The sequence below is a fragment of the Streptomyces scabiei 87.22 genome, from assembly GCF_000091305.1.
Lineage (GTDB): Bacteria > Actinomycetota > Actinomycetes > Streptomycetales > Streptomycetaceae > Streptomyces > Streptomyces scabiei.
In genome coordinates this window covers 2,476,153-2,706,838 of sequence record NC_013929.1, presented here as the reverse complement: position 1 = coordinate 2,706,838, position 230,686 = coordinate 2,476,153, and the positions used below count along the sequence as shown (strand labels likewise).

Below are 230,686 nucleotides of genomic sequence, written 5' to 3'. Positions count from 1 at the left end.
CCGCTTGGCTGCGGCCAGGAGGGGACTGGCGAGTGCATCGTGTGAACGTGAGCCGCTCGTGCTTCCGGTGATGCGTGCCTGAGGGTGGGCAGGGGCGTGCAGGCGCACCGCGGACGAGGGTGTCAGTTCGAGACGAGAGCAGGTTGGTTCATGTCGGTCGTGGCGCGAGAGCAGATGGGTGTCGTCGCAGGTGCGCTGGCTCCCTGCGACCTCGTGCCTCGCGAGGCGAAGCTCGCGCTCGTCGAAGCCTTCGGGACGGAAGCTGTTGTGGCCTATCGGTATGACGCGCTCGAGCGGGAGCGGCGGGCAGCTGAAGGGATGCCGCCGCTGACGCGACCTGACGTCCTGGATCTCCTCATGTCGCTGCCCCTGGGCGAGCCGGTTCCTGCCGGCTCCTTGAGCGAGAGGGAGCGCCGGGTGCTGAAGTCCCTTCCGAAGGGCGCGGCGGTCCGCAGGGACGGGTCGATCACCCGTCGAGCGGCGCAGCCTGTCCATATCGACATGGCGTTCGTGCCCGGCCGAAGCTGGGAGTCGGCGATGGAGAAGGCAGAGCGATTTACTCCGTTCTGTTCTCGCGCGGTGGTGGTGGACGGCGTATTGCGGCGCAAGGATGATGCTGTGCTGCGCGCGGACTTTTACGGCATCGGCCTGCTCACACTTCAGGGGGACTCGGTGGAAGTGGTGGTGCCGCCGCGTCCCTTCGTGCGCAGACGTCATACCGTCGCTGGCTGGAAGTTCCTGGAAGACGTCCACCGCCAGCTCCCCTGAGCATCTGGCCCGTGGCTCGCTACGGGGTGACGGGGAGTGTCGCCCATGCTTTGAGCGGCGCGGGCGCCTGGAATCCGGACCTGGGGCTGGCGCCCAGGCCGATGCGCTGGTTCTCCAACGCGTAGCGGTCGATCGCGGCCGCACATTTGTCGCGCCACCACGATTTACGCGGGGTGCCTGGCTGGTAGCCGGCCATTTCGGTGACCCAGTCGCTCCAGGTGAGGACGGTGTGATTGTCGGCCTCGCGCCGGGTTTCGAGGTCCGGCAGGAGGAAGCGATCGAGTCCACGCCCGTCGCACTCCTCGCAGGAGCAGGTTGCGGGATCCACGTTGCCGTACAGCCTGGCGAGGGACTCGGCGCCCTTGAAGCACATGAGCTCCGGCATCAGCACGTTCGGGTAGGTGGGGCCGGCCTTGTTGGTCTGGGCCTTCTCGCCGGGCGGGATCGCGTGGCGGAGTGAACTCTGCACGCCGATGCCGGCGCAGAGGGCGCCGTGCGCGATCGCATCAAGCGCAGCGAGGTCGGTCCGCAGGAGCGCCATGTGCTCGACCTCGGCCAGCAGGCGGCGCAGATTGGCGGGGATGTCCTTCGTCTGCTCCAGCGGATCGAACTGGCGGAAGAGGACGAGGGCCTTCGGGTGCCGGATCTTCGTGCAGACCGCGATGAGTTGACCGATGTTCTCGCGGTTCAGCCACGTGACGTCGATCGGGAGCGTCACGACGGTGTCGGCGCGTTCGATCTTGTTGGCCTCGCGTATCACTGCCTTGAGCGTCTTGGAGTCCGCGGGCGGAATGTAGCCGGTCGGGGTCAGTGCCGCGCTCGCTCCGCGTGCCTTCTGGAAGGCCAGCGAGGTGTCCACTGAAGCGAACAGCTCGTCGGTGGGCACCATGAACGGCTCGTCCGCGGTCGCGACGTAGGTGGTGTAGGGCGCGCTGTCGATCAGCAGGGTGCCTTCGTAGCCGACCGTGCTGCGAAGGTGGAAAGCCCGCTCGTCGGCTTTGGCTCCGGTCATCACGACGCCGCTGAAGTCGTCATCGAGCGCGTGGCGCAGCCGCGGAAGATTGACGGCGTTTTCGTGGAGCAGCACCCGCCCTTGGAGAAGCGGCACGGCGGCAACGGTGTGGTCGAGCGTCTTCAGGGCGGGCGGTCGCCGCCTCGGGGAGGGGGTGTTGCTCATGAATCACCTCGCAGAAGAGTCCGGCACGTCCTTGTGTCCGGACGGAGAAGAAGCGCACAAGTAGATCTCGTGGAACTCCTCGCGACCCAGGCCCGCCAGGTGGGCGGTCTCGGTCGGACTGAGGTGGAGCTGCTCCTCAAGCCGGGTGACGGCTTGAGCGAGGTGGCGCGGGGTTTCGCGCCGGATGGTGGTCGGCTCGTTGGTGCGGTAGCCGAGGGCGGACAACTCGACCATGAGCGTGCGGTAGTGCCATTCGCTGATGACTCCCAAGTCCATGGCGCGCCTGATGAGAGCTGCCATAGACACCCCCCACCGGGCCTTGAGGTCCAGCAGGCGGGACACGTCGATGCCTGGCTTCAGCTCGGGCAGGACTGCGTCGTGGGGCATGAGGAATTCGGCGGCGAACCGGTTGGCCTGGTCCTCCTGTACGCGTCCCTCACCCGGCTCGGCGTGCATCACCAGGTGGCCCAGCTCGTGCGCCAGGCTGAAGCGGGAACGATCCCCGGGTGCATGTGAGTTGAGCAGAATCAACGGGTACCTGCCGGGGGGCCACTGGCTCACGGCGTCGAGCTCGGTGGTGCAGAGATCCCGGACTACGACCAGAGCGCCGGCATCTTCGAGCAGGGCGACCATATCCTCGATGGGTCCTGCGGGGACGTTCCACTCCTCACGCATCGTCTCCGCCGCATCCGCGGGAGTGTCGAAGTCGTTGACCTCCACGCGCCGAAACCGGTCGTTGCGATGGAGGTCTGCTGCCCGGGCCAAGCTGTCGACCTGGAGCCGGGTGAGCGCCAACGTTGCATGGATCCGACGCAGTGCGGGCGCCCCCATGGAGGCGCGCTTGCGGTGGTGTACCAGTCCGACGCCTGTCCCAGCCGTATCCGTGGCGCGGCACAGGGTGTCGGCGGTGTAGCGCAGGGCGTCGGCGAACAGCTGTACGCGCCCGTCTCTGACGGGGATGCGGCCAGCTTCGGCTCGGCTGACGTACCCCTGAGTGATGCGGCTGCCATCAAGTCGTGCCATCTCGTCGGCAAGTTCGGACTGTGTCCAGCCGCGTGAGTCACGGGCCAGCGTGAGCATCCCGGGATCCGCAACCAAGCTCTTCTGGTCGCGCACGTGCCCACCTCCAGCCCTGGCGAGTTCAACTCCCCCGAGAGTACACGGTTTTATGCCTCAGAATATTCCGCAGATGATCTGAGGCTCGTCACAGGTTCATGCATACCAGGCCCCACTGACAGTCCAACGCCACTGCTCCGTCGCGACTTTCGACACCGAGAGTCTGTGCGGCGCCGCTGATAAGTGATCCACTCCCGTCCCGGTCTCCCCGCGCTGGGCGAGCCGGCGGTGTTCGCAGGGGCGGAGCCGCAGGTCATGTCTCCGTGTCCGTACTGGCCTGCGGGCCCGCAGGGGCGAGCGACTAGGTCTCCCCGCCCCCAAACGCACAAGCGGTGACCAGCACGTGCTGGTCACCGCTTGTGGTCAGGCCAACGGCCTCGGGTCAGACGTTGAGCAGGTCGCGCAGTTCGCGCTCGATGGCTGCCTTGGGCTTGGCCCCGACGATGGTCTTGGTGACCCTGCCGCCGACGAAGACGTTCATCGTGGGGATGGACATAACGCCGTACGCGGCGGCCGTCTCAGGGTTCTCGTCGATGTTCAGCTTGACGATCTTGATCCGGTTGCCGTGCTCGGCGGCGATGGCTTCCAGCGAGGGGGCCAGCTGGCGGCAAGGGCCGCACCAGGCCGCCCAGAAGTCGACGAGTACTGGCTTGTCGCTCTGGAGGACGTCCTCGATGAAGGATGCGTCGGTCACGCTCTTGAGGGCCACGGTGCGGCCTCCTCTCGTGTGTGGGGCGGTGGTTAGCGCGCGTCGGCGAGGGCGGCGAGGTACCGCTCTGCGTCGAGGGCGGCGGCGCAGCCGGTGCCGGCGGCCGTGATGGCCTGGCGGTAGGTGTGGTCGACGACGTCGCCCGCGGCGAAGACGCCAGGGAGGCTGGTGCGCGTGGACGGGGAGTGGACCTTGAGATAGCCCTCGGCATCCAGGTCGAGCTGGCTGGTGAACAGCTCGGTGCGCGGATCGTGGCCGATGGCGATGAAGAGGCCGGTCACGTCGAGGTGTTGTGTCTCCTCGGTGATCACGTTGCGGACCGTGAGACCGGAGAGCATGCCGTCCTTGTCTTCCAGCTCGGTGATCTCGCTGTCGAAGAGGAAGGAGATCTTGTCGTCCGAGAAGGCGCGGTTCTGCATGACCTGGGAGGCGCGCAGGGTGGAGCGCCGGTGGACGACGGTGACGGATCGGGCGAAGCGGGTGAGGAAGGTGGCCTCTTCCATGGCGGTGTCGCCGCCGCCGACCACGACGATGTCGCGGTCGCGGAAGAAGAACCCGTCGCAGGTGGCACACCAGGACACGCCCCGGCCGGAGAGTTCCTCCTCCTTGGGCAGGCCCAGCTTGCGGTAGCCGGATCCGGTGGCGATGATCACCGTCTTCGCGCGGTGGACGGTGCCCTCGGAGTCGGTGACTTCCTTGATCGCGCCGGTCAGGTCGACGGAGACGATGTCGTCGTCGATCATTTCGGCGCCGAACTTCTCGGCCTGGGCCCGCATATTCGCCATGAGGTCCGGGCCGTCGACCCCGTCGGGGAAGCCGGGGAAGTTCTCCACCTCGGTCGTGGTGGTCAGCGACCCGCCGACGAAGATCGAGCTGCCGAACAACAGAGGCTTCAGCTGCGCTCGGGCCGCGTAGAGGGCGGCGGTGTAGCCGGCGGGGCCGGAGCCGATGATGACGACGTTGCGTATGCCGTCGTCGGCGGTGGTCGCGTCGGTCACGGGATCAGCCCTGCTTCTTGGCGTCGATCTCGGCGATCAGGCCCTCGATGAGGCCCTTGATCTCGTCGCGGATGGGGCGGACGGCCTCGACGCCCTGACCGGCCGGGTCCTCGAGCTGCCAGTCGAGGTAGGTCTTGCCGGGGAAGTACGGGCAGGCGTCGCCGCAGCCCATCGTGATGATGTAGTCGGACGCCTGGGCGGCCTCGGGGGTGAGGACCTTCGGCTTCTGGTCGGAGATGTCGATGCCCAGCTCGGCCATGGCGGCGACGGCCGAGGGGTTGATCTGCTCGCCGGGCATGGAGCCGGCGGAGCGGACCTCGACGCGGTCGCCGGCGAGGTGGCGCAGGAACCCGGCCGCCATCTGGGAGCGGCCCGCGTTGTGGATGCAGACGAACAGGACGGAGGCGGCAGGAGCGGAGGACATCTGTTCTTCCTTGGGGTGAGGCGACTGCGGTGGGGATAGATGGGGCTTCAGAGGGCGAGCTGAGTGAGCAGCTCGGTGATGTGGGCGTCGATGGCGTCGCGGACATCGCGGACGACGGCAATCGGCGCTTCATCAGGGTCAGCCACGGGCCAGTCGAGGTAGCGGCGACCGGGGATGACGGGGCAGGCATCGCCGCAACCCATCGTGATCACGACGTCGGCGGCCTGGACGACCTCTTGGGTCAGCGGCTTGGGATAGCCATCGGCCAGGTCCATGCCGGCCTCGGTGAGGGCCTGAGCGATGTGCGGCTCCACTGCGTCGGCGGGGTGGGTGCCCGCGGAGGAGACCGTCACCCGCTCGCCTGCCCGGTGCGCCAGGAGAGCCGCGGCCATCTGGGAGCGGCCGGCGTTCTGGCTGCGCACGAACAGCACTCGGGTCGGCCCGCTCGTCAGCCCTCGGGTGTGGGCGAGGGCGTCCAGGCGTTCGGCGGTAAGTCGTTCCGCCACCACGACCAGGTGCGTGCGGATCCGTGCCTGTTCGGCAAGACGTGTGTAGGAGTCGGCGAGCAGGCCCAGCACGGTTTCCGGCGAGAAGTGGCCGGCGTGCCGGGAGGCGAGACGGGCAGCCCCCGCAGCCAGGCGTTCGTCCGGCAGGAGGGGTGAGGAGGACGTGGACATGGCGTTCCCGTTCAAAGGAGCCAATAAGGTCAGCTCGGACTGGTGTCAGCCCCAGATGATGTGACAGTATCAGCACATGATGACGTCAGTCGACACTGATCTGATCCGGGTTCTGGCCGACCCGCTCAGGCTCCAGATCGTGACCCTGCTCGCGGGCGAGACGCTGTGCACCACCCACCTCGTGGAGGAGACGGGTGCCAAGCAGACGAACCTCTCCAACCACCTGAAGGTGTTGCGCGAGGCCGGGGTCGTGGAGACAGAGCCATGCGGACGGTACATCTACTACCGCCTGCGCCCGGAAGTCATCGAAGCCCTCGCCGGTCAGTTCGCCGACCTCGCCCAGGCCGCGCGAGCCACCGCCGAAGCGAACCTCAAGCGGTCCTGCCCATAGCCCGCTCTGCCTCACCTGCCCGAGGAGAACCCGTCTTGACCGCCACCGAGCCCGTCGCCGTCCCCGCAGCGGAGAGCGACATAGCCGCCGACGCGCCCCAGCCCGCACCCGGCGCGACCCCGCCCCGCACCCCGCTGATCGCCCGGGCCGCCGCCGAGCTGGTCGGCACCGCAGCCCTGGTCGCGATCGTCGTCGGCTCCGGCATCCAGGCCACCGACCTCACTCAGGACGTGGCTCTGCAGCTGCTGGCCAACTCCACCGCCACGGTCTTCGGCCTCCTCGTACTGATCGCCCTTCTCGGTCCGGTCTCCGGTGCGCACTTCAACCCGGCCGTCACCCTGGCCGAGTGGTGGACCGCCCGCCGCGGCGGCGCCGGAGTCACCGCCCGCGAGCTGGCTGTTTACGTGCCTTCGCAGATCGTCGGTGCGGTCGCGGGCGCGATCCTGGCGGACGCGATGTTCGGCGAGCCGCTGGTGAAGTGGTCCACGCACGACCGCTCCGCCGGAAACCTCCTGCTCGGCGAGGTCGTCGCGACCGCCGGCCTGATCCTGCTGATCTTCGGCCTGGCCCGCACCGACCGGCTCCGCTTCGCGCCGGTCGCGGTGGCCTCGTACATCGGCGCGGCCTACTGGTTCACCTCCTCCACATCCTTCGCCAATCCGGCCGTCACCATCGGCCGCGCCTTCACCGACACCTTCGCGGGCATCGCCCCCGGATCGGTGGCCGGCTTCATCGGCATGCAGCTGGTCGGCGTGGTCGTGGGCCTGGCGCTCGTGGCGGTCATCTTCATGCGCGGCAAGAGCGACACGGAGCAGCTCGCGGCATGACGCAGCGCACGGATGTGGTGGTGATCGGCGGCGGCCAAGCAGGGCTCGCCGCTGGCTACCACCTGCGCCGTCTGGGCGTCGAGCACGTGATTCTCGACGCCCAGGCGGCCCCCGGAGGGGCCTGGCAGCACACCTGGGACTCCCTTCATCTGTTCTCGCCGGCGCAATACTCCTCGCTGCCCGGGCGGCTGATGCCCGCCCAGCCCGGCGAGACGTACCCGGACGCGCAGCATGTCGTGGAGTACCTCGCCGACTACGAGAAGCGGTACGAGCTGCCGGTCCAGCGCGGCGTGTGGGTCGACGCCGTCCACCGCGACGGCGAGTTCCTTCGCATCGAGAGCGATTCGGGTGACTGGCGGGCTCGCGCGGTCATCAGCGCGACCGGCACCTGGACCCGCCCGTTCATCCCCGCCGTTCCCGGTCGCCGGGAGTTCTCCGGACGCCAGCTCCACACGGTGCAGTACAAGAGCCCCGCCGAGTTCGCAGGCCGGCGGGTGATCGTGGTCGGCGGAGGCAACTCCGGCGCCCAGATCGCCACCGACCTCGCCTCTGTGGCCGAGCTGACCTGGGTCACCCAGCGTCCGCCCCGCTACCTGGCCGACGACATCGACGGCCGTGCCCTCTTCGACGCCGCCACCGCCCGCCGCCAAGCGCTGGATGCCGGCCGCACCGACACCGGTGGCGTGGCCTCCCTCGGCGACATCGTCGCCGTACCCCCGGTCCGCGAAGCCCGCGACGCCGGACTGCTCACCGCGAAGCCCATGTTCAGCCACCTCACCGAGGACGGCGTCGCCTGGGCCGACGGCACGAGCACGCCAGCCGACGCGATCATCTGGTGTACCGGCTTCCGCCCCGCCCTCGCGCACTTTGCCTCGCTGCGCCTGCGTGGGACCCGCGGCCACATCGCCACGACCGGAACCCGCGCCGTCGACGAGCCCCGCCTGCACCTCCTCGGCTACGGCGACTGGACCGGCCCCGCCTCCGCCACCCTCATCGGCGTCGGCCGCACTGCCCGCGACGCAGCCCGGGACATCTCGGAGAGTCTGAAAACCTGACCCTCGGACGGGTGGCTCTGTCCACGCGAGAACGAACAGCACTTGAACGGCCGTTCGGGAGGCGGTCGGGCCGCGGCCCGCGCTGGATGCTCACGCATTTCGACAGCACCGGGTCTGCTGGGCAGGGCCGAGTAACCCGGTTGAATTCGGTGCTCGGAGGTCCTGACAAGCCCCGGCCCCGTATCCAGTGGCTTTCCCTGAAGGTGGGGCCGGGCCATAGCAGGCGGGCCCGTGACCAGCAAGGATGCCCATCATGCGCACTGACCAGAACTTCGCCTCCCTCCGCTCGACGCCCACGGCACCCGTGGTGTTCGGCGCGGGAGCGGCCATCGGCGTTCTGGGCGGAATGATCGGGCTGGGCGGCGCGGAGTTCCGCCTGCCGCTGCTGATCAGCCTCTTCGGATTCGCCGCGCTCTCGGCCGTCATCCTGAACAAGGCCATGAGCCTGGTCGTAGTCCTGGTCGCACTGCCCGCCCGGCTGGCGGCGGTCCCGGCCGCCGAGCTGGCCGCACGCTGGCCCGTCGCGGTCAACCTGCTGGCCGGAAGCCTGCTGGGTGCCTGGGCCGGAGCATCCTGGGCAGTGCGGATGCGCTCCTCGACCCTCTACAAGGTGCTGGCCGCTCTGATGGTGCTCATGGCGGTCGCCCTAGACGAGTCATTCCGATGTGATCAGTGGTCGTAGGCGATCAAGGATCGAATGACGGGCTGACCGGTCTTGTGGTTGTGCCAGATCGCGGCGGCCATCGCAAGGATGCGCTGGGCGACGCGGACGGCGACACCGTCGAAGGTGCGGCCGCCGTGCCGTTCCAGGTCGAGCTGGCCTTTGAGGGTGTCGTTGACAGACTCGATCAGCTGCCGCACCGACTTCAGGAGACTCTCGCCCCTGCGCTTCTTCTCGCGCTTGAACGAAGGACGCAGCAACTCCGCGCCCCGGAGGGCCAGATCGGCCTCGAACTCCTTGGAGGCGAAGCCCTTGTCCGCGATCACCAGCAGCCCCGGCCGGCCCGCAGCCAGGTGCGGTTCGCGATCCAGCATCGCGGACAGCACTTCCCGCTCGTCCGTTTTCGGGTTCGCCAGTGCCCACAGGATCGGCATGCCGGTCGGGGTGCACACCAGGTACAGGCGCAGGCCCCAGAAGAACCGGGAGTGCGAGGCGCAGTACCCGTATCCGGCCCAGCCGGCCATGTCCGACCGCTTCACCGTCGGACGCGAGCGGCCACACTCCACCGGCGTGGAGTCGATGATCCAGTGGTTGTCGAACCAGAAGTCCGTATCGACGGCCAGCAGCCGTATCACCTTCTTGACCAGCGGCAACGCAGCCCTCAGCCGCTTGTTCCAACCCGGCTGCCTGGGCACGTACGGGAACATCGCTCCCAGCCGGGAATCCACGAACCGCAGCCACCGCGACTCCGAAGTGAAACCCAGTAGAGCCTGCGCGACGGCAAGAGTGACCAGCTCGGAATCCGTCAGCCGCGGCGGCCGGCCCAGCCATCGGGTACCGCCGATCCCGTCGTCGATCTTCACGTACAGTGCCGTCAGCAGGGCGTCCAGGTTGTTCGTCACACAGCGATCTTGGACGCCCTGTCTGCGTTCCCGGACACACCGTCAGCATTCGGAATGACTCGTCTAGCGGTCACGCACACCACCCACTTGGGCACACTCGACCTGCCGCTGTGGGCGCAGGTGCCTGCCGGTGTCGTGGCCGGGTTCGGCATCGGCGTTGTCGCGGCGATCATGGGCGTGGCCGGCGGCGAGCTGCTGATCCCGACGATCGTGCTGCTGTTCGGGAAGGACATCAAGACCGCCGGCAGCCTCTCCCTGTTGGTGTCCCTGCCCACGATGCTGGTGGCGTTCGCCCGCTACAGCCGCGACGGCAGCTTCGCCGTCCTGGGCGCGAACCGCCGCTTCAGCATGGTCATGGCCGCAGGCTCGATCGCCGGCGCGGTTCTGGGCGGGCTGCTGCTCGGGGTGTTCCCGGACGTGGTCCTCATCCCCGCGCTGGCCGTGATCCTGCTCATCTCAGCGGTCAAGCTCGCCCGACACAACTGACTGCCGAGCCTCCCCCGGCCCTCACGTCGGGGTGCCTCCCGTTCTCAGATTCTGGCTCAACCTCTGTGGAGCTGCGCCATGCGCGCTCGTGAACCCGTCGGACCAACCCACTGACCTGCTGGTTCCCACCGCTCAGCGTTCGAATGGACCGAGCATCGAGCCGTCACCACAGAAGTTGAGCCGGAACCGGAACTCGCGAACAAAGCCAGACGGGTGTCTCTGGTGCACCGGCTCCTGTATGGCCCCGGATTGGATGCCGGCCCGTCGTAGGGCGTCGGCAGGTGGTGCGCGTACGGGGAAGCGGTCATCATCGCGACATCGGGCACCGTGCCGAGGGGCGATCGAGAGCTGGCAGACAATGGCGAACACGACTCCGATGGACCGGCAGGCCGTGTACGAGGATTACGAACGAGCGCGCCGCACCTTCCACCAGCTGCTGGACTCCGCCTCCACGGCGGACCTTGCCCGGCCCACCCGCGGTACCAAGTGGACCAACGGGCAGCTGCTGTGGCACATGCTCTTCGGCTACATGGTCGTCCGGGCCCTGCTGGTCCTCGTCCGTGTCTTCGGGCGGCTTCCCCACGGCGCCAGCAAGGCGTTCGCCCGGCTACTGAACGCGGGAACCGTGCCGTTCGACTGGGTCAACTACGCCGGCCCGCGCGGGGCAGCGAAGGTCCACGGGCCGCGCCGGATGGGCGCCGCGTTCGACCGAGTCCTCGACTCCCTCCAGCGTCGGCTGGCCGCGGAGTCCGACGCCGACCTGGCCCGCGGTATGCACTACCCCGTCCGGTGGGACCCCTTCTTCAAGGACTTCATGACGCTCGCGGACATCTACCGCTACCCGACGCAGCACTTCGACTTCCACCGCCGCCAGCTCACCCTGAACGGCGGCGACGGGCTCGGGCTCCAGCGGGACGAGTGAGGTCAGCTGATCCGCAGGCTGCGGCGCTCCAGCAGGACAACGTCGCGCCACACGCCGTGGTGGCGGCCGATGCGCTCGCGGGTGCCGATGACCCGGAAGCCGGCCCGCTGGTGGAGGGCGAGGCTCGCGCGGTTCTCGGGGAAGATGCCGGACTGGATCGTCCAGATCCCTGCGGACTCAGTCGAGCCGATCAGTGCGGTGAGGAGCTGCATGGCGACTCCTTGCCCTCGGGCGGCGGGGTGGACGTAGACGGAGTGCTCGACCACGCCCGCGTAGGCGCACCGGTCCGAGACCGCGCTCGCCGCGATCCAGCCCAGGACCTTTCCGTCGTCGGCGACGGCGGCGAAGCGGTGTTCCGGCAGCTTGCCCGCCTCGAACACCTGCCAGGTGGGGGCGGTGGTCTCGAAGGTGGCGTTGCCCTCGTCGATACCGGCCTGGTAGATCGCCAGGACTTCGTCCGCGTGGGCTTCGGTGATCGGTGTGATGGTGATGCTCATGCGGCTGCAGCGCGGGTGAGGAGCCGTCCCATGGCGGCGAGCACCGCGGGCTCGACCCGGTAGTAGACCCAGGTGCCGCGCCGTTCGGAGGAGAGCAGCCCTGCCTCGCGGAGCTTCTTGAGGTGGTGGGAGACGGTGGGCTGGGAGACGCCGACGTCGGAGATGTCGCACACGCACGCCTCGCCGCCTTCGTGGGAGGCGACGGCGGAGAAGAGCCGCAGGCGTACCGGGTCGCCGAGTGCCTTGAACATGAGGGCGGTCCGCTCGGCCTCCTCGGCCGTCAGCGGGCGCTCCGTCAGGGGCGGGCAGCACGGTGCGACAGTCTCGGACTCCAGCAGCGGCAGGACCTTCACATTCGACATACGTCTATGTTGACACATGTCGAAGCACGAGGCGAGGGTGTGACGGTGTCAGCGGGCCCGCAGGTGGGCGGCCAGCTGCCGGGCCGCGCGTTCGGCGTCCCGGCCCACGCCGCGCAGCGAGTTCGAGGACAGGCTGCGCTGCCACTCCAGCCCGAGGAAGTGCAGGCCCGGGTGGTGCGAGGAGCGCCCGTCGTGGTGGAGCGGCCGGCCCCCGGCGTCGAGCGTGCCGTCGAGAGTGGCGAGGTAGGGCAGGTCGGGGCGGTAGCCGGTGGCAAGGATGATCGTGTCCACCGTCTCCTCCGTCCCGTCGGGCCAGGTGATCTTCTCGCCGTCCAGGCCCTGGAATATCGGGCGGCGGTCCGGGGTGCCGGCGTTCACGGCGGCGCGGTAGCGGCCGTCGTCGAGGACGGGCTGGCCGGGCGGGGTGCGCAGGAGGCGTCCCAGCGGTGCGGTGTCCAGGCCGGTTCGGGTGAGCCAGAAGTGCAGGTCCCGGCCGAGCAGGTGCTGGCGGGCGAACTTCACCGGCGCCCGGGTCGCCAGCGTCGTACGGCCTACGCGGGCGAGCTCGGCTGCGATCTGGACTGCGGAGTTGCCTGCTCCGACCACGATGACGCGCTGCCCGGTGAACGGTGCCGGGTCCCGGTAGTCGGCCGCGTGCAGCACCCGGCCGGTGAAGGAGTCGAGGCCCGGCAGTGCCGGACGGTGGGGGCGGCCGAAGCTGCCGCTCGCCGCGATGACCGCCCGCGCCGCGAGGTGGCCCCCGCTCTCCAGCTCGATGGTGAACCCGCCGCCGTTCGCCCTGACCGCGGCCACCCGGTGGCCGGTGCGGATGTCGGCCTGGAGGCGGCGGGCGTAGGCGGTCAGGTAGGCGACGACCTCGTCGCGGTGCGGATAGCGGTCCGGATCGCCGCCGAACGGCATGCCGGGCAGTGCGCTGAACCGGGCCGGTGAGAAGAGGGTCAGGCTGTCGTAGTAGTGCGGCCACGACCCGGCCGCCTGCTCCGACGCCTCTAGGACCACTGGCACAAGGCCCTGCCGGGCCAGTGCGTATGCGGCCGCCAGGCCCGACTGGCCGCCTCCGATGACCGCGACGTCCACGTGTTCCACAAGAACCCCCGATTTGATGAATGTCTATGTTGACGCTCATCGAAGCAGGTGGCATGCTGGCAACGCAAGCCATCGACGGATGTCGAAACAAACGAGGAGCCTGCCGTGAACGCGCCTGCCACCACCGCCGACCTGCCCACCGTGGTCATCGGCGCCGGACCCGTCGGCCTGGCCGCCGCCGCCCACCTCACCGCCCGCGGCCTGACCCCGCTGGTCCTGGAAGCCGGCCCCACCGCGGGCACCGCCACCCGCGACTGGGCCCACGTTCGCCTCTTCTCCACCTGGTCCGAGGTGGTCGACCCGGCGGCCGAGAAGCTCCTCGCCCCCACCGGCTGGACCGCCCCCGACGGCGCGACCTACCCCTCCGGCGGCGACTGGGCCGAGCTCTACCTCCAGCCCCTCGCCGACGTCTTGGGCGACCGCGTCCGGTACGGCGCCACCGTCACCGGCGTCTCCCGCGCCGGCCGCGACCGTGTCGTCGACGCCGACCGCGAGAGCCAGCCCTTCACCGTCCGCGTCGTCAACGCCGACGGCACCGAGGAGCGGATCCTCGCCCGCGCCGTCATCGACGCCTCCGGCACCTGGTCCACCCCCAGCCCCATCGGCGGCGACGGCCTCCCCGCTCTCGGCGAGCAGGCTGCCTCCGACCGGATCTCGTATCGCATCCCGGACCTCAAGGACCCGGCCGTCCGCGCCCGGTACGCAGGAAAGCGCACCGCCGTCATCGGCTCCGGCGCCTCCGCCTTCACCGCGCTCGCCTACCTCGCCGACCTCGCCAAGGCCGAGGACGGAACCGGCACCCACGCCACCTGGATCCTGCGCCGAGGCATCTCCGGCTCCACGTTCGGCGGCGGTAGCGCCGACCAGCTCCCCGCCCGCGGCGCCCTCGGCCTCGCCGCCAAGGCCGCCGTCGACGAGGGATACGCCGACGCCGTCACCGGCTTCCGCACCGACGCCGTCGAACGCGACAGCGACGGCCGCCTGGTCCTGGTCGCCGAGGACGGCCGCCGCCTGGATGCGGTCGACGAGGTCATCGTCCTCACCGGCCTGCGCCCCGACCTCTCGTTCGTCTCCGAGCTGCGCCTGGGCCTGGACGAGCGCCTCCAAGCCCCCGTCGAGCTGGCCCCGCTGATCGACCCCAACCAGCACTCCTGCGGCACCGTCTACCCGCACGGCGTGGGCGAGCTCTCCCACCCGGAGAAGGACGTCTACCTCGTCGGCATGAAGTCCTACGGGCGCGCCCCAACCTTCCTCGCCATGACCGGCTACGAGCAGGTCCGCTCCATCGCCGCCCACCTCGCCGGCGACCAGGAAGCCGCCGAACGCGTCGAACTCACCCTCCCCGAGACCGGAGTCTGCGGCGGCGCCGGCCTCTTCGACCAGCCGCAGGCCGCCGAAGAGACCGGCGGCGGCTGCTGCGCGGCCCCCGCCACCCTGACCATCGGCGGCGCGCCCGCTTCCGGCGGCTGCTGACCGAAGTGACCGAACTTCAAAGCAGCGGGGCCGCGACCGGCACAGGGGACCGGTCGCGGCCCCGCGCCGTCCTGCCCGCCCTGTGCGTCACCCAGATCACCAGCTGGGGCATCCTCTACTACGCCTTCCCCGTCCTGGGCTCCCGGATCACTGCTGACACCGGCTGGTCCCAGGCCGCCACCACCGCGGCCTTCTCCGCAGCCCTGCTCGTCTCCGCCGTGGCGGGCATCCCCATCGGCCGGATCCTCGACCGCCGAGGACCGCGAGCCGTGATGACCGCCGGCTCCGCGCTCGGCACGCTTGCCCTGCTGGTGATCGCGGCCGCCCCCAATCTCGCTGCATTCAGTGCGGGTTGGCTGCTCGCGGGCCTGGCCATGGCCGCCACCTTCTACCCGCCCGCCTTCGCCGCCCTCACCCGCTGGTGGGGTCCCGACCGCGTCCGCGCCCTGACGATCGTCACCCTCGCCGGCGGACTCGCCTCCACCGTCTTCGCCCCCCTGACCGCCGCCCTCGCCGAGCACATGAGCTGGCGCGCCACCTATGTGGTCCTCGCAGCGATCCTGGCCGCGGTCACCATCCCGGCGCACGCCCTGGCGCTTCGTGCCCCCTGGCCGACTGCCCCACCGGCGCCACCCGCCCCCGGTCACACCCCCATTCCCCGCAGCCGCCCCTTCCTCCTCCTGGCCGCAGCCTTCACCCTCTCCAGCTTCGCCATGTACGCCGTCGTCATGGGCCTCATCCCACTCCTCACCGAACGCGGCGCCACGCCCCTCCAGGCCGCCTTGGCCCTCGGGCTCGGCGGAGCAGGCCAGACGCTTGGCCGCACCCTCTACGCGAGCCTGTCCGCCCGCACATCCGTCACCACCCGCACGGCCTCCCTCATCGCCCTCGGCGGCGCGACCACCGCTGCCCTCGCCCTCATTCCCGGCCCCGTACCCTTCCTGGTGATCCTCGCGGTCCTGGCAGGAGTCGTCCGGGGCAACCTCACCCTCCTCCAGGCCACTGCGGTCACCGATCGCTGGGGCACCGCCCAATACGGCCGTCTCTCCGGGCTCCTCGGCGCCCCAGCCCGCATCGCGGGGGCATTGGCCCCCTGGGCCGGTGCCGCCCTCGCGGGTCCACTCGGCGGCTACCCATACCTCTTCGCAGCCCTTGCCTTGCTATCCGTCGTGGCCGCCTGCCTTGCCCTGGGGGCCTCTGGGGAGAGCCGCAACCACTCGGACACTCGCCCGGCTCTCAGCGCAGCTGCGCAGCCGAACCCCACGGCCGCCGAGCGCCACCCAGCACTGAGTGATCCCGTCGGCATGCCGCCGCGGCGGCCCTCGCCCTTGCTGGCGGATTCAGCGGAAAGATCGGGCACGTCCGCCCCGTCGTGCGGCAGCCACACGTAGAGAGACGGGGCGAGCGTCTCGGAGGGAGTCCTGGGGTGGGCATAGGGCCGTCAGCCAGGCTGGCACGGTTCTCTCCGGACATCCGTGTGGGGCCCGCGGTGTTCCCTTAGTGCGTTGTGGCAAAGGGAGTCCCTGTTCGGTGAGCAGGGGCTTCGTCGTGTGCGGGGCATGATCGCGGCGGGGTAGGGGCAGGCAGCGGACGGCTTGTTGTGGATCGAGGAGGGTGCGATGCCGTCGGTGCTGAGGTTGATGGAACAGCGTGAGGCGCGGGCGAGGCAGGATCTGGAGTCCTGGACGGAGGTCCTGGAGCAGGCTCAGGCGGAGGTGGATGCCGCGCGGGAGCGGGTCGAGCGGGCCCGGGTGGGGCGTGAGGAACTTGTGTCGGTGCTGGCTGGGGAGAGCCCGGTGAATACGCCGGTTCTGGTGCCGTCTGGTGGCGAGATGGCTGCTGCCCTGGGGTCGAGCGGCTCCGGCGTGGGGCATGGTGAGCGGCCGCCGGTGTGGCGGTCGGGCATGGGCGAGGAGGTGCTCAGCGGCCTGTATCGGGAGGTGTTCGCCGCGATGGTGGCCGCTTCGGGGCCGGTGAACGGGGTGGAACTGACGCGGGCGGTGGGCCGGGAAGCGGAGATCAAGAACGAGGTGGAGAAGATCCGGCACCGTGCCTACGTGCTGGAGAAGCGGGGCTGGCTGGTGCGGGCGAACGACGGACGGTTCATGCCCGCGCCCGGGGCAGTCGGCCGGGACGCTTCTCCGGCCAGCGCGGAGCGTCTGCGGCCAGGCGCCGGGACAGTCTGATCACGGCGGCCCACCACACCATCTGGGCGTGGTGGTCGGGGCGGCGTTCGTGGTCGCGGTTGAGGCGGCGTGAGCGGGCCAGCCAGCTCAGCGTCCGCTCCACGACCCACCTGCGGGCCAGTACGACAAATCCGCGTTGCCCGTCGCAGCGGCGCACGACCTCGGTCCGGACTCCGTGACGGGCGAACGCCCTCGCCAGCGCCGGACCCTGGTAGGCACTGTCGACCCACACCAGTTGCAGCAGCCGTCCCGGCTGCTGCATGAACGTCTCCAGCAGTGCGGGGGCGGCCTTGGAGTCGTGCACATCGGCCGTGGTCACGGTCACTTCCAGGAGCAGACCCTCGGTGTCGGTCAGGATGTGACGCTTGCGGCCGTCACGTGACTTGCCGCCGTCGTATCCGCGACTGTCCTCGCCGACGGTCTCGGAGGCGTCCACCGACTGACTGTCGATGATCCCGGCACTGGGCTCGGCGTTGCGGCCTGAGCGTTCCCTCGCCGAATGTCGCAGGCGTTCGTACAGCTCACGCGCATAGTCGTAGGCCCGCCAGCGGCGGAAGAAGTCGTAGACCGCCCGCCAGTACGGAAAATCGACCGGCAGAGCCGTCCACTTCACGCCGTTGTCGACCAGGTAGCGCACCGCGTCGAGCATTGTCCGGTGGCAGTACGCCTCGGGGCGCCCGCCCCGCTTCAGGAGCCAGGCCGGCACCGGCATCGCGGCGCGGACCTCGGCCCACTCCGCATCCGTCATGTCACTGGGATAGCAGGCTGCCCGCCGTCCCGGAGCGAGCGAACCGAACCGGTGCACGTAGCAGTCACACCCAGGGGTGACCGCGGTGGACGCAGGCACAGAGATGCTGCTCAACTGATCGGGCAACGGGCTTCCTTGGTCGTGCTGGTGTCGTAACCGCGTCACTACCAAGGGGCCCGTTCTCTCATGCCCGCGACCGCACCCGAACCTCCGTCCAGATGATCACCCGCGCCGCACACCTCGAACGAAATCCGGTTAGCCACAACGCACTTAGTGCCTGACCGGTTCCTGGGCGGCTTGAGACCCCGTTTGCCGTCACCAGAGGTGAGCAAAGCGCGTCAGCGTGCTGCATATAGCGCCCACTCTGCACGTAACGCACACGGACGGCCTGTCCGATTTGCGTCTCATGAGCCTCTGACCTGCGACTTCCTTCGACCTGTTTTTGTTAGACCTTATTCCTGAGACGCATCATGTGGAGTGCGTGGCGGTTCTGGAGCCTGTCGCAAAGGGGATCTGAGCTGCGGTTTTCTCGGTTTTCTCAGGTGTGACCGAATGGCCTCGACCTGTTTCCCCACGTCCACCGCGTGGAACATGCTGACGTTCGCGGCACGCGTCTCACCGGCTGCTTCGCGGTGAGGGCGTGGGTCGAGAACGCTCTGTCCCAACTCCGTCAGGTATCGGTTCGGCACATGGTCGGACGTCGGCGGTGTTTTCGGTGCGCGGCACAGGCGGCCTCCTCGACCTGCCGCCCGGCCCGCCGTCGGGCCTGGGCGGCCTGCCGTTCGAGGCGGCGGAGGTCGACCTGCCCGAGCCCTGCTGCCCGCCGACCGGCCCCACGATGACGCCGCCCTGCTACTGGCCAGGTCGCGTGTCACCCGGCAGCTGAGCGCCTGGGGACTGGAGAACCTCGGCTTCACCGCCGAACTCGAGGTCGGCGAACTGGTCACCCATGCCATCCGCTACGGCAGACTCCCCATCCGCCTGCGCCTCATCCACGACCGCACCCCCTGTGCGAGGTGTCCGACGGTGCCGGCACCACCCCTCATCTGCGCCGCGCCCGTGCCTTCGACGAGGACGGGCGAGGCCTGCTCCTCGTCGCTCGGCTCGCCGAGCGCTGGGGGACGCGCCATGCCCGGCACGGTAGGAGAGCGCGCCGGCGAACGGCCCCCGTACCTCTTTCACGACCGTGGATCAGCCGCCACCCGGCGTTTTCGGGTGCCCTGACCTCATGCCTCCTCGGCGCCGCGGGCCGGCATTGAGCCGTACTGGCGGCGCAGGCGGGCCTTGAGGATCTTGCCGGTGGCGTTGCGGGGCAGGGCGTCGACGAGGACGACCGACTTGGGGAGCTTGTACTTGGCGAGTCGGCCGGACAGGGAGTCCATGATGTCGCCGGGCGACACCTCGGCGCCCGCGCGGGGCACGACCAGCGCTCTGCCGACCTCGCCCCATCGTTCGTCGGGTACGCCGATCACCGCGCATTCGGTGACCGCGGGATGCTGGTGGAGGAGTTGCTCGACCTCGGCGGGATAGACGTTCTCCCCGCCGGAGATGTACATGTCCTTGATCCGGTCGACGATCGTGACGTACCCCTCCTCGTCGACGGTGGCCGCGTCTCCGGAGCGGAACCAACTTCCCTGGAAGAAGGCGTCCTTGGTCGCTTCGGGCCACTGCCAGTAGCCCTTCATCACGTTCAGGCCCTCGATGATCACCTCGCCGACCTCGCCCGGTGCGACATCGGTGAGGTCGGGCCGCACCACGCGTACGTCGGTGAAGAAGCAGGGCGTGCCGGCCGAGCCGGCCTTGCGGATGCTGTCCTGTGCGCGCAGGCCCAGTGCGGCCGGGGCGGTCTCGGTCAGGCCGTATGCCTGGAGGAAGGTCAGGCCACGGTCCTGGTAGGTGTGGATGAGGGCCTTGGGGACGGGTGCCGCCGCGCACTGCAGGATCCGGACCGACGACAGGTCGGCCGTCGCCCACCGCGGCGACCGGGCCATGGCCTGGTACATCGCGGGTACGCCGAACATCCTGGTCACCCGGTGCCCGGCGATGACGTCGAGCACCCGTTCCGGGTCGAAGCCGCGCATCAGCACCGACGTCCCTCCTTTGAGGAAGCCCGGCAGGAAGACGGTGTTGAGGGCGGCGGTGTGGAACATCGGTGCCACCACCAGGGCGACGTCGTCGGAGACGATGTCCACGTCCAGCAGCATGTTGAAGCAGTTCCAGGCGATGTTGGCGTGGGTGAGCATGACGCCCTTGGGACGGCCGCTGGTGCCGGAGGTGTACTGGATCATGCACACCTCGTCGAGGCCGACCGTCTCGTCCAGGGGGTCGTCGGGTGCGTTCGCCAGCAGCTCCTCGTACGCGCTCCCCACCTCGACGTAGTGCTTCACCTCCACGTCGTCCCTCAACGCTTCTACGACATCGGTGAGTTCGGCGTCGTACAGCAGTGCCGCCGCCCCCGCGTCCCTCAGGATGAAGGCCAACTCAGGTGCCGCGAGGCGGGTGTTGAGCGGTACGAAGACGGCGCCCAGCGTGTTCGCGGCGAACAGGGTCTCCGCGAGGGCCGGATGGTTCGCGCCCAGGTAGGCCACCCGGTCGCCGTGGCCGACCTCCAGGGCACGCAGGGCGTGAGCGAGCCGCGTCACGCGCGCGGCCAGCTCGCCGTAGGACAGGGATCCACCGTCGTGCACGACGGCGGTGGCCTCCGGTGCCATGCGGGCACGCCGCGCGGGCCACGAGCCGAGCCCTTGATCGCGCATGGTGCGTCTCTCTTCTCTCAGAGCTCTCAGAGCCAGTCGGGCCATGTGTAGTCGGCCGAGTCGTCGTGGTCCCGGTGGGGCGGCAACGGGGCGAGCCGCCCCCGGGAGAAGACCAGCGGCGGGACGCCGGTCTTCTCCACCCCGAGTTCCCGGACGCGGCCGAGGACGAAGTAGTGGTCGCCGAGGGTCCGCACGTCGGCGATGTCGCAGTCGATCCAGGCGGCGACGCCCGCCAGGACGGGGCTGCCCGAGGGCGCGCCGCGCCACGGGTGGCGGTCGAAGACGTCGGGCGCCTTGGCGCCGACATCCCGGCAGAGGCCCTCCTGGCCGGCGGCCAGTACGTTCACGCAGAAGGCGCCGCCGGCCATGATCCTCGGCCAGGTGGTGGAGGAGCGGCCGGGGAAGAACGCGACGAGCGGGGGGTCGAGGGACACCGAGGTGAACGAGCCGATGACCATGCCGACCGGGGTGCCGTCGGGTTCCTCCGCGGTGACCACCGTGACACCCGTCGGGTGGTGGCCGAGCACGTGCCGGAACCGGCCGGGGTCGTCCGCCGGGCCGCCGCCGGGCGCCGTCGCGGCGGACGTCGACCGGTTCACGCCGGGTTCTCCACGCCGAGCACAGAGCGGGCGTATCCCATGGCCCACCAGCTGTGCTGGGCGTTGATGTGCGTCCTGTACGTGGCGATGTCGCGCAGGTACCGCTGCATGCGCTCGCCGTTCGCCAGCGCGCTGGAGCCACTGGCCGAGGCCAGCATCTCGACGGCCTGGCAGGCGAGTTGGCCGGACTGCCGGGCCGCGAGGGAGAGGGCCTGGTCGTCCAGTTCGGAGAAGGGCTCGCCCCCTGCCAGGCCCCGGGCCGCGTAGGCGGTGTAGTCGTCGGTGACCGACAGGACGATCCGCTGCGCGCTGTCGGCCAGGGCCGTGGCCAGGCCGAGGTTGCGCTGGTGTTCCGGATCGTGGCTGCGCGGCTTGAAGGGCGGCAACGGGCTGTTCTTGGTGGTGATGATCCGCCGGTACTCGTCGACCGCGGCCCAGGCGGTGCCCGCCACGATCGAACACAGCTGGATGTTGAAGAACGACATCAGCCGGCCCGCGTACATCGGGTTGCCGTGCAGTTCCACCCCCGGCCCGTCGGTGGCGTCGTTCGCCAGGAGATGGGTCCTGGACACGTACTCGTGCGGCACGAGGACGTCCTCGGCCACGACGCTGTTGGAGCCGCTGCCGCGGAAGCCCAGGATCTCGCCCCAGTTGTCGAGCATCCGCCAGCCGGTGGGCATGAGCACCATGCCCGGCGTGGGCATGCCGCCCTCTTCGTCGATGATGAGCACGCCACCCAGGAAGTGCGTGGAGACGTTGACTCCGGAGGAGTAGTCCCAGCGGCCGTTGACCAGGTACCCGTCGGGGGTTCTCGTCGCGGTGGCGCTCGGGGCGATCGGCAGCGGGGCCCGGAAGTCACCTTCCGGCCCGAACACCTCGCGCTGGGTGCTCCCGGGGAAGCGACCGGCCACCACCAGGCTGTGGGAGGCGGCCAGACACAGGTTCCAGCCGCTGGACGGGCAGCCGCGGGCCACCTCGGTGACCATCCGGGAGTAGGTCCGCAGGTCGAACTCGTAGCCGCCGAAGCGGCGTGGCTGGAGGGACCGGTAGAAACCCGCCTCCAGGAACGCCTTGTGCGTGTCCTCGGAGATGCCGGTCCGCTGTTCGGTCTCGTCCTGATGATCACGAAGCCAGGTCCTCATATCGGCGGCCCGGCGCACCAGTTCCTCCGGTGTCAGGTCCGGCTCCGGCTGCGGAATCTCGATGATTTTCCCGGCTGCCTCGGTTGTCTCGGACAATTCGCACCTCATCCGCTGCTGTTCTGGGTCGGCCTGAAAGGAGTGTCGGCAGCGCGGCGGAGGACCGTCCAATGCCGGAAACTGCGGGCTTGATGAGTGCCGTGCATCACAGCAGGTCGGAGGGGGTGACGGGAATGCCGCACATTTCTGCCTGGTGACGTGCGGGGAAGCGCGCTGTAACCTGGCGCGGACCACGACGCTGTGGACCTCGCCTTTCTGGAGGGCTGAGTGGAACTCCGGAGTTTGCGCCATTTCTCGGCGCTCGCCGAGACCTTGAATTTCCGGGTCGCCGCCGAGCATCTGCACCTCACCCAGCCCGCGCTGACGCGATCGATCGCCGCTCTCGAGCGTGAGCTGGGCGTCCAGCTGTTCGACCGCGACAAACGGCATGTGGCGCTCACCGCCGACGGCGCGGAACTGCTCGAACGGGCGGGCGAGGTGCTGGCCGACGCCGAGCGGCTCGCCGCCGCCGCGGGCGCCATCCGGGCCAGGCGACGGGACGAGGTACGGGTCGCGTGCTACGGCGTGGCTCTGGCCGAACTCACTCATCCGGTCATCGAGGCGTTCTGCGAGCGGTATCCCAGCGTCACGATCCGGGTACACGAAGCGGACTTCCACCAGGGTCTCGCCCCGCTGCTGGCCGGCCAGTACGACGTGGCGCTGTTGCCCCTGAACGTCGACATGCCGGGCCTGACACGCGTACCGATCTTCACCGAGCCCCTTTCCGTCGGGCTGTGGAAGGGGCATCCGCTGGCCTCGGCCGCCGCAGTCGACGTGACCGAGGTCTTCGATCAGCCCTGGGTCACCCCCGAGCCGGGCCTCGACTTCTGGGTGGGCGGACGAAACGGGGACGACCACGCCCCGACGGTCGGCTCCCACGCCCGCTCGGCCCTGGACGTGTCCTTGAAGATCGCCTACCAGCACATGGTGGGACTGATGCCGCTGTCGGCCACCCGGATGTTCCCGCACCCGGGAGTGGAGAACGTCGCTCCGAAGGAGCCCCTCGGCCTGGTGGCCGCCGTCGTCTTTCCGGAGGCCGGTCACTCGCCCGCCGCCCCGGCCTTCGCCGAGCTCGCACGCCGGGTGGCCCGACGTGCGAGCGGCGTTCCGTACGCCGAACTCGCCCGGTAGAAGCGGTCAGCCGCCGTACGGCGGGTCGCCCGCCCAGGCTGCGTGCAGGACGGCGCGCAGATCGTCGGCGGAGGCCGGGCGGGGATTCGCGTACGGCGCCCCGAGAGCGACACCGACCGCACGGTCCACGTCGGCGGCGGTCAGACCCAGGTCGGCGAGCGATCGCGGGATGCCCAGCCGCTCGCCCAGTTGGTGCAACTCCCGTACCGGATCCGGGACATCGAGCGCCCGGCGCAGCGCCGCCAGTGCCTCGGGAACCGCCGGGGCGTTGAACGCCAGCACATGGGGCAGGACGACGGCGTGTGTCTCGGCGTGCGGCAGGTCGAAGGTGCCGCCGAGCACATGGCAGAGCTTGTGGTGCAGCCCCATGGTGGTCGCGCCGAGACAGGCACCGCACAGCCACGCCCCGTACAGCGCGCGGCTGCGCGCGTCATGCCCCGAGGGGTCGGCGACGATCTCGGGAAGGGCCGCGGCCAGCGCCCGCACACCCTCCTCCGCCATGAGGGAGACGATCGGAGTGGAGTCCGGGGCGTACAGAGCCTCGACGGCGTGCGCGATCGCGTTCATGCCGCTCGTCGCGGACCCCACGGGCGGCATGGTGAGCGTGAGCAGCGGGTCGTACACGACGCTGCGCGGCAACGCCTTCGGGTGGCGCCCGGTGCGTTTGACCGCGCCCTCGGTCAGGCCCCAGACGGGTGTCATCTCCGATCCGGCGTACGTCGTCGGGACGGCGACGATCGGCAGGCCGGCCCTGAGCGCGACGGCCTTGGCCAGGCCGGTCACGGAACCGCCGCCGACCGCCACACAGCCGTCCGCCCGGGCTTCGCGAGCCGCTTCGACGGCCAGGTCGGCGACCTCCACCGGGACGTGCGTCACCGCCCCCGCGTGCAGCCCGGCGCAGGCGTCGCCGAGAGACGCGACGACGGCACGGGCCGTCTCCAGGCCATGGTCGTCGCACAGCACGAGGACGCGGCGCAGTCCGAGAAGCGCGACCTCCTCGGGCACCGCGTCCGGGACGGCACCCGACCGGAAGACGACGCGCATCGGCTGGGCCTGATAGGTGAAGTCCAGGGCGCGCTCCCTCACGCGATCACCGGTTGCAGCACGATGTCGAAGCGCGCCCGGCGGAAGGGGTTGGCCAGGCCCAGCTTCGCGGCCTCCTCGGGGGAGTCCACCTCGACGAACTCCTCGACCAGGCTCTCCTTCACGGCGAAGACGGCGTCCGAGTCCAGATAGTCGCTGCCCGCCACGAAGATGTGCGTCGTCACCGGGCTGTACCCCTCGGCGCCCACGATGAAGTGGACATGGGCGGGACGGTAGGGGTGACGGCCGGTCGCCTTTAGCAGCGAGCCGACCGGCCCGTCCGTCGGAATCGGATACGGGCTCGGAACGCACGAGCGGAACCAGAACCGCCCCTCCGCGTCCGCCGTGAACAGCCCGCGCCCATTGCCCGGCGGCTGCTTCTCCGGCTGCTGGACGTCGTAGAAGCCCTGGTCGTCGGCCTGCCACACGTCCAGCGTCGCACCGGGCAGCGGGGTGCCGTCGACGGAGACGACCCGTCCGCTGATCACACAGGGCTCGCCGCCGCCGACCAGGTCGATGGTCGCCCCGAGTTCACGGACCGGGGACTCGGTCATGTGGAAGGGGCCGAGCACCGTCGAGTCGGTCGCGGCGGCCGCCTTGTGGTCGTTGATCGTCTCGACGAGCATCGACACACCCAGGACGTCCGACAGCAGGATGAACTCCTGCCGGGTGTCGTCGCACATGTGCCCGGTTGCGGTGAGGAAGTCGATCGCCCGCTCCCACTCGGCCTGGGTCGGCTCGATGTCCCGTACGAAATCGTGCAGGTGACGCGTCAGGGAGCCCAGCACGTCGCGCAGTCGGGGATCGGAGGTGTGGGCGAAGCTTTCCAGCACCGCCGTCGTGGTCGCGGTCTTCGCGCTCTTCGCGGTCTTCGATGCCTTCGCTGTCTTCGCGGTGAGGTCCATGGCCGCTCAGCCCCGCCCGAGGATCTGCCGCAGTGCGTCCCTCAGTGCGGCCGTGACGTCACCGGTGGCGTCCTGGCGGCGGAAGGCCACGTGGTTGTCCGGCCGCACCAGCAGCGCGCCCGAGTCGCCGGTCTCCCGCAGCCGGGCCCAGTCCCCGTACGGGTCCTCGTACTCCTGGCCGGGGCCGATGACCGCCGTGGCGATCTCCAGGCCGAACTCCTTGCCGAGGATGCGGGCGGCCTCCGTCCAGGGCTCGCCGCCGATGCCGGTGATCAGGGTGAACCGGCCGTTCCCGCCCAGGTCCAGGGTGGACGGATTGCGGGTGCCCGCGGAGAGCCAGGCGTGCGGGAGCTTGGCGCCGGGGCGGGTGCTCGGCTGGAAGTGCAGCTCGGGGTCGCGCTCGAAGCCGGGGTCCGGTGTGCCGTCCGGAACGACCGCGGCGGAGGTGTAGCGCTGGTTGAGGTCCACGCCGTGGGCGTTGAACTCGTACGCCTTGAAGGCGATCGCCTCCCGCAGCCGCGCCCGCTGCTCCCCGGCCTCCGCGGTGGCGTCCTTGCGGGCGGCGATGTTCCGCCACAGCTGCTCGGGGGTCTGCGGCGCCAGGCCGCCGAGCGCATCGAAGACGGGTGCCGTCTCACCGATGGACTGGTTGGCCCGGGTGACGACCTGCTTGCCGACCGGCGCCCGCTCGTCACTGTAGGTGTCCAGCAGGGACGGGGACGCGGTGCCGTCCAGGACGAGCTTCAGCTTCCACGCCAGGTTGTAGGCGTCCTGGATGGAGGTGTTGGAGCCCAGCCCGTTCGACGGTGGGTGCCGGTGGCAGGCGTCGCCCGCGCAGAACACCCGGCCGCTGGAGTACGTCTCGGCGTACATCTCGTTGACCGTCCACGCGGAGGACGACTTGATGGTCACCGGGATCTCGTCGTCGCCGATCAGCTTGCGGACGACGGACAGGGCGTACTCCTCGGTGAGGTCCGGCGGCCCGGCATCGACGTCGTAGCCCCACACGATCAGCCACTCGTTCCACGTCCGTACGCAGCGCACCAGGCCGGCGCCGATGCCGCCCACGGTAGCGCCGGGCGCCAGCACCCAGTAGAGGGTGGCGGGTCGGTGCGCCACGTACTGGGTGAGGTCCGCGTCGAAGACGATGTTGATGCTGCCGGCCACGCCCATCTGGCCGCCCATCGGCAGCCCGGCGTCCTCGGCCACCTTGCTGCGGCCGCCGTCCGCGCCGATCAGGTACTTGGCGCGGATGGTGTACGTGTCGCCGCGCAGCCGGTCGCGGACCGTGGCGGTCACCCGTCGGAGTCCTGCTCGTGCGACAGGTACTCGGTGCCGAACCGCAGTTGGCTTCCGCGGGCTATGGCCGCGTTCACGAGCACCGGCTCCATGAGGTGCTGCGGCATGTCGCACATCCGGGTGGGACTCGCCAGCTCGTGCGCGGCCTGCACGAGCGGCTCGTTGCCCCAGGACCTGAGCCGGCCGAGCTCCTCGCCCGCGAGGGCGGTGCAGAAGACGGTGTTGCCCATCAGATGCTGCGGGGTGGCCTGGGCGATCACATCCTCTTCGACACCCAGGTCACGCAGTACTTCCATGGTGCGCTGGTTGGTGATGTGCGCCCGGGGCGTGTCCGCGAGGCGTGAGGAGCGGGTGACCATGACGTTCGGCACGCCATAGGTGCTCAGCGCCAGTGCGGCGCTCGCTCCCGCGGGCCCGCTTCCCACGATGAGCACATCGGTCTCGACGGTCGGCAGGGTCGGCGCGGTCGGCACGGTTGTCATCGGGACGCTTCCTTCACAGTCACCAGTCGCTTGTCCAGCCAGGTCATCAGTGCCTCGGCCACCTCGTCGGAGTTCTTCTCGCCCATGGGCAGGCGACCGTTGCCCGTGAGTCCCAGGTCGGCCAGGCGCAGCAACTCGGCGTCCGCACCGGCCTGGGCGAGGTAGTCGGCGACACCGTGCTGGAACGGCGCGAACGGCGAGGTACCGGCCGCGACCACGGCGATCGGGAAGCCCTGGAGCCCTGGCAGGGACCGCACGGGGCCGGCCTGTTCGTCCTGGACGAGGCAGTCCTGCAGCCCGTCGCCCCCGGCCTCGCGCAGCCGGAGGCGCAGTTCCTCCGGGGTCCGTACCGGCGGCTCGTAAGCGATCGGGGCCGCGGTGAGCCCCCACTCCAGCTTTCCGAGGCCGGGCAGTTCGATGAACGGGGGCCCCATCGGCTCGATGGAGACAACGGCCTTCACCAGCCCGGGCCGGGCATCGGCGACCAGCCAGCCGAACGGCGCCCCCATGGAGTGGGTGATCAGCACGGCCGGTCCGATATGGTCCAGCAACTCGGCCCCGCAGCGCCGCATCTGCTCCTCGTTCTCGGCGAAGGTGGGCAGCGTCGGGCCCTGGCTCGCCATCAACTGGTCCAGCGCGGAGTCGTCGCCGACCTCGCCGCTGCCGGGCCACTGGCTGCCGGGTCGTGCCGCCCCGTCGCAGAACAGCCAGCGGATGAACTCGTACGTCGGCGCCGCGCCCTCGATGGCCCCGAGGACATCGGGGTGGTACGGGGAGCGCCCGTGACCTGGACGGTCGACCACGTACACGGCGTAACCGGCCTGGACGAACCGGGTGGCCCAGCCGGGGCGGCCGTCCGGCGTCGACAGGTAGTCCGTGCCCTGGCCGCCGCCCCCGTGGACCATGACCACGGGCAGCGGATGCCGGAGATCGGCCGGGATCTGGTACTGGACGTACATCGCGGCCTCGGCGGCGGTCCCGGCCTCGGTCGGCCTGCGCCCGACGCCGACCCAGAACGCGCCTTGCTCGCTGATCGTCAACGGCGAGGCGGCACGGGCCGGCTCGGCGGTTCCGGGTGGTGGAGAGATGGTCATCGGCGAACCTCCGTCACGGCGTCTGCGCCCATCCCCAGCACTATTGGTGACCGGTTCCAGGGCGGTCCAATGCCGGTTGGGGACGCCGTGATGCATGGCGCTCATCAGCGTCCCCGAGGGCGGCTGCTTCACCGGGAAGGTGCGCGTGGCGGGTGACCAGGGCGTCGGTGCAGAGCGCGGCCTCCAGCCGGTGGACGAGCCGCGCTCGGATCGAGCGGCGCATCGAGACGCTCGTCCGGAACCAGGACGCGGGTCGCCCCTCCCTGTCAGCTCGTGCGGAGAACGGAGTGGAGTGCCTCTTCGATCGTGGGGTGGCGGAAGGTGAAGCCCGCCTTGTGCAGGGCCGCGGGGACGGCGCGGCAACTGCCCGTGATGCCCGTGGCGAACTCGCCGAGCGCCGCTCCGAGGGCGAAGGCGGGGACGGAGGCGATCGTCGGGCGATGAAGGGCGCGGCCCATCGCTCGCGTGATCTCGCGGTTCGTCACTGGTTCGGGGGCTGTGAAATTGACGGGGCCTGTGAGCGTCTCGTCGTCGATCGCGAAGCGCAGTGCCCCGATGTGGTCGGTCAACGAGACGAACGGCCAGTACTGGTCGCCGGAGCCGAGCCGGCCGCCCAGGCCGAAGCGGAAGAGCGGGAAGAGCCTGCCGAAGGCGCCGCCTTCGGCGGAGACCACCAGGCCGGTGCGGGGGTGCACCACCCGGATGCCCGCCGCTCGGGCAGTGTCTGCGGCGTCCTCCCAGTCGACGCAGACGGCAGCCAGGAAGTCGTCCCCGGGTGGCGCGCTCTCCTCGATGGTCCGGTCGCCGGTGTCGCCGTAGTAACCGGTCGCGGAAGCAGAGACTAGGACGCGGGGTGGGGTGGACGATTCGGTGCAGGCCCGCGCGATGGTCCGGGTTCCCAGGGTGCGGCTGCGGCGAATCTCCTCCTTGTACGCGGTGCTCCAGCGCTTGTCTCCGACCCCGGCGCCGGCCAGGTGCACGACGGCGTCCACAGTGTCCAGCGCACCGGGCTGGATGCGGCCTCCGACCGGATCCCAATGCGCCGCCTCGGTTCCGTCTCCCGCGGGGCTCGCCGACCGGTCGCGGACGAGGCGGACGACCTGGTGGCCGTCGGTGAGGAGCGAGTGGGTGAGGGCGGATCCGATGAGTCCGGTGGACCCGGTGATCGCGACGCGCATGGCGTTCTCCCGGACGGGCTGGGGAGGTGGCCCTGCGGCCACCTGGGACGGTTGTCGGACTTCGAGGTTCTCGGGGTCGGCGGCGATGCCACGGCAGGGCCGCCGGGTAGGCGTCCTCCTCGCCGGCCCCTGCTGCCGGGGCGCGCCGGAGTCGGTGGAGAGTCCGCGAACGGTCGTCTACGGTCGCGGTGGCCGCAGGACGGGGACGCTGTCGCGGAATGCGGCGGCGTGCTTGTCGATCTCCTGGGGGTCCGGCGCCAGTGCGGCGGTGCTCAGCAGTTCCCGGTAGTGCTCCTCCAGTTCCGTGAGGGTGTGGACGGAGGAAGCGGTGCCGGCGGGGGAGAAGTCGACCCGGACGTCGCCGTCCTCGACGACGAAACGGCCCGCGGCCCCACAGGTGCCGCATTCGGCGTGGCCGCCGCGCAGCACGATCAGGTCGAGGTGGCACATCGGACAGGTGCCGGGCTCCCCGAGGAACCGGACCTCGTCGTGGGGGAGACCGAGCTGCCGGGCGACCGCGCCGCCCAGCCGCTCGGCTCGCAGCACAGCCGCCTGGTCGGTGGCTATGCCACCCAGGCCGCCGGGGGTGGGGACTTCCATCTGGTCGGCGACGGCCATGTTCAGGGGGAAGGCCAGGGCGTGCAGAGTGGGCAGCGTCAGCGTGCGCCAGTGGGGTGACGGGCAGCCACCCACGGCGATGAAGCCGGCCACGCGCGGCTTGAGGACCCGCGGGTCGGGGACCGTGTCGAGGCCCAGGAGGCCGCGAGTCTCCTTCTGCTCGGCCCGGCCGTGTTCGCGGAGGGCGAGGGCCTCACGGACGAAGACCACGTCCGTGCGCGGACCGAAGGCGCGGTCGATGAGGAGCTTCAGAGCGCCCGGTGCGCTGCGACTGTAGGTGGGGGAGCTGACGATCACGCCGTCCGCGTCGAGCAGCCGGTCGCAGAACCAGGCCGCGTCGTCCCCGGCGTCCGCGGTGGCGGCGGTCACCAGGGACAGGTCGGTCAGCCGTACCATCTCGACGGCTGTTCCCTCGCGCGCGGCCGCGGTGAGCGCGGCCTTCAGCAGTACCTCGGCACTGCCGTCCTCCTGCCCGCAGGCAAGTCCGAGCAGACGCATTGACGACACCTCTCTGTGCGGTCGGGGGACGGGGGCGGTCAGCCGCGCAGGGTGGCGGCCAGCCAGTCGGCGCTGCGGGCGATGATCTCGGGGAAGTGGTTCGAGAGGATCTCGTAGTGCTGGCCCGGGTACTCGATGACCTCCTTCGGGACGGGGATCCGCTCGTACATCTCGCGGGCCTCCTCGACGGGGGCGACGGTGTCCTTGGAGGCGAGGATCATCAGGACCGGGGCGGTGATGCGTTCGGCGTAGGCGCGCGCCTCCATCTCGAAGATGCGGTCGAGGGTCGAGATGGTGATCTCGTTCCGGAAGCTGGGCAGGTGGTGGATCATGTTCTCGACGAATTCCAGTCCCTCCTGGTCGCTGAACATGACCGGGTCCCCGGGTGCCGGGACGCCGTGCAGGCGGATGGTCGCGGCCGGCTCGCCGCGCAGTTGGGCCTGACGGTCGGCGGGGATGAGAGCTTCCAGCTCCGCGAGTGTGTCGGCCGGTTGGAGGGTGCGTGCGCTCCAGCCGCTGACCGGGGGGATGACGCTGACGACGGCTTTGACCCGGCGGTCGGTGGCGGCCGTGAAGAGGGAGTTGGCGCCGCCGATGCTGATGCCCCACAGGGCGATGCGGTCGGGGTCGACGTCCACGCGCAGGGACAGATGGGTGATGACGTCGCGCAGGTCCCGGCACTGCTGCCAGGGGTCGAACTGCTGACGGGGTTCGCCGTCGCTGTAGCCGGTGTTGCGGTGGTCGTAGATCAGGCAGGCCAGACCGGCGTCGGTGAAGCCCTGGGCCATGGCGAACATGGATTCCGCGGGACCGCCCAGGCCCCCCTGGAGGATGGCGACGGGCGGCCGTTCGGGGCCGTCGGCCGGACGGAACAGTTTGCCCCGCAGGGCCAGTTCCTGGACTCGGAACTCGATGTCTTCGGTGACGGGCATGGTTCTCCTCGTGGTGGTGCGGCTCGTGGCGGGGAGTCGGCGATCAGGTGCGGCTGACGGGGAGGTCGTCGGGGAGGAAGTCGGTGTCGGTGGCCCGCGGGTCGGCCGAGGCGCGCAGGATGGGGAAGACCTCGGCGCGCATGCCGGTTTCGTACTCGGCCACGGCCTCCGCCACGGGTGTGTCGCCGTGGGCGGCGCGCTCCAGGGCCCGGGCGAGGGCCGCGGCGTCGCGCAGTGCCGTGTTGGCGCCGGAGCCGAACGAGGGGGGCATGGCGTGGATCGCGTCACCGAGCAAGGTGACACGGCCGGCCGGCCAGGGCTCTGCCGGCTGCAGGTGACGTGTGGCCACCGGGAAGATCGTCGACGCGTCGACGTGCTCGACGAGATCGGCCAGGGCGGGGTCCCAGCCCCGTACCGCGGTGCGCATCAGCGCGTGCAGGGTTTCGGGGGAGCTGTGCCACAGGTCGGGAGCCCCGGCGGCGACAGGGCTGCCGGGCGGAAGACCGAGGTTGACCATGATGTAGGGATCGACGGGATCGACGCGGGCGCCGGGCGCCAGTTCGGCCACCGCCTCGGCGACCGGCCTGCGCGGCCGGTACACGCCGTACGCGAACATCGTGCCGTTCGGCTCCGCGGCGACGGCGAAACCGTCGAACAGTGCCTCGGGCAGGCTCGCCGCCAGATCGTCGGTCAGCGGTGCGATGGAGTACAGGCCGCGCATTCCGGTGTCCACGACCGGAACGTCGGGCAGCAACTGCCTGCGCACGACGGAGTTGATGCCGTCGGCGCCCACCAGTACGTCCCCGGTCTCGCTCGTGCCGTCGTCGAGCAGCACGCGGACCTTCTCGCCGTCCGTCTCGAAGCCGGTGACGGTGCTGTCGTAGCGGACGATGTCCTCCAGGCCCAGGCCCATGATCTGGCGCAGCGTGCGCCTGTTGACCGCCGTGTGGGGCCGCCGCGGGTCGTTGGGCGGGCCGATGTGGGGGCGGGCGCCGAGTTCGCGGGCCTGGTGGTCGAGCATGACCATGACCTCACGGCGCGGCGTCTCGCGCGACGTCTGCATGTACAGCTCGAAGAGGTTGTCCGGCAGGCACTGCTGGAGAGCGCGGCCACCCGCGCCGTTCATGTGCAGGCGGTAGCCGGCCCGTCCGACGCCCGGCGCGCTCTCGTGGACGGTGCAGCCGATGCCCGCACGGCGGAGACCCTGCGCCAGACAGAGCCCTCCGATGCCTCCGCCGGCGATCAGGACGTGGAAGGACGGCATTGTCGCCTCCTGGATGGGCTCGGAACACCCGCATCGATCGGTGCGGGCCCCGAGAATGCGAGCGTCTGGGGTGGTGACGGTCCGTCTGACACGAGGTCCCGGCGGGCCGTGCCACCACTCTCGCGTCCGCGCTGAGATCAGGGAAGCCGAAATCACTTATGCTGGTCATAGGCAGAGCTGATGATCATTCGAGGTGGGTGCCGTGACTCTGGACCTCAACCTGCTGGTGCCGCTGGACGCGCTCCTCCAGGAGCGCAGTGTGACGCGGGCCGCACAACGGCTCGGTCTGAGCCAGCCCTCGCTGAGCGCGGCCCTGGCCCGGCTGCGCCGGCACTACGGCGACGAACTCCTCGTCAGGGTGGGCAACAGCTACGAGCTGACCCCCCTGGCGGAACGACTGGTGGAACACACCGAGCAGGCCCTGGGCTGGGCGGACCGGGCCCTGCGGACGCGCCCCGACTTCGATTCCGCGCAGGCCCGGCACGAATTCACCGTGATCATGGCCGACTGCCAACTGCCCACGTTCGGGCGGGCCCTGGCCGACCTGGTCCGCACCGCCGCGCCGAACGTGCGGCTGCGGTTCCAGCACAGCACCGAACGGGTCGTGCAGCAGGCGCTGGACAACCTGCGCACGGTGGACGCCCTCGTCCTGCCCCAGGGCATCCTGTCGAACATCCCCACCTTCGACCTGTACAAGGACCGTTGGGTGTGCGTGGTGTCCGCCGACCGGGCCCCGGCCGTTCTCGGGCGGGAGGAACTGGCGGAACGTCCTTGGGTGTTGCCCTACCGTCACCCGTCGCCGGTCTTCTCCCCGCTGAACCGCCTGCACGCCGAGGGCATCGAACCGCACGCGGAGATCGTCACGGAGAACTTCCTGGCCATTCCCCACCTGGTCGCGGGGACCGACCGGATCGGCCTGATGCCCGAACGGGTCGCGATCCCCGCCCTCTCCGGACAACCGGTCACCGTCGTCCAGCCCGACTTCGAGATCGGCCACTTGGTGGAGTCCCTGTGGTGGCATCCCCTCCATGAGAGGGAACCGGCCCACATATGGCTGCGCCGCATCGCCGCTCAGGCCGGCCAGGCAGTGGAGAGCGGCCCCTCGATGCGCCCGTGAAGGAACCGGTGGCAGAGGCGGCGGCCCATGGCCCCGGCCATGTGCGGGAGACGCCGTCTGCCGGCTGAGGAGGGAGGTGCTCCCGTGCGTCCCGGTCGCCCGTCGCGGCCGGAGCGAGGGCGGGTGGCCCTCCTGCGTCGTCCCCGCTCGGTTTCCGGACGGGGCCGCCGAGTGCCCCGTGTCGGGTGGCCCGTGTTGGTTAGGGTGGCCGCCAGGGGACACGACGGGGGGCGCTGGTGACGGAAGTCGAGGACCACGTCGGTGTCGAGCCCGACGGACCCCGGGGGCCGTCCGCGCCGGCCGTGCTGTCGCCGTCGCTGCGTGGATGGCTCGGGGTGGTGGCCGTTCTCGCCGCGCTCGGAGTCGCCGTGGGCGCGGTTCTCTTCGCCGGTGACAGTGAGCCCGGTGCGGTGGACGCGCGGATCTCGGCGGTCGTGGACGGGGTGGGGCCGCCGTGGCGGCACATCGCTCTGGCCGTCGACTTCCTGGGGGAGCCCGTGGGGGCCGCGGCGCTGGTCGTGACCGTCGTGGCGGGCTGTCTCCTGCTGCTGCGGAGCCCGCGGGCCGCGGTGTTCGCCGTCGCCTCGGTCGGCGTCACCGTGGGAGCGGGCACGCTGCTCAAGTCGCTGGTCGGACGCACCATCCACGGCGACGGCAACCTCTCGTACCCGAGCGGGCACACGGCCTTCCTCACCGCGCTCGCCCTCGTGGTCGCGCTGCTCGCGGCCGGCCGGTTCCGCCTCGGCAGGGCGGCGGGCCTGTCCCTCGTGCTCGCCGTGGCGCTGGTCGCCGGTGCCGCCATGGGCTGGGCCCAGGTCGCCCTGGGCGCGCACTATCCGACCGACGTGCTCGGCGGCTGGTGCACCGCGCTGGCGCTGACACCGGCGACCGCGTGGCTGGTGGACCGGGCGGCCGACGGCCGACGGCGTCGCTGACCCGTCCCGGACCACCTGGCGGTCGAGCACCGGCTCGCCGACCGGCCCGGAGGCGGGGTCGCCCGCCGTCCGGCGCTTCCGGTCCACCGTGCACACCCCGGTTCGCCACGCCGACGGCCCGGCCGCCAGACCGGACGGCCGGCCGTACGGCCGATGCCGGTCCGTGGCAGCGTCGCCTGTCGTCAGCTCACACCCGGCGCCGGAACACCGGCTTCACCGGCCGGCCGCCCAGCCACGGTGTCGGGTCGCCGGCGTCCAGGGCCTTGCGGTACACCGCGCACGCCTCCGCCACCACGTCGACCGTGTGCTCGATGTCCGAGTCGTCGAGCGCGGCGCTCACCACGAAGGACGGGGCCAGCACCCCGCCCGCGAGGAGCCGGCGCAGGAACAGGGTGCGGTACTCCTGCGACGGGCGGCCGTGCTCGTCGAGGGTGGCGAAGACCAGGTTGCTGGCCCGGCCCCGGACGACGACGTGGTCGCCCACGCCCATGGCGGCGGCGGCGTCGCGGACACCGGCCGCCAGCCGTTCGCCGAGGGCGTGCAGCCGTGCGGTGACGCCCTCCTCGACGTACGTGCTCTGCACGGCCATGGCGGCGGCCAGGGAGTGCGTCTCCGCGCCGTGCGTGGTGGACAGCAGGAACACCCGCTCGCCGGAGTGGCGCAGCCCGCCCAGCTCCATCAGCTCGCGGCGACCGGCCAGCGCGGAGACGGCGAAGCCGTTGCCCAGCGCCTTGCCGAAGGTGGAGAGGTCGGGGACGACGCCGTACAGGCCCTGGGCGCCCGCCTCGGACCAGCGGAAGCCGGTGATCATCTCGTCGAAGACGAGGACGCAGCCGTGCCGGTCGGCCAGCTCCCGCAGGCCGGCCAGGTATCCGGGCGGCGGTTCGGTGTGGGTGGCGGGTTCCAGGATCAGGCAGGCGATGTCGTCCGGGTACCGGGTGAGCAGGTCCTCGGTCGCGGCCAGGTCGCCGTAGGGGAACGTCACGGTGAGGTCGTGGGTGGCCGACGGGATGCCGGCGGACATCGGGGTGGTGCCGATGAACCAGTCGTCCGTGGAGAAGAACGGATGGTCGGCGCAGAGGGCCACCCGCGAGCGCCCGGTGGCGGCGCGGGCCAGGCGTACCGCGGCGGTGGTGGCGTCGGAGCCGTTCTTCGCGAACTTCACCATCTCGGCGGTCGGCACCGTCGCCAGGAAGCGTTCGGCGGCCTCGACCTCCACGACGGACGGCCGGACGAAGTTGCCGCCGCGGTCGAGTTCCCGCCGCACCGCCTCGGTCACGCGCGGGTGGGCGTGCCCGAGGCTGACCGACCGCAGGCCGGAGCCGTACTCGATGTAGCGGTTGCCGTCGACGTCCCACACATGGGCGCCGTTGCCGTGGCTGATGACCGGGGCCAGGTGCTCGGGGTACTGGTCGTCGCCCTTGGCATAGGTGTGCGCGCCGCCGGGGACGAGGGCGTGCAGGTGCTCGTTGGCCGCCCGGGACCGGGGCAGTGCGAACTCTTCGGTTTCCATGGCGGCTTCAGCTCTCCCTGTGCTTCAGGACGTGCTTCAGGACCTCGGCCAGGCCGGGCGCCTTCCGGTCCCGCTCGGACACCGACGTGACCGGCAGCGGCCAGGGGACGGCGAGTTCGGGGTCGTCGAAGGCGATCGTCACGTCCTCGGACGGGTCGTGCGGGCGGTCGATCCGGTACGAGGTGTCGGCGGTCGGGGTCAGGGCCTGGAAGCCGTGTGCGCAGCCCGCCGGGATGTAGAGGGTCGTCTGTGTCTCGCCGGACAGCTCGAAGAAGGCCCGGGCGAGATAGGTCGGCGAGCCCGGCCGCAGGTCCACGACGACGTCGAAGATCCTCCCGTACGAGCACCGCACCAGCTTGGCCTCGCCCGCGCCGGAGCGCAGGTGCAGGCCGCGCACCACGCCGCCCGCCGAGCGGGACAGGCTGTCCTGGAGGAAGGCGTGCGGGTCCAGGCCCACCGAGCGGACCACGTCGGCGTCGAAGGTGCGGCAGAAGAAGCCGCGTTCGTCGGCGTACGGGGTCGGCTCGAAGAGGTACGCGCCGGAGATCTCCGGGACTTCCGTCGCTTTCATGGCGTCTCCTGCCGGGGGTGCGTGGGCTGGGGGGAGGGGGAAGGGGTGCGGGCGCGGCCGGTCGCCGGGAACAGGGCCGCCGCCAGAGCGGTGAACTGCTCGTCGAGCTGCCGGGTGACGGCCCGGTTCCGCTCGGCGAGGGTCCGCCGGGTGTCCGCCGCGTTCTTCTCCAGCTCCCGGAACTGTTCGAGCAGGCGGTCGGCGTCCACCTCGCGGGCCGGGTGGCAGTACGCGTCCAGGCCCATCAGCGCCATCAGCGCCTCGCTCTTCGCCGCGTAGGCGAGGGCGAGCGTCGGGGTGCCGGCCCGCAGCGCGCAGACCAGGTTGTGGTAGCGGGTCGCCACCACGGTGTCGGCGGCCGCCGTCTCCTTCATCAGGTCGGTCAGCGAACCCGCCTCGGCGACGGTGACCAGCGGCGAGTCCACCGCGTCGAGGATCGCGGCGGCCACCGGCGCGTCGCACGCGTCGCCCGTGAGCAGCCGGACGGGCCTGCCCTCCTCGGCCAGCGCGCGGACGAAACGGGTCGTGCCGTCGAGGTAGCGGCGGTGGATCTCCTCGGCCCGGTCGCGGTCGTCGTCGCCGCCGTGGAAGTCCATGACACCGACGCACACCCGGCCCGGAGGGCCGCCGGGCGCGCTCGGTTCCGGTGCCGGCAGGGCGAAGGCCAGGTCCGGGTGGACCGCGTCGCGCGCGGTGTCCACACCCATCGCCCGCATCGCGTCGCGGGACAGCTCGTCCCGGTACGACCGGTGGGCGGCCAGCCGCGCCGACCAGCGCACCAGGGTCCGGGTCGCCCGGTTGCCGATCGGGCCGGCCCCGACGCCGACCAGCGCGACCCGGGTACCGGTCAGCCGGCCGCTCGCGCAGAGCAGGAACAGTGCGTACGGGAAACCCCACGGCCGCAGCGGCAGCGTGGCCTCCAGGACGCCCATGCCCGGCACGATGACCACGTCGTGCCGGCGTACCCAGGCGGCGGTGCGGAGGACGTCGACGAGCTTGCCCAGGCCCTTGCCCGCGATCGCGCCGGCGCGGGAGGCGGTCCGGTACTCCCCGCGGTACCAGTGCAGCCGTGTCGCGGGGATGCCGTACCGGGCCGTGACGGCCTCGGGTCCGCCGCACAGCGCGTCCACGGCCGCCTCCGGGTGCGCGGCGCGGAGCAGACCGAGGACGGCCTCCAGCGACCCGTCGTTGCCGAGGTTGCCGGAGCCGAGCAGCCCGAACATTCCTACGCGCACCGGGAGTTCACCAGCGGACGTCATGGTTGCCTGCCTTCGCGGCCGGCGACGACGGCGTCCACGGAGACGTCGTACCGGCCCGGGTCGACCGGGGCGCGGTCCTCGACCCGTTCGCCCGCGCCCGGCCGGACCCGGCTGGTCATCCACGCGGCCAGATGGCGGTGGCACGCGCGCCGGTCGGCGGGGGACAGCGGCGCCCGCCGGATCGCCGAGACGAAGCCCCAGACGTACTCGGCGAGCAGCCGGGGCGTCGGGTGCAGCGGGCCCGCCCGGCGCGGGTCCAGGTTGACGCACCGGGAGCGCTTGGAGGGGTTCGCCCGCTCGGCGCGGGTGGGGTGGTCGCGGCGGAAGTACAGCAGCTCGGGCACCTGGTGGAAGGGCCCGTGCAGGGTGATCTCGGCGACGAAGGTGCGGTCCGCGTGGTGGTAGCTGTCGTGCGGCTTCACCCGGCGCAGCATGTCGGCCCGCATCACCCCGTAGAAGTCGTCGCCGCCGGGCTCGAACAGCAGGCTGCGGAAGCGCTCCGGCGCGTGCGGCGAGTCGGTGGCGAGCCCGTACGCGTAGGGGACCTTCACCTTGCCGTCCTCGTCGATGACCGCCTGGTCGCTGTGCGCGAGGACCACGTCCGGCCGCTCGTCCAGGGCCTCGACGCAGCGCAGCAGCAGGTCACGGGCGTACAGGTCGTCGTGCGACGCCCACTTGAACAGCTCGCCGCGGCACTCGGTGAACACGTAGTTGTGGTTGGGCGCGGCGCCGATGTTGCGGGGCAGCCGGATGTAGCGGACGCGGGAGTCCTTCGCCGCGTACCGGCGGCAGATGTCCTCGGTCCCGTCCGTCGAGGCGTTGTCGGAGACCACCAGCTCGAAGTCCTCGTAGGTCTGGCCGAGCAGGGCGTCGAACGACTCGGCGAGGTACTCCTCGCCGTTGTAGACGGGCAGGCCGATGCTCAGCCGGGGTCGGTCGGTCATGGCGTCCTCACTTCGCGGATGGAGTCCTGGTGGTGCTCGCGCAGGGCGGGGCGCAGCTGCAGCCACCACACGGCGGAGCCGGCGAGGGTCGCGGCGGCGACGCCCCAGGCCGAGCCGACCGTGCCGGCCGCGGCCGCCCCGCCGAGTCCGCCGCCGACGTAGCAGGCGGAGGCGAACAGCTGGCAGCGCAGACTGCGCCGGGCCGCGCCGAGCGCGCGCAGCCCGGCCGCCGCACCGGTGCCGAGGCCGGCGCCCGCGACGCCGAGCGTGGCGGGCACGATCAGCTGCGAGGCGGCCTGCCAGACGCCGCCGAGCACGAGTTCGCCGTAGTGGTCCGGCACCAGCAGCAGCGCCGCGCCCCAGAGCAGCGCGGCGACGGCCTGCGCGCCGCCGAGCAGCAGGCAGAACCGGCCGAGCCGGTGCGGGGCCCGTCGCAGCACCCGTGCCGCCTCCGCCACGGTGACCAGCGACAGCCCCATCAGCACGGCGAGGAACGGGCCGAGCAGCAGCTCGGCGCCCCGGACCACCCCCACCGCGCCGACCCCGACGATCGCGCCGAGTCCGTACGCCCGCAGCTGGGCCGCGCCGCTGAGGGAGGTGTTCTCGACCAGGTAGCGGGAGCCGAGGTCGCGGTGGTCGCGGAGCCAGGCGCGCGCTCCGGCCGGGTGGGGGCGGATGCCGGACTGGAAGCAGCCGTACACCGCGGCGACCGTGGCGGACGCGCCCCAGGCGAGGACGAACGCGGCGACCGTGCCCACGCGGGCCGCCACGACCATGGCCGGGACGAGCGCGACGCCCCACACCAGGTCGTTGACGAACGCCTTCCGGCCGGTGCCGGCGGCGAAGAACGAGTACCGCCACGCGTCCTGCAGCAGCAGCCCCGGCAGCATCACGCCGAGGCAGGCGAAGGCGGCCCCCACATGACCGCCGACGGTCGGTCCGACCACCAGACAGGCCGCGCCGATGATGCCGCCGACGCCGAGCGCGGTGCCCGACGAGCGGGCCACCGCCCCCCGCCAGGCGGCGTCCGGCACACCGCTGAAGCGCACCACGAGCGGGTCGGTGGCCAGTCCCCGGGAGACGCTGAGCACCACGCCGTAGGTCACCCAGGCCAGGCTGAACGCGCCGAACGCGGTGAGCCCGAGCGAGCGGGCGACGTAGATCCCCACCGCGAAGTTGGTCATGCTGGAGGCCGCCTGGTCGGCCAGCCCCCAGGACAGCCGGCCGAGCAGGGCCCGCCGGGCGGGCCGTGCCCGTGCCCTCGCCTTCTCCTCCTCGGTGGTCATGTGCGTCATGCCTTGATCAGTCCGGCACCGTGCAGGGCGCCGGCCGCGGCGGCGACGGTGTCGAAGGGCAGCCCGGACCGCTCGGCGACGTCCAGCAGGCCGTGCTCGCCGTCGGAGAGGCTGAGCACCCAGAGCATGGCCATCTGGGCCTCCTTGGCGTCGCTGCGGCCGCCGAGCGAGTCGTAGAGGCCACGGCGGCCCAGCTGCGGTTCGCCGTACGGGCTGAGGTTGACGTACCGCCGGTTGCCGTCGAGCACGGCGAACGCCTCGCGGCACAGGTCCAGGGTGTCCGTCATCGCCTCCGGGGTGACGAAGTCCGGATTGTCCGCCGAGGTGTGGTACTCCGGGTAGCCCGCGTACGGGGTCCGGCTGAGCGAGCCGACACCGAGGTCGAACCCCGGTGAGCAGTACTGGCGCTCGTCGTAGCCGTACGGGGTGAACTCGGTGACGCGGTGCGGGCGTCCGGAGGCGTTCAGCACGTGCCGCATCACCCGGTCGATCTCCGCGTCGCCGCGCCTGCTCTGCTTGTACGTCACCTCGCCCCGGTCGCCGGCGCAGGCCAGCACCAGGCCGTGCTTGACCCGCTCGATCCGGTCGGCGTTGCGGGCCAGCCAGGTGATCGCCCCGATGGTGCCGGGCGCGAAGACGAACCGGTAGGTGTAGTACGGAGACCGCTCCGCCAGCGCGCGGGCCAGGAAGGTCGCCACCGCGACGCCGGCCAGGTTGTCGTTGGCCAGCGACGGGTGGCAGACGTGGCAGGAGACGATCACCTCGTCGGCGACCTGACCGGGGACCACGTGCTCGGCGTAGGTGAGGTGGCCGTCGGCGAGCGTGGAGTCGACCCGCACCTCGTAATCACCGTCCGGCAGCGCGTCCAGGGTGTCCTGGGCGAGGCAGAAGCCCCACTGCGGCTGGTAGTAGCTGGTGCGGTACGGCACCCAGGACGGGTGCTCCGGCAGTGTGTACAGGTGTTCGCGCAGCTCGGCCAGCGGCAGGGTCGCGGACACCGGCACGCTGTAGCCGAGCACGTGCAGGCTGGACGCGCGGAAGTCGACGACCCGGTTGCCGTCGGCGTCGGCGATGTAGGCGTCCCGGATGTTCCACTCCTGCGGCACCGTCCAGTCGAGCACCTGGGTCCCGGTCGGTACCTCGTGCACCTGGAGCGGGATGTACTCGCCGACGATGTCCAGGGTGGCGCGCACCCCGTCGCCGGTGATGCTCCGGCACAGCGGGTACAGCCGCTCCACCAGGGCGTGCATCTCCTCGCCGACGGTCATCCGCGCCGCCGCAGGGTGTCGTCGACGGTGCCGGCCCCGGACGCCGCGCGCAGCACGGCCAGCCGGGTGAAGCGCTGCTCGAAGGCCTCCTGGGTGAGCCCGAACTTCCGGTAGGCATCGGCGAGTTCGAGCGCGCCCCGCTTCACCGACCACTCGCAGTCGAAGCCCGGGATCGCCGCCCGGAGACGGGAGAAGTCCACCCGGTAGGACCGCGGATCGGCGCCGTTCTCGCCGGTGATCACCACCTTCGCGCCGGACACCGCCTCGGCGACCTGCTCGGCGATCTCGGCGACCGTCACGTTGTTGGACTCGGTGCCGATGTTGAACGCCCGGTCGTGCACCGCCTCGCGCGGCGCCTCCAGCGCGGCCGTGAAGGCCCGCGCGATGTCGGCCGCGTGCACCAGGGGGCGCCAGGGGGTGCCGTCGGAGAGCACCAGCACCTCGCCGGTCAGCAGCGCGTGACCCACCAGGTTGTTCAGCACGATGTCGGCGCGCAGCCGGGGCGAGAAGCCGAACGCGGTGGCGTTGCGCATGTACACCGGGCTGAAGTCGCCGTCGGCCAGCGCGTGCAGGTCGTCCTCCACCCGCACCTTCGACTCCGCGTACGGCGTCACCGGGCGCAGCGGGGCGTCCTCGGCCACGAGTTCGTCACCGCCGGCGGCGCCGTACACCGAGCAGGTCGACGCGTACAGGAAGCGCCCCACGCCGGCGTCGCGGGCCAGCCGGGCCAGCCGCACGGACGCGTGGTGGTTGATGTCGTAGGTGAGCTGCGGCGCCAGCGAGCCCAGCGGGTCGTTGGACAGGGCCGCCAGGTGGATCACGGCGTCCACCCCGGCCACGTGCTCGGCCGTGAGGTCCCGCAGGTCCACCCGGTGCCCCTGCGGGTCGGCGGGCGTCGGGCCCAGCACGCAGTCGGCGAACAGCCCCGCGTCCAGGCCGACGACCTCGTGCCCGGCCTCGGCGAGGACCGGGGCCATCACGGTGCCCAGGTAGCCCTGGTGTCCGGTCAGGAGTACGCGCATGGTTCAACCCCCCAGGTTGAGCGTGAGTTTGGTGACCGCGAACGCCTCGGCGTAGCGCTCGTGGCATTCGATGCCGCGGATCCGGGCGAGACCGAGGAAGGCCTCCCGGTCGTACCAGGGCCGGTGGCGCTGCGAGGGGTAGTGCTCCTGCAGCAGCCGCACCTTCTGTTCGGCCCTCTCCGCGGCCAGCGGCTGGTAGGCCGCCATGCGGCCGAGGTCGCCGTCCCACTTGACGATCTCGTAGCCGAGCACCAGGTGGTCGCGGAACGCGGTGGGGATCAGCCGTGCCAGGCCGCGGTGGTCCTGGTGGGCGTCGTCGGCGCGCGGGGCCAGCACGAGGTCCGGCTCCGTCGCCGCCCGCAGCTCCTCGACCGCGGACTTGGCCTCCTCCCAGTGCGCGGGCAGCCAGCCGTCCGGCAGCTTGCCCACGGTCAGCCGCAGGTCGGCGCCCGGGCAGAAGGCGGCGAGCGCGGCCCGCTCCTCCTGCTCCCGGTCGGTTCCGCCGCCGGTCAGCACCAGCGCGTCGACGCGCAGACCCGGCCGTGCCCGGCACAGCGTCAGCAGCGTGCCGCCGGCGCCGATGGCGATGTCGTCGCAGTGCGCGCCCACCGCGACGATCCGGTCGGGGCGGCCGGCGCCGAGCCGGATCACGCGCCCACTCCGGTGACGTCGCGTTCCCACACGGCCCACGGGCGGTCGCCCCGGGCGTACGCCTCGTCGAGCGCGGCCCGCTCCTTGACGGTGTCGGTCGGTTTCCAGAAGCCGCGGTGCTGGTGCGCCACCAGCCGGCCCTCCTTGGCCAGCCGCGCGCAGCCGTCGGCGACCAGGTCACCGCCCTCCGGGATGTGGTCGAAGACCTCCTGGCGGAGCACGAAATAGCCGCCGTTCTCCCACAGCGGCATGTCGCTCACCGCGGTGATGCCCCCCACCAGGCCGTCCTCGCCGAGGTCCACGCAGTGGAACGAGGACTGCGGCGGCACCACCATCATCGACGCGCCGGCGTCACGCCGGGCGAAGGAGTCGATCATCTCCGGCAGCGGGGCGTCGGTGAGCACGTCCGCGTAGTTGGCGAGGAACATCTCGTCGCCGTCCAGGTGGTGCCGCACCCGGCGCAGCCGTTCCCCGATCGGCGACTCGACGCCGGTCTGCGCGAAGGTGATCGTCCAGTCGGCGATGTCGGTGGACAGCAGCTCGGTGCGGCCGCCGCGCAGCACGAAGTCGTTGGACGTCGTCTCCTCGTAGGTGAGGAAGAAGTTCTTGATGTGGTGGGCGCCGTACCCGAGGCAGAGGATGAACTCCTTGTGCCCGAAGTGCGCGTAGTAGCGCATGACGTGCCAGATCAGCGGGCGCGGGCCGACCATCGCCATCGGCTTGGGCACGTCGTCGGAGGTTCCGTTGCGCATCCGCATGCCGTAACCGCCGCAGAACAGGACGACCTTCATGCCGTGACCTCGACAATGCTCAGTTCCGGTATCGGGAAGACCAGCCGGCCGCCCCACGCGTGCACGTACGCCAGCTGCTCCACCAGCTCGGCCCGCAGGTTCCACGGCAGGACGAGCACGTAGTCGGGCCTGTCGGCGGCGATCCGCTCGGGCGGCAGGATCGGGACGCGGGTGCCCGGGGTGAACCTGCCGTGCTTGTAGGGGTTGCGGTCCACGGTGTACGCCAGCAGATCCGGCCGGATGCCGCAGTGGTTGAGCAGGGTGTTGCCCTTGCCCGGGGCGCCGTAGCCGACGACCGTCTCGCCGCGCTCGGCCGCGTCGATCAGGAACCGCAGCAGGTCCCTGCGGACCTTGGCCACCCGGGCGGAGAACTCGGTGTACCCGGACAGCTCCTGGAGCCCGGCGGCCTTCTCCCGCGTCAGCACGTCGGCCACCCGCGCGGTGGGCTCGCCGGCCACCTCGGCCGGGCGGGCCCACAGCCGGATCGACCCGCCATGGGTGGGCAGCAGTTCGACGTCCACGAGCGTCAGTCCGCCGCTCGCGAGGGCCCGGATCGCGGAGGCGACGGTGTAGTACTGGAAGTGCTCGTGGTAGATCGTGTCGTACTGGTTCTCCTCGATCAGGGTCAGCAGGTGCTGCACCTCGATCGAGACCCAGCCGTCGTCGGCGACCAGCGCGCGCAGCCCGCGCGTGAACCCGACCACGTCGGGGATGTGCGCGTACACGTTGTTGGCCACGACCAGGTCCGCCGGCCCGTGCTCGGCGCGGACGGCCGAGCCGGTCTCCGGGGACAGGAACGCCGTGAGCGTGGGCACCCCCGCCTCCCGCGCCGCCGCCCCGACGTTCACCGACGGCTCGACACCCAGGCAGCGGATCCCCCGGTCCACCACATGGCGCAGCAGGTAACCGTCGTTGCTCGCCACCTCGACCACGAAGGCGTCGGGGCCGAGGCCCGCCCGCTCCACGGCCTCGCCGACGAACGTGCGCGCGTGCTCCACCCAGGAGGTCGAGAAGGAGGAGAAGTAGGCGTACTCCTCGAAGGTGTCCTCCGGTGTGATCAGCGGAGGGATCTGCGCCAGCCAGCAGTCCGTGCAGACCCGAAGGTGCAGCGGGTACGCCGGCTCCGGCAGGTCCAGTCGGTCCGCGGCGAGAAAGCTCTCGCACGGTGGCGTCGCTCCCAGGTCGACGACGCTCTCCAGCGCCGTCGAACCGCAGAGTCGGCATCCGTTCATCTACTGCCCCCCAATGATTCCGTCCGCCCCGCGATCGCGGCGCGGTACCCCTCCACCAGGTGCTCCAGCCCGACCTCCGGGCTGAAGTCCCGCTCGTAACGGCCCCGGGCCGCCCGGCCCATCTCCCGGCCCAGGGCCGGTTCGGCCGTGATCCCGCGCAGGCACGACGCGAGCGAGGCGGAGTCGCCCGGCCGGTGCAGCAGCCCGGTCACCCCGTCCTCGACGAGTTCGACGAAGGCGCCGTGACCGGCGGCGACGGCCGGGACCCCGGCCGCCATCGCCTCCACGACCACCAGGCCGAACGCCTCCAGCCACGTCGAGGGAGCCACCACGGCGACCGACCGCGCGACGGCCTCGCGGACCTGCGCCGTGTCGTACAGGCCGGCGTACCGCACGTCGTCGCGGCCCGCCGCCCAGGCGGTCACCTCCCGCTCGAGCGGCCCCGCCCCGGCGATCACGAGCGGTACGCCCACCCCGCCGTCGGCGGCCAGCTCGTCCCAGGCGGCCATCAGCAGCCGTATCCCCTTGGCCTCCGCCAGCCGGCCCAGGTACAGCAGGTGCTCGCCGTCACCCTCCCGGCGCGGGCCCGGGTCGGGCACGAAGTTGTGCTTCACCGCCAGCCGTTCGGCCGGCATGCCGGAGCGCACCAGGACGTCGCGCTGCGCCGCCGAGATGCAGAAGAACCGCTCCACACCGGACCACCACCGCCGCCGGTTCACCGAGAGACTGACCGCGAGCGGCACCGTCGCCAGCCGGGAGTTCCGGTAGCAGCCGTGCCGGACGGCGGGCAGCGGCGTGGACCCGACGCACTCGGCGCAGGGCCGGCCGTCGCGCTGCAGCGTGCCGGGCGGACACACCTGGGTGTAGTTGTGCAGCGTCGCGACGGCGGGCACTCCGGCGTCCGCGCAGGCGGCCAGGACCGCCGGCGACAGCAGCGGGAAGACGTTGTGGACGTGCACCACGTCCGGCCGCCCGGCGCGCAGCTTCGCGGCGAGTTCCCTGCGGACCGCCGGGTTCCACGGCACCAGCAGCGGGATCGCGGCCTTGCCCGGCAGGGACCGGGCGGCGATCTCGTCGCTGCGCCGCTCGAACAGCTCGACCCGGTGGCCGGCCGCGCGCAGCAGCTCCACCTCCTGGTCGACGACCTTGTTCTCGCCGCTCGGCTGCGCCGAGGCGTAGCGGTTGTGCACCACGAGCACGTGCATGCTCAGGCCACCTCCGATCTTCTGACCCAGCGCGTGACGCGCCGTCGGGGGACGGTGGGGGGCGGCGGGGCGCCGGCCTCGGCGGGCACCGCCAACAGCGAGGCGGCCACCGCCAGATGCAGGAGATACGGAGAGGCGTCGCCCAGTCCGGCCTCGGTGTACGACGCGATGCCGCAGTAGCTGATCAGGAAGATCGCGCAGGCCCTCGACAGCGACGGCGGCCGCAGCAGCGCGACCCCGCCCAGCACGACGACGATCGCCGCCACCAGCGTCACGCCGGCCATGCCCTGCTCGTTGAAGACGGCCAGCCAGCTGTTGTCGATCGGCAGCCCGCCGAAGGACTTGTCGCCGAGGCCCATGCCGAACAGGTACTCCGAGGTCGTGCGGGGCGCCGCCAGCAGCGCCTCCCAGACCTTGGCCCGGCCGGTGAGGCTGGTGAAGTTCTCCTGGCTCTGCCCGCGCAGGAACCACGACCGCAGCGCGGGCCCGAACCCCACCGCGGCCACGGCGGCGCACAGCACCACCCAGGCGAAGAACCGGCGGGCGGCGGTGCTGGTCAGGAAGAGCGAACCGATCGCCAGCACCAGCCCGATGAGCATCCCGAGCGTCGCCGTGCGGGTGTGGGTCAGCGCGAGCAGGACCAGGGACGGCACGATGACCAGCGCAGCGCTGCCCCGGGTCGTCCGGCGGCCCAGCAGGAGCAGCACGGACAGCCCGATGATCACCGCCGCGTACTGTCCGATCTGCGGCGGGGTGAGCGGCCAGAGCGCGCCCACCAGCCGCCCGCCGTACAGCTCGGGCAGGGCGGCGCCCGGGGAGACGACGGCGCCGAGGGCCACCGATGCGAGGACCACGAAGTACATCCGGATGTGCAGCCGGACGAACCTCAGCTCACCGTCCCACCAGCGGGTGAGCAGCCACAGCGTGCTGACGAAGAGCGCCAGCCGGGCGCAGCGGAACACCGCGCCGAGCCCGGACTCCAGGTCCGCGCTGGAGATCACGCTCGGCACCAGCAGCAGGGTGAGCAGGAACAGATAGGCGTTGGGGCGCACGCGCAGCCGGGGATTGACCACGAGCGCCAGCGCGAACGCGGCGACCAGTGAGCCCATGGTGACCATCTGGATGAGGGAGCGGGGCAGCGGGACGATGGTCCTCGCCCCGGCGGAGCCGAGCGTGTTGAGGACCAGCAGCCCCCAGACCGTCCCGACGATCTTCGACGTGTGGTCGGTGGTCATCTCAGCCGCCCTTCCCGGCGCGGTACCTGCTGCCCGCGTCCTGCCGGTACGGCGTGTCCCGCCACTGGGCGAAGTCCAGGACCCGGCTCGGGTCGTGGACGACGAACCTCCACGGCCCCCGGTAGACGTTGTCGTGCCAGCGGTTGTGCTGCTTGCGCGTGATCGCCTCGGCCACCCGTTCGCCCCGGTAGGGCGACCAGTCCGGATAGGTGCCGTAGTTGGCCAGCACCGCCATGCGGTCGCACTTCACCGCGCAGTCGAGGACGGACTTGTCCAGCACGAAGCGGTTGTCGTGGACGTCCACCCGCTGGGTCCGCCACCGGCAGTCGTCGTAGAGCGGCGCGGTGGTGATCGCCGGCCGCTTGCAGCGCTTGATGTCCTTCACCAGGAGCGTGCACTCGCCCGAGGAGGTGTTCGCCGGGCTGTTGCAGAACCGGTCCGCGTTCTCCCACAGGGTGATCCCGGACCAGTTGTTCTCCAGCACGTTCCGGTAGATCTCGATCTTGTCCGTGCGGGCCCGGACCCGCGGTTCGCCGCCGGACTCGGAGATGTAGACGGTCGCGAACGGGAAGGAGTCGCCGCGGTCGGCGTAGTCCCGGCCCTCGACCCAGTTGTTCCGCCGGATCCTGTTCTGCCGGACGACCGCGTTGTAGCTGGTCTCGTAGATCAGCGCGGCGCCGTCGTTGTCCTCCAGCAGGTTGCCCTCGATACGGAAGTCGTTGTTGTTGGTGTCCGCCCACAGCCCGGCCCCGCGGTTGTCGTGCACCCAGTTGCCGCGTACGTCGGCGCCGTCGACGGCCCAGAACTTCACGCCCCCGGTGCAGCCGCAGCCCGGCCGCCGCTTCTCCCAGTCGTCCGTGTTGTTGCCGGTGATCTCGTTGCCCTCGACCACCAGGCCGGTGATACGGCCGTCGCCCTTGTAGGCGTTCATGCCGTACTGGCCGTTGTCGCGCAGGCAGTTGCCGCGCACCCGCTGGCGGGCCCCGGCCATCAGCCCGGCGCCGGAGTTGTTCTGGACCGTCGTGTGCTCGATGACCCAGCCGTCGGCCGAGTCGTGGTTGACGACGCCCTCGTCGTGCGGCGCGACGAACCGCTGCACGGTCAGATGACGGATCGTGACGTCCGGGGCGCTGCCGCCGAACGCGTACTGGTTGGTCTTCCGCCCGTCGAGCACCGCGCCCGGCGCCCCGAGATAGGTGTCCCCTTCCTTGGGCAGCACCTGGGCGTAGCGGTCCGGCCCGAGCCGGTGCTTGCCCGGGAGCAGCCAGAACGTGGTGCCCGGCGGGTTCTCCTCGGTCTTCACCGCCAGGTCGCCGGGCACGGCGGGATCGACCGTCACCGCGCCCGCCGGCGCCTTCGACGGCCCCGCCGCGCGCTCGGCGCACACCCCGGCCACGGCCGTGGGCGGTGCGGTGGGCGGCTTCGGCCGCGCGTCCGGCGTGCTGTCACAGCCGGTCGCCGCCAGCAGGGCCAGCACCACGGGTGCCACGGCCCATGCCCGGTGCCGCCACGTGATCCCCAAGCGTCCTCCCTAGCCGCGGAACCCGAGTACGGTGGTGAACCCCTCCGCGCCGTCGGCGAAGCCCGTGCCGATCAGCGTGGTGGCGGGTTCCTTGCGACCGAAGCCGGCCGAGTACCAGCCCAGCGGCGGGTCGCTCTCACCGCGGTGCGCGCTCCAGGCCAGCTGCCCGGGCAGGTCGAGCACCGCCGAGCGGTCCTCACCGTCCCGCGTCCAGGTCAGTTCCGCGCGGTGGCCCACCAGGTCCGCGGCGATCGCCGGGCCGAGGTGGAAGGCCAGCCGCACGGCCCGGCGCGGGCTGTGCCGGCCGTGGATCTCGTCGACCACCCGCAGCTCCCGGCTCGCGGCCGTCAGCTCCACCCGGCGGCGGTGCACCGAGGGCGCGTAACCGTCGTGCTCGGCGCACCAGCGGGCCGTCCCCTCCCCGGACGTGTCGGAGACCAGGACCCGGCTGCGGGCCTGCCGCGTCCACAGGAACGGGCCGCCGGAGACGGACTGGTCGGTCCCGTCCAGCTCCAGGGTGTTGTGGCCGAGGGTCGACCGGAAGTAGCGCCGCCACTCCGGCTGTCCGTGGTAGCAGTACGTGCCCGGGTCGGCGAACACGTCGACCCCGTCGTGCCGGACCTCCAGGGACAGCGCGTCCGCGTGCGCGTGCGCGGCGATGGACAGGAACCCGTGCGGCCCGCCGTCGCAGCGCACCCAGATCTCCCGCGGGCCACGCAGGATCGTCATGCCGGCGTCGGCGAAGCGGGTGGGGCGGCTCGCCGGGCGGGTCACGGACAGTTCGGTTCCGTTTTCCGGGTACGGCTTGACGAGCGCGGCCAGCAGCGGGGTGCGCACGTCGGTGCCGGTGACCGCCGGCCACCAGTCGAGGCGGCCGAACACGGCGTCCCCGGTGGCCAGCAGCGAGGCCCAGCGGTCGGTGCCCGCGCCGTCCACGATCAGACCGTGCCCGTCGTCCGCGTCTCCCTGACGCGGCGGCCTCAGACGGTTGTCCACGACCGCCGCGAGCGCGTCGGTCATGCGCAGCAGCACCGGGCGGACGGTCGCGGGGACCTCCACTCCGGCGGCGTCGGCCTCGGCCAGCGCGGCCAGGCCGAGTTCCAGGACCAGACCGTGGTACTCGGTGGCCAGCTCGCGGTTGAGGCCGGAGAGATACGTGTTGGCGCGCAGCTGCCGCTCCAGCGAGCGCAACGCGCCGGCCCGCCAGCGTGCCGACTCGGGGAACCAGTCGAACGCGCAGGCCGCGGCCAACTGCCCGGCATCCTCGGCGATGACGTGGTTGTTCGCCGAGGAGCCCCGGCTGGCGAAGGCGGCGAGCCAGCGCTGGTGGTGCCAGATCTGGTCGCGCGCCACCGGGTTGCCCTCGAACAGCCCGGCCGCGCCCGGCCAGCCGTCGAGCAGCCGGCGGACCCACACCCAGGACAGCAGCCGGATGCCCAGCTCGATGCCGCTGAGCCAGTGGACGCCGCGCAGCGGGGGGTTGGCCTCCCACCACGACCGCAGGTGCGCGGCCACGCGCTCGGCGTACCGCTCGTCGCCGGTGATCGCGTAGGCGGCCGCGAGCTGGGTGAGGTACTGGTGCCGGGACGGCTCCCAGATCTGCTTGATGTCCCCGACCGCGTCCTCGCTGCGGTACGGCACGTCGAAGGCGTAGCCCTCGGGGGCCCGGCGCCCGGTCTTCGGGTCGAACCACCAGTCCGGGTCGGCCAGGTCGTCGCGGACCACGCCGAAGAACTCGGCGTGTCCGTCCATGAGCAGGTCCGCCTCGGCGACGAGCCGCTTCGCTGCGTCCGGGGGTACGGCGGCGATCGTGCCGGCGGGCAGCACCGCGGTGAACCGGGCGCCGATCACGCTCGGGCAGTCGGGCGGCGTCGCACGCCAGCGCCGTCTGCGCAGGGTGTCGCCCACCCGGCCCGCGACCTCCTGCGGCCCCATCCGGGACAGCCGCCGGAGGTACCAGCCCACGCTCATCGTCATCAGGGCCCCGCCAACGTCACCGGCACGCCACCGGCCAGGCCGGCCTGCACGGCGAGGGTGGCCGCCGTGGTGGCGACCAGGGACTCCAGCGGCACCGGCATCGGCCCGCCGGTGCGCACCGCCTTGACGAACGCCGCCAGTTCGGCGTTCTGGCCCTTGTCCCGGGCCTTGGGCAGCCGCGAACTGACCCACTTCTTACGGCCGTACACCGAGGCCCGCACGAAGTCGTCGAGGCGCAGCGCCCGGCCGTCCGCGACCAGGTCCAGCGTCTCCTTGGGGAAGCCGGACGGGCCCGTGGTGACGTAGCTGATGGTGGCGGTGGAACCGTCCGGGTAGCGCAGCACGACCTGGAGGTCCTCGTTGCCGGACGTGGCGGTCGCGTACACCGAGACCGGGTCCGCGTCGAGCAGCCAGCTCGCCGTGTCGATGAAGTGTCCGCCCTCGCCCACGAACCGCGAGCCCTCGGAGCCCTGCCGGAGGTACCAGCTGCCGTGCGCGAGGCGGCCCGCGTTGACGAGGTAGCGCAGGTGCGCCGGACCGCTCCGGGCGCCGAACTGGGCCCTGGCTTCCTGGAGCAGCGGCGCGAAGCGGCGGTTGAAGCCCACCTGGAGCCGGTCGTTGCCGGACTCCTCGACCGCCGCGAGCACTCCGGACAGCTCGTCCTCGGTGAGGGCCAGGGGCTTCTCCACGAACACGGTCTTGCCGGCCAGCAGGGCCTGCCGGGTCAGGGCGGCGTGCGAGCTGTGCCGCGTCACCACGAACACCGCGTCGACGGACTCGTCGCCGAGCACGGCGTCCAGGTCGGTGGTCGCCCTGGCGAAGCCGAACTTCCGCTGCGCGTTGGCCCCGGACAGCGAGGTCGTGGTGACGACGGTCGACAGCTCGACGCCCTCGCGCCGGGCGAGGTGCGGCAGCAGCATCGACGTCGCGTAGTTGCCCGCGCCTACGAACGCCAGCTTCACCGGCGTCCTGGCGGCCCGGGCCGGGCTTGCCTTCACCTGCACCGCGGGCACGGCGACCGCAGGAGCCTTCGCCTCCTGCGTCTCCGCCGCCTGCTCGGGGTACCGGAACAGCGCGGTGACGGCCTTCAACTCGCCGTCCTTCAGGCGCCGGTAGGTCTCCACGGCGTCGTCGAAGTCGGCGACGTGGGAGATGAGGGGCTCCACGTCGACCTTGCCGCGGGCGGCGAGGTCGAGGAAGCAGGCCAGGTTGCGGCGCTCGGTCCAGCGGACGTAGCCGATCGGGTAGTCGCGCCCCTCCAGCTCGTACGACGGGTCGTATCGCCCGGGGCCGTAGGAGCGGGAGAACCGGACGTCGAGTTCCTTCTCGTAGTACGCGTTCCACGGCAGGTCGAGGCGGCACTTGCCGATGTCGACGACCCGGCCGCGGTCCCGGGCCAGCTCGGCCGCCAGCTCGACGGGCTGGTTGCTGCCGCCGCCGGCGGCCAGGTACACCTGGTCCACGCCGTGTCCGTCGGTGAGTTCGGCGACGGCGTTCTCCACGGCGGTGGAGGCGGGGTCGCCGCAGGCCGCGGCGCCCAGGCGCTCGGCCAGCTCGCAGCGCGCGGGGTCGGGGTCGGCACCGACGACGCGGACGCCGGAGGCGGCCAGGAGCTGCACCACCAGCTGGCCGATCAGCCCGAGGCCGATGACCAGGGCCACCTCACCGAGCTGCGGCTCGCCCTGGCGGACCCCCTGCATGGCGATCGACCCGACGGTGCCGAAGGCCGCGTGCTGCGGCGCGAGACCGTCCGGCACCGGGACGTAGAGGTTCTTCGGCACCCAGTTGAGCTCGGCGTGCAGCGCGTGCTCGTTGCCGGCGCAGGCCACCAGGTCGCCGACCTTCACGTCGTCGATGCCGACACCGGCCTGCTCGACCACGCCGCACAGGGAGTAGCCCAGCGGTGTGTAGGAGTCCAGTTTGCCCATCACCTTGCGGTACGTGGCGGGTACCCCGTTGGTGGCCACGCTCTGCATGACCTTGGCGACCTGGTCGGGGCGGGAGCGGGCCTTGCCCAGCATCGACATGCCGGCCTCGGACACCTTCATCATCTCGGTGCCGGTGGAGATCAGCGAGTAGACGGTGCGGACCAGCACACCGCCCGGCTTGCACCCGGGCACCGGCACGTCGAGCACCGCCAGCTCGCCGCTCTTGTAGTTCTGTACAACCTGTTTCACCGAAGTCCCCTGATTCCTAAGCCGTTTGCCGAGTGCTCTGGTCGGAGCGGGAGGTCGCGTCGCGGTACCAGTACTCGAGGGTCAGCACATGCCACAGATGCTTGGAGAAGTCCTGCTGTCCGGCGGCGTCCTCGGCGACCATCCGGTTCAGCGCGTCCCGGCGCAGGAAGCCGGACCGCACGAGCTCACCGTCGTTGACCACCTCGCGCACCAGCGGTGCCAGGTCGCGGCTCATCCAGGCCCGCAGCGGGGCGCTGAACAGGCCCTTGGGCCGGTACACGATCTCCCGGGGCAGGATCGAGGTCGCCGCCTCCTTGAGCACGGCCTTGCCCTGCCGTTTGACGATCTTGCGGTCGCCGGGCACGGCGAACGCCGCCCTGACCACCTCGACGTCCACGTACGGCACCCGCACCTCGGTCGAGGCGGCCATGCTGGAGCGGTCCGTGTAGGTGAGGTTCAGGCCCGGCAGGAACATCCGGGCGTCCGCCAGGCACATGCGGTTGACGAAGTCGTCGAGGGCGTTGTCCTCGTAGGTGTCGGCATGCTCGGTCAGCACGTCGTCGACCGTCCCGGCCAGGTCCGGGTCGACCAGGGCGAGCAGTTCGTCCTGGTCGTACATGGTGTAGCTGCGCCGGAACGCGGTCTCCTCGGGCAGGTCGGCGAAGGAGAGGAAGCGCTTCGCGAAGCGCACCGAGCGCAGGCCCCGGCGGGAGGTGGCGACCGGCAGCCGGTCCACGATCCCGGACACTCCGCGCCGCACGGGCCCCGGAACGCGCTGGTAGCGCAGCGCGAGCACGTTGGCCAGGTGCTTGCGGTACCCGGCGAACAGCTCGTCGGCACCCATGCCCGAGAGCATCACCTTGACCCCGGCCTCCCGCGCCGCCTGGCAGATCAGGAAGGTGTTGATCGCCGCGGGGTCGCCGATGGGCTCGTCCAGGGAGTACGTCATCTGCGGCAGCAGGTCGAGCACGTTCGGGGCGATCTCGATCTCGTGCAGCTCGACGCCGAACCGCTCGGCCACCTGCCGGGCGTAGCGCAGGTCGTCGGGCATGGCCTCGAACCGGGCGTCCTCGGCGCGGAACCCGATCGTGTAGGCGGAGATCCCCGGCTGGTGGCGGGCCGCGAGAGCGGTCAGCCAGCTCGAGTCCAGGCCGCCGGACAGGAAGGTGGCCACGGGGACGTCGGCGAGCAGGTGCTTGCGGGTCGACTCCTCCACGATGGCGGCCAGGTCCGGCCGTTCACCGGCCCGGGCCCGTGCCCGGCCCTCGGCGGCGACGTCCCGCAGGTTCCAGAACCGGCCGCGCTGCACCCGGCCGTCGGGCCGGATCCGCAGCCAGCTCCCCGGCGGCAGTTTCTCCGCCTCGCGGAAGGCGCACCGTGAGTCCGGCACCCAGTAGTAGAGGAGCGAGGCCACCAGCGCCGCGTGGTCCACCTCCAGCGACCCGCCCGTCACGGCCGCCAGCGCCTTCAGCTCGGAGGCGAACACCAGCCCCTCGCCGCGCCGCAGCAGGAACAGCGGCTTGATGCCGAGCTGGTCGCGGACGAGCACCAGATCACCGGTGCGCTCGTCGAAGATCCCGAACGCGAACATCCCGCGCAGCCGGGGCAGACAGTCCGTGCCCCACCGCCGCCAGGACTCCAGCAGCACCTCGGAGTCGGAGGTGCCGCGGAAGCGCACCCCGGCGGCCTCCAACTCGGCGCGCAGCTCCGGCGCGTTGTACAGCTCCCCGTTGTACGTCAGGACGAGGCCGTCCTTGACCATCGGCTGGGCGCCGGTCTCGGACAGGTCGATGATGGACAGCCGGCGGTGCCCGAGGTGCACCTCGCCGTCACCGACGGGGTGGCTGTACCGGCCGGCCCCGTCCGGACCGCGATGGGCGAGGACGTCGGTGAGCCGGTCGGTCACGTCCTTCCCGTCGGGCCATCGGTACGTACCTGCGATGCCGCACATGTGCTACCGCGCCTCCTGGTCGCTGTCCGGGACCCGCTCCGCCCACATCGGCAGGCGTTCCGTCCGCCGCCTGCCCTCGCCCACCGCCTGAACGGCGTGGGAGGTACCCCCGCCGCCGCGCACGGGCTGCCGCTCGCCGCGGCCGCGCACCGCCCCGTGCGGCCCGTTCCACAGCGTGCCGTCGGTCCGGTCCCGCGGATCGGGGTCGATCAGCACCACGCCGACCACCGCGATGCGCTGGTCCGCGAGCTGCCGTGCCACGGTGTGCAGCCAGGCGACGCTGCCGTGCCCGGCCCGCACGACGAGCACCGTCCGTGTGCCGAGGTACTGCAGGTCGGTCCACGCCGTGCCGGGCGCCACCGAGCCGACGCCGATCCTGAGGTCCTCGGGCGCCATGGCCTCCGCCTGCGCGCCGTCGACCACGGCCGGGCCGCCCGGCTTCGGACGGCGGCCCGAGAGCTCCCGGCCGGGCAGCCCGTCGACGACGGCCACCGGCCCCTGGGCCGCCAGCACCCCCGCGAGGTCCACGGCGATCTCGCTCGCGTTGCGCGCACACCCCAGCTCCAGCAGCGACAACGGGTCCGTCGAGCCGCGCACGGCGCGGGTCAGGGTGAGGGTGAGCCGTTCACGCGCGGCCCGGGCCGACCGGCGCCGCCACAGCCGGGGCGGCCTGCGGGGCAGTTCCGACAGGACCGAGGTGCCGAGGTGCGCGGCGATGTCCCGGCGCAGCACGGGGCGGTCCGCCACCACCGTGCCGACCGCGGCCACCGCGAGCCCGAGGGCCAGCCCGAGGACGAGCCCGATCGCCGCGTCGGTCGCGGCGGTCCTGGGCAGCGAGTGCCGCACCGCCCGCGGCGCGTCCACGATCCGGGTGCCGGCGACCAGCTGGGGCGTGCCGATGCGCGCCTCGGCCGCCCGCTGGTCGAAGTCGGAGATACGGGAGGTGAGTTCGGCGCGGCGGGCGAAGAGGGACTCCATGTCCGCCGAGGCGCTCGGGTTGCCCTCCGGGGTGCCGTCGCCGATGGCCTTGTTGACCTTGGCGAGGTCGGCCTTGATGCGGTCGCGCTGCTTGAGCAGGGCCTTGGCCTCCGCGTCCGCCGCCTCCTGGATCCGCCGTACGTGGTCGGCGACGAACGCGTCGGCCAGTGCCTTCGCGCGGGCCACCGCCACCGCGTCGCTGTCCCCGCTCACCTCGATCTGCAGCAGGTTGTTGGTCAGGCCGACGCCCCCGTAGTCCTCCATGAAGTCCTCCGGCTTCTCCGAGGACCCGAGGGACTTCAGGGCCTTCCCGGCGATCCGGGTGGTCTGCAGCAGGGCGACGTCGGTGCGGATCAGCGTGCCGGGGTCGTTGGGCTGGTCCTCCTGGTGCGCGACCAGCACCTTGGTCACCGCGGTCGGCGGCGGCGGCAGCAGGACCGCCACCCCCACGCCGCCGAGCAGCCCCAGCAGTGCCATGGAGCCCCAGAGCCGACGCCGCCTGCGTACCGACACCACCAGCCCCTGCAGGTCCAGCAGCGGGGCGGCGGCCGACGACTCCGGAGTCGTACTCGTCGTCACCGTGCACCTCTTCTCGCGTCCTCGCCGACCGCGAAGGCGGGCGTCACGGCTTCCGGCGCCGGGCCGGCGGTCCGGGACGCACGCGACGCCCGGACCGGGCCGGCGAGGACGATGCCGACGATCTCGTGCTTGGCGTCCGCGCACGCCTCGGTGATGCCCGCCAGCTCAGCGGCGGTCCAGCTGCCCGCGCTGAGCACGACCAGGACCCCCGACTCGTGGACGCGGTCCGGCACCATCGGCCGGCCCACCGGAACGCCCACCACCCGCAGCAGCGGATCGCTCCCGGCCTCGACGACGAGCCGTTCGGCGGCGCTGCGGGCGGTCTCGTCGCCGTCCGGGACGACCGCCAGCAGCCGCCGGGGGGCCGGCAGCTGTTCCCGCAGGCGGCCGCAGACCCGCCGGTAGCGGATCTGTCTGCTGGCCTCGTCGCCGGAGGTCCGCGGGGCCGGCAGGTCCCAACGGACGTCGACGCCCAGCAGCCGGCGCAGGAGTGCTCCCGGGCCGCGGCCGCCCGGCCGGTGCGCGGACCGTCCCACGGGGACGTCGACGGCGCCCAGCAGCGCCGAACCCAGCGCCGCGGCGATCTCCGTCTCGGTCCGCAGCCGGCGGCTCATCCGGGCGGCGACGAGATGGCCGGCGACCGTGCACAGGAAGAACAGCAGGGCCCCGGCGGCGATGAGCTGGGTCCTGGTCGGCGGGGACTCGCCGACCGGCCGGGCGGCGGAGCCCATGACCACCAGGTTGGCGGCCTGTTCGTCGGCCGGGTCGGCCTGGTCCAGCTTGTCGATGGCCTCCTGCAGCGTGGTGCGCAGCTTCGCCAGCTCGGTACGGGTCTGCACGCTCTCCACGGTCTCGCCCGACCCTGCCTGCTCGGCCAGCTCGGTGATGCGGCGACTGGTCTTCTTCACCGTCTGCCGCAGCGCCTCGGGAGCCCCGGTCTCGGGGTCGGCGCTCTCGCCCGCGACCTGCTTGGCGAAGGCGACGAACTGCCGGGCCACCTGGTCGGAGAGCTGCTGGGCGTGCTCCGGGGTGTCGGCGGTGCCCGAGATCTTGATGATGTTCCCGTCGGTGGACTTGGCGCTGACGTGCTCCCGCACCTCGTCGCCGCCGACCCCGGTCCAGCCGAGCGCCCCGGCAGCGCGGTCCACCACCACCGAACTGGTCGCGATCTCCGCCTGTGTCAGCAGCTCGCGCTCCTCCCACGCCCCCGGCAGCAGCACCGACGCCGAGGTCGTGTACCGGGGCGGGAGCAGCAGGGAGGTGCCGTAGCCGACGAGCGCGCCCACCACGGTGAGGATGATGAGGAGCCGTCGGCGCCGGCGGATAATCCGCCCGATCGTGACCAGGCGTATCGTGTCTTCGCTCAACGGCGCGGCCTCGTTCCCGGCCCGTCCGCGCCGCCCGGCCCGCCCGCGCCGCCCGGCCCGCCCATCCCGTCCGGACCGCCCGTCGGCGCCGTGTCCTTCGCCGGGCTCGGGGGACGGTCGCCGCAGGCCGCGGCGTACGCGGCGAGCAGCGACCGCTGGGAGTTGCTCCAGGACAGCGCCCCGCCGATCCGCTCCTGGCCGATCTTGCCCATACGCGCCCGCTGGTCCGGATCGTCCAGCAGCCCCGCGACGAGCCCCGCGAAGGCCGACTCGTCGTTGGCCGGCGCGTACACGGCGGCCTCACCGGCGGAGACCCGCGCCTCGCGGAGGTCGAACGAGACGATCGGCCGGCCCATGACCATGTACTCCAGCACCTTGTTCATGGTCGACACGTCGTTGAGCGGGTTGCGCGGGTCGGGGGAGAGGCACACGTCCGCGGTCGACAGGTAGCGCGCCAGGTCGGCGTCCGGGATGCGCCCGGTGAACTCCACCCGGTCCGCGAGCCCGAGCCGCCGGGACAGCTCCACCATCGCGTCGAAGGTGTCGCCGGCGCCGACGAACACCGCGTGCCAGTCGGTCCGCCCCCGTTCGTCGCGCAGCCTGGCCAGCGCCCGCAGCGCGTAGTCGACGCCGTCCTGCGGCCCCATGACACCGAGATAGCACAGCAGATGGGGCTTGCCGCGCTTCAACGCCGGCTCGGGCGGCACCGGGTGGAACCGGCCGGTGTCGGGGGCGCTGCGCACCACGAAGACGTCCTCGGGCCGCTTGCCGCCGCGGCGCACCGCGACGTCCCGGTAGCTCTCGTTCGTGGCGAGCACGACGTCCGCGGCCCGGTAGGTCCGCCGTTCCAGCGCGCACACGGCGCGGTAGAGCAGGTCCTCGCCGCGGTCGAACCGCGACAGGTACAGCTCGGGCACCAGGTCGTGCTGGTCGAAGACGAAGCGCGCGCCCCGCCGCTTCATCCACAGGGCGGGCAGGAACAGCAGGTCGGGCGGGTTGCAGGCGTGCACCACGTCCACCGGGCCGACCTTCCGCGCCAGCCGGACCGTGTGCCACAGCGCCGAGCCGTACTCCCGCAGATAGCCGGACGGCCCCCCGGTGGCGGCGCGCAACGGGTACCGGTGGATCCGCACCCCGTCGATCTCCGCCTCGGGTTCGGTGTCCCGCTTGGTCCCCTGCGGGCAGATGACGTGCACCGTCCAGCCCGCGTCCCGCAGCGTCGTGCACTCCTGCCACACCCGCCGGTCGAACGGCACCGAGAGGTTCTCCACCAGAATCAGCGCGCGCCGGCCCGGCCGGCTCCCGCGCCTCACGTCACCAGGCAAGGCCCACGTACCCCGGTTCGGTCCGGCGCGTGTCGGCGTCGGGAAGGTGGACGAGATCGACGATCACCCGGCCGTCGCCGTGCGGCAGCGCCGACAGCACGGCCGGGTCCCGGGTACCGACCAGGACCACCTCGGCGTGTTCGAGCACCTCCTCGACGGAGTCCGCGAGCAGCTGGGCGAGGTGCGGCAGCCGGGTCTCGATGTACTCGCGGTTGGCGCCGAGCAGCCGGGACAGGCTCACGTTGGCGTCGTAGATCTTCAGGTCGTACCCCTTGCCGAACAGCCTCTCCGCCAGCTCGACGAGCGGGCTCTCGCGCAGGTCGTCCGTGCCGGGCTTGAAGGACAGCCCGAACAGTCCCGCCCGGCGCCTGCCGGTGCGCTCGACCAGCTCCACCGCGCGCTGCAGATGGTCGGCGTTGGAGGGCAGCACATGGGACAGGATGGGCACGGACACGTCGGCCCGCTGGGCCGCGTGGACCAGGCTGCGCAGGTCCTTGGGCAGGCAGGAGCCGCCGAAGGCGAAGCCGGGCCGCAGGTAGGCGGGGCTGATGTTCAGCTTGCGGTCGGCCAGGAACACGTCCATCACCTGGTGCGAGTCCACGCCGAGGGCCTGGCACACCGCGCCCAGCTCGTTCGCGAAGCCGATCTTGAGGCCGTGGAAGGCGTTGTCCGCGTACTTGATCGCCTCGGCCGTCGGGACCGGCACCCGGAACACCTCGCCGGGCAGGCCGTCGTAGAGCGCGAGCACCGCGTCGCCGCTCGCCGTGTCGAGTTCGCCGATGACGGTCTTCGGCGGGTCGAAGAAGTCCTTGACGCTCGTGCCCTCGCGCAGGAACTCGGGGTTGACCGCGACCCCGACGTCCACCCCGGCCGTGCCGCCGACGTACTTCTCCAGGATCGGCACCAGCAGGTTCAGACAGGTGCCCGGCAGCATGGTGCTGCGGAACACGACCGTGTGCCGCCCGCCGCGTTCGGCGAGCGCGGCGCCGATCTCCTCGGTGACCCGCTCCAAGTAGGTGGTGCACAGGCTGCCGTTGGGCTCCGAGGGCGTGCCCACGCAGACCAGCGACACCTCGCTGTCCATGATCGCCTCACGGACGTCGGCGGTGGCGCGCAGCGCACCGGTCCGTACGACCTCGGCGATCAGTTCGCCGATCCGCTCCTCCACCACCGGGGCCTTGCCGTCGTTGACCAGGTCGACCTTCACCTGGTTCACGTCCACCCCGACGACCTCGTGCCCCATGCTGGCCAGGCACGCGGCCGACACACAGCCCACGTAGCCGAGCCCGAAAACGCTGACTCTCATGACCCGTTCCTCCCCCCAGGCAGGCCCCCACGGCCTGCGGTCCGCGCTTCGGCGGCGTCGTCGAGTTGCGGTTCCCGGCGCATCAGTAGGCCCCCTGCCCGTGGATCACCGCGCGCAGCGTCTTCCAGAGGATCACGCTGTCGAGGGCGAGCGACCAGTCCTCCACGTACCGCAGGTCCAGGCGCACCGCCTCCTCCCACGACAGGTCGCTGCGTCCGCTGATCTGCCACAGACCGGTGAGGCCGGGCTTGACCAGCAGCCGCCGCCGGATGTCCGGGCCGTACGCGGCGGACTCCTCCGGCAGCGGCGGGCGCGGACCGACGAGCGACATCGATCCGGTGAGTACGTTGAGGAGCTGGGGGAGTTCGTCGAGCGAGTAGCGGCGCAGCACCGCCCCCACCCGGGTCACCCGCGGATCCCGGCGCAGCTTGAACAGCGGCCCGGCGCCCTCGTTGCGGTCGGCCAGCGCGTCGCGTGCCTTGTGCGCGCCGGTGACCATGGTGCGGAACTTGAGGATGGTGAACTCGCGGCCGTCCTTGCCGACCCGGCGCTGGCGGTAGAACGCCCCGCCCCGGCTGTCCATGAGCACCAACAGCGCGACGAGGGCCATCAGCGGCGCGAACAGCATCAGCAGAATCGTTGCGCCTATGCGGTCGACGACTTCCTTGACCGCCCGGCGGCCCCCGGTGAAGGCCGGCATGCTGACCCGCAGCAGCGGGATCCCGAGCACCGCGTCGACGTGCAGCCGGGGGCCGGCCACCTCCATCAGCACCGGGGCCACGACCATCTCGGCGTCGCTGCCTTCGAGGTTCCAGGCCAGCCGCTGCAGCCGGTGCGGTGACCAGTGCGGGTCCGGGGTGACCGCGACGACGCGGTAGCCGTCGCGGCGGACATGGCCCGCGACGTCCGCCAGACCGCCGACCACCGGCACGCCGTCCAGGAACTCACCGCCGAAGCCGAGGCCGTCCGTGGTGCACACCGCGTCCACCCGCCAGCCCAGGTGCGGGAACTTGCGTGTCCGGGCGATCAGATCACTCACGGTGGCCGGGCTCCCGGCGGCGAGCACCGGTCTCAGACACCGCCCCTCCTTGCGCTGTCTGTGCAGGGAAAGACGCAGCAGATAACGCACGGTCATGGTGACCAGCGCGATCGCGGGAATGGCGACGAAGATCCAGAGTTTGATGTTGCGCGAGGTGAGAGCGATTCCGCCGAGCGCGAGCACGACGGTCGCCGTGAACAGCGAACGTCCGAGCCGGCGGAATTCCTCGGCACCCTGGCCGAGTACGGCGGGAGCCCATGCCCGGCTCACCGCGAGCGCACCCAGCACCAGCAGTTCGGTGCCGAATGCAAGAATTCCCCACTTCTCGTGCCAGTTGGCCGCGTCCCGGGCCCCGAAGAAATTACCGATCGCCGCCACCACGGTGGCCGTGGCCACGGTGTCGCTCATGATCACGGTACGGCGGTAGCGCTGCTCCCACTCGATCGTGGTCCCGCTGATGGCCCCGCTCGCCAGACGCCCCCGCGCCGACGGAAACGGGCTGACCAATTCCCCTTGCCGCACAGAACCCCCCAAGGTTCCCAGTGGTTCGACGTGTTCGCCGCACACTGTTTCCTCGCCCCGGGAGGCCCCCGCCCCCCGTACCGTCCCTCCCCTCGGGAGGCCCCCGCCCCCGCGTTCGCGCTTGCTTCTTCCGGGAGGCCCCCGCCTCCCGCGCCGGACATCCGGCCGTGCCGGTACTGCTCCGTCCACTCGTCCCGGCGGCGGTGGACACCTACGGCCCGTGGGCTTTCGAGGCGCGCGAGAACTCTCGAAATCCCGGGTGCTCCCCGCACCCAAGGCCCCCTCCCGGGCTCCGGGAATGATCACCCCTACGCCCGGCGACGGGGTCGCGAAAGCGAATTTTCCCCAGGGCTGGACCTATTGATCATTAACGGTCGCCTCGTGCTCGAACAGCTGAAGCACGGTCAATCTAGACCATCGGGGCCAGTCTTGAAGAGGGGATGTGTGTAATTTGTGTTCAAGCTTTGGGGCTGAAACGACCAAGGGTGGCCGCCTATGGACGCCTTTACGCCATCGGGTGTTTCAGGAGCCTCACCGGGCCACCGGACCCGGATTCCGCGGCGCCCGGTTCCGGCTCTCCTTTCCGCTGGTCAGGGCAGGCGGCCGAGCCGCCCGTCCGCCCGGCCGGAACAACGTGATCGATCAGCCCCGCGAGGCGCCGCGACTTGATCGTGACGGTGCCCCGAGGCACCCGCCCCGGGTCCGGTCCGGCCTCGCACCGAGTGCGGCCGGACCGGACGACCGCCGTGATCGTCCCGGGCGCCACTCTGTTCGACGGGCGCACCGCATCGCCGAGGTGGGCCGGCAGAGCCGGCGCTCAGCCCGAGCGGGGCGTCGAGCGCCGGGCCGGGGCTTCGGAGGGACGGGCCGGGGTCGGTGACGACGCGGCGGGCCGCTCCGTTCGTTCGGTGGCCGTGGACGGGCTCGCCGACGGCACGGTGGTCTCGGCGCCGGTCTTCTCCGGCCGGGTCGAGGGGGCCGGGGTCGGGCGCTGTTCGCCGGGAGAAGGGGTGCCGGAGTCCGACGGGGCGGGGGAGGGGCTGCCGGTCGCGGGGGGCGGGGCCAGGGGGACCGAGGGGGAGCGGGGGGTGTCGCTCCCGGCGAGGCGCACCGGCAGGACGACGAGCGCGACGGCCGCGCAGGCGGCGGCGGCACCGGCCGCGGCGCGCACCAGCCGGCGCCGGGCGGCGGCGCGGCGCACGGTCTCGAACTGGCCGGGGGGCGGCCCGAGATGGACGGCGGGGGGACGCAGGACGACCGTGAGCGGGTCGTCGTCGGGCGCGAACCCCGGGCCCTCGTCAGGGCGTGTGGTCAAGGCTTCTCCTCAGATGGGCGCGGAGCAGTTCGCGGGCCGCGTGGAGGTCGGCCTTGACCGTTCCCTCCTTGCGTCCGGTCAGCACGGACACCTCCCGGATCGGCATGTCAGCGTAGTAGTGCAACAGGATCGGCACGCGCAGCCGTTCCGGCAGTGACTGCACGAGCAGCCGCACCGAGGGGTCGGACGACTCGGCGTGGTCCGGCAGCGGACGCACCGAGGCCTCGGCGGTGACCCGCCGCATCGCCCTGCGTTCGCGTTCCGTCCTGCGCCAGTGGTCCCGCACCAGGTTGGCCGCGGTGACATAGAGGAATCCGTGCGGCTCCGCCACGGACGTCCAGCGGGCCCACAGCCGGGTGAACGCCTCCGACGCGATCTCGTGGGCCGTCCCGTCGTCGTCGACGAGCCGACGGCACCAGCCGGCGAGGCGCGGATAGAGGGCGGCGAACAGTTCGGACGCGGCCTTCTCACGGGACCGTTTCAACGCTCTCCATGGTCGTGGTGGTGCGGCGAGCGGCAGCGGTGACGGGCCGGCCGCGGGATCCGGGTGCGGGCCGGGGGTCACCGGGCCGGGGGGCTCAGCGTGGCGAAGACGATCACGTTGTCGCGGTACTCGCTCCCGTTGCGCGGGCCCCCGCAGGTGACCAGACGCAGGGCGGGACGGGCCACGTTCCCGTAGACCTCGTCCGTCGGGAAGGCGGACTTGGCGACCGTCGTCACGGCGTCGACGGTGAACCGAGCTGCCGTGCCGTTCTCCAGGCGCGCCTCGATCCGCTCGCCCCGCCGCAGCGTCGCGAGCCGGCGGAACACCCCGTCGCCGTGACGGCCGACCGTGACATGGCCCAGGATCACCGACGGGCCGGTCTGTCCCGGGGTCGGCGAGTGCTCGTACCAGCCCGCCCGGTCGTGCGCCGTGATCGGGGGCACCTCCACCGTGCCGTCCGGGGCCAGCCCCAGCCGGATGAGAGGGGTGTCCACCCCGATGCCCGGGATCAGCAGCCGGACCGGGACCGAACGGCCGAGGGGCCGTACGGCGCCGGACGGCGCGGCCGGGGGTGACGGGGCCGGGTCGCCCGCGGGGGGTGCGGTCGTGGTGCGGTCGGTCCGCCGGTCGTCGCAGCCCACGAGCAGCGAGGCCGCCGCCGCGGCGGCGAAGGCGCGCCTGGAGAACAAGGTCACGCCCCGTTCGCCCGCCGGCGGCGCAGCAGCACGACGGCCGCGCCGCCGCCGACGAGCAGGGCGGTGGCGCCCGTACCGGCCAGCACGCCCGTGCTGCCGGATCCCTCCGAGCCGGTCGCCGCCCCCGTGTCGGGCGCGCCGCTGGGAACGACGGAGACCTGGCTCGGCGCCGGGCTCGCGTCCCGGCGGTCCGGGACCTTGGTGGGTCGGGTCGCGGGCTCCTCGGCCGGGGCGGAGGGGACCGCGCTCGGTGCCGCGCTCGGTGCGGTGGATGCCTCGCGCGGGGCGGTGGTCGGGCTCGTGTCGTCGGCGAACGCGGACGGCGCGGTCGCCAGTACGGCGGTGAACACGAGTGCCGTGGCACTGAGGACGGTTCGGCGCATGGGTCGCTCTCTCTCGTCGGGCTCAACGGGCCTCACCCGCTGCCGTGTTCGGCGGGGGCGACGGCTTCGTGTGCCGCCCGGCCGGTCACCGGCACGCGGCGGCATCAGATGTCGAGCGGAGAGACGAGACAGCGGGGGAGCACGTTGTAAAGAGATGGCAAAGCCGTGAAAGGGAGCGGGGCGGGAGGGGAGGAGGGAGCGTGGGCTCAGTACACGTCGCGGACGTACCGCTTCTCCGTCGCGAGCTGCTTCACGTACGCGGCGGCCTCGTCCTCGGTCATCCCGCCGTGGGCGACCGCGACGTCCCGCAGGGCCCGGTCCACGTCCTTCGCCATGCGGGACGCGTCGCCGCAGACGTAGAAGCGGGCGCCGTCCTGGAGCCAGTGCCACAGCTCGGGCCCGTGCTCGCGCATACGGTCCTGGACGTAGACCTTGGCCCGCTGGTCACGGGAGAAGGCGGTGTCCAGCCGGCCGAGCACACCGGACTCCTGGAGATCCGCCAGCTCCTGCCGGTAGTAGAAGTCCGTCGCCCGGTGCTGCTCCCCGAAGAACAGCCAGTTGGGCGCCCGGTGTCCGAGGGCCCGTCGTTCCTGGAGGAAGCCGATGAAGGGGGCGACACCGGTGCCCGGACCGACCATGACCATGGGGGTCGCCGGGTCGGCGGGCGGCCGGAAGTGCGGCGAGCGCTGCACGAAGACCGGCACCTCCAGGTCCGCCTCGCCGTCCGCGAGGAAGGGCGAGCAGACCCCGCCGCGCGCGAGTCCGCGCAGGTTCTCGTACCGCACGACCGACACCGTCAGCGAGATGTGGTGCGGGTCGACGAGCGGGCTCGACGAGATCGAGTACAGCCGGGGCTGCAGCCGTTTGAAGACACCCGCCCACTCCTCGCCGGAGGCCCGCACGGCGAACTCGGCCACCACGTCCACGGCCTGCCGGCCCCAGGACCACTGGGCCAGCCCGTCCTTGTTGTCCGGACGCATCAGCTTCTTCAGCTCCCGGTTGTCCCGCGTCCGTTCGGAGACGAAGCGGAGCAGGTCCGGGGTGATCCGGGTGATGTCGAGATGCCGGTGCAGGGCCTCGGCGAAGGGCACCGCGCCCACCCCGGCGACCTCCACCGGAGCCGAGCCGTCCAGCCCCGTTACCGCCAGCCATTCCGCCACCGGACCGGCCGAGTTGACCGGCCGCACCCCGAGCGCGTCGCCCGCCTCGTACGTCAGGCCGGTCCCGCTGGTGTCGAAGGTGAAGCGGCGCACCTCCTTGCCGGCGCCGGGCAGGCTGAGCAGCCGGTTGCCGACCAGCCGGGCGGTGGCGGGCGCGGGCTTCGCGGGCCGGACGGGCGCGGGCGCGAGTGCGGGGGCGGCGAGCCGCGGGGCGGCGGGAACGGCGGCGGTGGTGGCCCCCGGTGCCGCTGTCCGGGTGCCGGCCGTGCCCGCGTCCCGGGTCCCGGGCGTATCCGCGTCCGTCTCCGTGGCCAGTGCGGTGATGACCTGGCCCAGCCAGGCGTCCGCCGACGGTTCGTAGTCCGGCTCGCAGTCCGTGCGCGGGGCCAGCCGCACCGCGCCCAGCTCGTCGAGCCGGGCGTCGAGGCGGCGCCCGTGCCCGCAGAAGTCGTCGTAGGAGGAGTCGCCGAAGGCCAGTACGGCGTAGCGCACGCCGTCCAGGCGGGGGGCCTCCCGGTGGGAGAGCGCGTCCCAGAACCCGGAGCCGTTGTCGGGCGCGTCACCGTCGCCGAAGGTGCTGGTGATCAGCAACAGGTCGGCCCCGAGCGGCAGTCGCTCCGGTTCCGCCTCGTCCATCCCGACCAGCGTGGCCCGGTGGCCCGCGGCTCCCAGATGCTCGGCGGCCGCCACCGCGAACTCCTCGGCCGTGCCGGTCTGCGAGGCCCACAGCACCACGACCTCGCGCCCGGCGGTGCCGGTACCGGCGACGGGTGCGGGGGCCGGGGCCGCCGTCCGCGAGTACATTCCGGCGAGCACCCCGTTCACCCACAACGCGTGCTCGGGGCTGAACGGCGCGTCCGCCGGCAGTACGGGCACCCCCTGCACCCCGGAGCCGAGCCCGGCGAGGAAGCCGGTGAGGTACCGGCGTTCCTGGGCGGAGAGCACGGGCGGCGGTGAGGGGTCGAGACCGAAGACGTCGGCACCGGGGGCGACCGCGGCCGGCACGGCCACCGACGGCGGCACGGTCGACGGCGGCGGCACCGTCGCCGGTACACCGGCGCCCGTCGGCGCGGCGGCGGGCGTCGCCGGAGTGCGGACCGGCGCCGCCACCTTCGCCAGCGACACCGCGCACACCTTCAACTCCGGCTGGAACGACAGCGGATCCACCGCGTCGCTCGTCACCGCGTTGATGCTCAGGTACTCCCCGAACAGGTCGTTCCAGTGGAACGGCGCGAACACGCAGCCGGGCATCACACGGTCCGACACCACGGCCGGGAGTACGGCACGCCCCCGCCGTGAGGCGACCTCCACACCGTCCCCGTCGCGCAGGCCCAGTTCGTCCGCGTCCTGTGGGTGCACCTCCACGAACGGCCCGGGATTCAGCTTGTTGAGCTTGGCGACCCGGCCCGTCTTCGTCAGGGTGTGCCACTGGTGCTGCAGCCGCCCGGTGTTCAGCACGAACGGATAGTCGTCGTCCGGCATCTCGGCGGCCGGCAGATGCGGCCGGGCGTGGAACACGGCCCGTCCACTGGCGGTGGGGAAGAGGAGGGCGCCGTCCGCCCCGGCCCCGGCGTACCGGATCGGATTGCGCGCCGGTCCGTCCTCCGCCGCCGCGGGCCACTGCACGGGACCCGACCGCAGCCGCTCGTGGCTCACACCCCGCAGATCCCACCCGGTCCTCGGGTTCCACGCCTGCTTGATCTCCTCGAAGACCTGCTCGGCGGTGTCGTACGAGAACCCCTTCTCGAACCCCATCTCCCGTGCGACGGCCGCGATGATCCGCCAGTCGGCCATCGCCTCGCCCGGCGGGTCGGCGGCCGGGGCGGCGAGCGTGAGGGTGCGTTCGCTGTTGACGAGGACGCCCTCGGACTCCGTCCACAGCGCGCCGGGCAGGACGACATCGGCGTACGCGTTGGTCTCGGTGTCGGCGAAGACGTCCTGCGTGACGACGAACTCGGCGGCCTCCAGGCCCTCGATCACGGTCCTGCGGTTGGCGACCGAGGCGACCGGGTTGGTGCAGATGATCCAGCAGGCCCTGATCTCCCCGTCGGCCATCTTCCGGAACATCTCGACCGTGCCCTTGCCGACCCCGTCGGCGCGCAGGCTGTCGGGGGCCAGCCCCCACAGCTCCTCGACGAACGCCCGCTCCTCGTCCACCAGCACGGACCGCTGCCCCGGCAGCCCCGGGCCCATGTAGCCCATCTCGCGCCCGCCCATGGCGTTCGGCTGCCCGGTGAGCGAGAAGGGACCGCTGCCCGGCCGGCAGATCGCGCCGGTCGCCAGATGCAGATTGACGAGCGCGTTGGTGTTCCAGGTGCCGTGCGTGGACTGGTTGAGCCCCATGGTCCAGCAGCTCGTCCACTCGGCGGCCTCGCCGATGAGCCGGGCCGCCTCGCGAATGTCCTCCTCGGGGATGCCGGTGATCCCGGCGACGGCGTCCGGGGCGTAGTCGGCGAGGAAGGCGGGCATCGCCTCCCAGCCCTCGGTGTGGGCGGCGATGAAGCCGGGGTCGGTGTGCCCGTTCGCGTGCAGCAGGTGGAGAAGTCCGTTGAGCAGGGCCAGATCGGTTCCCGGACGGATCCGCAGGAAGAGATCGGCCTTCTCGGCCGTCGCCGTGCGGCGCGGATCGACGACGATCAGCTTCGCGCCCGCCTTGACCCGGTCCATCATCCGCAGGAACAGGATCGGATGGCAGTCCGCCATGTTCGAGCCGATGACGAGGAAGACGTCCGCCCTGTCGAGGTCCTCGTACGAGCCGGGCGGTCCGTCGGCGCCCAGGGACAGCTTGTAACCCGTACCCGCGCTCGCCATGCACAGCCGGGAGTTGGACTCGATCTGGTTGGTGCGGATGAAGCCCTTGGCCAGCTTGTTGGCCAGGTACTGGGCTTCGAGGCTCATCTGGCCGGAGACGTAGAAGGCGAACGCGTCGGGCCCGTGCTCGTCGATGATCGCGCGCAGCCGCCGGGCGGTCTCGGTGATCGCTTCGGAGACGGGCGCGGGGACCGGTCCGTCGCCCCGGTCCGCCCGTACGAGGGCGGTGGTGAGGCGGCCGGGCGCGGACAGCATGTCGGCCGTGGTGGCGCCCTTGGTGCACAGGCGGCCGAAGTTCGCCGGGTGCGCCTTGTCGCCCGTCGCCCTCAGGACCGTCCGCCGGCCGTCGGGACCCGCCCCGACGTCCAGGAGCATGCCGCAGCCGACGCCGCAGTACGAGCACACGGTCCGCACCTGGGTCGTGGTGCCCTGCGGGCCCTCGGCGGCCACGGGCGGCCCCTCTCTGTCGGCGTCCGGGGTGTCCGGTCGGTCGTGCGGACCGGCCCGCCGTCGCTGTCCGGTACGGCGGGCCGGTTGCTTCTCCGGTACGGCGGAGGGTCGGCTTCCGCTCAGCTCCGGGGCGTGGCCCGGCAGGACCGATCGTACGAATTGCCCGTTACGCCTGTGTCACATGACCTGATCATGAGGCGTTACGCCCGCCACACAGGGCCGCGCAAGGGGCTGTGAGGGCGGGTTCCGGCCGTTGTCCCGGAAGCACGGGTCGCGGTCCGTGTCGTTGTTGGGCCGAACGGGTGACCATGCGTAAGAATTGGCTGATGCAGTCATTCAGTGCGAGCCAGGGGGAAGGCCGGTGAACAGGGTGAACAGCCACGATGTCACCGACGAACAGTGGGAGGGGCTCGCCCAGGTCGTGCCGTTGCGGGGCCGGGACGCCTGGCCGTCCGCGGTCGGCCACCGGACCATACCGGAAGCCGAGACGGAGGCCCGCCGCCGCTTCGTGGTGCTGCGCGTCAACGTGTTCGCGGACGCCCGTGACGTGGCGGAAACGCTGATGGCGGGCATTCCGGTGCTGCTGGATCTCTCCGGCGCGGAGGCCGACACCGCCAAGCGTGTACTGGATTTCAGCACGGGGGTCGTTTTCGGCCTCGCCAGCGGAATGCACCGAGTGGACAGAAACGTGTTCCTTCTCACCCCGCGCGGTACGGAGGTGCGGGGGCTGATGGAGGGGGCCGGGGTTCCGGGCGTCTGAGGCGGCGCGCGCCCCCGGCGGACCCCACAGCGACGCCCGAGCCCCGGTACGGGCCGCCTGCCCTCACCGGCAACACCCGGGGCGCCGACGCCCAGCGGGGCGGGCCGAGGGACGGTCACCGATCATCGAGCCCGGGATGCAGCCGGCCTCGATCCTCGTTCCTCGGCTCTCCCGCCCCCCGGTCAGGGGTGCGTGATGCCGGTCTTCGAGCGTCCGGCGCTCTCCGGCGGCCCCTCTCCGGCGGGCGCTCCCCGCCGACTCGATCGTCAGGTCGCCCCGCCCTTCTGCCGGGCAGTCCCCGCCCGGCCGGCGTACTCGCGTCCTTCGCCCCCCTTGCCCCGCCCGGCCCGCCGAAGGCCCTCGGTGCCGCCTGCCCCTCCGGGGTGCGGCAGGGCGCCCGGGGGCGGGTCGCGCCGCTCCCGGATGCCGCGGGGCGCTCCCGCCGGGGCGGGGCGCCCTCGGCCCGTCGAGGGCGCTCCCTCGATCGTAGGAAGATCCACTCGGTGGAACGGTTCGCCTGGCGCACCGGCCTCTACGGTCCGCATATGACCGTGTCATCCCTGTCGTCGATGCCGCCCGGCGCGGACGCCGGAGCACGTCCGGAGCGGCCGAGCGTCATCGAACTGCGGCTCTCCGCCTTCGCCGGACACCGGGGCGCCTTCCTGCCGCTGGGCCCCCTGACCCTGCTCGCGGGCCGCAGCGGCAGCGGCAAGACCACCGCGCTCCGGGCCTACGAGGCGCTGGCGAGACTCGGCGGCGGCGCCCACCTGGACGAGGCGTTCCCCGACCCGAGCGGCTGCGTCCCCGAACGGGCCCGCCCCGACGCCCAGCGGCGCCGCGGCTTCCGCATCGGCTGCACCACCGACGGCCCCGAAGGCCCCGTGCACCTCGACATCGCCGTGCAGGCCGAGCCCGAACTCCGCATCGTGGGCGAACGGTTGACGTCCGGCAACCTCACCCTGCTGCAGACGGCTCTCGTCGACCCGGGCCGCCCCGTCGTCCAGGCCTCCTGGCACACCGCCGGCACCTCCCCGGTCACCCGCGGCCCGCTCCCCGACGACCGCCTCGGCACCGCACTGCTCCCGCTGCGGGTCGCCGGGAAGACGGACGGCCAGCGCCGGGTCCTCGCCGCCGCCGAGCAGACGGTCGTCGCGCTGCGCTCCGTCTACGCCTGCGATCCGCGCCCCGGCCGGATGCGTGCCGCCGTACCGCTCGGCTCCGGCCGGCTGCTGCGCGGCTGCGACAACCTCGCCGAGGTGCTGTGGCGCACGCGCACCGAGTGCGGCCGACGGCACGCGCTGCTCGTCGGGGCCGTACGCGACGGCTGCGCGGGCCCCGTCCTCGACCTGCTGGCCGAGCCGTTGCGCGACGGCGCGGTACGGGGGGTGCTGGACCGGGGCGACGGGGTGCGGACGGCCCTGGGCCTGCTCGGCGACGGGGAGCTGAGATATCTGGCGCTCGCCCTCGTGCTGTTCACCGGACCCGGTGTCCTGGAGGTCGATCCGGTCGCGGAGGTGCCCGCGGCGCTGCAGACGCTCACGGTCCTGGCCGACGGCCTCGACCGGTCCCTCGACCCGCGACAGGCGCTGGAACTGGTGCGGCTGGCGGCGCGGATGTGCGAACGCGGCCACATCCGGCTGGCCGGAGCGGTGAGCGACGCCTCCTGGGCCGCCGGGCTGACGGGCGTGACGGTGGTAGACCTGAACCGTGAACGATCCTGAACCCGCCCGGGAGTCCGCGCGAGAACTCGACGTGGCGACCCTCCAACGACGGCTCGCCGAGTTCGCCGCCGCCCGCGACTGGCGGCGGTACCACACGCCCAAGAACCTGGTCTCCGCGCTGAGCGTGGAGGCGTCCGAACTCGTCGAGATCTTCCAGTGGCTGACACCGGAGGAGTCCGCGCGCGTCATGGCGGACCCCGGGTCCGCCCACCGTGTCACGGACGAAGTGGCGGACGTGCTCGCCTACTTGCTCCAGCTCTGCGAGGTGCTGGGCATCGATCCGCTGGTGGCCCTGGACGCGAAGATCGACCGCAACGAACGGCGGTTCCCGGCGCCGGGGCGGCCCTGACACAGCCCGACCGGTTCGGGCGCACCGGGTCGCGCCCGGTCGCGCCACCGGACGCCCGCGTCCTCCAATTGTCACTCTCCGGAGTCGGAAAGTTCTCCACAGCCGACTTGTTATCCACAGATTTCAGACTTCCTCTGGCTTTCCGTCTCAGTGACCCTCACTGTGGGTAATGAACAGGCAGGAGTTCAGGCGGACGTGCGAAAGCGCGTCGGGACAGTCGGGGGCAGCGCATGGATGCGGTGCGGCTCATCATGGCGAGCAGGCGTGCACTGGCGGGCAGCGCCGAAGGGCCGCAGCTCATGGCGGAGGCATGGCAGTCCTATGCCCTCGCCCAGGCGATCGGCAGCCGGCTCGCGGTCTCGGGACCTCCCGAACTGCGCGGCGAGGCCCTCGGGTTGACCGAACTGGCCGGCAGCGGCTGCGGCATACTCGGCGCACCCCCGCTCGGGGTGGGTGCCTTACGCGCCGCCCAGCTCACAGAGTTGGGCGACGCCCACGACTCGCTCGTGCGGCTCGGTGTCCTCCTCGGCGAGGTCGGCATCGCCCTCGTCGGCCTGGCCAGCGGCGCCGGCGACGAGGCGACGTACTGGCAGTGCATGGAGGCGATCGACGCGGCGGACGAGGCCCGGGACCGCGTCCTGGAGATGCTGCGACGCCTGGCGGTGCGGGACCAGGTCCTGTCGGAACGGGACGCGACCACCGGCGGCTGAACCGGGTCGCCGCCCGCTTCTCACGGAGCACGCGCCCCCGCTCTTTCAGGGGCGCGGGGAACAGCGCGACCAGCCCCCACTCACCCGCACCAGCCCCTCGACGCCGACCCACGCCCCTCATGACGAACGCCCGGCCACAGATGACGAGGCCGGGCGCGGGACAACACGACTCAGGGAGGGATCAGACGGCGCCGCTCTCCTCCGCGGCAGCGCCCCGCGGCGCCGAGAGATCCGCGTCGAGCTGGGACAGGTCCGCGTTCAGGGCAGCCATCAGCTCCTCCATCTGCTGGAGCAGGCCTTTCGGCTGCGCAGGCACGGCAGCCTGCTCCGGCACGGCTTCCTGGGACATGTGACGGCCTCCTCGGCCCTCGCCCCCGAGGGGGCACGTGTGCGTGCGTCCCGGCAGTGGCCGCCGGCGACGGGTGCCGGGCGGTCCGGCTCCTCCCGGGCAACGACCACCGTTCCCGCCGGTCACTGGAGCGCGCCCGCCCCAGGTTCCGGAGCGGCGCATTTTCACCCGACCGTGGCCCCACGGCACCGGCGGGACCGGTGCCGACGACCGGGGCCCGGGCATGCAGGATGGAGGTATGGATCTTCGCATCTTCACCGAGCCCCAGCAGGGCGCCACCTACGACACCCTCCTCACCGTCGCCAGGGCCACCGAGGACCTGGGCTTCGACGCCTTCTTCCGCTCCGACCACTACCTCAGCATGGGCTCGTCGGACGGCCTGCCCGGCCCCACCGACGCCTGGGTCACGCTGGCCGGACTCGCCCGCGAGACCAAGCGCATCCGTCTCGGCACCCTGATGACCGCCGGCACCTTCCGGCTGCCCGGCGTGCTCGCCATCCAGGTCGCCCAGATCGACCAGATGTCCGGCGGCCGGGTCGAACTCGGCCTGGGCGCCGGCTGGTTCGAGGAGGAGCACAAGGCGTACGGCATCCCCTTCCCCAAGGAGAAGTTCGGCCGCCTGGAGGAGCAGCTGGCCATCGTCACCGGCCTGTGGGCCACGGAGACCGGCAAGACGTTCTCCTACGAGGGCACCCACTACCAGCTGACCGACTCGCCCGCGCTGCCCAAGCCCGTGCAGGCCAAGGTGCCGGTGCTGATCGGCGGTCACGGCGCGAGCCGCACCCCGCGCCTCGCCGCGCGCTACGCCGACGAGTTCAACATGCCGTTCGGCTCGATCGAGGACAGCGAGCGCCAGTTCGGCCGGGTCCGCGCGGCCGCCGAGGAGGCCGGCCGCAAGGGCGACGACCTCGTGTACTCCAACGCCCTGGTCGTCTGCGTGGGCAAGGACGACGCGGAGGTCGCCCGCCGCGCCGCCGCGATCGGCCGCGAGGTCGACGAGCTGAAGGCCAACGGCCTCGCCGGCTCCCCGGCCGAGGTCGTCGACAAGATCGCCCGGTACCGGGCCATCGGCTCCCAGCGTCTCTACCTCCAGATCCTCGACCTCGACGACCTCGACCACCTGGAGCTGATCTCCGGCCAGGTGCTCTCCCAGGTGACGTAGCGCGCGCACCGGCCCGCCTCCCCGGAGCGGGCGCGCCCCTCCCCGGGGAGGCGGGGGAGCGAGCGGAAAATGCCTGAGTGCGGCCCGGACCGGCCTGTACGTTGGAAGGCGCGCGCCGAAACGAGACGATGCGCAGGTATCCGCAGTTCAGACGCCTTCCTCGACCGGGGCAACCGCCCCGGACAACTCATCACGAGGCCAACCCACCGTGTTCCTGACGATCAGTACCACCGGTACCCCAGAGCGCCCCGCGACCGATCTCGGCTTCCTGCTGCACAAGCATCCCGACCGGACGCAGGCGTTCTCCACCTCCTACGGCAAGGCCCACGTCCTCTACCCCGAGGCGGACGCCGAGCGGTGCACGGCCGCGCTGCTGCTGGAGGTGGACGCGGTGGCGCTGGTCCGGCGCGGCAAGGGCAAGGGCCGCGGCGGGGCGCCGGACGCGGCCCTCGCGCAGTACGTCAACGACCGCCCGTACGCGGCCTCCTCCCTCCTCGCCGTCGCGCTGAACGACGTCTTCTCCAGCGCCGTGCGCGGCCAGTGCAAGGCCCGGCCCGAACTCCCGGAGCAGACACGCCCGTTGCGGGTCGAGATACCCGCGCTGCCCGCGCGCGGCGGCCCGGACCTCGTGGTCGCCCTGTTCGAACCGCTCGGCTGGACCGTCACCGCCGAACCGGTGGCGCTGGACTCCGCGTTCCCGGAGTGGGGCGCCTCCCGTTACGTACGGCTGGTCCTGGAGTCGGAGTCGCTGACCCTGGCCGAGGCGCTGCGCCACCTGTACGTCCTGCTGCCGGTCCTCGACGACACCAAGCACTACTGGGTCTCCTCGGACGAGGTCGACAAGCTGCTGCGCGCGGGCGAGGGCTGGCTCCCGGCCCACCCGGAGCACAAGCTGATCACCAGCCGCTACCTCTCGCGCCGCTGGTCGCTGACCCGGCAGGCCATGGAGCGCCTGGAACTCGTACGCCTCGCGGAGGCCGACGACAGCGACGTCGAGGCGATCGACAACGCCGTCGCCGAGAGCACGGACGGCGAACCCGAGGGCGAGGAGAAGCCGACACCGCTCGCGGTGCAGCGGCGGGACGCGATCCTCTCCGCGCTCCAGGAGTCCGGCGCCGCGCGAGTCCTCGACCTGGGCTGCGGCCAGGGCCAGTTGGTGCAGGCACTGCTCAAGGACGTCCGCTACACCGAGATCGTCGGTACGGACGTGTCCATGCGCGCGCTCACCATCGCCGCACGCCGGCTGAAGCTCGACCGCATGGGCGAGCGCCAGGCGGCCCGCGTCCAGCTGTTCCAGAGTTCCCTCGCCTACACCGACAAGCGGCTCAAGGGGTACGACGCCGCCGTGCTCAGCGAGGTCGTCGAGCACCTCGACCTGCCGAGGCTGCCCGCCCTGGAGTACTCCGTCTTCGGCTCGGCCCGGCCGAGGACCGTCCTCGTGACCACCCCGAACGTCGAGTACAACGTCCGCTGGGAGAGCCTGCCCGCCGGCCATGTCCGGCACGGCGACCACCGCTTCGAGTGGACGCGGCAGGAGTTCCGGACCTGGGCGGCCACGGTGGCCGAACGCCACGGCTACGAGGCCGCGTTCGTGCCCGTGGGACCCGACGACCCGGAGGTGGGGCCGCCCACCCAGATGGCCGTGTTCACCCGGCGCGACGCGAAGGACAGCAACGAGAAGGAGGCGAAGGCGGCATGAGCGAGGACACACAGCGGACCACCCGGGGGCGCGTCCTGCCCGTCACCGACCTCTCCCTCGTGGTGCTGGTCGGCGCGTCCGGCTCGGGCAAGTCGACGTTCGCCCGGCGGCACTTCAAGCCGACCGAGATCATCTCGTCCGACTTCTGCCGCGGTCTCGTCTCCGACGACGAGAACGACCAGAGCGCGACCAAGGACGCCTTCGACGTCCTGCACTACATCGCCGGCAAGCGCCTCGCGGCCGGCCGCCGCACGGTCGTCGACGCCACCAGCGTGCAGCAGGAGTCCCGCAAGCAGCTGATCGAGCTGGCGCGCACACACGACGTCCTGCCGATCGCCATCGTGCTCGACGTGCCGGAGGAGGTGTGCGCCGAGCGCAACGCGGCCCGCACCGACCGCGCCGACATGCCGCGCCGCGTCATCCAGCGCCACACCCGCGAACTCCGCCGCTCCCTGCGGCACCTGGAGCGCGAGGGCTTCCGCAAGGTGCACGTCCTGCGCGGGGTCGAGGACGTCGACAACGCCACCGTCGTCACCGAGAAGCGCTTCAACGACCTCACCCACCTCACCGGCCCGTTCGACATCGTCGGCGACATCCACGGCTGCGCGAGCGAACTGGAGGCGCTGCTCGGCAAGCTGGGCTACGTCGACGGCGTGCACCCGGAGGGCCGTACGGCCGTCTTCGTCGGCGACCTCGTCGACCGGGGCCCGGACAGCCCGGGTGTGCTGCGCCGGGTGATGTCCATGGTCGGCTCGGGCGACGCCCTGTGCGTCCCCGGCAACCACGAGAACAAGTACGGCCGTTTCCTGAAGGGCCGCAACGTCCAGCACACCCACGGCCTCGCCGAGACCATCGAGCAGATGGAGGGCGAGAGCGAGGAGTTCAAGCAGCAGGTCCGGGAGTTCATCGACGGGCTCGTCAGCCACTACGTCCTCGACGGCGGCCGGCTGGTCGTCTGCCACGCCGGCCTGCCGGAGAAGTACCACGGCCGGACCTCCGGCCGGGTGCGCAGCCACGCGCTGTACGGCGACACCACCGGCGAGACCGACGAGTTCGGACTGCCGGTGCGCTACCCGTGGGCGGAGGACTACCGGGGCCGTGCGGCCGTGGTCTACGGCCACACCCCGGTGCCCACCGCCACCTGGCTGAACAACACCATCTGCCTCGACACGGGCGCCGTCTTCGGCGGCAGGCTCACCGCGCTGCGCTGGCCGGAACGCGAACTCGTCGACGTACCCGCCGAGAAGGTCTGGTACGAGCCGGCCAGGCCGCTGGCCACCGAGGCCCCCGGCGGGCACGAGGGCCGGCCGCTGGACCTGGCGGACGTGCACGGCCGCCGGGTCGTCGAGACCCGGCACGCCGGCCGGGTGTCGGTCCGCGAGGAGAACGCGGCCGCGGCCCTGGAGGTCATGAGCCGCTTCGCGGTCGACCCGCGCCTGCTGCCCTACCTGCCGCCCACCATGGCGCCCACGGCCACCTCGCACATCGACGGCTACCTGGAGCACCCGGCGGAGGCGTTCGCGCAGTACAAGGAGGACGGGGTCGCGCGGGTCGTGTGCGAGGAGAAGCACATGGGCTCGCGGGCCGTCGTCCTGGTCTGCCGCGACGCGGACGCGGCCCGGGAACGCTTCGGCGTGGACGGCCCCACGGGCTCCCTCTTCACCCGTACCGGCCGGCCGTTCTTCGACGACGAGGCCCGCACCGAGCTGGTCCTCGGCCGGATGCGCGAAGCGATGAGGGCGGCCGGGCTCTGGGAGGAACTGGCCACCGACTGGGTGCTGCTGGACGCCGAGCTGATGCCCTGGTCGCTGAAGGCGTCCGGGCTGCTGCGCACCCAGTACGCGGCCGTCGGGGCGGCCTCCGGCGCGGTCTTCCCGGGTGCGCTGGCCGCCCTGGAGGGCGCGGCCGCCCGGGGGCTGGACGTGGGGGAGCTGCTGGACAAGCAGCGCGAGCGGGCCGCCGACGCGGCCGCGTTCACCGACGCGTACCGCCGTTACTGCTGGCCCACCGAGGGCCTCGACGGTGTCCGGCTCGCCCCCTTCCAGATCCTCGCCGTCCAGGGCCGCAGCCTCGCCGCCCTGCCGCACGACGAACAGCTGGCCCTGATCGACCGGCTCGTGGAGTTCGACGTCAGCGGTCTGCTGCAGACCACCCGGCGCCTCTTCGTCGACACCGGCGACGAGGGCTCGGTGCGGGCCGGGATCGACTGGTGGCTGGAGATGACCGGCCGCGGCGGCGAGGGCATGGTCGTCAAGCCGGTCGAGGCCGTGGTGCGCGACGGCCGGGGAAGACTGGTCCAGCCGGGCATCAAGTGCCGGGGCCGGGAGTATCTGCGGATCATCTACGGACCGGAGTACACCCGCCCCGAGAACCTCGCCCGGCTGCGCGGCCGGTTCCTCAACCACAAGCGGTCTCTCGCCCTGCGCGAGTACGCCCTCGGCCTGGAGGCCCTGGACCGGCTCGCCGAGGGGGAGCCGCTGTGGCGGGTGCACGAGGCGGTGTTCGGGGTACTCGCCCTGGAGTCGGAGCCGGTCGACCCCCGTCTGTGACCACCCGCGTCCGGGGCCCACGGGCCCCGGACGTGAGTGCGGCAGGACCCCGGTCCGTGCCGGACGGAACCCCCGTCCGGCACGGACCGACCCACGCCCGGGGGGCGACAATGCGGCTGATAATGTCGCAGTCAGGCGTGGCCGTGCACTGCGTTCGAATGGTTCCGGCGGTTCCGGCAGTGCTCGGGGGAAGGTGATCGCGGCCAGTCGCAGGCGATCGCTGCCACCCGAGTAGGTCCCATCGGTCCCATTCGAAGGTATGTGGGGTTTCCCATGCGTCGCAGCATCACGCGGTCCGGATCACGATCCGGGCGAGAGCGATCGGCACTCGACGCCGCGTACGAGGAGTGCCGCAGGCTGGTCCGTTCGACCCGGCCCACCGAGTACGCCCTGATGCAGCTGATGCCCCCGGCCGTACGCCCCGCCTGCTGGGCCCTGTACGCGGCCCTCGCCGCCGCCGACGACCTGGTCGACTCCACCGAGGGCACCCCGAGCGAGCGCGCCCGGCGGCTCCAGGACTGGCGGGCCGCGCTGGAGGCCGACCTGGCCCGCGGCACCAGCGACGACCCGGTCCGGCACGCCCTGACCGACGCGGTCTGGCACTGGGGACTCGACCTCGGCGACCTGTTGGGGTCGCTGGACGCGGTCGGCCGGGACGAGGGCCGTGAGGGCGTCGCGACCTGGCAGGAGTGGCGGGAGCGGGCGCACGCCCAGAACGTCAGCTGGCCCGAGCAGCTGATGCGGATGCTGGTCAGGTCCGGGCTGCCCGTGCCCGTGCGCCTGCGGGACCTGCCGGGCTTCACCCGCTTCGTGGACGGCCTGTTCCTCACCGACATGCTCCGCGACCTCCCCGAGGACCTCGACGCCGGGCAGGTGTGGTTCCCCGCCGAGGTGCTCGACCGTTTCCAGGTCGCACCGGCCGACCTGCTCTCCCGCGAGTGGACCCCGGGCGTCCGGCGGCTGGTCGCGCACCTCGCGGGTCAGGCCCGCCAGTGGCTGGAGAACTCCCGCCGGGCGCTGCGGAACACGCTGCCGCTGGGCCCCGCCATCGTCCTCGACAGCGCGGTCGAACTGTTCGGGGCGGAGCTGGACGCGATCGTCCGCGCCGGATCGGCGGTCCTGCACCGGCCGGTTCGTGTGCCCCGGCACATCGAATGGCGCATCCTCGGCCCGGCGCGGGCGCGGGCCTCCGTGGTGTGGCGGCTGACGCTGCCGCCCGGCGACTCCCCGGCGAGGCCGGCGGCCGGGGCCCGCGCGGGTGGGACGACAGCCGCCGACGGTTCCCCGGACGGGCCGGTGCCCGCCCCGGCCGACGGCCCCGAACGGCTCACCACCCGGATCGCCGAACCTCCCCTGCCGCCGCGCCCGCACCGCGACGGGGCCCGTCCGCCGGCCATAGCCGACGCCCATCTTCCGCGGCACGTGGCGATCGTCATGGACGGCAACGGGCGCTGGGCGACCGGGCTCGGACTGCCCCGCGACGAGGGCCACCGCGCCGGAGCGGTCGCCCTGCGGGACGTCGTCCAGGGCGCCCTGGAGATCGGCCTCGCCCATCTGACGGTCTACGCCTTCTCCACGGAGAACTGGAAACGGTCGCCCGACGAGGTCTCCAAACTCTTCGCGATCATGCGCGCCGAACTCCTCGACGGCGAACTCCTCGACCACGACGTACGCCTGCGCTGGGTGGGTTCGCCCGACGGCCTGCCGGAGGACGTGGTGGAGGTCCTGCGGGCCCAGGAGCATGCCACCCGCAACCGCACCGGCCTCACCTTCAACGTCTGCGTCAACTACGGCGGCCGGGCCGAACTGGCCCGCGCGGGCGCGGCGTTGGCCCGCGCCGCGGTGGCGGGCGAGGTCGACCCCGCCCGGATCTCCGAGCAGCTCTTCGCCGCGCACCTGCCCCATCACGCACTGCCCGACGTGGACCTCCTGTGGCGCACCAGCGGCGAGATCCGCACCTCCAACTTCCTTCCCTGGCACGCCCACTACGCCGAACTGCACTTCACCGACGAGCCCTGGCCCGAGGTGGACCGCCGCGATCTGTGGGAGGCCGTGGTCGCCTACACCCACCGCAAGCGCCGCAAGGGCGCGGCGTCGGTGCCGGCGCCGGCACCGGTGGAGGGGGCCGAGTAGTCGGGTGCGGGTGAGTGGGGGCTGGTCGCGCAGTTCCCCGCGCCCCTGAAAAGCAGGGGCTGCGCCCCGAGCTTTTCAGGCCCGCAGGGCCGTCGCTTTGCAGGCCCGCAGGGGCCTGGGCTTTCAGGGGCGCGGGGAGCTGCGCGAGAAGTCCCACCGGACCCGCACCCGCATCTCAGCCCACCAACCGCAACCGAACCCCCGCCACCCCCACCCGCACCGTCTGCCCCCACGTCAGTTCCAGCGCGTCCCCCTCCATCCCGTCCCCGAAGACGATGAGCCGGTCCGACTCGACGGTGAGGCAGAGCCGGGCGGCCGCCGCCAACTGCCCCGCCACCAGCGACGTCCCGGTGGCCGGCGAGGGCCACGCCTCGCGCACGAACCACAGCAGCCGGTCCTCGCCGGGCCCGGGCAGCGCCAACTCGCTCGCCCGCTCCTGCCACACGGACCGGATCCACCCGCTCGCCCCGGTCCCCGTCCCCACCAGCACCCCGGACGAGGCCTGGGGTTCGACGGCACCCCTGTCGCCGTCGAACCCCAGGCGGTACCGGGCGGTCTGGTGCCCCGCCGCGCCGAGGTAGATCTCGTTGAGCGCCACCAGCCGCTGCGTGTCGTCGGCGACCGCCTCCACCATGGTCAGCTCGTCCGACCCCATGCCGTGCTGGGAGGAGAGGAGCAACTTCCCCGCCTGACCGGGCCGGTGGCGCACCAGCACCCCCGGATTGCGCCGGGGATCGGGGTTGATCCCCACCACCGGCTGCCCCGCGAGGTACTTGGCGACATTGGCCACCAGCCCGTCCTGCCCGACGACGACCACGACGTCCTCGGGGGCGAACAGGAACCGGTCCAGATCCCCCCGCTCGACCCGCGCCTGACGCCAGGTCAGCGGTACCGAGGACGTGACCTCCGCCAGCGCCCCGCGCTCGCGCCGGTGCCGCTCGGCCACGTCCTCGATGTCCCGCCCCCGGGACCGCAGGAAGAAGGCGGCCTGCCCGTGCGTCCCGTGGCGGGCCACCAACTCCTCGTACTCCGTGGTGCGATGGACCAGCACCACCCGCGGGGCGAGGCTCACGCCGTGCTCCCGCCGCCGCCCGCCCCGCCGAGCCGGGAGAGCAGGCCGGTCAGCACGTCCGGCGACACCGTCACGCTCTCGATGTGCGGCAGGTTCTCCGCGAGGCGTGTCGCGGTGAGCGCGTTCAGGGTCGCCGCGTCCACCTCGGCGTGCACCCGCAGCCAGGCCGCCTGCGCCTCGGCCCGCGCCGCGCCCACGGTCCGCGCGGCCCGTGCCTCCGCCTCGGAGAGCCTGACCTGCCGCTCCGCCTCGGCCTCGGCCAGCTTCACGCTCCGCGCCGCCTCCGCCTCCGCGAGCTTCACCGTCCGCTCGGCCTCGGCTTCGGTCAGCCGTACCGTCCGGGCCGCCTCCGCGCCCGCCTTCACCGCGTCGGCCGAGGCCCTCTCCTCCGCCTCCCGCCGGGCGTTCGTGCCCCGCTGCTCGACCAACTGCTCCTCGCGCCGCGCGAGTTCGATCTGGCTGGCCAGCTCGTTCTCCGCGATGGCCCGCTCCCGCTCGACGGCCACCGCCCGCCGCTCGTACGTCGCCCGGTCCGCCTCCTGCTGGATCTGCTCCCGCGCGGGCGTGCGCAGGGCGCGCTCCACCTCGGGCTCGGGCCGCAGCGCCACCACGCGTACGGCCACGATCTCGATGCCGGTGGCCGGCAGCCGGGGCTCGGCCGCCAGGCCGCTCGCCACCCGCTCACGGACCGCCGCGACACCGTCGACGAGGGCCGACGCCAGAGTCGTACGGGCCAGGACGTCCAGCGCGTGCTGCTGGGCCGTCTCCGTCAGCAGGGTCGACAGCTGCTCCAGGGGAGCGCCGCGCCAGACGCCCGTGTCGGGGTCGATGGAGAAGTCCAGGCGGACGGCGGCGGTCGCCGGGTCGCTCACCCGGTACGTCACCGTCGCCTGCACCGCCACGTCCTGGAAGTCGGAGGTACGGGCGTGGAAGGTCATCGCCAGCTCCCGGTCGTCCACCGGTATCTCGGAGAGCGCCGCGCTCAGCGACCGGTACCAGAAGCTCAGCCCCGGCCCGTCGTGCACGAGCCGTCCGGAGCGGTGGTGACGGATGTGTGCGGTGGGCGCGCCGCGCAGATGCCGCCAGCCGAGCCGTCTGGTGATGTCGGCCATGGATGATCCCCCTCGCCACGATGACTGATCGACACCGCTTAGTGTCACTCAGACGATAATAGAGCGGCCTCTTATCGTCAAGGGGACGAGATGGAAGGGTTCCGATTCGGCCGACCGGCGGGTGAACACGCGCCCGAATGGTCAGGATGAGGACATGGGATTCCATGTCGACTCCGAGGCCGGGCGGCTGCGCCGCGTCATCCTGCACCGGCCGGATCTTGAGCTCAAAAGGCTCACCCCCAGCAACAAGGACGCGCTGCTCTTCGACGACGTCCTCTGGGTGCGCCGGGCGCGCGCCGAGCACGACGGGTTCGCCGACGTGCTGCGCGACCGGGGTGTCGCCGTCCACCTCTTCGGCGACCTCCTCACCGACGTCATGCGCGTCCCCGAGGCCCGGAAGCTGGTCCTCGACCGGGTCTTCGACGAGAAGGAGTACGGCCCGCTCGCCACGGACCACCTCAGGGCCGCCTTCGAGTCGCTTCCCCTGACGGAACTGGTCGAGGCGCTGATCGGCGGCATGACCAAGCGCGAGTTCCTCGACGCGCACATGGAGCCGGCCTCCGTGCGCTTCCACGTCATGGAACTGGACGACTTCCTCCTCGACCCCCTGCCCAACCACCTCTTCACCCGCGACACCTCCGCCTGGATCTACGACGGGGTCTCCATCAACGCCATGCGCTGGCCGGCCCGCCAGCGCGAGACCGTCCACTTCGAGGCGATCTACCGGCACCATCCCCTCTTCCGTGACGAGACGTTCCATGTCTGGTCGGAGGGGCAGGCCGACTATCCGTCCACCATCGAGGGCGGTGACGTCCTCGTCATCGGCAACGGCGCCGTCCTCATCGGCATGAGCGAGCGCACCACCCCCCAGGCCGTCGAGATGCTCGCGCACAAGCTGTTCGCCGCCGGTTCCGCGCAGACCATCGTGGCCCTCGACATGCCCAAACGCCGTGCCTTCATGCACCTCGACACCGTCATGACCATGGTCGACGGCGACACCTTCACCCAGTACGCCGGGCTCGGCATGCTCCGCTCGTACACCATCGAACCCGGGGTCGGCGAGAAGGAGCTGAAGGTCACCGACCATCCGCCGGAGCACATGCACCGCGCGATCGCCGCCGCGCTCGGCCTCGACTCCATCCGGGTCCTGACCGCCACGCAGGACGTCCACGCGGCCGAACGCGAGCAGTGGGACGACGGCTGCAACGTCCTGGCCGTCGAGCCCGGCGTCGTCGTCGCCTACGAACGCAACGCCACCACCAACACGCATCTGCGCAGGCAGGGCATCGAGGTGATCGAGATTCCCGGGAGCGAGCTGGGGCGGGGGAGGGGTGGGCCGCGCTGCATGAGCTGCCCCGTGGAGAGATCCGCCGTGTAGGGGCGCGGGCGTACGGCTCTCGGACGCGGGGTGCGAGGCGCGGGCGCGGGGCCGAGGTCACACGGCATATGGCCGTATAGAAATGTGGAACATCGTATAGACTTCCAGTCTTCCTTACGCCGACCCCGTCACCCCGACCCAGGAGCGCCCCATGGCGACCGTTCCCCACGCCCTCGCCGGGCGCCACTTCCTCAAGGAGCTGGACTTCACCGCCGAGGAGTTCCGCGGACTGATCGAGCTGGCCGTGGAGCTGAAGGCGGCCAAGAAGGCCGGGACGGAGACCCAGCGCCTGCGGGGCCGGAACATCGCGCTCCTGTTCGAGAAGACCTCGACGCGCACCCGCTGCGCGTTCGAGGTCGCCGCGGCCGACCAGGGGGCCCGGACGGTCTACCTCGACCCCGCCGGCTCGCAGATGGGCCACAAGGAGTCGGTGAAGGACACCGCACGGGTCCTCGGCCGGATGTTCGACGCGATCGAGTACCGGGGCGAAAGCCAGGCGAACGTCGAGGAGCTGGCCGCCCATGCCGGCGTCCCCGTCTACAACGGTCTCACCGACGACTGGCACCCCACCCAGATGCTGGCCGACGTGATGACCATGACCGAGCACTGCGACAAGCCGCTCGACGAGACGGTCTTCGCCTACCTCGGCGACGCCCGCTTCAACATGGGCAACTCGTACCTGGTCACCGGGGCCCTGCTCGGCATGGACGTCCGGATCGTCGCCCCGCAGGACTACTGGCCGGCCGAGGAGGTCGTCACCCACGCGCGCAAGCTCGCGGAGACCAGCGGGGCGCGCATCACCCTCACCGAGCACATCCACGAGGGGGTCGAGGGCGCCGACTTCGTCGCCACGGACGTCTGGGTCTCCATGGGAGAGCCCAAGGAGGTCTGGGACGAGCGCATCGGAGCCCTGTCCCCGTACGCCGTGACCATGGACGTCCTGCGGTCCACCGGCAACGAGGACGTCAAGTTCCTGCACTGCCTGCCGGCCTTCCACGACCTCGGCACGAAGGTGGGGCGCGAGATCCACGAGCTGCACGGGCTCGACTCGCTGGAGGTGACGGACGAGGTGTTCGAGTCCTCGCACTCGGTCGTCTTCGACGAGTCGGAGAACCGGCTGCACACGATCAAGGCGGTGCTGGTGGCGACGCTGGGCTGAGCGCCGGTGCGGCCCCCGCGCCCGCTACGGGTGGCGGCGCTGGGGCGGCACCGTCGGCAGCCTGAACCACACGGCCTTGCCGGAGTCCGTCGGCCGGTGACCGCAGGCGGAGCTGAGGGCGCGGATGAGCAGGAGACCGCGACCGTGCTCCTGCCAGGGGTCGGGGTCGAGGGTCCCGGGCGTGGTGAGATCGCCCGGGGGCGCCGGGTCGGGGTCGTGGACCTCCACCTTGCAGCCCGTCGGCACCAGCTCGACGACCAGCTCTATGGGGCCGTCCCCGGCCGCGTGCTCGATCGCGTTAGCGACCAGCTCCGCCGTGAGCAGCTCCGCCGTGTCGCAGTCCGCCCCGTGCTCCAGCTCGGTCAGCGCCGTACGCACCAGCGCGCGGGCCACGGGCACGGCCGCGGCGGTGGGCGGCAGCGCGATGCGCCAGGAGGCGGGGGCGGAGGGTTCTTGCAAGGCGGCTGGTCCGTTCATGGAGCAGGTCATGGCTCGTCCTGCTTTCAACGTGATGAATGGTACGGCGCGAACCGGCGAAGTCGCTCGGCGGGCGCCGCGGGGGACCTTCGGCCCCGTTGCCGCCGGTCTACCCGGGGCAACGCCTCGCCGCGCCCGGCGGAGCCCGCCGTTACGGCCTTGTCGAACGCCCGTGACCGAGTCACGGGAGCGTCCACGGGCACCGACGACGGGCGGCTCGCCCTCGCCACGATCGGATCCCGGGGGACCGCGGTCGTCATCGGTCCTCGGCGGTCCCGGACATCCCCGCGGCACCCTCGCGACCTCGCCGCGGTGCCACGTCCGCGAAGACCGCCCCCGGGTCCCGCAACCGCGCGTGCAGGGCCCGGAACACGGCCGACGCACGCACTCCCGGCCAGTGCGCCGGAAGCAGCGCGGCGGGCAGCCCGGGGTCGGCGTACGGAAGGTGCCGCCAGGAGTCCAGGGCCGGCAGGTAGTCGCGGTACGCCTCCCGCGGCGGGGTGTCCTCGCGGCGCTCCCAGTCGCGCAGCACGGGCGCGTGCCGGTCGAGGAACGCCTCGTACCGCTTGGCGAGCCCGGTCAGGTCCCACCACCGCGCCACTGCCTCGGCGGTCGCCGCGAACCCGAGGTGCTCGCCCCGGAACAGGTCCACGTACGGGTTGAGCCGCAGCCGGGTGAGGGTGTGCCTGGTCTCCTCGTACAGCCGGGCCGGGGCTATCCACACACCCGGGGCGGCCGTGCCGAAGCCGAGTCCGGCCAGCCGGGAGCGCAGCACATGCCGTTTCTGCCGCTCCGGCTCCGGTACCGAGAACACCGCGAGGACCCAGCCCTCGTCCCGCCGGGCCGTCGGCGCGTGGATCCGCCGGTCGCTGTCGTCCAGGAGCCGCCGCGCGTCGTCCGACAGCCCGTATCCCGCCGCCCCCGTCGCCGTACGGGCCGGCACCAGCAGGCCGCGTCGTTTCAGCCGGGACACCGAGGAGCGGACGGAGGGGGCGTCGACCCCGATCGCCGCGAGCAGCCGGATCAGTTCGGAGACGGGCACGGGACCCGGCACCGAACGGCCGTAGGCGGCGTAGAAAGTGACGATGAGCGAGCGTGGTGCGTGCTGTTCCGACACGTTGATCATTTTATGTCGCCGGTATCGCCGCTGGTCACGCAGGGTGCGTCGCTTCCGTGAGGGTACGGCGGAGGATCAGGCGGCGGTCGCCAGCGCGCCGAGGGCCGGGCGGCGCGGGGCGACCACGCTGCCGTCGGGAAGGAGTTCACCGGTGTCGTCGAAGACGATCGCCCCGTTGCACAGCAGGTTCCAGCCCTGCTCGGGGTGGGCGGCGACGACGTGGGCGGCGTCGCGGTCCGTGCGGTCGGTCGAGGGGCACTGGGTCTGGTGAGCACACATGGCGCACCTCCACGTCGTGGTGAGTGCCGGCGGCGAGTCACCGCCTCGCACCCCAGACCATGCCCGCGCCGGGACCCCGTGGCCACATGGTTCCGCGAGACGTGACAGCACCCGGACGTGCCGTGACAGGACGCGGACACTACGTCCGGCGCGCGGGGCGCCGCCGGTAGTGAGGACGGCCGAACCGACGCGCCGACGCGGGGGTGACGATCACCGTCGCGCACCGGCCGGGCCGGTACCCCTGGAAACCCCGTCCAAGGAGGTATCCCATGCCCTTGCCCTCTGTCTTCTCGCAGGTCCCGCGCGTGCTCGGCGCCGCCGTCGGTGCCGCGACGCTGCTGCTCGCCGCCCCCGCGTCCGCCGGCGCCGTCCACGATCCGGCCGAGACGGTGACCGTCGACCCCACCGGACACGTCGCCCCGGACGGCACGCTCACCCTGTCCGGCACCTACCGCTGCCTCGGCAGCGGCCCCGTGTTCGTCTCGTCCTCGCTCCAGCAGGGCGACAGCAGGGTCCGCAAGGGGGTCGGCGGGTCGTCGGCCGTCTGCGACGGCGCCGAGCACACCTGGACCAACACCGACCGGGCCGAGCCGGGCCGGTATGTGCCGGGCCCGGCCCGGGTGGAGGCCACCGTCACCGAGCTGTCGGGCGGCGGTCTGCCGCTGCCCCGGTTCCACGCGGTACGGCAGCAGGACATCACCCTCGTCGAGGGCTGAGCCGACGACCGTGCACGGCGGCACGAAGGCGGCCCCGGCGGTGGGTGGTCCACCGGAGCCGCCTTCCGTCTGCCGGGGTGCGCTACTTGAGCAGGTGCACGCGCTGCGTCGTCAGGTCGTAGCGGGCGCCCACCACGGCCACCTTGCCGGCCTTCAGCCGGGCGGCGACGTCGGGGTCGGCCACGACCTTGGAACGGACGAGCCGGACGTTGGCGTCGATGGTCGCCGCGACCCGGGCGTCGCCGGTCACGCTGTGGTCGATGGCCGGAGCGATCTCGTCGGCGATGTACTGGATGCCGCTCGGCAGCTCCTCGCCGCTCTCGTCCACCGCGACGGCGGCCTTCACGGCCCCGCAGGACTGGTGACCGAGCACGACGACCAGCGGGATGTTCAGTTCGAGCACGCCGTACTTGACGCTGCCGAGGACCGACTGGTCGAGCACCTCGCCCGCGCTGCGCACGGTCATCAGGTCGCCGAGGCCCTGGTCGAAGACCAGCTCCGGGGGGACGCGCGAGTCGATGCAGCCGAGAACGAGGGCGAAGGGCTGCTGACCGGTCGTCAGGGCCTTGCGCAGGGCGTAACCCTCGTCCGGGTGCTGCTCGTGCAGGGTCCGCCAGCGGCGGTTGCCCTGCGAGAGTTCCTTCAGGGCCTCTTCCGCCGTGGTGGGACGCTTGTGGGCGGGGGGCGTCTGGTGCGCGGGGGTGGAGCGGGAGACGGACTCGGCGTTCGCCGGGAAGGCGCCGACGGCGAGACCGCCGCCGACGACGGCGGTGCCGGCCAGCGCGGCGCGCAGGAGTGAGCGTCGCCCGCGAGGCTGCGCGGGGGATATCGGAGCGTCGGCGCCGCCGGCGGTCGCCTCGGCGGTGTCGCCGCTGTGGGGTGCTGCGTCAAGATTCACGGGCAGGAACGTACGTCCGGCCTAAACGCTCAAACGTTCAAGATGCCGAATCATGAACGATTGTTGATCAAACATGGCTGACCCTTGAATGATTCTTGGTCAGTTCAGGGCCGGTGTTTGGGCAGCCGGTCGTTTGCCGTTCAGGCCGCGGGACGGGAGCGCTCTCACCGGCGGCCCGTCCGGTGCGGCCCTCACGACCGGCGCGGCCCTCACGTCCGGTGCGCGAAGACCACCAGGTTCTCGGTGTAGTCCATGACGCTGCGGTCGTAGGCGCCCGCGCACGTGATCAGCCGGACCTCCGGCCGGGAGGCGTCGGCGTACACCCGCGCGTCGGGGAAGTCGTCCTTCGCGAACGTCTCGACGTCGTCGACCACGAAGGACACCCGCTCTCGATCGGCGCGTACGACGTGGAAGACGTCCCCCTTCTCCAGTTCGCCGAGCCCCGCGAAGACGGCCGGCGAGGTCTTCGTGTCGACGTGCCCGGCGATGATCGCCGTGCCCCTCTCCCCGGGGACGGCGCCCTCGGCGTGCCAGCCCACGAGGTTCACGTCATCGGCGGGCGGAGCCTGCAACTGCCCGGAGCGGCCGACGTACAGGGGGACGAAGGGGGCGCTCACCCGGATCTTCGGGATGAGCAGCCGGACGGGCCGGGATGCCCGCTGTGCCGGGGGCTCCGCGGGACGGGCCTCCCCCTCGGCGGGGGCGGCCTGCGGGGCGTGCCGGGCGTTCGGCGGACCGGAGGCGTCGGTCGGGGAGTCCTCACCGCCGAACAGGCTCACCGCCAGGATCATCAGGCCCACGGCGCACACCGCGGTCAGGTTGACGCGGGCACTGGGGCGGGTCGGCACCGGATCGGCGCCGGGAGGAGAAGGGCGGGCTGCCATCGGACACCACCTCACCAGGTACGGCAGCGGAAGGGACGGACGGGCGCAGGGGGCCGCCGGGTCATGCCGGAACGCCGGCCGGGCCGCCACACGACACACGGTGTGGCGGCCGCGGCCGCTATCGGGCCAGGTATCGCGCCCGGCATGGGCTCAGGCCACGCTTCCGGCGGTCTTCCTGCGCCGCAGGGCGTACAGGCCCGTACCCGCCACCGCGAGGACGGCCATCCCGCCCGCGGTCATCGTGGGCGAGGCGAGCGCGCCGCCACCGGTGTGCATACCGCCGCGCGGCTTGTCGTGGTCGTCCTTCCAGGACCCCTGCTCCTCGTCCTTCCAGGAGCCCTTGTCCTGCTCGCCCTTCCACGACTCGTTGCCGTTGTCGCCCTTCCAGGACTCCTTGTCCTGGCCCTCCTTCGTGGCCTCCTCCTTGTCCCAGCCCCCCGCGTCGGGCTTGGCGCCCCGCTCGGAGCCCCAGCCCTCCTCGGTGTTCAGCGAGGTCAGCGCACCGCCACCCGTGTGAATCCCGCCGCGCGGTCCGTCGTGGCTGCTGTCCTTGTCGTGCTCCTTGCTGTAGCCATGGTCCTCGTGGTCCCACGTGTCGGCGTAGGCGCCGGGTGCGGCGAGGGCGAGGACGGCTCCGGCCGCCGCGGTGGCGAGAAGCGTGCGAGCAGAACGCATCTGATGGTCCTTCCGTCACAGCCGGGCAGCTGGTGCTTCGTCAGCTGACTTGACCCGGCTCCGACGTGATCCACCGTCAGCCGGATCCCGTCCCGCCACCACTCGGGGCGCTCAGCCGGGTGAACAGGACGGTTCCTGAACGGCATTCCGGGTCCTGAGCGAAGGCGAGGGCCGCAGAGAGCCCCTCGGGCTGCCAGGGATGTCTATGATTCCGGGGGCGGGCAGCAGGGGGTGGGGGCAGTGCGGGACAGGCCGCGGCGGCGGAGAAATCTCAGACCCGTCTGGTGGGTCCTGCTTCTCCTGGGCATCGTGATCGGCGTCTGCGGATATCTCGGCGGTACCCATTGGTACCCCGACCCGGAGACCAGAGACCTCGCGGACCTGGCCTTCTGGGCCATGCTCGGCGGCGGTTTCCTGGCTCTCTTCGGGGCCATGCAGCTGGTCGAGCGCGCGCTGGGACGTGGTCTGGACCGGGCCTTCGCCAGGCTCCTGGGACGGCGCGGCGGCCGCTAGGGCCGCGCGCCGCCCTTCCCCTGTCAGTCGCCCCCGAACGCCTCCAGGATCCGCTCGGCCGCCAGCGTGGCCGTCAGCTCGCCGTCCCTGACCCGCTGTTCGAGGTCCGGCGCGAGGGCGCGGACGCCGGGGTGGGTGCGCAGCCGGTCGAGGAGTTCGTCGCGGACCATCGACCAGGTCCAGTCGACCTGCTGGTCCCGCCGCCTGGCGGCGAGCCGGCCCGTGGAGTCGAGGAGCGCGCGGTGCTGCTCCAGGCGCTCCCACACGACGTCCAGGCCGGTCGACTCACGGGCGCTGCAGCTCAGCACCGGCGGCGTCCAGACCGCGTCCCTGCCGTGCATCAGCCGCAGCGCGCCCGCCAGCTCACGGGCCGCCGTACGCGCGTCGCGCTCGTGCGGGCCGTCCGCCTTGTTGACGGCGAGCACGTCGGCCAGCTCCAGGACGCCCTTCTTGATGCCCTGGAGCTGGTCGCCGGTGCGGGCGAGGGTGAGCAGGAGGAAGGAGTCGACCATGTTCGCGACGGCCGTCTCGGACTGGCCGACGCCGACGGTCTCCACCAGCACCACGTCGTGGCCAGCCGCCTCCATCACCACGATCGACTCCCGGGTGGCTTTGGCGACCCCGCCGAGCGTCCCGGCGGTGGGGGAGGGCCGGACGAAGGCCGCCGGGTCGACGGCCAGGCGCTCCATCCGGGTCTTGTCGCCGAGGATCGAGCCACCGGTACGGCTCGACGACGGGTCCACCGCCAGTACCGCCACCCGGTGCCCGAGCGAGGTCAGCATCGTGCCGAACGCGTCGATGAACGTCGACTTGCCGACGCCCGGCACCCCGCTGACCCCGATCCGCCGCGCCCGGCCGCTGTGCGGCAGCAGCTCGGTCAGCAACTTCTGGGCCAGAGCGCGGTGCTGGGGCCGGGTGGACTCGACGAGGGTGATGGCGCGGGCGACGACCGCGCGCTTCCCGCCGAGCACCCCCTCGACATAGGCGCCGACATCGATCACAGGTCGTGCCCGAGGTCGTGCGACAACCTCTCCACCAGGTCGTACGCCGCGTCCGGGATCACCGTCCCGGGCGGGAACACGGCCGCCGCGCCCATCTCCAGCAGCGTGGGCACGTCCTGCGGCGGGATCACCCCGCCGACCACGATGATGATGTCCGCGCGCCCCTCCTCGGCCAGCTGCTCCTTCAGCGCCGGGACGAGGGTGAGGTGGCCGGCCGCCAGCGAGGACACGCCGACGATGTGCACGTCCGCCTCGACGGCCTGCCGGGCCACCTCGGCCGGGGTCTGGAACAGCGGGCCGACGTCCACGTCGAAGCCGAGGTCGGCGAAGGCGGTCGCGATCACCTTCTGGCCCCGGTCGTGGCCGTCCTGGCCCATCTTGGCGACCAGGATGCGCGGGCGGCGGCCCTCGGCCTCGGCGAAGGACTCCACCAGGCTCCGCGTGCGCTCCACGTTCGGGGACTCGCCTGCTTCGTTGCGGTACACGCCGGAGATCGTACGGATCTGGCTCGCGTGCCGGCCGTACACCTTCTCCAGGGCGTCGGAGATCTCGCCGACCGTGGCCTTGGCGCGGGCCGCGCGCACCGCCAGCTCCAGCAGGTTGCCCTCGCCGCCGGCGGCCCGGGTGAGCGCGTCCAGCGAGTCCTGGCACTCCCGCTCGTCGCGGTCCGCACGCAGCCGGCGCAGCTTCTCGATCTGCTGGGCGCGGACCGAGGAGTTGTCGACCTTGAGGACGTCGATCTGCTCGTCGGTCTCGACCCGGTACTTGTTGACGCCGACGACCGGCTGGCGCCCCGAGTCGATCCGGGCCTGGGTGCGGGCCGCCGCCTCCTCCACGCGCATCTTGGGGATGCCCGCGTCGATGGCCTGGGCCATGCCGCCCGCCTGCTCGACCTCCTGGATGTGCTGCCAGGCCCGGCGGGCGAGGTCGTACGTCAGCTTCTCGACGTAGGCGCTGCCGCCCCAGGGGTCGATGACCCGGGTGGTGCCCGACTCCTGCTGGATGAGGAGCTGGGTGTTGCGGGCGATGCGCGCGGAGAAGTCGGTGGGCAGCGCCAGGGCCTCGTCGAGGGCGTTGGTGTGCAGCGACTGGGTGTGGCCCTGGGTGGCGGCCATCGCCTCCACACAGGTCCGCGTCACGTTGTTGAAGACGTCCTGCGCGGTCAGCGACCACCCGGAGGTCTGCGAATGGGTGCGCAGCGAGAGGGACTTGGCGTTCTGCGGGTCGAACTGCCGCACCAGTTTCGCCCACAGCAGGCGGGCCGCGCGCAGCTTGGCGACCTCCATGAAGAAGTTCATGCCGATCGCCCAGAAGAAGGACAGCCGGGGCGCGAACGCGTCCACGTCCAGGCCGGCCTCGCGGCCCGCCCGGATGTACTCCACGCCGTCCGCGAGGGTGTACGCCAGCTCCAGGTCGGCCGTCGCACCCGCCTCCTGGATGTGGTAGCCGGAGATGGAGATGGAGTTGTAGCGCGGCATCCTCTGCGAGGTGAAGGCGAAGATGTCGGAGATGATCCGCATCGACGGCTTCGGCGGGTAGATGTAGGTGTTGCGGACCATGAACTCCTTGAGGATGTCGTTCTGGATGGTCCCCGCCAGCTTCTCGGCCGGCACCCCCTGCTCCTCGGCCGCCACGATGTAGAGCGCGAGCACGGGCAGCACCGCGCCGTTCATCGTCATCGACACGGTCATCCGGTCCAGCGGGATGCCGTCGAAGAGCTGCCGCATGTCGAGGATCGAGTCGATCGCCACGCCCGCCATGCCGACGTCACCCGTCACCCGCGGGTGGTCGCTGTCGTAGCCGCGGTGGGTCGGCAGGTCGAAGGCGACCGACAGGCCCTTCTGGCCGGCCGCCAGGTTGCGCCGGTAGAAGGCGTTGGACTCCTCGGCGGTGGAGAAGCCCGCGTACTGCCGGATGGTCCACGGCTGGTTCACGTACATCGTCGGGTACGGGCCGCGCAGATACGGCGCCATGCCGGGGTAGGTGCCCAGGAAGTCCAGGCCCTCCAGGTCCTGCCCGGTGTACAGCGGCTTGACCGGGATGCCCTCCGGGGTCTCCCACAGCAGGTCGTCACCGCCCGCCGCGTGCTTCACCGCCGTGCGCCACTCGTCGGCACCGCCGCCGACGGCCGGGGAACCCAGCTCGATCCCGGAGAAGTCGGGGACGGAGGGGACGGTCATCAGGACACTCCCATGCGGTCGAGGGCCGCGGACAGCACGGCCGCGGCGTCGCAGCCCGCGAAGACGAAGGCGTCGACATCGGTGTACGGCCCGGGGCGGCCGGCGAGGAACACGTGCGCGGCGCCGGCGGCCTTCAGCTCGGCCGCCTCGGCAGCGGCGCGCTCCTCGTAGAGCGCGTCGCTGGAGCACAGGCAGACCTCGGTGGCGCCGCTCTCCTCGAACGTGCCCTCGGTGACGGGTTCGATGCCGCCCGCCTGGAAGAGGTTGGCGGCGAAGGTCGTCCGGGCGGTGTGTGCGGCGGCGGGGCCGAGCGAGGCCAGGTAGAGGCGCGGGCGGGAGCCCGTCGCGGCGAGATGGGCGTCCGAGCGGGCGCGCAGCGCCTCGAACGCCTCGTCGCGGCTGACGCGCGGGAGACCGCCGGACGGCGGCTCGGGCGCCGGCTCGCGGACGACCGGCTTCTCGGCCAGATGGGGGAACTCGCTGACACCGGTGACCGGTTCGCGCCGCTTCGCGAGCTTCACGCTGCGGGCCGCCCAGGTCTCGGCGAGGCGCTCCCGTACGGCGCCGGAGCGCAGGGCCGCCGCCTGGCCGCCCCCGCGCTCGATCTCCTGGAAGAACTCCCAGCCCGCGTGGGCCAGTTCGTCCGTGAGCCGTTCCACGTACCAGGAGCCGCCCGCCGGGTCGATCACCCGGGCGAGGTGGGACTCCTCCACGAGGATGGTCGAGGTGTTGCGCGCGATGCGCCGGGCGAACGCGTCCGGCAGCCCGAGCGCGTGGTCGAAGGGCAGCACGGTGACGGAGTCGGCGCCGCCCGCCCCGGCGGCCAGCGTGGCGATGGTCGTGCGCAGCATGTTCACCCACGGGTCGCGGCGCGTCATCATCACCGGCGAGGTCACCGCGTGCTGGAGCTGCGCCCCGGCCGCCGGCGCCCCGCACACCTCGGCCACCCGGGCCCAGAGCCGCCGCGCCGCCCGCAGCTTGGCGATGGTCAGGAACTGGTCGGCGGTGGCCGCGTACCGGAACTCCAGCTGCGAACACGCCTGTTCGACGCCCAGCCCGGCCCCGGTCAGCTCCCGCAGATACGCGACACCGGTGGCCAGCGAGGCACCCAGCTCCTGGGCGGCCGAGCCACCGGCCTCGTGGTAGGGCAGCGCGTCCACGGTCAGCGCCCGCAGCCCCGGGTACTCCTCGGCGCACCGGCGGGCGAGACCGGCCACGGGGGCGAAGTCGTACGCCTGTCCGGTGCGGGCCTCGTGGCCCAGGGGGTCCGCGCCCAGGTTGCCGCGCGCCGCCTGCCCGGCGACGCCCCGCTCGGCGTACAGGCGCAGCAGTTCACCGGCCGCGGACTCCGTCTCGGCGCCCGCGTCCAGGACGACCGGCGCGAGGTCGAGATACACGCCGTCCAGGACCCGGCCGAGCGAGGACACCGGCAGACCGGCCGCGCCGAGGACCAGCCACAGGGAGCTGACGCCGTTCTCCAGGTCGGCGAGGACCGCGCCGCCGTCCGCGGCCGTGTGCCGCTGGCGTACGTCCCAGCCGCCGACGGTGTTGCCCGCGGCCCGGCCTCCTCGTACGAAGGGCGGGAAACCGGGGAGACCGGACGGGGGCGCGGTGTCGTGCGCGGTGTAGAGAGGGCGGGTGCGCAGCCCGTCCTCCAGCGCGGTGGACAGGGCTTCCTCGGCCTGAGCGCCCTCGACGTCCTTGCCCGACTTGCGCAGCACGCCCGCAACGAGGCGTTGCCACTGCTCGTGGGTTGCGTCAGGGAACTCGCCGGCCAGCTCAAGCCCGTCGTCAGGCAGGACCGTCATGCTCGGATGCTAGGCCAGAGGCGCAAAGGAGCAGCAGGGGGCACGGCTGTGACCTTGCCCTCCCCGGGGTGACCTTGAAATCGGGCCGGTTACCTGCCGGTCACTTACGGGCCGGGGATGAACGTCGCGGGGCGGTCCGCCGTACCTCGTGCCACGCGGCCCGTGCGCCCCCGACGGCACGGTCACCGGGCCGCCCGAGGACAGGAGCGACCCATGGCCGAGAAGTACTTCACCGTGTCCGGAATGAGCTGCGGCCACTGCGCCACGAGTGTCACCGAGGAGGTCGCCGCGGTGCCCGGCGTCACCGGCGTCGACGTCGACATCCGCGCCGGCCTGGTGACCGTGCGCGGGGAGGCGGCCGAGGACGCGGCCGTACGCGCGGCGATCGTCGAGGCGGGCTACGAGGTCGCCGAGGTCGTACGGCGGGCCGCGGCCTGAGCCGGAAAGCCGGAAGGAAAGCCGGAAGGAAAGGCATCCGAACATTGCCGGAATCCGGCAATGCACCGGCCCCCGGGCCCGTGTGACGATCCTTCCGAGCCGGAGACCGGCGGCGGGACGGGAGGGGGACGGCGCGTATGGCCTGGTTCTACGGACTCGGCATCACGGGGGTGGCGCTGCTCGTCCTGTCGCTGGTCTTCGACGGGGTGCTCGACGGCGCGTTCGACGGAGCGCCGGGCGGTGTCCTGGACGGATGGCTGTCGTTGCCGGTCGTCGCCGGATTCCTGTCGGCGACCGGGTTCGGCGGGGTCCTCGCGGCCGAACTGCTGGGTGCGGGACCGGTGGTCGCCACCGGATGCGGTGCGGTCGTGGGGGCCGCCGCGGCCTGGTCGACGTACCGCTTCGGCCGGGCCCTGGCGGGCGACCGGACGGCCGTCGCGCCACGGGGTGCCGATCTGGTGGGCACCTCGGGGCGGGTGGTGACCGCCATTCCCGCCGACGGGTTCGGTGAGGTGCTGGTCCGTCTCGCGGGGCAGCCGGTGAAACTCGCCGCGCGCAGCGGGGGGCCGGTCGCGCGGGGGGCCGAGGTGTGGGTGGAGGCGGCGCCGACGGCGACGTCGGTTCTGGTGCGTCCCGTGGAGCGCTGAGCGGCCTCCGCCCCCGCCTCCTCTTCTGCGCCCTTCGTGTCACCCACCGGCGTTCCGCGTCACTCCTCTCTGCACCCTTTCCGGCTCTTTCTCGGCTTTTCCTGTTCTTTTCTTTCCTCTTTGTGATTCGGGGGCGTTCTTCATGAGTCCAGTTCTTTTCGCGGTGGTGGGAGTCGTCGTACTCCTGGTCCTGCTGGCCCTGGTCGTGGTCACCCGCTACAAGGTCGCGGGGCCCAGCGAGGCGTTCATCGTCACCGGCCGGCGCGGCAAGCAGGCCACCGATCCGGAGACCGGGCGGGTGTTCACCGACAACAGCGGCCAGAAGGTCGTGGTCGGCGGCGGGGTGTTCGTCGTGCCGTTCGTGCAGCAGCGGTTCACCCTGGACCTGTCGTCGCGGCACATCCCGGTGGCCGTGCGCGGCGCGGTCACCCTGCGCGGGATCAAGGCGAACCTCGAAGGGGTCGCCATCGTCAAGGTCGGCGGCACCGAGGACTCGATCCGGGCCGCCGCCCAGCGGTTCCTGATGCAGCAGGACGGCATCGTGGGCTTCACCCAGGAGGTGCTGTCGGGCGCGCTGCGGGCCATCGTCGGCCGGATGTCCGTGGAGGACGTCATCCGCGACCGGGCCGCGTTCGCCGGCCAGGTCGCCGAGGAGGCGGAGGCCAGTCTCTCCGGGCAGGGCCTGGTGCTGGACGCCTTCCAGATCCAGGACATCACCACCGAGGGCTCCTACCTGGAGGACCTCGGCCGGCCGGAGGCCGCGCGCGCCAAGCAGGAGGCCGACATCGCCGAGGCCGTGGCCCGGCGCGCCGCCGAGCAGGCCCGGCTGAAGGCGGAGGAGGAGATCGCGGTGGCCCAGCGGACCTTCTACCTCAAGCAGGCCGAGATCAAGGCCGAGACCGACTCCGCGGAGGCGCAGGCGAACGCGGCGGGACCGCTCGCCGAGGCGGCCCGGCAGCAGGACATCCTCACCCAGCAGGAGAAGGTCGCCGAGCGGCAGGCCGCCCTGAAGGACCGTCAGCTCGACACCGAGGTCCGCAAGCCCGCCGACGCCCAGCGGTACGCCGCCGAACAGGAGGCCGAGGCCCGGCGGGTCGCCCGGGTGAAGCAGGCCGAGGCCGAGCGGCTGGCCGAGATCGCGGCCGCCCAGGCGGAGGCGGAGCGGGCGCGGCTGACCGGTGAGGGCGAGAAGCAGCGGCGGACCGCGCTGGCCGAGGCCGAGGCCGTCGAGGGCCTCCGGCAGGGTGAGTCCGAGCGGGCGCGGCGGGCGGCGATCGCGGAGGCGGTACGGCTGGAGGGCGAGGCGGAGGCCGCGGCGATCGGCGCGAAGGGCGCGGCCGAGGCCGAGGCGATGCGGCAGAAGGCGGACGCCTTCGGACGGTACGGCGACGCGGCGGTGCTGCAGATGCTCGTCGAGGTGCTGCCCCAGGTCGTCGCCAAGGCGTCCGAACCGCTCGCCGCCGTGGAGAAGATGACCGTCATCTCCACCGACGGTGCCGCCCGCATCCCGCGCGCGGTCGCCGACAACGTCGCCCAGGGGCTCGAACTGCTCGGCTCCACCACGGGTGTCGACCTCGCGGAACTCCTGAAGGGGATCACCCGGGACAAGGCGTCGGCGCGGGCCGGTGACAACGGCAAGGTCGAGATCGGCGAGTGACGGGATGAGCACGAGGCAAAGGGAAATGGGCAGCGCTTTACCTATTGTGTGATTTTACCTTTTCGTAGTGCGCTAGAATCCTTTACCAAGCGCTTACGCTCCGCTGAGCGCTGATTTGCTCATTCGTTCGAGTGTGGGTCGGCGGCACGCCGACCCCGTGTGGGGGAGGCGTGACATGGGGCGAATCATCCGCGTGCGCGTCCTGAACGCCGCTCGCGACGCCGTACCCGATACCGGCCGCGCCGCGGGTCCGAGCGACCGCCGCGCGCGCTGACACCCCCACCGCCGTAGAGAAGTCCGTCGACCGCCCGACGCCGTCGGGCGGTCGACGCCTCGTCATGTGCGCGATCGATCGCTCCCGGGGCGGCACCCGCATGCCCGTACGCCACAGCCGACCCAGTCCGGCCGGCGCGCCGGCCCTGCGGCCACGGCCCTGACCGCCCGCGCCCTTCGCGTCCCCGCGTCCGCACACGCACTCGACAACGAACCCGTCGACGCACCGGACATCGAACCCGACACCGCACCCGACACCGCACCCGACACCGCACTCGAACCAGGCACAGACGCCGTCACCGCACCCGTCAACGGAGGACAGACGCCCGTGCACGACACCACCGCCATGCTCGTCGAACTCGGGGCGATCATTCTCGCCCTGGGGCTGCTGGGCCGCCTCGCCGGCCGGGTGGGCTTCTCACCCATACCGCTCTATCTGCTCGCCGGGCTCGCCTTCGGCCAGGGCGGCATCCTTCCCCTGCAGGCCAGCGAGGAGTTCGTCGCCACCGGCGCCGAGATCGGCGTCATCCTCCTGCTGCTCCTGCTCGGCCTGGAGTACAGCGCCTCGGAACTCGTCACCAACCTCAAGACCCAGTACCCCTCCGGCGCGGTCGACTTCGTCCTCAACGCCGCCCCCGGCGCCGCCATGGCGCTGCTGCTCGGCTGGGGCCCGGTCGCCGCCGTCGCACTGGCCGGCGTCACCTGGATCTCCTCCTCCGGCGTCATCGCGAAGGTCCTCGGCGACCTGCGCCGCCTCGGCAACCGCGAGACCCCGGTCGTGCTCGGCGTCCTCGTCCTCGAAGACCTCTCCATGGCCGTGTACCTGCCGATCCTGACCGCCCTGCTCGCCGGGGTGAGCCTGGCGGGCGGCGCCCTCACCCTCCTGATCGCCCTGGGCACGGTCGGGGCCGTCCTCTACGTCGCCCTGCGCCACGGCCGGCTGATCAGCCGTGCCGTCTCCTCCGAGAGCGCCGAGATGCTCCTCCTGGTCGTCCTCGGCCTCACGCTCGTCGTCGCCGGGGTCGCCCAGCACCTCCAGGTCTCGGCGGCCGTGGGCGCGTTCCTGGTCGGCATCGCGCTGTCCGGTGAGGTCGCCGAGGGCGCCAGCAGCATCCTCAGCCCGCTGCGGGACCTGTTCGCCGCGGTCTTCTTCGTCTTCTTCGGCCTGCACACCGACCCCGCCGCCATCCCTCCCGTCCTCCTCCCGGCCCTCGCGCTGGCCGCCGTCACCACGCTCACGAAGATCGCCACCGGCTACTGGGCGGCCCGCCGCGCCGGGATCTCCGCCAAGGGCCGCTGGCGGGCGGGCGGAACGCTGGTCGCCCGGGGCGAGTTCTCCATCGTCATCGCCGGCCTCGCCGTCGGCGTCGAGCCCCGCGTCGGTCCCCTCGCGACCGCGTACGTTCTCATCCTGGTGGTGCTCGGCCCCCTCACCGCCCGCTGGACCGAACCCCTGGCCACCCGGCTCAGCACGCTCGTCCGCCGCGGGCCGGCCGAGGACCGGCGGGCGCCGGCGACTCGGCCCGAACCCGACCCCGAGCCCACGGCCGAGGCGGTCCACGCGAACGTCTGACCCACCGCGTGCCACGGTTCACGGGGGCTCGCCGTGCCACGGGCGAGGGCGGGACATCGCCCTCGGGCCTCGAACCGAACGGGGAGGACAGGAATCATGAACGGTCACCACGGGAACCTCGCAGGAGTCGACCGCCCGGACGTGACCGGCCGGGGCGGCGGCGTCCGGACCTCGGCCGGTGACGGCGGAGCCGTCGCCGGTGAGGACTTCCTCGACGGCTTCGAGCGGGTCCTCGCGGACGCCGCGCCAACAGGCCGCCGTCTGACCCGCGACGAGATCGAGTCGCGGCGGGCGCTCGGCGCGCGGGCGGCCGAGGCCGGGCACGGCTGGCGTTCCCTGGTACGGGCGCACCTCGTGGCCGGCCGCGAGAACTGGCCGCGCGCGGCCGACCCGGACAGCGTCCTCGCCGTCATCGAGCAGGCCGTGGACGCCTTCGCCGACGGCTACGAGCGAGCCCAGCGGCTCGTGGTCCGCAAGGAGGAGGCCGCCCGCCGCGAGTTCATCGACGACCTGCTCCACGGCCGCGGCGACCAGGGCCAACTCGCGGCCCGGTCCGAGCGGTTCGGGCTGCGCCTGTCGCGCGCGCACGCGGTCGCCGTCGCCGAGGGGCCCGAGAAGTACGACGAGACCGACCCCGTCCCCCGGCAGGTGGCGAGCGACCTGTTCGCCCGCTTCGAGAACCGTCGCATCCTGTTCACCACCAAGGACGGCCGGATGGTGTGCATCGCGCCGGGCGACCAGGACGACGTCCTCACCCACTTCGCCAAACGCTCCTACGCCGCCACCGGCCGGGCCCAGGTCGCCATCGGCCGCTCCCGGTCCGGCACGGTCGGGATCGGCCACAGCTACGAGGAAGCGCTCAACGCCCTGGACGTGGCGCAGCGCATGGGCCTGGAGGAGCCCTTGCTCCGCGCCGCCGACCTGCTGGTCTTTCCCGTCCTCGCCCGCGACCGGCAGGCCCTCCTCGACCTGGTCAGCAGCACGCTCGGCCCTCTGGAGCAGGCCCGCGGCGGCGCGCGGCCCCTGCTCGACACCCTCACGGCCTACTTCGACACCGGGTGCGTGGCCGCCTCGGCCGCCCGCCGCCTCTCCCTCAGCGTGCGCGCCCTCACCTACCGGCTGGCCCGCGTCCACACGCTCACCGGCGCGGACCCGGCCGACCCCGCCGACCGCTACACCCTCCAGACGGCGGTCATCGGCGCCCGCCTCCTGGACTGGCCGACCAGACCCCTGAGCTCCAGGGAGACGACGCCCTAGCGGGGGTTCGGCCCTTCCGGCCCCCGCCGGCCGGGCGCCGCCCACGACCGGTGCGGCACGGTGAGTCGGGAGCCTCCGGGGGACAGGCGGAGTTCCGGGTGCCGGGGCCGGTCCCCGGCGCGGCAGCCGCCGGTCTACCTGCCGACCCCTCCGCGCTGGAGCTGGAGCCGGCCAGGTAACCGAGGGAGGTGTTCTTCACCGACGCCGACCATGTGGCCACCGATCAGGCGCCGACAGCTCGGCGATGCGCGGGCTGGTCAGCGAGTACCACGATCACCTGCCCGGCCGCGTCCGGCGCCGCGTCATCGGTCGACCTCCTTACATGTACGCGTACTTGAGCGCGAGCCCGCCGCAGTGCGGTCGGCGCGCGGCTCCCGCGAGCAACCGGCGTGTCGATCGGCGGGGACACCGTCGGATCGGAGGCCGCCGGCCCGAACACCGCGGACTCGGCCCGCAGCATGTACACGTCTGCCAGGCAGTCTCCGCCCGGCGCGACCGGGAGCGCCACGTCCAGGAGGCCTCTGCCCGGATCATGTACCGGGCGGGCCGCGGCTTGCGCCGGCAGGCGTGAGAGATCCCATGTCACGGGGCCGCGGAACGACTTGGCCGTGCCCTGCGATACCGGAGAGGTCGAGAGCAGCACGGCCCTGGCGACGATGACATCGGAAAGAACGGCGCAAAACCACGCCTGCAGCGCCCTTCTCGCAAATTCCCCTCATTCCTGGGATGTCTGAGAGGCGGATCAGCGTGATATCTCTACGGATGCGCCGACGAGGCCGCGTTGGGCCACAGTGCGAGAACCCCCTCACGCCGTTCTGCCAGTACGTCAGGCGGCCGTCGGGCCGTCGGCCGGCACGACGGCAGCGGTGTTGTCACGAACGGCGGTCATCCCCGCTGATTTCGGCACTCACGCACAGTAGGAGGACGTCTGCATGAGAAGACCTTGGATTCTTCCCCTGGTCGCGCTTGTCACCGCCGCGCTCGGGATGACGGCGGCAGGTGTGGCCCCGGCCTCAGCCGCCTCCGACACGCCCCTGCGGGTCATGCCGTTGGGTGACTCGATCACCTGGGGGGTGGGAAGCAGCACGGGCAACGGCTATCGGGGGCCGCTGTGGAACGAGCTCGCGGCGGACGGCCATCCGCTGGACTTCGTGGGTTCGGTGCGGAGCGGTTCGATGTCCGACCCCGACAACGAGGGCCACCCCGGATACAAGATCCACCAGGTCGCCGCATTCACCGACGCTTCCCTGACCCGCTACCGGCCCAACGTCGTGACGCTGCATCTGGGCACCAACGACCTCAACGAGAGCTATCAGGTCTCCACCGCCGCCGACCGGCTGCGGTCGCTGGTCGACCAGATCACCGCGGCCGCCCCCGACGCGACCGTCCTCGTGGCCTCCCTGGTCGTGTCCACCAGTGGCTCGGAGGAGCAGTACAGGGCCGCGTACAACCAGGCCGTCCCCCGGATCGTGAGCGACGCGCAGGCCGCGGGCAAGAAGGTCGCCTACGTCGACATGAGCAGCCTCACCACGGCCGACCTGGATGACACCCTGCATCCCAACGACTCGGGCTACCGGAAGATGGCAGACGCCTTCCACCGTGGTGTCCGGTCCGCGGACAGCGCCGGTTGGCTGAGGAGCCCCGCCCCCGCCCCGGCCCGGGTGCAGTCCGGTATCGCCGGCAAGTGCATGGACGTCAAGGGCGCCGGCACCGCCGACGGGACCGCCGTCCAGACGTGGAGCTGCGGCGGCAGTGCCAACCAGCTGTGGTCCGCCTACACCGACGGCACCCTGCGCTCCATGGGCAAGTGCCTCGACGCCGCCGGCCGGGGCACCGCGAACGGAACCAAGGTGCAGCTCTGGTCCTGTCACGGCGGCGCCAACCAGGTCTGGCAGCCCTACAACGGCGGCTACCGCAATCCCGCCTCCGGCCGCTGCCTCGACGTTCCGGGCGCCTCCACGGCCGACGGCTCGCAGCTCGTGCTGTGGGACTGCAACGGCGGCTCCCACCAGAAGTGGACCCCTCTGACCCCCGGATGACGCCTGCTCCCGGGGCGGGGGTGCAGGTCATCGACCCGGCCGGGGACACAGACCCCTGCAGGATCGTCAAGCCTGTCCCGCCTCCTGTCCACGCTTCCCGCCAACGAGACGCACAGACACGGAACTTGAAGCCGCCCGGTTTCAGAATGCGATATTTCCGGCTCGCGAGTCATGCGAGAGGTATTGACGCCGATCTCCGGTTTCTCCCATCATCCACCTGATCGACACTTCGACCCATGTTCGACATGACGAACGATCTGGGTCGCAGCACACCGAGAACCGCACAGGCCCCGACGGGGCCGGCCAGAGCCGCACAAGCAAGAATCACGAGGTCCTCATGTACAGACTGAGCTTGAGCCGCAGACGCCCGTCTGCGGTGCTCACCGCCGCGATTGCGGCTCTGACCGCGTTGGCGGCGATACTCGTCGCCAGCCCGGCTCAGGCGGCCACCACCAGCGCCGTGCGCGGTGTCGCTTCCGGCCGGTGTCTCGATGTGTCGGGCGCCGGCCAGACCGAGGGTACGAACGTGCAGATCTGGGACTGCCACGGCGGGACCAACCAGCAGTGGACGCTGACGGACGGCAACCAGCTGACGGTGTACGGCAACAAGTGCCTCGACGTTCCCGGCCACGCCACCGCAGCCGGTATCCGGCCGGTGATCTGGTCCTGCAACGGCGGTACGAACCAGCAGTGGCGGGTGAACGCCGACGGCACGGTCGTCGCCGTGGAGTCCGGGCTGTGCCTGGACGTGTCGGGCTTCGGTACGGCCAACGGCACAGCGGTGCAGCTGTGGAACTGCACCGGCGCCGACAACCAGAAGTGGACCGGCCTGTCCGGCGCGACCAACTCGTGTCCTCTGCCGTCGACGTACCGGTGGACCTCGACAGGTCCGTTGGCGCAGCCGGCGAACGGGTGGTATTCGCTGAAGGACTTCACCACCGTGACGTACAACGGCAAGCACCTGGTCTACGCGACCAACGCCACGGCGGACGGATGGCGTTCGATGATGGTCAGTCCCTTCACGAACTGGTCCGACATGGCCTCGGCCGGCCAGACCCAGACGAGCCAGCTCGCGGTGGCGCCCAGACTGTTCTACTTCGCGCCCAAGAACATCTGGGTGCTGATCTCCAACGGGTGGGGCACCAACTGGCCCTTCGCCTACCGCACGTCCAGCGACCCCACCAACCCCAACGGCTGGTCCGCGCCTCAGGCGCTGTTCACCGGCAGCCTCCCCGCCGGCTCCAAGGGCTCCCTGATCGACCCGACCATCATCGGCGACGGCCAGAACATGGTCCTGTTCTTCGCCGATGACGCGGGCAGCATCTACAAGTCGACCATGCCGATCGGGAACTTCCCGAGCAGCTTCGGCTCGTCGTACACGACGGTCATGAAGGACACGGAGGACAAGCTGTTCGAGGCGGTGGAGGTCTACAAGGTCCAGGGCCAGAACCAGTACCTCATGATCGTCGAGGCAAAGGGTAACAACGGGCGCTACTTCCGCTCGTTCACCGCCTCCAGCCTGAACGGTCCGTGGACCGAGCAGGCCGGCAGCGAGAGCAGCCCCTTCGCGGGCAAGGCCAACAGCGGCGCCACCTGGACCAACGACATCAGCCACGGTGACCTGGTCCGCAACAACCCCGACCAGACCATGACCATCGACCCCTGCAACCTGCAGTTCCTCTACCAGGGCAGGGACCCCAACGCGAACGACCCCGACTACCTGAAACTGCCGTACCGGCCGGGCCTGCTCACCCTGCAGCGCTGACCCGCCCGATCCACGCTGATCGCGATGCGATGCGGTCCGCCGACGCGTAGCCGAGCGGTCTACGACGACGGCGACTCGACCCGCTGACCGATACCCGGCGTTGAGAGGAACCCCAGCCGTGCGTCGGCCGGGGTTCCTCCCTCTCGTGGACGGGCCGCACGCGCACCACAACCACACCATGGGCCTTCGGCGGTCGACGGGGGTGCGGGAGCCTCGATGTCGGATGACTGACGCTCGGCGGATGCCTTGCGATCGTAGGTTCTGGCGACCGACGCCGACTCTGCGGGCGCCGGCGGCAATGAGCCGGGGGTGCCCGCCAAGACCTGGCCGCCGTACAGCGAGCGGCCGTCGCGCGTGCCCGGCAAGCCCTTGGCCGCATGGGACCGAACTCCCGTACACAGGAAGCAAGTTGCGGCGGACGCCTACACTCGCCCCATGAGGCAGCAACCACCCCCGCCACCTCTCACCGAGGCCGAGACAGCCGAGGCCGAGCGGGAACTGGGTGTGTCCCTTCCCGCGGAATACCGGGACCACCTGCGTGAGGTGAGCGCCGGTGGAGCACTGGCCCGGCTCGAGCGGACCGAACGCGGCTGGTGGTGGGCCGGGAACGACGAGGCGAGGCGGGCTCTGTCGGCCGTGCCCTTTCCGCACCCCGACTCCTACGACGAGGCAGACGACCAGTTGGCCGCGCGGGAGCCGCAGGCCGAGGCGTTCGAGGACGAGGCGGCGTACGCCGACGCATGGCGTGCCTGGGACGACGAGGCCGGCGAGTTCGAGGACATGAAGACCGCCGGTGCCGTGGTCGTCCAGGAACACGGGTGCGGCTTCTCCACCCTGCCGGCGGTGACCGGCCCGCTGGCGGGCACGGTGTGGTGGGACGGGCGCGCGACCTGCGACCGGATCGTGCCGTTGTCCCTGGACCATCTCGGCGCGGCCCGACCGGTCCGGTTCGCGGAGTGGCTGCGGCACGGTTCGTGGGCCCTGCTGCCACCGGACTGGCCGCGCCACCCATCGACCCCCGTCGCCCCCGGTCGGCGGCTCAATTGCGGGTGAGCGACGAAAGGCACCTCTGCGCTTCCTCCGGACGCACTGCCCTGGCGGCCGCCCTCAAGCTCACTCACTTCTCACGAGGGGGACACCGATGACCGCTTCACCGAGAGACAGAGACCGGTCGGCTTCCGTACGGTGTTGGGGGGCCGGTCTGTTGGCGACCGTCTCCGCAGCCGCCCTGCTGTCGGTGCTGTCGCCTCATTCCGCTCGGGCGGCAGAGGACACCACCCGGTCGGCTTCGGCTTCCTCGGTCTCGTCGGCGGATGACGCGCTGGCACGCCGCTACGCACCCCGGATCTGGCTCCAGCAGGACGAGTCCTACTTCCCGGCAGCTGTCGAGCCGTTCCTGGCCAACACCCACCTCGAGACCCGTACGGACAACGGCAACCCCCACCAGCAGTTCCTCGTGACCAACCAGGCGCTGGGCTGCGACTCCTGCACGAATCCCCCGTTCCTGGCCGGACAGCGCCCCGGTCAGACCGCGGTGCCGGCCTACGCGGAGGTCGTACACCGCACCGACAACGGCAACCCGACCAACATCACCGACATCAACTACTGGACGTTCTTCCCGTACAACAACGGCAAGCGGGTCTGCGTCGGATGGTTCTCCCGCTGGGGCTGTGTCGGGGGCTACTCCACGTTCGGCAACCACGTCGGCGACTGGGAGCACGTCACCGTCCGCTTCGTGGACGACATGCCGCACCGGGTCTCCATGGGCCAGCACGATGGTGGACAGACCTTCCCGTACGGCGGCTCCGAGGTCGCTCTGGCCGGCGATCAGCCGGTGGTCTACGCGGCGCAGGGATCCCACGGCATGTACCCCGACGCGCGACGCCACACCTACCGCAATCTGCCCAACGGCGACACCCTCAACGACGACACCGGCGCAGGCACGCTCTGGGACACCCGGCAGGCACTCAAGGTGTTCGCCTGGCAGCCCGTGGGCAGCTACACCGGCGAATGGGCCTGGCTGAACTACACCGGCCGCTGGGGCAACCCGAAGTCCGGCTGCTTCTTCTCCGAGGCCCTCAGCGGGGAATGCGTACTGAACAACGGCCCTGAGGGTCCGCCCAGGAAGTCCCTGTTCGACCCGCACATGCAGCCCCTGGACGGCGAGGCGCCGACCCGGACGTGGGGGTGAGCCGGTTGATCGAAGGCACCGTCGGTGCGGACGGTGTCGTGCCCTTCATCTCCCAAGGGCACGACACTCCTGCCGCTCAGATGTCCCGGAAGAGACCAGTGAGCGCGGTGACCTGCGACGTTGTGCGGTCGTAGGTCGCTGACCTGCACGAATGGGCTTTCGGATGTTTCACGCTCGTACTCGTTGATGTAGCCGGAAGTCCCAGAAAAGTCCCAGGGAACTCCCGCTGCCCTCAGTCAATCTTTCGGCTCTATGCAGGGGGAGTCGGCGCGGTGTGGGCTGCTGTTGGTGCATTGGCGATCCGCCCTGCACGAACGGCATCGCGCGCTTGTTGAACGGCCCGCGCCTGGTGAAGATGCTGACCGGCGATCGACGAGGCACTCGGCGACGTCCCCGTCTCGGAACCGACCATCGCCCTCGCCGCACAGGCCGGCGTCGAGCACCGCGGTGGGCTGGGTCGGCGCTGAGCAGCCACCGCAGGTCAGGAACAGGATGCCCGTACCCCGTCCGCGAGCAAACCGCCTGCTCGGCAGGGTCATCGCACCTCCGCCGGCCTACTCGCGGAATGTCAGAGACCCAGCCGGGCCACCATCTCCGCGTCGGCGAAAGCGCATGCGGCCTTCTGTGCCTCCTGCGTGGCGAGCATCATTTCAGCGATCGACGTGCACTGCTCCGCTCCCTCGACATTGAGCGGCGGAGCAGTTGAGAGCCGGATCTGGCTCTGCGGGTCGCGTGGGTGATGACGCCGGTCCAGCGCCATCGGGCGGTGAAGCGGAGCCAGTGGCCGCGGAGAACAGGCCCAGGCGGAGCTTCTTCGGTTCCCACCGTGAGGTTCCCTCGGGATGCGGAGGATGGTGACAGAGGGTCAGATGGTTCTCATGAGAGGAAAATCGACCATGGCCGCCCCGAGGAAGCACTCCAAGACCACGGAGTTGGAGCGGCTCCGCGGTTGTCAACTGGGTGGGGCCGACGGGGTGTTGAAGGTCGGGTGCGATCCAGTCGGGTTCGAGGCTAGCGATTTCACATGCGCGCCAGGTGCTGAGAGGGGCGGTGCGCAAAAGTTGCAGCGTGCGGTCGCTTCGCCCGTCGGCGCCCGGGTTGGCGGACGAGTGCACGGTGACTTTGATGCTGGTGATCCTGGAGGTACCCAGAACTTGTGCCTGGTCAGGCGGCGCGGCATAGCGGGAGATCGGACCTTGACGCGACGTGGGTTGACGCGGGCCCGGCGGGGCGGGAGCAGATCGTGCAGCAGGGCCGATGCGATGTGCCCCGGCCCGGCCTCGGGCAGCGCATCGGCCGCGGCGATGAGTTGGTCCTTGGCGGTCTCCAGGGCGATGGTGAAAGACGTGCGGTCTGGATCGGTGCCAGGGAGCGTCTCGACGGCCTCGACCATCGCCCGGCGCAGCGCCTGGTAGACGGTCAGGTGAGCCCAGAGCTCCTGCTGGATCCCGGTTGCGTCCTGGGAGCGCAGCACCAGACCACATTGCAAGGTTTGCCGGAGCGAGTAGAACGCCGACTCGATCTCCCATCGCTCGTGACAGAGCTCGGACTGGAGCTTGCTTGCAACGGCCGAAGACTTGGCGCCGCTCCTCGGGAGATGACAAGGCGACTCAGCGGACCGCCACCGTGCTGAGGGTCTCGAAGACCTCCAGGAACAGCTCATCGTGGCCCGGACTTCGTCGCCGAACCGCGCCTGGCTTTCTTCAGATCGTCACGTACGGGTGTGTGAGTAGCAGAGGGGTTGGACTTCCCTCGGCTGCTCGCGGCGCATCAGGCGTACGACGTCGGCCCCGGACCAGGAGGGTTGTGTCCGGCCTCGGAGCCGCAACCTCCCGCCGTCAGTCGCCGAGGTGGTCCCGCAGCCAGGGCAGCGCCAGGGCACGGGTGGTCTGCATGCCGATGTTGGCGACGCTGCCGTCGTAGCCGTGTTCCATGAAGGGCAACTGGACGTACCGGTGGGTGATGCCGGCGGCGGTGAGCTTGTCCGCGAACGCCTTCGTGTGCTCCGCGAAGACGAGGTGGTCGGCGCCGCCCTGGACGATCAGCGTGGGCGGGGCGTTCTCGGTGATGTGGGTCGCGGAGTCAACGGCCTGGTAGCGGTCCGGATGCTGGGCGGGGGTGCCGCCTATGTGCCACTGGCCGACCTGGTGCCCCAGCGCGCTGTCGGACTCTCCGGCCGTGAGGTCGACGGCGGGGAACGAGGCGATGGTGGCTTTCACGCGGGGCAGTTCGGCGGCGGTGCCGCAGGAGGGTTTCATGGTGCCCGCGTTGATCTTGTAGGCGACGTTGATGGCCAGGTTGCCGCCCGCTGAGCCACCGAGGGTGGCGACCCGGTTCAGGTCCCAGTGGTATTCGTCGGCGTGAGCCGTGGCCCAGGTCATGGCGCAGGCGGCGTCGGCGTCCTCGGTGTTCCAGCGGTGTTCGCTCGCGGTGGACAGACGGTAGTCGACGTCCAGTACCGCGTACCCGTGGTCGGCCAGCCAGCTCGTATAGGGGGTGCGGCCTCGGCTGCCCTGTACGAAGCCGCCGCCGTGGATGCTGACGACGAGAGGGGTGGCCGAAGCGGCGGAAGCGTTGTCGGGCAGGTACAGGTCCGCCTCCATCCTCTCGCCGTCGAGCGTGGCGTAGGTGACGGTCCTGTCGGGTCCCCGCCCGAGCTCCGCGGTGAAGGTGGTCGGCGCGAAGGGGATCCACTTGCCGGTGGCTCCGTGTACGGCAAAGACCTGGACCGTGGTGGTGAACAGGGCCAGCGCCAGGCCCACACCGGCCACGGCCACGAAGGTGCGGGCCGTACGCCTGCGGGCACCGCTCTTGCGCAGGGCGTACACGGCCGCGGCCAGAGCGAGAGCCGCGAGGACGATGTTCCAGATGCCGACTGTGTCGCGCACGCCGCCTGTGACAAGCACGACCGCCTGCAGCAGCCTGACATGCAGCACCGGGGAGAGCCACCCGACGGGCAGTACGGCCAGCAGTTGGTTCACCAGGACCAGCAGGCCGAGGAGAACGGCCACCGCCAGCAGGATGATGCGCACGGGACGTGAGCCGGTGCCCGCGCCACCGTCCGACGGGTCGGGCGGCGGAGCGGGTATGCCGGGTGATGCCGGGGGCATTTCGGAGCCTGGTTCTTCGAGGTCGTTGCGCATGACCGGCGGTCCTGTCAGATGTGAGGAAAGGGGGGAAATGGCGCGCACCATCGGATTGTCAGTATGGGTGAGGTGCGGTGCGACCTCGTCCTGGCGAGGCGTAAGCCCCCCGTTCGGGGGGTGCGGGTGTTCTGCGCTGCCGTCTCCTCAGCGCAGGCAGCCTTGCGCATGTGCCGCTGCCACGAGAGCGACACGGTTGCGCACGCCGAACTTGCGCATGCTGGAGGTGAGGCTCGACTTCACGGTCTCGGCGCTGATACTGAGTGCGGCGGCGACCTCGCGGTTCGTCGCACCGGTGGCGACCTTGGTCAGGATCTCCCGTTCACGCTCCGTGAGCGCTGCACGGGCCGTCTTCTCTGCCGTGAACGGTTCCGCCGTCCGACCGGCCAGGCGGCGTACGAGAGCCTTGATCTGCCGGCGCTCAGGGCTGTCGGGCATCCCTGACGCTATGTGCACGAGTTCGGAACAGACGTCGACGAGCCTACGGCGCTCGGCCACGCTCATCTCCGTGCTCGCGGCCGAAACGCTGCCCCCGGCCGCCACCCGTAGGCGTTCCAATCGGCGGTCGAGCTCCAGATCTTCGGCAAGCTCCCGCTCCAGGGCGCGTACCAGTACCGCGACGTCACCGAAGATGCGGTCGCCGAAGACGTACTCGTGGCGTCGTCCTCCGTAGACCACGCCTCGGAGACCGCCGGGGACCGGAACCCGGATCGGGACGGCGAACGCGGCACGGATCTGCTCCCGGCGAACGGCCGGGTCGTACTCGTGGCTGATGCCGCCCGCGCGGCAGTAGTCCGGCACCTGCATCGGTCTGTGCAGGGCCATCGCTTTACCGCCCAGTCCCGTACCGATGGCGACGCGCAGGTTGTGCAGACCTCCGGTGGTGACGCCGACCAGCTGGTCTATGACGAAGTGGTCCGCATCGGACGCCACCAGCGAGCCCATGACCGCGTCCACGCCGGTGATGCGCCGCATGTCGTGCAGGAGGTTGGTGAACAGTGCCGATCGCGCCGCTGTCAGGACAGTCATGTGATGCGCCCAGTGTCCAGGAGTGAGAAGGCAATCAACGGACATTGACTGCGAGTTGGGGTCAGTTCGGTCTGTTGGGAGCGAGGCCGTCCCGGCGAGGAATCCGCTGAGAATGCTGTGCGGGCACTGCAGTGCCTTGAGCCGCCCGCGGAGCAGGGTCTCCAGTCGCTGAGTGCGCAGGCTGCCAGGTTGGCCAGGCTTCGCTTGAAGTGCATTGCTCGGCATGCGGCCGATGGTGTGCTTGGGAATACCCGCGCCTCGGCGCGCAGATGTGCTGTTTCGCGTTCACGACTCCATCGAATCGGCGAGGCCGGTCCGGACATGCCCAGTGAGGGGGGTTGGCAGGAGCACGCGGGAGACCGCGCCGGTCTGGTGGTGGATGGTGTGTGTGCACGGTCGCAACCCGTGCCCGGTGCCAGGCACCGCGCAAGTGCCCTCGTTACGGGCGTACTGGGCCAGCGCGTCCGCCACGGACTTCCAGGCGCGCAGGTTCTCCAGCGTCACATCCGCCTCGGGCGCGACCGAGCCTGGCCTGGTGCGTGAGGAGTTGCCGTACTGTCGTCGTCTCCTTGCCTTTCTCGGCGAACTCCGGCCAGTACTTCGCCACCGGGGCGTCGAGTTCGATCAGTCCGCGCTCGGCGGCCATCAGCAGACAGTGGGTGGTGACTCCCTTGCTCACCGAGAACATGACGGTGCGGGTGTCGGGCGTCCAGGCGCCCCGGGCGGTCTGACCAGGCCAGATGTCCACGACCGGGGCTCCCTGGGCGTACACCACGCAGGAGGCCGCTGTGTCGCCGCGCCGACGGAAATTGTCGGCGAAGGCATCCGCGACCGGTTCGAATCCGCTGTCCACGCGGCCTTCCACCTGTACTGCTGTCATTTCACGCACTTCCTCGTGTGGTGTTGTCCCGCTTCGAATCCGCGATCAGTTCGTGCACGGCCTCGGCCCACCGGTCAGCAGTACTCGCTCCAGGTGGGTCCGCCTTCTCGCACCGTCTACTTGCGGTTGAGGGCGCTCATCGCCTGGGGCAGAAAGCGGCGCAGATCGTCGTAGACGTAGGACCGCGGCCCATGAGTGCCGTTGCCGTAGAACCAGGTGGTGACGGGGACTTGGGCCCGGTCGAGTGCGGCGACGAAGTTCTCGGCGCTCTGGTGCACGAGGATCTCCAGGGGAGCTCCCGTGATGGCGCTTACGGGGTCGTCGTAGCGGCCGGGCAGCCCGTTGCCGCTGGCGACGAACAGGGACACTCCGCGCAGTTCGGCAGCCCGGTCGACCGGGTTGTGAGCTTTCCAGTTGTCGGCCTGCAGGGTTCGGTCGCCGAAGATGCACGGGTCCCAGGCCACGGAGATCAAGACGGGAGCGATGGGGTACAGCGTGTCGAGGTCCACGGCGCCGGAGAAGGAGGCGGCGGCGACGAAGGCCCCCGGGTTGCGGGCGGGGTACGCCATCGCACCGAAGCCGCCCATCGAGGTACCGGTGATGGCGCGTCGGCCTGTGGTGCGGAAGGTCTTGTCCAGCCATGGGAGCAACTCGCGGATGTGGAAGGTCTCCCATGCCGGGGGCGGGAACGGCACGGGTCCGTTGAAGAGATCGCGGCCGGTGACGGGGGTGCCGTACCAGTCGGCGTAGAAGCCGGCAGGGCCTCCGTCGGGCTCGACGAAGATCACGTCGTTGTCGCCCAGTACCTGCTCCACCTCGTTGGCGGGGAAGGTGCTGGGTGAGTTGTTGGTGCCGTGCAGGTGCAGCATGACCGGGTAGCGCTTGCCTGGCGACCGGGCGTAGTCGGGGGGCAGGATGACGCGCACCCGGACGAGCCCGTCGGGCATGGCGTCGCCGACCGCCTTCGAGCGGAACGCGTACATCCGAGTGCGGGCGTCGATGCGCTCGACCGAAACCAGGGTCAGTCCCACCTCGGGCGGTGTGGTCCGGGGCACGCAGAACGGACTGTCAGCCGCCGAGGCCGGGCTTGGCGCTGCTACGCCGACGAGCAGGGCGAGTACTGCAGCGAGCATCAGCACTACCCGCTCTGCTGCGGGCCGTGTCCGTGACATGCCTGTTCCCTGGGCCATGTCACGCCCTCCCTCGTGCGGTGTTGTCCCGGATCTGGGTGACGATCTGCGGCCACAGTGGGCGGGGAAGTTCGTGGCCCATCCCGTGGTGGATGGTCAGCGTCGAATCCGGGATCAGCTCGTGCATGGCCTGGGACGCGCCGGAATCGATCAACTGGTCGCCGTCGCCGTGCACGATCGTGGTGGGGACCGTGATGCGGTGCAGGTGGGGCGCACGGTCGGGGGAGTTGTCGAGTGCCTCCATCTGCCGCACGATGCCGTCCGGGTCGTAGTCCCGGCGGTACGTCTGGCCGCCGAGTTCGCGCAGCCAGTCGATGTCCTGGGGATATCCCGGTGAGGCGCACGCAGCTTCGTTGTCGAGGTACAGAGCGATCGCCTCGTCTTGGTCGCGGGCCCGGGGGCGCTGGGTGCGCTCGTCGACCAGGTCGCGTCCGACGAGGAAGCCCGCGTTGGGCGCCGTGTAGATCAGAGCGAGGCTCAGCACCTGCGTGGGGTGGTCGAGGGTGAGCTGCTGGGCGATCATGCCGCCCATCGACTGGCCCACGATGTGCGCCGCGGGGATTTCGAGCGCGGTGAGGAGACTCGCGGCGTCGTTCGCCATGTCGGCCAGGGTGTAGCCGCCCTGCGGGAACTTCTGCGAGAGGCCGACGTCCCGGTTGTCGAAGCGCACGACGTGGAAACCCGCATCGGCGATCAACCGGCAGAAGTCGGCGTGCCAGCCGAGCATGTGGGCCCCGAGGCCCTGGATCAGCAGCAGTGGAGGGGCGTCGGGATCGCCGAAGGTGTCGTAGTTGAGCGACACCCCGGTGGGTGTGGTGACCAGGGTCATGGAGGGCTCCGTACGGGCTATCGGATCGAGCGGATGCACATGGCCAGCGCACCGGCGACCAAGGCGCACGCGCCGCTGACGAGGAACAGGGAGCCGTAGCCGCCGAGTCCGATGAGCGAGCCGGCGATGGCGGGGGCCGCGAGTTGGGGCAGGCCGGTGGCGACGTTGAGGATGGCGAAGTCGCGCCCTTCGTTCTCCTTGTCCGGCAGGACCAGCGACATGACGGCGAGGTCGACCGCGAAGTACGTGCCCAGCGAAGCGCCCGAGACCGCGGAGTAGGCGAGCATCGCGGCCCAGCTGTGGCTGACGATCGGGATGACCTGGGACAGGCCCAGGCCGAGGGCGCTGATCGCGATGAACAGCTTGCGCCGGTCGAGCTTGTCGGCGAGCCAGCCGCAGAGCGTGGCGACGGCGATCCAGGTGCCGAACGACACCGTCGAGAGGGTGCTCACCGCGACGGCGACGTTGCCGCCAGGGACGTTGTTCGCCCCGACATAGTCCTGCACGGTGAAGAAGAGGTACCCGGAGACCGTGAAGTAGGACAGGAACAGGCCGAACCGACTGGCGAAGGCCAGGGCGAAGTCACGGTGGGTGAATGCGCGGAAGAACGCCCGGACAGCCGCGGTCGCGTTGCCTCGGTCCTTGGGTCTTTCCGTGACCAGGTCGAGCGAGGACGGTTCGCGCGCACCGGCCACGAGTGCGAGCGTCGTGACGAGCAGCACCAGCGCGAGAGCCGTGTACGCCCAGACCTGGCTAACTCGGCTGGCCAGGTTGACGCCGAAGAGGATGCCCACCGGCGTGCCCAGACCGATGACCGCGGAGGCGACGCCACGGCGGGCCACGGGCACGCGGTCGGGCAGGATCGCTGAGATCGCCCCTCCGTAGAAGTTCATGGTGAACCACAGGACCGTGAGCAGGATCGCGATGACGACCAGCGAGTTACTCAGGCCCATGGCGATCGTCAGTGGCGCGGAGGCGCAGGCCATCACCATCAGCCAGGGGGCGCGTCGCCCGAACCGGGACCGCGTGCGGTCCGACAGCGCTCCTCCAGTGGGAAGGGCGATCATCGAGGCCACGGCGGCCAGCGTTGTCAGCAGCGCCAGGACGCCGACCTTGGAGTCGGGCGCGAGTCGCGCTACCTGTGCGGGGAGGAGGATCACCCCGATGGCGTTGAACAGGGCGTACATCGCGGTGGTGCCCGGGAACACGAATGCGAGCAGGCGGGGCAGGCGGACCGGATCGGCTGCGGAGGTGACGCGGGCGGGCGTCGTGTCGGTGCTGACGGGGATCGTGTCGTCCATGACAGATCTCTCTTCATGTGATTCCACCCCGTCGGCGCGCATGGGGACGGTGTTCGACCGGGGTGGGCGGCTCGGGCAAAGCGGGTGCGGGGCGTCCCCTACAGGCCATTGCGGCTACCGAAGCGATCTAATACGTATTAGATCGCTGATCGCCGTACCGTAGCCTGTGCCGGAAGGCGTGGCAAGAGTTCGGGAGGGGCATTGCCGAGGGTCACCAGCAAGGACGTGGCGCGAGAGGCCGGGGTCTCACAAACCACCGTGAGCTTCGTGCTCAACGGGAGGGACGAGCACGGTCTCTCCGCGGAGACCCGCCGTCGCGTGCTGGAGACGGCTGAGCGTCTCGGCTACGTACCGTCGGGAGCGGGCCGTGCGCTGCGCAAGGGCCGGAGCAACGTCGTGCTCTGCGTGGTTCCGGATCTCCCGGTCGCCGAGGCCATGGAGCAGTTCAAACTGGCCCTCGGCCGATCACTGGGCGAGGCCGGGTACACCTGCGTGTATCTGCACCACGCCGGCACGGCCACGCCGCTCGCCGAGCTGTGGCAGCACGTCCAGCCGGCGGTGGTCGTCGCGTTCGGTGGCCTGCCGCCCGCTGATGCGCGGTCACTGCTTCGAGCTGAAATCCCTCTGCTCGACGGTGTGTTCACACCGGACGGTGCCGGCCTGACCGGGCTGAGCCAGGAAGATGTCGGACGCCTGCAGATCGAGCACCTCGCGGCACGCGGGCACCGGCACATCGGCTACGCCGCGCTGGACGACCCCCGTGAGCGCCCTTTCTGCCTGCCCCGCCTGCAGGGAGCCACCCGGGCCTGCAGCGACCTGGGCCTGCCATCGCCGCGAGTTGTCAGCATGCGCTATTCGCGTGCCAGTGCCCGGGACGCCGTCGCGGAGTGGACGCAAGGCGCCACCCCCGTCACCGCGGTCGCCGCATTCAACGATCTGATCGCCCTCGCCGTCCTGGCCAGTTGCCGTACACAGCACATCGCCGTACCGGACGACCTGGCGCTCATCGGCGTCGACGACCTCCCGGTGAGTTCGCTCGCCGTACCGGCTCTGACCACCATCGGGATGGACCTCACCGTGGCAGCCGGCAATCTCACCGCACGTATTCTCTCGATGGCCGGCGTTGCGGCCCCGGCAGCGCCGAGTGGGCCTGGCGCGGGCGACATCCTCACCGTCGTAGAGCGCGAAACGACGTAGCCGGCTGACGGCCCGGGGAGTGCTTGTGGTTCAGGTCGCCCCGCCCGTACGGGGTGGTGCGGAAATCCGACGGCGCGCTCGGCTGCCCGCTCACCTTGGCAGGAGCCGCAGCGCGTGCAGAGCGGCGCCCAGGTCGGCGAGGGTCCTGGGTTCGGAGAGCGAGCGGCCCGTCAGCTTCTCGACGCGGCGCAGCCGGTAGCGCACGGTGTTGGGGTGGACGAAGAGCAGGTCGGCCGCCTCGGCGGCGACGCCCCCCGCGGCGAACCAGTGCCCAAGGGTCTCCAGCAGCCTCGCCCGCTCAGCTGCCGGCAGGTCCAGGACCGGCCTGAGGACGACCTCCACCAGGCGGGTCGCCTCCGCGGGCGCCGCGGCGACCAGCATGGAGAGCGGGCTGTCGTCGAATCGCGCCACCCCGGGCCCCCCGCCCGGCAGCCCGGCCAGCGCCAGCCGGGCGAACCGCAGAGCCTGCGGAGTGTCCCGCAGCGAGTCGAAGCGTGGACTGACCCCTACCCGGGCGCGGCTTCGGCGCAGCGCCGACAGGCTCACTGTCTCCGCGTCCCTGTGCAGGAGGGAGACCAGCCCGATCTGCTGGTCGGGCAGCAGCCGCCAGGCGGAGGGCACATGGGCCTGGCGCAGCGCCGCCTCGATGCCGGGCAGCGGCTCCTGGCCCGGGTCCGGCACGGACGCGGCGACGACCGCGTACGGGCCCCGCTCGGGCAGGCTGAGTTGCCGGGCCGCCTCCCGCAGCGTCGTACGGTCCGCGAGCGCGCCCGTGAACAGGGCCTCGACCAGCGCCGAACGGCGCGCCTCGCGACGCAGCGCCAACTCCGCGCTGGCCTCCCGGTAGGCGGCCGCGACCGCCTCGGCGTAGCGGCCGAACAGCGCCCAGATCCGCGACGACCCGGCCACCAGATCCGCGTCCGTGACCTCCGGATGCCTGCGGGCCTCCTCGACCATCTGCGCCCAGAGGTACTCGAAGCCGACCCGGTAGGCGTGCAGCGTGTCGGCCAGGGGCACGCCCTGCTCGGCGCGCAGACGCCCGGTCTCCTGCGCCGGCCGCACGTCCGGCTCCGCACCGGAGGCGAAATGCCGGAGCACCAGGTCGGCGTTGCTCTCGCAGGAATCCCGCAGCGAGGCAAAGGGGGTGAGCGAGTCGTCCGCGTAGGACTCGACCTCCGCGCGAATGCGCTGAGCCATCCGCTCACCCAGTTCGGGAGAACGCCCGCGCAGGGCGGCACCCACACCTGACAGATCCATCCTCGCAGCGTACGACGCCCTGTTTGTGCTCCGGAACAATCCCGGCGGGGGCCGGATGTCCGCGCCGCCATGGACGGCCGTCATCGCGAACGTCACCATTCCGTGAGCGTCGGAGGCGAACTTCGCCGGCGCCACGGAGCATGCGTGCAAGGAGGCATCATGGCCAATCTGGCGGAATTCCTGGCGGAGACGGCACGTCGGCAGCCCGAGAACCCGGCGCTGCGGCTGGGCACGGCGACCACCACCTATGCCGAACTGGACCGCCTCAGCGCACAGGCCGCCGCGCTGCTGCGTGCTGAGGGCCTGCGCTTCGGCGACCGCGTCGCACTGATGCTGCCGAACGTTCCCGAGTTCGTCGTCCTGTACTACGGCATCCTGCGCGCCGGCGGGATCGTGGTGCCGATGAACCCGCTGCTCAAGTCCCGCGAGATCGACTACCACCTGCGAGACTCCGGTGCCGTGCTGCTCTTCGAGTGGCACGCGGCACCCGGCCAGGGCGCCGAGGGAGCGGCCACCGCCGGTGTGCGGCACAGTTCCGTCGAGCCCACGGCCTTCGCCGGACTGCTCGCACGGCAGGAGCCGCGGTACGAGGTCGCCGCCGCGGCCGGCGACGACATCGCTGTGCTGCTCTACACCTCCGGCACCACCGGACGACCCAAGGGCGCCGCGCTCACCCACGGCGGGCTGCGCCACAACACCGAGGTCAGCGCCGTAGACGTGGAGCAGCTCACCGCCGAGGACGTCATTGTCGGCTGCCTGCCGCTGTTCCACATCTTCGGGCAGACCTGCGCGATGAACACCGCCGTGTTCAGCGGCGCCTCGCTCATCCTCGTTCCCCGCTTCGATCCGCAGACAGTGTTCGACGCCGTCGCCCGCGACCGGGCCACCATCTTCGAGGGCGTGCCCACCATGTACGCGGCGCTGCTTCAGCACCCGGGCGCCGATGAGGCCGACGTGTCCACGCTGCGCATGTGCATCTCGGGCGGCGCGTCCCTGCCGGTGGAGATCCTGCACAGCTTCGAACGGCGCTTCGGCTGCATGGTGCTGGAGGGCTTCGGCATGTCCGAGACCAGCCCGGTCGTCTCCTTCAACCACCCCGACCGCCCGCGCAAGGCCGGATCCATCGGCACCCCCGTCCGAGACGTCGAGGTGCGCCTGCTCGACGACACCGGTTTGGACGTGGCGCCGGGCGAGGTCGGGGAACTGGCGGTGCGCGGACCGAACCTGATGAAGGGCTACTGGAACCGCCCGGAGGAGACCGCCGCTGCCGTCCCTGACGGCTGGCTGCGCACGGGGGACCTGGCCAGGCAGGACGAGGACGGCTACCTGTACATCGTCGACCGCAAGAAGGACCTCATCATCCGCGGCGGCTACAACGTCTACCCGCGAGAGATCGAGGAAGTCCTGCATGAGCACCCCGCCGTCGCCCTCGCCGCCGTCGTCGGCCTGCCCGACGAGCACCTCGGCGAGGAGGTGGCGGCAGCGGTCGTCCTGCGCCCGGGAGCTGACGCGACGGTCGAGGAACTCCAGGAGTTCGTCCGCGAGCGGGTGGCCGCCTACAAGTACCCGCGCCGCGTTTGGCTGGCGGATGCCCTGCCGATGGGACCGAGCGGCAAGATCCTCAAACGTGAGATCACGACACCGGTGTCCTGACCTGCACCTTCTCAGGGTCCTGTGCCCACAGCGCCAGTAGGAGTTGTGGCAACAGGAACAGATCACGACCTTGGGGTCGGGCGCTGGGAGAACCTGGGACGCCGCCGAAGTGCGCGAACCCGCATAGTCGCAGAACGTCTCAGGCGTGAAACGTCGAGTGCGAGCTCTCGGAGTTGAGGGCGGACAGCAAACGGCTAACGCCATTCGGTTTTCATGGAAAGCCCCAGGCGCGGTACGGTCCGACCGTGACCACCGCACGCAGGCCGAGAGGGCCGTACCGCAAGGGACTTGAGCGCCGGGCGCAGATCATGCGCGCCGCGCTGGAGGTGTTCGCCGAGCACGGGGACCGGGGGTCGTCGCTGCGGGAGATCGCCGACCGGGTCGGCATGTCGCAGGCCGGGGTGCTGCACTACTTCGGATCCCGGGAGGAGCTGCTGACGGCAGTCCTCGCCGAGCGCGACACCGCGGACGCGGCGGAGCACACCAGCACGGCAGTCAGCTCGGGTGATGCGATGGCCCGAACTGCGGAGCACAACACCCGCACGCCGGGCCTGGTCAGCCTGTTCGTGAACCTGTCGGCCGATGCGACCGATCCGGAGCATCCTGCGCACGGTTTCTTCGCCGACCGTTACACCCGCCTGCGCGAGACCGTCGAGGACGGGCTGCGCCAGGGTCAGGCCGACGGGAGCGTGCGCACCGATATCCCTGCAGACCGGCTGGCGCAGCTTCTGGTCGCCGTGTCCGACGGTCTGCAGCAGCAGTGGCTGCTGGACCAGGGCATCGACATGGTGGCCGCGATCGACGCCTTCAACCGCCTCTGCCGGCCGCCGGGGGCGTGATGTCGGGCGTGGGACATCACGCCCCCGTTGGCGGTCAGGCCGTGTCCGCTTCGGGCTTGAGGCTCGGGATCAGCAGGCCCGCGAGCGTGCCGAGGAACACCACGCCTGCGGCGAAGTAGAAGGCGTTCTTGTAGCCCTGGTCCAGGTAGAACTGGGTGCCCTGGAGCACCTTGCCGTCCTGGGCCAGGATCACGTACGTGAGCGTGGTGACCAGGGTGGTGACGACGCCGATCGACATCCATTGAATGCCGCTGGCGATGGCCTGCTCCTCCGGTGAGACCGCCCGCATGATCAGGATCGGGATCACCGCGACGATCATGCCGAAGCCGATCGCGAAGAGGTTGCCCCACCAGATGAGCTCGGCGTTGGTGTAGTGGTAGGCCGCCTGAGCCAGGTAGCCCACGGTGGAGATCAGGCCGCCGAGGATCAGCGGGAGGCGCGCGTCGACCTTCCGCAGCAGCGTCCCCGTGCCGAAGCCGAGCGCGAGGATCAGGAAGCTCGCCGGCAGGCCGATCACCGCCGCGTGGGTGGCGGTCATGCCGAGGCCGTCCGAGATGGTCGGGATCTTCGGGTAGAGCACCAGCAGCGAGGCGATGATGCCGGTGCCGAAGAGTGCGCCGCCGGTGAGAGCGGAGGCCAGTATGACGGTCCACACTTTGCGACGGCCCAGCATGGCCAGGTGGACAAGGGGCTGGGCAATGCGCTTCTGGGAGACCACGAACAGGGCGACGGCAACCAGGCCGCCGATGACGCAGCCGAGCGTGCCGGCGGAGGTCCAGCCCCAGTCCGTCCCCTGGCCGATGCCGTAGGTGAGCGCGGTCAGTCCGCCGCCGAGCAGCAGGCCGCCGATCCAGTCCATCCGGGCGGAGGGGTCGCGGTAGTGGGTCTTCGGCACGGCGAAAAGGATCAGCAGCAGGCCGATGGCGGTGGCCGCGACGATGGACCACAGGACCCCGCGGAAGCCGTAGTCGTCCAGGACCCAGCCGGTCAGGAACGGGCCGCCGATGGCGACGAAGGCGACACCACTGCCGACGATGCTGCTGGCCGTGGCGGCCTGCTTCGGCGGGAGGACCTCGCGGATGGTGGCGTAGGTGAGGGCGCCGATCGGCCCGTAGAAGCCGGCGATGCTGCGGCCGATCAGCATCATGGAGTAGTTGCCCGCGGAGGCGGCGATGATGTCGCCGACCAAGCCGATCAGGGTGATGGCGATCATCACCTGGCGCTTGCCATAGAGGTCGGCGGCCTTGATCACGAACGGTGTCAGCAGGGTGGAGACAAGCGCCGTGGACAGGATGAACCAGGCGATGTGGGTGGTCTGGAAGTGGATGGCCACGGACGCCTGCGCGTTGCCCGTCAGCATGCCGACGAGGGTGAGCAGCTGGGTGGGCCACAGCAGTGCGAGCGCGATGAGCGCGAAGCGCGCGCCGCGGACGGGGTTGCTGGCTTCGGCTTCGGCCGCAGGCGCGGCGGGGGTGAGTGAGGATGTCACGGCGGTGTGCCCTCTCGATGGATGGGCTCCGGTCGACGGAGCAACAGTAGGGCGTTGAACCCATTCAGTCGGCCGACGCCCCACCCCTGAATCCCGGAGGGGGCGGGAATCTGGGACGGTCATGGCGCGTTGCGCTGGGTTAACGGAGCAGAAACCTAGCTCTGTTTGGGATTCGGCGCTAGGGTTGCCGCCAAGGAATCTCACCGGTGTGCCGAGAGCCACCACCGGGGATTGAAACGTTCCATTCCCCAGTCGTCATCGTGATCGCCGCAACAGGCGTACGACGCCCGCGCACAGCCCCGACAGCAAGGAACAGACGCCGTGCCTGAAGCCCTATTCCCCACCCCTGCGGTCGCGCGCATCCGGTTCGAGCACCACCGCGAGCCGCTCGGCATCGGCGAAGCTCGCCCCCGCCTGTCGTGGACCACCCGGACCGAACTGCCCGGATGGCGGCAGGCGGCCTACGAGATCCAGCGCCTGGCCGCAGAGGGCGACGTCGTCGCCACGGCCGAGGCCGATAGCGACGCGTCGGTCCTGGTCGTCTGGCCTTTCGACGCCCTCGGTTCGCGAGAGCGCGTGGGCGTGCGGGTGCGTGTCCGGGGCACGGACGGGGCCTGGTCGGGCTGGAGCGAACCTGCGTTCGCCGAGACCGGGCTGCTGCACCCCGACGACTGGCAGGCCCGCTTCGTGAGCGCCGACTGGGACGAGGACGCGCAGCAGGACCAGCCGGCCACCCACCTGCGCCGCGGCTTCACGATCCGCCCCGGCGTCGCAGCCGCCCGCCTCTATACGACCGCACACGGCGTCTACGAGGCGGAACTGAACGGCTCCCCGGTCGGCGACCACGTCCTCGCCCCCGGCTGGACCACGTACGGCAAGCGCCTGCGCTACCAGACCTATGACGTGACAGCCCTCCTGCAGGTCGGCGAGAACAACCTGACCGCTCTTCTCGCGGACGGCTGGTACCGCGGCCGCCTCGGCTTCACCGGCGACAAGCGCGCCGTCTACGGCGACCGGCTGGCCTGGCTGGCCCAGCTGGAGATCCGCTACACCGACGGCAGCACCGACACCGTGACCACCGACGCGGACGGCCGCTGGCAGGCCGCCCAGGGCCCGATCCGCCGCAGCAGCCTCTACGACGGCGAGACCCACGACGCCCGCGTCGAGCCCACCGGCTGGCGGGGCGTGCGCGTCGAGGAACGCGACCCGGCGACGCTCGTCGCCCCCGTCGGCCCGCCGGTCCGCCGGATCGAGGAGCTGGCACCGACCGCCGTCACGACCTCACCTTCGGGCATGACGATCGTCGACTTCGGCCAGAACCTCGTCGGCCGCCTGCGGCTCACGGTGACCGGTGAGGCCGGGCAGGAGATCGTCCTGCGCCACGCCGAGGTACTGGAGGACGGCGAGCTCGCCACCGCACCGCTGCGCACCGCGCAGGCCACCGACCGCTACATCCTGCGCGGCGGCGGTCCGGAGACCTTCGAACCGCGGTTCACCTTCCACGGCTTCCGCTACGCCGAGATCACCGGCTGGCCGGGCGAACTGAACCCCGAAGACCTGCGTGCCGTGGTGATCCACTCCGATCTGGAACGCACCGGCACCTTCGAAAGCTCCGACGAGCTGCTCAACCAGCTGCACCAGAACGTGGTCTGGGGCATGCGCGGCAACTTCCTCGACGTCCCGACCGACTGCCCGCAGCGCGACGAGCGCCTCGGCTGGACCGGCGACATCCAGGTCTTCGCCCCCACCGCCACCTACCTGTACGACAGCGCCGGCTTCCTCACCTCCTGGCTCGCCGACCTCGCCGCCGACCAGGGTGAGAACGGCGGGGTCCCGTTCGTGGTGCCGAAGTGTGTCGACGGCGCCGACACCCCGACCGCCGCATGGGGCGACGCCGCCACCATCGTGCCCTGGGTCCTCCACCATGCCTACGGCGACCTCGGCGTGCTCGCGGCCCAGTTCGAGAGCATGCGCGGCTGGGTCGACCACGTCGCCTCGCTGGCCGGGGAGTCGCGCCTGTGGGACAGCGGCTTCCAGTTCGGCGACTGGCTGGACCCGAACGCCCCGCCGGGGCGCCCGGATCAGGCGCGTACTCCCGGCGAGATCGTCGCCACCGCCTACTTCGCCCGCTCCGCCGAGATCGTCGCCCAGGCGGCGCGATTGCTCGGCCGCGAGGCGGACGCCGTCCGCTACGGCGCTCTCGCCGCCGAGGTCCGGCAGGCGTTCGCCTCCGAGTACGTCACCGGCGCGGGTCGGATGATGTCGGACGCTCCGACCGCCTATGCGCTGGCGCTCGAGTTCGCGCTGCTGCCCGACCAGGCGCAGCGCGCGCACGCCGGCAAGCGGCTGGCCGGCCTGGTCCGCGCCGGCGGCTACAAGATCGGCACCGGTTTCGTCGGCACGCCGCTGATCTGCGACGCCCTCGCCGAGACCGGTCACCTGGACGCGGCCTACCGGCTGCTGCTGCAGACCGAGCAGCCGTCCTGGCTCCATCCCGTCACTCAGGGTGCGACCACCATCTGGGAGCGGTGGGACAGTCTGCTGCCCGACGGCAAGGTCAACCCCAGCGGCATGACCTCGTTCAACCACTACGCGCTCGGCGCCGTCGCCGACTGGCTGCACCGCACCGTCGCCGGCCTGGCCCCCGCCGAGCCCGGCTACCGGAAACTGCGCCTGGCCCCGCGCCCCGGCGGCGGGCTGGACCGCGCGCAGGCGGCGCTGCTCACCCCGTACGGCCGCGCGGAGATCGCCTGGCGTCTGGACGGCGAGGAGCTCCACGTCACCGCGCTCGTCCCGCCCAACGCCACCGCACAGGTGGACCTGCCGGGCCCGGCAGGCGCGCCGTTCGACGTCACCGCTGGTCATCACACCTGGACCGTCCACCTGCCGGCACCAGATCGGCCCAGCGGCCCCATCACCCTGGACACCACGCTCGGCGAGCTGATGGACCGTCCGGGGGCCATGAAGATCTTCACGGACACCCTGATCCGCTTTTTCCCCGAGGCTGCGGCGTACATCGATCAGTCCGACACCGAGTCCGGCGAGACGACGATCCGCGACGCGGCCGCCATGGTGCCGGGCGGCCCCGAGTTCCTCCTCGATCTTGAGGAGCAGTACGCCGCTTTCAACGCCGCTGGAGCGAGCGAGAACTGATGAATCAGCGGGCAGATCGCTTGCAGGCAGGGGTCGCTTTCCGCTCCCCTGCACTCCCCTCTCTCCGATGACTTGGGGGCCCCATGCCCAGCAAGACCCACGAGTGGCTTTCCGGACTGGTCACAGCCGGTCGGGCCGCCACGCGACCCACGCTCGCCCAGGAGCGCGAGAACGCCGTCCGCTTCGCGGCGACGATCCCGGTACCGGACGGTGTGGTCGAGGACGCGTTCCCCGGCCTGACGGGCGCGCTGCTTTTCAGCCCGCCAGAGCCGCGCGAGGACCTGGTCATCCTCCACATCCACGGCGGCGGCTTCCGCACGGGCACCGCTGCGCAGGCGCGGGCCGCTGCCGGGCTCCTGGCGTTGCGGCTGAACACCCGAACCGTCGTGCCCGAGTACCGACTCGCACCTGAACACCCGTTCCCGGCCGGGCTCGACGACTGCGAACACGCCTACGAAGCCGTCCGGGCCACCTATCCGGCGGCCCGGATCGTCGTGGTCGGCGAGTCGGCGGGAGCTGGTCTTGCCGCCTCGCTTTCGCTGCGCCGCCGCGACGCAGGCGACGGTGCACCCATGGCCGGAGTGCTCTGGTCCGGCGTGTTCGACCTGCGCGTGGAAAACCTGGCATCAGGGAGTTGGGCCGCGAACGCCGCCACCGATGCCATGATCACCCCCTGGCTCGGCCCGCAGATGGCCGCCGACTACCTCGCCGGACACAGCCCCGAGGATCCGCAAGCCTGCCCCGCACTCGCCGACCTCACCGGTCTGCCCCCGCTGATGATCCTGGCCTCAGGCTCCGAGCTGCTGCGTGACGACTCGATCGCCCTGGCCGCACGTGCCGCCGTCTGCGGCGTGGAGACAGTGCTGGAACTCTGGCCGCACATGCACCACGCCTGGCCCGTCTTCGGCTCCCTGCTGCCCGAAGCGATCGAAGCCCTCGACCGCACCGCAGAGTTCATCCGCCGCGTGGACGCGGGCCGCTGCGTGGACGGTTCAGCCCTGACGGACGACCCGGCGATCCTCGCCCTTATGGAGACCTCCCAGGAACAGGCGGAGGTGTGACACATGAGTGAGTCCGCTCTGTTCCCGATGGTCCGCACGAGCCACGGGTCAGTGCGAGGAACTCGATGGGGCGATACAGGCGGAATCTTCGCCGGTATCCCCTTCGCCGCTGCGCCCATCGGCCCACGGCGACTGCGTCCGCCCGCGCCCGTCGCCGCCTGGACTGGCGTCCGCGACAGCATCGCCTTCCCCGCGGCCCCGGCACAGCGAAGTCCCCTGATGGATCCCTCCACTCAAGGAAGCCTCGCCGCGCTCGATCCGCGTGCGCTCGCCATCGCCATGGCGCTCGGCGCGCACACCGGCCCGTCAGCCGAGGACTGCCTCTACCTGAACCTGTGGACTCCCGAGCTGGTCAGCCGACGCCCCGTACTCGTCTGGATCTACGGCGGCGGCTTCGAGACCGGCTCCGCGTCACCCCCGGCCTTCGACGGCGCTGCGCTGTCCCGGCTGACCGGCGCCGTGGTCGTAGCCGTCAACTACCGGGTAGGGGCGCTGGGATGGCTGTTTCCCACAGGGCCGGGCAGTGAGCGGTTCGCCGACAGCGCCAACCTCGGGCTCCAGGACCAGGCGGCCGGACTCCGCTGGGTCCGGGACAATATCGCCGCCTTCGGCGGTGATCCCGACAACGTCACGGTCGCCGGGAACTCGGCCGGGGCATTCAGCATCGGCGCCCTGCTCAGCCTTCCCGCCGCTGCGGGCAGCTTCCACAAGGCGATTTTGCACAGTGGCAGCACTGGTCGCGTCTACCGCCGCGAGGCCGCATCTGCGGTGACCCGGGATCTGCTCGCCGCCGTCGGCGTCAGGGACTTCGAAGGTCTGACCGACGTCCCACTCGATCGGATCCTCGACGCGCAGAGCGCCGTCATCCCCTCGGACATCGGCCTGCGCCACCTTCCGGACGGACACGGTTGGGGCATCGTCCACGACGGCCGGGTACTTCCGGACCACCCACACCAGGCGGTCCTGGCAGGGGCGGCGAAGAACATTCCGCTGCTCATCGGCGCCAACGACGACGAGGCACGCATGTACGCCTCCTTCGGCGCCGACTCGTTCCGCCCCACCGACGAGGCAGCCCTCATCGCCGAGATGCGCCGGGCAGAACTCGACGACCCCCACGGACTGTTGGACGCCTACCGTGCGCGCGGTCTACCGGCCACCGACCACCTCGGCGGGCCCACGGACGAACTCCTGGAGCTGCGCACCCGCTTCCTCAGCGACGCGATCTACCGCGTGCCGTCGGCCCGTCTGGCACGGGCCCAGACCGCGGCGGGCGGTCGCGTCCACACATACCTGATCTCCGCCGAGCCGTTCGGTCCGGGCAGCAGCGCCTTCCACGGGGCGGAGCTGATCTACCTGGGCGACAAACTGACAGCGCTGGACATCGACACCCCGGGCAATCAAGCGATCAGCGAGGAACTCACCACCGCCTGGAGCCAGTTCCTGGCAACGGGCGAGCCCGGCTGGCCCGCCTTCGACTCCGCCCAGCCCGAGAGCACCCGGCTCATCGGCGGTGCCGTCACCTTCGTGACCGAACCTGCCCACGACATCGCCGGCTACTGGATCCATGACACCTGACGTCCCACCACGCCGCTTGCCCGGCGCCCGCGCAGAGCTGCGAAGGGGGCGCGAGCTCAACGCCGCAGCGCACCGGATCACCGACCAGGACGACGCCCGATACGTCGACCTGTGGCCGGTCCTCGCCGCCCACCGCGGTGGCCTGCGCAGCCAGTACACCCACGACGACCTTCACCTGAACGGGCCCGGCTACCGCACATGGGCCCCAGACCCTGCGGTCGCTCCTTGCGGACGCCGCGCTTAGAACAACGAAGGAGACCCCCCATGACAACCACCCCCGACACGATCCCGAACGACGCCGGCACCCGGAGAACGCAGGGCGAGGCGCGCTACCGCGACGCCGGTCTGCCCGTCGAGGATCGAGTGGCAGATCTGCTGGCCCAAATGACCCTGGAGGAGAAGGCCGGACAACTCACCCAGTTCTTCTACATGGGCACCGGCGAGCCGATCCCCGACGACTTCGACATCGAGTCCCTGCCGCCCGAACACCGTGCCTTCGTCCAGCAGCCCCACGACGTCGAGGACACCGTCTCCCGCGGCGGCGCCGGGTCGCTGTTGTTCGTCAAGGACCCCGCCCTGGGCAACCGGCTACAGCGCCGCGCCGTCGAGGACACCCGGCTGGGCATCCCGCTGCTGTTCGGCAACGACGTGATCCACGGGCTGCGTACGGTCTTTCCCGTGCCGATCGCGATGGCCGCGAGCTGGGACCCGGACGCCGCCGAGGCGGCGCAGGTCGTCGCGGCCCGCGAGGCGCGCGCGGCGGGGATCCGCTGGACGTTCGCACCCATGATCGACATAGCCCGCGACCCTCGCTGGGGCCGCATGATCGAGGGGGCCGGGGAGGACCCGGTGCTCGCCGCGGCCATGGCCGCGGCGCAGGTCCGCGGGTTCCAGGGCGACCTCGGAGCCGAGAGCGTCCTCGCCGGCGCGAAGCACTTCCTGGGGTACGGCGCCGCTCGCGGCGGGCGCGACTACGACGACGCCGACATCTCCGACGCCGAGCTGCGCAACGTCTACCTGCCGCCCTTCCGAGCCGCGATCGAAGCGGGCGCCGCCAACGTCATGAGCGCCTACATGGACCTCAACGGCGTGCCGGCCTCCGCGAACCGGTGGCTGCTGAGCGACCTGCTGCGCGACGAACTGCACTTCGACGGCTGGATCGTCTCGGACGCCAACGCCGTGCAGTCGCTTCAGACACAGCACTTCGCGAAGGACCAACAGGACGCCGCCGTGCGGGCGCTGAACGCGGGCCTCGACATGGAGATGTGCACCTTCACCCCGGCGTTCGACCACCTCCCGCAAGCGGTACGCGACGGGCTGGTCGCCGAGGAAACGCTGGACACCGCCGTGTCGCGGGTGCTCGCGGTGAAGTTCCGCCTCGGCCTGTTCGAGAACCCCTACACCGACGAGGACGCGGCACCCGCGGTCCTGAACGCCTCGGCGCATCGTGATGCCGCCCGGGATGCGGCCGAGCGCACCCTCGTCCTCCTCAAGAACGACGCGGCCACGCTGCCTCTGCGGCCCGAGCAGCTCACCGGCGTCGCCGTCATCGGCCGGCTCGCCGACTCCCGGCGCGACACGCTCGGACCTTGGGTGCTCGACCACGACACCTCCGAGGCGGTCACGATCCTCGACGGGCTGCGTGCCCGGCTCGGGGACGGCATCCGAGTCGAGTATGCGGCCGGGGTCGGTGCCCCCGAGCGGCTGCACCCGTCACCGTTCGACGTCCTGGACCCGACGGTCGTCCCGACCCCGCCCGACCTGAACGAGGACGCCGAGATCGAGCGCGCCGTCGCCGCCGCCCGGGACGCCGACGTCGCGATCGTGGTCGTCGGCCAGCCGCAGAACCAGATCGGCGAGAAGGCGTCGACCTCCACGCTCGACCTCCCCGGCCGTCAGCTCGAGCAACTGCAGCGCGTCGCCGCGACCGGCACGCCCGTGGTCCTGGTCGTGCTGTCGGGCCGTCCACTGGACCTGCGGTGGGCGGACGAGCACGTCCCCGCCATCGTGCAGGCGTGGTACCCGGGGACACGTGGCGGAGAAGCGGTCGCCTCCGTGCTGGTGGGTGACGTATCGCCCGCCGGCCGCCTGCCCTTCACATGGCCCCGTCACGTCGGTCAGGTGCCGCTCGTGTATTCCCACTACCGGACCTTCGCCCCGCAGGACCAGGACGCCCGGTACTTCCAGGAGGACGGGGCGCCCCTGTACCCGTTCGGCCACGGCCTGTCCTACGCCACGTTCGCGTACACGAACCTCCGGACCGACCGGACGTCCATGACCGGCGGCCGCGGCACCGCAACCGTGTCGGTCGACGTCACCAACACTTCCGAGCGCGACGCCGACGAGGTCGTGCAGCTGTACGTCCACCAGCGCTACGGGTCGTCGTCGCGGCCCGTGCGGGAGCTCAAGGGCTTCGAGCGAGTCCCGGTCCCCGCAGGCACCACCACCACCGTGAGCTTCGAGCTCGGCCCCGACCAGCTCCGCTACTGGAGCGCCGCGACCCGCACGTACCAGCTCGACGCCACCGTCCTCGACCTCTGGGTCGGCGGCAGCTCCACCGCCCAGCTCACCACCACCCTGGAGGTGACCCGATGACCGGGACCGACGTGCAGCTCGACGCAGACCGCGTCGATCTTCGTGACTGGACCATGAGTCGCCCGGGCAGTGCCGAAGAGGCCGCCGTACGCCTCCCGCACGACGCGATGATCACCGAGCCCCGCTCGTCCGACGCCTCCGGCAGGTCCGACACCGGATGGTTCCCGGGTGGCCGGTACACCTATCGCACGCACTGGTACGCCGACCCCGCGTACCGCGGTCGAGAGGTCCAGCTCCGCTTCGACGGCATCCAGGGCGAGTCGGTCGTGACCGTGAACGGCCACCGGGTCGGAACGGTGCGCAGCGGGTACACCGAGTTCGGCTTCCGTATCGACGACGTCCTGAACTGGGACGACGAGAACGAGATCGCCGTCGACGTCGACAACAGCGCACAGCCCGCAGGCCGCTGGTACCCCGGCTCGGGCCTGTACCGGTCGGTGTCCCTGCGGATTCGCAGTCGGGTGCGTCTGGAGGACGACGGTGTCGGCGTGCGTACGACGCTCCTCGGCGCTGACGCGGTCGTCGAGGTCCGGACCGCAGTCGTGAACGACAGCGACAGGCCCGTGCACGTCCGCACCGTACTGCACTCCGACGCGGGGGCCGTGGCGCAGGCCGTGGCGGGCGACGACGGGATCGCGCACCTGCACGTGCCCGCGGTTCGCCTGTGGTCCGCCGAGGACCCGTTCCGCTACCGGCTCGTCACGACGGTCGAGCACGACGGTGCCGTCGTCGACACCCGTCGCGAGCTCGTGGGGCTGCGCACGGTGCACGTCGACGCCCGCCACGGCCTGCGGATCAACAAGCAGCAGGTCAACCTGCGCGGCGCGTGCATCCACCACGACAACGGCGTCCTGGGAGCCGCCACCCACCGGGCCGCCGAGTTCCGGCGCATCCGGATCCTCAAGGAGAACGGCTTCAACGCCGTCCGGTCGGCTCACCATCCGATGTCACGTCACCTGCTCGACGCGTGTGACGAGCTGGGCATGTACGTGATGGACGAACTCGCCGACTACTGGATCCAGTCCAAATCCACGCACGACTTCTCGCACCGGTTCCTGGACACCTGGCGCGAGGATGCCGACCGCATGATCGAGAAGGATCGAAACCGGCCCTCCGTCGTCATCTACTCGATCGGCAACGAGATCCCCGAGACCGCGCACCCCGACGGCGTCGCGCTCACCCGTGAGATCACCGCGTACGTCAAGGCGGCAGACCCGGACCGGCCGGTCACGGTGGCCCTCAACATCTTCCTCAACGTCCTGTCGTCGATGAACAGGTCCCCGTACTCGGGTGCTTCCGACACGCCGGAGGGGGCTCAGCACAACAAACAGGGGCCCGGCAGCACGGAAGCCAATCGCATGGTCAACCAGATCGGGCGCATGATGGACGTCGTCTCGCGGCTCCCCATCGCCGACCGTGCGACACGCGACGCGTTCGCCGAGGTGGACATCGCCGGCTACAACTACGGGCTGGCGCGGTACAAGCACGACGTGAAGGCGTACCCCGACCGCGTGATCGTCGGCAGCGAGACCCTGCCGGGAGACATCGCCCGTGCGTGGGACCTCGTCACGCAATACCCGTCCGTCATCGGCGACTTCATCTGGGTCGGCTGGGAGTACCTCGGGGAGTCGGGGGTCGGAGTGTGGGCGCCCGGACGCAGGACCGGACTGGTCAAGCCGTATCCCTACCTCATCGCCGGGCCCGGCGTCATCGACCTGACCGGGCAACCGGACTTCTCGCTGCGCCTCGGGCAGGTGGCATGGGGAACGCACCCCGGGCCGGCGATCGGTGTGCGGCCCCTCGACCAGGCGGGACAGCCGGTCGCACGGGTCGCGTGGCGCAGCACCGACGCTGTCGAGAGCTGGGCCTGGCGCGGGTGCGCGGGCCGCAAGGCCGAGATCGAGGTCTACTCCGCGGACGACGAGGTGGAGCTGTTCGTCAACGGGCGTTCCGCCGGCCGCCGCAGGGCCGGGAGGCGACGTCGCTACACCGCTCGGTTCACCACCACGTACGCCGCCGGCGAGCTCGTCGCGGTCGGCCACCGAGGAGGGCGCGAGGTGTCCCGGACGGTTCTCCGCTCGGCGGGGGAGGACCTCCAGGTCCGTCTGACCACGGACCGGGCTCGCCTGCGGGCCGACGGCGACGACCTCGCGTTCATCGAGGTCGAGATCGTCGACAGCGCCGGCACGGTGGAGATGCTCGCGGACGACGACATCGAGCTCAAGGTCGAGGGCCCGGCCGAACTCGTCGGGTACGGCAGCGCCAGACCTGACCCCACCCGTCCGTTCGCCGATCCCACTCAGCGCGCGTACCGCGGTCGTGCTCTCGCCGTCCTGCGATCCACGGGTCAAACCGGGAGCGTCCACTTCACCGCGACGTCGCGCCTGCACGGCGTCTCGCACCTCACCCTCGAAGCACGCTGAACGATCTCGGCTTCGCCCGCGTGGGCTCCGTCTCCGTCGCAAGAGAAACAGACGTGACTCGCGAGCAGGCGACCTGCGAGGAACTCGCCACCGCCGGGGGTCAGTTCCCGAAGTCGGGCGAGCCTGGCCGGCCCGCCTTCGACTCCGCCCAGCCTGAGAGCACCCGGCTCATCGGCGGTGCCGTCACCTTCGTGACCGAACCTGCCCACGACATCGTCGGCTCCTGACGTTCCACCACGCGCGGCCCACCCGGCAGCACGCCAAACGCGTTCGCGCAGGCAGCCGACGCAAGGCCACGCCATACCTCCACCAGCCGACCGACCACCAGACTCACTCGCCACAAACTGGAGCACTCCTATGAACCGCTACGACGACCGCCGTGTCCTGATCACCGGAGCAGGCTCCGGCATCGGCCAGGCCACCGTCCTGCGCATGCTCGCCGAGGGCGGCCACGTCGTCGCCGCCGACGTCGACACGGCCGGCCTGACCGCCACCCGTAAGCTCGCTGCCGACACCGGTACCCAGGCACGTCTGCACACCGTCCAGGTGAACATCGCCGACGAGACTTCCGTCCGCGAGGCCGTCGCGGCGGCCCTCGCCGCCCTCGGCGGCAGCCTGGACGTGCTGGTCAACGCGGCCGGCATTCTGCGCTCCTCGCACACCCACGAGACCAGCCTGGAACAGTTCAACCAGGTCATCGCGGTCAACCTGACCGGCACCTTCCTGATGATCCGCGAGACGATCCCGGCGCTGCTCCAGGGCGAGAGCCCGGCCGTGGTCAACTTCAGCTCCACCTCGGCGAGCTTCGCGCACCCCTACATGGCTGCCTACGCCGCCAGCAAGGGCGGCATCCAGGCCATGACCCACGCGCTCGCCGCCGAGTACAGCAAGCAGGGCATCCGCTTCACCGCCGTCGCGCCGGGCTCGATCTCCTCCGGGATGACCGACGCGAGCGGCACCAGCAAGGAGAACGTCGGCCCGGGCCTGCCCGACGACGCGAACTACGAAGTCATGATGAAGCTGCTTCCGGCCATCGGCGAGGGCTTCGCCGGTCCGGAGACGGTCGCGGGCGTCGTCGCCATGCTCGGCTCGGTGGACGGCGCGTTCATCACCGGCACGGAGATCCGCATAGACGGCGGCACCCATATGTAAGCGGTGGGGTGTCAGCGGCGGACCAAACTGGAGGCCCCGGACCATCAGTTCGAGCTGGAGCCGGACCTGGTGGTTGTCGCCTATAGCGCTGTCCCTCGCGCGGTCGACGCCCCCGTCGGTGTCCTCCCCTTCCGCCGCGACCCCGGTTTCCTGTGCGTGGTCAACCTCTAGGACGAGCCGTACCGGCTGCCCGAACATACCCCGACCCTGCTGGCCGGCGTCCCGATGACGGATCGACTGCTGCAACCGGATCACGCGATCTGGCTCCAAATCTGACAGCTCCCTCCGGGGGGTAATGCCCCCTCCCGATTCGCCAGGGCCTCTCCGGTGTCACTCCCCGCTGACCGGAGAGGCCCTGGCCCTTTGGGCAACGGACAGCTGTAAACCCTGGCCATAACTTCCGTTCGAACACGAGCGTCCCCGGCAGAGTCCCGTGCCCGCGTAGTAGCGGCTGTCCTGGAAGCCGGGGAGAGCCTGGACGTTCCCTTGCCCACCGTCGCTACTCCACCCCAGGGCGTCGAACGCCAGACGACGGCTGAGGCGGCGGGAACCCGGTCGAAAGATGGTGCAGATGAGGGTGAGGTCGTGACGTTCCGACCCTGGGTAAGCCCTCCCGGCAGCCGGGAAAGGGCCTCTGACCCGAACATTTCTTTATCGGTGGCATCCGGACATGTTCCCAATGGCGCATCATGTGGAGTGCGTCGCGATCCTTGAACCGGCCGCGAAGGGTTCCTGACCTGCGGTTTTCCGGGTGCGCGTTATGTGCGGTGTGGGCGTTACGGGCGATATCTTGACGCTGAAATGACGCTCGTGACGCTCGTCCTGATGGGGCGTCAGGCGGCTTTTGGGCACGTCAGGCCCTGTCGATGGGGTGACTGCTGATGGGGTGTTGAGGGCTGGTGACGCTCTCGGCGATGCAGCCGGAAGTCCCAGAGCAGTCCGAGGGGGACTCCCACGGCAGGGAGCCGCTCTTTCGGGTCTATACAGGGCGTGCTTGCGCGGTGTGGGCTGGCGGCCGTGGAACGACGGCCTACTCCGAATGAACGGCAGCGTGCGCTTCTTGAGCGGCTCGCGGCCGGTGAGGAACCCGGAGCATGGGCGCCGGGCGATTGGCGCTCGGCGTATGCCCTGCGTGACCGTGGGCTTCTGACAGTGGACAAGGGCGGCGGTGCTGCCCGTGCGGAGATCACGGAGGCAGGCCGGTTCTACCTTCGTCATGGCCGCTATCCCGACGACGCGGTGCCTGCCGAACATGGTGGGTCGTCGGTGCCCGTCGAGTCTTCGGCGTCGTACGGTGAGCGTCCCGTCGCCCGCGCACGGCGGGCGAAAGCTCGCGAGTTGGTCGAACGACTCCTCGCTGAAGGACACGTCCGCTTCGCCCATGCCGATGATGAGGAGATCGCGGAATGGCGACGGGCGGTCAACTATGCGAAGCGGCATGGCATGGAGCCGGAGGGGAAGCGCATCGAGAAGGTGCCGTACGGCCTGGCTGGGCTGGAGTTCTTCCTCGCGGAGGGCCCGCATCCCAATGCCCGGAGCCAGAGGCCAGAGGCGGACGCGCCGGCCGTTCGGGTCCCCACGCGGCTGGGGTCCCTTCATCCGGTTGTAGCTGGCCTTAAGGACGATGAGGGGCGGCTGGTGATGCCGTCTGTGCTACGCCGCAGGTCGCTTCTGATGCTGCAAGGGTTGGCCGCCGAGGCGGCGCGGCGAGGGTACGAGGTACGGAAGATCGAGTTGTCTTACCGCTCGCGCGAGGGCGGGATGGGCGTCGTGGTCGGCGGCTTCGCGTATCCGGTCACCATCAGGCAGGAGTTTCCCGAGAGCGCGGATCCGGAGCGGTCCGCGCGTCTCGTCGTGGAGGTCGCCCACGGGTTGGCCGACAGACCCGGCCGCTGGCGGGACCGCAAAAGCCGGACCCTTGAACAATCTCTGGGGCTGGTTCTCGGCGAGATCGAGGCGCGAGCGGTGGAGGACGCCCAGCGCAGAGAGCGGGAGGAACGTGCGAGAGAGGAGCGTGAGGTTCGCTGGCGTGCTGCCATGGAGGAAGCGAAGGAGCAGGCCGTCCGAGAGCAGTTCGCCGAGGTGCTGCGTGAGGAAGCCGGGCGCTGGCGGGAGGCTGTCGTACTCGGTGAGTACTGCGATGCGTTGGAACGTCGTCTTGCCGAGCCGGACGAGGACGTGGATGAGCAGGCCCTGGAATTGGCCCGAGGTTGGCTGGTGTGGGCACGCGAGTATGTGCGGTGCATCAACCCCCTGCTGCATCCTCCGGGTATGCCGACTCCGCGTGATCCGACGTTGGATGAGCTCCAGCCGTATCTGAAGGGCTGGAGTCCTCATGCACCCGAACGCCGTGGTGGCCGGTGACATCCGAGAGCCGCCGTCCTGCCGGTTCCCGCCCTCGATCAGATCGGTGCCCTCACCCGTCCCGTCGCTGTGGCGTTTCGGTGTCCGTCGCTGTGTCCAAGGAGGTGGCCATCAGTGAGGGGTCGGGGCCGAAGTCGTCCACTTCCATGGTGGCCTGACCGCCCGGCGGGCTGGTGAGGGAGCCCTGGACGCGGACGGGGACGCCGGTGTCGTGGCAGTGGACCGCTGCGTGGTAGTCGGTGTCGCGCAGGTCCATCCACACGGTTCTGACGCGGCGGTTGATCAGGGTCTGGACGCCTACCCGCCCGGTTTCGTCGTCGGGGTGGCGGCTGAGGTCGGTGACGATGCCGTAGATCAGGTGCCGACTCGTGTAGATCCGTGTCTTGAGTTGCGCGGATACGCGGTCTACGACGTCGATCGCTGCCTGGTTGAACTCGACGAGTGGTGGTGTTCCCGGGGGTGGGGCGGCCACGCGGGACCAGTTGAAGGTGACGGCGAGGGTTCCGATCGCGTCCGCGCTCACCACCTTGCTGAGAGCCTGGCAGAGTTCGTACGAGACGCCTTCACCTACCGAGTCGGTGATCTCGCTGGGGGTGGGTTCCCGCTCGGCGCCGGCCATTTCCTCAAGAACGCCCAAGGCGCGGGACATGGTGGCGGTGACGCGTCGGTCGAAGAGGGTCTCCTCCACACCTACGTCGATCCGGTCCTGGCCGGGGGAGTACACGTCCTCAGGAGCGCGGGCCTGGCTGATGATGGGCACGATGTACGAGCCACGCCGGGTCTGCCCGAGGCGGACCTCCCGGGCCTGTTCCCTCGCCCGCGTCGGGAAGTTGCGGAAGTGGCCTTGTCGGCGAATCGTCGCGGCGGCGGAGGCCACACGCAGGCGCTTCGCGGAGATGAAGAGTTCGTAGCCGGACTCTAGGGGGATGGATCCGTCGCTGAGGGTGGGGTGGGAGGCTTGGAGGTCGGTGACGTCGTTGAACACGGTGGCGACCGCGTCTTGGACCGTGCGGACGTCGCGTGACTCGACGCGGGCCAGGTCTCCGAGCAGGATATGGGCGCGCTTGGTGAAGTCCGGGGCACCCGGCTTCATGGGGACCAGGACGACCTCGTCCGCGGGACCCGGCAGGCGCCACAGTTCGGCAACGGCACCACCGGAGACCGGGGCCCACCCGGTGACTTTGAGGTAGCTGCGGATCTCCTCGGGACCGAAGTCCGGCTCTGGGTGCACCATGTCAGTTCACCTCCGGGCCAAGGGGGTTGAGCAGCTGACGCGCCGTGTCGAACATGGCCCCTATCGATTTTGCGGTCAGGGGCTGGTGCTCGGGGAGGCTGATCGCGGTGGTGCCCTTGCTGCGTGCCCTGCCTGCGCCGTGCAGGGACGTCCAGTAACCGTGGCAGGCCAGGACTATCGATTCGGGGTGGTGCGTGACCCATCGGCCTACGTCCGGTGGCACGATCAGTAAGGCGAGGTGGCCGGGTGCAGAGCGGTCTGGGTCACGGAGCTTGTCGTATGTCTCGATGTCGAGGTCGAAACTGTAGCCGCCTCGGACGACGCGAGGGCTCTGCGTGCACTTGAGCTGGACGTCGACCATCAACCCGCGCATACGGAGGGTCATGTCTACGCCGTCCTTGTCGACGTTCCAGTCGCAGATGGTGTAGCCCCCCTGTGTAGCAAGTACGTGGACGTAGGCCCGACTCACTTGCTCCTTCTGCCAACTCGTCGCCTCCGTAGCCACTGGCCCCCCTCCCTGGCGTGGACGTGAGGATAAGGGGAGCTGGAGGGCAGGGGGAATAGGGCGTCTACGGTTCCGAGGGCGGTGGCGCTGAGGTTGGCGTCAGCTCCGGTGGTCGGTGATGTTGGCGCCCGTAGCCGTTGAGCGTGCGTCGCGCTGAATGCCGACTACCAAATGTCGTCGGCGAATTCGAGCCTGTCGAGGAGAAGAACGCGTGCAGGATCAGGGAATTTGCCGAGGTCGGTCAAGGGAGGAGGTAAAGCTCTTGATGGTCTCGAGCCGTCCGGATTCCAGTAGGAGCGCGCTGGAAGTTGTCGGGTGTCTCGTAATGGGTGCTGTCTCCGCGAGCTAGTCTTTCGAACCGGCACAGGTCGATCGTTGCGCTCGTTTTCCTTGCGGCACACAACGCAATAGTTCGGGCTGCTGTCGTGCATGGGTTGGGCGGACGCGAATAGGTCAGGTGCTTAGAAGGCGCTTGGCGCATCTCGTCGGCAGGTGCTTTGACCTGCCACTTTCTTCCTCGCTGACACTCTGTCAGGGGTTTTGTGGGACGTATGTGGGACGAGGGCACCTCTGGGACGGGTGGGATGCAGGGGTTCCCGACTGTGCCAGGTGGTCACCGTCTCACATCTCCTCACCTGTTCGGTGCGCCCGCGCGGAAATAGATCTACCCCTCTCCTGCGTTCTCGATCTTCGAGCCGAGGAGGGGAAGGTGTCGGGTCTGAAGCTGTTCCACACGACGAATGGCGGCGTTACGGAGGTCGCGCCGCGTCTTGCCGAGGTCGAGGCGGATGTGCAGGGCCTCGTCGAGGCGCACATGGAGACGATGCTGGGGGTGCGGTTCCTGGCGAGCGAGTACGTCATCGACTGTGCTGACGGCGGCCGGATCGATTCGCTGGGGCTCGATGAGAACGGGGCGCCGGTGGTCGTGGAGTTCAAGCGCGGCACCGCGGCCGGCGTGATCAATCAGGGCCTGTATTACATGGCGTGGCTGATGGCGCACAAGGACGTCTTCCGGAACCTGGTCCGCGACCGGTTCGGGGTATCGGCCGCGTCCCAGGTGCTGTGGAGCGCACCCCGGCTGATCTGTGTCGCCGGCGATTTCACCCGCTACGACGGGCACGCCGTACGCGAGCACAGGCGCAGCATCGACCTGGTCCGCTACCGGTTCTTCGGCAAGGACCTGATTGGACTTGAGACCGTGGCTTCCGTCACCGGGCGGACGCCGGCCGCGCGGCGGGTTCGCCGGAGCGCGGCCGGGCTGCCGCCCGCGCGAGAGCAGGGCGGGGCGCTGGCGGAGCTGGCGGAGGCGGTTGATGAGGTGCTGCTTGGCCTCGGGGACGGCGTCAACCGCGTCGAGCGCAAGCAGTACCGGGCGTATCAGCGTCTGCGGAACTTCGCCTGCGTCTGTCCGCCTCAGAGGAGCAAGCTTCTGGTCTACCTGAAGGTCGACCCGAAGCACGTCGACCTCGTTCCCGGCTACACCCGGGACGTGTCCGGGCTCGGCCACCACGGGACGGGTGATCTGGAGGTGCAGCTCCGTACGCCGAGGGACGTGGAGCGTGCGCAGGATCTGTTCCGGGCCAGCTACGCGGCGGCGTGATCGCTTGACGGCACCGTGGCCATGAGCGTGTCGCGCTTGGTCGTTGGGTGGCGCCTTTCGACGTAGGGGCAGGTGGTGGCGGTGGACTATCAATGATGCGCGGGATCGCCGGTTTGGCTAACCGGCGATCATCCGCTATATTTCCGCTTCCCTCGGAGGCGCTCAGGTGTAATCCCCGGCCCCTACACCAGGGTTCCGTGACTGGGCAGCTGGTCACCAGCACGTAGTCGCTGTTGCGCGCCGGTGCCCCTTCGTGGCGCGCAGTGCTTTGGCGCGCGTGGGCAGGTGCGCCGGGGACCCGCCGCCATACTCACCGCTGCTGAATGGATCTCCGGGCCTGGGCCCGCGTGCCAGTCGGTACTTAGGGGTTTCGGGTGTGCGTTCTTCTGGCTTCAGCTGATGTACTCCTCCATGAGCTTGGCGAGGTGCAGGAGCAGGGGCATGCGCGTCGCGGTGTCCGTGTGGAGGTGGCATCTGCGCAGGTTGTTCACGTACGCGGCCAGGTCGGAGGCGTGGTCATGGGGTTGCTTGAAGGAGACGTGGATCTCGAGGGACGTGGGGTTGGCTCCGTGGCGGGTGGCGTTCTGCTCCTCTGCCGAATACTTGGAGACGGTCTTGGGCAGCTGATGCGTATCCGGCCTTGGGTTGATCGCCAGGAAGGCGTGGTCGTTCCACGGGACGACGCCGGAGTACCTGCCCCACTCCTCGTACGGCAGCTCGGCTGCACTGGATGCCGGCGTCTCTTCGCCGATGGCCACGTCGGGTGAGTCGTCGGCGGGGTCCTCGGTCTCGTCGTTGAAGTTGGCGCCGAATGCCAGCGGGATCTCGTAGGACTCCTCGTTGACGCGAACGATGCGCAGCCCGGGCAGGTCTTCCGGGCGGCGGCCTTCGGCGCGGTTGGGGTGGGCGCAGTCTTCGCCAGGGAGCCGGAGCGAGTCCGGCGTGATGTGGGGATTCTGCAGCCAGGGCCACACATCCTTGTTGCGCAGGGTCTGCGCTCGGGCGAGGAAGAGTCGCTCTGTGCGGGAGTCGATTGCGAGTGCCTGGGTGATGAAGTCGTTCAGCTGGGCCCTGTCGCGGCGCCGCATTCGCCCTCGTCCGGAGGTTAGAGCTCGGGGCAGGTGTTCGATGGGGATGGGCGCTTCGTGCGGATGGCCAGGACGCGCCACGAGTTGGGCTGTGGTGTTGCCGTCGGTATCCATGCGCAGGACGAATGGGACGATCCATGAGCCGGCCTGAGCGACGTGCAGGGTGGCCAGTTCGAAGCGGCCCTTGACGCTGCGGGGTGCGGGCAGGCGGGGCAGATGCCCGAGCGAGCGCAGGAGGTCCTTCACCGAGGAAGCGGCACGCTGCACGTCCTCGCAGCGGATGTCGCTGTCCTCGAAGGGCTTCAGCCCCGCCTTCTTGGCGTCGGGCTTGGGAGCCGCTGTGACCGGGTGCAGGCATTGCACGTGCCGGTTCAGCTCCGGCAGGGTGTCCTTCAGGAACCGCTTGGGGTCGTCCTCTCCGGCCATGGCGAAGTTGACTGGTTTGTCGATCTCCACGAGGCAGCCGATCATGTGGTCGGCTTCGGGGAATTCCTTGCGCAGTGCTTCAGCTCGCTGCTCCCGTTCCTGCTTTCGGTGAGCCTTGCGGGATTCTGGGTCCGCGTGTGGCGGTGGCTTGGGTAGGCCGGAAACGAGGGTCCCGGGATTGCGTAGGACCAGTGTGATCTTGGTGCGCCCGGCATAGTCGTGAACGCCAGGTTCTGTGCTGCGTTCACCAAGGTGTTGGTAATTAAGCAGCTTGGTGAGGGCCAGATGGATTGCTTGATAGGTCTTCGGTGCGCAGTGCCAGAGTTCGAAGTGGTAGTGGGCGTCCTCGCGTGTCGGGGTCAGTCGAGGGGCTCGACGTTGGGGTGTCCTGTCCAAGGCGGGGAGCGGGTCGAAGTTGAGCTTTGCGAGCGGTTCCTTCAGGTGCTCGAAGAGGGTGAGGTGGTCGATGGGCTGCAGGCCGCTTTCCGCAGGGTGGCCGTGTGTGCTGAATTCCGGTTGGACGTCAGCGAGATCGGTCCGAGTGAGGTAGGTGTAGCCGGTGGCGTGCAGCAGCAGCGCGGTGGGTTCCTTGTCTTCTTCGGCGCTGCGGTTGACGCCGGCGGCGCGGCGGGGGTCGGTTCGGACGTCCTCGGGGTTGGGGTAGCGGTTGCTGGCTGGGAGGGAGGGCAGGATGCGCGCGATGCCAGGCTGCCACTGCCACCGCATGTCCTCCTTCTTGCCGCTGACTGTGACCGGTGCGCGGAGGAGCATGGGGCGCTCGACGTCACGCAGTGCGCCCTTGGCCAGGTAGAGCAGGATGGTGGCCGTGGCTGGGGTGTCGCCGCGGCGTGGGATGTACGCAGGCTGGGTACCGCCGAAGCGGGCGATGTGGGGAACGGCTCGGAGGATGAGTCGACCGTCGTGGGGCATGGAGACCACACGCAGTGCTGTCCTGTGGGTCCAGAGGCCGTAGGCCCCGTCATCGTCAAGTTCTCGGGGTGGCCAGCTGTAGATGCTGCGCTCACCGCGGTCGGTCAGTTGGCCAAGAACCGAGAAGCCTTTCGCGGTGTGCCCTGGCAGGGATAGCTTTTCGTCCACCCAGCATCCGGCAATGTAGGTGGCAAGCAGGGAGAAGGTGCTGCTGTGCGGGGTTGCTGTTCCGTTTGCTGCGTTTCCGTGGGCCAGAAGGTCGACCTCTGCCTGCGCCCATTCCAGTGGCAGGGCGCGTTTCACCATGGTGGGCCAGTCGACGTCGTTCTGATGGGGCGCGACGTGTGTAGTGATCCAGAATTCGAGGGCTAGTTGCAGCGGAAGCTCGTTATGGGGCATTCGCATGGCGTGGAGCCAAGGACCGTCTCCCAGCCGGCCTTCGACCGCGAGGACGGCGGGTTCCACCTGCTCGATCAGCTCGCGCAAGGCGTAGGTCGGCAGGTACGGGGAGCGCGCTTTCGGGTTGCTGTTCCAGGCGCGTTCAAGCCGTGCCAGGAGCGACGGTGGGAATTTCGCCGTGTGTACGGTGATGGGCAGTGTGGCTCCGCGGCGTGCCACGAAGCCGGGCGTGATGATGTGGTCGTAGCGCGGCGGCGGCTTCTTCTTGCCGGAATCCGTTGCCGTGCTGTCGGCTTCGGTCATGTCTGTTATCCCCAGTCGATGGTGTCGAGGAGGTGTCCCAGCAGACCCCACGTGGCGGTGTAGATCTGATGGTTGAGGCGCACGTGGGAGTCGGCTGTCGGCCCTGGATCGGCGAGCATTCGGCGTGTGAGTTCTCGGCAGGCGATGAGCACGCTGGTTCGCTCGGTGTCCGGGGCGGTGTCGCGAGGGTCTGCCGCGCGCGGGGCGAATGCCGCGTCGAGGAGGTAGACCTGGACGGGCACATTGCCGCGCAGCCCCCTACCGGTTGTCTGGTAGAGGGAAGCTGACTGGTCTGCAATGAAGGCGTGGCGTAGGTAGTCGTCCTTCATCGCCCGGAAGTTGAGGGGGCGGCCCATCATCGTGCCCCAGGTGGCACGGGCGCCGTACGCCAGTTTCCTCATCTCGCCCGCCGCGTCGGTGCCGGGGGTGTCGCACAGCACCGGCTTCAGAAGACGCTGCATGGCCTGGGCGTTGAGAATTGCGAGAGGGAAGGAGAGGTCGGTGGGCGGGGGGTGGAGGCGTGCCAGATAGAAGATGGCCTGGATGGCGGCGACCCCGCTGTCGTTGAGCATGTTGTGACCGCGGCCGGCAGAGCCTTCGGCAGCCGCCATGACCTGGGCATCGGTCCTGGGGAAGGCAGAGATGCGGCGATGGTTGAGACCGTAGAGCCCGGGAGCCCGGCGGTCGGGGACGACGTGTACAGCACGCACGGCTGTCCGGGTGTTCATGTAATGGGCGCTGGTGGCTGCGTCCTCGGTGCTGAGTACCACGAACAGAGCCCTTCGACGCTCAGGGTCGCATCCTTGGAGTACCTGCTCCAGGAGAGACAAGGCCGCTCCGGGGTCGGGGGTGCAGACGGCGTCCGTCATAGCCCGCACGGCGGCTTGGCGGGCGCCGCGGCCTCCGGCTCCTGACACGTAGATGCCGCGTTCGTGCCCTGGGCGCCGCCGTGGGCGGGTATAGAACCTGCTTTCCCGGATGGCAGCGGCACAGTCGGGAGGCTCGTGCAGAATCAGTGTCGGGAGAACGTCGATGTGGTACCGGGCGGAGAGCGGGTTGTAGCTGGTCGCCGAGGACAGCAGCACGTGCGGGCCCTCGACCCCCTCACAGGCAAGCAAGTCGTGCAGGTGATAGAGCAGCCACCGTCCGACCCCGCGAAGCCACAGCAAGTCCAGTGACCCTCTGCCCTCCTTTGGGCTGGGGGTCCACTGGAGGGCCATCATGTTGCCCATCGGCTGTTCGGGCACAACCGCGAGCAGTTCTGGCCTTGGCTGGTGAGCGAGCAGGTTGTTCGTGTCCTCCACTGCCATAAGCGCGCGGAGCGATTCCTGCATGTGGGAAAGCTCGAACACGGTGGTCGTGACGCGGGCACTCCAGCAGCCCGCGACGAGGACTCGCGCGAGCTCGCCCAAGCGATCGCCGGGGTCGGGCATGTCCTCTGGGATGTGGTGCGTGAGCCAGTCCTGGGCTACTTCCTCGGCGCTCATCTCGGTGTCGTAGCCAGAGGTCATCGTGTCGAGCAGCGGCTTCAGGCCGGCGGGAGGGGAACCGAAGGGGTCTTCGACAAGCCGGGCGAAGTGAGTGTGGAAGTACTCCTCGGCTCGCTCCCACAGATGCGACTGCTGCTGCTCTTCGACGCGGCTGGTGATGCCGTGCAAGGCCCGTGCCAGCTGCATGAGCAGGGTGTGCCCGCTGAATGGCCCGTCAGCCGTCACCTCTTCCAAGAGCTCACTGCCCGAGCCCCTGGCCTCCTCCTGCCCCTCGGCCGACGGCCTCATGAGCAGCGGCAGCAACCCGGCCAGAGCTTCCGCGTGATAGGTCGCGTACTGCTGGTAACGCCGTCCCTGCCGGTCCGCCATCGGCCGGTACCACGTGCGCGCCAGCCCCTCATGCCAGGCCAGCGCAATGCGGCTGCTCCAGCCGTCGGGACTTGTCAGCGGTTCGTGGTGCATAAACGCCTTGTCGAACTGCGTCATCACCTGGTCGGCCTCGTCGGCCACGAGGAGGTCGAGTTCGTGCTGGGCAGGAATCACCCACTGTGTCTTGTACGAGGCGGGCTCTGCCCTGCTGGCGAGGAGAGCGGCCGGCGTCGCCACCCAGACTTGTGCCGTCGGGATTCGGCGTACAGCTGCCTGTACCGGGCACACCGCGAGAAGCGGACAGTCGACAATCGGTGCTCGCTTGCCCGAGGTGTCGACGCGGAGCTTGTCCCGGCAGGGGCGCTCATCCACCGAGAGCGGCGCGGCAATGGGACCGGAAGGTTCCAGGAGACTGTCCAGCAGGCAGATGTCGGTAGCGAAGGCAGCTACCTCGTCGTTGCCGTCCGGGAGCGGCGGTGCTTGACCGTTGTCCGGTACGTAGAGAAGGTCGTCCCAGTAACGTGCCACGTGCGCGGGACGGTTCCTGTGGCCGATCAACGGAACTGCGTCGATGCCCAGACTCCGGAAGAACCGGACCTTCTCCAGTGCGTTCCCGACGGAGGAGACCAGGTACCCGACCCTGAGCCCGCGGTCGGTACAGATCTTGACCAGAACGTCGTTGAAGGTCGTCTTCCCCGAGTTCATCAGGCCCACGACCTGAGCCAGTCCGTCGATCGTGAAGATACCGAGGCCGTTTGTCAGGCATCCGGCTTCGCTGTCCGTGCGAGAAAAGACCATCCTCTCTACACGGCCGGTGAAGTTCTCCGTACGATATCGCTCGCTTGTACGGAGAAGCTGATCCATCTCCTTGGCCGCCTGGTGGAAGTCGTCCTCCGTAAGTTGCGGGAAGGGACGCCTGATTCTGTGCGTCTTCGGTTCCAGGCGACGCTCGGGTGCGGCCTCCTCCAGCCAGTCAGGAATCCGGAACCGGACGATGCTGCCGTCCGCTCGCTTGAGTCGCACCCGCATCCCCGGCGACGCGGGATCATGACCCGCTTCCACCTTGTAGGCCACGGGCACCGACATCGCGTCCCGGTATACCTGCTCCCGCTCCGGCAGCGTGGAACTTCCGCGGCGACGAAGAACGCTGCCGTGGACCACGCGCGTCCCGGCACCGTCGTCAAGTTCGAACAAGCGCAGGTGAGCAGGCACTTTGCAGTAGTCGTTGAGACGCAGCCTCCACTGTCCGCCCCGCGCCGTAGGCCCCATGCGGCGACGCACGTTTCGCACGACGGTCTCAGTGCCGGCACCCGGCAGGGCGTACCCGTCAAGCAACTTACGCATCAGGGTGGCGGGCTGGCCGGGCGCGTACTCGGACAGGAAGAACAGCCCGAGCTCGACCCGGAAGAACTCGCGGGCCGACAAGAAGGGCTTGATGGCCTCGGCCACGCCTGACGACGCCGCCTTGCTTTCCAGCGCTTCGAACCAGCCTTCAATATCCCGGCTCATCGCCGCCGCCCGTCATGCGCCAGTGCGGCTGCGACGAACGCATTCTCACTCATGATCTCGATGCCCTGTACGCGCCCTTGCAGCGAAGTGGTGAGGTCATCCACGTAATCGGGCTGTTCAAAGCGGTGCTGCGCGATGACGAGGATCCGCCGCTGTGACGCAGCACGTGGGTTCCAACGAAACGAGCGCCCGAGAAGTGTGGCGCTGGCGTGATCCTTCACATCGGCGGCCCACCACTCACCGACTCCCATCTTCCCGGTGCCTTCGAAGTCGATGGCCACGTCCACCGCGTCCATGCCCCACCAAGGACGCAGGCGCTGTCGAAATTCCGGTTCCAGGGCAGCAAACATCCGCTGCTCTGCCAGCCCGGGATCGTGAAAGAAGCGCCGAACAGCCCTGTTCTGCACAAAGTATTCGGCCATGATGTCCACAGTTCGGGCAACCGGACCGCCCGTGCAGCCCGGCGTGCCACATCCACGCTGACCGGAGACCGGGTTCTCGCAGCCGTCGCAGAAGCTGAGTACGACGGCGCCGCTGGCCGGCTGAGCCCGGTAGCACTGACTGAACCAGTGCTTCACCCACGGCTGCCCGTTGGTGTCCTTGGCGGGGAAGGCCCGTAGCAGACCGAGAAGGTCGATGTCGGAAGCGACCGCGTGCTTCGTCAGAAAGCCCCGGAGCTGAACGTAGTTGTTCTGGACCTCCTGTTCGGTTTCCCCGTTCCGGTCGGCCACGGCGATCATCAGCTCGTAGCACCGATTCTCGACCAGTTCCGCTTCGGGATCCTTGGACAGCAGGAGCCGCGCGGCTTGTTCGGCAAAGGCCGACGGCCGACCGTTCTCAATCAGAAGGAGCTCAGAATCGCTCTGAGCGACACACAGAGCCAAGGGCCATTGCCCGAGAGGAACGCGACACCAGCGGAAAACATCCGCATGTGAAGTCACCTCGCGGCAGCCGTCCTCCAATGCCCTCCAGAGCAGGCGGGTTACACCGGCCTTCCATGCCGGGGGAAAGCCTGTGGGGTCGACAGAAGGCTGAGCGGAACTCCACAGCGCCTTCTGCTGGTTGGCCTGGATCCCTGCCAGACCCGCTGCCAGCAGTTCGAGCGTCATGTAGTCGTCAGCCAGGTCAGGAGACACTTGCTTCAGATGGGACAGCCGTGCCGGATCTCCCGGCAATGTTGCGTGGGCGGCCAACAGAACCTCTCAGTGATCACCAAATGCCACTGAAACTTAGCAGAGAGTAGTCAATGGTTGATGCCGAGGACGCCTGTACGACGCGGGGCTCGGGGCACTTGCGGCATGGCGAGCTAGCCTGGCGGGCCCGTTGGACGCCGCAAACGGGCCCTGCGACATGCCAGAGAGCGGCCCGCGCCGGTGGCGGGTGACCGCAGGTCCGCGCGCAGTCGGTCAGACAGTTGTGGCCGGGGAGTCGTGCGTGAATCTGCACGTGGCTGGTTGGTTCGAATGCCTGCGGACGCGCACGTGTGATCCCTACGGTGAAGTGACCACAGTTCCAGTTCGTTCGTGGGGAGTGCAGTGGACCCGGAGATCGTCGCTCTCGGGAGCATCGTGATCAGCAGCCTGGTGGGCAACGCCGTGCAGGACGCCTGGACCTGGGGCAAGGGCCGATTGGTGGCGCTGTTCGTCCGTGACGGGGCCGAGGAGGCGGCGGTTGGAGACGAACTGGAGCAAGCTCGTCGCCAGGCGTTGGAGGCGGGGGAGGCCGGCGACGAGGAGACGGTGTCCGAGATCACGGACGAGTGGTCGAGTCGTGTGCTGGAACTGTTCGCTGAACGTCCCGACGCCGTGCGGGAGGTGCGCGAGCTCGTCGGAGAGGCTCTGACGAGGGCGACGCCCGCCGAGGCTTCCTTGGCTCTTCTCCACTACGTCAACCACACAGCTCTGTTCCGGGAGATGGACGGTCACTGGCGTGCCTGCCGGGCGGCCGGGACCTTGACGTCCGTGTTCCTCAGCGGTGTACGAGGGGTGGGGAAGCGAAGCACGGCGCGACAGTGGATCCACTCGCACCGGGACGTCCTCTTCGGGGTGTTCCTCCAGGCCGACCTTGGGATGCAGGGTGGGAGGATGGTGGACCCAGCGGTGGTGCTGGAGCGCTGGCTGGAAGAGCTCGACGTGCCGAGGGACGAGCGTCCGGGTGACGTCCCGGCCAAGGCGCGGCGGGTGCGTCACGAACTGCGTGACCGTTCGGTGGTCTTCCTGCTGGAGAATGTCACGACGACCCGTCAGGTGCGTGACCTGCTGACCGACCAGCCGTACGGCGTCGTCCTCATGACGGGGCAGGAGGCACCGCACGACCTGACGACCTTCCTGGAGTTCCTTCCGCTCCCGGTTCCGGCACTGCGGGACGAGCACGCTCTGGAACTGCTGGTCAAGGTGAGCCGTACCACCGAGGATCCGGCCAAGCTTGAACCGATTGTCCGGCACCTGGGCGGCCTGCCGCTGGCTCTGCGGCTGATCGCCGGACATCTGAAGGCGCCCGTCCCCGGCGTTGTAGAGGACCTCGGTGCCCGGCTCGCCGACCGCGCCGCACGACAGGAGCTGCTCGACGTGGACGATCCGAATCCCCTGCCGGAAGCCCTCGAACTGGCCTACGGGCGCATGGCCGTGCGGACGGCGCAGCTCTATCGCCGCCTGGGTTTGCTGATGTGTGAGGATTTCCAGCTGGACACCGTGTTCGCGCTCGTACCGGACTGGGAGCCGTCGGAGGCGCGCACCGCGCTGAGCGCCTTGATTTCGGGCGGTCTGGTCGAGCGCAGGGGTCTCGACACGTACCGGATGCACATCCTCGTCCACGATCATGCGTCGATCGTCGCGGAGCGCGACGAGACGGAAAGTGAACGCGAGGCGGTGCGGCGGCGGATCGTCCATCACTTCCTGCGGATCACCGAGCGGGGTGAGCAGACGCTGTCGACGCGCTGGCTCTACAGCCCGATGAACGCCTTCCCGGCGGACACAGCAGCCGACGAGCGCCGGCAGACCGAGGTTCTGCGTGAGCTGGCTCGACGCGAAGCGGGTATCTTCGCCGCGGTGCGTTTGGCCGCCGAGGCGGGGCTTCATCTGGAGGCGTGGCGGCTGAGTCAGGCCATCCGGACTTTCTGCCTCCGTACCGGGCGCGACACCCAGTGGATCGAGGCGGCCGAGATCGGTCTCGCCTCGGCGCTGGAGACCGGTGACACGATGGCGGTGGCCCGTGCGTCCTACGAGGTGGGCTTCGCGCATCTTGAGCGCTGGAACGTGGAGGAGGGCGATTCGCGGCTGGCCCGGGAGCACTTCGAACAGGCGCTGAGCCTGGTGAACCCCGGTGTACCCGGACGGACCGAGTGTGAACGTCGCACGGAGTCCAGCGTCCTGGAAGGGCTGGGCCTGCTCGAACGCAAGCTCAAGCGCCCCGGGCACGCGATCGATCTGTTCAGCCGTGCCCAAGCGGCACTGGAGGGGATCGACCATCCCCGTGGCGAGGCCCTCCTCGCTCTGCACCTGGGCAGCACGTACACGGCGCTCGAGCGCCACGACGCCGCGGAAGGTGAACTTCTCCGGGCGGTCGAGGAGTTCGAGGGTCTTCCGGACGGACCGGACCGTTTCAACATGGCCAAGGCCCGGCTGCGTCTCGCCGAGAACCGCCGCGCTTGCGGACGACTGCGCGAAGCCGTCGAGGCGCTGGACCTGGCGGTGGACGGCATGACCGGCGTGGGCTCGGCCTACTACGCCGCGCAGGCCCTCCTGCTGCGCGGAGACGTTCGCGTGCAGTTGGGGGAGCGGGAGGCCGCCGTCGAGGACTGGACGTCCGCCCGCGCGCTCTTCGCGGAAGAAGGCAGCATTCACGAGGGTGAGGCACAACACCGCCTGGAGCGGGAGGGCGGAGAGCGGGAGTAGGAGCCAGCATGCACAGGCCGCCGCCGAGGTGGGCTCAGACGTAGGCCAGGTCGAGCAGTCCCGGGTCGGGCAGGTCGCCGGCGCGCACGGCGATCCGCTCCGACCGTGTCGGGCGGGCAGGGGCCGTGCCCACCGTGCGCTCTCGCACCGTCCAGGCGTAGACCGCTGACGCCGCCAGGGGGAACGCCGCCCAGGCGGGACGCTCCAGCCAGCTCACCCGCACACGACCGCCGTCCGGGAGCAGCGCCAGGCACCCGTCCTCCTCCGTTTCCGCAGCGAGCAGCCCGCAGCCGGAGGATTCCGCGGCATAGGCGCACCACGGGTCTTCCTCCGGACGCGCCGCCGTGCGCCCGCTCGGAACCAGCAGAACGTCGGCGGTACGCGGCCATCGGCGGTCCGGGTCGTCACGGTCGGCGGCCAGATGAGCCGAGGCGATGTGCGGGCCATGACCGTGCTGCCGCGCCGCGGGGTAGCGGCGGACGATCACTTCACCGTCAGCTGCCACAGTGCCGTCGTCCGTCACGGAAACGGTGACGAACATGGGCGCCTCATGAGGAACCCGGCGGGCGCCCGGCCCGGAGGGCTGCGACGGAACGGGTATCGCGGACACGGACGCGGGATGGCCGGGTTCGTCCAGCCGCAGCCAGGTGTAGAACAGCCGGCGCAGCAACTCGGCGCTGCGGCCCGGTGCCGACGTGACGGTCTCCCCGACCGCCTGGAGCTCTGGATCGTCCCGCTGCCCGTGCAGGGCGGCAAGCTGGCACAGCAGGGGGCGATCGGCGGACAGGCGAGGCAGTATCCGGCCGAGCCTGGCCATGGGGGATCCCGGTGCCACCTTCGATTCGTCGAAGGCGCCGAGAATGCAGGGGATTCCCAATGCAGTTCCATACATGGTCAAGGAGCCGTGGTCTCCCAGAAGAAAATCAGCCGAACAGAGGGCCGCCTTCCATGTGTCGCTTTCCGGAACCGGTAGGAGAAGCCCGGAATCTAGAAACGGAGCCAGCCAGCTGTGGAGCTGCCACGAGCCATGGCCATGCCAGGAATTCGGGTGGACAGCCGCGAGTACGCGGAATTCTTCAGCGGAAAGCTCGGCCAACACTCGACGGAGAACGTCGGCGCGGGGTGAGCCGAGCACCGAACCGCTTCCCCAGGTCGAGGACACGACCACGAGCCGCTGACCCGGCAAGAGCCCGAACGCCTGCCGGTAGCTCTCACGGAAGGGGAGGCTGGCACGCAGTTGGTCGATACACGGGTCGCCGGCCACAACAGCCATGGGCAACGCCTGCGGACAGCCGACCGCAAGCCGATCGAGCTGCTCCTTGTGGGACAGGATGATCGCTGACGGGACAACGTCCCCATCGTGCAGGAGCCACTCCTCCGTGAGCCCGAAGGCTCCCGGCTCCCGGCTCCCGGCTCCCGGCTCCCGGCTCCCGGCTCCCGGCTCCCGGCTCCCGGCTCCCGGCTCCCGGCTCCCGGCTCCCGGCTCCCGGCTCCCGGCTCCCGGCTCCCGGCTCCCGGCTCCCGGCTCCCGGCTCCCGGCTCCCGGCTCCCGGCTCCCGGCTCCCGGCTCCCGGCTCCCGGCTCCCGGCTCCCGGCTCCCGGCTCCCGGCTCCCGGCTCCCGGCTCAAGTATTTATTATATCCTGCCCCATGGGGTGCGCCAATCAGCGGAAAACGAAGCTTGTGCAAGTCCCCGCCTCGATTTGTAGCGAGAGCGAGGTCGAAATTCTCCGCGACGGCGACCTGCCAAGGGATCGTCAGCATTCCCCGGCGGAGCAAGAAATCGGATACACCTCCGTCCAAGGCGGAGGAATCTGTGCAGGAGAAGACAACCTGAATCCGCTCGTCGCCGTCGAAGATCGCAAGAAGGTCCAGGAGCCGGGTGGCTGACGTGATGTTGTGCACAACACCGAGAACCCTCCGCTGCGGCGAGACGGTCATCCAAAGCCGCCCGTCCGGTCTGAGCGGCAACGGCAGCCGGTCAGCGTTTGCCACCTGTCAACTCCTGCCTCCCATCATTCTGCGGTGACGCCGTCGCGCCGCCACCGGTCTCACCATAGTCTCGCTCCCGAAGCCCGATCCCCTGCCCGTCGGTTTTCGATGACCGATGCCCGGCCAACTGTGCGCAGTGACCGAGGGCTGGGCACGAGGCAAACCCCCTCAGCGGGTTCGGCTCGACTGCGCTGTTGTTGCTCTGTGGGGCGGTCCTGTGGGGGCGGTGGCGAGGTGCGCGGGGTGCTTCACCTCCAGGGGGGTGTACGTCCGCGGCCCCGTGCCGTGGGCGAGGTTCTCGGCGAGGTCGGCCAGCAGCACGCTGGGGGCGTAGGGGGATGCCGTGACAGTCCAGGTGGGGTGGTCGATGCTGGGGCCGGCCCAGATGGTCCAGGTGGCGAGCGTGCTGTTCGGCGTCTGGGCGGCGAAGGCGTCGAACTGGATACCGACGTCCCCGGACGGGTTCGTCCAGCGGAGCCAGCGTCCGTCGACGGTGTGTTTCCATCCGGCGTCGGTGAGGGGTTTGGTGGCGGCGGTGACGGTCTTCTCGTCGACGGGGCTGCCGATGGCGGTGTCCCATGCGTCGCCTTCGGCGAGGTGGTGCACCAGGGCCTGGAGCACGGGGGCGGGGGTGGTGCCGGTCGCGGTGAGGTGCCACATGCGGTCGGAGACGGGCGTCTCGTATGCGGCCACGGTCCAGGCGGCCTCACGCGGATCGGCTTCGTGGATGCGCTCGATGCGCAGAGTCTGTGATTCGTGGACCGCGTAGCTGGTGTCGTCGGTCCAGGTCCGCCACTTCTCCCATTCGTCGTGTGCGTCGAGGAAGGTGTCGAAGAGGGCGTCGTGGTCGCCGGCATCGGCCAGGTAGGCCGGAACGGTCTGCGGCTCCGGGCGGGCCGGCTCGGGCTTGGCTGCGGTGAGGGCGAGTGGGGTGCGGGTTTCGGCGGCGGCGCGTTCGGTGTCGGTGAGGGGCGCCGGGCCGGGGCGCATCTCGGCGCCGTGGACCTTCTCGAAGGCGAGCATGGCCCCAGCGGGTGAGTCGAAGGTATCGGCGACTTGCCGCAGGTGGTCCTCGCCGTGGAGGTAAACGGATTTGCCGTTGCGGCCGAGGTAGGTGCCGACCGCGACGGTGGTGTGGCCGTCGTGGGCGTGGGCGTGGATGAGGAGCTGGCCGTGGCGGATGTCGTCGTGGATCTTCTGGGCCTCGTTGGAGACCTCGCGGATTTCGCTGCGGGTGCACCAGGGCATCGGGTAGTTGGCCCAGGTCCATTCCTCGTCCATGGCCTCCTGGAGCCGAGGGGTGATTTCGACGGTGATGCCTCCGGCGGTCAGGTGTTTGGCTGCGTCCTGGGCCCAGTAGGGCTCCTCGTGGTCGATGCGGACCAGGACCAGGACGTTGTCGGCGACGACGGTCCAGTCGGCTGCCTCCAGGCCCAGGTGGGCGATGTGGGCCTGGGTGCCGGTCAGGACGGCGGTCACGGCGCTGGGATGGGTGGGGTGGGTGTCGAGGTGGACGTGGGCGTCTATGGGGAGTGTGGTGGTCACGTTGGGGTGTCGTCTCTTCTGCCGGTGGCCGGGTCTTCGGGTCCGGCCACCGGCGTATGCGGGGTGCTATCGGGTTGCTCGCGCGGCGCGGGCGGTGTGGGCGGCTGTGGTGGTCGGCGGGCCGGCGCGAGTGGTGGGCGTCGGCCGCGGTCGCTGCGGCGGAACCGTTGCGGTGGCGTGCTGCCAGCGGGTGCGGATGGCGCCGAGGCAGGCGAGGGATCGCCGGGCGCCGGCGACGAGTTGGAACGGGGTGTTCGCGGGGTCGCCGGCGTACGCCTCGATGCGTCGGCCGGTGTGATCGGCGGATGCCAGGAGGGAGCGCTGCAGGGCGCGCTCGCCCCAGTGCTCCACGGAACCGGCTGGTTCGGCCAGCAGGCGGAGCACCTCGCCCGGGTCGCTGCCGTCGTCCAGCAGGCCGCGCTGTTGGGCCTCCCACAGGATGGTGACGGGGTCGACGGGCTCGCGGCGCCGGGCAAGAGCGGTCAGGCACTGCCACAGGCCAGCGTGCAGCGGCAGGGTGAGGTCGTCGGGGAGCAGCCACCGGACGGACTCGATATCGGATGGGTGGGCGGTGGCGGTCGCGAGCAGCAGCCTCTCCTCCTCGACTGCCTCGATGTAGTCGGGCGTGATGGCTGGCGGTGGTGCCGGCGTGCGGGGCAGGACGCCGCCGCGCGGTGGGAAGCGGCTCGCGATGTCGTCCACTACCGCGGCGAGCGCGTCGGCCTCGGCGAGCACCGTCTGGACGGGGTGTGGGAGGGAGACGTCGTGGACGGTCTGGACGAGGCGTTCGGCGGCGGTCTGCAGGCGGCGGCGGGCGTGTTCGGCCTCGACCATCCGTGCGTAGGCCGGTGCGTGGCGGGGCCAGGGGCAGACCTGGACGAGGGTGTGCAAGTAGGAGGCGGTCAGTCCGCGCGCCTGCTCGCGCGCCGTGGCGAGCACCTGGTCGAGCCAGTCGGTGTTCTTGGCGTGCTCGGCCGGGTCGGGCGGGGGCAGGGTGCTGATCGCTGCGTACAGGGCGGAGTGCGCGGCAGTGGAGAACGAGGTGCCGGCGATGCCGGTCACGTCGGCGAGACGGTGCGGATCGAGGAGGAGGGCGCCCAGGAGGGCCTGCTCGACGTAGTGCACGGGCGGCGGCGTATGCGTGTCGGGCAGGTCGTCGAGGCCGCCGTCCTCGTCAGGTTCGGGGGTGCGGGTCATCAGGCGGCGAGGGTGAAGTCGTTGGGGTCGAGGGTGACGCCGAGGTGCGGGGCGAGGAGGTGGCCGGCGAGCAACGGCGGTACGGCGTTGCCGATCTGGGAGAACTGCTGGCCCTTGTTGCCGGCCCAGGGGTAATCGGCGGGGAAGGTCTGCAGGAGGCCGGCCTCGCGGGCGGTGATCCGGATCGGCTCCGGCACCGCTGGCGTGTCCGTGTCCTGCGTCGGTGCGAGGGCCGGTGCGGCGACCCAGGTGCACTCGTTCGCCCGGTGACCGAAGAACAGCGTGCCTGCTGGCTCGGACAGCGGACGGATGGTGGCGTTGGCCTGGTTGTTGCTGCGCAAGGACCAGGACCAGCGGTGTGCCTCGGCGGTGAACGTCGGCGCCGGGGCGGCGGCGGTCCGGTTCTCGCGGGTGCCGTGCCGGGCGGCCCATCCGGCTCCTTCGCGGCGGGACTGCAGGACCACAGCCTCCGGTCGCGGCATCCAGGTGCCGCGGTCCCGGGCGTCGGAGAGCGTCTTGCGGGAGCCCGAGGGGAACGGTTCGGGCCCGCCGCCGGGTCCGCCGCCGGCGCAGACGGTGGGGACGGGTCGGTCGGTGGCACCCCAGCCGAGGGCCTCGGCCATCGACACCCATCGGTCACGGCCTGGCCCGAACAGGCTCTCCGGCTCGGCGGTCTGGGCGTGCGTGGGTGGTGGGGGCTGGGCGGTGCGGACGCGGGAGGCGAGCAGGATTGCCCGCCGCCTGGTTTGCGGTACGCCGAAGTTGGCGGCGTTGAGGATTCCGTACCAGACCGAGAACCCCCATCCGCGCAGCACGGAGGCGTACTGCTTCCACAGCGGCAGGACGTCCGGCACTTCTTCCATGGCGACCCATTCGGGCTCGCCGACGGTGTTGAGGGCGTGGAGGTAGCGCATGGGCTCGGCGGCCAGCAGCGAGCGTTCGTCCCGGCAGGCGGTCAGCAGCTTCTCGCGGGTGTCGCGTCCGGCGGCGAGGTCCGCCACTGCCTGGTGCACGAGCGGCTGGTCCACCAGGCCGAGGCGCTTGCCGGCCATGGACCATGCCTGGCAGGGCGGGCTCGCGATGAGCCCGTCGGTCCTGCCGAGGAACGGCCGGACGGGGTACAGCGCCACGTCGGTGCGAATGGTCAGCTGCCCTGCCGCCGCACGGGTCTTGCAGGCCCACTCATCCCATTCGAGGCCCACGTCCCGTGCGCCGAGGACGTTAAGTGAGTGGCTCCATCCCCCCGGTCCCGCAAATAGGTCCAGGATGGTCAAGAGGCCAGTCCGAAGTCGTCCTGTGCCGGCTCGACTTCACCACGGCAGGCCCACGGGGAGCAGCCGTCGGCGACTCCTTGCTCCAGCTCCTGAAGGTCAGGTCCGCTGTCGGTGAGTTCTTGCTGCATCGCTGCCCATTCGGCGGCTGTGACGTGATCGATGGGAGCTTCGCTGAGGGGCACGCGGGAGCGGTGGAGAAACGCCTCGCCGAGCAGCCGGTTGCCGGTGGCGTTGGCGCGGGCGTTTCCCTTGCGGATGGCCGCGTCGAACTCCACCGCGTCCTCCCATTCCTCCGGGGAGTTGTCGCGGATGTTGCGCCATTGGGCGTTTCCGTGGAACGGGCACCCGAGGCAGCTCGATTTCGGGGTATCGGCCAGGTCGAGCGACGTCAGATAGCGGACGCAGTCGCTTCTTGACCAGCCCATGTCGATGAGCGGGTGCCGGTTGCGCATGTACTTGACGTCGGCGTCCTTGGCCCGGTGGAATTCGTCGGTGGAGATGCCGACCCACTGCTCGACGAAGACGCCCTTGGGGATGCGTGCCGGATAGGGGTAGCCGAGTATTTCGCGGACCTTTTTCTTGATCGGCTTAATTTTATATTCCCCGGTGCATTGCCGCCTGGTCATACCCGGATTTCCGTCCTTGTTCAGGACGTAGAGCGGCATCGATGCGAACCTGTGGTCGGGGTCCAGGGCATCCTTGCGTATGTTTCCGGACGATACGCGGAGAACGGGTATGCCTGCGGGTCCGGCTATTTCTCGCTCCAGCCGGTCGAGATGGGAATAAACGGCTCTCGGTTCCCATCCTGTGTCGGCGAAAATTGCGTAGTCGACCTTCGGGAGGATGCCTTGTGCGGAGAGGGCGAGCATGGCGCTGGACTGGATACCGGCGCCTAGTGAAATTGCCCGGAAGGCAGGGAGTTCGGAAATGATCGGTCCTGGGGGTGAGGAGGGTGGGGGCTCGGTTCGGCGGCGAGGCGGGTGATGCGGTCGCTGATGAGCTCGGGGTGGCGGATCGGCAGCGCATGCGTGGTGCAGGGGAGGATCTCCAGGCGGGCGGCAGGGAGTTGGGCGGCCAGCTGCCTGGTGTGAGCGGCGGGGATGTGCCGGTCGTCCGCGCCGGCCATCAGCAGCAGCCGGTCGCCGAACTGGTTGAGCACGGTGGCGTCAAGCGGCTGGTAGCGGCGCAGGCACTGCCACAGGTCGGCGAGATCGCGGGTGTGGGTGTGGCGGATGCCGTGGCGGCACGGCGGCGGCCCGTCGGCCGGCTGGTCGGGTTGGGGCGCGAGGCTGTAGGGGTGTGTGGTGGGCAGCCGGTGCCGCAGGAGGTCCACGGCCTGGGGCGCGTGGGTGCAGGTCAGGGCGAACAGGCTGCGTCCGGCGGCCAGGAGCCAGGCGCGCGGGTCGCGTCCGGGCAGCACGCTCGCCCCGCGTGCGGTGGGCGACAGCAGCACCATGCCCCGGATGTGGGCCTGGTGTTGGGGGTGCAGGGCGGCGAGTTCCTGCAGAACGAGGGCGCCCAGGGAATGGCCGGCGAGCACGAGCGGCCCGGCGGGGACGAGGTGGGTCAGGATGTGGTGCAGGTCGTCGGCGAGCTGCCGGATCGTCAGCGGTGCCTGGCCGCGCGGGGTGTGACCGTGTGCGCGCTGGTCGTAGCGCACGACGGTCAGGCCCAGGCCGGTCAGGTGCCGGGCGTGGACGCGCCACAGGTCCGCGGTGACGGACGCGCCGTGCGCCAGCACGACCGTCGCGCCGCCGGGACGCGGGCGCACCGGGGTGTCGCGGTAGACGGACAGGCGAGTGCCGTCCGCGGCGGAGACCGACGACACCTCGGTGGTAGAAGCCGGGTTGCGCACAGGTAGGACTCCCAAGGGGGATTAGTAGGGCAGCCGTTCGCCGTCCGTGCCGGCGGGCCTGGGGCGGGCGCGCGGTGGCCTTCGGCGGGTGGGTCGCGCTGGATCCCGGCGGCGGGCATGTATCAGCGGCGCGGGCCCGGCGTGACGGCGGGGGCGGCAACGGCGGGCGGCCGTGTCGTGGTCGACCAGCGCGGAACGCTGGCGGTCGGCAGTGCAGGACTGCGAGCCGCCCGGGCGCGGGCGAGGTCCCGCGGTGTGGGCGCCGCCACGGCCCGGGGCGCCGCGGGGGCGTCCGGCTTCAGCGGGCGCAGGTGGGCGTGGCACTCGCGCGGCACGCAGGCGCGTTCACGTGAGACCGGCGCCGGATCGGCCAGAGCCGTGGCGAAGGCCGCGACCAGGTGGGCGGGGGTGGCGCTGTGGAAATCGGCCTCCCACAGCGCTCGCCGCGCATCCGGGGCGGCAAGGATCCTCGCGCGCCACGCCTCGTCCCGGGCCACCTTGTGCCCGCCGAACGAGGAGGGAGGGCGGTATTCCAGGCGGGCCAGCCGGTCGGGCGAGGTCGCGGTGATGTGCCAGCCGTCCACGGTGATCTGCCAGCGGGCGGCGCGCAGGACCTCCCACACCATCTCCGGATGGTCATCGCGCTCGCGGTAGGGCTCGTCGTTCCATCGGCCCGCGGTGACGTCGGCGTCCAGGGCGGCGGTGACGGCGGCGACGATCTCGGGCGGGGTCTCGTCGGTGAAGGCCGCGGTCCACGTCGGTGGGGCGTGCAGATCCGTGCGGCAGCGGATCTGCCACAACGCGGTGGCGTCCGGCATCAGTTCGGATGCTTCCGGGACGTAGGCGATGCGGAGTTGGCTGCCCATGGTCGTGACGTAGAAGTTGCCCATCTCGTCACTCATGTCGTGCCAGTAGTGATGGGTCAGCGGGACGAAGGCGTCGGTACCGCAGTAGGCACTGCCGGCGAGGTAGCCAGGGGCGACGAGCACATCGTCATCGGTACGGTCACGGCCGGCCCGCTGCGTGCGGCGCAGGCCGGGGTCGGGGCGAGGTTCGGGCACAGGGGAGTCCAGGGGTGGGGAAGAGACGGAGCGCTGCGGACGGCCGTCAGGTGCCAGCGTGCAACGACCCAGGCGGCGCAGGAGCTTGAGCTGTGCCGAAGAGGCCGGGCGGGAAGGTCAGCGGAGCGATCGTGTGGGGTTGGCAAGGCGCATGTGTGCGGTTGTTCGGGCCACGGGGACAGCGCTGGCCGAGGACCGGGCGGTGGCGCGGGCAGCGTGAGCTTGGGTGCGGGCCGCCGCAGAGCGGATGGTCAGGAAGGGCAGGTGGCGCTCGGGGAGGTTGTGCGGCCTGCGGCGGACCGGCGCCGGGCTGGAGAGGGCGTCGGCGGCGGTGATCAAGTGCAGCGGGGTGGCGGAGGTGAAGTCCGCGTGCCAGCGGGGCCCGTTGGCGGCCTCGACGCCCGCGTACATGGTTCGTTCGGCGGCGGCGCCGCCTTCCAACTCGGAGTGGAAGTCGGCGTCGTACTGGCGGAGGCTGAGGTAGGCGTGTCGGTCGGGTGAGTGCTGGTACTGGAAGAGGGCGTTGGCCTCGTCCTTCCAGCCGCGGGCGATGAGGACATCGCCGGGGGCGATGGGGGTGAAGTGGGGGCCGCCGGGGAGGAAGTCCTTGTGGTCGTTGTCCAGTCCGCGCATGAGGGTGGTGGTGAAGGCGGAGACGATCTCGGCAGGCGTGTCGCGGGTGAAGTGAGCGGTCCAGCGGGGGACGGCCAGTGGCGCGCGGGCGTAGGAGATCGACCAGCCGTTGGGAAGGCGGGCGATCTGCGCGCGAAGGCAGGGGCTGGAGAACATCCGCCCGGCGGGCGTGCGTGCCTCAGCCCAGCCCGCTGCGTGCAGCGGGCGGGTGACCACGGCGGAGTTGCCGGGGCCGGCCAGATAGACGGGGCCGACCAGTACGCGGTCCGTCGGGGCGAAGCCGGTCATCGCGTGCGTCCTGCTGCGGCCTGCTTGGTCGCAGGAGGCGTCACGGCCGCCGTTCGGGCGGGGGTCGTGACGGGCCTGTGCTGGGCGAGGGCACGCTGGCCTTCGGCGGTGACGTGGAGCCGCTGGCCCTGGTACAGGGACGTCGTGGTGTCCACCTCGACGAGTCCTCGCTTGATCAGAGCGTTGAGGGTGGCGACGTTCACGGTGGCCCGGTCCTTGTCGACGGCCTTGGTGACGCCGTACCGGCTCGTCTCGTAAAGGGAGCCGCCATCTGCGGACAGCCGGACGAGGACGGCGTACTGGCTGTCCGTGATCTTCGGTGCCGGTGTCGCCTGGTGCTGTTCGGCGTGCTGCTTCAGGTCCCGGGTGATGCCGCTGGCGAGGTAGTAGCAACCGGTGTGGGCGAGATCGAGCTGGTGGGCGGCGTTCGCGAGGTGTTCCGCCATGGCGGGGACCGCCTCCGCGTGCCGCGCCGTACGCACCGCTGCCTCATCGGCCGGAGTGTCGGGGAACGGGGCGCCCGGCGGGCCGGGGAAGGGGGCGCCCTCCAGCGGGTTGGCCTCCAGAGCCAAGGCCAGGTCGCAGGCGGCGAGACTGGCGGCCAGGACGACGGAGGCGAGTGCTTCCAGAGCTGGGCGGCTGCCGGGTACGGCAGTGTACTGGCTGCCGTCGAGGGCGGCGAGGCGGAACATGGCCTGCTGGACCAGCTCGTTGGTGTCCACGATCTTCGCCGTGAGCTGCTGCCGGGCGTCGGTGCCGGGGGGCAGGGCGAGCGAGCGGATCTCGCTGTGCAAGTCCTCGAAGTCGCTGCCGAGTTGCCGCAGTCGGGCGATCTCGGCGTGCAGGTCGATCTGGTGCATGGTGCAGTGCTCCGGTGGAGGCGGACGGGGTCAGCGGCTGCGCCGCTGGACCGGTGTGGTGGGCGGCGGTGAGGGGGCGGCACCGGGGCGGGATGGTGCCGGTGGGATGTCCTGCGTGGTCGCGATGCCGAGGTCGACGTGCACGCGGACGCCGTGGGTGTAGAGATGGGCCTCGGCACGGACTACCGCGTTCACGGCGTCGGCTTCGCCGGGCCCGGCAGCCAGCGTGTATTCCCCCGTCGTTTCTGTGGGAGTGAAGCCGTGTTGGGTGAGGACGTCGCCAGCCCGGTCCGTGAGAGCGGTGGCGGTGACCGTGCCGTCGTGGAATCGGATGGTCGCCTCGCGCTCGGCACTGTCGGTACTGGGGTGATGTGTGGTCCAGGCGAGGTCGACGAGGTCCTGGGTGTGGGCCATGAGTCCGTAGGCCGCGACGCCGGCGCGCTCGTGCGCGTCCTCGGCCGTCTCGGGCGGCAGGAGGTAGAGGGTACGGCCCTGGTGTTCGCGGGCGGTGAATCCCGCCCCGGTCAGGATGCGGGCGGCATTGCGGAGAGGGCGGTTGAGGACGACGAAGGTCCATCCGTCGCCGGTCGAGCCGATGAAGACGTCGTGGTGGTCGGTGAGAGCCATGGTGCTCCGGAGGGTCGTGGTGCAGTGAGCGCGGTCCGGGGGCGTAGCGCAGCCCGGTCAGGCGGCCGTGCCGTAGCCGCCCTGCTGGGGTGCGTGCTTGGCGATGGCGCGTGCGGTGATGGCCTTCGACGCTCGGGCGGAGGCGGCGGACAGGACGTCGGCGCCGGGCTCCAGGTACCAGGGACGCAGGTCGAGCATGGCGGCGCGCATGCCGGTGGCGAAGCAGAGCGCGGTGCCCTTGGGCAGGGCGCGGATCGCGTCGGCGGGCAGGATCCTCTCCTGCCGCATCGACACGGAAGTTGACCTGCCGGACTCGGAGTGTGAGGTGGAGGTGGTCTCGACGTCGTGGTCGCCGATCAGCCGGGAGAGCTTGTCGGCGAAGTCGGGGTCGTCGATGCCGCTGCCGATGACCTTGACGGTCGAGGCGGACCACATGGCGTCCATGCCGGCGTCCGACCACACCTTCTGGCCCTGGCGGTAGGACTGGAGGATGGTGATCGGGATGATCCCGCGGCTGCCGAGGTGGGAGTACAGGTCCGGTAGGTCGCTGATCTTGCAGACGTTGGCGGCCTCGTCGAGGATCGCGAGCATGGGCGGGTCGAGGCGTCCGCCGGCGCGTTCGGCCTGGGCGGTCGCGGCTCGCATGACCGAGTCCGCGCACGCCGCGATCAGCGCACTGGCGCCGCCACCGCCGTCCTTCGACAGCAGGTACAGCGTGTCGGTGGAAGTGACGAACGCGGACGGCCGGAACTCGGGGACGTCCTTCTGCGGGGTGACCCAGGCGGCGATCTCGCTGTTGAGGAGGGCGGCGGCGTACTGGCGGGCGGTCTCGTAGATGCCGTCCCGGGTTTCCGGCGGTCCTTCCACCGTTCCCTTGAGCTGGGCGGCGACGGCGGCGAGCTGGTGGTCGCGGAGGATGTCGAGCGGGGTGCGGTCGGCGGGGAAGGCCAGCCACTGCATGACGTCGGTGATCGGCCGCTCGTCGAGGGCCGCAGCGAGGAAGAGCTGAGCGAGGATGTTGGATCCGGCCTTGGACCAGAAGTCGCCCTGCTGGCTCGCATCTACTGAGGCGGCGAGGAAGTGGCCGGCCAACCGACCGGCGCCGTCCAGGGTTTTGGCGTCCGCCAAGGGGTTCCACCACATCTCGCGCGCGGCGTGCGCGATCTGCTGCGGGTCCATCGACCACACCTGCCCGACGCGGGCGCGGGCGTCGTAGGTGGCGGTGAAGGCGTCGCCGGCGGCCTTGTTCGAGGTCAGAAGGACCGGGCCGGGCGCGGCGAGTATGGAGGGGATCGCGAGCGAGGTGGTCTTGCCCGAGCGGGGCGCCATGATGGCGACGGCCACGTCCTCGTAGCCCATGCGCACCTCGTGCTTGGTGCCCTGCAGGTTGCCGAGCAGGATGCCAGTGTCGCGGGCCTCGATGTGCTTGGCGTCCTTCAGGCTCGGGCGCAGAGAGCGGGCCTTGTCGGTGATCGCCTTGGCCATCAGCGGCTCGATGTCCCGGGCCTTGGCCATGCCGGTGATCTTCTTCTTCCGGCCGCCGCTGCGGTTCTTGTGCCGGGCCCACAGGATGCCCGCGGCCGTCCCGAGGGCAAGGAGGAGGAGAACGGGAACGATGCGGGCACCGATCAGCAGGGACGTTTCTCCCGCGTCGGGCCAGACCTGCTCGGGGTGGAGCAAGGCGGTGGTCGGCTGGTAGGGGGCCCAGCTGGCTCCGGTGAGGTAGGCGGTGATGTTGCCGGACAGCCAGGCGAGGTGGGCGAGGGGGACGACGACAGCGAGCACGCCGATCAGGAGGCGCAGGACGAGGTCGTACCCGTCCGTGTTGCTGTTGGAGGAGGAAGGGGGCAAGGGCTACGTGCTTCCGGGCGGGGGCGGAGGGATCAGCGGCTGCGGCTGTTCTTGGCCGGCGGCTGCCGTGAGGGGTTCGGACTCGCCGGCGGGGTGGCGTGCCGGGCAGCGAGGGAGTGGACGCGCTCTTCCAGCGCCCCGGCCACGTACACCGCGAGCACGTCCGTGGTCCTACGGGCGACGACGTTCGGGTCGCGGGTCGGGAGACCGCGCCCGCTGTCCATGCGCAGCACGGGCTTCGGATGGGCGAGCGCAGCGGTGAACGCGGCGACCAGGTACGCAGGAGTGTGCGCGCCGAAGCGGGCCTGCCACACCGGCCGGTCCCGGCCGAGTGCGGCGGTGACGAACCAGGCGCCCGGTTCTTCCACGCTGCCCAGCCGCTGGACGTACGCGGTGCCGTCGGGTGACACGAGGCCGTTGTCCGCGGAGGCGGGCGACCAACCGACCTGTTGGAGCGGCCCGTAAGGATCGGAGGATGCGCCCGTCGGCGGGGCCGGGTCGGTGAGGGCATCGGTGGCGGCGGCGATGAGTTCGACGGGCGTGCGGGCGCCGAAGCTCGCGTACCACGCGGGCCGGTCCGGCTCCGCAGCGTGGTGAAGGGTCCACCACTGTCCGTCGGGTTCGGGTTCCAGGCGCAGGAGGGCTTTCCGGCCGGGGCTGGAGAGCAGGACGCGCGGCATCAGGGGGTCGTCGCCGTGGCTCCAGCCGCAGGCGCGGTGGAGGGGGATGGTGATCCAGGCGGGGTCACCGCCACCGGCCAGGTGGCGCGGTGCGATGAACTCGACCTCGACAGTCTCGGGAGCCGGGGCCATGGTCACTTCCGTGCCGGGGTTCGCCGGTCGGCCGCGGGAGCCGGTGCCGGTGCAGGTGCCAGAGGTGAGGGGGCTTTGCGGGCGGCGGCGTTGATCTCGCGGAGTGTCTTGCCATGGGTGGCCCAGTCGTCGAGGTAGCTCCACGATTCGGCGTGGTACTCGGCGAGGGCGTCGTCGAAGGACGTGGTGCCGGGCTTAGCGGTGGCGGGAAGGGAGTCTCGGGTTTCCAGCCACTGCTCGTGCAGTTGCTCGAGCCGGTCGAGGGCGGTGTGCAGGACACCCAACTGGTAGACCCAGCGGCTCTGAACGGTGCCTTCCGGCAGGCGGCCCAGTTGCGTCTCCGCTGTGGCCAGCAGGTGACGGGCGCCGTACCGGAGCGATTCGAACGCCTCGGCGGTGTCGGCGTCGCGCTGGCTCGCGCGCAGGCCGTAGGCGTGGTCGTCGTAGGGCCATCCGTCGAGGTCGGTGTGCTCGTCGGAGTAGGCGTCCCAGGCGTCGAGGATCTTCTTGCTGTCGCTCACGTAGTGGTCGAGGTGACGGAGGAAGTCGCGGTGTGCGCGGTGATCGGCGGAAATGGTGAGGAGTCCTGTCGGTTCAGCGGCGGGCGGCTGGCTGGGCGGTGTGAGCCTTCGCCGGGGCCGTTGCGGGTTTTGTCTGCTGTCGGCGGCGTGCCCGGGCGCGGAGCGACTCGATACGCGCGGTGTGCGCGTCGACCACCTGCTGCGGACGCAGCGGGCTGGGCTTCTGCACGGCGCTGTAGTGGCCGGTGCGGCCGTACATGCCGCGTTGGAGCGGGCTTCGGTCGACCAGCGCGGTGAGGAACGATCCGACGAGGCGGGCGGGGGTGCGCTCGTCGAAGTAGGCGTGCCAGATGCGCGGGCCGCGGAACTGTCCGTGGCCGGGCTCGCGGGTCTCGACGTGCCAGGACGGCCCATGGCTGAATTCGCTCAACGGGCGCAGTTCGATGTGGCACATGGAGTCCGGCGAGTGCGCTGTGCCGTCTGAGTCGCGGTGCCAGCCCGCCGAGTTCACCGGCTGCCACGGGTCCTGCTGTTGTGGCGGCGGGGCGATGAGGGCGTCGGTGAAGCCGGTGAGGACCTCGGCGGGCACGAGTTCGCCGAACTCGGCGTACCAGCCCGGCTCGGTGTCGGTGGGCTCGGTCCACAGCCGCCACCACGCGGAGGTGGTGGACTGCGGGTCGAACTGGAGGCGGTGCCGACGGTCGGGGCTGCGCAGGACGATCTCGGCACTCAACGGGTCGGAGACGGCGCTCCATCCGGCGGCGGCCAGGCCATGGGTGACGTGGCGGGCATCCCCGGGGCCGGCGAGGTGGCGGGGGCTGGTGTCGAAGGGGATCTGCCCGGCGTGCTTGTCGGCGAACGCGGCGAGCTGCCGTTCGCTCAGCGGCACCGGCCGTACCCCTGCCCGTTCACGGCGGTGCTGCCATATAGGTCGCGGAGGTCGTCCAGCACGTAGTGGAGGGTGTGCTGGTCGGTCTGCTCCCACGCGGCCGTGCGCAACTCGGTGATCAGGAGATCGAGCTGCGCGGTGCGCGGCGTGCCCGGGTGCTCCTGCACGGCGCGGGCAAGGGCGCGCAGGGTGTCGGCGAGTTGGACGGGCAGGCCCGTGTATTCGTCGAGGAGGGGCTCGACGAGGGCGAGTGCTTCCACGGGGTTGGGGCCCTCGCGCAGGTAGTCGGTGAGGTGCGACAGGGTTTCGGTCGCGGTGCGGATGGTGTCCGGGGTGAGTGCGGGCATCGGGCTCCTTGGGACGGGGCGTCGGGTCAGCGGCGGGTCCGGGCGCCGCCGGCGGGGGCGTAGGGACGGGCGGTGGCGCGTGGCCGTGTGCTTCGGGCGCTGTTACGGGCCCAGGTGGCGGCGCGGGCGGCCGTGATCCGGGCCTGCTGCCACGCACTGAGCTGGGAGGGCTTGACGGAGACCGACCAGGTGCGGATCTGTGCGCTGTGCGGGACGCGCCCGCGCGGGCGCATCACGGGATCGGGGCTGGCGAGTTCGGCCGAGAGGGCTTGCACCAGGTGCATCGGAGTGTTGGGCGTGAAGTTGGCCGTCCAGCCGTTTCCCTGCTTGTCCTGTGCCCCGGTCCACCACATCGCTGTGCCGTCGGGGCTGTGGTGGTACTGCATCCACGCGGTGCCGTCGGGGCTGGTCGCCGTGTAGTGCTCGCCCTCAAAACGCGCGTGCCAGTTCTGCTCCTGCAGGGGTGCCCAGACGTTGGGGGCGTGGGCTGAGCGGGGTCGGGTGAGGGCGTCGGTCATACCGGCGACGATCTCCACCGGCGTCTGCCGGCCCAGGTGCGCCGTCCATTCGCCGTTGGGGCCGTCCGCTTGGCCGTGGATGGTCCACCCGCCGGGCAGGATGTAGGGGTCGTAGGAGACGCGGGCGGTGCGGTCCGGGCTCTCCATGAGCAGAGGACCGCCCTTCTTGGACTTGTCCCGCCAGCCCGAGGCGCGCAGGAACTCCGAGACGTGGCGGACGTCGCCGCCGCTGGCGAGGGCACGGGGCTGGACGAGGTAGTGCTGCTCGGCCTGCTCGCCTGGTCCCCAGCCTTGCCATTGCTTGTTCTTCACCGGTGCCGCCGGACGACGAGCGGTGCGGGTGCCGGGGGCTTGGCCGCGGTGGTGGTGGGCTGGGTGCCGACGTGCTGCAGGGTGTCCCTGTGTTCGTCCAGGTCGAGGCTGATGTCGTGCAGTTCGTTCGCGGCGCGGCCAAGGGCGAGCCACACTTCCGCGGGGAGGGCGCCTCGTTCGGCCTGGTCCTTGGCGAACACGCTGCCGGTGGCCACGAGGTGGGTGATGCCGCCGAGGACTCCGGCATCCGGGTCGAGGACGCGGGCGATGACCTGCGCGGCCTGGGGTGGGGGGAGCTGAGAGAGATGGTCGGCGAGCTGGCCGAGGTGACGGGTGATCTCGTCGGCCAGCCGCACCGGGTAGGGGGCGTGGTGGGACATGCTCCTCCGGGGCAGGGGGACGGTCAGTGATGGTGGCGGTGCCCGACGCGCTGGAGCTCGGCGAGCCCGGCCTCCGGGCGCGCACCGGCCAGGGGCACGGTGTGATCGGGGCCGATGGGGATACAAACGCGCAGGTAGCGGCGGAAGAGGAGGCCGGCCAGACGAGGCCGACGCTCGGCGGCGATCGGTGGTGGCTCGGTACGAAGGGGAATGCGGGGTACGGAAGGCTCCTGAACGAAGGAATTAGGGGAAAGGGAAGAGGGCGGTGGCGCGCGGGGGCCGTGCGGGTCAGCGGTTACGGGTGGCCGCAGTGGCCCGGGCGGGCTTCAGTTCAGGCGCAGCGCTCCCCGATCCGGTGGTCCGCCTGGTGCGGGCGTCGGTGATCCGGGCTTCGAGCAGTGCCTGCTCGTCGTCCCACCCGTGCGCTGTCCGGGCCAGGCGGGTGTGGGGCCCGCAGCCGTACAGCGGCGTTCCGATGGCCATCCGCGGTAGCGGATCGTCGCGGGCGAGACTGCGGGTGAACGCCGTGACGACAGCGAGCGAGGTGTGGGGGCTTAAGGCGGCCGTCCACCAGCAAAAACCGTTGACCGTGCACTGGGCATGCCACGGTCCTGGCGTGCGGGCGTGTTCGGGTTGTCCGGTGATGCGGACCAGGCCGTCCGGTGACACCGCTGTCAAGGCGGGGCCAGTACCGTCCGGGCGCCAACCCGCCTCCAGCAGCGGGGCAATGGCCCACCCGCTGGCGGCGGTTGGCGGTTGGCGCATGGCGTCGACCAGGGCGCTGACGTACTCGACGGGGAGGTACGCGCCGAGGAGTGCTTCCCACTGATGCCCGGCAGGGCCGGTGGCGCGCAGGTTCCAGGTCCAGCCCGCACGCCGGCCGTGTACGACATGCAGGCGTCCGTCGGGGCTGGCCAGCGCCGTGTGCTGGTCGATCGTGGACACGTTGTGCCAGCCGTGCCCGCGCAGCAGCAGCTCGGTCAACTGCTCCCAGTCACCCCCGCCGGCAAGGTAGCCGGGGGGCGGCCAGGACATAGGGGACGGCAGACGGCTGACGCGGAGGCAAGCGGGTGTGGACTCCTGTCGGACGGAGAGCGGGCAGGGACGATTCAGCTACGCGAGCGGCGGAGCCGGTGGGGCGAAGCAGCTGCCGCACGTTCATCGATGGCGGGACATGGGGGCGGATGGCTGCGCCGGGCTGGGCAGCGTCGTTGCGGGTGCCGGCCGGTGGGCCGTCCGCGCGGCGTCATTGCGGGACAGGAGGATGCTGTCTTCGGCGCGGGCGAGAGCGTGCGCCGTTTGCCCGAGCTGCACGGCCGCCTGCGGGTCAGCGCCGGTGGTCTCCAGCAGCCGGGACCAACCGATGAAGGCGCCGACGAGGGCCTCGCGAAGGAGAGGCAGCAGGCCGGCATCGGGTTCGGCGATCTCGGTCAGGACCGCGGCGACCTCGCCACCGCTGCGAGCGTCGAGGGCCCGTCGGGAGAACTGGGCGAGATAGCGCAGGGCGGCCTCACGTTCGTCGTCGGGCGGTCCGAAGGTGTTCAGCGCCGGCGCGAGGTGGACGCTGTATCCGGCGGCGAGCAGGGCGTGCGAGGCGGCCGTGGCCCTGTGGCGCTCGTCTTCTGACGGGAGGCCGAGCGGGAGTCGGTGGTACTCGCCCCGGGGACCTGGGGCATTGAGGAAACCGTTTCGCTGGAGTATGCCGGCCGCTTCCTGGGTGCCGCCGAGGGCGATGACCAGCCCGGTGCGGGAGTCCTTGGTGATGGTGATGTACTCCCACACCGCGAAGTCGGGCTCGCCCTGCCTCATCGGGTCCTGGTCGCCGAGGCTCGGGGTGCGGCCGGGGCCGGCGGCATGGAAGCGGAAGTGGAGGTGGGCGCGGTGCGGCCTGCGGGGTGCTGGAGGGCGGTGCCGATGCCGAGCCCGTCGAGCTGCGGGCCGATCGCACGCAGGGCGCGCGCCTGTGCCTTGGTGTCGTCGCCGCTGAGGCGGTAGATGCCGCTCTGCGGCTCCTGGATGAAGCCGTTGTCCACGAGGATGGCACCGGCACGGTCGTCGACGGGGGCGGTGGCGACGCTGCCGTCCGGCTGCCAGGTCAGGACGACCCGGTCCGGCTGGGAGGGCTGGATGCCGCCCAGGGCGTTGTGCCGGACCTGGGCGAGCGCGCTGTCGTAGCGGGCGAGCAAGTCGCCGGCGACCTGCTCGGCGCCCAGGAACGGGTCGTCCGCCAGGGCGATGCCGTTGGGCTCGGGGACGGCGCGGTACGCCTCGTCGGGCAGGGCGCGGGGTGCGACGGCGGCGAGAAGGAACCCGTCGCGTTCATCGTGCCGGTCCAGAAGGACCAGCTGGGCGCCGTCGGAGCGCCTCAGGACGGCTGCCTGCTGGAGCGGGTGCTCGGCCAGAGAAGCGGCGACCAGGTCCAGGTCCCAGATGCGGTCGGCGAGTTCGGCGAGGTCGTCCTTGGCGTCCGGCGGGAGGTGAGTGCTGGTCCAGGTGTCGGGGAGTTCACCGGCGAGGACGTCGGCGTACGAGGCGAGGCGCTCGGAGGTGTCGTGGTCGTGCATGGTGTCCTTGGGCGAGGGGGTCAGCGGCGCAGTCCGGCCGCGACCGGTGGTGGCGGGGTCGGGAGCGAGCGCGGCGGGGGCGGGCAGGCGCATACGGCGGAGCGCTCGCGCTCGGTGGCGGGGACCTCCCCGGTGCAGATGCTGCGACCGGGGTGAGGGGCGCGCCGGTCGGCGAGAGCGTTGCGGGTGGCCGAGAGATCGTTCAGAAGCGAGCGAACGCGCCATTCGTCCAGGTAGCGAAGGCGCCGGGCGACGTGTTGATCGGCTGCTCCTCCGAGCCCTTCGTGGAATTCGGCGGTGGCAGTGAGGACTTCGCGCAGGGCGACGAGGATGCCGTCGTGGGCGGCGGTCAGCTCGGTCAGCGCGTCAGCCGCCTCTTCGGTGGTGGTGGCCTCGCGAATGCGCTCGGCGAGGTGGGCGACCGCGGAGCCCAGCGGCAGGTGACTGGCCGGACGGGCGTCTGTGTCGAAGTCCTTGTCGCAGTCGACGTGGTATCCGATGGCCCGGAGACGGGCGACAGCGTCGGCGGCGAGACGGGACTCGTCGTCTTCGGTGAGGCCGGTGGGGGCACGGTGGTAGGTCTCGTGGACGCGGACGACGGCGATGAAACCCGCGCGCTGGAGAATGCTGTGCGCCTCGGAGTCGCCACCACGGGCGAGGAGTTCGTCGGAGTGCGGGTCACGGCGGATGTCCAGGAAGCGGTCGGTGCGGGGCAAGGAGACGTTTCTCCTACGGCGATCGGTGGGCGGTGTGCCGGGCGGCGGGCGGTACGGCGGCGACCCGGGGCTGGATCATGTGGGCTGCGATGCTGTCCAGGTCCTGCTGGATGGCGTGGAGGCGGCGGGCGACCAGCTCCAGGCGGTGCGCGGTGTCGGTCCCGGCGACGCCGGGCTGGCGGGCGATCCGGTGCGCGGCGTGCTCGACGAGTCCGCGGACCGTGGCCAGCGGGCCGGCCTGCTCGTCGGCGAGCTGCGTGAGGACGCTCGCGAGCTGGGCCGATGCCGTGGGCGCCAGCCGGATGGCGGGCCGCGGGGCGGGCCCAGTGCGGACGGGGATCAGGTGCAGGTCCTGCTCGATGCGGCGCGCCTCGTCCGAGAGGCGCCGCAGGATGTCTGCGGGCGGGGTGTGCCATGCGCCGTCGAGGTGGATCAGGTTGGCGATCAGGTCGAGGCGTCCAGGCTGGGCCTGAACGGCGATCCACCGGCAGCCGTCCTCCTTGCCCGGAATCTCGATGCCGGCGGCCCGCGCGAGCCGGTGGGCGGCTTCGGCCCACTCGGGGCCGGTCAGCTCCCGGTCGTCCGGGTGAAGTCGGACGTCGAGGTGGAGAATCGGCCGCCGGTCATCATTCGGGCGTGCGGCGAACGGGTGCTCCAGGTACGGGTCTTCGAGGTGCTCGGCCCACTGGACGGACGTCCAGGTCCTCTGCTCGTCGTCCAGGGTGAAGTAATCCAGGCCCGGCCAGTGGGCGACGACCGTGTATTCCGTCAGGCCCTCGTTCGCCGAGATGGGCCGCCCCAGCGCCTCGGCGAGCGGGTCGCGCGGAGTGTGGGTCCGCTCATGGAGGCGGGGGATCACCGGCCGCCCCGGATGTCGGCGATGTGCACGAGCTGACCCAGGGCGGTGGTGGTGTACCAGCCGCAGTCGATCAGCTCGTCGCGGCCGGCGAACCGCGCAAGGAGCGTGTCCTCCATGGCTCGCAGGTGGATCAGGCAGTCCGGGCAGCGGCGTGAGAGGTGCACGAGGTAGCGGGGGTGCGCGGTGACGTAGGACTGGGCTCCGCCGGTCGCATCCCGCAGCCGCCAGCCGTCCTCGTCGGTCAGGGTGTGCCAGGACGGAGCGACGACGCGCATCGCGTCTCCCCACAGTTCACCGCCGGCCACCCCTTTGAGGACGACGACGGTGTCACCGGCCTGGAAGTGCTGGTGCGTGATGTCCCGGTCGGGTGTGAGCGGGTCGGGTGTCGGCGCGAAGGCTGACGTGGGCGGGGGCTGGGACATGCTGTTCCTTCCACGCGAGGTGGGCGGGGTGGGAGGAACAATGGTCCGGAGGAACGCCGGTTTGGCTAACCGGCGTTTCCCGGCTATGTTCCCCGCTGTCAGCGGAACGGGTTGTCCGTCCCGCGGTCCGCCTCGGTGGCTGCGTCGAGGAGTTCGAGCATGTCGGTGCCCTCTGCGTCCCTCTGATCTATCCACCACCCGGCGCGCGTGATGGAGCGGGCCTTCTCCTCCAGCTCCGCCCAGTCGGCCTCGTCCCAACTCCCCTCTACGACCAGCGCGGTGTGCGCGGCCGTCATCAGCTGGTGGCGGGAGCGCTCACCCCAGTCCAGGGCCTTTTCGGGGCCTTCCAACTGCGGCATGTCGAACTGCTTCGCCCACGCGAGGGCCGCCTCCTGCTCGGAGGCGCGCTTTGCCGCGAGCCACTCCTCCTTGGACTCGGTGTCGGCGTCGCGCGCCGCCTTCCAGCAGTCGCTGCAGTCCTTGGCCGCGAGCCAGCGGGCAAATCCCGCCCGCTTGTCGGCAGGACGTCCGGACAAGTCATGAACCACCTGGTGAGAGCATGCGTGCTCCACGGTCCACTGCGTACGGACGGCCATAAATGGATCTCCTCAAAAGGGTTAGAAAGTAGGGGGTTGCGCCCTGATCAGGGCGTCTGTGCCGGCCGCGCTGCATGTGTCCGGTGGGACCGAGACGTCGGCGCGCGCCGGCCGGAAGGTGCACCGTGCTGTGGCCGCCGCGGTCCATGAGGCGTCCCTTGACCGGCTGGGTCAGCGGGCAGGGCAGCCCGTGCAGGGCGCTGAGCAGCCCGCCGAAGGTGATGCTGCCTCCGCTCGCGGTGGCCCACAGGAGGATGGCGACGGGCGCCATGCCGTTGGGGAGGCGGCAGGTGAGGGTGCCGCCGACCAGGCGGGTGACGTACGGGCTGCCCGGCACCGCGCCGTAGGTGGTGCGCGGTGCAGGGGCCGGGAGTGCGGTCGGGGACAACGGGTGCTTTCTCGGTGCTCAACGGTGGCGGGCGGGCGTGCTGACGCGGGGCGGCGGCGTGGGTGGTGCGGTGTCCACGGCGGGGCGCGGGCGGACGCGCAGCACGGGGGTGCGGTGCGGCGGCAGGACGGCGACGGTCGCGCCGAGGTCCTCGGCCGCCTCCTCGACTTCGCGGGTGAGGAACTCGATCTGCCGGCCCAGCGCCGAGAGGCGGGCGGCGATCTGGCGGCCCTGCGCGGTCTCCAGCGCGCTGGCGAACTGGCCACTCGTTTCGAGGAGTTCTTGGAGACGGACCATCGGGCCCGCGTCGTAGCCGCGCTGGACGGCCCCGAAAAGAGCGTCGGACGCGTCACCCGCAGTCCGGCCTTCGACGACATTGCGGATGAGTTCCTGCAGCGACACCTCCGGGGCCGGCACCGGGCGGTTGAACCGGGAGACGTCCGCGCGCAGCACGCCAGGCGGGACCGGGACGGGCAATACCTTTCCTGCCTCGTATTCGTGGGCGTAGTGACCGATCACCTGCCAGCCCGGTGCATCCGGGTCCCCTCGCAGCGCGACCAGCGTCGAGTCGTCGTCTTCGACCAGGTAGGCGAGGGCGATCGGTTGCCCGTCGGCGGCGTACCAGGACTCGGTCAGCTCCAGTTCGCCTCGCCCCTGCGCGGCCTGGGCCACCTCGGTCCACATCCGCTGTTCTTCGTCGGTCAGCGGTGCCTTGTGGTGGTGCCCATCGCTCTGGTCGGCGAGGTTGCTGGCGATAAGGCTGTGATCCGCCCATGCGGTGAGGTGCGGCCACAGTGCCGAGTGCTGCCCGCGTTCCTCCGGGGAGCCGGGAGCGGCCGGCCGGTCGAGCGTCCGGCGAATCTCGGCGGCGGAGGCGGCCAAGCCGTCCAGCACGGCCCGCCACCCGGCCAGATGCCGGGCAGGTGGCAGCTCGTCGAGCGCGCGGCGGGCGACATCGAGCAGAGCATCGGTGTGCGGGGCGAGGTGGGTGGTGTACGCCTCCACCGCCGCCTTGTCGCGGTGGGCTCGTGCGGCTGCTGCGGCGCTTGGGTGGACGGTGCGGCCGTAGCGGTCGCGTGTCATGTCGAGCGCCGTTTCGGTCTCGCGGTCGATGACCGTCATCCGCAGCCGGAAGTCGCGTGCAGCGTTGGCGAGTTCCGGTGCCATCGGCCGGGGGCCGTCGGGCATCTGGTTGTTTGCGGGCGTCATCGGGACCGCCCGCCGCCCGAGGCCGTCAGGTGGACGGTCGGTGCGTAGGTGGGCTTCGGCGGGATCGGCCGGGCGGCCGGCGCGGAGGTGGTGGGCGGTGTGGCGCGACGCTGAGTCGTTCGGCCGGCGGCGGCCTGGGCGAGACGGCGGCGTTCCTGGAGCCCGTTGGGCCGGACCGGGCGTGGTGGGCTGGCGGAGACGGCCGGGTCGACGCGCATGTCGGCCTGCACCGTGTAGCCCAGGAGGCGAAGATCGTCGACGGCCTGGCGGGTGCGGCGCCGACCGTCGCGCTCGGGCTCGCTGAGCCGGTACAGCCCGGGCTCACCGGGGACGGGCTCGAACTGCTCGCGTTCCAGGTACCAGTGGGCGATGTGCGCGGGAAGGGAGGAGGTGTAGGAAGCGACGAAGCCGTGCGTGTCGTGGGTGCCGAAGGCGAAGTGGGTGCCGGGTTGCAAGGGGGCGGGGTTCTCCTGACGTTGTCGGGGTGGAGCTGTCAGTGGCTGCGGTGCGCGGGACGGGCCGCGTGGAGGGGGCGGACCGGCGCGGCGACGGGGAGGACGGGGCGGCGGTGGGGTGCGCTCACGAGGGCTTGGCGCCGGAAGATCTCGCCGTCGCTGCGCCCAGGTCTCGATGGCCGGCCAAGCGCGGCCTTGCGACGGCGCAGGACCGCCGTGGACGACCTCGGCGAGCAGGGTCTCGGCATCGGTCACGGGTGCCGGACAGGCGGGACAGCGTTGCGGCGAGGGTGGTGCGCGCCCACGGGTACTGCTCGCCTGAGGCGATGGCGACGAGGCCCGACTCCGGGCTGTGCGACAGGATGATCTGCGCCTCACCCATCGACCTCGTCCTCACCGCGGTGCAGGACGGCGCGCAGGCTGCGGCCGTAGGCCCAGGCGTGCTCCCGGGCCGCCGCCTCCAGCTGGTCATACCCGACCTGGGCCGTCATCTGCCCGTCCCATTTGCGGTATCTGTATACGGGGACCGGCAGCAGGATTCCGGGCGCGAGAGCGGTCACGCCGAGAGCCGCGCAGTAGTCCTCGCCCTGGACGAGTCCGCCCATCGGAGCGGCGCGCACGAGGTCGGTGCGGGCGAGGATCGTGGTCGGCCCGATGGGGATGGTGTCCGCCGGGGACTTCCAGTACGTCCACACGTCGCCGGCCTCGTGGCGGCCGGGCGGTGTGGGACATCGCCACAGGGTGGTGGAGCCGTCGGAGTGCTGGTCCTCGCTCCATCCCGCACACCAGCCCACCCCGGTCGATTCCAGGGTGTTCAGCCGTACGGACATGGCGTCGTCGGTGAACTCGTCATCGTCGTCCGCCCAGTTCGTGTACCGGGTACGGACGTGGGCTAGGGCCAGATTCCGGGCGCAGGCGGCCCCGACCGGACGGGGCAGCACCAGCGTGCGGACGCAAGGGTCCTGCGCGAGCGGGGTCGGCAGGCGGTCTGGAGAGGCGCCGTCGATCGCGATCACGGCCTCCCACGGCACGGACTGCCGGGTGAGGCTGGCGTGCATGGCGGTCAGGTGGTCGAGCCGGTCTTCGCGCAGGCGGCTGGCGATGACGACGGTGATCAAGGGCGTGGTGTGCGGGGGCAGGGAAGGCTCCGGGGAGACGAGGGGGACTAGCGGCGCGTGGCGGGGCGCGGGTTGCCGGCCTTCGCCGGGGCGGCGGCGGGAGCGCTCGGGGGCGGCGCGCTGCGAGATGCCCGGAGAACCGGTACGGGGTCGAGGGAAGACCAGGCCGCCGGGTAGTCGTTGAAGGCGGTGCGCGGGTCGATGGCCCAGTCCACGACCGGTCCGATGTCCTCGTGGAGGAGGCTGATCACCTCGATGCCCTCCTTGTGCAGGATGTACCCCCACTGCATGTCCTGCTCGTCGGCGGTATAGGCGGTGACCGACATGCGCCGCGGCGGGGAGCCGTCCGGGGTGATCAGGTGGTCGAGGGTGCGGCTGGGCCAGTGCTCGCCGCCGGTCAGCGCGGCCACGAGCGCGGGCGGGGCGTCGTCGAGGAGATCGGTGCCCAGCTCGTCCCAGCCGACGGCGACGTCGTCGATGAGGTGCCGGGACATGGCCTCCACGTTCCGCCCGAACTTGTGCTGATAGGCGGCCAGGAGCAGAGGCAGGTGGTGGCTGGGCACGCCGTCAAGCTGGACGTGGATGCCGCTGTACCCCGTTCCGTCGGTGGGGCGGGCGATGAAGGAGCGTGTGGACAGGGAACTCTCCGGTTCGAGCAGTGGGGTGGGGGACGTTCGTCGGCCATCAAGGTGGCGGGCGGCCCGCGTGGGAGAGGACGTCTACGCGCGGTCCGACCACGCGGCGACCGGGGGGCCGGAGGCGTCGGTGCGAGCGCAGATGTAGCCGATCAGCCGGGACGGTCCGGGCTTCACGGGGACGGCGGCGGCGTCGTTGCACACGAACGTGTACGTGATGGAGGTGCGGGGCACGTCGTGGAGCCAGGCCCGGTCGTCCTTGCCGGGGTTGATCTGCAGGCCGGAGTGCGCGACGGCATCGGTCTGGGTGTGCGTGTGGGAGAAGAAGATCAGCGCACCGCCGTCAGTGGTCTTGAGGGCGTAGGCGTCCTTGTAGCGGTTGGCGGCGCCGGCGAAGACGGTGGTGCCCTGGTTCCCGAAGCGGGCGCCGGTCTTGTCGTGGATCTCGATCTGCTGCTTGCTCGCCTTGGTCGGCGCGAAGACCTTCGTCCCGGTGCTCGAGCCTCCGGTGGCGAAGTTGTCGAGCACGGCGGCGCGCAGCGGGCCGGCGCCGGCCGCCAGTTGCTTGTTGCCGTCTGCGGCGACGGCCCTCGCGTACCCGTCCTGATCGAGGGCGATGCCGGGCAGCTTCTGGCCGTCGAGGTCGACGACGGACACCAGCTCCCAGCGCTTGTGCTGGGGCCGTTCGGCGAACACCCCCAGACGGGAGGGGGCCTTGCCCTTCTGGTCCGAGAGCGCGGCGACGAACCAGCGGTCCTGTCCGGCGGCCAGGCGCGGGATGTACAGCTTGGCGTTCGCGGAGTCGTAGGACCACGGCTTGTACGGCTGGCGGTCCGCCGTGGGGAGTCCTTCGGACTCGGTGTAGTCCGAGACGGACATCGCGTACAGCGGTCCGTCCTCGACCGTGTCGAGCAGGGCGCGGTTCCGGTCGGCGTTGGCCTCGTTGTTGATCTTCGAGTAGTGGGCGATGACGTCGCGGGCCAGGCCGGCGGTGAGGGCCGGTGCGGGCTTCGGGGTGGTGCTGGCACTGGGGGTCTGCCGGGCGTGGGCGGTGCCGTCTTCGTCAGTGCAGCCGGTGAGCGCCAGGGCGAGGCAGGCGGCGCCGACGAACAGCGGCAGGGTACGGCGAGCGGTGCGGATGGGGGCTCCAAGGATCTGCGGGAGGGAGTGGATCAGCGCGTACGCCTGGTCGTTGGTGCGGTCTTCGGTGGCGTCGACGGGAGGGCTCGCGGTGGAAGGGACGGGGTGGAGGGGAGCCGCGGCGCCGGCACGAGCGGGGTCAGGGCCCGCATCCGGTCCTCGGCCATGTGCAGCACCTCTGCGAGGTTGCGGATCTCGGCGGCGGCGTCGGCGAGGTCGTAGGACAGGTCGAAGCCGTCGTCCTCCTCGGCTTCCTTGGCCTTCTCCCCGGCTGCTTCGAAGAACTCACCGAGCCGTTCGAGCAGGCCGTTGACCGGATCCAGAATCTGGTGCAGCAGGGCAGCGGCGTCCGCGTGTGACTCGGCTCCGTTGAGCCGGTCGGTCAGAGCGAGCATCGCGTCGCCGTAGATGTAGACAGGTGCGCGGTCTGAAGTGCCGGGGACGTCCGGGGCCTCCGGCCCGTGGAGCACCGGCGTAGCCGGGAGCACGTGGGGGTCTGTGGTGGGCGAGGGGGGATGTGGCAGCAGCCCGAGCTGGGCGAGGCGATGGTCGATCGCCTCGATGAGGGGCTGGGCGTTGCCGCCGTGGCGCCCTTCGGGCCGCTGGGGGCCACCGGGGTCGTCGGAGGGAGCCGAGTCGTAGACGACCTCGAACAGCTCCTGGTCGTCGGGGTGCTCGCGGGTTGCGATCCAGCCCTCAGGGTCGCCCGGCGGGCGCTCGGAGGGGGGTTCCTGCGGCGGGCTGATGATCAGGTAGCTGTCGTCGGGGAGCGACACGCGCACGATGTAGGCGCTGAGGCCGAACTCGATGTCGCACTCCAGCCCGCGCTCTCGCAGCGGTGTGGTGATGTGCACGTGGCGGCGCCACAGCTCCTGCCACCACGGGGTGTCCACGTTGCGATGGTCGGGGAGCGGCGCGAGCGGAGCCGCGCGGCGGGCGTCTGGGGTACTCGTGCCGTCAGCGGCCACGGCTCCTCCTGCGGGAGGTCGGCGTGCGGTGCGGCGGAGGCGTCCGTCGAGCGGGGGTGGCTTCCGGCTTCGGCACCGGACTGAAATCGAGTTCGTACTCGTCGTACGTGGCGATCAGGCCGTGTTCCATCTGGGCTTCGCGGTCGGCGAGCTGCGCCATGAGGTCGTCGTGCTCGGCCTGGCACTGCTGGTACTCGGCCCAGTCGGCGTCGCTGAAGTGGGCGGGGCGGTTCAGGGGACTCCTTGTGAAGAGGCGGGAGCGGCCCGGGTTAGCGGTGGCGACCGCTCTGTTGGGGCGGCGGTGGCACGGGGCTCTCGCGGTGGGAGGGCGCGCGGAAGAAGCGGTGGAAGTCGAGGTGGTCGTCGAGTTCCTTGGCCGCGTCGCGGAGGGCCTGCGAGGTGCGCCGCAGGTAGGCGCGGGCCGTGGCGTGGTCGATGACCATGCGGTTCTTGAGGTAGTAAGGGTCGGTTGGGCTGGAGGGGAGCGGCAGACCGAGGGCAGTCTCTGCAGTCTCCGCGAAGTGCGATGTCGCGTGGGCCGACAGGGTGCCCGCCGTCGCGAGGTGGGCCAGGGTGGCGCGGCCTGCGCGGTTCGTGCTGTGAGGGCTCGCGGCGAACTCGGCAGTGAGCCGGAGGACCTCGCGGGAGAGGTCCTGCGCACCGGTGGCGTGCTGGAGCAGCTCGGTGCAGGAGGGCTCGGCCGGCACGTGGCCGCTCTCGTCCAGCAGTTCCCACTTCTGGGCGCTGTCGGAGAACTTGGCCTTCATCGCGTTGAGTGCGCCGATAAGGTGGAGGGTGTCGTCGCGCGGTATCAGTTCGCGCTGGATATCGGGTTTCATGAGCCTTTTGCGGTTTCAGTGCATGCGAGCGTCGGTGTCGAAGAGCGCCAGCTCGTGGCTGTGCAGGAGGTGCTGCACGATGAAAGATCGTCCGGCGACTTTCCACAGGCCACGCCCACGGTTGAGGTGGGCGATGGCGTCCATTTCGACGGAGGTCAGGCCGAGCAGCGAGGCCGCGGCGTTAAGTTGGTCGGTCTCCTGGCGGTAGATGATGCGGGTGGAGCAGTCTGCGAGGAGTCCCTCGGCCAGGGCGCGCCCCTGTGATCCGGCGTCGCCGGCGGTGAGCAAGTCGGACAGCCGGTGGATCACCATGAGGTTCGCGATGCCGAGGCCGCGGGAGAGCTTCCACTGGGCCTGCATGCGCTGGAGCAGCCCGACGTGTCTCATCAACCGCCACGCCTCGTCGTACACGATCCAGCGCCGGCCGCCGGACGGATCGGAGAGGGCGGATTCCATCCAGGCGCTCGCGCAGGTCATCGCCAGGACGAGGGCGGTGTCGTCGCCGGAGCCGCCGAGCCGGGACAGGTCGATGGTGAGCATCGACGCGGTCGGGTCGAAGCTCACGGTGGAGGGGGCGTCGAACATGCCGGCCAGGTCACCGTGGACGAGGCGGCGCATCGCGTGGGCCAGGTCGCGGGCAGCGTCGCCGAGTTGGCCCGACATCATCCCGGCGGCTTCGTCGAGCGCACTGGGGTTGTTGAGGGTGGCGGCGACGTCGCCGAGGAGCGGGGTGCGGCCGGTGGCGGCGGCGCGGGTGACGACGGAGTCCAGGGCGACGTCCAGGGCGGTGTGCTCCATGGGCATTAGGTCCCGGCCCAGGACCGTCCGGGCCAGGGAGCCGAGCAGGAGCAGGCGCCGTTTGCGGATCTCGCCGACCCAGTCGGCCTCCGCAACGCTCTGAGGGCGCGGTGCCGCGTCCAGAGGGTTCAGCCGCCCGGGCAGCCCGGGGCCGAGAGCGACGGACCGGCCGCCGAGGGCTTGCGCCACCGGCGTCCATTCGCCTTTCGGGTCGCACGGCACGTAGACGCGGTATCCGAAGGCGACCGAACGCAGCGCGAAGCTCTTGGCGAGCGCGCTCTTGCCCTGGCCGATCACCCCGGCGAGCAAGAGGTTCGGGTTGGTGAATCCCTCGACGCGGCCGTACAGCGCGAACGGATCGAAGACGAAGCTTGCTTCCGCGTGGACGTCGCGCCCGATGTAGATGCCCTCGGCGCCGAGTCCGCCCTCGGCCAGGAACGGATACGCGCCGGCGGCCACCGCCGTCGTCATGCGGTGCGCAGGCAGCTTCAGCCGGTTTCCACGTGCGGAGGCGAGCCCGGGGCGTCCGCTCGGTGGGTAGAGCGCGGGGGGTATCTCGTGCTCGGCGGATGTGCTCTCCCTCTGGTGGGCGCTGGCTTCCGCGCGGGCCTTGGCGGTGGCCTCGGCGAGCTGGCGACGGGCGGCCTTGCGGCCGGCGCGGTCGGTGGCGTGAGGGGTGAAGAGCGGGCTGGCGGAGGCGCGGCGGGCGGGCCGGTGGCTCATCGGTGGCCCTCGATTCTGCGGGTGGTGCTCATCGCACGCAGGCCGTGGTGCGCGGGCGGAGATCGGTGGGGGTGGTCTTGCGGCGGATGCTGTGTCCGGCGGCGAGGTGGCGCTGGCAGACCGTCAGCACGGGCGGTCCCTCGGGCAGCCGTTCGGGATGGCACGCGCTCGCCTCGGCTTGTGCTGCTGCGTTGCTGGGCAGCAGGTGGAAGGCGGAGTGGACCTCGCTGGCGGCCTGCCAGAGGCGGGTGTGCGCGGTGGCCAGGTGGCGGCCGGCGGTGGGGTGCGGCGGCTGGGTGCTTTCGGCGAGGTGGTCCAGGAGTTGGTGCAGGGCGGTGAGGTGGGCGTGGAGCACATCGAGATGCAGGCGGTCCGCCGGCCGGAGCGGGTTCGCGTCCGACGGCGCCCATGCGCGGGTGTGGTGGCGGACTCCGGCGCTCGCGGCGCGGAGGTAGGGGTGCGCATCGTCCGGTGGTGTACGAGAGGTCAAAGGTGGTGGTCCTTCCCGCCGGGAGGCAGGGGCGGTGACGGATGGTCCGTCACGGGTGATCGAAGAGCAGCGGGCCAGGGTGCCGGCCGGCGGGGATGGGGCCGGCTCACAGGGCGGTGCGGGCGAGCGGGAGCGCGGTGAGGGCGAAGGCGTCCGGCTGCTGATAGTTCAGCCGACGGAGGTCGACGCCCGAGGTGACGGCGTGGGTCTCGATCTGTGCGCAGGCCGTGTCCAGGAGGGCGTCGGTCTCGGCGGTGACGGTGACCAGGCCGGTCAGGGCGACGTCCGCGTGCCCGGCGATGAGCTGCCGTTCCCGCATTTTGACGTCGGCGTACTCGACGGAGTCTTCCTCACTGTCAACCTGCCCGCGGCGGGCGCGCTCGTTGGCATCGGCGATGATCGCCGCCTTCTTCCGCTGGACGTCCCGCAGCGCGGACTCGAGCCCCTGCGGCACGTATATCAGGGAGAGGCTGCGGCGCACGCCGGCCGTGAACATGATCCCGTGCAGGAACCCGGCCCCCATCTCGGTGCGCGGCCAGTTCTCCACCCAGTACGTCGCGTGCCGTGCGGAGTCGGTGGCGAGGCGGTCGTATTCCTCGAACTGGACGACGGGCCCGGCGGCTGAGGGGTCGGCCTCGGCGCGGCCGGTTTCGGACCACTGCTGCAGTGCGGCGAGCGCCTTCGGGTCGTAGGCGGTGCGGATGACGGCGGCGATCTCTCGGGAGGTGAGCCATCCGGTGACCTGGAGTCCGGCGTTGCGGGCGGCCTGGGCGATGGACGCGGTGGTCTGCTGCATGACGGTGAAGGCACCCGGCAGCCCTCCGCCGGCCTGGTTGATCAGGCGCCGGGCGGCTTTGAGGTCGAGGGAGATGGCGAGGTAGGTCTCGTGCGGGGCGGCGGCGGGGCCGGCTGAGGCGACCAGTTCGGAGTAGATCTGTCCGGCGACGGGGGTGTGGGGCTGCCCGTTCTGGGTCCAGTGGCGGGTGAGGGTGTCGCCGCTGTCGGGGACGGTGCGTTCCAGCACCTGGACGGTGGCGATGTGTCCGGTGCGGGCGATGCCGGCGAGCGCGCGTCCCCAGCTGCCGACGTTGTGGTTCTGGGTCGTGGGGTCGAGGAGCGCGAAGGCACGGCTGCTGACGCGGGCGATGGCGGTCAGGGTCTGTTGGTGCGGGTCGTGCACGGCCGCAGCCTGGTTGGCGGAGTCGCCGGGGGTGACCACCTTGAGGGAGGCGGCGGTGCCGGGCAGGTGGAGGATGCCGTCCTGTCGGGGACGGGTGACGGGCCGGGCGAGCCAGAGGGTCTGGCCCCTGCGGCGGCGGTGTGCGTAGCGGGCGACGATCGGCGCCCAGTCGATCAGGGAGCGGCCGTGCCGGCGGATTGCGACGAGCGCACCGGATGCCGCCCACAGCGGGGCCAGGGCGACGGCGCCGAGCAGTCCGGTGGAGATCACCGTCATCAGCAGCAGCGCCAACGTGCACGAAACGAGGACGAGTTGGGGCAGAGAGAGGCCGAGGAGGATGCCGCGGCGGGACCGGTGCGGGAACTTCACCGTGACCGGGGTGACGGAGAGATCAGTCAAGGGGGCGGGTCCTGGAGGCGCGGGTGGAACCCGGGGGCGGGGGGTGGCGTGCATGTCCCGCCCCCGGGAGTCGGACAGGGATCAGCGGCCGGCCGGAGGCGGCGGCGGTCCGCTCGCCCCGCTGGACGTGGCGCTCTGTGAGCCGGAGGACGGGGGTGCGCCCTGCGGCGGCGGGGTCGTCGTCGGCGGCGTGGACTGCCATCCGCCGCCCTGGCCGGATGCGGCGTTCGCGCCGGATCCGCCCGGCCCCAGGCTGCCGCCCACCTGGCCGCTGGTGTCGTCGGACACGCTCGTCGGTGCGGGCTGGACGGCCTTCTCCAGACCGGACTTGACGGCATCGCCACCGGGCGAGCCGCCGCCCTGTGAACCTTCCTTGCCCTCTCCGCCTCCACCGGTCGGGTTGGCGGCGACGTCGCCGGGGAAACCGTCTCCGCCAGCGGCGTAGGGCCCCTGCGGTGCGGCGCCTGCTCCGGCGGCAGCGCCACCGGTTCCGGCGGTGGCCGCAGCGGCGGCGGCCTTGCGGGCGGCCTTCTCGGCGTGGGCCCTGGCGATCTGGGCGCCGGCGCCACCGGCCCGGTGGATGGACTCGCCGTCGGTGCCGTCGGCCGCCCAGTGCACGAACTTGAAGACGGCGTACGGGCACAGCAGCACCAGGATCATGATCACGATGCCGGACATGACGTCGGCCAGAGCGGCGATGCCGTCCTTGGCCTCGGTCTTGCCCATGGCGGCGATGCCGAGTACGAAGATCACGGTCATCAAGAGCTTGGAGACGACGAGGGTGGCGGTGGCTTCGATCCAGCCCTTGCGCCAGCGCCTGGCGACCTCCCAGCCGCCGCCGGCGGAGGCGAAGATCGCCAGGGTGACCATGACGAGGATGCCGACCTTGCGGACCATCATCACGCACCAGTAGAGGAAGGCGCCGATGGCGGCGCCGAGGCCGGCGACGACCGCGACGAGCCAGCCCAGTCCGGACAGGCCGGCGATCTGGTTCACCTTGACGATGCGGCGCACCGCCGACGCGATGTCCAGCTTCGCGGCTTTGAACAGGCCGTCGGAGACGGCGTCGACCACCTCGACGGCAACCGTGGTCAGGGCGATGGCGCAGAATGCGAACAGGACGCCCGACATGGTGCCGGTGAATGCCTGTGTGAGGGCTTGTCCGTCGCGTTTGACGGCGGCCCTGACCAGCTGCGCGCAGAACGTCGCGACCAGCAGGACCAGGCCCAGCGGAAGCAGCATCTCGTAGTTGTCGCGGAACCATGCGGCGTTCAGGTCGACCTTGGTGGTGGTGTTGACCGCCTCGGCGGCCAGGTCGGCTGCGGCGGCTGCCAGTTCACCGGCGGACTTGGCCATCCAGTCGCCGATGGCCTTGCCGGGGTCCGAGGCGAAGGACACCGCGTCGCCGACGGCGCACAGCTTGTCTGCCAAGGGGAAGTCACAGAAACCCACGGGGAGTTGCCCCTTCTTTCGTGTGTCAGGTGCGAGTCACTGCGTGACGCTCGGGGCGATGGCGGCAAGGCGGCAGTCGTGGCTGGGGCGGCACTGCACGGCGAGGGTCACGGCCCGTTCCTCGGCACCGCCGCCGCCCTTCTGCCAGGCGATCTGCTGCTTGCCGTTGACGGTGACGACGTAGATGTACGCCTCGGTGATCGCGGACGGGTCGTCGGCCAGCGCCTGCTTGAAGGCGGAGGGGTAGTGGCCCTCGGTGACGCTGGCGGTGGCGTGCTGGTCCTGGTCGGCCATCCGCGACCAGAGCACCGGATCGGGAACCTGGCCGGAGACCGAGACCCAGTCGGCGTACTTGGGCTCCGTGGTCATCCAGGCCCGCATGCCCGCGAGTTGCTGGTCGCGGCTGGTGTCGCGGGTGTCGTAGGACCACAGCATCTGAGCCGCCGCCTTGGCGTAGGCGACCGGCTCGGCGATCTGCGCAGGCTTGGGCACCGATCCGGATCCGGAGGAAGGCTTCGGGGCGGCCTCGGAGGAGGACGGGCTGCCAGTCGGGGCGGGCGCGGCGGTGTCCGGGGCCTGGTGGCCGTTGCCGCCGCCAGTCAGCAGGGCGACGATCCCGGCGATGGCAACCAGGACCGCGACGGCGGAGGCGGCGATCGCGATGCGCCGGTTGGCCGACCAGCCCCTGCCATACGAAGACAGGGAAGGGGAGGGGAATCGTTTTTGCATCAGTGGACCTGCGACCCGAGAGCCGAGAAGAAGGCGACAATTCCGTTCGCGGCGCCGAGGCCCAGGGCGGCGCCTGCGGCCACGACCGCGCCCTTCTTCCCGTTGGCCTCGGCCTGGTGCCCGCCGGTGTGATGGCCCCAGGCCCACACGCCGAGCGATACAGCGAGGGCGCCGACGACGGCGACGATGCCGAACAAGTTGATCGAGTTGACGACGTTCTTCAGCACGCTCAGGCCGGGCAGTCCACCGCCCGACGGCGTGATGCCGGGATCGTAGGCCAGGTACTGCACGGTTTCGAACAGGTGCAAGGAAGCTCCTTGGGCACGCCGAAATCCGGCGCGCGGGAATCACGGAAGGAAGGGGAGGAACGAGGCAGCGCCTCGCAGAGAGGGAAGGCACCCGCCGTGCAGGAAACAGCTGGCCGGGTCGGCGCCCGTTCAGGGCGGCGTGGCGTGCATGCGGATAAGGCCGCTCTGGCGCCGTGGAGAGGGGGGCGAGGCCGCGGAGCGGGCCGGTGCTGCTGTCGACGGCGCGCCGGCTCAGGCTTCGAGTCGGCTGCCGGGGTGCACTACTTCGGGATTGACGGCGTCGGCGCGGGGTTGGTCTCGTACGGGTTCGCGCAGTTGTAGATCATGTAGCCGCGGATCTTCTTGCCGTCGGACTTCCGGGTGACGGTGCCGCGGGTGTACCAGGTCTTCTCGGCCTTCTTGTACGCCCACTGGTCGTAGAGGACCTTGTCGTGCCGGTAGCCGATGCCCACGACCGTGGACGTCTTCGACGGGACCTTGCGGATCTTGACCGCACTGCAGCTGATGGTGGTCTTACCGGTGTCGTACGCCTGTGCCGTGGTGGCGGTGGCAAGGCCGCCGACGGCGACGGCCAGGCTCAGGGAGGCAGCCGCGAGGGCGCGGTGGCGGGTTATCAAGGATGCTCCGTACTGTTGGGGGGATCTCGGTCAGAGATGGTGTGCCGGGGCGGTCGCGCCCTGGCCGGTATCAGAGGACGCGGCGGGCGGCGAGAATCGTCCAGTCCTTGATCGGGGTGATCCGGACCGGCTTGGTGGTGCGCGGTGCCTCGATGACGAGGCCCTCGCCCATGTACATGCCGACGTGCTCGGGCCGTGCGGCGCTGCCGCGGCTGAAGATCAGGTCACCGGGCTCAAGTTGGGCGGGCGAGACCGCCTTGCCCTCGTTGACCTGCGTGTATGTGGTGCGGGTTAGTGTGACGCCGGCATGCGCGTACGCCTGCTGCATCAGGCTGGAGCAGTCGCAGCGGCCCATGGGGTCGGGACCGTGCGAGTTCGTACAGGACCCTCCCCACTGGTAGAGCGTGCCGAGCTGCTGCATTGCCCAGGCGATGGCCTTGCGGGCCTTCGGATCGGCGTCCTTGGGGATCGAGTAACCCTTCGGGATGCTCCCCTCGGGGATGCGGCCGAAGCTGGAACCGTCCTTGCTCGGAGCGCAGCCGCTCGTGCCGGTCGACGGTTGCTTGGCCTGGTCCGCGTCGTTGCCGCCGCCGGGGAAAGTCCTGGCGATGGCTTCCTGCAGCGCGGTGGCCAGGTTCTCCCACTGCGCGTAGGCGTCCGGCAGGCCGGACTTCTGCACGGCTTGGGCGGCCTGGGTGACGGTCATCTGCTGCCACCCGCTCACCTTGAGCAAGTGCTTGTAGAACTGCTCGCTTGCGTAGGTGGGGTCGCGGATCTGCTCGGCGTTGCCCCAGCCCTGGGAGGGGCGCTGCTGGAAGAGGCCGAGGGAGTCGCGGTCGCCGTAGTTCAGGTTGCGCAGTCGGCTCTCCTGCATCGCCGTGGCGAGCGCGATGATCTGTCCCTTCTTGGGGACGTCGAGGGAGAGGCCGGCGGCCACGATCGTCTGTGCGTTGGGGACCTGCTCGGCGGGCAGGTCCAGGCCCTCGACGTGCACGTCTTTGCCGGAGGCACCGTCGAGGATCTTGGTGACCTGTTCGGCGACCTTGTCGCTGTCGATGCCGCTCAGGCAGCTGCTGAAGGAGCCGCTGCTCTGCACGGCGTCGGCCGAGGAGGCCAGCATCATGCCGGTACCGGCGATCAGGATCGGAGAGAGGAAGACGACGCCGATGCCGGCGGCGAGCCCCTTCAATCCGAGCGGACCGCTCGCCGGTCAGCGGTTTCGGGCATGGGTGGGTAGCGAGACGTCATGAACGTGTCCTTGGGGGGTGCGGTGTCCGGCGTGCCGCGTGCGTGGTGGAAGGGCGCGGCGGCAGGGGTGGGCGATCGGAGGCGGGCCGGTGCGGATCGAGTTGCCGCTCGCTCCGTGTGGCCGGGCCGTGAGCTACGTGTGCCGGGGCAGGGGGTATCTCCGTCAGGTGTGGCAGGGGAGTGAGCCAGCGGCGGTGTGCGCCGGGCGGTTCAAAAACAGTAGGCGCGGATCGGCGGTTGACCAAAAAATCGGCGTGAGGTGCCGGAAACCGGTACCTCGGCCACGCACTTCTTGGTCGTCGGCGCTTTCGCCTCTACAGTTTTTGGACTCCCCCCTCGCCTTCCTCGGTCTGCGGCCCTGGGCTTCTGCATGCCCACTTCCGGCCCGCGAGGACTCCTGTGCGAGGCGGTGAGTTCCCTCCGCGCTTCCGCACCCGAATAGGGGTTCCTCTTTGCCTTTTTCCCTGCACCAGGGCGACGCCCTCAGCGTTCTCGCTGACCTTCCGGACGACTGCGTCGACTCCGTCATCACCGATCCTCCGTACAACAGCGGGGGTCGGACCGCGAAGGAGCGCACCACCCGCTCCGCGAAGCAGAAATACACTTCCGCCGACGCCCAGCACACCCTGCCGGACTTCACCGGCGAGAACATGGACCAGAGGTCGTACGGGTTCTGGCTGACGCAGATCATGACCGAAGCCCACCGCCTGACCCGCACCGGCGGCACCGCGTTGCTGTTCACCGACTGGCGCCAGCTTCCCGTCACGACGGACGCGATCCAGGCGGCCGGCTGGCTGTGGCGTGGAGTGCTGGCCTGGCACAAGCCGCAGGCCAGGCCCCAGAAGGGCCGGTTCACCCAGAACTGTGAATTCATCGTCTGGGCCTCGAAGGGAGCGATCGACGGCTCCCGCAACCCGGTCTATCTACCGGGCATGTACTCCGCCTCGCAGCCCTCGGGGGCGAAGCGCCAGCACATCACGCAGAAGCCCGTCGAGGTGATGCGCGAGCTGGTCAAGATCAGCCCCGAGGGCGGCACGGTGCTCGACTTCTGCGCCGGCTCGGGCTCCACGGGCGTCGCCGCCCTGCTGGAAGGCCGGGACTTCATCGGCGTGGAGAAGACCGAGCACTACGCGTCGATTGCGGCCGACCGGCTCACCGAGACGATCCGCGAGACCCTCACGCAAGACGACGTGATTCTCACCGCTTGACGCGAGAGCGCTCCACGCTAAGGCCATCGACGCCATAGGCGGCAATCCGGTGGAGCGGACTTTTATCTGGCTGCCCGGCCCGCGTGTCGCCGCTTCCGTCTTTCTCTCATTCCGCGTCTTGTAGGAGGCCGAACTTTTCATGCCCGAATCCACAAAACCGTCTGACGATGGGGAGTTGGAGCCGGTTCGCGTACCCGATCCGCAGCTGGAGGGAATCGAGGCGAGCGTCCGACGGCTCATGGAGCAGTCGGCGCAACAGGCGCAGCAACTGGACCACCTCGCGTCCGCCCCGGCCCCGAGCGGATCGCCGTTCGCGGCGTTCGGCATGCCGGGGCTCGGCGGTCCGCCTGCCGCCGCTCCGCCGGAACCCCGCCCGATCCTGGAACTTGACGGGGAGGAGAGGGAGGACGAACTCGACGCTCTGTCGGACTGGGTCGACGACTTCTTCCTACCGGTGTACGGGGCGGAGGTCACCACCGCGGCGCCTTGGTGCCTGCAGTGGCAGGAGCACGACGATGTCGTGGCCTGGCTCCACGCCCTGTGGCTCGCGTACCAGCAGCACAAGGACCCCGAAGCCGGACTCTCCGGCCTGTTCGTGTGGCACCGGGACTTCCTCACCCACGCCGTCGCGGCGATCCGCGCACCGGGCGGGCCGCTGTCGGCCTGCATGACCTCTCCCGACCGGCCCGCGCACCGTCTTCTGCCCGGCCCGCCGCCGTCCGTGCGCACGCAGACGACGTTCACGGCGCAGGCCGCCGGGGCCGCCGAGCCGGACGAGCCGACGTCATGACCACGGGAGCGGGACAGCCCGCCTTCGGACTGAGCTTCGACCCCCGGGCGCTGACCGACCTCCTCCAGGCCCCCGGCGATATCCGCGACCTCACCCTCGCCTACCTGCAGGAAGTCGTGAACGCGCAGCGCTTCGGGCTGCGCCTCGACGGTGACCTGGAGGGCTATCGCAAGCTGTTCGTGGACTCCCGCAAGGACTGGCGCGTCGTCTACGGCGTCCGTCCGGCGCCTGCGGAGTCCGCGCACCCGAAGGAGATTCACGTCGTCGCGGTCCGGCCGCGTGCGGGCAATGACGTCTACGACGAGGTCGGCCGCCGCCTGGGGATGACCCGCCGGCCGCTGAGCGCCCGCACCCACGCGGCCCGCTCCCGTTCCCCGCAGCTGACCGCCCGCACTCCCGCGCCCCGGCCCGGTCCACCGCCCACCGCACTGCCGGGCCTGCCCCGTCCCGCGCAGAACCCCGCGCACCATCACACTCGCTGAACGCACGGAGCGTCGCCTATGCCCCCTGACCCCGCGCCGGCACCAGGTCGGCGTGCGGTCTCCCCGCTCGACCATCGCCTCGAAGCCGTCACCGGCCACACCATCGACACCCTGTGGGCCTACCGCGACCGCGGCGTCCTCGACGAGCCGCATGCCCATCTGGTCGACCAGCACCGCGAGTTGGCCAAGACCCAGACTGGCGTCACCTTCTACCTCCGCCTCCTGCACCGTCTGTCCAGCGGAGAGTTCGACGTCGATGACGCCCTGTTCACGCGCATCGACCGCACGGTGGACCAGCTGGAGGAGGCCACCGGCGCGCGGGACGCCGCCGCCCGGAAAGTGCTCGCCGCCCTGGAGCCCGTCGAGGCCGCAGCGGTGGCCTCGATGCCCGGCGCGAAGCCGCTCTCGACGGATGACCAGGCGGCGCTGCTCGCCATCGCCGGCGGCGCCAAGCTCTACGAACACCTGCTGACCGGACGGCTGTCCGTCACTGCTCCCTCCGGCACCCGCATCCCGCACGCCAAGCTGCAGCGGCTGGAGAACGCCGGCCTGGTCGTCCGGGACACCGGGCACCCCGTGCACGCCGGCCAGCCCGTCGCACTCACCGACGCCGGACGCGCCGCGCTGTTCGCCGCCCGACGCACGCCCACGACCCAGGCACCGAAGCTCCCAGCCCGGTCCGTCACGCGGCCGTCCACCCGGCACAGCGGCGCTGAACTCCACCGAAAGGCCCTTGTTGTCTCCCACCGAACCGGCGCCGGCTCGGACGCCCATACCCCAAGTCGACTTCGAGCTAGACGACTTCGACGCCGACGAGGAGAAGTACCGCGACTTCTACCGTCAGGTCGCCGTGCACGAGGACATGCTCGTCCCCCTCGCCGAACACCACACTCCCAACGGCGCGCACAGCTACTACGTCCTGTTCGACCGCACCGCCACCTACGGGCATCCAGGCATGCCGCAGTACATCGCCGTTCACCTGGAGCGGGACCAGGGGAAAGAGACGTTCGACTTCGAGCAGGCCGCGCTGCCGCTGCCCGCGATGGCGCAGTCCTGGCTCATCCACCGCGGCTGCCCGCCAGACGCCATCGGCCTCAACCCTGAGCTGGGCCCACCGTCGGCCGACGAGACGACGCGTGCGCTGGAGCGTCGCCTCGCGGGCGACGGCGACCACTACGCCATGGGCTACTCCTACACCAGCGACGACCCGGACGACATGGTCACCGTCGTGGCCCTGCGGGCCCTGGACGAGCGCTCTCCCTCCCCGTTCCGCGTCGTGGTCGAGGAGGTCGACACCGACGCCTGGACCCACACCCTGCGCGAGGGCGGCTTCGCCACAGTCGACGAGGCCCTGCAGTGGTGCGAGGACCGGCTCACCGGCGAGGCCGGCCCCCTGCCGCCGGTCCGCCCGGCAGCGGCAGCCACACGCCCGGCCGCCCTGCCGAAGGCCCCTGCTCCGCGCCCGCCCGGCCGCTCGCGCTAAACGCCCGAGCCGACCGGGCGCGGCGCAACATAGCCGACGATCGCCGGTTAGCCAAACCGGCGATTCTCCGGACTCTTATACAGCCGCCGGGACAACCCCGCGGCGCCCATCCACGCAATCCCTATGCCTTCACGGAGGTTTCTTCCGCATGCGCTCCACCCGAATTGCCATATCCGCGGCCATGCTCGGTGCACTCGCACTCCCGGTCCTGTCCACTGCGCCCGCGAGCGCGGCTCCCGCCGCTGCCGCCTCGGTGGTTACCCCCTGCCCGGACCTGCCGCCGCTGCCGTACAAGGTCCACGCATCCGCCGTGACCATCCGCTCCAAGGCCAGCTCGAAGTCCACCGCGGTCGGCGTGCTCTACAAGAGCCACAAGTTCACCGTGCACAAGAAGAGCGGCAACTGGCTCTACATCACCGACAAGACCACCGGCGTCAAGGGCTGGGTCTCCGGCACCTACGTCTACCGCGACACCCGTATGTGCCTGGACTGACAGGAATTCAGCAGGTGCCCATAGGCGGCTGAGCCGCTGGGGTCCGGCCGCCCCTCACATCCCTCCAGGAATCGGCCTTTCCAGAACAGGAGTTTTCCTTTTGTCCGACGGCATATCCGATGACGCCGAGGATGTCGTGGGCGTTCTCACCGAACGGATCGAAGCGCGCTTCGCCATGGACATGGACCAGTTGAAGGCCGCGGTCGCCGCCGCGCCGACCGCGAATCCTGACGCCACCGACGTCGTCAAGTGGCACGGCCTTCTCGTCGAGGCCCAGTCCGTGCTCGACCACGCCGAGGACGACCTCCTCGCCGCGCTGGACACCCAGCCCAGCGAGGTCGACGACCCAACGATGGGCCTCGCCCACCGCGTCAACGCGGCCGTCACCGCACGCGACGGCAGGGCCCTGGTCGTGCGATGGCTCCTCGACCCGGACGCTCCGGGCAAGAAGGACCTCGCCGCCGAACGGCTCGCCCGGCTTCGCCCCCGATCCGGTCCGGCGGTGCAGACCAGCGCCCCCCACCGACCCGCGGGCACACCCGCACCGGCGTCCGCATGGCGAGCGGGAAGGCCCGTCCGATGAGCCGGTTCAAGACCAGCACCATGGACGCCGATCTGCAGAAGGTCTTCGGGAACCCGGTCCCCGAACTGCACGAGGCGGCTGCCGGACCCGACGCCTCTCCCGCGCTCGCCCGTGCCTTGGAACTGCGCTCCTTCCTGGCCTTGACCGAGGAGCAGGTCGCCCGCGTCCGCGACCGCGTACACGCGGACATGGATCCGGACCGCGACATGGGCGAGCTCTCGGCGGACCAACTCCGCTTCGACGCGCAGTGGCTGGAGGCGGCGCTCGACGCCCGCGACGGCTACCGCGCAGCCCTCGGAGAGTTGCTGCGCACCATGCCTTCGCCCGACCAGCGGGCCCGGCCCGTCCGCACGACGCAGCTCAGGGCCACCGCAACCCTGCCCCCGTCCGCCGCCCCGGCACCCCTGCGTGCCGGGGCGGCCCGGGCCCGCTGACCCTGAAAGCCCCCGCGTGCCCCACCTCACGTCCACCGAGATAGCCGGACGGATCGAGGACCTGTACGGCGCGCCCCTCGCCGACCTCGAAGCCCACGCCCAGGAGCAGCCGCCCGGCATGCTCTCCGCCCTGCTCGGCATGCACGATGACCTCGCCCTCGCCGAGCGCAGCATCGACGTCCACCGCGACCAACTCGCCCGGCTCATCCACCCCGAGCGGCAGATCGGCCAGCACGAGGTCTCCCACCTGCTCGACGGCTCCCGCCGACTCGCCGAAGCCGTCGCAGTCCGCGACGTCCAGGCCAAGTCGGTCGCCGCTGTTTTGCAGAGCCTCGCCCGTGTCCCGGCCTCAGCCTCGTCCCCACCGGCGCCCTCGCCGCCGCTACCGGCTCCGCCCCATCCCGCTCAGAGCACGGCGCACAGCCGCTGACCGCAGGCGATTTCCCTCACCTCACCCAGGAGTTCCTCACTTGGCCATCACCGCTCTGCCCCCTGACACCGACGCCGACATCGCCCGGGTCACCGAGGCCCTCGCCATGATCACCCCGCGCTGGAACGTGAGGATCCTGCTGGCACTCTCCGGCCCGCCGCTGCGTTACAGTGAGTTGGCGGCCAAGGTGTCCTGGCTGCAGAACGGCCAGCTTCACCCCAAGCTCAAGTCACTGTGTGACGCCGGACTCGTCGAGCGCACCGAACACACCGCACGGCATGTGACTTACCGCCACACCGAGCGTGGCGTCGCCCTGCTGCCGGTCCTGCTGGTGATCGTCACCTGGGCCGATGAACATCTGGAGAAGGCGGACCGCCCGCTGCCCGCGATCGAGCAGATCGAGGACAGCCTCACCCTGCTCACCCGACGTCACGCCGCTGCCATCCTGTGGGTGCTGAAGTCCCGCGAGGAGGTCAGCGGGCGGGCCCTGGCCCGGATCGTGATGCCCAGCAGCGACGGGACCAACGTGTACCCGCCGCTGCGACAACTCGTCGCCGACGGCCTGGTCGACACCGACGGCATCGGCATGCCCTACCGGCTGTCCGCAGCGGGCGACGGCCTGGGCCCCGTTCTGGGCGCCCTGTCCGCGTGGTCCGCCGGGCAGCCCCTCAACCAGGCGGCCCAGCACCCGGTCTGGGGGCACCCGCAGGCGAAGCCCGCGCCGAGGCCATGGGTCAGCACCCAGTCCCGGCCTGCCCCCGCGGCGCTTCCGCAGGCACGGACGGGTGAGTCCTCTCCGGCATGGCACAACCGCGATCTCTTCTCCCATGCCACGACCGCCCGCCCGAAGGCGGCCATCCAGGCGGGAGGTCCGCGCCGATGACCACCTTCTTCACCCCTGCCGAAGTACGTAACGCTGTCGAGCTGCTGGCGTCGCGTTCCTTGATCCGCTTGGTCACCGAGATCGACGACAACGGGGCGATACAGCCGCGACGGCTGGCCGGTACCCTTCCCGACCTCTCCTCCCACCAACTGCGCCGCGCTACCGAAACGGCCCGCGCCCACGGTCTCGCCCGGGTCGTGCCCGGCGCCGGTCTGGAACTCACCGAGTCGGGCTCAGAGTTGGCCGACCTGTACGACGCGGTTGCGCGCTGGGCCCGACGTCACGCCTACCCGGAACCGGTCTGCGAGTTCAGCACTCGCATCCGACACGTCCTCGACCTCCTGGCGCCCTCGCTCGCGACCGAGCGCGCCGACGGCTTCTCACGGCCGTCCGCCGGGCGCCTGCCCAGCGACGAGGCCGAGGTGGACCTTGCCCGTCCCTCGGCCCTCCTGATCCAGTGGCTGGCCGACAACCCCCAGGCCACCCGGGTGTCCGAGCCCGAGCCGGTCGCGTGAGCGCAGCGGTCACACCCCGGCACGCACGCCTTAGCGCCGGGCTGATGCGCAGCATTTACCTGCCACGCACGGCGGACGCCCTCGCGTTCGCGATGTCCACCTACGGCATCCCACTGCTGGTCCTGGCCACCACGCGCTCCGCAGCGCTGACGGGAGCCGCGTTCGCCCTGGAGTGGATCCCACGGCTGGCGGCGTTCGGGTGGGCCGGATCCATCGTCGACCGGCGCGGGGCGGCCGTCGTCTTCCACCTCGCCTCCCTGGGACGCGCACTGGTCCTCGCCGCCGGCGCGGTCCTGCTCCACCTCCACCCGTCCGGCACCGTCGCGAGCGCCACCGTGATGGTGCTCGCGGCGACCACCGGTGTGCTCACGGAGTTCAGTTACATCGCGGCTGAGACGGCGGGCGCTGCCGCTGGCCGCCGAGTGGGCGCACGGGCCCACCGCGTCCAGGCCGTCCTGCTCGGCATCGACCAGACCGCGACCCTGGCCGGCCCGGCCCTTGCAGGGGTACTCCTGCTCGCCGGGCCGCCGCCGATGCTCGCGGTGATCACCGTGCTCTCGCTTCTCGCCGCGGTGCTCGCCCTGCGCACACCCCGCTCGCCCGCCCCGGCCCGCGCCCTTAAGGGGCAGACCGGTGCCGGACTCCTCACCGGGTGGCGCACCATCCGCACGCTTCCCGCGCTCGGCTGGCTCGTGACCGGGCTGACCCTGTCCAACCTGGCCACCGGGCTCCTCCAAGCGGCCGGCCCGGTGATCGTCGTCAAGCACTTCGGGCAGTCCACCACCGCCGTCGGCCTGATCTGGTCCGCAGCTGCTGCCGCCACCCTCCTGGCCGTCACCATCTGCCGGTTCGCGCTCGACCGCCTGGGCCTGTGGCCGGTCGGCGCCACCTGCGCCGCCCTCGCCTCGCTCGCCTGTCTCGCCGCCGCCCAGGCCCCCGACTACCTGTCCTACCTGGTCCTGGTCGCGGTCCTCATGGCGGCCGACGGCGGCATGACGGTCGTCCTGCGCACCCTGCGCTCCCGCCTGATCCCACCGGAGCAGTTCGGCAGCACCCTGTCGGCGACCATCCTCATCCTCCTGCTGCCCTTCCCCATCGCCGGCGTACTCACCGCGCTCACCCCGCCCGCCGCGCTGGGCCACGCCATCACAGCCTGCGCCGCCCTACAGGCCCTCGGCCTGTTCTGCGCCTTCGCCCGCCTGCGCACCGATCCCGCCCTGCGCACCTGACCCTGCCGCGCTTTTCCCCAGCCTGTGGAGAACCTCATGCCCACCGCCGTCCTCGGGACGAACCGCGCGAGCGGTCGCACCATCACCGAACGGTTCCACGCCTTCGACGCGCACAACCCGCACGTCTACCGCGCGCTGGAACGCATGGCCGCCCGCCGCCTGGCCGCCGGCGCCACACGGGTCAGCTTGAAGGACCTCTTCGAAGACCTGCGCCGCCAACTCCCCTACGGCGTCGCCGGGCTGAACAACAACTTCACCGCCCTCTACGCCCGTCGCCTGATCGACGATCACCCCCACTGGGCGAGCGTGTTCGAGCTGCGCCGCCGCCGTGCCGCCTGAGACACCCCTCTCTCCTCGCGTCCTGTCGTCCACCGATACGGAGAACCCCTTCTTGTCCGCTCGTCCCCTCGTGCTCGTCGTTTCCCCCGGCGACGAGACCTATCGCGGCTACTGCCTTGAGCAGGTGGCCGCCGCGTACGACGTCGTCCTGCTCACCGGCGCCGAGCCGTCGTGGGAGAAGCCGTTCATCGTCGACCACGCCGTCGTCGATCTGAACGACCCCGCGGCACTGCTTGCCAGCGGCCGGGCCCTGGCCGAGCGACACGACCTCGCCGGCGTGGTCACCTGGGACGAGTGGAACCTTGTCCCCACCGCCCGCCTCGCCCGCGCGCTCGGTCTGCCCTCGCCCTCCGTCGAGGTGATGCGCGGCTGCCGCAACAAGGCCACCGCCCGTATGCTGTTCGCCCGCCACGGGGTGCCGTCGGCCGCGTCGATGAAGGCGCGGACCTTGCTGGAGGCCGGCCTTGCGACGATGACCCTGGGCTACCCGGCCGTCATCAAGCCCGCAGCGTTCGCCGGCAGCATCGGCGTGATCCGCGTCGACCGTCCCGAAGAGCTTCCCGCCGCGTTCGCGTTCGCCTCGGCTGGCGCGAGCCGCAGCCGCGAGGACACCGGCGTCCTGGTCGAGGAGTACCTCGACGGGCCGGAGGTCTCCGTCGAGTGCGTCACCCACCGCGGCGAGACCACCGCGGTCGCCGTGACCCGCAAGCACCTGGGCCCCGCCCCGTACTTCGACGAGACCGGCCACACCGTCGATGCCACCGACCCGCTCCTGGCCCAGGTCGCCCCAATCGCTGCTGCCGCGGTCAAGGCCCTGGGGATCACCGACGGCGTGCAGCACGTCGAGATGCGCCTCGTGGAGGGCCGACCCCGGCTGATCGAGGTCAACGCCAGGATCGGCGGCGACATGATCGGCCACCTCGTCCGCCTCGCCGCCGGCATCGACCTCGCCCATGCCGCCGCCGACATCGCCTGCGGCCGGGCACCGGACCTGACGCCCACCCGCGGCCAAGCCTCGGCGATCCGCATCATCTACCCCGCCTACTCCGGCACCCTCACCGCCCGCCGCCTGAAGGAACCCGTCGGGGGAGTGGAGCGCGTGCGTTTCCAGCGGCAGCCCGGAGACCAGCTCGTGCTGCCCCAGGACGGCGGCGACCTGTACACCGCCCGCATCGGCTTCCTGATCACCACAGGGCCGAACGTCGCCGTCGCCGAAGCCCGCGCCCAGCAGGCGTACCGCAACCTCGAAGTCCAGGTTGCGCCCATCCCGCCGACGGCCCTGACCACCAACGAGCACGCCGCGTGAACCTGATCGCGGCGCCCGAGTTGGTGCGCAGCCGCCGACTGCTGACCGGGTACTTCGCCGGACTGGGTGTGGTGATGGCCGTCTGGGGTGCCCGCATGCCCGCCGTCCAGAACACGGCCGAGGTGAGCACCGGCGGGCTCGCCCTCGTCCTGCTGGCCGCCGCCCTCGGCATGGTCGCCGGGCTCCAGGCGGGCGGACGCCTCGCCCACCCGGCCCGCCTGCCCGCATTGCTGACCGGCGGCGCCATCGCGCTCGCCGCCTGCCTCGCCGTTCTCGGGGCATGCCGCAGTCTGGAGAGCCTCCTGGCGGCGGCGTTCGTCTTCGGTGTCGCGCACGGCGTCCTCGATGTCGCAGCCAATGCCGCAGCGGTCCGCTGTCAAGGCGCACACGGACGCCCCATCATGGGTCGGCTGCACGCGAGTTACAGCCTCGGCGCCCTCACCGGCGCCGCGCTGGCCGCGGCCACGGCCCACACCGCGCACACCGTTGTGTTCACTGGCGTCGCAGTCAGCGCCGCCGCGGCGGCAGGTGTCACGACGGCTCTTACCCGGACTCTCGCCAGCTCTGGACTCGATCCCGTCCCCAACCCTGCTGCACAGGGTTCTGGCGAACGCGTGGGGTTGTCCCGGCCCCGGTTGTGGCTGCTGGGCGTGCTGGCGGCGGCAACCCTGCTGGGTGAGGGAGCTGCTGCCGACTGGGCCGCCGTCCACCTGCACGACCTCGGCGCGACCGCCGCGACCAGCGCCGCGGCGTACGGCCTCTACAGCGCCGCCATGGCCGCAGGCCGCCTTGCCGGAGACCGGCTCACCGTCCGCTTCGGCGCTCCTGCCGTCGTGCGCACCGGCGCGGTCCTGGCCGCGCTCGGCCTCGCCACCGGACTGGCCGGCTCCACCATCGCTTTCGCCCTGCTCGGCTGGACGGCCTTCGGCCTGGGCCTGTCCGTCACCATCCCCAGCCTGATCACCGCCGCCGGCCCTGGCGGACCCCGCGCGGTCGCCACCGTCGCGGTCACCGGCTACGTCGGCCTGCTCGCCGGCCCCGCCCTCATCGGCGCCCTCGCCACCGTCACCGCACTGCCACACGCGCTGGCGCTGCCAGCCCTCCTCGCCGCCGCCGTCGCCACCCTCGCCCCCAAAGCCCTGGAGAAAACCACCCCTTGACCCGCACCTCCGCCTCCCCGACCGGCGTGGACGCCCTGATTCTCGACTACAACGGCGTTTTGGGCCTGCAACCCACCAACGCCATGTGGATCCGCCTCGCCGACCTCGCCGAGTGGCCCCATCGACACCTCCCCTCCTTCCAAGACGCCTTCTGGGCACCCCGGAACGCCTACGACGCGGGCGAACTGAGCGATCTCGCCTACTGGGCCAAGGTGCTCGGCCATCACCCCGGCCCGCGGTGGCTGCGCACCCTGCGCGCCGCCGATACCGCCATGTGGACCCGCACCGACCCGCGCGTCCTCGACATCCTGTACCGCGCCCGGGCCGCGGACCTGCCTATGGTGCTGCTCTCCAACGCCCCGGCCCACCTCAGCAACGTCCTGGACGCCACCGACTGGCGGCACGAGCTGATGGACGACGCCTTGTACTCCGCCCGCCTGGGCCTGTGCAAGCCCCATCCGGCCGCGTACGAACACGCCCTCGCCGCCACCGGCGTCACCGAACCCCGCCGCGTGCTGTTCGTCGACGACCGCGAAGACAACGGCCGGGCCGCCGCCGAGCTCGGCCTGCGCACCCTGCACTACACCGGCCAACCCGCCGATCTGGAACAGCAGTTGCTGTCAGCCCCGGCCAACAACCGCTGTTCCTGACCCGTATGCCGCGCCACCCACCACCCCGACCTCCAGGACTTTCGTGCCCGACACCGAAGAGATCGACGGCGACGTCTACGTCTCCCCCCGCCATCTCGCCTCCACCACCGGGACCGGCGATCCCGCCCTCGCGCCTCTCCTCGACCTCGGCTGGGACCTCCGGTACGACGAGGACTCCAATGTGTACGTGAGCGCTCCTGATCGGCGTATTCGCCTGGGATACCTGCCCGAGGGTGAGGACGACGGGCTCTGGCGCATCAACGCCTACAAGGACTCGTTCGGGCCGCCGGCCTGGGGGGTCTGTTTCAACGACCGCGTCCCCACGGAGTTCGTGACCGCGTTTACCACCGTCCTCGCCACGGCGTACGAGCAGGGACCGGATACCTACCTCGCCCGGCCGGTCTCCGGGACCGACGAGCACGACCCTTTCCTCGCCGTCGTCCCCCTCCTGAAACAGGGCTGGGAGATCGACCGCCCGCGCTGGGGCGTCTTCGCGGTCCAGGCCCCGGACGGTCTCGCCGGCATGGAGTTCACCACCGGCGACCTCGATCCGGAAACCGAACTGACGACGCGGGACACCCGCTGGCAGCTGTGGGCGGGCAAGTCCATTGACCGGCCCGTCTGGTACGCCACGGCCAGCACTGACACCCCCGTCGCCCTGCTCACCGCTGTCACCCAGTGCGTCGCCGATCCGGCACCGCTGCCCCGGTGGCGCGAGGCCACCTTCAGCTACATCAAGGGCATGGCCCAGCTCACCCCGATCCTTCCGCCCGGACCGCCGACCCCCACCCCACTCGACGTGCAACGGGCCGTCGCGTCCCGCCGCCCGGCCGCCCTGCCCGCGGCCAGCGTCCCGCGCTGGAGCACTACCAGCCGACCCGCCCTGCCCGGTCCACGCCGGTAGGACCATCCCGCCCCCCTCCCGGAGACCCCTCTTGTCCCTGCAGGCTCCCGAGTTCTTCGCCGAGCTGTGCCTCCCCTTCCACGACCACGCCGTCGTGGGCAACACCTACTACGCCGCCCCAACCCCGGGTGCGCCCCTGCGGATGCGGATCGACTTCAGCCGCACCATCCACGCGGACACCTACGGCGGCCTGCGCCTGGCGGTCGTCCATCCGGACCGCGGCGAGATCGACGCAGTCGCCCTCAGCTTCCTGGATCACGGCACCTTCCACCGCCGCGATGAAGCGACCAACACCCGGCCGAACACCAAGCAGTACGGCACCTTCGACACATACCACCGCCCCGGGCAGCCGCCGTGGGAGGGCGCCGTCACCACCGGGTTGCGCAACGCCATCGAGCAGTACACCGCCGTCTGGTTCCCCGGCGCCTGGACCGCGTCCGCGCCGAGCCGCACCGCGGGCCGGACCGCGCACACGGTTCCCGCCGTGCCCGTCGCCCCCAGCAGCGCCCGCGCCCGCTGATCCGGGTTTGTTACCGCCAGCCCCGGCGTTCCGCACTCTTCCAGCAGGAGCCCTGCCCGTGACGACCCACCCCTTTGAGAACCTTGACCCGGCCCAGACCGTGCAGGTCCTTCCCCGACACCTCGCCGGGCCCGGCGCCGCCGACCCTCGCGCTGTGTGGGCCTTCCCTTTCGATGAGGGCTGGCCGTTCGCCCAGACCGACACAGGCACGGCCGCGGCTTTCAGCCCGTGCCTGAGACTGCAGACCACCTACGACCCTCAGCCCGACATGGCAGGCAAGGGCACGTGGACGATCAATGCGCACCGGGCCCCGTTCTCCACGCTGGCCTGGCAGATCACGTTCGACGCCACCACCCCCGTGGAGCTGCTGCACGACGTTCATGCCGAGTTGCTCGACCTCTACCTCGAAGACCGCTACAGCGACCAAGACCGGCTGTTCGAGGACGAGACGGCGCCGCACGGGGCGTACGCGCCGCTCCTTGCCCGCGGCTGGAGCCACGAGGTCAAGACCGACGGCACACAGACCTTCCTCACCCCGGAAGAACTCGGCGGCGTACGCCACCGATACGCCATCAGCGGCTCCAGCGGACCGGCCTGGCGGTCCTGGGGCGGATACCCCAGCGAGCCGCACTGGACGGCACGCTTCTCTGTCGGCACGCCCACCACGCTCGTCGCAGCCTTCACCGCCTCGCTGATCTCCACCGAGCCACTGCACCGCACCGTCCAGGACGTCCCCGTCGCCACCCGTCGCGCCCTCTACGTGGCGACCACGACAGTCAAGCAGTTGCACGGCAACACACATGTTGCCCCGCCGCCTCCCGCTTTGGTCTCTGGCCGAACCCGATGACCTTCCCCCCCTGATCAAGGAGTCCTCCTTCTCGTGCACGCACGTTTCGTCAGATCCGCCGCCGTCGCCGTCATGGTGACCGGCACCCTCGCCTGGGCACCGGCCGCGAGCGCTCAGCCCTCCGAACCGGTCCCCTTGGCCTCCGCCGCCCCCGGCGAGACACCGGCCCCGGACGCAGGCAGCGTCGAGATCACCGCCAAGGACACGGCCGGGGACGCGCTCCCTGGCGCCGTGTTCCTGCTGCTCGACTCCGCTGGCCAGGAAGCCGGACGCGGGAAGACCGACGCACAGGGGAAGCTGACCTTCCCCGACCTCGCTCCGGGCGTCTACCGGCTCAAGGAGACGGCTTCCGGCAGCACACTGCACGACACGGTTGACGACCAGGACGTGATCGTCACCCCCGGCACGGACACGCCGCTGACGATCGTCGTTCCGTTCAAGGCTGCCTCGGTCCTGCTGAAGGCCAAGGACGACAAGACCGGCAAGATGCTGGCCGGATCCACGGTCAACATCGGCAGCGGCGACAAGGCCATCCTGACGCTGACCACCGGCTCCGACGGCACCGCCAGCGGCAAGCTGCCCATCAACTCTCGTACGGGCAGCGACTTCTGGGTCAAGCAGGTGAAGGCACCCGCCGGCTACGACATCTACAAGCCTTCGAAGGCGTTCAAGGCCAAGCCCGGCGATCCCGTGACCGTGACAGTCACCAACGCCAGGACTGCCACCACCCCGCCGCCCACGGAGAAACCGCCCGGCAAGTCCACCGAGAAGCCGAGCGACAAGCCCTCCCCGGTCAAGTCAGGCAAGGACGAGGACGTGCCGGTGCCGTCCGCCTCGGGTACTCCGACCTCCGACGAGACCGCGTTGGGCACCGCGGCGCACGCTCCCGCTGGTTCGCTCGCGCACACCGGCGCCGACGCCACCCCGTGGTTGATCGGCGGCGCTGGAGTCCTGATCGCTACAGGCGGAGGCACCCTCGTCGCGGCCCGTTGCCGACGCCCGGACAACTCCACCGACGACGGCTCCACCGCGAGCTGACCTCGCCCGCGGTACTCCGCAAAGCCCCCGAATCATTCCTCCTTGATTCCGGGGGCTTTGTCGTGGGCGTGTCCGATGCGAGCGGAGGCGGGGCTGCACCTGCTGCCCACGCGTGGCTCTCGCGTAGTGCGACGCCCGAACCGTGAAGGTTCGTACGGATATTCGCCTTCAAGAGTGGACTCGGCATCGTGTTGGGGTCGGCTGGTGCCGAACACCAGCGCGATGTCGCGGGGTGCGGCACACTGCCTCCGGTATCAGCTTTCCCACACCAGAGGAGCCGTCCCTGTGGCCGAGCGAATCGTCGTCCCCGACCTGTGGAGTGGGCGCTGCCAGTGTGGTGATCACGTGTACGAGGCGTCCGGCGTCCCGGATGATCCCCACCTGTGCTCGTGCGAGCACTGCACGCGGTTGTCCGGTTCGCCGGCGATGGCATGGGTCGGGTTCCACAGGGACGCCCTGAAGTGGACGGGCCCGGCAGGAGAGCCGACTTACTTCTCCACTTGGCCGACGCTTCACCGAGGATCCTGCCAGCGCTGCCGCACTCAGCTCACCTCCGTCGCCGACGGCTCGGACATGATCATGGTGACGATCTTCAGCCTCACCCGCAGCGCCGACCTAGCTCCGGTCGGGCACAGTTACCGCGAAGCGGCGGCACCCTGGATGACCATCACGCTCGCGCCCGACCCGCAACGCCTCACGTGACGGTCTGCGGCTAGCCTCCACGGATGACTCACGCGTGGATGGGGCTGGCGGATCTGACAACCGACCCCCACGACTGTGACCACCACTCATGCCGACATGCCGCCGTGATGTGGTTCGAGCCCTGTGCCGGCCCCGATGACGGCCGCCGCTTCTACGCGTGCGATGGGCACGCGGGGCTGTTCGCCCGGAGCGTGGCTCTGGCGTCGGCCGCAGGCGGAAAGGTCGTCTGAGAGAGGCTTTCCGTGCTCCCCGCCCTACTGTGGAAGGGCAACGATCTCTCCTGGGAGCACAACGAGTGACAGCGTCAATGGAGCGGCTCTGCGACTGGGTCGTCAATAAGGACAAGGTCTGGGTCCACGGCGACCGGATCACCGACGGCCACGTCGCTCTCGATATGCGCCTCACCCCGGGGCTCGACCCTGGCGAGATCGGCCGGGACGGGCAGTGGGTCCTCCGTAAAGCGCAGCCCTCACGCTGGGTGGCTGAGCAGCACCCCGACCTCTCAGACGTCATTCCGGACCCGGCCGACGGCTCGGACTGGAGCGAGGTCGTCTGGTCGGCCTGGGTGACCCGGGGCCTGCGTATCGGCGCGCTACAGGGTGTAGCGGTGGCCGTGGACCACGGGTGGCTCTCGCGCCTTCAACCCGGCTTCCGGATCGAGGGGGCTCCCGGGCAGGGGATCCTGCGGATCGTGACCAAGAAGCCCGAGCCGTCGCTGCTGTCGGGCGGTGCCGTTCACCGAACGGTGGTCGGTGTCGTGATGCCCACGTCGATCGAGGGTTCGGGTGCGGTCCTTGAGGCCATCGTGCAGGACCTGAACGTCTAGGTTCACCGGGTGAGCAAGCGGCCTCAGCTTCCAGGTGATCCCTCCGACCTGTACCTGCGCATCTTCTACGACGACGAACTCTGGGACACCCCGCAGGCCGACACGATGGAGCGATGGAGCGTGTCCGTCCTCCACCGCTGGCGCGGGGTCGATGACGTTCTACCGGGCGCACCTCGACCGCGGCCGAAATGCGTACTGGGCTATGGAGCAAGAGTCGGAGGAGCTGTACGAGACCGCCCAGGTCCTCCTCGATCCCGAGACGGGCTCCTTCACCAGCGAGGTCAGCGAGCTGCTTGAGTACGTCGGCTCCGGGCTGCTCGTCGTGGACCGGGTGACCTTGGATCCACCATGGCGTGGGCACGGCCTGGCGGCCGTATTCGGCTGTGAGGCAAACTCGGCGGATTTGCCAAATACCTCCAGCGCCCACACACCGCGAACAGTGTCGCCTTCGGCGCACTGGAGGACGCGCGGCATGGTTAGCCTCGTCTTCTCCCCCCCCGAGGCTGCTATGTCGTGTCAAGCCGCTTGAGAGAGCTCATCTTCGTTCTGACTCCTTCGTTCGAGGATCTTGAAGATCTGGCGGCAGACGTTGCGTTTGAGGCATCGCTGGGCGTCACGGGAGCTCTTGCCCTCGCTGATCCGGCGAGCAACGTAGGCCTTCGTGGTGGGGTCCAGCCTCATCCTGATCAGAGTGATCGTGTGCATCGCCCGGTTCAGCTGGCGGTCGCCGCCCCGATTGAGTCGGTGCTTGTTCGTGAGGCCCGAGGAAGCCGGGATCGGGGCGACCCCGGCGAAGGATGCGAAGGCGGCCTCGGAGCGGAAGCGGCCCGGATGCGACCAGCTGACCAGGATCTGCGCTGCGGTGATCGGACCGACGCCGAGCAACGCCAGTAGCTCAGGCGCTTGTTGGCGGACGATCTGAAGAATCTCGTTCTCCAGATCGCGGGCCTCGACCTGCAGGTGGCGGACGCGCTGTGCGGTCGAGCGCAGGGCGCGAATAGTCATTCGGTGCTCGATGGACAGCGCGGGACGATCGTGAAGGCTGGCACAGCGGGTGATCTGCGCCGGCCGATTGAGTCGACGTAGTTCGGCACGGAGGTCGTCCGGCGCGGAGATGATCATCGCCTTGAGCTGGTTGATTGCCGCTGTGGAGGCGTGAACGGCGCCCTGCCGGGTGGCCAGCAGCACGCGCATCGCCTCGCGTGCTCCGCGCATGCGGGGCTGGATGACGTGCTCGGCGGCCAGGGCCTCGCGGGCTGCGCGGATGGCGTCGAGCATGTCCGTCTTGCGCCCGCCGCGGACCGGCGGGCGCTTGGGCCGGCAGACCTCGACGACGCGTTCGCCGGCGTCCTCGAGGAACGCGGCGAGGCCGGCGCCGAAGCTGCCGGTGCCTTCGAGTGCCCAGCAGCGGCGGTCAGGCACGTGCGAGAGGGCGAAGTCGAGAAGTCGCTGGTAGCCGCGGCCGTGGGCGGGTGCGTCGGTGGTCTCTAGGACGGCGCCGATGGGGCTGACGGCTGCTGCGGCAAGGGTGTCGCGGTGGGTGTCGACGCCGATGACGCCGTCGACCTGTTCTGCGAGCATGGTCACGCGGTTGTTCTCCTTCGGGCGGACGGGCCGTGGTCGGCGTCGGCCTGGGTGGAGTCACCACGTGGCGGAACTGTGATGAGTCACGCCGTGAGGCGGCGGACAAGCTGCTGATCAAGCCAACGGGTGGGCCAGGCCGACGCCCGCGTCCGACAGACATCTCGGGGGAACGGCAGCCCCTGACGGGGCGCCAGTTATTTTGCGAGTCATGCCGGATCACGAGCGCCGAGCCTGGCAGCAACCCATCCCGGGCCGCAGAAGAACTCTCACAGTTATGTTTTTCGCGGTCCTGCAAGAGGATCGCTGGCCTCCGGGCCCGGCATGACTGTTCCCCCCTGTCGAACGGATGACCTGGGGGGTGGTGTCACCGGGCCTGGGAGGCGCCGTTGGAGACGCTGATGAGAGGTCCGACTACCGCCTGGCCTGGCGCAATGCCCGGCCGCTTGCGGGCGGCAGGTCTGCATAACGTGGATGCGCGCATACGACGCCAACGCCCTGGCCAGCACCACACGAACCCTGCTCGGGAGGATGGGTTGGACGACATCGACGACGTGGGCGTCTTCCTCGGCCTGGACGTCGGCAAGAGCGCCCACCACGGGCACGGCCTCACCACGGCCGGCAAGAAGGTCTTCGACAAGCAGCTACCCAACAGTGAGCCCAAGCTGCGGGCCGTCTTCGACAAGCTGACCGCAAAGTTCGGCACCGTGCTGGTGATCGTGGACCAGCCCGCCTCGATCGGGGCCCTGCCCCTGACAGTCGCCCGGGCCGCCGGCTGCAAGGTCGCCTACCTGCCCGGGCTCTCGATGCGGCGAATCGCCGACCTCTACCCGGGCGAGGCGAAAACCGACGCCAAGGACGCCGCGGTGATCGCGGACGCCGCGAGGACGATGCCGCACACCCTGCGCTCGCTCCAGCTGACCGACGAGATCACCGCCGAGCTGACCGTGCTGGTGGGCTTCGACCAGGACCTCGCGGCCGAGGCCACCCGCACATCCAACCGGATACGCGGCCTGCTCACCCAGTTCCACCCCAGCCTCGAGCGCGTCCTCGGACCGCGCCTGGACCACCCCGCGGTGACCTGGCTGCTGGAACGCTACGGCTCCCCGGCCGCCCTGCGAAAAGCCGGACGCCGCAGGCTCGTTGAGGTCATCCGGCCCAAGGCCCCGCGCATGGCCCAGCGGTTGATCGACGAGGTGTTCGACGCGCTCGACGAGCAGACCGTCGTGGTCCCGGGCACCGGCACTCTCGACCTCGTGATCCCGTCGCTGGTCCGTTCGCTCGCTGCCGTCCACGAACAGCGACGGGCCCTGGAGGCGCAGATCGGGAAGCTGCTGGAGGCTCACCCTCTTTCCGCGGTCCTGACCTCGATTCCGGGGGTCGCGGTCAGGACCGCCGCCACCTTGCTGGTCACCGTCGGCGACGGCACCAGCTTCCCCACCGCTGCCCACCTGGCCTCCTACGCCGGTCTTGCGCCGACGACGAAGTCGTCGGGGACCTCGATCCACGGCGAACACGCGCCACGAGGCGGCAACCGGCAGCTGAAACGCGCGATGTTCCTGTCCGCGTTCGCCGCGCTGCACGATCCCGCCTCCCGCACCTACTACGACCGCTGCCGGGCCCGCGGGAAGACCCACACCCAGGCACTTCTCCGCCTGGCCCGCCAGCGGATCAACGTGCTGTTCGCGATGCTCCGCGACGGCACGTTCTACGAACCCCGAACCCCACGCCTCGCTTGACGAAAGACATAGAGGCACCCCCCCGTGTGGGAACGCTGCCGCCATCCTGCTGGAAGCCTCCGTCGTCCTCCTGGACGGGCACGTGGAGCGGTCCGGCGCGGTCAACGTCATCGTCCACCAGGCCGAGGCCATGGCGGTAGCGACGGCATCCCGCCCCCGTCCCCGACGGCGATAGACCCGGGCGGGACTTCTCACGTCAGGGCGAGGCGGCGACCGACCGGGGAGCCATCAGGTCGGCGAACGGGGTGCGCACGTCGGGCGTCGTCAGCGGACTGATGTCGGCGCCGGCGTCCCGCGCGGCTCGGAGGACCGTGACGAGGTCTCCGCTGGCGAGGGTTTCCACGGGGCACTGCTCGCACTCTCCGGTTCGGTCATGCCCGTTTGCGGCAGTCGACGCGGCGCGCGCGTGTGCGAAAACCTCGGCCGGGCCGTCGGCGCGGACCGCGTACCAGGATCCCTGCTCCTCCGGCAGGAGCGCCGCGGCGACGCCTGGGTACATCGGAAGGTGGATGCGGTCGTCGTGGACGCGGATCACGAAGACCTGGTCCAGGCTGTCGCAGCTGTCCGGCTCGGGCGCTTCCTGCTCAAGCCAGGCGATGGCCTGCGTGCGGCTGCCGGGGCCCCACAGGTACTCCGCCGGAAAGTGCGTGGTGGCGTTCCGGGCGTCGTACTCCATCAGATTGGGATCCTCTCGCTCCCCGGGCCAGAAGACCGCGCGCACGAGTACGAAGGTGAATCCGTCCTCCTCCTCTTGCTCCTGCTGGTGGGCGAGCTGGGCTGCGTGCCCGGCCCTCACGGAGCCGGTGGTGGTGTTCCACCGGATGGCGACCACGTCGCGCGGGATCGGTGCCGGGTAGAGCCGGCCTCCCGGTGTCGCGTGGCCCCACAAATGGTTGATGATCTCTGCGAGGTCGGACAGATCCCTGTATACGTCGACGGGAGTGAGGAGGTGGAACATGCCGTGGGCGGTGACGTTCCGCAGGTTCTTCTTCGCCCTCTCGATCCCGCGGTTTCGCTGGCCACGCAGCAGGCCCTCGCGCCGCGCCCACTTCAGCAGTCCGTCGAGCATTCCGTTGAACGGGGTCCAGGTGTTCGAACTGCCCATCCGGATCTCGGGCTTGCGGAGCCTCTTGTACTGATCGTGGAAGTCTGCATAGCTGGTGTAGGCGATCTGGCGCTCGCTGCCTGCCTGGTTCCGGGCGGTGATGGTGCCGTTGTGGTGGGCGGTGAACCGGTCCCGCAGCGCCTGCTCCAGCGTCAGCTTGGCGGCGTCCGAGACCAGCGTGAACAGGTCGTAGCACAACAGCCCGTGGGCGTAGCCGGCGCACAGCTGCTCGAACTTCTGGCGGGTCGTCTGTGCCACATCGTCGGCGAGGACCAGGTTGCTGATCAGGCGCTGCTGATAGTCCGCGGCGTCCTGGGGCCGCATGGGTCCGCCGAGGCCGAACGGCGTGAAATGTAGGACGCGCGGGTCCACGGCCTGGAGCGCGGCGAGGGGGTCGTTGGTCGTCGAGGTCACCGGTGCGGCCCTTCAGGTGTGAATGTGGCGAACCTAGAAGGATCGGGCAGGGAAAGGGGACCGCGCAACCCGATTGGTTCGGCTCGCCGACCACGGACGGGAGGGACCGCCCTGCCGTGGCCGGACGTAGGATCGATCCTTCGACGTGACCGCTATTTCGTTCGATGACCTGATCGACCTGGAGCGCGCTGCCGTCGAGGCGAACGACGCGGTCAGGGACCTGCCCTACAGCGCGGAGTCGTGGAAGCCCTGGTTCGACGCCTCCGCGGAGTTCCAGATGAAGGTGACGGCGTACGCAAAGGCGGAGGGCAAGGACCGGGTCTCGGTCGAGATGGACGTGAAGAAGGCTGTCCGGCACCCGGTGTCGATCGGGGATGCCGCGTAGGCCAGCGCGTTGCAGGGTCCTACGGAGCCAGAGGTCCGCACCGGCGGATGGCGGCCATAGGCTTCCCCCATGAGTACGGTGCGTGCCCGGGTGTGGCGTTTCACGGTTGAGAAGGGCATGGCTGGCGCTGACGCTGTCCAGGCCGTCGAGATCGGGCAGGGCTCTCTGCCGGTGTCGTTGGCTGCTGTGGTCAACATCAACGCCCTTGCCTGCGACCTGCGCAAGACGGTCGATCAGCGTGTGCGCGATCACGAGATCAGCCTCCTGCTCAGCTATATCGCCGGCAGCCCGGGTACTGGCCCGCTCGGGGTCGACTGCCCCGCCCTCGACTCCAGCTCCCTCCACATCCGGCGTTTCGTCAGCGAGTGCACCGGCCTTGGGGTGATGACCGCTGTCAGCGAGGCCCTTTTCGACTGGGAGTCAGGGGTCAACGGTCTCAGCAGCTTCGACGTCCTGCCCGGGAAACTAGTCGGCACCTACGCGAAGAAGGGTGTGCGGCCGGACCTGCTGTACGACCTTGCCGCCGGCCCGCTCGCCGGAGAGGCGCGGGGCCGCCGCCGCGACAACCAGCAGATGTTCCCTGCCGGCAAAGGCACCCAGCCGCAGAAGACACGCCTGGAGAAGCTCGCGCAGTGGTCCGTCGACCACGACGATCACGCCTACTTCATGAGCTGGGTCTGGCTCGGCACGGGCGGCGTCTACGTCGACATCTTCCTTCCCGACGACTCCCCGGCCACGGCCGGGCTCAGCACTGGGTGGATCGACACGCCGGGCGGCGCAACTCCCTGGCGATTCCGTGTTCCCCGGCCAGATCCCCGCCGACGCACGAACCTGGAACCGGAGGAACCCCTCCTGAACTGGCCTGATGACATACCCGAGTCCAGCGGTGAGGGTCCGGCCGATGGAGCCGGGGCCTACCCCGAGACGGCGATCAGGCGGGCCGAACCGCTGGTCGAGGCAGCCATGAACCGGTCCTTCGGCCGTGAGGACACACTCGGCACGTTCTCCGGTGTTGAGGTCCGCGGCCGGTGGATCCGCGGCGATGCCGTCGGCCCGGCACGCCAAGAGGTGCTGCTCGGCGTCCTGGGAGAGCGCCTGCCCCTGGACCACAGGGCCCAGCGCCGCCGGCTGGACTCTCCAACGGCTGACCGGCTCGACGTGTTCCTCGAAGGCCGCCTCCTCACCATCGTGCATCCGGTCGACAGCCCGCGGCCGAGCTGGGACCGGATCCAATCAGAGTTGCTGGAGTAGACAGGCCGCAGGTCCGGCCCGACGTCGCGAGGCTCGCGGAGGCGGCCAAACGCCCACAACGCGGTCAGGGCCGCCCGCGGCCAGGAGACCTGGATTCATTGGGCCCGCCGCACGAGTGTCGCCCTCCGTCACTCCAGCGAGGGCAGCGTCGACGCTGCTGCGGCCGGGCAGGAGCTTCTCCACGCACGCGACGAAGCGCTGGTCGGGGCAGGGACAGCCTGACAAGCCCGGATCCAGGTCATGAACCTCCATCAGACAAGGGCCGGGAAGCCGACACCACGATCTTGCTCCTCGGAAGCAACGAGTTTCAGGGCTCCGAAGGAGAGCCGTATCCGACCGGCTCCGAGCTGCTGTACGTCGTCTTGACCCGCGCCAGGAACGGACACTTCGCGTTGTTCCCCACCTGGTCCACGGTCTCTGGGAACCACTTGTCGCGGCTCTGCGATTGAGGCGGCCGACGCGCACCGGTGACTCGGGTGAAAGGGACTAGAGAACGGCGCTCACTCAAAGCAGGAGGGGTGAGCGCCATCGCACGTCACGACCGGTCGGTGATCGGTAGGGGGACCGAGTCACCAGCATCGCCGCTGGCCTCCGCCACGACCATCGAAACCCGAGCCGACCCCTTCAGCTCCCCGGGCTCACATGATCACGAAACAGACGGTAGCAGACTTCGCCGAAGCCCTGCGCGCTGACCTGCGGTGACTAACTTGCTTGGCAAGGGTGTTGGTGAGGTCGTCCCGGGGCGAGGAACTCGTGCGCGCCGCGCAGCGAGGTGCGCAACTTGCGCTGCGTCGAGCGGCTGTCGAGGCGGATGTCGAGGGGCCCGGGAAGGGTGCTGTCGGCCCGTAGGCCGGTGGGTAGTCGCGATGCGTCGAGTCCGTCGCGTCGGGCGATGAGCACGCCCAGCTCGTGCCGGCTGAGAGCCTGGTTCCCGCCGAGGTGGTGGACGCCGGTCGTGTCGCCCGACGCGAGTTCGAGGAGCGCTGCGGCCAGATCGCTCGCGTGGACCGGGCATCGGAAGTCGTCTGTGAAGAGGACGCCTTCGCGGGTGCCGGTGGCCAGTTCGTGGACGGTGCGTTCGTGCTCGGACTGGCCGTCGCCGATGATCAGCGAGGTGCGGGCCACGACGGCGTCCGGATGAAGCAGAAGCACCGTTTCCGCGGCGGCCTTCGCCGCCCCGTACGGGGTGATGGGGTCGGGCCTGCACTGTTCGTCGTAGGGAGCGTGGCTCTTGCCGGAGAAGACGGCGTCGCTGGAGACCTGGATCATTCTGCTTCCGGCCTTCGCCGCGGCGATCGCGAGGCGGACGGGTCCCTCGGCTGTGACTGCCCAGTCGGCCCCGCCGCTCGATGCATTGACGATGACGCGAGGGTTCACCTCGGCCACGACCGCTTCCACGCTCCCTGGATCCCGCAGGTCGAGGCTGCGCCAAGTAACCCCCGGAGCACTGCCGGGCCTGGTCGTATAGGTCGCGGCCGTCGGGCGCCCCGCCGATATAGCTTGCCGGACCAGCTCGGTGCCCAGGAACCCGGACCCACCCACGATCAGCAGCGTCATGAGGCGACACCCTAGACCGGTCAGGGCCCGGTGATGGCGAGAATGTGGGCGGAGGCGTCGGTGAGGGCCGCGTGCGGTTCTGCGATGCGCGCCGCGGCGAGGGCCGCTTCGTATATGTCCGTGCCCATGAGGTTGGCGCTGGTGTACTTCTCGATGGCCTTGACCGCCACCCAGCCGGGTCCCTCGATTCCGTAGAGGCGGGGATCGGTAAGACCGGCCTCCGTGACCTCCGCGCGCAGCTCGGTGGAGGTCTGGAAGTAGGCGACGGTGAAGCCGCGCTGTCCGGCGTAGCGGCCCTTGGCCAGGGTGTCACGGACCCCGTCCTGGATCGCGGACTCGGTGATACCGGTGGTCGCGATGTAGTCGAGGAGGGGCGAATAGCGGGAGATCGCCGCCGCGGCGATGAGTCCGCCGGGCCGGGTCACGCGGGCCGCCTCCGTCAGCGCGGAGATCCGGTCGGACTTGTCGTGAAGGTGGTAGAGCGGGCCGAGAAGCAGAACGACGTCGTACGTCCTGTCTGCGGCGGTGAGGCGGCGGGCGTCGCCCAGCTCGGCCGTCACGCCGTCGACGGCTGCTGCCTGGGCGACGTGCTTGGGGACGGGGTCCACGACGTGCACCATGTAGCCGTCGTCGGCCAACCACCGGGCGTGCGTTCCGGGACCACCGCCGACATCGAGCACGCGGGCCGGTGCCGGTGGGAGGTGGCGGCACAGTAATTCGCGGGTGCGCGCGAACTCCAGGGTGCCTGTGGCGGTGGTCTGCAGCCGTGCGGCTTCGTCGGACCGGGTGTAGAAGTCGATGATCTCCGGGCGCACGGCGGGGCTGCTCGTCATCGGGATGTCCTCGTCAGGAGGGGCTGTCGGTGTCCGGCAGGGTAGGGGAGACAAGGAAGTGATCACATTGATTTTCGGAGCCCTGCGATGGTCCGGCCCCCACCGCCGCTGCCACAGTGCCCGGCTCATTGTCCAGCGTCAGGTTCATGCCGTAGATCAATTTTGCTGTGCAGTCCGCTCTGAGAATATGGCGCGGTTTTTCCGCCCCGCGCTGACCGGCGGCGACTAACTTGATTGGCAGGGGCGTTGGTGAGGCCGTCCCCGCTCACCAACGCCGTGACCTAGTTGATGGCACAGCCGGTCCGTCTCACGGCCGGGGCATTTCCTTAGGGTGTAGTAGGCCCGCCGGGGCCGGTGGGCGGGAGGTCCAAGTTGGCGAGCTGAAGTCACGCCTGCGGGATGGCGCGATCTGCTCTACCCCGAAACCTGGCCCTCTGCGCGAAGTGATCAGCCCTTGGTCTTGCGCCACGGCGCGGCGGGGTCCGAGAGCGTGTCGAGGATCAGCTCGCACCAGGTCACGGCGGCATTGACCGTCAGGCGGGCATGACGCACTCCAAGCCCAGACGGTGCGCTCGCCTGACCGTGACCGCTGCCGAAGCCCTGGTTGCGCAGTTCGGCGACGCCGACTGCGATGTTCACCGAGCCCGAAAGGATTCTCTTCACGGCCTTGCTGCCGTCCGGCCCATCAGGAGCCGAGCCAGCGTCGAGCTTCAGCGCCTTCTGGACCGTGCTGATCAGGGCTGGGAGCGCGGTGTTCCGGTCGACCTCGATGTTCAGCTCCCCAAGAGCGGTCTTCGCCGTTGCCTCGATGAGCTGCTTGGCCGCGCCGATGGCCCCATGGGGATCGGTGGTCAGGTCCCTCCGAATACGCTCCAACTCGATCGTGATGCCGGAGGCGTCGCTCAGGGTGCTGAGGTCGCGGACCAGCACTGGCGGGTTGGACCAAGAGATCCTCCCCTCCTTATCGAGAGTGAAGCCGTCCCGCTCCAAGCGGACCCTGATGTCGTCAAGCCACTTAGGAGTTCCCTGATCGTCCGGGTTCCGGTACGCGCGGATGAAGTCCTCGAAGACCAGGAGTACACGTCGAACCTGGTTAGGATCCGACCAGTCCACGCCCTCCGCGTAGAGCATGAATTCAGTCCGCCGCTGGCCTATATCCTGGTACTTCAGCTCATCTGGCGGGATGGGCGCGAACCCGTGGTCCTCCCACAGTTCGGCGACAATCCGGACGGTCAGGTCCGTGGCCAGAGAGCGGAAGGCGTTGCGGGTCGCCGGGCTCACCAGCTCCCGCCGTGCGGTGACGGTCATGGTCTGAAGATAGGAGCAGACCCTGACACCGTCACTGTCTTTTCCCAAGGTGACGTCTGATCCATGCCGCGCCCGTCTGACCAACCAGTCTCGGGTTGCGGCTGATCGGCCACTGGGTGGCCGTTGGTCGTGAGGTTCGGCCACGGAATCGGAGACCCACAATGTCGGCGGACAGCAGTTCGCCGGGGGCAGACAGGAAAGATCGCGGAATGACTGGCCAACGGCTGCGAGGTCATGTCAACGTAGACGACCGTGCAAGAAACCCCAGGTCAGAGAGGTGATTGCCTGTGACCGTAGCCCCTGCGGACCCCGGTTTCTCCACTACCGTCGAAGCCCTGCGCCTGCGCGAGTGGCAGCTCGGCCCCGGCCAGCCCACGCTGGTCATGGACCAGTTCTCCGCGGAGGACTTCCACCTGATCGTCGACGATCGTGCGGACGTGCACGTCAGCTCGAAGGACGGCCGGTTCTACCTCGGCTGGTTCCCGCTCGGACGCCCCGGCACGGACGGTGAAGGATGGAAGATCGCCGTCACCGGCACCGCCAAGGTCCGTGGCTACCAATTGTCGTTCGATACCGAGACGCCGGCGGACATCGTCGCCGCGGTCGTAGCGCGCGTGCTGGAGACCTCACGCCGCCTCTGACAGCGCAGGCACCGACAGGAAGCGTCCGCCCTGCGATCGGCTGGCTGTCCCGACGCCGAACCGTATCCAGCGCTCCCCTTTTCCTCGTACCCCAGGAGGCTGTTCGTGACGTCCTCGGAGATGACCGTCGGCGATCTCATCGACCTGCTGTCCGGCTGCGACCGGAGTGCTCCGGTCCGCCAGGCCATGAACCCGTTCTTCCCGATGGCACATCGCTTGGCGCAGGTCGTGCAGTCGGTGGACGAGACCGGTCGGACCGTCGTCTACCTCGCCGAAGGACCGGACGAGGACGCACAGCTCGGCCACTTGCCGCCCGAGGTCGCCATCGAGCTGACGTGGCAGGGCCCCGTCCAGGCGCCTCCGCGTCGCCCCCGCCGCCGCGCCGGCGGCAACTAGACCCTCACCGAGCCCTTGGAGGCGCCCCTGTACCCCGACTTTCCGCCCGACCCGTCCACCCCGCCCGGCGGCCAGCCCGCCTTCTGGGTCGGCCCCCGGTACCTGGCCGGTGACGATGGGCGCCTCTACGACGCCGTCGCCGATACGCTTGCCAGCCTGGGCTGGACGAGCCTGACGATCGTCCGGGGACGGCATGAGCCGGACGAGGAGCCGGAGGACCGCCAGGTCCTGCGCAGCACCGTCCTGCACATCAGCCCCGACACCCTCCGATGGGCGCAGTGGAGCCTGGCGGACGAGCCGTTCCGCCTGGGAGACCTGCCCATCGCCTGGCAGATCTCCGCCCGCGCCGAGGCGAGCAGCCCGCTCGCCCAGTGGTCGGCCTACTTCACCCGCGATGTTCCCGGCGAGGCGGTGGCCGACTTCCTCGTCGCGCTCGACGCCCGCGACCAGCCCGCCGTACCGCTCGTCGGCTCCGAGCTGGTCCTCGACGCTGTCGCCGCCCACGGGTGGTTTCGCGACATCGACCATCCCCAGGCGGCAGCGACGGACCCGACGTTCACCTCGCACATCAGCCTCGGCGAGGTCCCGCCCCTCATCCAGGACGCCGACCCGCACGCCCTGGCGGCCGAGGTCGACGAGACGGGACCGGCCGGATGGCAGGCGTGGGCCGAGCCCGCGCTCGGTGCACCGTGTCTGTGGGCGGCTTCCTTCGCCGCCAGCGTCCCGCACGATCTCGTTGCCGCCTTCGCTGCCTCCCTCAGCTCGACTGCACCGGTTCTGCGGCGGGTGCTGCCCGAGGCCACCCAGGAGCGCCTTCTGCGCGCGCCGGCCATCTGACGTCCCGCGCGCAGCTCTTGGTGATCGCAGTCCGGCACCCTCCCAGTTGGGGGTGCCGGGCTTTCTTGATTCTCGGGCGAAGTAGTCGCTCGGTCTTCGACGCCCAGGATGGTTTGCCGCCCTGTGACGGAACGATGCACGATGCGGCAATGCACCCCAGCCCCGGCGCTCTCATGGCCATCGCTTTCATCGTCGCCGTGACGATCGCGTTGACGGTCCGTTCACGCCGCAAGCGCACGGCTGCCCTCGCGGCGCAGTGGCAGGCATTCCAGCAGCACCGACGTTCCGGGCACGGGCAACTCCTTCAGGTCACGCGGGTCTACCAGCACGGACGCCGTGGCTCAAAAGCCATCGTGACCTGGTGCGACACCGGTCGACAACAGGACGCCTGGTTCTGGAACTGGCACATTCCCGCAGGCGCTTACCTCCTCGTCAACGCCTCCAGCGGCTACGGGCCGCACAGCCACAACCCGAACGTGCTCTACGTACAACCCGGCCAGGTCCGAGCCTGGGTGCCAGGCCAAGCTGCTCGCGCTGCTCAACGCGTTGGCCAGTAACGCACTGCTGCCTCCGACCCACATGGGTCGGAGGCAGCAGCGTGACGGGCAGGCAGGTCAGCTCGTTGCCGTGGCCTTGGCGAGGGCCTTGTCGAGGTGGCGGTCGACGAGGGCCGGGGAGCCAGAGACGATCAGCAGCAGACTGCCGTCGCGGACCGCGGTCTGCTTGACCACGGTGCTCCGCCCTCCGGTGGAGAACGTCAGGAGCTGGCTCCACTGCTCGTCACCGAGGTCGTGGGGCGCGGGCAGTTTCTGCGAGGCCACGTCGACCGGGGTGCCGCCCGCGACGACCTGATAGGTCGGGCAGCCGGTCATCGCGTCGAAGATCCGGGCGACACCGTCGGACAGCTTCTTCGCGCTGTCGCTGTACAGCTCCTCGGAGACCTCCGAGGAGCTGCCGCCGTAGGTGAAGTCTGCCTTCGCCTTGTGCGGGAAGGAGAGCGTGCCGCCGGTCGCTGCGCTGCCGCCCAGCTCACTCAGGGCCGGGCAGCCGATGACGGTGACGTCGTCGTGCTGGGCCGGACGCTCCGGCTTGGGCACGTAGCCGCTGCCGAGGTCACTCTGGTCGAGCAGGCGCGACTCGAGCGCGGCCGAGGAGAGCGAGGCCGACTTCTGGACCGCGTCGGCCGGCTTGCTCGTCCGGGCGGAGGAAGGGGGCTCGTGCTTGGCCCCGGTGGTGTCGGTCGAGCAGGCGGGCAGGGCGAGGAGGGCGGCGGTGATGCCGAGGGCGGTGGTGGCGACGCGAACGCGCATGACGGAACTGACCCCTTGGTGCTAGGCGACGGGTGGTCAGTGCGGGCCCGAGGGCCCGGTGGGTCGTAGGAGTGGTGGTCAGTGCCCGAGGTGGCGCAGGCAGTCCTCGAACGTGGCGTGCATCGCGTCTGCGGGTCCGCTGTTGCGGTTGTACCAGGCGGTGTCGAGGCGGGTTTCCCGCTGCTGGTGGCCTGTCCGGCAGCGCAGCCAGATCTCGCCGCGGGTGGAGAGGATCAGCCAGTCACGGTATGCGCCGCACTCGGCGCAGGCGGCCATCTCGCCGTCAAGGACGAGGGGCTGCTTCCACGGCATCATCTTGCCCTCGACCTGGTCGTGGCTCGGCACGCGCAGCTCGGGCGGAAGGAAGTCGTCCACGACGCCGGCCGGCTCGGCGGACTCCGGCTCAGTCGCCGACACTCCGAAGCCGGGCGGGACCTGGCCCTGCAGCCGTGCGTGCAGCTCGGCGAACTGTCTCTGAGCTTCGCTCGGCTCCTTGGCCCTGCGGCGTATCCGGTGAAACACCCTGGCGTCCTCCTTTACCTCGTCACCTCGTCCTGCGCGCTTCATGATCGTGTCCCACGTCCCCGGTGGTTTCAATTCACAAAGTTCACAGTCGCCTTTGGCCAGGTCAGCAGGGGTACTTCGGCTTCTCCGTTGCCCCGATGACGAGTTGGCCACGGTGCGTGTCTCCGTGCGGCGAATGGTCGTTGCCCCGGTGTGCCCGCTCACACGTCGTCGTCTCCCTCGACCGCTCAACTTCAAGACGTGTACTGGCTCGACTCGCCGCACCTGCGTCGTGCCCGTCCGTCCTGCAGGTGCACGGATGCCGACGGCCTCCTCCCATGGAGTGGGTCGTCACCGAGGTCCGGTGTGGCGTACGACAATGCTGTGGATTGCGGGCGGAGCGGTGGCGCTGTCGCTTCTCTCGGCGATGCGTTGAGGCCGCGTAGCGGCACCCGGCGGGCCTACCGGGCCGTACGCGATGCCTCCTCCCCGTTGCGGCGCCTACCGGGCGCGGAGGGCCTGGAAGTTGAACGGTGCGGTGCGGTGCGGCTTCCTGCGGTGCTGGTCTCGGGCAGGTGAGACGTGTCGGCGGGTAGGTCGGCCGTCCGGCGCATCCGCCACACGAGCACGTCGCTGACGGAGTCCGCGGTGCCGAGTTCGCGGCGTTCCGCAACGTCGGACAGGAGAGTGGCCGGGTCGTGGCCGGCGGCTTCGGCCTCCGCGATGGTTGCGGCCAGGGCGTACCAGCCCGGCTCGGCGAGGATCTGCTCCGCCAGCTCCGGCAGCGCCTCGCGAAGCACCACGGTTTGCCGCTGGAGCATCGGCCTGCTCAGACGCCGGCCGCGCTGGTAGAGCACGCTGAGGGGCTGGGCGGAGGCGGCCTGGTAGGCGGTGCGCAGGTGCTCGGCGGCCCGGGTTGCGGCTTCGGCCTGCTGGGCGTGGCCCTTTCTGGCGTGCCAGTGCGCGGCGGCGGTGATGAGGAAGAACAGCATGTCGATGGCCATCGCCGTGGTGGCGCCGTCTTCCCCGCGGCCGAGGGCGGGGCCGCCGTGGACGAGGTCGCGGGCGGCCTGCCGCAGTGCTCGGTCGTGCCCACGTACGGCGCGGACATGGGAGCGCGAGGCCCGCTCGAAGGCCGTTGCAGCGTCGCGCAGTTCGCGTCGTGTGTGGGCGGCGGACGTCTTCGCGAGGGCATCCAGGACCTCGCCGGCAGCAGCGATGTGGGCGGCGGCGACCGCATCGTCGCCGTACTCGACGACGAGTACGGCCTGCCACGCGGCCGATGCCGTCCCGCGGCGTGCGGCGGCTGGACTGCCCGGTCCTGTACGGGGTGCTTCCTCTTGCCGGGCAGCTGGGTTGTCCTTGGCGTCGCCGGACCAGCGCTCCCGGATGCGGGGCAGCGAGAGGTCGGGGGCGAGGCGCGCGCCGGGGTAGAAGACCGGCTCGCCGTCCTTGTTCAGGTCGTCCGGCAGAGCAACCTTGTATCCGAGCAGATCGCCGGAGGGTGCGGCGCGCTTGCGGATGAGGAGGCCGGCGGCGGCGAGCCGGTCGAAGAACTCTTCGTCGCTCCTCGCTCCGGTCACCGCGCGTCGCACGGTTTCGCGCAGTTCCTCGCGGGCGGTGCGCTCTCGTCCCTGGCGTTCTGCCTTGTGGCGTTCGGCGCTGGTGGGGCGCTGTGCGGCGGTGCCGTCGCCAGGCGCGACCTGGCGGAGACCGAGTTCCTTCTCGATGAGGCGGGCTTCGGCCTGTGCGCGCGCACCGGAGCGGAAGTCGTCGGGGCGGTGACCGTCCTCCGTCACGAGGGTGGCGACGATGTGAATGTGGTCGTCCGCGTGTCGTACGGCCGCCCAGCGGCAGCCGGACTGTCCCTCGCCGGGGTCGATGCCGGTGGCTGCGACGATGCGGCGGGCGATGTCGGCCCACTCCTCGTCGGACAGGATGCGGTCTCCGGGGTCGGCTCGTACGGAGGTGTGCCATACGTGCTTGGCCGGGCGGGCGTGCTCGGCGAGGGCCATCACGGGTTGGTCCAGGATCTGGGCGAGGTCCTGGAGGGTGGCGTTCGGGTCGCGGCCGGGGTCGGGGGACATGCCGTCGAACGAGGCCACGAGGTGGGGGTCGGTGTGATCCTCGTACTGGCCGGTCTCGTAGAGGTAAGACAGGAGACCGATGGTCCGTGACCCCGAGTTGTTGACACTGGGGATCATGAGCCGTGGTGCTCGATCAGACGTGTGGCGGCTTCGTGCGCGGTATCGGCGGCACGCCGTACGGCGGCGACGGCCGCTTCGAGCTGGGGGGCGTCTGCGCCGGAGTTGAGGGCCTTGACTGCCTGGTTGAGGTTGCTGCCGGCCCAGCCGAGCCGACGTCGGCTGTCGAACAGGGCTGTGATCACTTCGCGTTCGTCGGCGATCTCGGCGCTGGTGCGGTCGAGGTCGCGGGCGGCAGCGAGCGCGGATCGGGCAAGGAACCCGGCGACGGACAGATTGCATCTGGCGGCGGCGGACTTGATCAGGGCGAACTCGTCTTCGTTGAAACGCGTGGCGGGCTGGTGCAGGCGCTTCGTCTCGGGCGGTTGACGCGGGCGCTGACGGGCGCGGGGAGAGCGCTGTCGGCGTGTACGCGGTTCGTTCTGCTGTTCCTCCTGCCCCGGCTTCGATCCGCCCTCGGTCGAAGCCTGAAGGACCTGCGCCCCCCGGTGCAGGTCCTCTCCCGCCCCCTTGGGGGCGGGTTTGGCGGAAGCTATGCTTCCGCCCCAACTTGCTCGCCCCGAGACCGAGTTGGAGTCGCGATCAGGTTCCGGGGCGGTGCCGTTCTGGGTGGGGTTCGTCATCGGGTTTCGGGCCTCATGGTGCGGGTGTGGTGCTGGATGGTCGCGGCCAGCGCGACGACGTCGGCCGGTCCTTCGAGGACGCGGACGGGTCCGTCGGGCCGGTCCTGGACGAGCCACTGGTCGGTCGGCGCGAGGACGGCGGCCTGTAGAAGTCGACGGCGGACCAGGACGTCCGCCCAGGCGCCGGCCTCGGCGGCGGTGGGCTCGGAAGAGCGAGGGGGACGCGGATTCACTGCGTTCTCCTGGAGTGGGACGGTGGCCCGGCACGGAGCCGGGCCACCCGTTGCGGATAGGGGTGCTGAGCTGGGGTTTTGCCGGTTCAGCCGCACTCGGGGCAGCGCCCGACGTGGCTGTTGAGCGCCCGGGCCATCCGCTGCTTCGTCGAGGCAGCCTGCTTTGCGCTGGACTTTGCCGCCGATCTGCCTTCGTGCCGCTGGGAGTGGGCGAGCATGAAGCCGATCTCCCGTTCGTACTCCGCGCGGACGGTGTCGAACTGGTGGCAGGTCTTCATCGGGCGGTGCTCCTTGTCTTCGTGGTGTCGTCGCTCCGCAGTTCCTGGAGGACGAGGCTCAGCCGGTCGTTCCGGCCGCCCTTCAGGCCCTCGCGGCGGAGGATCTCCCGCAGCTGGACTCGGGTGATGGACTCGTTGCCGTCCCGTTCGAGCAGGGCGGGGACGTGGGGGCGGACCTGCTGGACGAGCTGGTCCACCGACTGCTCCAGCTCGCGTGGCGGGCGCTGTGTCTGCGGGGTGCGGGACCGGCCGCGCTTCCCCTTGTTCTTCGTCCTGGTCTGCGTGGTCGTCTTCCGCCGGAGGGGCACCTTGTGTCCCCGGTCTCCGGTGGGCTCGGTCCCCGTGTCGGCGGTGGTCGGTCCCCGGTCTCCGGTGGGCTCGGTCCCCGTGTCGGCGGTGGTCGGTCCCCGGTCTCCGGTGGGCTCGGTCCCCGTGTCGGCGGTGGTCGGTCCCCGGTCCCCGGTGGGCTCGGTCCCCGACTCGGCGGCCTTCGGTCCCCGACGCGACTCAGGGTCCTGAGCAGGCGCTTCTCGCGTCAGACGCTCGGTCCCCATGCCTCGGGCGCCCCCCTCCGCGGCTTCCGGATTGGCGGGACCGGTCCCCGTGACCGCGCCTGCTTGGAGGGTCTCGGTCCGCACCCTGGTCCCCGCGTTCTCGCCTTCGGTCCCCGCGCCTGCGGACGTCTTCGAGTCCGCAATCTCGGGGACCGGTCCCCTCGGGGCGCTCGGTCCCCGGTCCCCGTCCGACTCGTTGGGACCGTGGGGACCTGCTACGGGGACCGGCGCCTTGGAGGCCGACTGCGAGGGGACCGTGGCCGCCGTTGCGGTGCTGTGCGCCGGGGACCAGGGCGAGGGCAGCGGGACCGTAGCGAGCGCGAGTGCGTGCCGGCGGGCGGCGAGCTGGTCGAGCAGCTGCGCGCGCTGGCGGGCGTCGGTGCCGACCGAGGCCCTGCCGACCGCCTTCGACAGGCGCCGTGTGAGCCGCTGGCCGCGCCAGCTCCGCTGCTGCTCGGGTGTGCGCTCGGCGAGGCGGGCGGCGAGCGCGACCGCGCGGGTGGTCGCCCGATCCCGTGTGATCTGCGCAGCGTCGCGGTCTCGTGCGGCGATGCCGAGTCGGGACAGGAGCCGCTCGCGTGCCTCCCTGCTCAGGATGGCGATCACTCCGTGGGAGGCGGCACCCGGGGTGCGCAGGCGCAGCTCGATCCCCATCGCGAGGTGCCAGAGCACCGCGGCCAGGACCGGGCCGACGAAGGCGCGGACGGTGCCGCCGATGGGGCCGCTCTCGGCGTAGGCGGGGATCACCTGCACGCCGGTGATGACCCACACCAGGGTGCCCGGCGCCCCGGGTGCCCCCTGGGTGGCCAGGTTCTGGCGTGCCATCAGCGCGGTCGCGAAGAGCCCAAGTTCCGCAGCGGCGAACATGGAAGCCCGCTCGGCGGTGCCTGCAATGTCGAGGTAGTCGGCGGCGAAGCTCCAGCTGGTTTCCGCGCTGTAGACGGTGCAGCCCAGCGCGGCGAGTGCTGCAACCAGCACGGTCGGATTGCCGAGACGTTTCTGCGTACGCGCGGCCCGGCGCCGGATCGCCCAGACGGTCAGGGCCAGGGCGAACACGGCGACTGCGGTGCCGATGCCGACGAGCAAGGACGGATGCGGGGTGGTACCGAAGGACACCGGGATGAGGTGTGTCATGCAGCCTTTCCAACAGGGGCGTGCGCCAAGGGCGCTTCCGGGAAGGAGAGTTGGTCCCAGCTTTCGCGTCGGGTGACTCCAGGCCCCGCTGCCCGATCTTCGATGGGCTTGACCGGGGGCGAGGAGTGGCACCGTTCTTGCGGTGGCGGGTCTGGCGGGTCTGGCGGGTCTGGCGGGGCGGTGGGGCCGGAACTTGCGGGGACCGTCCTGCGCACACCCTTGGTGGGGCCGGCGTCGGCCGGCGGGGTAGAACCGCTGGCCGCTTCCGGAGCCGCTGAGGCCGGCGTCGCTGGTCGGGCTACCGGCTGCTGTGCGCCGGGTGCGCCGGGTGCGGCAGGCGCGGGGCCGCCGGTTGACGGGGTCGCCTTCTTCCGCTTCTTCTTGGGCCGCGGCACGCCGTAGGTGCGGTCGCGGTCGAAGACCTTGTTGGCGGCCTGCCGGAGCAGGTCACGGGCGTGCTTGTGGCTGATCTGCAGGGCTGCGGCGAGCCGGTCGGGCCGCCAGCCGCGTACGTAGGCGTGGTCGATGACGACCTGTCGCTCGGCCTCGGTCAGATGCACGTCGCGTCCCTGGAAGAAGGCCGTCACGCGCCGGTAGTCGAGGCGCCGGTGCAGTCCGTCGTGCAGGGGGCGCCGCTCGGCTTCGGTGAGGCCGCCCCAGATGCCCTCCTTGAGGACGTTCTCCAGGGCGAAGTCGAGGCAGTCGCGGCGCACCGGGCACCAGCCGCACAGCTCCTTCGCCTCCGCGATGTCTTCGTGGTCCCGGGGCCCGGGGAAGAACACCGCGTCGGCGTCCTCGACGTCCATGCCGTGGCACGCTCCGCGGGTGTGCCAGCTGGTGTCTCCGATGCCGCGCAGGCCGGTGGGCGGCGTGTCGTGGGTGGTGATGTGGCGCAAGGGGTTCTCCGATGTGCTGCCGCGTCTGCCGGCCGGGGCGGTGCTCGGCGGGCGCGGCGTCGGTTCCGGCTGAGGCGGGAGGGCTGCGTCGCAGCCGGGGCGGGCCGAGGGGGGCGGGGTGGCGGTGCACCGGAGGGGATGCACACGCCGGATGTGCCGGTCAGGGCATGGCGGGCTGCTGAACCTGCTCCGTCGGCTGGGCCTGCTGGGCGGCGGCGAGGTCGAGGCGGCCGGGATGCGGGGTGGCGCGCGGGGCGGTGGTACGCACTCCGTCATCGGGGCCGATCCGGCGGCGACGGCACGGTTCGCCGGGCTGGGCCAGGCACCACTCGCACCGGACGCTCAGGGCGTCGGGCTGCCCCTGGGCGACGGCCGCCTCGCGGGCTGCTCGGGCGGGCCGGTAGGGCGCGAGGGCGGCACGTGCGGTGGGCGGGATGCAGGAACCGATCTGCCGCAGTCTCGCCTCCAGCTTCGGGTCGATCCCGTCGCGACCGCTGGTGATCGCCCGAGCCTGCGCAGGTTGCGCGGTGCCGGCGGCGACCGCGCGGCGGGTGCCGACCAGCTCGGCGGTCCAGGCAGCCTGGTCGTCCGGGTCGACGGACGGCGTGGGATCGCAGTGCCGGGCCAGGCGGTCGCGCCGGTAGCTCTCCCAGGGACGGACGACGTCCGCGGGCAGGATCTGGTACGGCGAGGTACGGATGTGCTGGCGGGCGGCGACGCGGGCGTCCCAGCCGTGCGGGGTGGCCATCGGCACGTCGCCGAGCAGCTCGTGCCACTGGGCGAGCTGGTCGCGGGCCTCGCCCTGGTCGGTGCGGATGGTGCGGGGGTCGAGTCGGCCGATGTAGGCCAGCAGGGCGGCGGTTTCGCGGCGGTCCACGGTCAGCCCTCCGTTCCGGTCGGCTCGTCGAGAGCGGCGAGAAGGGCAGCGGTGTGGGCCTCGGCCCGCGTCATGCCGCCCGGCGCGGCCGTGGCCTTGCCGGGCACGGCGTAGAGGTTCGGGCGACCCGGGGCGTGCTCTCGGGCGACCCAGGAGCGCCAGTCAGCAGCCCATGCATCCGCCGGCCTCGGCTTGAAGGCGGCCCGGTGGGCACGCCACTTCGCGTCGGCAGCCTGCAGGCCCTGCTCGCCGAGACGGTCGAGGTGCCCCTGCTGGCGGGCCCAGGCGTGGGTGGCGGGGTCGACCTGCCACTCGGCAGCCGAGAGGACGGCAGCACCACCACTGCTGTACCTACGGTTCAAATCCGGTTCACTACGGTTCTGTGTGCCGGTTTCCGGTACATCGCTGTGCCGGTTTCCGGTACGTCGACGTGCCGGTTTCCGTCGGGACCTGCCGGTTTCCGGCACTGCCGGTTTCCGGACCCTCGCGGGGGATTCCGGCACCTCACGGGGGCGGATTCCGCACCGCCGCAGGGCCGAGATCCGCAGCGCTGGCGTGGCGTCGGGTCCCTCCGCCGACGTCTGGTCGGCTTCCTCGTCCTCGGCGGTCTCTGCCACGGCCTTGGCGGCGAGGGGGAGACGGTAGACGGTGCTGCGCTGCGGGCCGGTGAGGTCGTCGAGCTGCTCCAGCTCACCGGCGTGGACCAGACGGTCGATGGCCTCGCGCACCGTGGAGACGGACGCGCGCGTGCGCTTGGCCAGGCTCGACAGCGAGGCCCAGGAGACGCACTGCTCGTCAGTCACCCGGTCGGCGATCGACAGCAGGACCAGACGCGCGGTTCCCCGGCTGGTGCTGTGCTCCCACACCCAGTCGCGGGCTTCGCTGCTCATCGGCCGCTCCCGATGAGCAGGTGGGGCCGGTGGCGCGAGAGGGCCGGGATGGTGTGTTCCGGCTCGGGGCGCTGAGGCGCCGAGGCGGAGGTGGCTGCCGCGCAGGCCAGGCGGAAGGGCCTTTTGCGCAGGGCAGGAGGCATGCGATACTCCCCGTTGCAGTGTTGCCACGCTGACGCGCCCCTTGGAAGGACTCAGCGTGGTGATGGTGGGCAATCTCCGCCCTTGCCGGGGCGGGTATGCCGCTTAGCGTTCGGCGTCCGTGAGTTACCGCTCTCGGGCGCCGTCGCTGTATTACGGGACCTTCTCGGTCCGGTCCGTGCTTGCAGGCTCCTCACGTCCGTCATCGCGGGCGGGATGCCCGGGGACGACGAACATACGCACGGACCCGTGTCAAGATCCAGACTTGGTTCTTAAACTCTGTACTGGTTGCAGAGAGTCACTGTATGATCTGCCGCCGGAGTCATTTGCGGGACTCAATGCAGGCCGCCCTCCCGCGTCAAGGAGCACCGTTGCCGCGGTTGCCCTGAACGCCGAGAGCGTGCCATTGTGTCCGAATTGGGGCGGGTGTCTGGTATTTCCCGCAGCGAAAAGGCGATGTGAATGAGGGTTTTCCACTGTCGCCTCCACGCTTTTCGGTCGAAGATCAAATCCTTGCGCGCCAGACGTGATGTATGTCGCTGGGTGAATGTGGCTCGCGCCACGTCACCCGGCATACTCCTGCCGGTAGAAACGGACAGGCCGACCTGAAGCAGGCGGTGCACGCCACATCGTGCTGGCGAGGTAGAAACTTTCCATACACGGGATCGGCCCGTCAACTGGCGTTTATGGCGAGGTAGGGTGGTTGGAGTGACGACGAAGCCCACCCAGGAAAGGATCATGAAAGAATCCACCGAAGGCCAGGTGAACCCCAAGGGGCTCATGGACCGCCTAAACCGCTTGTTCGACACGGTGCACCCGCCCGATCGCGGCCCCTTCAGTAACGCTGAAGTGGCCGAACTGATGGAGAAGCGAGGGCTGGGCAAGCTGTCGGCCCAGTATCTGTGGCTCCTGCGGACGGGGCAGCGCGATAACCCGACGAAGCGTCACCTTGAAGCGCTCGCAGGGTTTTTCGGTGTGGATCCCGCCTATTGGTTCGATGATGCTGTCGCCGAAAAGACTGTGCAGGAGCTTGAGTTGCTCGCACTGCTTCGCGACGCGAAGATCAAGAACGTTCTCCTTCGTCTATCCGACGTATCCGCGGACGGAAAGGATGCCGTCCTGGGCATCGTCGAGAGCGTACGGAAATCCGAAGGGCTGCCGCCCTCAACTGGCGCGTAAAACGGCCCTAGTTCAGTAAGTGATCAAGGAAAATTCATGTGGTCCGCACGTAGGCTGCGACGGCCTGACCTCCTGGCCGAGCTGAAGCTCCCGCACGTCACCAATATCCGCGATCTCAGCGACGAGGTCTCTCGCCGCACGGGACGGACGGTGGTCCTCGAGCCCCGAGAGCAGGCACCTTCGGTGTGCGGGGCATGCGCCGTCACGGAGAGTGCCGTCCACGTGTTCTACGACCCACGGACCAGCTCCCTGCACCAAGACCACATCATCGCCCACGAGTTCAGCCACCTCCTGCTCGGCCACCACGAAAACCGCCCGGTGTCCGCGCTGGCCCCGGCCTTCATCACCAGCGTGGACCCGGCCACCGTGCAGATGATGCTGGGACGCACCAAGTACGACGAGGACGAGGAGCGGGACACCGAACTCCTCGCTTCGCTGCTCCAGCACCGGATCATCGACCGGTGGCTGCGCAGCGACGAGCCCTCCGGAGACGAAGTCCAGGACCGGGTCACGCACACGCTTCTGCGCCGGCGGGAGGCCCGGTCGTGAAGGACCTGCTCCATCCGATCAGCCTCGTCGTCGCCACGCTCGGCTTCCTCTGCCTCCTGCGGGACGTGCTGACCCGCCGCCGAGATCCCGCCTCCACCGCGCTGGCCGCCGTCTTCCTGCTGTCAGGACTGTCGTTCCTGTTCTCCATCACCCCGATGTGGAACTATCTCGACCGCGTGCTCGGCACCGTCAACCTCTCCGTGCCCCTCGCGCAAGGCTGCGTTGTCGCCCTCCTGGCCTGCCAGCAGGTGGTCCTCACCTACTGGGGATCCCCGCCCGAGACCGCCCGCCAGCAAAGTCGCCGGTGGCTCGGGGCCGGCGTCGCGGTGATCGCAGGGCTGTTGGTGCTGTTCGCCCTGCTGACGCCCAGCGCGCCGCGTCCGACCGACTTCACGCTGTACTACGCGCACGACGACTGGTACGCCGCGTACCTCACCCTGTACGTCACGGCGTACACCGTCGGGGAGCTGTTCCTCGCCCGCGCCTGCTGGAACCTGGCCCGCCGCAGCACCCGTGGATCCGTCCGCGTCGGCCTGCGCATCGTTGCCCTAGGGGCCACCGTCACCCTCGGATACAGCGCGGTCCGCATCGGCGACGTGATCGCCGGCGCCTTCGACGTCTCCCTCGCTGAGTGGGAGGGCTTCGCCTGGACCTGCGGCGACGTCGGAGCCATGCTCACGCTCATCGGCTGGCTCGTACCCACCATCAGCGACCAGGCCCAGAGCGTCCAGTACCGGATCAAGCAGTACCGCAGCTACTACGGCCTGCGTCCCCTGTGGCTGGCGTTCTACAGCGAAGCGCCCGAGATCGAGCTGCCGATCGACCGAGTCGACCCGGCCCAAAGACGTCGCTTCCGCCGTATCTCGATCCGGCTCTACCGCCGAGCAGTCGAAATCCGGGACGGCCGGTTCGTGATCCGCCAGTACCTCGATGCCGCAGTACGCGAGGCCAGCGAAGCCCACCACCGGGCCCGAGGGCTTCACGGACAGGAACTGTCGGCCGCCGTCACGGCCGACCAGATCCTTGCCGGAATCGCCGCCAGGGCCGAAGCCGCCCGCCCAGCACCCGACCAGCTCACCGAATTCGCCGACTCCGAACGCCAGACCAGCCGTCCCATGGACGACATCGACGCTCTCCTCGACGTCGCTCGCCACCTGCCCCGCCAGCCCGCACGAGCCGCCCACCTTGAGCGAGGCTCCGCATGACGACCGATCTCACCCACCAACCGGCTCACGTCCAGCTCCAGGCTCTGGACCGTCGCGAGATCTCCAGCCGCGAGCTGCTCGACCTCCACCTCGACCGGATCAACGCCAGCCACGTCAACGCCGTCATCACCCGCGACGACGAGGCGGCCCGGGCCGCCGCACAAGCGGCAGATGAACGCCGCGCCCGCAACGAGAAGAGGGGAAGCCTCGACGGCCTTCCCCTCACGATCAAGGACAGCTTCGAGACGGCCGGCCTGCGCACCACCAGCGGCGCCGAGGACCTGGCGGATCACATCCCCGAACGTGACGCCGACGCGGTCGCTCGGCTTCGCCATCAAGGCGCCGTGATCATGGGCAAGACCAACACCCCGGCGTACTGCCAGGACCTGCACACGGACAACAGCCTGTTCGGGCCCACGCTCAACCCGCACGACCCCAAGCGCACCGCCGGCGGTTCCTCCGGCGGCCCCGCCGCCGCAGTCGCCGCCCACCTGACCCCCGCCGACCTCGGCAGCGACCTCGCCGGCTCACTTCGGCTTCCGGCTCACTACTGCGGCGTCTACGGCCTGCGCCCCACGCACGGACTCATCCCGGCCCGCGGCCACATCCCCCGCCCACCAGGATGGATCACCAGCAGCGACATGGTCACCCCCGGCCCCCTGGCACGCCACCCCCGCGACCTTGACCTGCTCCTCGCCGCACTGACGACCCCGTCACCCGCAGAAAACAGCCCCTGGCGCGTCAACCTGCCCACGGCGCGACGTGTAGTCGGCCAGCTCCGCGTGGCGGTATGGGCCGAGGACGCTCGCTGCCCCGTCGACCGCGAAACGGCCGATGCTCTCGCCACCGTCGAGCAGGCGCTGGCCTCCGCCGGAGCGGACATCCGCCGCACCGTGGGGCCGGTCGGCTTCGCCGACTCTCTCCGCCTCTTCGAGCAGCTCCTCCATGCCACCGCGACGGCCGCCACCGACGACGAAGCGGGCGCGGCCGAACTCGCAGCAGCGCGTGACCTGCACGAGAATGACGCGAGCCCACGGGCCACCTTCCTCCGCCACCGAACCCAGACACACCGTGCCTGGCTCCGAGCAGACGAGGAGCGCCTCCAGCTCCGAGGGGCGTGGCACCGGTTCTTCGCCGACGCCGAGCACGATGTCCTTATCACCCCCGCCGCTCCCACCGCGGCGATCCCGGCCGGCACCCGCACTCTCATGGTCGACGGCGTCGAGCGAAGCTTCTTCGACCAGGCCGGCTGGGCCAACCTCACCAGCCACGTCGGCCTGCCCAGCCTCGTCATCCCTGTTGCGCGAAACGCGGACGGGCTCCCGATTGGCGTCCAGCTCGTGGGGCCGACCTACTCGGACCGGAAC

209 protein-coding genes and 5 pseudogenes (1 of these 214 cut by a window edge) are annotated in these 230,686 nt (G+C 70.8%); 82 read left to right on the top strand and 132 right to left on the bottom strand.

Annotation, left to right across the window (positions count from 1 at the left end; all coding sequences use genetic code 11):
- The first annotated feature begins 150 nt into the window (after positions 1-150).
- Positions 151-768, top strand: coding sequence for a hypothetical protein (locus SCAB_RS11300; RefSeq protein WP_013000202.1), 618 nt, complete (start codon positions 151-153; stop codon positions 766-768).
- Positions 769-787: 19 nt separating this feature from the next.
- Here the strand turns inward: SCAB_RS11300 and SCAB_RS11295 are convergent, their stop codons facing one another.
- The 6 genes from SCAB_RS11295 to SCAB_RS11270 form a co-directional block, all read right to left on the bottom strand.
- A complete protein-coding gene (locus tag SCAB_RS11295) occupies positions 788-1,945 on the bottom strand; it encodes a hypothetical protein (RefSeq protein WP_013000201.1) in 1,158 nt (385 codons plus the stop codon).
- Positions 1,946-1,948: 3 nt separating this feature from the next.
- A complete protein-coding gene (locus tag SCAB_RS11290; RefSeq protein WP_231884970.1) occupies positions 1,949-3,061 on the bottom strand; it encodes an ImmA/IrrE family metallo-endopeptidase in 1,113 nt (370 codons plus the stop codon).
- 382 nt (positions 3,062-3,443) lie between these two features.
- Positions 3,444-3,770 carry a thioredoxin gene (gene trxA / locus SCAB_RS11285; RefSeq protein ID WP_013000199.1) on the bottom strand — a complete coding sequence of 109 codons (327 nt, stop codon included), beginning with the start codon at positions 3,768-3,770 and terminating at the stop codon, positions 3,444-3,446.
- A 32-nt stretch (positions 3,771-3,802) separates the two neighbouring features.
- Entirely contained in the window at positions 3,803-4,768 is a 966-nt protein-coding gene (gene trxB / locus SCAB_RS11280; protein WP_013000198.1) for a thioredoxin-disulfide reductase, read from the bottom strand.
- Positions 4,769-4,772: 4 nt separating this feature from the next.
- Positions 4,773-5,192, bottom strand: a complete 420-nt coding sequence (locus SCAB_RS11275) for an arsenate reductase ArsC (protein ID WP_013000197.1) — start codon at positions 5,190-5,192, stop codon at positions 4,773-4,775.
- Positions 5,193-5,239: 47 nt separating this feature from the next.
- A complete protein-coding gene (locus tag SCAB_RS11270; protein WP_013000196.1) occupies positions 5,240-5,869 on the bottom strand; it encodes an arsenate-mycothiol transferase ArsC in 630 nt (209 codons plus the stop codon).
- Positions 5,870-5,945: 76 nt separating this feature from the next.
- On the opposite strand from SCAB_RS11270, the gene SCAB_RS11265 reads away from it, so the two are divergent.
- From SCAB_RS11265 to SCAB_RS11250, 4 genes are all read left to right on the top strand, one after another.
- Positions 5,946-6,260: an ArsR/SmtB family transcription factor gene (locus SCAB_RS11265; protein ID WP_013000195.1), complete on the top strand. Its 315-nt coding sequence runs from the start codon at positions 5,946-5,948 to the stop codon at positions 6,258-6,260.
- Positions 6,261-6,295: 35 nt separating this feature from the next.
- Positions 6,296-7,087 (top strand): aquaporin, encoded by a 792-nt coding sequence (locus SCAB_RS11260; RefSeq protein ID WP_013000194.1) that lies wholly within the window; start codon positions 6,296-6,298, stop codon positions 7,085-7,087.
- Positions 7,084-8,142: an ArsO family NAD(P)H-dependent flavin-containing monooxygenase gene (locus SCAB_RS11255; protein WP_013000193.1), complete on the top strand. Its 1,059-nt coding sequence runs from the start codon at positions 7,084-7,086 to the stop codon at positions 8,140-8,142. The genes SCAB_RS11260 and SCAB_RS11255 overlap by 4 nt, the downstream gene beginning before the upstream one ends.
- A 253-nt stretch (positions 8,143-8,395) precedes the next feature.
- The gene (locus tag SCAB_RS11250; protein ID WP_013000192.1) at positions 8,396-8,824 is read left to right on the top strand and encodes a sulfite exporter TauE/SafE family protein; all 429 of its coding nucleotides are present in this window, start codon (positions 8,396-8,398) and stop codon (positions 8,822-8,824) included.
- Here SCAB_RS11250 and SCAB_RS11245 read toward each other — a convergent pair.
- Positions 8,812-9,705 (bottom strand): IS982 family transposase, encoded by an 894-nt coding sequence (locus SCAB_RS11245; protein WP_013000191.1) that lies wholly within the window; start codon positions 9,703-9,705, stop codon positions 8,812-8,814. The two genes, SCAB_RS11250 and SCAB_RS11245, sit on opposite strands and share 13 nt — an antisense overlap.
- An 87-nt stretch (positions 9,706-9,792) precedes the next feature.
- Here SCAB_RS11245 and SCAB_RS11240 point away from each other — a divergent pair, with 87 nt between their 5' ends.
- Together SCAB_RS11240 and SCAB_RS11235 are read left to right on the top strand one after the other, a co-directional pair.
- The gene (locus SCAB_RS11240; protein WP_013000190.1) at positions 9,793-10,191 is read left to right on the top strand and encodes a TSUP family transporter; all 399 of its coding nucleotides are present in this window, start codon (positions 9,793-9,795) and stop codon (positions 10,189-10,191) included.
- A 358-nt stretch (positions 10,192-10,549) separates the two neighbouring features.
- On the top strand, positions 10,550-11,113 hold the full coding sequence (locus SCAB_RS11235; protein WP_013000189.1) for a DinB family protein: 564 nt from the start codon (positions 10,550-10,552) through the stop codon (positions 11,111-11,113).
- A 2-nt stretch (positions 11,114-11,115) separates the two neighbouring features.
- On the opposite strand, the gene SCAB_RS11230 is transcribed toward SCAB_RS11235, so the two are convergent.
- The 3 genes from SCAB_RS11230 to SCAB_RS11220 are packed head-to-tail and all read right to left on the bottom strand — an operon-like array spanning position 11,116 to position 13,079.
- The gene (locus SCAB_RS11230; protein WP_013000188.1) at positions 11,116-11,610 is read right to left on the bottom strand and encodes a GNAT family N-acetyltransferase; all 495 of its coding nucleotides are present in this window, start codon (positions 11,608-11,610) and stop codon (positions 11,116-11,118) included.
- Positions 11,607-11,972, bottom strand: a complete 366-nt coding sequence (locus tag SCAB_RS11225; RefSeq protein ID WP_013000187.1) for an ArsR/SmtB family transcription factor — start codon at positions 11,970-11,972, stop codon at positions 11,607-11,609. The genes SCAB_RS11230 and SCAB_RS11225 overlap by 4 nt, the downstream gene beginning before the upstream one ends.
- A gap of 48 nt (positions 11,973-12,020) precedes the next feature.
- On the bottom strand, positions 12,021-13,079 hold the full coding sequence (locus SCAB_RS11220) for a flavin-containing monooxygenase (protein ID WP_013000186.1): 1,059 nt from the start codon (positions 13,077-13,079) through the stop codon (positions 12,021-12,023).
- Between the two features lie 105 nt (positions 13,080-13,184).
- Here SCAB_RS11220 and SCAB_RS11215 point away from each other — a divergent pair, with 105 nt between their 5' ends.
- From SCAB_RS11215 to SCAB_RS46920, 3 genes are all read left to right on the top strand, one after another.
- Positions 13,185-14,552, top strand: a complete 1,368-nt coding sequence (locus tag SCAB_RS11215; protein ID WP_013000185.1) for an NAD(P)-binding domain-containing protein — start codon at positions 13,185-13,187, stop codon at positions 14,550-14,552.
- A 5-nt stretch (positions 14,553-14,557) separates the two neighbouring features.
- Positions 14,558-15,943 carry an MFS transporter gene (locus SCAB_RS11210; protein WP_013000184.1) on the top strand — a complete coding sequence of 462 codons (1,386 nt, stop codon included), beginning with the start codon at positions 14,558-14,560 and terminating at the stop codon, positions 15,941-15,943.
- 228 nt (positions 15,944-16,171) lie between these two features.
- Positions 16,172-16,738 (top strand): BAR domain-containing protein, encoded by a 567-nt coding sequence (locus tag SCAB_RS46920; RefSeq protein WP_041668749.1) that lies wholly within the window; start codon positions 16,172-16,174, stop codon positions 16,736-16,738.
- Here the strand turns inward: SCAB_RS46920 and SCAB_RS11205 are convergent.
- A complete protein-coding gene (locus SCAB_RS11205; RefSeq protein ID WP_049875623.1) occupies positions 16,656-17,486 on the bottom strand; it encodes an IS5 family transposase in 831 nt (276 codons plus the stop codon). The genes SCAB_RS46920 and SCAB_RS11205 overlap by 83 nt on opposite strands.
- Positions 17,487-18,189: 703 nt before the next feature.
- Between SCAB_RS11205 and SCAB_RS47955 the strand changes: the two are divergent.
- Positions 18,190-18,745, top strand: a pseudogene (locus SCAB_RS47955) (ATP-binding protein); the annotation flags it as partial.
- Here the strand turns inward: SCAB_RS47955 and SCAB_RS11195 are convergent.
- From SCAB_RS11195 to SCAB_RS11185, 3 genes are read right to left on the bottom strand one after another with little or no spacing between them, the layout of a single operon-like run.
- Positions 18,713-20,242 carry an acyl-CoA synthetase gene (locus tag SCAB_RS11195; RefSeq protein WP_041669069.1) on the bottom strand — a complete coding sequence of 510 codons (1,530 nt, stop codon included), beginning with the start codon at positions 20,240-20,242 and terminating at the stop codon, positions 18,713-18,715. The pseudogene SCAB_RS47955 and the gene SCAB_RS11195 overlap by 33 nt on opposite strands.
- A 26-nt stretch (positions 20,243-20,268) precedes the next feature.
- A complete protein-coding gene (locus SCAB_RS11190) occupies positions 20,269-20,841 on the bottom strand; it encodes a flavin reductase family protein (RefSeq protein WP_013000180.1) in 573 nt (190 codons plus the stop codon).
- Complete coding sequence (locus tag SCAB_RS11185; protein ID WP_049875691.1) at positions 20,838-22,079, bottom strand: acyl-CoA dehydrogenase family protein; 1,242 nt, start codon at positions 22,077-22,079, stop codon at positions 20,838-20,840. Before SCAB_RS11185 ends, SCAB_RS11190 begins: the two co-directional genes overlap by 4 nt.
- A gap of 228 nt (positions 22,080-22,307) precedes the next feature.
- On the opposite strand from SCAB_RS11185, the gene SCAB_RS11180 reads away from it, so the two are divergent.
- Positions 22,308-23,210, top strand: coding sequence for a LysR family transcriptional regulator (locus SCAB_RS11180; RefSeq protein ID WP_013000178.1), 903 nt, complete (start codon positions 22,308-22,310; stop codon positions 23,208-23,210).
- A gap of 6 nt (positions 23,211-23,216) precedes the next feature.
- On the opposite strand, the gene SCAB_RS11175 is transcribed toward SCAB_RS11180, so the two are convergent.
- The 8 genes and pseudogenes from SCAB_RS11175 to SCAB_RS11140 all read right to left on the bottom strand — a co-directional run bounded on the left by SCAB_RS11175 (position 23,217) and on the right by SCAB_RS11140 (position 32,563).
- Positions 23,217-24,254 carry a maleylacetate reductase gene (locus tag SCAB_RS11175; RefSeq protein ID WP_049875858.1) on the bottom strand — a complete coding sequence of 346 codons (1,038 nt, stop codon included), beginning with the start codon at positions 24,252-24,254 and terminating at the stop codon, positions 23,217-23,219.
- Positions 24,255-24,292: 38 nt separating this feature from the next.
- A complete protein-coding gene (locus SCAB_RS11170; RefSeq protein WP_013000176.1) occupies positions 24,293-25,198 on the bottom strand; it encodes an intradiol ring-cleavage dioxygenase in 906 nt (301 codons plus the stop codon).
- A 6-nt stretch (positions 25,199-25,204) separates the two neighbouring features.
- Positions 25,205-26,979: pseudogene (locus SCAB_RS11165) on the bottom strand (FAD-dependent oxidoreductase).
- The gene (locus tag SCAB_RS11160) at positions 26,976-28,073 is read right to left on the bottom strand and encodes an alpha/beta hydrolase (protein ID WP_013000173.1); all 1,098 of its coding nucleotides are present in this window, start codon (positions 28,071-28,073) and stop codon (positions 26,976-26,978) included. The pseudogene SCAB_RS11165 and the gene SCAB_RS11160 overlap by 4 nt, the downstream one beginning before the upstream one ends.
- Before the next feature lie 266 nt (positions 28,074-28,339).
- Positions 28,340-29,251, bottom strand: a complete 912-nt coding sequence (locus tag SCAB_RS11155; RefSeq protein ID WP_037724033.1) for a TIGR01777 family oxidoreductase — start codon at positions 29,249-29,251, stop codon at positions 28,340-28,342.
- A gap of 177 nt (positions 29,252-29,428) precedes the next feature.
- On the bottom strand, positions 29,429-30,367 hold the full coding sequence (locus SCAB_RS11150) for an NAD(P)H-dependent oxidoreductase (RefSeq protein WP_013000171.1): 939 nt from the start codon (positions 30,365-30,367) through the stop codon (positions 29,429-29,431).
- A 38-nt stretch (positions 30,368-30,405) separates the two neighbouring features.
- The gene (locus SCAB_RS11145) at positions 30,406-31,299 is read right to left on the bottom strand and encodes an alpha/beta hydrolase (protein WP_013000170.1); all 894 of its coding nucleotides are present in this window, start codon (positions 31,297-31,299) and stop codon (positions 30,406-30,408) included.
- Between the two features lie 43 nt (positions 31,300-31,342).
- On the bottom strand, positions 31,343-32,563 hold the full coding sequence (locus tag SCAB_RS11140; protein ID WP_013000169.1) for an FAD-dependent oxidoreductase: 1,221 nt from the start codon (positions 32,561-32,563) through the stop codon (positions 31,343-31,345).
- A 202-nt stretch (positions 32,564-32,765) separates the two neighbouring features.
- Between SCAB_RS11140 and SCAB_RS11135 the strand changes: the two genes are divergently transcribed.
- Positions 32,766-33,680 carry a LysR family transcriptional regulator gene (locus tag SCAB_RS11135; protein ID WP_231884968.1) on the top strand — a complete coding sequence of 305 codons (915 nt, stop codon included), beginning with the start codon at positions 32,766-32,768 and terminating at the stop codon, positions 33,678-33,680.
- Positions 33,681-33,916: 236 nt separating this feature from the next.
- The gene (locus SCAB_RS11130) at positions 33,917-34,615 is read left to right on the top strand and encodes a phosphatase PAP2 family protein (RefSeq protein WP_013000167.1); all 699 of its coding nucleotides are present in this window, start codon (positions 33,917-33,919) and stop codon (positions 34,613-34,615) included.
- 187 nt (positions 34,616-34,802) lie between these two features.
- Here the strand turns inward: SCAB_RS11130 and SCAB_RS11125 are convergent, their stop codons facing one another.
- From SCAB_RS11125 to SCAB_RS11000, 26 genes are all read right to left on the bottom strand, one after another.
- Positions 34,803-36,128, bottom strand: coding sequence for a glutamate-1-semialdehyde 2,1-aminomutase (locus SCAB_RS11125; protein WP_013000166.1), 1,326 nt, complete (start codon positions 36,126-36,128; stop codon positions 34,803-34,805).
- Positions 36,129-36,135: 7 nt separating this feature from the next.
- Entirely contained in the window at positions 36,136-36,699 is a 564-nt protein-coding gene (locus tag SCAB_RS11120; protein WP_013000165.1) for a dTDP-4-dehydrorhamnose 3,5-epimerase family protein, read from the bottom strand.
- Positions 36,696-37,958, bottom strand: coding sequence for a polysaccharide pyruvyl transferase family protein (locus tag SCAB_RS11115; protein ID WP_041669061.1), 1,263 nt, complete (start codon positions 37,956-37,958; stop codon positions 36,696-36,698). The genes SCAB_RS11120 and SCAB_RS11115 overlap by 4 nt, the downstream gene beginning before the upstream one ends.
- A complete protein-coding gene (locus SCAB_RS11110) occupies positions 37,955-38,902 on the bottom strand; it encodes a glycosyltransferase family 2 protein (protein ID WP_013000163.1) in 948 nt (315 codons plus the stop codon). Before SCAB_RS11110 ends, SCAB_RS11115 begins: the two co-directional genes overlap by 4 nt.
- Entirely contained in the window at positions 38,899-40,197 is a 1,299-nt protein-coding gene (locus tag SCAB_RS11105; RefSeq protein WP_013000162.1) for an MATE family efflux transporter, read from the bottom strand. Before SCAB_RS11105 ends, SCAB_RS11110 begins: the two co-directional genes overlap by 4 nt.
- Positions 40,194-41,465 (bottom strand): DUF4910 domain-containing protein, encoded by a 1,272-nt coding sequence (locus SCAB_RS11100; RefSeq protein WP_013000161.1) that lies wholly within the window; start codon positions 41,463-41,465, stop codon positions 40,194-40,196. Before SCAB_RS11100 ends, SCAB_RS11105 begins: the two co-directional genes overlap by 4 nt.
- The gene (locus tag SCAB_RS11095; RefSeq protein ID WP_013000160.1) at positions 41,462-42,487 is read right to left on the bottom strand and encodes an NAD-dependent epimerase/dehydratase family protein; all 1,026 of its coding nucleotides are present in this window, start codon (positions 42,485-42,487) and stop codon (positions 41,462-41,464) included. Before SCAB_RS11095 ends, SCAB_RS11100 begins: the two co-directional genes overlap by 4 nt.
- 3 nt (positions 42,488-42,490) lie before the next feature.
- The gene (locus SCAB_RS11090) at positions 42,491-43,138 is read right to left on the bottom strand and encodes a PIG-L deacetylase family protein (protein WP_013000159.1); all 648 of its coding nucleotides are present in this window, start codon (positions 43,136-43,138) and stop codon (positions 42,491-42,493) included.
- The gene (locus tag SCAB_RS11085) at positions 43,135-43,929 is read right to left on the bottom strand and encodes a glycosyltransferase family protein (RefSeq protein ID WP_013000158.1); all 795 of its coding nucleotides are present in this window, start codon (positions 43,927-43,929) and stop codon (positions 43,135-43,137) included. Before SCAB_RS11085 ends, SCAB_RS11090 begins: the two co-directional genes overlap by 4 nt.
- Positions 43,926-45,161, bottom strand: a complete 1,236-nt coding sequence (locus SCAB_RS11080; protein ID WP_013000157.1) for a class I SAM-dependent methyltransferase — start codon at positions 45,159-45,161, stop codon at positions 43,926-43,928. Before SCAB_RS11080 ends, SCAB_RS11085 begins: the two co-directional genes overlap by 4 nt.
- Positions 45,158-46,366, bottom strand: coding sequence for a glycosyltransferase (locus SCAB_RS11075; RefSeq protein WP_013000156.1), 1,209 nt, complete (start codon positions 46,364-46,366; stop codon positions 45,158-45,160). The genes SCAB_RS11080 and SCAB_RS11075 overlap by 4 nt, the downstream gene beginning before the upstream one ends.
- A 2-nt stretch (positions 46,367-46,368) precedes the next feature.
- Complete coding sequence (locus SCAB_RS11070) at positions 46,369-47,601, bottom strand: membrane protein (protein WP_013000155.1); 1,233 nt, start codon at positions 47,599-47,601, stop codon at positions 46,369-46,371.
- A 1-nt stretch (position 47,602) separates the two neighbouring features.
- Positions 47,603-49,123 (bottom strand): right-handed parallel beta-helix repeat-containing protein, encoded by a 1,521-nt coding sequence (locus SCAB_RS11065; protein ID WP_013000154.1) that lies wholly within the window; start codon positions 49,121-49,123, stop codon positions 47,603-47,605.
- Positions 49,124-49,132: 9 nt separating this feature from the next.
- A complete protein-coding gene (locus SCAB_RS11060; RefSeq protein ID WP_013000153.1) occupies positions 49,133-51,100 on the bottom strand; it encodes a heparinase II/III family protein in 1,968 nt (655 codons plus the stop codon).
- On the bottom strand, positions 51,100-53,277 hold the full coding sequence (locus tag SCAB_RS11055) for a bi-domain-containing oxidoreductase (protein WP_013000152.1): 2,178 nt from the start codon (positions 53,275-53,277) through the stop codon (positions 51,100-51,102). The genes SCAB_RS11060 and SCAB_RS11055 overlap by 1 nt, the downstream gene beginning before the upstream one ends.
- A gap of 16 nt (positions 53,278-53,293) precedes the next feature.
- The gene (gene asnB / locus SCAB_RS11050; protein ID WP_013000151.1) at positions 53,294-55,228 is read right to left on the bottom strand and encodes an asparagine synthase (glutamine-hydrolyzing); all 1,935 of its coding nucleotides are present in this window, start codon (positions 55,226-55,228) and stop codon (positions 53,294-53,296) included.
- A 3-nt stretch (positions 55,229-55,231) separates the two neighbouring features.
- Positions 55,232-56,785, bottom strand: a complete 1,554-nt coding sequence (locus SCAB_RS11045; protein WP_013000150.1) for a Wzz/FepE/Etk N-terminal domain-containing protein — start codon at positions 56,783-56,785, stop codon at positions 55,232-55,234.
- A complete protein-coding gene (locus SCAB_RS11040) occupies positions 56,782-58,152 on the bottom strand; it encodes a Wzz/FepE/Etk N-terminal domain-containing protein (RefSeq protein ID WP_013000149.1) in 1,371 nt (456 codons plus the stop codon). Before SCAB_RS11040 ends, SCAB_RS11045 begins: the two co-directional genes overlap by 4 nt.
- Positions 58,149-59,465, bottom strand: coding sequence for a glycosyltransferase family 4 protein (locus SCAB_RS11035; protein WP_408054973.1), 1,317 nt, complete (start codon positions 59,463-59,465; stop codon positions 58,149-58,151). Before SCAB_RS11035 ends, SCAB_RS11040 begins: the two co-directional genes overlap by 4 nt.
- Position 59,466: 1 nt before the next feature.
- Positions 59,467-60,783, bottom strand: a complete 1,317-nt coding sequence (locus tag SCAB_RS11030; protein ID WP_013000147.1) for a nucleotide sugar dehydrogenase — start codon at positions 60,781-60,783, stop codon at positions 59,467-59,469.
- Positions 60,784-60,865: 82 nt separating this feature from the next.
- Positions 60,866-62,344 (bottom strand): sugar transferase, encoded by a 1,479-nt coding sequence (locus SCAB_RS11025; protein WP_013000146.1) that lies wholly within the window; start codon positions 62,342-62,344, stop codon positions 60,866-60,868.
- A gap of 817 nt (positions 62,345-63,161) precedes the next feature.
- The gene (locus SCAB_RS11020; RefSeq protein WP_013000145.1) at positions 63,162-63,659 is read right to left on the bottom strand and encodes a hypothetical protein; all 498 of its coding nucleotides are present in this window, start codon (positions 63,657-63,659) and stop codon (positions 63,162-63,164) included.
- Entirely contained in the window at positions 63,643-64,143 is a 501-nt protein-coding gene (locus tag SCAB_RS11015; RefSeq protein WP_013000144.1) for an RNA polymerase sigma factor, read from the bottom strand. The genes SCAB_RS11020 and SCAB_RS11015 overlap by 17 nt, the downstream gene beginning before the upstream one ends.
- Before the next feature lie 77 nt (positions 64,144-64,220).
- Entirely contained in the window at positions 64,221-64,838 is a 618-nt protein-coding gene (locus SCAB_RS11010; RefSeq protein WP_013000143.1) for a class F sortase, read from the bottom strand.
- Positions 64,835-65,221, bottom strand: a complete 387-nt coding sequence (locus SCAB_RS11005) for a hypothetical protein (RefSeq protein WP_013000142.1) — start codon at positions 65,219-65,221, stop codon at positions 64,835-64,837. The genes SCAB_RS11010 and SCAB_RS11005 overlap by 4 nt, the downstream gene beginning before the upstream one ends.
- A gap of 206 nt (positions 65,222-65,427) precedes the next feature.
- Positions 65,428-69,642, bottom strand: a complete 4,215-nt coding sequence (locus SCAB_RS11000; RefSeq protein ID WP_013000141.1) for a molybdopterin-dependent oxidoreductase — start codon at positions 69,640-69,642, stop codon at positions 65,428-65,430.
- Positions 69,643-70,012: 370 nt separating this feature from the next.
- Between SCAB_RS11000 and SCAB_RS10995 the strand changes: the two genes are divergently transcribed.
- The 4 genes from SCAB_RS10995 (at position 70,013) to SCAB_RS10980 (ending at position 73,182) form a co-directional block, all read left to right on the top strand.
- Positions 70,013-70,402 carry a cell division protein SepF gene (locus SCAB_RS10995; RefSeq protein WP_013000139.1) on the top strand — a complete coding sequence of 130 codons (390 nt, stop codon included), beginning with the start codon at positions 70,013-70,015 and terminating at the stop codon, positions 70,400-70,402.
- 545 nt (positions 70,403-70,947) lie between these two features.
- Positions 70,948-72,123 carry an AAA family ATPase gene (locus SCAB_RS10990; protein WP_037724094.1) on the top strand — a complete coding sequence of 392 codons (1,176 nt, stop codon included), beginning with the start codon at positions 70,948-70,950 and terminating at the stop codon, positions 72,121-72,123.
- Positions 72,110-72,472 carry a nucleotide pyrophosphohydrolase gene (locus SCAB_RS10985; protein WP_013000137.1) on the top strand — a complete coding sequence of 121 codons (363 nt, stop codon included), beginning with the start codon at positions 72,110-72,112 and terminating at the stop codon, positions 72,470-72,472. The genes SCAB_RS10990 and SCAB_RS10985 overlap by 14 nt, the downstream gene beginning before the upstream one ends.
- A gap of 230 nt (positions 72,473-72,702) precedes the next feature.
- Positions 72,703-73,182 (top strand): DUF6099 family protein, encoded by a 480-nt coding sequence (locus SCAB_RS10980; protein ID WP_037724058.1) that lies wholly within the window; start codon positions 72,703-72,705, stop codon positions 73,180-73,182.
- Between the two features lie 181 nt (positions 73,183-73,363).
- Here the strand turns inward: SCAB_RS10980 and SCAB_RS47665 are convergent, their stop codons facing one another.
- Positions 73,364-73,531, bottom strand: a complete 168-nt coding sequence (locus SCAB_RS47665) for a hypothetical protein (RefSeq protein ID WP_013000135.1) — start codon at positions 73,529-73,531, stop codon at positions 73,364-73,366.
- Positions 73,532-73,769: 238 nt separating this feature from the next.
- On the opposite strand from SCAB_RS47665, the gene SCAB_RS10975 reads away from it, so the two are divergent.
- The 4 genes from SCAB_RS10975 to uppS all read left to right on the top strand — a co-directional run bounded on the left by SCAB_RS10975 (position 73,770) and on the right by uppS (position 81,074).
- A complete protein-coding gene (locus SCAB_RS10975) occupies positions 73,770-74,693 on the top strand; it encodes an LLM class F420-dependent oxidoreductase (protein WP_013000134.1) in 924 nt (307 codons plus the stop codon).
- Between the two features lie 208 nt (positions 74,694-74,901).
- The gene (locus tag SCAB_RS10970; protein WP_013000133.1) at positions 74,902-76,392 is read left to right on the top strand and encodes a 3' terminal RNA ribose 2'-O-methyltransferase Hen1; all 1,491 of its coding nucleotides are present in this window, start codon (positions 74,902-74,904) and stop codon (positions 76,390-76,392) included.
- On the top strand, positions 76,389-78,941 hold the full coding sequence (locus SCAB_RS10965) for a polynucleotide kinase-phosphatase (RefSeq protein ID WP_013000132.1): 2,553 nt from the start codon (positions 76,389-76,391) through the stop codon (positions 78,939-78,941). The genes SCAB_RS10970 and SCAB_RS10965 overlap by 4 nt, the downstream gene beginning before the upstream one ends.
- A gap of 273 nt (positions 78,942-79,214) precedes the next feature.
- Positions 79,215-81,074, top strand: a complete 1,860-nt coding sequence (gene uppS, locus SCAB_RS10960; RefSeq protein ID WP_041669048.1) for a polyprenyl diphosphate synthase — start codon at positions 79,215-79,217, stop codon at positions 81,072-81,074.
- A gap of 175 nt (positions 81,075-81,249) precedes the next feature.
- Here uppS and SCAB_RS10955 read toward each other — a convergent pair whose 3' ends face one another.
- Together SCAB_RS10955 and SCAB_RS10950 are read right to left on the bottom strand one after the other, a co-directional pair.
- Positions 81,250-82,146 (bottom strand): inorganic polyphosphate/ATP-NAD kinase, encoded by an 897-nt coding sequence (locus SCAB_RS10955; protein WP_013000129.1) that lies wholly within the window; start codon positions 82,144-82,146, stop codon positions 81,250-81,252.
- A complete protein-coding gene (locus SCAB_RS10950; RefSeq protein ID WP_013000128.1) occupies positions 82,143-83,258 on the bottom strand; it encodes an SPFH domain-containing protein in 1,116 nt (371 codons plus the stop codon). Before SCAB_RS10950 ends, SCAB_RS10955 begins: the two co-directional genes overlap by 4 nt.
- Before the next feature lie 154 nt (positions 83,259-83,412).
- Here SCAB_RS10950 and SCAB_RS10945 point away from each other — a divergent pair, with 154 nt between their 5' ends.
- Complete coding sequence (locus SCAB_RS10945) at positions 83,413-84,636, top strand: arginine deiminase (protein ID WP_013000127.1); 1,224 nt, start codon at positions 83,413-83,415, stop codon at positions 84,634-84,636.
- A 151-nt stretch (positions 84,637-84,787) separates the two neighbouring features.
- Positions 84,788-85,795, top strand: coding sequence for an ornithine carbamoyltransferase (gene argF / locus SCAB_RS10940; RefSeq protein ID WP_013000126.1), 1,008 nt, complete (start codon positions 84,788-84,790; stop codon positions 85,793-85,795).
- Between the two features lie 24 nt (positions 85,796-85,819).
- On the opposite strand, the gene SCAB_RS10935 is transcribed toward argF, so the two are convergent.
- The 3 genes from SCAB_RS10935 to SCAB_RS10925 all read right to left on the bottom strand — a co-directional run bounded on the left by SCAB_RS10935 (position 85,820) and on the right by SCAB_RS10925 (position 87,668).
- The gene (locus SCAB_RS10935) at positions 85,820-86,272 is read right to left on the bottom strand and encodes an ATP-binding protein (protein ID WP_247246674.1); all 453 of its coding nucleotides are present in this window, start codon (positions 86,270-86,272) and stop codon (positions 85,820-85,822) included.
- 256 nt (positions 86,273-86,528) lie between these two features.
- Positions 86,529-87,398, bottom strand: coding sequence for a PaaX family transcriptional regulator (locus SCAB_RS10930; RefSeq protein WP_013000124.1), 870 nt, complete (start codon positions 87,396-87,398; stop codon positions 86,529-86,531).
- A gap of 66 nt (positions 87,399-87,464) precedes the next feature.
- The gene (locus SCAB_RS10925) at positions 87,465-87,668 is read right to left on the bottom strand and encodes a DUF5999 family protein (RefSeq protein WP_013000123.1); all 204 of its coding nucleotides are present in this window, start codon (positions 87,666-87,668) and stop codon (positions 87,465-87,467) included.
- 269 nt (positions 87,669-87,937) lie between these two features.
- On the opposite strand from SCAB_RS10925, the gene SCAB_RS10920 reads away from it, so the two are divergent.
- Positions 87,938-88,384, top strand: a complete 447-nt coding sequence (locus SCAB_RS10920) for a DUF6299 family protein (protein WP_013000122.1) — start codon at positions 87,938-87,940, stop codon at positions 88,382-88,384.
- Positions 88,385-88,466: 82 nt separating this feature from the next.
- Here SCAB_RS10920 and SCAB_RS10915 read toward each other — a convergent pair whose 3' ends face one another.
- The 3 genes from SCAB_RS10915 to SCAB_RS10905 form a co-directional block, all read right to left on the bottom strand.
- Positions 88,467-89,282: a carbonic anhydrase gene (locus tag SCAB_RS10915; protein WP_013000121.1), complete on the bottom strand. Its 816-nt coding sequence runs from the start codon at positions 89,280-89,282 to the stop codon at positions 88,467-88,469.
- Positions 89,283-89,491: 209 nt separating this feature from the next.
- On the bottom strand, positions 89,492-90,166 hold the full coding sequence (locus tag SCAB_RS10910; protein ID WP_173402857.1) for a class F sortase: 675 nt from the start codon (positions 90,164-90,166) through the stop codon (positions 89,492-89,494).
- Between the two features lie 150 nt (positions 90,167-90,316).
- Positions 90,317-90,841, bottom strand: a complete 525-nt coding sequence (locus tag SCAB_RS10905) for a hypothetical protein (protein ID WP_013000119.1) — start codon at positions 90,839-90,841, stop codon at positions 90,317-90,319.
- A gap of 309 nt (positions 90,842-91,150) precedes the next feature.
- Between SCAB_RS10905 and SCAB_RS10900 the strand changes: the two genes are divergently transcribed.
- Entirely contained in the window at positions 91,151-91,354 is a 204-nt protein-coding gene (locus SCAB_RS10900) for a hypothetical protein (RefSeq protein ID WP_013000118.1), read from the top strand.
- Between the two features lie 23 nt (positions 91,355-91,377).
- Here the strand turns inward: SCAB_RS10900 and meaB are convergent, their stop codons facing one another.
- Genes meaB through SCAB_RS10885 form a run of 3 tightly spaced genes read right to left on the bottom strand, consistent with a single transcriptional unit; the run spans position 91,378 to position 96,343 of the window.
- Complete coding sequence (meaB, locus tag SCAB_RS10895) at positions 91,378-92,355, bottom strand: methylmalonyl Co-A mutase-associated GTPase MeaB (protein ID WP_013000117.1); 978 nt, start codon at positions 92,353-92,355, stop codon at positions 91,378-91,380.
- Entirely contained in the window at positions 92,352-94,535 is a 2,184-nt protein-coding gene (gene scpA, locus SCAB_RS10890; protein ID WP_013000116.1) for a methylmalonyl-CoA mutase, read from the bottom strand. Before scpA ends, meaB begins: the two co-directional genes overlap by 4 nt.
- Entirely contained in the window at positions 94,535-96,343 is a 1,809-nt protein-coding gene (locus SCAB_RS10885; protein ID WP_013000115.1) for a methylmalonyl-CoA mutase subunit beta, read from the bottom strand. Before SCAB_RS10885 ends, scpA begins: the two co-directional genes overlap by 1 nt.
- 213 nt (positions 96,344-96,556) lie before the next feature.
- Between SCAB_RS10885 and SCAB_RS10880 the strand changes: the two genes are divergently transcribed.
- The 5 genes from SCAB_RS10880 (at position 96,557) to SCAB_RS10860 (ending at position 102,188) form a co-directional block, all read left to right on the top strand.
- Positions 96,557-96,781 carry a heavy-metal-associated domain-containing protein gene (locus SCAB_RS10880; RefSeq protein ID WP_013000114.1) on the top strand — a complete coding sequence of 75 codons (225 nt, stop codon included), beginning with the start codon at positions 96,557-96,559 and terminating at the stop codon, positions 96,779-96,781.
- 137 nt (positions 96,782-96,918) lie between these two features.
- Positions 96,919-97,428 (top strand): hypothetical protein, encoded by a 510-nt coding sequence (locus tag SCAB_RS10875; RefSeq protein WP_013000113.1) that lies wholly within the window; start codon positions 96,919-96,921, stop codon positions 97,426-97,428.
- 142 nt (positions 97,429-97,570) lie between these two features.
- A complete protein-coding gene (locus tag SCAB_RS10870) occupies positions 97,571-99,085 on the top strand; it encodes a flotillin family protein (protein ID WP_013000112.1) in 1,515 nt (504 codons plus the stop codon).
- 601 nt (positions 99,086-99,686) lie between these two features.
- The gene (locus SCAB_RS10865) at positions 99,687-100,931 is read left to right on the top strand and encodes a cation:proton antiporter (protein WP_013000111.1); all 1,245 of its coding nucleotides are present in this window, start codon (positions 99,687-99,689) and stop codon (positions 100,929-100,931) included.
- A gap of 96 nt (positions 100,932-101,027) precedes the next feature.
- Positions 101,028-102,188 carry a PucR family transcriptional regulator gene (locus SCAB_RS10860; RefSeq protein ID WP_013000110.1) on the top strand — a complete coding sequence of 387 codons (1,161 nt, stop codon included), beginning with the start codon at positions 101,028-101,030 and terminating at the stop codon, positions 102,186-102,188.
- Positions 102,189-102,450: 262 nt separating this feature from the next.
- On the opposite strand, the pseudogene SCAB_RS49385 reads toward SCAB_RS10860, so the two are convergent.
- Positions 102,451-102,732, bottom strand: a pseudogene (locus SCAB_RS49385) (IS1380 family transposase); the annotation flags it as partial.
- Between the two features lie 388 nt (positions 102,733-103,120).
- Between SCAB_RS49385 and SCAB_RS10855 the strand changes: the two are divergent.
- From SCAB_RS10855 to SCAB_RS10840, 4 genes are all read left to right on the top strand, one after another.
- On the top strand, positions 103,121-104,227 hold the full coding sequence (locus tag SCAB_RS10855) for a ricin-type beta-trefoil lectin domain protein (protein WP_013000108.1): 1,107 nt from the start codon (positions 103,121-103,123) through the stop codon (positions 104,225-104,227).
- 337 nt (positions 104,228-104,564) lie between these two features.
- The gene (locus SCAB_RS10850) at positions 104,565-105,992 is read left to right on the top strand and encodes a non-reducing end alpha-L-arabinofuranosidase family hydrolase (RefSeq protein WP_013000106.1); all 1,428 of its coding nucleotides are present in this window, start codon (positions 104,565-104,567) and stop codon (positions 105,990-105,992) included.
- Between the two features lie 435 nt (positions 105,993-106,427).
- On the top strand, positions 106,428-107,045 hold the full coding sequence (locus tag SCAB_RS10845) for an SMI1/KNR4 family protein (RefSeq protein ID WP_063649838.1): 618 nt from the start codon (positions 106,428-106,430) through the stop codon (positions 107,043-107,045).
- Positions 107,046-107,196: 151 nt separating this feature from the next.
- Positions 107,197-108,183: a Vps62-related protein gene (locus SCAB_RS10840; RefSeq protein WP_013000104.1), complete on the top strand. Its 987-nt coding sequence runs from the start codon at positions 107,197-107,199 to the stop codon at positions 108,181-108,183.
- A 568-nt stretch (positions 108,184-108,751) separates the two neighbouring features.
- Here SCAB_RS10840 and SCAB_RS47535 read toward each other — a convergent pair.
- From SCAB_RS47535 to SCAB_RS10805, 8 genes and pseudogenes are all read right to left on the bottom strand, one after another.
- The gene (locus SCAB_RS47535) at positions 108,752-108,943 is read right to left on the bottom strand and encodes a hypothetical protein (RefSeq protein ID WP_013000103.1); all 192 of its coding nucleotides are present in this window, start codon (positions 108,941-108,943) and stop codon (positions 108,752-108,754) included.
- Positions 108,944-109,124: 181 nt separating this feature from the next.
- Positions 109,125-109,729, bottom strand: a pseudogene (locus tag SCAB_RS44670) (IS4-like element ISSav1 family transposase); the annotation flags it as partial.
- 292 nt (positions 109,730-110,021) lie between these two features.
- Positions 110,022-111,326, bottom strand: a complete 1,305-nt coding sequence (locus SCAB_RS10835; protein WP_010353123.1) for an alpha/beta hydrolase — start codon at positions 111,324-111,326, stop codon at positions 110,022-110,024.
- A gap of 147 nt (positions 111,327-111,473) precedes the next feature.
- Positions 111,474-112,355: a LuxR C-terminal-related transcriptional regulator gene (locus SCAB_RS10830; protein WP_010353122.1), complete on the bottom strand. Its 882-nt coding sequence runs from the start codon at positions 112,353-112,355 to the stop codon at positions 111,474-111,476.
- Positions 112,356-112,794: 439 nt separating this feature from the next.
- Positions 112,795-113,235 (bottom strand): serine hydrolase domain-containing protein, encoded by a 441-nt coding sequence (locus SCAB_RS10820; protein WP_010353120.1) that lies wholly within the window; start codon positions 113,233-113,235, stop codon positions 112,795-112,797.
- A gap of 116 nt (positions 113,236-113,351) precedes the next feature.
- Complete coding sequence (locus SCAB_RS10815; RefSeq protein ID WP_231884964.1) at positions 113,352-114,266, bottom strand: alpha/beta hydrolase; 915 nt, start codon at positions 114,264-114,266, stop codon at positions 113,352-113,354.
- 160 nt (positions 114,267-114,426) lie between these two features.
- Positions 114,427-115,254, bottom strand: coding sequence for an alpha/beta fold hydrolase (locus SCAB_RS10810; RefSeq protein ID WP_010353118.1), 828 nt, complete (start codon positions 115,252-115,254; stop codon positions 114,427-114,429).
- 17 nt (positions 115,255-115,271) lie between these two features.
- Complete coding sequence (locus tag SCAB_RS10805) at positions 115,272-116,555, bottom strand: MFS transporter (protein ID WP_010353116.1); 1,284 nt, start codon at positions 116,553-116,555, stop codon at positions 115,272-115,274.
- A 258-nt stretch (positions 116,556-116,813) separates the two neighbouring features.
- Here SCAB_RS10805 and SCAB_RS10800 point away from each other — a divergent pair, with 258 nt between their 5' ends.
- Positions 116,814-117,752, top strand: a complete 939-nt coding sequence (locus SCAB_RS10800) for a LacI family DNA-binding transcriptional regulator (protein WP_231884962.1) — start codon at positions 116,814-116,816, stop codon at positions 117,750-117,752.
- A 90-nt stretch (positions 117,753-117,842) separates the two neighbouring features.
- Here SCAB_RS10800 and SCAB_RS10795 read toward each other — a convergent pair whose 3' ends face one another.
- Positions 117,843-119,009, bottom strand: coding sequence for a PucR family transcriptional regulator (locus SCAB_RS10795; protein WP_223786381.1), 1,167 nt, complete (start codon positions 119,007-119,009; stop codon positions 117,843-117,845).
- A 159-nt stretch (positions 119,010-119,168) separates the two neighbouring features.
- Here SCAB_RS10795 and SCAB_RS10790 point away from each other — a divergent pair, with 159 nt between their 5' ends.
- The gene (locus tag SCAB_RS10790; protein WP_010353113.1) at positions 119,169-120,662 is read left to right on the top strand and encodes a long-chain-fatty-acid--CoA ligase; all 1,494 of its coding nucleotides are present in this window, start codon (positions 119,169-119,171) and stop codon (positions 120,660-120,662) included.
- Between the two features lie 245 nt (positions 120,663-120,907).
- Positions 120,908-121,501 carry a TetR/AcrR family transcriptional regulator gene (locus tag SCAB_RS10785; RefSeq protein ID WP_013000099.1) on the top strand — a complete coding sequence of 198 codons (594 nt, stop codon included), beginning with the start codon at positions 120,908-120,910 and terminating at the stop codon, positions 121,499-121,501.
- A gap of 34 nt (positions 121,502-121,535) precedes the next feature.
- On the opposite strand, the gene SCAB_RS10780 is transcribed toward SCAB_RS10785, so the two are convergent.
- Positions 121,536-122,990: an MFS transporter gene (locus SCAB_RS10780; protein WP_010353111.1), complete on the bottom strand. Its 1,455-nt coding sequence runs from the start codon at positions 122,988-122,990 to the stop codon at positions 121,536-121,538.
- A gap of 321 nt (positions 122,991-123,311) precedes the next feature.
- Between SCAB_RS10780 and SCAB_RS10775 the strand changes: the two genes are divergently transcribed.
- From SCAB_RS10775 to SCAB_RS10740, 9 genes are all read left to right on the top strand, one after another.
- Positions 123,312-126,143 carry an alpha-L-rhamnosidase gene (locus SCAB_RS10775; RefSeq protein WP_010353110.1) on the top strand — a complete coding sequence of 944 codons (2,832 nt, stop codon included), beginning with the start codon at positions 123,312-123,314 and terminating at the stop codon, positions 126,141-126,143.
- An 83-nt stretch (positions 126,144-126,226) separates the two neighbouring features.
- Positions 126,227-127,204: an alpha/beta hydrolase gene (locus SCAB_RS10770; protein WP_010353109.1), complete on the top strand. Its 978-nt coding sequence runs from the start codon at positions 126,227-126,229 to the stop codon at positions 127,202-127,204.
- Positions 127,205-127,207: 3 nt separating this feature from the next.
- Entirely contained in the window at positions 127,208-128,779 is a 1,572-nt protein-coding gene (locus SCAB_RS10765) for a carboxylesterase/lipase family protein (RefSeq protein WP_223786380.1), read from the top strand.
- Complete coding sequence (locus SCAB_RS49255; RefSeq protein ID WP_010353107.1) at positions 128,769-129,023, top strand: GDSL-type esterase/lipase family protein; 255 nt, start codon at positions 128,769-128,771, stop codon at positions 129,021-129,023. The genes SCAB_RS10765 and SCAB_RS49255 overlap by 11 nt, the downstream gene beginning before the upstream one ends.
- A 20-nt stretch (positions 129,024-129,043) precedes the next feature.
- Positions 129,044-131,374 (top strand): glycoside hydrolase family 3 N-terminal domain-containing protein, encoded by a 2,331-nt coding sequence (locus SCAB_RS10760; protein ID WP_010353106.1) that lies wholly within the window; start codon positions 129,044-129,046, stop codon positions 131,372-131,374.
- Positions 131,371-133,797 (top strand): glycoside hydrolase family 2 protein, encoded by a 2,427-nt coding sequence (locus tag SCAB_RS10755; RefSeq protein WP_010353105.1) that lies wholly within the window; start codon positions 131,371-131,373, stop codon positions 133,795-133,797. The genes SCAB_RS10760 and SCAB_RS10755 overlap by 4 nt, the downstream gene beginning before the upstream one ends.
- Positions 133,798-133,850: 53 nt before the next feature.
- A complete protein-coding gene (locus SCAB_RS47275) occupies positions 133,851-134,024 on the top strand; it encodes a hypothetical protein (RefSeq protein ID WP_010353104.1) in 174 nt (57 codons plus the stop codon).
- Between the two features lie 130 nt (positions 134,025-134,154).
- Positions 134,155-134,949, top strand: a complete 795-nt coding sequence (locus SCAB_RS10745; protein ID WP_010353103.1) for an SDR family NAD(P)-dependent oxidoreductase — start codon at positions 134,155-134,157, stop codon at positions 134,947-134,949.
- 1,152 nt (positions 134,950-136,101) lie between these two features.
- Complete coding sequence (locus SCAB_RS10740; protein WP_013000097.1) at positions 136,102-137,313, top strand: hypothetical protein; 1,212 nt, start codon at positions 136,102-136,104, stop codon at positions 137,311-137,313.
- A 52-nt stretch (positions 137,314-137,365) separates the two neighbouring features.
- Here SCAB_RS10740 and SCAB_RS10735 read toward each other — a convergent pair whose 3' ends face one another.
- The gene (locus tag SCAB_RS10735; RefSeq protein ID WP_010353100.1) at positions 137,366-138,547 is read right to left on the bottom strand and encodes a hypothetical protein; all 1,182 of its coding nucleotides are present in this window, start codon (positions 138,545-138,547) and stop codon (positions 137,366-137,368) included.
- A 1-nt stretch (position 138,548) separates the two neighbouring features.
- Positions 138,549-139,016, bottom strand: a complete 468-nt coding sequence (locus SCAB_RS10730; protein ID WP_223786378.1) for a DUF4365 domain-containing protein — start codon at positions 139,014-139,016, stop codon at positions 138,549-138,551.
- A gap of 745 nt (positions 139,017-139,761) precedes the next feature.
- Here SCAB_RS10730 and SCAB_RS10725 point away from each other — a divergent pair.
- Positions 139,762-140,652, top strand: coding sequence for a DUF5655 domain-containing protein (locus SCAB_RS10725; protein WP_013000096.1), 891 nt, complete (start codon positions 139,762-139,764; stop codon positions 140,650-140,652).
- 392 nt (positions 140,653-141,044) lie between these two features.
- On the opposite strand, the gene SCAB_RS10720 is transcribed toward SCAB_RS10725, so the two are convergent.
- The 3 genes from SCAB_RS10720 to SCAB_RS10710 are packed head-to-tail and all read right to left on the bottom strand — an operon-like array spanning position 141,045 to position 148,359.
- On the bottom strand, positions 141,045-143,798 hold the full coding sequence (locus SCAB_RS10720) for an RNaseH domain-containing protein (protein ID WP_013000095.1): 2,754 nt from the start codon (positions 143,796-143,798) through the stop codon (positions 141,045-141,047).
- 5 nt (positions 143,799-143,803) lie between these two features.
- Positions 143,804-147,166 carry a pPIWI_RE_Z domain-containing protein gene (locus SCAB_RS10715; RefSeq protein ID WP_041669044.1) on the bottom strand — a complete coding sequence of 1,121 codons (3,363 nt, stop codon included), beginning with the start codon at positions 147,164-147,166 and terminating at the stop codon, positions 143,804-143,806.
- A complete protein-coding gene (locus tag SCAB_RS10710; RefSeq protein WP_013000093.1) occupies positions 147,163-148,359 on the bottom strand; it encodes a restriction endonuclease-related protein in 1,197 nt (398 codons plus the stop codon). Before SCAB_RS10710 ends, SCAB_RS10715 begins: the two co-directional genes overlap by 4 nt.
- Positions 148,360-148,701: 342 nt before the next feature.
- Between SCAB_RS10710 and SCAB_RS10705 the strand changes: the two genes are divergently transcribed.
- A complete protein-coding gene (locus tag SCAB_RS10705; RefSeq protein WP_013000092.1) occupies positions 148,702-151,059 on the top strand; it encodes an AfsR family transcriptional regulator in 2,358 nt (785 codons plus the stop codon).
- Between the two features lie 34 nt (positions 151,060-151,093).
- Here SCAB_RS10705 and SCAB_RS46910 read toward each other — a convergent pair whose 3' ends face one another.
- From SCAB_RS46910 to SCAB_RS10505, 41 genes are all read right to left on the bottom strand, one after another.
- Complete coding sequence (locus tag SCAB_RS46910) at positions 151,094-152,332, bottom strand: hypothetical protein (protein ID WP_148274193.1); 1,239 nt, start codon at positions 152,330-152,332, stop codon at positions 151,094-151,096.
- A gap of 886 nt (positions 152,333-153,218) precedes the next feature.
- Positions 153,219-154,595: a DUF317 domain-containing protein gene (locus SCAB_RS10695; protein WP_013000089.1), complete on the bottom strand. Its 1,377-nt coding sequence runs from the start codon at positions 154,593-154,595 to the stop codon at positions 153,219-153,221.
- 66 nt (positions 154,596-154,661) lie between these two features.
- Complete coding sequence (locus SCAB_RS10690; protein WP_013000088.1) at positions 154,662-155,792, bottom strand: DnaB-like helicase N-terminal domain-containing protein; 1,131 nt, start codon at positions 155,790-155,792, stop codon at positions 154,662-154,664.
- Positions 155,792-157,066 carry a DNA cytosine methyltransferase gene (locus SCAB_RS10685; protein WP_041669041.1) on the bottom strand — a complete coding sequence of 425 codons (1,275 nt, stop codon included), beginning with the start codon at positions 157,064-157,066 and terminating at the stop codon, positions 155,792-155,794. Before SCAB_RS10685 ends, SCAB_RS10690 begins: the two co-directional genes overlap by 1 nt.
- Complete coding sequence (locus SCAB_RS10680) at positions 157,063-157,935, bottom strand: adenine nucleotide alpha hydrolase family protein (protein ID WP_013000086.1); 873 nt, start codon at positions 157,933-157,935, stop codon at positions 157,063-157,065. Before SCAB_RS10680 ends, SCAB_RS10685 begins: the two co-directional genes overlap by 4 nt.
- Before the next feature lie 23 nt (positions 157,936-157,958).
- On the bottom strand, positions 157,959-158,936 hold the full coding sequence (locus SCAB_RS43730; protein ID WP_231884961.1) for an alpha/beta fold hydrolase: 978 nt from the start codon (positions 158,934-158,936) through the stop codon (positions 157,959-157,961).
- A gap of 107 nt (positions 158,937-159,043) precedes the next feature.
- Positions 159,044-159,982: a DUF317 domain-containing protein gene (locus SCAB_RS10670; protein WP_013000084.1), complete on the bottom strand. Its 939-nt coding sequence runs from the start codon at positions 159,980-159,982 to the stop codon at positions 159,044-159,046.
- A 117-nt stretch (positions 159,983-160,099) separates the two neighbouring features.
- Entirely contained in the window at positions 160,100-160,903 is an 804-nt protein-coding gene (locus SCAB_RS10665; protein WP_013000083.1) for a DUF317 domain-containing protein, read from the bottom strand.
- Entirely contained in the window at positions 160,900-161,763 is an 864-nt protein-coding gene (locus SCAB_RS10660) for a hypothetical protein (protein WP_013000082.1), read from the bottom strand. Before SCAB_RS10660 ends, SCAB_RS10665 begins: the two co-directional genes overlap by 4 nt.
- A gap of 30 nt (positions 161,764-161,793) precedes the next feature.
- Positions 161,794-162,390 carry a hypothetical protein gene (locus tag SCAB_RS10655; RefSeq protein ID WP_013000081.1) on the bottom strand — a complete coding sequence of 199 codons (597 nt, stop codon included), beginning with the start codon at positions 162,388-162,390 and terminating at the stop codon, positions 161,794-161,796.
- Between the two features lie 57 nt (positions 162,391-162,447).
- Positions 162,448-164,241 carry a type IV secretory system conjugative DNA transfer family protein gene (locus tag SCAB_RS10650; protein WP_013000080.1) on the bottom strand — a complete coding sequence of 598 codons (1,794 nt, stop codon included), beginning with the start codon at positions 164,239-164,241 and terminating at the stop codon, positions 162,448-162,450.
- A 32-nt stretch (positions 164,242-164,273) separates the two neighbouring features.
- Complete coding sequence (locus SCAB_RS10645; RefSeq protein ID WP_041669039.1) at positions 164,274-165,053, bottom strand: DUF317 domain-containing protein; 780 nt, start codon at positions 165,051-165,053, stop codon at positions 164,274-164,276.
- A 2-nt stretch (positions 165,054-165,055) separates the two neighbouring features.
- Entirely contained in the window at positions 165,056-165,574 is a 519-nt protein-coding gene (locus SCAB_RS10640; protein WP_013000078.1) for a hypothetical protein, read from the bottom strand.
- A gap of 73 nt (positions 165,575-165,647) precedes the next feature.
- The gene (locus SCAB_RS10635) at positions 165,648-166,463 is read right to left on the bottom strand and encodes a DUF317 domain-containing protein (protein ID WP_013000077.1); all 816 of its coding nucleotides are present in this window, start codon (positions 166,461-166,463) and stop codon (positions 165,648-165,650) included.
- Positions 166,454-166,810 (bottom strand): hypothetical protein, encoded by a 357-nt coding sequence (locus tag SCAB_RS10630; RefSeq protein ID WP_013000076.1) that lies wholly within the window; start codon positions 166,808-166,810, stop codon positions 166,454-166,456. The genes SCAB_RS10635 and SCAB_RS10630 overlap by 10 nt, the downstream gene beginning before the upstream one ends.
- A 26-nt stretch (positions 166,811-166,836) precedes the next feature.
- Positions 166,837-167,640, bottom strand: coding sequence for a DUF317 domain-containing protein (locus tag SCAB_RS10625; protein WP_013000075.1), 804 nt, complete (start codon positions 167,638-167,640; stop codon positions 166,837-166,839).
- Positions 167,637-168,020: a hypothetical protein gene (locus SCAB_RS10620; RefSeq protein WP_013000074.1), complete on the bottom strand. Its 384-nt coding sequence runs from the start codon at positions 168,018-168,020 to the stop codon at positions 167,637-167,639. Before SCAB_RS10620 ends, SCAB_RS10625 begins: the two co-directional genes overlap by 4 nt.
- A gap of 288 nt (positions 168,021-168,308) precedes the next feature.
- Positions 168,309-169,004 (bottom strand): DUF317 domain-containing protein, encoded by a 696-nt coding sequence (locus tag SCAB_RS10615; protein ID WP_041669037.1) that lies wholly within the window; start codon positions 169,002-169,004, stop codon positions 168,309-168,311.
- 174 nt (positions 169,005-169,178) lie between these two features.
- Complete coding sequence (locus SCAB_RS10610) at positions 169,179-169,829, bottom strand: hypothetical protein (RefSeq protein ID WP_013000072.1); 651 nt, start codon at positions 169,827-169,829, stop codon at positions 169,179-169,181.
- The gene (locus SCAB_RS10605; RefSeq protein ID WP_013000071.1) at positions 169,826-170,584 is read right to left on the bottom strand and encodes a hypothetical protein; all 759 of its coding nucleotides are present in this window, start codon (positions 170,582-170,584) and stop codon (positions 169,826-169,828) included. Before SCAB_RS10605 ends, SCAB_RS10610 begins: the two co-directional genes overlap by 4 nt.
- A 20-nt stretch (positions 170,585-170,604) precedes the next feature.
- Positions 170,605-171,300, bottom strand: a complete 696-nt coding sequence (locus SCAB_RS10600; RefSeq protein ID WP_013000070.1) for a hypothetical protein — start codon at positions 171,298-171,300, stop codon at positions 170,605-170,607.
- 13 nt (positions 171,301-171,313) lie between these two features.
- Complete coding sequence (locus SCAB_RS10595) at positions 171,314-172,159, bottom strand: hypothetical protein (protein WP_013000069.1); 846 nt, start codon at positions 172,157-172,159, stop codon at positions 171,314-171,316.
- Entirely contained in the window at positions 172,156-172,581 is a 426-nt protein-coding gene (locus SCAB_RS10590) for a hypothetical protein (protein ID WP_013000068.1), read from the bottom strand. The genes SCAB_RS10595 and SCAB_RS10590 overlap by 4 nt, the downstream gene beginning before the upstream one ends.
- A 98-nt stretch (positions 172,582-172,679) precedes the next feature.
- Positions 172,680-173,177, bottom strand: a complete 498-nt coding sequence (locus SCAB_RS10585) for a hypothetical protein (protein WP_173402856.1) — start codon at positions 173,175-173,177, stop codon at positions 172,680-172,682.
- Entirely contained in the window at positions 173,119-173,565 is a 447-nt protein-coding gene (locus tag SCAB_RS46905; protein ID WP_013000066.1) for a hypothetical protein, read from the bottom strand. Before SCAB_RS46905 ends, SCAB_RS10585 begins: the two co-directional genes overlap by 59 nt.
- A gap of 18 nt (positions 173,566-173,583) precedes the next feature.
- Complete coding sequence (locus SCAB_RS10575; protein ID WP_086022848.1) at positions 173,584-174,774, bottom strand: hypothetical protein; 1,191 nt, start codon at positions 174,772-174,774, stop codon at positions 173,584-173,586.
- Positions 174,771-175,229 (bottom strand): hypothetical protein, encoded by a 459-nt coding sequence (locus SCAB_RS10570; RefSeq protein WP_013000064.1) that lies wholly within the window; start codon positions 175,227-175,229, stop codon positions 174,771-174,773. The genes SCAB_RS10575 and SCAB_RS10570 overlap by 4 nt, the downstream gene beginning before the upstream one ends.
- 374 nt (positions 175,230-175,603) lie before the next feature.
- A complete protein-coding gene (locus tag SCAB_RS10565; RefSeq protein ID WP_013000063.1) occupies positions 175,604-176,347 on the bottom strand; it encodes a glycosyltransferase family 2 protein in 744 nt (247 codons plus the stop codon).
- Positions 176,348-176,394: 47 nt separating this feature from the next.
- Positions 176,395-176,910, bottom strand: a complete 516-nt coding sequence (locus SCAB_RS10560) for a hypothetical protein (protein ID WP_013000062.1) — start codon at positions 176,908-176,910, stop codon at positions 176,395-176,397.
- Positions 176,911-177,066: 156 nt separating this feature from the next.
- The gene (locus SCAB_RS10555; RefSeq protein WP_013000061.1) at positions 177,067-177,861 is read right to left on the bottom strand and encodes a hypothetical protein; all 795 of its coding nucleotides are present in this window, start codon (positions 177,859-177,861) and stop codon (positions 177,067-177,069) included.
- A gap of 293 nt (positions 177,862-178,154) precedes the next feature.
- Positions 178,155-179,090, bottom strand: a complete 936-nt coding sequence (locus SCAB_RS10550; RefSeq protein WP_013000060.1) for a hypothetical protein — start codon at positions 179,088-179,090, stop codon at positions 178,155-178,157.
- Positions 179,080-179,250, bottom strand: a complete 171-nt coding sequence (locus SCAB_RS47270) for a hypothetical protein (RefSeq protein WP_013000059.1) — start codon at positions 179,248-179,250, stop codon at positions 179,080-179,082. Before SCAB_RS47270 ends, SCAB_RS10550 begins: the two co-directional genes overlap by 11 nt.
- Positions 179,251-179,359: 109 nt before the next feature.
- On the bottom strand, positions 179,360-179,929 hold the full coding sequence (locus SCAB_RS10545) for a hypothetical protein (protein WP_013000058.1): 570 nt from the start codon (positions 179,927-179,929) through the stop codon (positions 179,360-179,362).
- A gap of 15 nt (positions 179,930-179,944) precedes the next feature.
- Positions 179,945-181,450, bottom strand: a complete 1,506-nt coding sequence (locus tag SCAB_RS10540) for a VirB4 family type IV secretion system protein (RefSeq protein ID WP_013000057.1) — start codon at positions 181,448-181,450, stop codon at positions 179,945-179,947.
- 28 nt (positions 181,451-181,478) lie between these two features.
- Positions 181,479-181,940: a DUF6238 family protein gene (locus tag SCAB_RS10535; protein ID WP_013000056.1), complete on the bottom strand. Its 462-nt coding sequence runs from the start codon at positions 181,938-181,940 to the stop codon at positions 181,479-181,481.
- A gap of 106 nt (positions 181,941-182,046) precedes the next feature.
- Positions 182,047-183,519 carry an SCO6880 family protein gene (locus SCAB_RS10530; protein WP_013000055.1) on the bottom strand — a complete coding sequence of 491 codons (1,473 nt, stop codon included), beginning with the start codon at positions 183,517-183,519 and terminating at the stop codon, positions 182,047-182,049.
- A gap of 81 nt (positions 183,520-183,600) precedes the next feature.
- Positions 183,601-184,971 (bottom strand): SCO6881 family protein, encoded by a 1,371-nt coding sequence (locus SCAB_RS10525; protein WP_013000054.1) that lies wholly within the window; start codon positions 184,969-184,971, stop codon positions 183,601-183,603.
- A 36-nt stretch (positions 184,972-185,007) separates the two neighbouring features.
- A complete protein-coding gene (locus SCAB_RS10520) occupies positions 185,008-185,700 on the bottom strand; it encodes a hypothetical protein (protein ID WP_013000053.1) in 693 nt (230 codons plus the stop codon).
- Entirely contained in the window at positions 185,700-186,008 is a 309-nt protein-coding gene (locus SCAB_RS10515) for a DUF6112 family protein (protein ID WP_041669032.1), read from the bottom strand. Before SCAB_RS10515 ends, SCAB_RS10520 begins: the two co-directional genes overlap by 1 nt.
- A 260-nt stretch (positions 186,009-186,268) precedes the next feature.
- Positions 186,269-186,625 carry a hypothetical protein gene (locus SCAB_RS10510; protein ID WP_013000051.1) on the bottom strand — a complete coding sequence of 119 codons (357 nt, stop codon included), beginning with the start codon at positions 186,623-186,625 and terminating at the stop codon, positions 186,269-186,271.
- Between the two features lie 70 nt (positions 186,626-186,695).
- Positions 186,696-187,814 (bottom strand): C40 family peptidase, encoded by a 1,119-nt coding sequence (locus SCAB_RS10505; RefSeq protein WP_013000050.1) that lies wholly within the window; start codon positions 187,812-187,814, stop codon positions 186,696-186,698.
- A 511-nt stretch (positions 187,815-188,325) separates the two neighbouring features.
- On the opposite strand from SCAB_RS10505, the gene SCAB_RS10500 reads away from it, so the two are divergent.
- From SCAB_RS10500 to SCAB_RS10390, 22 genes are all read left to right on the top strand, one after another.
- Positions 188,326-189,081, top strand: a complete 756-nt coding sequence (locus tag SCAB_RS10500; protein ID WP_013000049.1) for a DNA-methyltransferase — start codon at positions 188,326-188,328, stop codon at positions 189,079-189,081.
- Positions 189,082-189,319: 238 nt separating this feature from the next.
- A complete protein-coding gene (locus SCAB_RS10495; protein WP_013000048.1) occupies positions 189,320-189,871 on the top strand; it encodes a DUF4913 domain-containing protein in 552 nt (183 codons plus the stop codon).
- Positions 189,868-190,353 carry a hypothetical protein gene (locus SCAB_RS10490; protein WP_013000047.1) on the top strand — a complete coding sequence of 162 codons (486 nt, stop codon included), beginning with the start codon at positions 189,868-189,870 and terminating at the stop codon, positions 190,351-190,353. Before SCAB_RS10495 ends, SCAB_RS10490 begins: the two co-directional genes overlap by 4 nt.
- A 733-nt stretch (positions 190,354-191,086) precedes the next feature.
- On the top strand, positions 191,087-191,836 hold the full coding sequence (locus SCAB_RS10485; protein ID WP_013000046.1) for a hypothetical protein: 750 nt from the start codon (positions 191,087-191,089) through the stop codon (positions 191,834-191,836).
- 181 nt (positions 191,837-192,017) lie between these two features.
- Positions 192,018-192,329, top strand: a complete 312-nt coding sequence (locus SCAB_RS10480) for an SH3 domain-containing protein (RefSeq protein WP_013000045.1) — start codon at positions 192,018-192,020, stop codon at positions 192,327-192,329.
- 100 nt (positions 192,330-192,429) lie between these two features.
- Complete coding sequence (locus tag SCAB_RS10475; protein WP_013000044.1) at positions 192,430-192,912, top strand: hypothetical protein; 483 nt, start codon at positions 192,430-192,432, stop codon at positions 192,910-192,912.
- The gene (locus SCAB_RS10470; protein ID WP_041669029.1) at positions 192,909-193,346 is read left to right on the top strand and encodes a hypothetical protein; all 438 of its coding nucleotides are present in this window, start codon (positions 192,909-192,911) and stop codon (positions 193,344-193,346) included. The genes SCAB_RS10475 and SCAB_RS10470 overlap by 4 nt, the downstream gene beginning before the upstream one ends.
- Positions 193,347-193,362: 16 nt before the next feature.
- Positions 193,363-193,776, top strand: a complete 414-nt coding sequence (locus tag SCAB_RS10465) for a hypothetical protein (RefSeq protein ID WP_013000042.1) — start codon at positions 193,363-193,365, stop codon at positions 193,774-193,776.
- 40 nt (positions 193,777-193,816) lie between these two features.
- Positions 193,817-194,659 (top strand): winged helix-turn-helix transcriptional regulator, encoded by an 843-nt coding sequence (locus SCAB_RS10460; protein WP_013000041.1) that lies wholly within the window; start codon positions 193,817-193,819, stop codon positions 194,657-194,659.
- Positions 194,656-195,174, top strand: a complete 519-nt coding sequence (locus SCAB_RS10455; RefSeq protein WP_013000040.1) for a hypothetical protein — start codon at positions 194,656-194,658, stop codon at positions 195,172-195,174. Before SCAB_RS10460 ends, SCAB_RS10455 begins: the two co-directional genes overlap by 4 nt.
- The gene (locus tag SCAB_RS10450) at positions 195,171-196,403 is read left to right on the top strand and encodes an MFS transporter (protein ID WP_013000039.1); all 1,233 of its coding nucleotides are present in this window, start codon (positions 195,171-195,173) and stop codon (positions 196,401-196,403) included. The genes SCAB_RS10455 and SCAB_RS10450 overlap by 4 nt, the downstream gene beginning before the upstream one ends.
- Before the next feature lie 36 nt (positions 196,404-196,439).
- A complete protein-coding gene (locus SCAB_RS10445; protein ID WP_041669028.1) occupies positions 196,440-196,742 on the top strand; it encodes a hypothetical protein in 303 nt (100 codons plus the stop codon).
- A 52-nt stretch (positions 196,743-196,794) separates the two neighbouring features.
- Complete coding sequence (locus tag SCAB_RS10440; RefSeq protein ID WP_231884956.1) at positions 196,795-198,048, top strand: ATP-grasp domain-containing protein; 1,254 nt, start codon at positions 196,795-196,797, stop codon at positions 198,046-198,048.
- Positions 198,045-199,208: an MFS transporter gene (locus tag SCAB_RS10435; protein WP_013000036.1), complete on the top strand. Its 1,164-nt coding sequence runs from the start codon at positions 198,045-198,047 to the stop codon at positions 199,206-199,208. Before SCAB_RS10440 ends, SCAB_RS10435 begins: the two co-directional genes overlap by 4 nt.
- Positions 199,205-199,858 (top strand): HAD family hydrolase, encoded by a 654-nt coding sequence (locus tag SCAB_RS10430; RefSeq protein WP_013000035.1) that lies wholly within the window; start codon positions 199,205-199,207, stop codon positions 199,856-199,858. The genes SCAB_RS10435 and SCAB_RS10430 overlap by 4 nt, the downstream gene beginning before the upstream one ends.
- Before the next feature lie 43 nt (positions 199,859-199,901).
- Positions 199,902-200,762: a DUF317 domain-containing protein gene (locus tag SCAB_RS10425; RefSeq protein WP_013000034.1), complete on the top strand. Its 861-nt coding sequence runs from the start codon at positions 199,902-199,904 to the stop codon at positions 200,760-200,762.
- A 31-nt stretch (positions 200,763-200,793) separates the two neighbouring features.
- Complete coding sequence (locus SCAB_RS10420; protein WP_013000033.1) at positions 200,794-201,282, top strand: hypothetical protein; 489 nt, start codon at positions 200,794-200,796, stop codon at positions 201,280-201,282.
- A 58-nt stretch (positions 201,283-201,340) separates the two neighbouring features.
- A complete protein-coding gene (locus SCAB_RS10415; RefSeq protein WP_013000032.1) occupies positions 201,341-202,129 on the top strand; it encodes a DUF317 domain-containing protein in 789 nt (262 codons plus the stop codon).
- Between the two features lie 33 nt (positions 202,130-202,162).
- Positions 202,163-203,167, top strand: coding sequence for a SpaA isopeptide-forming pilin-related protein (locus tag SCAB_RS10410; RefSeq protein ID WP_013000031.1), 1,005 nt, complete (start codon positions 202,163-202,165; stop codon positions 203,165-203,167).
- Between the two features lie 285 nt (positions 203,168-203,452).
- Positions 203,453-203,869: a GFA family protein gene (locus SCAB_RS10405; protein WP_231884952.1), complete on the top strand. Its 417-nt coding sequence runs from the start codon at positions 203,453-203,455 to the stop codon at positions 203,867-203,869.
- 307 nt (positions 203,870-204,176) lie between these two features.
- Positions 204,177-204,695 carry a hypothetical protein gene (locus tag SCAB_RS10395; RefSeq protein ID WP_013000028.1) on the top strand — a complete coding sequence of 173 codons (519 nt, stop codon included), beginning with the start codon at positions 204,177-204,179 and terminating at the stop codon, positions 204,693-204,695.
- Between the two features lie 151 nt (positions 204,696-204,846).
- Positions 204,847-205,224: a hypothetical protein gene (locus SCAB_RS10390; RefSeq protein ID WP_041669025.1), complete on the top strand. Its 378-nt coding sequence runs from the start codon at positions 204,847-204,849 to the stop codon at positions 205,222-205,224.
- Here SCAB_RS10390 and SCAB_RS10385 read toward each other — a convergent pair.
- Positions 205,212-206,282 (bottom strand): IS110 family RNA-guided transposase, encoded by a 1,071-nt coding sequence (locus SCAB_RS10385; RefSeq protein WP_012999308.1) that lies wholly within the window; start codon positions 206,280-206,282, stop codon positions 205,212-205,214. The genes SCAB_RS10390 and SCAB_RS10385 overlap by 13 nt on opposite strands.
- Positions 206,283-206,812: 530 nt before the next feature.
- On the opposite strand from SCAB_RS10385, the gene SCAB_RS10380 reads away from it, so the two are divergent.
- The gene (locus tag SCAB_RS10380; RefSeq protein WP_013000026.1) at positions 206,813-208,015 is read left to right on the top strand and encodes an IS110 family RNA-guided transposase; all 1,203 of its coding nucleotides are present in this window, start codon (positions 206,813-206,815) and stop codon (positions 208,013-208,015) included.
- A 196-nt stretch (positions 208,016-208,211) separates the two neighbouring features.
- Here the strand turns inward: SCAB_RS10380 and SCAB_RS10375 are convergent, their stop codons facing one another.
- Entirely contained in the window at positions 208,212-209,534 is a 1,323-nt protein-coding gene (locus tag SCAB_RS10375; RefSeq protein ID WP_013000025.1) for a hypothetical protein, read from the bottom strand.
- A 145-nt stretch (positions 209,535-209,679) separates the two neighbouring features.
- Here SCAB_RS10375 and SCAB_RS10370 point away from each other — a divergent pair, with 145 nt between their 5' ends.
- Entirely contained in the window at positions 209,680-209,919 is a 240-nt protein-coding gene (locus SCAB_RS10370; protein ID WP_013000024.1) for a hypothetical protein, read from the top strand.
- A 69-nt stretch (positions 209,920-209,988) separates the two neighbouring features.
- Positions 209,989-211,170 (top strand): hypothetical protein, encoded by a 1,182-nt coding sequence (locus SCAB_RS10365; RefSeq protein WP_041669023.1) that lies wholly within the window; start codon positions 209,989-209,991, stop codon positions 211,168-211,170.
- A gap of 702 nt (positions 211,171-211,872) precedes the next feature.
- Here the strand turns inward: SCAB_RS10365 and SCAB_RS10360 are convergent.
- The 3 genes from SCAB_RS10360 to SCAB_RS10350 form a co-directional block, all read right to left on the bottom strand.
- The gene (locus tag SCAB_RS10360; protein WP_041669022.1) at positions 211,873-212,727 is read right to left on the bottom strand and encodes an SDR family oxidoreductase; all 855 of its coding nucleotides are present in this window, start codon (positions 212,725-212,727) and stop codon (positions 211,873-211,875) included.
- 20 nt (positions 212,728-212,747) lie between these two features.
- Positions 212,748-213,560 (bottom strand): class I SAM-dependent methyltransferase, encoded by an 813-nt coding sequence (locus tag SCAB_RS10355; protein WP_041669020.1) that lies wholly within the window; start codon positions 213,558-213,560, stop codon positions 212,748-212,750.
- Positions 213,561-214,007: 447 nt separating this feature from the next.
- The gene (locus SCAB_RS10350; RefSeq protein ID WP_013000020.1) at positions 214,008-214,868 is read right to left on the bottom strand and encodes an abortive infection family protein; all 861 of its coding nucleotides are present in this window, start codon (positions 214,866-214,868) and stop codon (positions 214,008-214,010) included.
- Between the two features lie 287 nt (positions 214,869-215,155).
- Between SCAB_RS10350 and SCAB_RS10345 the strand changes: the two genes are divergently transcribed.
- The 4 genes from SCAB_RS10345 to SCAB_RS10330 all read left to right on the top strand — a co-directional run bounded on the left by SCAB_RS10345 (position 215,156) and on the right by SCAB_RS10330 (position 217,299).
- Positions 215,156-215,509: a DUF317 domain-containing protein gene (locus tag SCAB_RS10345; protein ID WP_013000019.1), complete on the top strand. Its 354-nt coding sequence runs from the start codon at positions 215,156-215,158 to the stop codon at positions 215,507-215,509.
- Between the two features lie 105 nt (positions 215,510-215,614).
- A complete protein-coding gene (locus SCAB_RS10340; RefSeq protein WP_013000018.1) occupies positions 215,615-215,905 on the top strand; it encodes a hypothetical protein in 291 nt (96 codons plus the stop codon).
- 15 nt (positions 215,906-215,920) lie between these two features.
- Positions 215,921-216,742: a DUF317 domain-containing protein gene (locus SCAB_RS10335; RefSeq protein ID WP_013000017.1), complete on the top strand. Its 822-nt coding sequence runs from the start codon at positions 215,921-215,923 to the stop codon at positions 216,740-216,742.
- A gap of 149 nt (positions 216,743-216,891) precedes the next feature.
- The gene (locus SCAB_RS10330) at positions 216,892-217,299 is read left to right on the top strand and encodes a hypothetical protein (protein ID WP_148274192.1); all 408 of its coding nucleotides are present in this window, start codon (positions 216,892-216,894) and stop codon (positions 217,297-217,299) included.
- Positions 217,300-217,356: 57 nt separating this feature from the next.
- On the opposite strand, the gene SCAB_RS10325 is transcribed toward SCAB_RS10330, so the two are convergent.
- The 10 genes and pseudogenes from SCAB_RS10325 to SCAB_RS10280 form a co-directional block, all read right to left on the bottom strand.
- Entirely contained in the window at positions 217,357-218,052 is a 696-nt protein-coding gene (locus SCAB_RS10325; protein ID WP_013000015.1) for a hypothetical protein, read from the bottom strand.
- Positions 218,053-218,130: 78 nt separating this feature from the next.
- Positions 218,131-218,574, bottom strand: a complete 444-nt coding sequence (locus SCAB_RS10320) for a hypothetical protein (protein WP_013000014.1) — start codon at positions 218,572-218,574, stop codon at positions 218,131-218,133.
- A gap of 443 nt (positions 218,575-219,017) precedes the next feature.
- Positions 219,018-220,760, bottom strand: a complete 1,743-nt coding sequence (locus SCAB_RS10315; RefSeq protein WP_013000013.1) for a relaxase/mobilization nuclease domain-containing protein — start codon at positions 220,758-220,760, stop codon at positions 219,018-219,020.
- Positions 220,757-221,383 (bottom strand): hypothetical protein, encoded by a 627-nt coding sequence (locus tag SCAB_RS48370; RefSeq protein ID WP_013000012.1) that lies wholly within the window; start codon positions 221,381-221,383, stop codon positions 220,757-220,759. The genes SCAB_RS10315 and SCAB_RS48370 overlap by 4 nt, the downstream gene beginning before the upstream one ends.
- A complete protein-coding gene (locus SCAB_RS10305; protein ID WP_041669018.1) occupies positions 221,380-221,616 on the bottom strand; it encodes a hypothetical protein in 237 nt (78 codons plus the stop codon). Before SCAB_RS10305 ends, SCAB_RS48370 begins: the two co-directional genes overlap by 4 nt.
- Before the next feature lie 86 nt (positions 221,617-221,702).
- A complete protein-coding gene (locus tag SCAB_RS10300) occupies positions 221,703-221,894 on the bottom strand; it encodes a hypothetical protein (RefSeq protein WP_013000010.1) in 192 nt (63 codons plus the stop codon).
- The gene (locus tag SCAB_RS10295; protein WP_013000009.1) at positions 221,891-223,582 is read right to left on the bottom strand and encodes a collagen-like domain-containing protein; all 1,692 of its coding nucleotides are present in this window, start codon (positions 223,580-223,582) and stop codon (positions 221,891-221,893) included. Before SCAB_RS10295 ends, SCAB_RS10300 begins: the two co-directional genes overlap by 4 nt.
- A 272-nt stretch (positions 223,583-223,854) precedes the next feature.
- Positions 223,855-224,478: pseudogene (locus SCAB_RS10290) on the bottom strand (WhiB family transcriptional regulator); the annotation flags it as partial.
- 160 nt (positions 224,479-224,638) lie between these two features.
- Positions 224,639-225,355, bottom strand: coding sequence for a zinc finger domain-containing protein (locus tag SCAB_RS10285; protein ID WP_013000007.1), 717 nt, complete (start codon positions 225,353-225,355; stop codon positions 224,639-224,641).
- A gap of 2 nt (positions 225,356-225,357) precedes the next feature.
- Positions 225,358-226,245 carry a helix-turn-helix domain-containing protein gene (locus tag SCAB_RS10280; RefSeq protein WP_013000006.1) on the bottom strand — a complete coding sequence of 296 codons (888 nt, stop codon included), beginning with the start codon at positions 226,243-226,245 and terminating at the stop codon, positions 225,358-225,360.
- A gap of 849 nt (positions 226,246-227,094) precedes the next feature.
- Between SCAB_RS10280 and SCAB_RS10275 the strand changes: the two genes are divergently transcribed.
- The 4 genes in view from SCAB_RS10275 to SCAB_RS10260 are tightly spaced (at most 36 nt apart) and all read left to right on the top strand, a layout consistent with a single transcriptional unit that may run on beyond the window.
- Entirely contained in the window at positions 227,095-227,565 is a 471-nt protein-coding gene (locus tag SCAB_RS10275) for an XRE family transcriptional regulator (protein WP_231884949.1), read from the top strand.
- Positions 227,566-227,601: 36 nt separating this feature from the next.
- Positions 227,602-228,114 carry a hypothetical protein gene (locus SCAB_RS48365; protein WP_231884947.1) on the top strand — a complete coding sequence of 171 codons (513 nt, stop codon included), beginning with the start codon at positions 227,602-227,604 and terminating at the stop codon, positions 228,112-228,114.
- Positions 228,111-229,319: an MAB_1171c family putative transporter gene (locus SCAB_RS10265; protein ID WP_013000003.1), complete on the top strand. Its 1,209-nt coding sequence runs from the start codon at positions 228,111-228,113 to the stop codon at positions 229,317-229,319. The genes SCAB_RS48365 and SCAB_RS10265 overlap by 4 nt, the downstream gene beginning before the upstream one ends.
- Positions 229,316-230,686, top strand: the 5' portion of a protein-coding gene (locus SCAB_RS10260; RefSeq protein WP_013000002.1) for an amidase family protein. Its footprint extends 60 nt past the window's final position; 1,371 of the gene's 1,431 nt are visible here — the first part of the coding sequence; its start codon is at positions 229,316-229,318; its stop codon lies beyond the right edge, outside the window. The genes SCAB_RS10265 and SCAB_RS10260 overlap by 4 nt, the downstream gene beginning before the upstream one ends.

Coding starts and splice junctions, on each gene's coding strand:
- SCAB_RS10880 (WP_013000114.1), top strand. CDS start 96,557: ATGGCCGAGAAGTACTTCACCGTGTCCGGAATGAGCTGCGGCCACTGC.
- SCAB_RS10690 (WP_013000088.1), bottom strand. CDS start 155,792: ATGACCCGCACCCCCGAACCTGACGAGGACGGCGGCCTCGACGACCTG.
- SCAB_RS10330 (WP_148274192.1), top strand. CDS start 216,892: ATGCACCCCAGCCCCGGCGCTCTCATGGCCATCGCTTTCATCGTCGCC.
- SCAB_RS11160 (WP_013000173.1), bottom strand. CDS start 28,073: ATGACCATCTCTCCACCACCCGGAACCGCCGAGCCGGCCCGTGCCGCC.
- SCAB_RS11175 (WP_049875858.1), bottom strand. CDS start 24,254: ATGCGCGTCGTCTTCCGGTCGGGTGCCGTCCCGGACGCGGTGCCCGAG.
- SCAB_RS11170 (WP_013000176.1), bottom strand. CDS start 25,198: ATGGACCTCACCGCGAAGACAGCGAAGGCATCGAAGACCGCGAAGAGC.
- SCAB_RS10910 (WP_173402857.1), bottom strand. CDS start 90,166: ATGGCAGCCCGCCCTTCTCCTCCCGGCGCCGATCCGGTGCCGACCCGC.
- SCAB_RS10830 (WP_010353122.1), bottom strand. CDS start 112,355: ATGACTGTCCTGACAGCGGCGCGATCGGCACTGTTCACCAACCTCCTG.
- SCAB_RS11095 (WP_013000160.1), bottom strand. CDS start 42,487: ATGCGCGTACTCCTGACCGGACACCAGGGCTACCTGGGCACCGTGATG.
- SCAB_RS11230 (WP_013000188.1), bottom strand. CDS start 11,610: ATGAGCATCACCATCACACCGATCACCGAAGCCCACGCGGACGAAGTC.
- SCAB_RS10905 (WP_013000119.1), bottom strand. CDS start 90,841: ATGCGTTCTGCTCGCACGCTTCTCGCCACCGCGGCGGCCGGAGCCGTC.
- SCAB_RS10390 (WP_041669025.1), top strand. CDS start 204,847: ATGACGTTCTACCGGGCGCACCTCGACCGCGGCCGAAATGCGTACTGG.
- SCAB_RS10480 (WP_013000045.1), top strand. CDS start 192,018: ATGCTCGGTGCACTCGCACTCCCGGTCCTGTCCACTGCGCCCGCGAGC.
- SCAB_RS11060 (WP_013000153.1), bottom strand. CDS start 51,100: ATGACGATGAGCGTGGGCTGGTACCTCCGGCGGCTGTCCCGGATGGGG.
- SCAB_RS11205 (WP_049875623.1), bottom strand. CDS start 17,486: ATGACGGATGCGGAGTGGGCCGAGGTCCGCGCCGCGATGCCGGTGCCG.
- SCAB_RS10885 (WP_013000115.1), bottom strand. CDS start 96,343: ATGACGGTCCTGCCTGACGACGGGCTTGAGCTGGCCGGCGAGTTCCCT.
- SCAB_RS10875 (WP_013000113.1), top strand. CDS start 96,919: ATGGCCTGGTTCTACGGACTCGGCATCACGGGGGTGGCGCTGCTCGTC.
- SCAB_RS11125 (WP_013000166.1), bottom strand. CDS start 36,128: ATGGAAACCGAAGAGTTCGCACTGCCCCGGTCCCGGGCGGCCAACGAG.
- SCAB_RS10365 (WP_041669023.1), top strand. CDS start 209,989: ATGAGTACGGTGCGTGCCCGGGTGTGGCGTTTCACGGTTGAGAAGGGC.
- SCAB_RS11030 (WP_013000147.1), bottom strand. CDS start 60,783: ATGAGAGTCAGCGTTTTCGGGCTCGGCTACGTGGGCTGTGTGTCGGCC.
- argF (WP_013000126.1), top strand. CDS start 84,788: ATGGCGACCGTTCCCCACGCCCTCGCCGGGCGCCACTTCCTCAAGGAG.
- SCAB_RS11255 (WP_013000193.1), top strand. CDS start 7,084: ATGACGCAGCGCACGGATGTGGTGGTGATCGGCGGCGGCCAAGCAGGG.
- SCAB_RS10280 (WP_013000006.1), bottom strand. CDS start 226,245: ATGAGCAGCGAAGCCCGCGACTGGGTGTGGGAGCACAGCACCAGCCGG.
- SCAB_RS11105 (WP_013000162.1), bottom strand. CDS start 40,197: ATGACGCACATGACCACCGAGGAGGAGAAGGCGAGGGCACGGGCACGG.
- SCAB_RS11150 (WP_013000171.1), bottom strand. CDS start 30,367: ATGCGTCTGCTCGGACTTGCCTGCGGGCAGGAGGACGGCAGTGCCGAG.
- SCAB_RS10765 (WP_223786380.1), top strand. CDS start 127,208: ATGAGTGAGTCCGCTCTGTTCCCGATGGTCCGCACGAGCCACGGGTCA.
- SCAB_RS11080 (WP_013000157.1), bottom strand. CDS start 45,161: ATGAACGGATGCCGACTCTGCGGTTCGACGGCGCTGGAGAGCGTCGTC.
- SCAB_RS11275 (WP_013000197.1), bottom strand. CDS start 5,192: ATGTCCTCCGCTCCTGCCGCCTCCGTCCTGTTCGTCTGCATCCACAAC.
- SCAB_RS10980 (WP_037724058.1), top strand. CDS start 72,703: ATGGATGCGGTGCGGCTCATCATGGCGAGCAGGCGTGCACTGGCGGGC.
- SCAB_RS10770 (WP_010353109.1), top strand. CDS start 126,227: ATGCCCAGCAAGACCCACGAGTGGCTTTCCGGACTGGTCACAGCCGGT.
- SCAB_RS10660 (WP_013000082.1), bottom strand. CDS start 161,763: ATGCACCAGATCGACCTGCACGCCGAGATCGCCCGACTGCGGCAACTC.
- SCAB_RS10295 (WP_013000009.1), bottom strand. CDS start 223,582: ATGACACACCTCATCCCGGTGTCCTTCGGTACCACCCCGCATCCGTCC.
- SCAB_RS11140 (WP_013000169.1), bottom strand. CDS start 32,563: ATGCCGTCCTTCCACGTCCTGATCGCCGGCGGAGGCATCGGAGGGCTC.
- SCAB_RS10325 (WP_013000015.1), bottom strand. CDS start 218,052: ATGCGCGTTCGCGTCGCCACCACCGCCCTCGGCATCACCGCCGCCCTC.
- SCAB_RS48370 (WP_013000012.1), bottom strand. CDS start 221,383: ATGACGAACCCCACCCAGAACGGCACCGCCCCGGAACCTGATCGCGAC.
- SCAB_RS11225 (WP_013000187.1), bottom strand. CDS start 11,972: ATGTCGAATGTGAAGGTCCTGCCGCTGCTGGAGTCCGAGACTGTCGCA.
- SCAB_RS10850 (WP_013000106.1), top strand. CDS start 104,565: ATGTACAGACTGAGCTTGAGCCGCAGACGCCCGTCTGCGGTGCTCACC.
- SCAB_RS10665 (WP_013000083.1), bottom strand. CDS start 160,903: ATGACCGGCTTCGCCCCGACGGACCGCGTACTGGTCGGCCCCGTCTAT.
- SCAB_RS10455 (WP_013000040.1), top strand. CDS start 194,656: ATGACCACCTTCTTCACCCCTGCCGAAGTACGTAACGCTGTCGAGCTG.
- SCAB_RS10355 (WP_041669020.1), bottom strand. CDS start 213,560: ATGACGAGCAGCCCCGCCGTGCGCCCGGAGATCATCGACTTCTACACC.
- SCAB_RS10490 (WP_013000047.1), top strand. CDS start 189,868: ATGACCACGGGAGCGGGACAGCCCGCCTTCGGACTGAGCTTCGACCCC.
- SCAB_RS11005 (WP_013000142.1), bottom strand. CDS start 65,221: ATGCGCCGAACCGTCCTCAGTGCCACGGCACTCGTGTTCACCGCCGTA.
- SCAB_RS10920 (WP_013000122.1), top strand. CDS start 87,938: ATGCCCTTGCCCTCTGTCTTCTCGCAGGTCCCGCGCGTGCTCGGCGCC.
- SCAB_RS11155 (WP_037724033.1), bottom strand. CDS start 29,251: ATGCGCGTCGCGATCACCGGGTCCACCGGACTCATCGGATCCGCCCTC.
- SCAB_RS11145 (WP_013000170.1), bottom strand. CDS start 31,299: ATGCCCGTCACCGAAGACATCGAGTTCCGAGTCCAGGAACTGGCCCTG.
- SCAB_RS47665 (WP_013000135.1), bottom strand. CDS start 73,531: ATGTCCCAGGAAGCCGTGCCGGAGCAGGCTGCCGTGCCTGCGCAGCCG.
- SCAB_RS10680 (WP_013000086.1), bottom strand. CDS start 157,935: ATGCTCGCCCTCTCCGCACAAGGCATCCTCCCGAAGGTCGACTACGCA.
- SCAB_RS10585 (WP_173402856.1), bottom strand. CDS start 173,177: ATGGCCGTCCGTACGCAGTGGACCGTGGAGCACGCATGCTCTCACCAG.
- SCAB_RS10655 (WP_013000081.1), bottom strand. CDS start 162,390: ATGGCTCTCACCGACCACCACGACGTCTTCATCGGCTCGACCGGCGAC.
- SCAB_RS10495 (WP_013000048.1), top strand. CDS start 189,320: ATGGAGCAGTCGGCGCAACAGGCGCAGCAACTGGACCACCTCGCGTCC.
- SCAB_RS11085 (WP_013000158.1), bottom strand. CDS start 43,929: ATGAAGGTCGTCCTGTTCTGCGGCGGTTACGGCATGCGGATGCGCAAC.
- SCAB_RS10860 (WP_013000110.1), top strand. CDS start 101,028: ATGAACGGTCACCACGGGAACCTCGCAGGAGTCGACCGCCCGGACGTG.
- SCAB_RS11265 (WP_013000195.1), top strand. CDS start 5,946: ATGATGACGTCAGTCGACACTGATCTGATCCGGGTTCTGGCCGACCCG.
- SCAB_RS10795 (WP_223786381.1), bottom strand. CDS start 119,009: ATGGATCTGTCAGGTGTGGGTGCCGCCCTGCGCGGGCGTTCTCCCGAA.
- SCAB_RS11235 (WP_013000189.1), top strand. CDS start 10,550: ATGGCGAACACGACTCCGATGGACCGGCAGGCCGTGTACGAGGATTAC.
- scpA (WP_013000116.1), bottom strand. CDS start 94,535: ATGACCGTCCCCTCCGTCCCCGACTTCTCCGGGATCGAGCTGGGTTCC.
- SCAB_RS10555 (WP_013000061.1), bottom strand. CDS start 177,861: ATGTCCGTCTCGGACTACACCGAGTCCGAAGGACTCCCCACGGCGGAC.
- SCAB_RS10790 (WP_010353113.1), top strand. CDS start 119,169: ATGGCCAATCTGGCGGAATTCCTGGCGGAGACGGCACGTCGGCAGCCC.
- SCAB_RS10965 (WP_013000132.1), top strand. CDS start 76,389: ATGAGCGAGGACACACAGCGGACCACCCGGGGGCGCGTCCTGCCCGTC.
- SCAB_RS10630 (WP_013000076.1), bottom strand. CDS start 166,810: ATGCCCGCACTCACCCCGGACACCATCCGCACCGCGACCGAAACCCTG.
- SCAB_RS10620 (WP_013000074.1), bottom strand. CDS start 168,020: ATGTCCCACCACGCCCCCTACCCGGTGCGGCTGGCCGACGAGATCACC.
- SCAB_RS10945 (WP_013000127.1), top strand. CDS start 83,413: ATGGGATTCCATGTCGACTCCGAGGCCGGGCGGCTGCGCCGCGTCATC.
- SCAB_RS10590 (WP_013000068.1), bottom strand. CDS start 172,581: ATGTCCCAGCCCCCGCCCACGTCAGCCTTCGCGCCGACACCCGACCCG.
- SCAB_RS10445 (WP_041669028.1), top strand. CDS start 196,440: ATGCCCACCGCCGTCCTCGGGACGAACCGCGCGAGCGGTCGCACCATC.
- SCAB_RS48365 (WP_231884947.1), top strand. CDS start 227,602: ATGTGGTCCGCACGTAGGCTGCGACGGCCTGACCTCCTGGCCGAGCTG.
- SCAB_RS10645 (WP_041669039.1), bottom strand. CDS start 165,053: ATGGCCCCGGCTCCCGAGACTGTCGAGGTCGAGTTCATCGCACCGCGC.
- SCAB_RS10930 (WP_013000124.1), bottom strand. CDS start 87,398: ATGATCAACGTGTCGGAACAGCACGCACCACGCTCGCTCATCGTCACT.
- SCAB_RS10315 (WP_013000013.1), bottom strand. CDS start 220,760: ATGATCCCCAGTGTCAACAACTCGGGGTCACGGACCATCGGTCTCCTG.
- SCAB_RS10540 (WP_013000057.1), bottom strand. CDS start 181,450: ATGAGCCACCGGCCCGCCCGCCGCGCCTCCGCCAGCCCGCTCTTCACC.
- SCAB_RS11115 (WP_041669061.1), bottom strand. CDS start 37,958: ATGACGTCCGCTGGTGAACTCCCGGTGCGCGTAGGAATGTTCGGGCTG.
- SCAB_RS10855 (WP_013000108.1), top strand. CDS start 103,121: ATGAGAAGACCTTGGATTCTTCCCCTGGTCGCGCTTGTCACCGCCGCG.
- SCAB_RS10835 (WP_010353123.1), bottom strand. CDS start 111,326: ATGCGCAACGACCTCGAAGAACCAGGCTCCGAAATGCCCCCGGCATCA.
- SCAB_RS10745 (WP_010353103.1), top strand. CDS start 134,155: ATGAACCGCTACGACGACCGCCGTGTCCTGATCACCGGAGCAGGCTCC.
- SCAB_RS10805 (WP_010353116.1), bottom strand. CDS start 116,555: ATGGACGACACGATCCCCGTCAGCACCGACACGACGCCCGCCCGCGTC.
- SCAB_RS10300 (WP_013000010.1), bottom strand. CDS start 221,894: ATGAAGACCTGCCACCAGTTCGACACCGTCCGCGCGGAGTACGAACGG.
- SCAB_RS10990 (WP_037724094.1), top strand. CDS start 70,948: ATGACCGTGTCATCCCTGTCGTCGATGCCGCCCGGCGCGGACGCCGGA.
- asnB (WP_013000151.1), bottom strand. CDS start 55,228: ATGTGCGGCATCGCAGGTACGTACCGATGGCCCGACGGGAAGGACGTG.
- SCAB_RS46920 (WP_041668749.1), top strand. CDS start 16,172: ATGCCGTCGGTGCTGAGGTTGATGGAACAGCGTGAGGCGCGGGCGAGG.
- SCAB_RS10395 (WP_013000028.1), top strand. CDS start 204,177: ATGGAGCGGCTCTGCGACTGGGTCGTCAATAAGGACAAGGTCTGGGTC.
- SCAB_RS10575 (WP_086022848.1), bottom strand. CDS start 174,774: ATGACGCCCGCAAACAACCAGATGCCCGACGGCCCCCGGCCGATGGCA.
- SCAB_RS10605 (WP_013000071.1), bottom strand. CDS start 170,584: ATGCACGACCACGACACCTCCGAGCGCCTCGCCTCGTACGCCGACGTC.
- SCAB_RS10755 (WP_010353105.1), top strand. CDS start 131,371: ATGACCGGGACCGACGTGCAGCTCGACGCAGACCGCGTCGATCTTCGT.
- SCAB_RS11110 (WP_013000163.1), bottom strand. CDS start 38,902: ATGACCGACCGACCCCGGCTGAGCATCGGCCTGCCCGTCTACAACGGC.
- SCAB_RS10950 (WP_013000128.1), bottom strand. CDS start 83,258: ATGGCCGACATCACCAGACGGCTCGGCTGGCGGCATCTGCGCGGCGCG.
- SCAB_RS10760 (WP_010353106.1), top strand. CDS start 129,044: ATGACAACCACCCCCGACACGATCCCGAACGACGCCGGCACCCGGAGA.
- SCAB_RS10810 (WP_010353118.1), bottom strand. CDS start 115,254: ATGACCCTGGTCACCACACCCACCGGGGTGTCGCTCAACTACGACACC.
- SCAB_RS10715 (WP_041669044.1), bottom strand. CDS start 147,166: ATGAGCCGGGATATTGAAGGCTGGTTCGAAGCGCTGGAAAGCAAGGCG.
- SCAB_RS10470 (WP_041669029.1), top strand. CDS start 192,909: ATGAGCCGGTTCAAGACCAGCACCATGGACGCCGATCTGCAGAAGGTC.
- SCAB_RS11270 (WP_013000196.1), bottom strand. CDS start 5,869: ATGTCCACGTCCTCCTCACCCCTCCTGCCGGACGAACGCCTGGCTGCG.
- SCAB_RS10350 (WP_013000020.1), bottom strand. CDS start 214,868: ATGACCGTCACCGCACGGCGGGAGCTGGTGAGCCCGGCGACCCGCAAC.
- SCAB_RS11300 (WP_013000202.1), top strand. CDS start 151: ATGTCGGTCGTGGCGCGAGAGCAGATGGGTGTCGTCGCAGGTGCGCTG.
- SCAB_RS10610 (WP_013000072.1), bottom strand. CDS start 169,829: ATGAGGCAGGGCGAGCCCGACTTCGCGGTGTGGGAGTACATCACCATC.
- SCAB_RS10820 (WP_010353120.1), bottom strand. CDS start 113,235: ATGACAGCAGTACAGGTGGAAGGCCGCGTGGACAGCGGATTCGAACCG.
- SCAB_RS10935 (WP_247246674.1), bottom strand. CDS start 86,272: ATGAACGGACCAGCCGCCTTGCAAGAACCCTCCGCCCCCGCCTCCTGG.
- SCAB_RS10870 (WP_013000112.1), top strand. CDS start 97,571: ATGAGTCCAGTTCTTTTCGCGGTGGTGGGAGTCGTCGTACTCCTGGTC.
- SCAB_RS11295 (WP_013000201.1), bottom strand. CDS start 1,945: ATGAGCAACACCCCCTCCCCGAGGCGGCGACCGCCCGCCCTGAAGACG.
- SCAB_RS47270 (WP_013000059.1), bottom strand. CDS start 179,250: ATGGCGCAGCTCGCCGACCGCGAAGCCCAGATGGAACACGGCCTGATC.
- SCAB_RS10545 (WP_013000058.1), bottom strand. CDS start 179,929: ATGAAACCCGATATCCAGCGCGAACTGATACCGCGCGACGACACCCTC.
- SCAB_RS11195 (WP_041669069.1), bottom strand. CDS start 20,242: ATGCGCGATCAAGGGCTCGGCTCGTGGCCCGCGCGGCGTGCCCGCATG.
- SCAB_RS11100 (WP_013000161.1), bottom strand. CDS start 41,465: ATGACCGTCGGCGAGGAGATGCACGCCCTGGTGGAGCGGCTGTACCCG.
- SCAB_RS47535 (WP_013000103.1), bottom strand. CDS start 108,943: ATGGCGCTGGACCGGCGTCATCACCCACGCGACCCGCAGAGCCAGATC.
- SCAB_RS10720 (WP_013000095.1), bottom strand. CDS start 143,798: ATGACCGAAGCCGACAGCACGGCAACGGATTCCGGCAAGAAGAAGCCG.
- SCAB_RS11075 (WP_013000156.1), bottom strand. CDS start 46,366: ATGCACGTGCTCGTGGTGCACAACCGCTACGCCTCGGCGCAGCCGAGC.
- uppS (WP_041669048.1), top strand. CDS start 79,215: ATGCGTCGCAGCATCACGCGGTCCGGATCACGATCCGGGCGAGAGCGA.
- SCAB_RS10360 (WP_041669022.1), bottom strand. CDS start 212,727: ATGACGCTGCTGATCGTGGGTGGGTCCGGGTTCCTGGGCACCGAGCTG.
- SCAB_RS10520 (WP_013000053.1), bottom strand. CDS start 185,700: ATGCAAAAACGATTCCCCTCCCCTTCCCTGTCTTCGTATGGCAGGGGC.
- SCAB_RS46910 (WP_148274193.1), bottom strand. CDS start 152,332: ATGGCTGTTGTGGCCGGCGACCCGTGTATCGACCAACTGCGTGCCAGC.
- SCAB_RS10925 (WP_013000123.1), bottom strand. CDS start 87,668: ATGTGTGCTCACCAGACCCAGTGCCCCTCGACCGACCGCACGGACCGC.
- SCAB_RS11070 (WP_013000155.1), bottom strand. CDS start 47,601: ATGACCACCGACCACACGTCGAAGATCGTCGGGACGGTCTGGGGGCTG.
- SCAB_RS11250 (WP_013000192.1), top strand. CDS start 8,396: ATGCGCACTGACCAGAACTTCGCCTCCCTCCGCTCGACGCCCACGGCA.
- SCAB_RS49255 (WP_010353107.1), top strand. CDS start 128,769: ATGACACCTGACGTCCCACCACGCCGCTTGCCCGGCGCCCGCGCAGAG.
- SCAB_RS10975 (WP_013000134.1), top strand. CDS start 73,770: ATGGATCTTCGCATCTTCACCGAGCCCCAGCAGGGCGCCACCTACGAC.
- SCAB_RS11120 (WP_013000165.1), bottom strand. CDS start 36,699: ATGAAAGCGACGGAAGTCCCGGAGATCTCCGGCGCGTACCTCTTCGAG.
- SCAB_RS10845 (WP_063649838.1), top strand. CDS start 106,428: ATGAGGCAGCAACCACCCCCGCCACCTCTCACCGAGGCCGAGACAGCC.
- SCAB_RS10735 (WP_010353100.1), bottom strand. CDS start 138,547: ATGGTGCACCCAGAGCCGGACTTCGGTCCCGAGGAGATCCGCAGCTAC.